The organism is Bacillus sp. NPDC094077 (assembly GCF_050279465.1).
Lineage (GTDB): Bacteria > Bacillota > Bacilli > Bacillales > Bacillaceae_G > Bacillus_A.
Window position 1 is genome coordinate 176,447 of the sequence record NZ_JBNNUF010000003.1, and the last position, 230,123, is coordinate 406,569.

Annotated in this window: 247 protein-coding genes, 1 tRNA gene, 5 pseudogenes, 5 riboswitches and 5 other annotated features (2 of these 263 running past the window's edge); of the genes and pseudogenes, 174 read left to right on the plus strand and 79 right to left on the minus strand. The window is 35.9% G+C overall.

The genetic code is table 11. The features are described 5' to 3' along the window. Positions 1–502, plus strand: partial view of a competence protein CoiA gene (locus ACQKNR_RS09560; RefSeq protein WP_427317309.1) — the final stretch only. The gene continues 743 nt to the left of window position 1, outside the view; only the last 502 of its 1,245 coding nucleotides appear in the window; its start codon lies beyond the left edge, outside the window; the stop codon is at positions 500–502. Between the two features lie 50 nt (positions 503–552). Beyond that, positions 553–2,379 (plus strand): oligoendopeptidase F, encoded by a 1,827-nt coding sequence (gene pepF, locus ACQKNR_RS09565; RefSeq protein ID WP_427317311.1) that lies wholly within the window; start codon positions 553–555, stop codon positions 2,377–2,379. Between the two features lie 133 nt (positions 2,380–2,512). On the opposite strand, the gene ACQKNR_RS09570 is transcribed toward pepF, so the two are convergent. From ACQKNR_RS09570 to ACQKNR_RS09585, 4 genes are all read right to left on the minus strand, one after another. After that, positions 2,513–2,686, minus strand: a complete 174-nt coding sequence (locus ACQKNR_RS09570) for a hypothetical protein (RefSeq protein ID WP_427317312.1) — start codon at positions 2,684–2,686, stop codon at positions 2,513–2,515. Between the two features lie 230 nt (positions 2,687–2,916). Continuing rightward, positions 2,917–3,810 (minus strand): ClpXP adapter SpxH family protein, encoded by an 894-nt coding sequence (locus ACQKNR_RS09575; protein WP_427317314.1) that lies wholly within the window; start codon positions 3,808–3,810, stop codon positions 2,917–2,919. After that, a complete protein-coding gene (locus tag ACQKNR_RS09580; protein WP_000043382.1) occupies positions 3,810–4,208 on the minus strand; it encodes a hypothetical protein in 399 nt (132 codons plus the stop codon). Before ACQKNR_RS09580 ends, ACQKNR_RS09575 begins: the two co-directional genes overlap by 1 nt. 179 nt (positions 4,209–4,387) lie before the next feature. Beyond that, entirely contained in the window at positions 4,388–4,966 is a 579-nt protein-coding gene (locus ACQKNR_RS09585; protein WP_427317316.1) for a CYTH domain-containing protein, read from the minus strand. Between the two features lie 144 nt (positions 4,967–5,110). Between ACQKNR_RS09585 and ACQKNR_RS09590 the strand changes: the two genes are divergently transcribed. Genes ACQKNR_RS09590 through ACQKNR_RS09605 form a run of 4 tightly spaced genes read left to right on the plus strand, consistent with a single transcriptional unit; the run spans position 5,111 to position 7,876 of the window. Beyond that, positions 5,111–5,482, plus strand: coding sequence for a hypothetical protein (locus ACQKNR_RS09590; protein WP_427317318.1), 372 nt, complete (start codon positions 5,111–5,113; stop codon positions 5,480–5,482). 30 nt (positions 5,483–5,512) lie between these two features. Further along, the gene (locus ACQKNR_RS09595; RefSeq protein ID WP_427317320.1) at positions 5,513–6,151 is read left to right on the plus strand and encodes a GTP pyrophosphokinase; all 639 of its coding nucleotides are present in this window, start codon (positions 5,513–5,515) and stop codon (positions 6,149–6,151) included. 18 nt (positions 6,152–6,169) lie between these two features. Continuing rightward, a complete protein-coding gene (locus ACQKNR_RS09600; RefSeq protein ID WP_193411611.1) occupies positions 6,170–6,967 on the plus strand; it encodes an NAD kinase in 798 nt (265 codons plus the stop codon). A gap of 15 nt (positions 6,968–6,982) precedes the next feature. Then, a complete protein-coding gene (locus ACQKNR_RS09605) occupies positions 6,983–7,876 on the plus strand; it encodes an RluA family pseudouridine synthase (RefSeq protein WP_427317323.1) in 894 nt (297 codons plus the stop codon). Between the two features lie 48 nt (positions 7,877–7,924). Here the strand turns inward: ACQKNR_RS09605 and ACQKNR_RS09610 are convergent, their stop codons facing one another. From ACQKNR_RS09610 to ACQKNR_RS09640, 7 genes are all read right to left on the minus strand, one after another. Next, on the minus strand, positions 7,925–9,331 hold the full coding sequence (locus tag ACQKNR_RS09610; RefSeq protein WP_427317325.1) for a peptidase G2 autoproteolytic cleavage domain-containing protein: 1,407 nt from the start codon (positions 9,329–9,331) through the stop codon (positions 7,925–7,927). Positions 9,332–9,485: 154 nt separating this feature from the next. Next, positions 9,486–10,226, minus strand: a complete 741-nt coding sequence (gene prpE, locus ACQKNR_RS09615) for a bis(5'-nucleosyl)-tetraphosphatase PrpE (protein WP_427317327.1) — start codon at positions 10,224–10,226, stop codon at positions 9,486–9,488. A gap of 78 nt (positions 10,227–10,304) precedes the next feature. Next, the gene (locus ACQKNR_RS09620) at positions 10,305–11,465 is read right to left on the minus strand and encodes an FtsW/RodA/SpoVE family cell cycle protein (protein ID WP_427317329.1); all 1,161 of its coding nucleotides are present in this window, start codon (positions 11,463–11,465) and stop codon (positions 10,305–10,307) included. 255 nt (positions 11,466–11,720) lie between these two features. Next, positions 11,721–12,659: a glycosyltransferase family 2 protein gene (locus ACQKNR_RS09625; protein ID WP_427317331.1), complete on the minus strand. Its 939-nt coding sequence runs from the start codon at positions 12,657–12,659 to the stop codon at positions 11,721–11,723. Then, positions 12,656–13,438: a class I SAM-dependent methyltransferase gene (locus ACQKNR_RS09630; protein ID WP_427317333.1), complete on the minus strand. Its 783-nt coding sequence runs from the start codon at positions 13,436–13,438 to the stop codon at positions 12,656–12,658. Before ACQKNR_RS09630 ends, ACQKNR_RS09625 begins: the two co-directional genes overlap by 4 nt. A gap of 177 nt (positions 13,439–13,615) precedes the next feature. Continuing rightward, positions 13,616–14,461 (minus strand): TylF/MycF family methyltransferase, encoded by an 846-nt coding sequence (locus ACQKNR_RS09635; RefSeq protein WP_427317335.1) that lies wholly within the window; start codon positions 14,459–14,461, stop codon positions 13,616–13,618. Between the two features lie 123 nt (positions 14,462–14,584). Beyond that, complete coding sequence (locus ACQKNR_RS09640) at positions 14,585–15,277, minus strand: BclA C-terminal domain-containing protein (protein WP_427317337.1); 693 nt, start codon at positions 15,275–15,277, stop codon at positions 14,585–14,587. A 202-nt stretch (positions 15,278–15,479) separates the two neighbouring features. On the opposite strand from ACQKNR_RS09640, the gene ACQKNR_RS09645 reads away from it, so the two are divergent. From ACQKNR_RS09645 to ACQKNR_RS09690, 10 genes are all read left to right on the plus strand, one after another. Then, a complete protein-coding gene (locus ACQKNR_RS09645; RefSeq protein ID WP_427317994.1) occupies positions 15,480–16,532 on the plus strand; it encodes a glycosyltransferase in 1,053 nt (350 codons plus the stop codon). Between the two features lie 582 nt (positions 16,533–17,114). Next, positions 17,115–17,798, plus strand: a complete 684-nt coding sequence (locus ACQKNR_RS09650; RefSeq protein ID WP_427317339.1) for a class I SAM-dependent methyltransferase — start codon at positions 17,115–17,117, stop codon at positions 17,796–17,798. Between the two features lie 2 nt (positions 17,799–17,800). Next, complete coding sequence (locus tag ACQKNR_RS09655; RefSeq protein WP_427317341.1) at positions 17,801–18,481, plus strand: glycosyltransferase family protein; 681 nt, start codon at positions 17,801–17,803, stop codon at positions 18,479–18,481. A gap of 23 nt (positions 18,482–18,504) precedes the next feature. Continuing rightward, on the plus strand, positions 18,505–19,185 hold the full coding sequence (locus ACQKNR_RS09660) for a glycosyltransferase family protein (RefSeq protein ID WP_427317343.1): 681 nt from the start codon (positions 18,505–18,507) through the stop codon (positions 19,183–19,185). Between the two features lie 13 nt (positions 19,186–19,198). Then, a complete protein-coding gene (locus tag ACQKNR_RS09665) occupies positions 19,199–19,936 on the plus strand; it encodes a sugar phosphate nucleotidyltransferase (protein WP_427317345.1) in 738 nt (245 codons plus the stop codon). 8 nt (positions 19,937–19,944) lie between these two features. After that, entirely contained in the window at positions 19,945–20,490 is a 546-nt protein-coding gene (gene rfbC / locus ACQKNR_RS09670; RefSeq protein ID WP_427317347.1) for a dTDP-4-dehydrorhamnose 3,5-epimerase, read from the plus strand. An 11-nt stretch (positions 20,491–20,501) separates the two neighbouring features. Further along, complete coding sequence (gene rfbB, locus ACQKNR_RS09675) at positions 20,502–21,470, plus strand: dTDP-glucose 4,6-dehydratase (protein WP_427317349.1); 969 nt, start codon at positions 20,502–20,504, stop codon at positions 21,468–21,470. A gap of 14 nt (positions 21,471–21,484) precedes the next feature. After that, positions 21,485–22,339: a dTDP-4-dehydrorhamnose reductase gene (gene rfbD / locus ACQKNR_RS09680; RefSeq protein ID WP_427317351.1), complete on the plus strand. Its 855-nt coding sequence runs from the start codon at positions 21,485–21,487 to the stop codon at positions 22,337–22,339. A gap of 107 nt (positions 22,340–22,446) precedes the next feature. After that, on the plus strand, positions 22,447–23,217 hold the full coding sequence (fabI, locus tag ACQKNR_RS09685; RefSeq protein WP_025149155.1) for an enoyl-ACP reductase FabI: 771 nt from the start codon (positions 22,447–22,449) through the stop codon (positions 23,215–23,217). Between the two features lie 147 nt (positions 23,218–23,364). Next, positions 23,365–23,895 carry a CotO family spore coat protein gene (locus tag ACQKNR_RS09690; RefSeq protein ID WP_427317353.1) on the plus strand — a complete coding sequence of 177 codons (531 nt, stop codon included), beginning with the start codon at positions 23,365–23,367 and terminating at the stop codon, positions 23,893–23,895. 60 nt (positions 23,896–23,955) lie between these two features. Here the strand turns inward: ACQKNR_RS09690 and exsY are convergent, their stop codons facing one another. Beyond that, positions 23,956–24,414, minus strand: a complete 459-nt coding sequence (gene exsY / locus ACQKNR_RS09695; protein WP_427317355.1) for an exosporium assembly protein ExsY — start codon at positions 24,412–24,414, stop codon at positions 23,956–23,958. Positions 24,415–24,540: 126 nt separating this feature from the next. On the opposite strand from exsY, the gene ACQKNR_RS09700 reads away from it, so the two are divergent. Together ACQKNR_RS09700 and ACQKNR_RS09705 are read left to right on the plus strand one after the other, a co-directional pair. Beyond that, on the plus strand, positions 24,541–24,900 hold the full coding sequence (locus ACQKNR_RS09700) for a DUF1360 domain-containing protein (protein WP_000899662.1): 360 nt from the start codon (positions 24,541–24,543) through the stop codon (positions 24,898–24,900). 100 nt (positions 24,901–25,000) lie between these two features. Continuing rightward, positions 25,001–25,186 (plus strand): hypothetical protein, encoded by a 186-nt coding sequence (locus tag ACQKNR_RS09705; protein ID WP_033666871.1) that lies wholly within the window; start codon positions 25,001–25,003, stop codon positions 25,184–25,186. Between the two features lie 76 nt (positions 25,187–25,262). Here ACQKNR_RS09705 and exsF read toward each other — a convergent pair whose 3' ends face one another. The 6 genes from exsF to ACQKNR_RS09735 form a co-directional block, all read right to left on the minus strand. Continuing rightward, on the minus strand, positions 25,263–25,766 hold the full coding sequence (gene exsF / locus ACQKNR_RS09710; protein ID WP_427317357.1) for an exosporium protein ExsF: 504 nt from the start codon (positions 25,764–25,766) through the stop codon (positions 25,263–25,265). Positions 25,767–25,927: 161 nt separating this feature from the next. Then, a complete protein-coding gene (locus ACQKNR_RS09715; RefSeq protein ID WP_427317359.1) occupies positions 25,928–26,395 on the minus strand; it encodes a CotY/CotZ family spore coat protein in 468 nt (155 codons plus the stop codon). Between the two features lie 141 nt (positions 26,396–26,536). Beyond that, positions 26,537–28,603 (minus strand): ATP-dependent helicase, encoded by a 2,067-nt coding sequence (locus tag ACQKNR_RS09720; RefSeq protein ID WP_427317361.1) that lies wholly within the window; start codon positions 28,601–28,603, stop codon positions 26,537–26,539. 99 nt (positions 28,604–28,702) lie between these two features. Beyond that, positions 28,703–29,125 carry a GNAT family N-acetyltransferase gene (locus ACQKNR_RS09725; protein ID WP_427317363.1) on the minus strand — a complete coding sequence of 141 codons (423 nt, stop codon included), beginning with the start codon at positions 29,123–29,125 and terminating at the stop codon, positions 28,703–28,705. Between the two features lies 1 nt (position 29,126). Continuing rightward, a complete protein-coding gene (locus ACQKNR_RS09730) occupies positions 29,127–29,645 on the minus strand; it encodes a YjcG family protein (RefSeq protein ID WP_427317365.1) in 519 nt (172 codons plus the stop codon). A gap of 89 nt (positions 29,646–29,734) precedes the next feature. After that, on the minus strand, positions 29,735–30,466 hold the full coding sequence (locus tag ACQKNR_RS09735) for an alpha/beta hydrolase (protein ID WP_427317366.1): 732 nt from the start codon (positions 30,464–30,466) through the stop codon (positions 29,735–29,737). A 204-nt stretch (positions 30,467–30,670) separates the two neighbouring features. On the opposite strand from ACQKNR_RS09735, the gene ACQKNR_RS09740 reads away from it, so the two are divergent. Together ACQKNR_RS09740 and ACQKNR_RS09745 are read left to right on the plus strand one after the other, a co-directional pair. Further along, positions 30,671–31,573, plus strand: a complete 903-nt coding sequence (locus ACQKNR_RS09740; protein WP_427317368.1) for a DMT family transporter — start codon at positions 30,671–30,673, stop codon at positions 31,571–31,573. A gap of 102 nt (positions 31,574–31,675) precedes the next feature. Continuing rightward, positions 31,676–32,251, plus strand: coding sequence for a Crp/Fnr family transcriptional regulator (locus ACQKNR_RS09745; protein WP_427317370.1), 576 nt, complete (start codon positions 31,676–31,678; stop codon positions 32,249–32,251). Here ACQKNR_RS09745 and ACQKNR_RS09750 read toward each other — a convergent pair. After that, positions 32,241–32,912, minus strand: coding sequence for a DUF4386 domain-containing protein (locus ACQKNR_RS09750; protein WP_427317372.1), 672 nt, complete (start codon positions 32,910–32,912; stop codon positions 32,241–32,243). The two genes, ACQKNR_RS09745 and ACQKNR_RS09750, sit on opposite strands and share 11 nt — an antisense overlap. Before the next feature lie 87 nt (positions 32,913–32,999). On the opposite strand from ACQKNR_RS09750, the pseudogene ACQKNR_RS09755 reads away from it, so the two are divergent. Further along, positions 33,000–33,136, plus strand: a pseudogene (locus ACQKNR_RS09755) (PH domain-containing protein); the annotation flags it as partial. Between the two features lie 141 nt (positions 33,137–33,277). Next, positions 33,278–33,391, plus strand: a pseudogene (locus ACQKNR_RS09760) (PH domain-containing protein); the annotation flags it as partial. Between the two features lie 24 nt (positions 33,392–33,415). Here the strand turns inward: ACQKNR_RS09760 and ACQKNR_RS09765 are convergent. Continuing rightward, on the minus strand, positions 33,416–33,814 hold the full coding sequence (locus ACQKNR_RS09765) for an Ig-like domain-containing protein (RefSeq protein ID WP_427317373.1): 399 nt from the start codon (positions 33,812–33,814) through the stop codon (positions 33,416–33,418). A gap of 161 nt (positions 33,815–33,975) precedes the next feature. Next, positions 33,976–35,454: a sodium/proline symporter PutP gene (gene putP / locus ACQKNR_RS09770; RefSeq protein ID WP_427317375.1), complete on the minus strand. Its 1,479-nt coding sequence runs from the start codon at positions 35,452–35,454 to the stop codon at positions 33,976–33,978. A gap of 306 nt (positions 35,455–35,760) precedes the next feature. Beyond that, positions 35,761–35,998, plus strand: a binding site (T-box leader). Positions 35,999–36,040: 42 nt separating this feature from the next. Next, positions 36,041–36,285, plus strand: a binding site (T-box leader). 51 nt (positions 36,286–36,336) lie between these two features. On the opposite strand from putP, the gene trpE reads away from it, so the two are divergent. From trpE to ACQKNR_RS09820, 10 genes are all read left to right on the plus strand, one after another. After that, the gene (trpE, locus tag ACQKNR_RS09775; protein ID WP_427317377.1) at positions 36,337–37,755 is read left to right on the plus strand and encodes an anthranilate synthase component I; all 1,419 of its coding nucleotides are present in this window, start codon (positions 36,337–36,339) and stop codon (positions 37,753–37,755) included. After that, positions 37,752–38,339 (plus strand): aminodeoxychorismate/anthranilate synthase component II, encoded by a 588-nt coding sequence (locus tag ACQKNR_RS09780; protein WP_427317378.1) that lies wholly within the window; start codon positions 37,752–37,754, stop codon positions 38,337–38,339. Before trpE ends, ACQKNR_RS09780 begins: the two co-directional genes overlap by 4 nt. After that, entirely contained in the window at positions 38,336–39,361 is a 1,026-nt protein-coding gene (trpD, locus tag ACQKNR_RS09785; RefSeq protein WP_427317380.1) for an anthranilate phosphoribosyltransferase, read from the plus strand. The genes ACQKNR_RS09780 and trpD overlap by 4 nt, the downstream gene beginning before the upstream one ends. A 1-nt stretch (position 39,362) precedes the next feature. Then, complete coding sequence (gene trpC / locus ACQKNR_RS09790) at positions 39,363–40,124, plus strand: indole-3-glycerol phosphate synthase TrpC (RefSeq protein ID WP_427317382.1); 762 nt, start codon at positions 39,363–39,365, stop codon at positions 40,122–40,124. Continuing rightward, a complete protein-coding gene (locus ACQKNR_RS09795; RefSeq protein ID WP_427317384.1) occupies positions 40,121–40,735 on the plus strand; it encodes a phosphoribosylanthranilate isomerase in 615 nt (204 codons plus the stop codon). The genes trpC and ACQKNR_RS09795 overlap by 4 nt, the downstream gene beginning before the upstream one ends. Beyond that, positions 40,732–41,925: a tryptophan synthase subunit beta gene (gene trpB / locus ACQKNR_RS09800; RefSeq protein ID WP_427317386.1), complete on the plus strand. Its 1,194-nt coding sequence runs from the start codon at positions 40,732–40,734 to the stop codon at positions 41,923–41,925. Before ACQKNR_RS09795 ends, trpB begins: the two co-directional genes overlap by 4 nt. Positions 41,926–41,927: 2 nt before the next feature. Then, positions 41,928–42,704: a tryptophan synthase subunit alpha gene (gene trpA / locus ACQKNR_RS09805; RefSeq protein WP_427317388.1), complete on the plus strand. Its 777-nt coding sequence runs from the start codon at positions 41,928–41,930 to the stop codon at positions 42,702–42,704. 74 nt (positions 42,705–42,778) lie between these two features. Then, positions 42,779–43,138, plus strand: a complete 360-nt coding sequence (locus tag ACQKNR_RS09810) for a DUF4029 domain-containing protein (RefSeq protein ID WP_427317389.1) — start codon at positions 42,779–42,781, stop codon at positions 43,136–43,138. 118 nt (positions 43,139–43,256) lie between these two features. Continuing rightward, complete coding sequence (locus ACQKNR_RS09815; protein ID WP_427317391.1) at positions 43,257–44,756, plus strand: L-lactate permease; 1,500 nt, start codon at positions 43,257–43,259, stop codon at positions 44,754–44,756. 226 nt (positions 44,757–44,982) lie between these two features. Then, on the plus strand, positions 44,983–45,666 hold the full coding sequence (locus ACQKNR_RS09820; protein ID WP_427317393.1) for a DUF2278 family protein: 684 nt from the start codon (positions 44,983–44,985) through the stop codon (positions 45,664–45,666). Positions 45,667–45,680: 14 nt separating this feature from the next. On the opposite strand, the gene ACQKNR_RS09825 is transcribed toward ACQKNR_RS09820, so the two are convergent. Further along, positions 45,681–46,514, minus strand: coding sequence for a hypothetical protein (locus tag ACQKNR_RS09825; protein ID WP_427317395.1), 834 nt, complete (start codon positions 46,512–46,514; stop codon positions 45,681–45,683). 201 nt (positions 46,515–46,715) lie between these two features. On the opposite strand from ACQKNR_RS09825, the gene ACQKNR_RS09830 reads away from it, so the two are divergent. Continuing rightward, complete coding sequence (locus tag ACQKNR_RS09830) at positions 46,716–47,489, plus strand: zinc-ribbon domain-containing protein (RefSeq protein ID WP_427317397.1); 774 nt, start codon at positions 46,716–46,718, stop codon at positions 47,487–47,489. Positions 47,490–47,508: 19 nt separating this feature from the next. After that, positions 47,509–48,744 (plus strand): TcaA 3rd/4th domain-containing protein, encoded by a 1,236-nt coding sequence (locus ACQKNR_RS09835; RefSeq protein ID WP_427317399.1) that lies wholly within the window; start codon positions 47,509–47,511, stop codon positions 48,742–48,744. Between the two features lie 141 nt (positions 48,745–48,885). Here the strand turns inward: ACQKNR_RS09835 and ACQKNR_RS09840 are convergent, their stop codons facing one another. Then, on the minus strand, positions 48,886–49,362 hold the full coding sequence (locus ACQKNR_RS09840) for a hypothetical protein (RefSeq protein ID WP_427317400.1): 477 nt from the start codon (positions 49,360–49,362) through the stop codon (positions 48,886–48,888). Between the two features lie 199 nt (positions 49,363–49,561). Between ACQKNR_RS09840 and ACQKNR_RS09845 the strand changes: the two genes are divergently transcribed. The 3 genes from ACQKNR_RS09845 (at position 49,562) to ACQKNR_RS09855 (ending at position 52,121) form a co-directional block, all read left to right on the plus strand. Beyond that, the gene (locus ACQKNR_RS09845) at positions 49,562–50,896 is read left to right on the plus strand and encodes an FAD-dependent oxidoreductase (RefSeq protein WP_427317401.1); all 1,335 of its coding nucleotides are present in this window, start codon (positions 49,562–49,564) and stop codon (positions 50,894–50,896) included. 100 nt (positions 50,897–50,996) lie between these two features. After that, the gene (locus ACQKNR_RS09850) at positions 50,997–51,485 is read left to right on the plus strand and encodes a GNAT family N-acetyltransferase (RefSeq protein WP_427317402.1); all 489 of its coding nucleotides are present in this window, start codon (positions 50,997–50,999) and stop codon (positions 51,483–51,485) included. A 225-nt stretch (positions 51,486–51,710) separates the two neighbouring features. Beyond that, positions 51,711–52,121, plus strand: coding sequence for a DUF3908 family protein (locus ACQKNR_RS09855; protein WP_427317404.1), 411 nt, complete (start codon positions 51,711–51,713; stop codon positions 52,119–52,121). A 31-nt stretch (positions 52,122–52,152) separates the two neighbouring features. On the opposite strand, the gene ACQKNR_RS09860 is transcribed toward ACQKNR_RS09855, so the two are convergent. The 6 genes from ACQKNR_RS09860 to odhA form a co-directional block, all read right to left on the minus strand. Further along, complete coding sequence (locus ACQKNR_RS09860) at positions 52,153–52,743, minus strand: class I SAM-dependent methyltransferase (protein WP_427317406.1); 591 nt, start codon at positions 52,741–52,743, stop codon at positions 52,153–52,155. 92 nt (positions 52,744–52,835) lie between these two features. Continuing rightward, positions 52,836–54,377 carry a SagB family peptide dehydrogenase gene (locus ACQKNR_RS09865; protein ID WP_427317408.1) on the minus strand — a complete coding sequence of 514 codons (1,542 nt, stop codon included), beginning with the start codon at positions 54,375–54,377 and terminating at the stop codon, positions 52,836–52,838. A 15-nt stretch (positions 54,378–54,392) separates the two neighbouring features. Then, positions 54,393–56,342, minus strand: coding sequence for a TOMM precursor leader peptide-binding protein (locus ACQKNR_RS09870; protein ID WP_427317410.1), 1,950 nt, complete (start codon positions 56,340–56,342; stop codon positions 54,393–54,395). Continuing rightward, positions 56,339–58,258: a putative thiazole-containing bacteriocin maturation protein gene (locus tag ACQKNR_RS09875; RefSeq protein WP_427317411.1), complete on the minus strand. Its 1,920-nt coding sequence runs from the start codon at positions 58,256–58,258 to the stop codon at positions 56,339–56,341. The genes ACQKNR_RS09870 and ACQKNR_RS09875 overlap by 4 nt, the downstream gene beginning before the upstream one ends. Before the next feature lie 125 nt (positions 58,259–58,383). Continuing rightward, positions 58,384–59,643: a 2-oxoglutarate dehydrogenase complex dihydrolipoyllysine-residue succinyltransferase gene (gene odhB / locus ACQKNR_RS09880; RefSeq protein ID WP_427317413.1), complete on the minus strand. Its 1,260-nt coding sequence runs from the start codon at positions 59,641–59,643 to the stop codon at positions 58,384–58,386. 129 nt (positions 59,644–59,772) lie between these two features. Further along, positions 59,773–62,640 carry a 2-oxoglutarate dehydrogenase E1 component gene (gene odhA, locus ACQKNR_RS09885; RefSeq protein WP_427317415.1) on the minus strand — a complete coding sequence of 956 codons (2,868 nt, stop codon included), beginning with the start codon at positions 62,638–62,640 and terminating at the stop codon, positions 59,773–59,775. Between the two features lie 823 nt (positions 62,641–63,463). On the opposite strand from odhA, the gene ACQKNR_RS09890 reads away from it, so the two are divergent. The 5 genes and pseudogenes from ACQKNR_RS09890 to ACQKNR_RS09910 all read left to right on the plus strand — a co-directional run bounded on the left by ACQKNR_RS09890 (position 63,464) and on the right by ACQKNR_RS09910 (position 65,539). After that, positions 63,464–63,673, plus strand: a complete 210-nt coding sequence (locus tag ACQKNR_RS09890) for a helix-turn-helix transcriptional regulator (RefSeq protein WP_000428506.1) — start codon at positions 63,464–63,466, stop codon at positions 63,671–63,673. Positions 63,674–63,675: 2 nt separating this feature from the next. Continuing rightward, positions 63,676–64,053, plus strand: coding sequence for a permease (locus tag ACQKNR_RS09895; RefSeq protein ID WP_427317417.1), 378 nt, complete (start codon positions 63,676–63,678; stop codon positions 64,051–64,053). Between the two features lie 28 nt (positions 64,054–64,081). Further along, positions 64,082–64,264, plus strand: a complete 183-nt coding sequence (locus ACQKNR_RS09900) for a DUF3976 domain-containing protein (RefSeq protein ID WP_242272096.1) — start codon at positions 64,082–64,084, stop codon at positions 64,262–64,264. Positions 64,265–64,400: 136 nt separating this feature from the next. Continuing rightward, positions 64,401–64,756: pseudogene (locus ACQKNR_RS09905) on the plus strand (hypothetical protein). 186 nt (positions 64,757–64,942) lie between these two features. Then, positions 64,943–65,539 carry a hypothetical protein gene (locus tag ACQKNR_RS09910; RefSeq protein WP_427317419.1) on the plus strand — a complete coding sequence of 199 codons (597 nt, stop codon included), beginning with the start codon at positions 64,943–64,945 and terminating at the stop codon, positions 65,537–65,539. Positions 65,540–65,635: 96 nt separating this feature from the next. On the opposite strand, the gene ACQKNR_RS09915 is transcribed toward ACQKNR_RS09910, so the two are convergent. Next, positions 65,636–65,708: transfer RNA gene (locus tag ACQKNR_RS09915), tRNA-Val, on the minus strand. 188 nt (positions 65,709–65,896) lie between these two features. Then, positions 65,897–66,121, minus strand: coding sequence for a hypothetical protein (locus ACQKNR_RS09920; RefSeq protein WP_427317420.1), 225 nt, complete (start codon positions 66,119–66,121; stop codon positions 65,897–65,899). A 283-nt stretch (positions 66,122–66,404) separates the two neighbouring features. Between ACQKNR_RS09920 and ACQKNR_RS09925 the strand changes: the two genes are divergently transcribed. From ACQKNR_RS09925 to calY, 6 genes are all read left to right on the plus strand, one after another. Beyond that, positions 66,405–66,632 (plus strand): hypothetical protein, encoded by a 228-nt coding sequence (locus ACQKNR_RS09925; RefSeq protein ID WP_000251864.1) that lies wholly within the window; start codon positions 66,405–66,407, stop codon positions 66,630–66,632. A 160-nt stretch (positions 66,633–66,792) separates the two neighbouring features. Continuing rightward, the gene (locus ACQKNR_RS09930) at positions 66,793–68,079 is read left to right on the plus strand and encodes a D-alanyl-D-alanine carboxypeptidase family protein (protein WP_427317422.1); all 1,287 of its coding nucleotides are present in this window, start codon (positions 66,793–66,795) and stop codon (positions 68,077–68,079) included. A 198-nt stretch (positions 68,080–68,277) separates the two neighbouring features. Next, positions 68,278–68,847 carry a signal peptidase I SipW gene (gene sipW, locus ACQKNR_RS09935; protein WP_427317424.1) on the plus strand — a complete coding sequence of 190 codons (570 nt, stop codon included), beginning with the start codon at positions 68,278–68,280 and terminating at the stop codon, positions 68,845–68,847. 64 nt (positions 68,848–68,911) lie between these two features. Beyond that, a complete protein-coding gene (locus ACQKNR_RS09940) occupies positions 68,912–69,499 on the plus strand; it encodes a TasA family protein (RefSeq protein WP_427317426.1) in 588 nt (195 codons plus the stop codon). Between the two features lie 123 nt (positions 69,500–69,622). Then, positions 69,623–70,519 carry a DUF4047 domain-containing protein gene (locus tag ACQKNR_RS09945; protein WP_427317428.1) on the plus strand — a complete coding sequence of 299 codons (897 nt, stop codon included), beginning with the start codon at positions 69,623–69,625 and terminating at the stop codon, positions 70,517–70,519. Positions 70,520–70,823: 304 nt separating this feature from the next. After that, positions 70,824–71,417 carry a biofilm matrix protein CalY gene (gene calY / locus ACQKNR_RS09950; RefSeq protein WP_427317430.1) on the plus strand — a complete coding sequence of 198 codons (594 nt, stop codon included), beginning with the start codon at positions 70,824–70,826 and terminating at the stop codon, positions 71,415–71,417. A 74-nt stretch (positions 71,418–71,491) separates the two neighbouring features. Here the strand turns inward: calY and ACQKNR_RS09955 are convergent, their stop codons facing one another. Together ACQKNR_RS09955 and ACQKNR_RS09960 are read right to left on the minus strand one after the other, a co-directional pair. Beyond that, on the minus strand, positions 71,492–71,815 hold the full coding sequence (locus tag ACQKNR_RS09955; RefSeq protein WP_427317432.1) for a helix-turn-helix domain-containing protein: 324 nt from the start codon (positions 71,813–71,815) through the stop codon (positions 71,492–71,494). A gap of 79 nt (positions 71,816–71,894) precedes the next feature. After that, a complete protein-coding gene (locus ACQKNR_RS09960; RefSeq protein ID WP_000276222.1) occupies positions 71,895–72,029 on the minus strand; it encodes an anti-repressor SinI family protein in 135 nt (44 codons plus the stop codon). A gap of 345 nt (positions 72,030–72,374) precedes the next feature. On the opposite strand from ACQKNR_RS09960, the gene inhA1 reads away from it, so the two are divergent. From inhA1 to ACQKNR_RS10015, 11 genes are all read left to right on the plus strand, one after another. Further along, complete coding sequence (gene inhA1 / locus ACQKNR_RS09965) at positions 72,375–74,765, plus strand: M6 family metalloprotease immune inhibitor InhA1 (protein WP_427317433.1); 2,391 nt, start codon at positions 72,375–72,377, stop codon at positions 74,763–74,765. Positions 74,766–74,935: 170 nt separating this feature from the next. Then, complete coding sequence (locus ACQKNR_RS09970; RefSeq protein ID WP_427317435.1) at positions 74,936–76,303, plus strand: aldehyde dehydrogenase; 1,368 nt, start codon at positions 74,936–74,938, stop codon at positions 76,301–76,303. Between the two features lie 236 nt (positions 76,304–76,539). Further along, the gene (potA, locus tag ACQKNR_RS09975) at positions 76,540–77,523 is read left to right on the plus strand and encodes a spermidine/putrescine ABC transporter ATP-binding protein PotA (protein ID WP_427317437.1); all 984 of its coding nucleotides are present in this window, start codon (positions 76,540–76,542) and stop codon (positions 77,521–77,523) included. Next, positions 77,520–78,368 (plus strand): spermidine/putrescine ABC transporter permease PotB, encoded by an 849-nt coding sequence (potB, locus tag ACQKNR_RS09980; RefSeq protein ID WP_193411549.1) that lies wholly within the window; start codon positions 77,520–77,522, stop codon positions 78,366–78,368. Before potA ends, potB begins: the two co-directional genes overlap by 4 nt. Positions 78,369–78,374: 6 nt before the next feature. Next, on the plus strand, positions 78,375–79,175 hold the full coding sequence (gene potC / locus ACQKNR_RS09985; protein WP_427317439.1) for a spermidine/putrescine ABC transporter permease PotC: 801 nt from the start codon (positions 78,375–78,377) through the stop codon (positions 79,173–79,175). Positions 79,176–79,213: 38 nt separating this feature from the next. Beyond that, positions 79,214–80,263: a spermidine/putrescine ABC transporter substrate-binding protein PotD gene (gene potD / locus ACQKNR_RS09990; protein ID WP_427317441.1), complete on the plus strand. Its 1,050-nt coding sequence runs from the start codon at positions 79,214–79,216 to the stop codon at positions 80,261–80,263. Positions 80,264–80,322: 59 nt separating this feature from the next. Continuing rightward, positions 80,323–80,970 carry a phosphatase PAP2 family protein gene (locus tag ACQKNR_RS09995; RefSeq protein ID WP_427317443.1) on the plus strand — a complete coding sequence of 216 codons (648 nt, stop codon included), beginning with the start codon at positions 80,323–80,325 and terminating at the stop codon, positions 80,968–80,970. 110 nt (positions 80,971–81,080) lie between these two features. After that, complete coding sequence (locus ACQKNR_RS10000; RefSeq protein ID WP_427317445.1) at positions 81,081–83,273, plus strand: MMPL family transporter; 2,193 nt, start codon at positions 81,081–81,083, stop codon at positions 83,271–83,273. Positions 83,274–83,374: 101 nt separating this feature from the next. After that, the gene (locus tag ACQKNR_RS10005; RefSeq protein ID WP_193411545.1) at positions 83,375–83,791 is read left to right on the plus strand and encodes a histidinol dehydrogenase; all 417 of its coding nucleotides are present in this window, start codon (positions 83,375–83,377) and stop codon (positions 83,789–83,791) included. 99 nt (positions 83,792–83,890) lie between these two features. Then, the gene (locus tag ACQKNR_RS10010; RefSeq protein ID WP_427317447.1) at positions 83,891–84,814 is read left to right on the plus strand and encodes an RluA family pseudouridine synthase; all 924 of its coding nucleotides are present in this window, start codon (positions 83,891–83,893) and stop codon (positions 84,812–84,814) included. A gap of 91 nt (positions 84,815–84,905) precedes the next feature. Beyond that, on the plus strand, positions 84,906–85,511 hold the full coding sequence (locus ACQKNR_RS10015; protein ID WP_427317449.1) for a DUF1648 domain-containing protein: 606 nt from the start codon (positions 84,906–84,908) through the stop codon (positions 85,509–85,511). A gap of 39 nt (positions 85,512–85,550) precedes the next feature. Here ACQKNR_RS10015 and ACQKNR_RS10020 read toward each other — a convergent pair whose 3' ends face one another. The 4 genes from ACQKNR_RS10020 to ACQKNR_RS10035 all read right to left on the minus strand — a co-directional run bounded on the left by ACQKNR_RS10020 (position 85,551) and on the right by ACQKNR_RS10035 (position 90,795). Further along, positions 85,551–86,369 carry a CAP domain-containing protein gene (locus tag ACQKNR_RS10020; protein WP_427317451.1) on the minus strand — a complete coding sequence of 273 codons (819 nt, stop codon included), beginning with the start codon at positions 86,367–86,369 and terminating at the stop codon, positions 85,551–85,553. Positions 86,370–86,824: 455 nt separating this feature from the next. Continuing rightward, positions 86,825–88,153, minus strand: coding sequence for a (Fe-S)-binding protein (locus tag ACQKNR_RS10025; protein ID WP_427317453.1), 1,329 nt, complete (start codon positions 88,151–88,153; stop codon positions 86,825–86,827). Further along, positions 88,150–89,562: a glycolate oxidase subunit GlcD gene (gene glcD, locus ACQKNR_RS10030; protein ID WP_427317455.1), complete on the minus strand. Its 1,413-nt coding sequence runs from the start codon at positions 89,560–89,562 to the stop codon at positions 88,150–88,152. Before glcD ends, ACQKNR_RS10025 begins: the two co-directional genes overlap by 4 nt. A 117-nt stretch (positions 89,563–89,679) precedes the next feature. After that, positions 89,680–90,795: a CdaR family transcriptional regulator gene (locus ACQKNR_RS10035; RefSeq protein WP_427317457.1), complete on the minus strand. Its 1,116-nt coding sequence runs from the start codon at positions 90,793–90,795 to the stop codon at positions 89,680–89,682. Positions 90,796–90,931: 136 nt separating this feature from the next. Between ACQKNR_RS10035 and ACQKNR_RS10040 the strand changes: the two genes are divergently transcribed. The 9 genes from ACQKNR_RS10040 (at position 90,932) to ACQKNR_RS10080 (ending at position 99,090) form a co-directional block, all read left to right on the plus strand. Then, positions 90,932–91,906, plus strand: coding sequence for a YncE family protein (locus ACQKNR_RS10040; RefSeq protein ID WP_427317458.1), 975 nt, complete (start codon positions 90,932–90,934; stop codon positions 91,904–91,906). Beyond that, positions 91,899–92,570 (plus strand): response regulator transcription factor, encoded by a 672-nt coding sequence (locus tag ACQKNR_RS10045; protein WP_427317460.1) that lies wholly within the window; start codon positions 91,899–91,901, stop codon positions 92,568–92,570. Before ACQKNR_RS10040 ends, ACQKNR_RS10045 begins: the two co-directional genes overlap by 8 nt. Positions 92,571–92,573: 3 nt before the next feature. Beyond that, entirely contained in the window at positions 92,574–93,974 is a 1,401-nt protein-coding gene (locus ACQKNR_RS10050) for a sensor histidine kinase (RefSeq protein ID WP_427317462.1), read from the plus strand. Positions 93,975–94,203: 229 nt separating this feature from the next. Further along, positions 94,204–94,893, plus strand: coding sequence for a FadR/GntR family transcriptional regulator (locus ACQKNR_RS10055; protein ID WP_427317996.1), 690 nt, complete (start codon positions 94,204–94,206; stop codon positions 94,891–94,893). Between the two features lie 167 nt (positions 94,894–95,060). Then, positions 95,061–95,780 carry a (Fe-S)-binding protein gene (locus tag ACQKNR_RS10060; protein WP_427317463.1) on the plus strand — a complete coding sequence of 240 codons (720 nt, stop codon included), beginning with the start codon at positions 95,061–95,063 and terminating at the stop codon, positions 95,778–95,780. A 17-nt stretch (positions 95,781–95,797) separates the two neighbouring features. Next, on the plus strand, positions 95,798–97,219 hold the full coding sequence (locus ACQKNR_RS10065; RefSeq protein WP_427317464.1) for a LutB/LldF family L-lactate oxidation iron-sulfur protein: 1,422 nt from the start codon (positions 95,798–95,800) through the stop codon (positions 97,217–97,219). Next, positions 97,219–97,929 carry a LutC/YkgG family protein gene (locus tag ACQKNR_RS10070; RefSeq protein WP_427317466.1) on the plus strand — a complete coding sequence of 237 codons (711 nt, stop codon included), beginning with the start codon at positions 97,219–97,221 and terminating at the stop codon, positions 97,927–97,929. The genes ACQKNR_RS10065 and ACQKNR_RS10070 overlap by 1 nt, the downstream gene beginning before the upstream one ends. A gap of 85 nt (positions 97,930–98,014) precedes the next feature. Further along, a complete protein-coding gene (locus ACQKNR_RS10075) occupies positions 98,015–98,764 on the plus strand; it encodes a prepilin peptidase (RefSeq protein WP_427317468.1) in 750 nt (249 codons plus the stop codon). Positions 98,765–98,778: 14 nt separating this feature from the next. After that, positions 98,779–99,090 carry a cyclic-phosphate processing receiver domain-containing protein gene (locus ACQKNR_RS10080; RefSeq protein ID WP_427317470.1) on the plus strand — a complete coding sequence of 104 codons (312 nt, stop codon included), beginning with the start codon at positions 98,779–98,781 and terminating at the stop codon, positions 99,088–99,090. A gap of 168 nt (positions 99,091–99,258) precedes the next feature. Here the strand turns inward: ACQKNR_RS10080 and ACQKNR_RS10085 are convergent, their stop codons facing one another. The 8 genes from ACQKNR_RS10085 to phaQ form a co-directional block, all read right to left on the minus strand. Then, positions 99,259–99,420 (minus strand): hypothetical protein, encoded by a 162-nt coding sequence (locus ACQKNR_RS10085; RefSeq protein ID WP_427317472.1) that lies wholly within the window; start codon positions 99,418–99,420, stop codon positions 99,259–99,261. A gap of 379 nt (positions 99,421–99,799) precedes the next feature. Next, positions 99,800–100,651 (minus strand): formate/nitrite transporter family protein, encoded by an 852-nt coding sequence (locus tag ACQKNR_RS10090; RefSeq protein ID WP_427317474.1) that lies wholly within the window; start codon positions 100,649–100,651, stop codon positions 99,800–99,802. A gap of 202 nt (positions 100,652–100,853) precedes the next feature. Next, a complete protein-coding gene (locus ACQKNR_RS10095; RefSeq protein ID WP_427317475.1) occupies positions 100,854–101,648 on the minus strand; it encodes a TerC family protein in 795 nt (264 codons plus the stop codon). Positions 101,649–101,738: 90 nt separating this feature from the next. Then, positions 101,739–101,904, minus strand: a riboswitch (yybP-ykoY riboswitch). 38 nt (positions 101,905–101,942) lie between these two features. Then, on the minus strand, positions 101,943–103,262 hold the full coding sequence (locus ACQKNR_RS10100; protein ID WP_427317477.1) for a TrkH family potassium uptake protein: 1,320 nt from the start codon (positions 103,260–103,262) through the stop codon (positions 101,943–101,945). 113 nt (positions 103,263–103,375) lie between these two features. Continuing rightward, positions 103,376–103,561: an alpha/beta-type small acid-soluble spore protein gene (locus tag ACQKNR_RS10105; RefSeq protein WP_000241210.1), complete on the minus strand. Its 186-nt coding sequence runs from the start codon at positions 103,559–103,561 to the stop codon at positions 103,376–103,378. A gap of 146 nt (positions 103,562–103,707) precedes the next feature. Next, the gene (locus ACQKNR_RS10110) at positions 103,708–104,151 is read right to left on the minus strand and encodes a MaoC family dehydratase (RefSeq protein ID WP_074651549.1); all 444 of its coding nucleotides are present in this window, start codon (positions 104,149–104,151) and stop codon (positions 103,708–103,710) included. Between the two features lie 101 nt (positions 104,152–104,252). Then, positions 104,253–104,777: a polyhydroxyalkanoic acid inclusion protein PhaP gene (gene phaP, locus ACQKNR_RS10115; RefSeq protein ID WP_427317479.1), complete on the minus strand. Its 525-nt coding sequence runs from the start codon at positions 104,775–104,777 to the stop codon at positions 104,253–104,255. Positions 104,778–104,819: 42 nt separating this feature from the next. Then, a complete protein-coding gene (phaQ, locus tag ACQKNR_RS10120; protein ID WP_000903021.1) occupies positions 104,820–105,272 on the minus strand; it encodes a poly-beta-hydroxybutyrate-responsive repressor in 453 nt (150 codons plus the stop codon). A gap of 198 nt (positions 105,273–105,470) precedes the next feature. On the opposite strand from phaQ, the gene phaR reads away from it, so the two are divergent. The 5 genes from phaR (at position 105,471) to ACQKNR_RS10145 (ending at position 110,677) form a co-directional block, all read left to right on the plus strand. Next, positions 105,471–105,953, plus strand: coding sequence for a polyhydroxyalkanoic acid synthase subunit PhaR (gene phaR, locus ACQKNR_RS10125; protein WP_427317482.1), 483 nt, complete (start codon positions 105,471–105,473; stop codon positions 105,951–105,953). 150 nt (positions 105,954–106,103) lie between these two features. Next, the gene (locus tag ACQKNR_RS10130) at positions 106,104–106,847 is read left to right on the plus strand and encodes an acetoacetyl-CoA reductase (protein ID WP_193411524.1); all 744 of its coding nucleotides are present in this window, start codon (positions 106,104–106,106) and stop codon (positions 106,845–106,847) included. An 83-nt stretch (positions 106,848–106,930) separates the two neighbouring features. Next, the gene (gene phaC, locus ACQKNR_RS10135; RefSeq protein ID WP_193411523.1) at positions 106,931–108,016 is read left to right on the plus strand and encodes a class III poly(R)-hydroxyalkanoic acid synthase subunit PhaC; all 1,086 of its coding nucleotides are present in this window, start codon (positions 106,931–106,933) and stop codon (positions 108,014–108,016) included. Between the two features lie 94 nt (positions 108,017–108,110). Beyond that, positions 108,111–109,304, plus strand: a complete 1,194-nt coding sequence (locus ACQKNR_RS10140) for an NAD(P)/FAD-dependent oxidoreductase (RefSeq protein ID WP_427317484.1) — start codon at positions 108,111–108,113, stop codon at positions 109,302–109,304. 23 nt (positions 109,305–109,327) lie between these two features. After that, on the plus strand, positions 109,328–110,677 hold the full coding sequence (locus ACQKNR_RS10145; RefSeq protein ID WP_427317486.1) for a TrkH family potassium uptake protein: 1,350 nt from the start codon (positions 109,328–109,330) through the stop codon (positions 110,675–110,677). Positions 110,678–110,715: 38 nt separating this feature from the next. On the opposite strand, the gene ACQKNR_RS10150 is transcribed toward ACQKNR_RS10145, so the two are convergent. Beyond that, positions 110,716–111,051: a DUF3905 domain-containing protein gene (locus ACQKNR_RS10150; RefSeq protein WP_427317488.1), complete on the minus strand. Its 336-nt coding sequence runs from the start codon at positions 111,049–111,051 to the stop codon at positions 110,716–110,718. A 146-nt stretch (positions 111,052–111,197) separates the two neighbouring features. On the opposite strand from ACQKNR_RS10150, the gene ACQKNR_RS10155 reads away from it, so the two are divergent. The 11 genes and pseudogenes from ACQKNR_RS10155 (at position 111,198) to cbpA (ending at position 121,808) form a co-directional block, all read left to right on the plus strand. After that, a complete protein-coding gene (locus ACQKNR_RS10155; RefSeq protein ID WP_000240799.1) occupies positions 111,198–111,350 on the plus strand; it encodes a hypothetical protein in 153 nt (50 codons plus the stop codon). Positions 111,351–111,579: 229 nt separating this feature from the next. Further along, positions 111,580–112,656 carry a putative 2-aminoethylphosphonate ABC transporter substrate-binding protein gene (locus ACQKNR_RS10160; protein ID WP_427317490.1) on the plus strand — a complete coding sequence of 359 codons (1,077 nt, stop codon included), beginning with the start codon at positions 111,580–111,582 and terminating at the stop codon, positions 112,654–112,656. A gap of 19 nt (positions 112,657–112,675) precedes the next feature. Next, the gene (locus ACQKNR_RS10165) at positions 112,676–113,677 is read left to right on the plus strand and encodes a putative 2-aminoethylphosphonate ABC transporter ATP-binding protein (RefSeq protein WP_427317492.1); all 1,002 of its coding nucleotides are present in this window, start codon (positions 112,676–112,678) and stop codon (positions 113,675–113,677) included. Then, a complete protein-coding gene (locus tag ACQKNR_RS10170; RefSeq protein WP_427317494.1) occupies positions 113,678–115,435 on the plus strand; it encodes a putative 2-aminoethylphosphonate ABC transporter permease subunit in 1,758 nt (585 codons plus the stop codon). A 21-nt stretch (positions 115,436–115,456) separates the two neighbouring features. Then, on the plus strand, positions 115,457–116,251 hold the full coding sequence (gene phnX, locus ACQKNR_RS10175) for a phosphonoacetaldehyde hydrolase (protein ID WP_427317495.1): 795 nt from the start codon (positions 115,457–115,459) through the stop codon (positions 116,249–116,251). Between the two features lie 15 nt (positions 116,252–116,266). Next, the gene (phnW, locus tag ACQKNR_RS10180) at positions 116,267–117,364 is read left to right on the plus strand and encodes a 2-aminoethylphosphonate--pyruvate transaminase (RefSeq protein ID WP_427317497.1); all 1,098 of its coding nucleotides are present in this window, start codon (positions 116,267–116,269) and stop codon (positions 117,362–117,364) included. Beyond that, positions 117,361–118,545, plus strand: coding sequence for a saccharopine dehydrogenase family protein (locus tag ACQKNR_RS10185; RefSeq protein ID WP_427317499.1), 1,185 nt, complete (start codon positions 117,361–117,363; stop codon positions 118,543–118,545). The genes phnW and ACQKNR_RS10185 overlap by 4 nt, the downstream gene beginning before the upstream one ends. A 36-nt stretch (positions 118,546–118,581) precedes the next feature. Continuing rightward, complete coding sequence (locus ACQKNR_RS10190) at positions 118,582–119,364, plus strand: DeoR/GlpR family DNA-binding transcription regulator (protein WP_193411514.1); 783 nt, start codon at positions 118,582–118,584, stop codon at positions 119,362–119,364. A 426-nt stretch (positions 119,365–119,790) separates the two neighbouring features. Next, a pseudogene (locus ACQKNR_RS10195) lies at positions 119,791–120,152 on the plus strand (NEAT domain-containing protein); the annotation flags it as partial. Between the two features lie 275 nt (positions 120,153–120,427). After that, on the plus strand, positions 120,428–121,057 hold the full coding sequence (locus tag ACQKNR_RS10200) for a class II aldolase/adducin family protein (protein WP_427317501.1): 630 nt from the start codon (positions 120,428–120,430) through the stop codon (positions 121,055–121,057). Between the two features lie 127 nt (positions 121,058–121,184). Beyond that, positions 121,185–121,808 carry a cyclic di-AMP binding protein CbpA gene (gene cbpA, locus ACQKNR_RS10205; RefSeq protein WP_427317503.1) on the plus strand — a complete coding sequence of 208 codons (624 nt, stop codon included), beginning with the start codon at positions 121,185–121,187 and terminating at the stop codon, positions 121,806–121,808. Between the two features lie 67 nt (positions 121,809–121,875). Here the strand turns inward: cbpA and ACQKNR_RS10210 are convergent, their stop codons facing one another. Then, the gene (locus tag ACQKNR_RS10210; protein WP_427317504.1) at positions 121,876–122,646 is read right to left on the minus strand and encodes a divergent polysaccharide deacetylase family protein; all 771 of its coding nucleotides are present in this window, start codon (positions 122,644–122,646) and stop codon (positions 121,876–121,878) included. A 337-nt stretch (positions 122,647–122,983) separates the two neighbouring features. Between ACQKNR_RS10210 and ACQKNR_RS10215 the strand changes: the two genes are divergently transcribed. Continuing rightward, complete coding sequence (locus ACQKNR_RS10215) at positions 122,984–123,265, plus strand: Spo0E family sporulation regulatory protein-aspartic acid phosphatase (protein WP_427317506.1); 282 nt, start codon at positions 122,984–122,986, stop codon at positions 123,263–123,265. A 29-nt stretch (positions 123,266–123,294) separates the two neighbouring features. Here ACQKNR_RS10215 and ACQKNR_RS10220 read toward each other — a convergent pair whose 3' ends face one another. Next, on the minus strand, positions 123,295–124,791 hold the full coding sequence (locus tag ACQKNR_RS10220) for a DUF3149 domain-containing protein (protein WP_427317508.1): 1,497 nt from the start codon (positions 124,789–124,791) through the stop codon (positions 123,295–123,297). A gap of 193 nt (positions 124,792–124,984) precedes the next feature. Between ACQKNR_RS10220 and ACQKNR_RS10225 the strand changes: the two genes are divergently transcribed. The 4 genes from ACQKNR_RS10225 to ACQKNR_RS10240 all read left to right on the plus strand — a co-directional run bounded on the left by ACQKNR_RS10225 (position 124,985) and on the right by ACQKNR_RS10240 (position 128,174). Then, a complete protein-coding gene (locus tag ACQKNR_RS10225) occupies positions 124,985–125,431 on the plus strand; it encodes a MarR family winged helix-turn-helix transcriptional regulator (protein ID WP_427317510.1) in 447 nt (148 codons plus the stop codon). 156 nt (positions 125,432–125,587) lie between these two features. After that, positions 125,588–127,282: a M3 family oligoendopeptidase gene (locus tag ACQKNR_RS10230; protein WP_427317512.1), complete on the plus strand. Its 1,695-nt coding sequence runs from the start codon at positions 125,588–125,590 to the stop codon at positions 127,280–127,282. 139 nt (positions 127,283–127,421) lie between these two features. Next, positions 127,422–127,955 carry a DinB family protein gene (locus ACQKNR_RS10235; protein WP_427317514.1) on the plus strand — a complete coding sequence of 178 codons (534 nt, stop codon included), beginning with the start codon at positions 127,422–127,424 and terminating at the stop codon, positions 127,953–127,955. A gap of 102 nt (positions 127,956–128,057) precedes the next feature. Next, positions 128,058–128,174 carry a DUF6254 family protein gene (locus ACQKNR_RS10240; RefSeq protein ID WP_000038354.1) on the plus strand — a complete coding sequence of 39 codons (117 nt, stop codon included), beginning with the start codon at positions 128,058–128,060 and terminating at the stop codon, positions 128,172–128,174. Positions 128,175–128,185: 11 nt separating this feature from the next. Here the strand turns inward: ACQKNR_RS10240 and ACQKNR_RS10245 are convergent, their stop codons facing one another. Further along, on the minus strand, positions 128,186–129,394 hold the full coding sequence (locus ACQKNR_RS10245) for an ATP-binding protein (protein WP_427317516.1): 1,209 nt from the start codon (positions 129,392–129,394) through the stop codon (positions 128,186–128,188). A gap of 205 nt (positions 129,395–129,599) precedes the next feature. Next, positions 129,600–129,643: riboswitch (PreQ1 riboswitch) on the plus strand. A gap of 93 nt (positions 129,644–129,736) precedes the next feature. Here ACQKNR_RS10245 and queC point away from each other — a divergent pair. The 4 genes from queC to queF are packed head-to-tail and all read left to right on the plus strand — an operon-like array spanning position 129,737 to position 132,115. Next, positions 129,737–130,399: a 7-cyano-7-deazaguanine synthase QueC gene (gene queC, locus ACQKNR_RS10250; RefSeq protein ID WP_025150973.1), complete on the plus strand. Its 663-nt coding sequence runs from the start codon at positions 129,737–129,739 to the stop codon at positions 130,397–130,399. Next, entirely contained in the window at positions 130,399–130,890 is a 492-nt protein-coding gene (queD, locus tag ACQKNR_RS10255; protein WP_000368413.1) for a 6-carboxytetrahydropterin synthase QueD, read from the plus strand. Before queC ends, queD begins: the two co-directional genes overlap by 1 nt. Further along, positions 130,883–131,599 carry a 7-carboxy-7-deazaguanine synthase QueE gene (gene queE, locus ACQKNR_RS10260; RefSeq protein WP_193411504.1) on the plus strand — a complete coding sequence of 239 codons (717 nt, stop codon included), beginning with the start codon at positions 130,883–130,885 and terminating at the stop codon, positions 131,597–131,599. Before queD ends, queE begins: the two co-directional genes overlap by 8 nt. A gap of 18 nt (positions 131,600–131,617) precedes the next feature. Further along, positions 131,618–132,115 (plus strand): preQ(1) synthase, encoded by a 498-nt coding sequence (gene queF, locus ACQKNR_RS10265; protein WP_427317519.1) that lies wholly within the window; start codon positions 131,618–131,620, stop codon positions 132,113–132,115. A gap of 48 nt (positions 132,116–132,163) precedes the next feature. On the opposite strand, the gene ACQKNR_RS10270 is transcribed toward queF, so the two are convergent. Beyond that, entirely contained in the window at positions 132,164–132,349 is a 186-nt protein-coding gene (locus tag ACQKNR_RS10270; protein WP_427317520.1) for a YkvS family protein, read from the minus strand. A 249-nt stretch (positions 132,350–132,598) separates the two neighbouring features. Between ACQKNR_RS10270 and ACQKNR_RS10275 the strand changes: the two genes are divergently transcribed. Both ACQKNR_RS10275 and ACQKNR_RS10280 read left to right on the plus strand, forming a co-directional pair. Continuing rightward, positions 132,599–132,745, plus strand: coding sequence for a hypothetical protein (locus ACQKNR_RS10275; RefSeq protein WP_427317521.1), 147 nt, complete (start codon positions 132,599–132,601; stop codon positions 132,743–132,745). 91 nt (positions 132,746–132,836) lie between these two features. Further along, complete coding sequence (locus tag ACQKNR_RS10280; RefSeq protein ID WP_427317523.1) at positions 132,837–133,439, plus strand: histidine phosphatase family protein; 603 nt, start codon at positions 132,837–132,839, stop codon at positions 133,437–133,439. Between the two features lie 35 nt (positions 133,440–133,474). Here ACQKNR_RS10280 and ACQKNR_RS10285 read toward each other — a convergent pair whose 3' ends face one another. Then, complete coding sequence (locus ACQKNR_RS10285; RefSeq protein WP_427317524.1) at positions 133,475–134,053, minus strand: GNAT family N-acetyltransferase; 579 nt, start codon at positions 134,051–134,053, stop codon at positions 133,475–133,477. A 245-nt stretch (positions 134,054–134,298) separates the two neighbouring features. Here ACQKNR_RS10285 and ACQKNR_RS10290 point away from each other — a divergent pair, with 245 nt between their 5' ends. From ACQKNR_RS10290 to ACQKNR_RS10375, 18 genes are all read left to right on the plus strand, one after another. Beyond that, a complete protein-coding gene (locus tag ACQKNR_RS10290; protein WP_000344284.1) occupies positions 134,299–134,493 on the plus strand; it encodes a hypothetical protein in 195 nt (64 codons plus the stop codon). A 25-nt stretch (positions 134,494–134,518) separates the two neighbouring features. After that, positions 134,519–134,836, plus strand: coding sequence for a hypothetical protein (locus ACQKNR_RS10295; RefSeq protein WP_427317526.1), 318 nt, complete (start codon positions 134,519–134,521; stop codon positions 134,834–134,836). Between the two features lie 475 nt (positions 134,837–135,311). Further along, on the plus strand, positions 135,312–135,671 hold the full coding sequence (nrdI, locus tag ACQKNR_RS10300; protein ID WP_427317527.1) for a class Ib ribonucleoside-diphosphate reductase assembly flavoprotein NrdI: 360 nt from the start codon (positions 135,312–135,314) through the stop codon (positions 135,669–135,671). After that, positions 135,658–137,742, plus strand: coding sequence for a class 1b ribonucleoside-diphosphate reductase subunit alpha (nrdE, locus tag ACQKNR_RS10305; protein ID WP_427317529.1), 2,085 nt, complete (start codon positions 135,658–135,660; stop codon positions 137,740–137,742). Before nrdI ends, nrdE begins: the two co-directional genes overlap by 14 nt. A 97-nt stretch (positions 137,743–137,839) precedes the next feature. Beyond that, positions 137,840–138,808: a class 1b ribonucleoside-diphosphate reductase subunit beta gene (gene nrdF, locus ACQKNR_RS10310; protein ID WP_001203033.1), complete on the plus strand. Its 969-nt coding sequence runs from the start codon at positions 137,840–137,842 to the stop codon at positions 138,806–138,808. 412 nt (positions 138,809–139,220) lie between these two features. After that, the gene (locus ACQKNR_RS10315) at positions 139,221–140,570 is read left to right on the plus strand and encodes an APC family permease (protein ID WP_427317532.1); all 1,350 of its coding nucleotides are present in this window, start codon (positions 139,221–139,223) and stop codon (positions 140,568–140,570) included. Between the two features lie 184 nt (positions 140,571–140,754). Next, positions 140,755–142,035 (plus strand): Glu/Leu/Phe/Val family dehydrogenase, encoded by a 1,281-nt coding sequence (locus tag ACQKNR_RS10320; protein WP_427317534.1) that lies wholly within the window; start codon positions 140,755–140,757, stop codon positions 142,033–142,035. A gap of 17 nt (positions 142,036–142,052) precedes the next feature. Further along, positions 142,053–142,343: an SAV0927 family protein gene (locus tag ACQKNR_RS10325; protein WP_193411495.1), complete on the plus strand. Its 291-nt coding sequence runs from the start codon at positions 142,053–142,055 to the stop codon at positions 142,341–142,343. Positions 142,344–142,370: 27 nt separating this feature from the next. Further along, entirely contained in the window at positions 142,371–142,619 is a 249-nt protein-coding gene (locus ACQKNR_RS10330; RefSeq protein ID WP_427317536.1) for a hypothetical protein, read from the plus strand. Between the two features lie 144 nt (positions 142,620–142,763). After that, the gene (locus tag ACQKNR_RS10335) at positions 142,764–144,893 is read left to right on the plus strand and encodes a sigma 54-interacting transcriptional regulator (protein WP_427317538.1); all 2,130 of its coding nucleotides are present in this window, start codon (positions 142,764–142,766) and stop codon (positions 144,891–144,893) included. A 289-nt stretch (positions 144,894–145,182) separates the two neighbouring features. Further along, positions 145,183–146,676 carry an aldehyde dehydrogenase family protein gene (locus ACQKNR_RS10340; RefSeq protein WP_427317540.1) on the plus strand — a complete coding sequence of 498 codons (1,494 nt, stop codon included), beginning with the start codon at positions 145,183–145,185 and terminating at the stop codon, positions 146,674–146,676. Further along, positions 146,677–148,059: a putrescine aminotransferase gene (locus ACQKNR_RS10345; RefSeq protein ID WP_427317542.1), complete on the plus strand. Its 1,383-nt coding sequence runs from the start codon at positions 146,677–146,679 to the stop codon at positions 148,057–148,059. 201 nt (positions 148,060–148,260) lie between these two features. After that, entirely contained in the window at positions 148,261–148,641 is a 381-nt protein-coding gene (locus tag ACQKNR_RS10350; RefSeq protein ID WP_427317544.1) for a GntR family transcriptional regulator, read from the plus strand. Beyond that, entirely contained in the window at positions 148,638–149,336 is a 699-nt protein-coding gene (locus ACQKNR_RS10355) for an ABC transporter ATP-binding protein (protein WP_427317546.1), read from the plus strand. Before ACQKNR_RS10350 ends, ACQKNR_RS10355 begins: the two co-directional genes overlap by 4 nt. Then, positions 149,333–150,115 carry an ABC transporter permease gene (locus ACQKNR_RS10360; RefSeq protein WP_427317547.1) on the plus strand — a complete coding sequence of 261 codons (783 nt, stop codon included), beginning with the start codon at positions 149,333–149,335 and terminating at the stop codon, positions 150,113–150,115. The genes ACQKNR_RS10355 and ACQKNR_RS10360 overlap by 4 nt, the downstream gene beginning before the upstream one ends. A gap of 14 nt (positions 150,116–150,129) precedes the next feature. Then, complete coding sequence (locus ACQKNR_RS10365; protein WP_427317549.1) at positions 150,130–151,032, plus strand: ABC transporter ATP-binding protein; 903 nt, start codon at positions 150,130–150,132, stop codon at positions 151,030–151,032. Continuing rightward, positions 151,032–151,820: an ABC transporter permease gene (locus tag ACQKNR_RS10370; protein WP_427317551.1), complete on the plus strand. Its 789-nt coding sequence runs from the start codon at positions 151,032–151,034 to the stop codon at positions 151,818–151,820. Before ACQKNR_RS10365 ends, ACQKNR_RS10370 begins: the two co-directional genes overlap by 1 nt. A 269-nt stretch (positions 151,821–152,089) precedes the next feature. Beyond that, entirely contained in the window at positions 152,090–153,103 is a 1,014-nt protein-coding gene (locus ACQKNR_RS10375) for a CPBP family glutamic-type intramembrane protease (protein ID WP_427317553.1), read from the plus strand. A 39-nt stretch (positions 153,104–153,142) separates the two neighbouring features. Here the strand turns inward: ACQKNR_RS10375 and ACQKNR_RS10380 are convergent, their stop codons facing one another. Together ACQKNR_RS10380 and ACQKNR_RS10385 are read right to left on the minus strand one after the other, a co-directional pair. After that, entirely contained in the window at positions 153,143–153,325 is a 183-nt protein-coding gene (locus ACQKNR_RS10380) for a DUF3913 family protein (RefSeq protein ID WP_000707104.1), read from the minus strand. A gap of 100 nt (positions 153,326–153,425) precedes the next feature. Then, positions 153,426–153,878, minus strand: a complete 453-nt coding sequence (locus tag ACQKNR_RS10385) for an Lrp/AsnC family transcriptional regulator (protein ID WP_427317555.1) — start codon at positions 153,876–153,878, stop codon at positions 153,426–153,428. A 126-nt stretch (positions 153,879–154,004) separates the two neighbouring features. Here ACQKNR_RS10385 and ACQKNR_RS10390 point away from each other — a divergent pair, with 126 nt between their 5' ends. The 3 genes from ACQKNR_RS10390 (at position 154,005) to ACQKNR_RS10400 (ending at position 155,466) form a co-directional block, all read left to right on the plus strand. Continuing rightward, on the plus strand, positions 154,005–154,415 hold the full coding sequence (locus ACQKNR_RS10390) for a carboxymuconolactone decarboxylase family protein (protein WP_427317557.1): 411 nt from the start codon (positions 154,005–154,007) through the stop codon (positions 154,413–154,415). A 10-nt stretch (positions 154,416–154,425) separates the two neighbouring features. Then, positions 154,426–155,004 (plus strand): cysteine hydrolase family protein, encoded by a 579-nt coding sequence (locus ACQKNR_RS10395; protein ID WP_427317559.1) that lies wholly within the window; start codon positions 154,426–154,428, stop codon positions 155,002–155,004. 63 nt (positions 155,005–155,067) lie between these two features. Further along, entirely contained in the window at positions 155,068–155,466 is a 399-nt protein-coding gene (locus ACQKNR_RS10400; RefSeq protein ID WP_427317561.1) for an SseB family protein, read from the plus strand. Between the two features lie 27 nt (positions 155,467–155,493). On the opposite strand, the gene ACQKNR_RS10405 is transcribed toward ACQKNR_RS10400, so the two are convergent. After that, complete coding sequence (locus ACQKNR_RS10405; RefSeq protein ID WP_427317563.1) at positions 155,494–156,414, minus strand: S66 peptidase family protein; 921 nt, start codon at positions 156,412–156,414, stop codon at positions 155,494–155,496. Between the two features lie 115 nt (positions 156,415–156,529). Here ACQKNR_RS10405 and ACQKNR_RS10410 point away from each other — a divergent pair, with 115 nt between their 5' ends. Next, complete coding sequence (locus ACQKNR_RS10410; protein ID WP_427317565.1) at positions 156,530–157,624, plus strand: NAD(P)H-dependent flavin oxidoreductase; 1,095 nt, start codon at positions 156,530–156,532, stop codon at positions 157,622–157,624. Between the two features lie 17 nt (positions 157,625–157,641). On the opposite strand, the gene dltD is transcribed toward ACQKNR_RS10410, so the two are convergent. The 5 genes from dltD to ACQKNR_RS10435 all read right to left on the minus strand — a co-directional run bounded on the left by dltD (position 157,642) and on the right by ACQKNR_RS10435 (position 161,958). Continuing rightward, positions 157,642–158,817, minus strand: coding sequence for a D-alanyl-lipoteichoic acid biosynthesis protein DltD (gene dltD, locus ACQKNR_RS10415; protein WP_427317567.1), 1,176 nt, complete (start codon positions 158,815–158,817; stop codon positions 157,642–157,644). Continuing rightward, positions 158,814–159,053, minus strand: a complete 240-nt coding sequence (gene dltC / locus ACQKNR_RS10420; RefSeq protein WP_002171029.1) for a D-alanine--poly(phosphoribitol) ligase subunit DltC — start codon at positions 159,051–159,053, stop codon at positions 158,814–158,816. Before dltC ends, dltD begins: the two co-directional genes overlap by 4 nt. Before the next feature lie 68 nt (positions 159,054–159,121). Continuing rightward, the gene (dltB, locus tag ACQKNR_RS10425; RefSeq protein WP_427317569.1) at positions 159,122–160,288 is read right to left on the minus strand and encodes a D-alanyl-lipoteichoic acid biosynthesis protein DltB; all 1,167 of its coding nucleotides are present in this window, start codon (positions 160,286–160,288) and stop codon (positions 159,122–159,124) included. Beyond that, a complete protein-coding gene (dltA, locus tag ACQKNR_RS10430) occupies positions 160,285–161,799 on the minus strand; it encodes a D-alanine--poly(phosphoribitol) ligase subunit DltA (protein WP_427317571.1) in 1,515 nt (504 codons plus the stop codon). Before dltA ends, dltB begins: the two co-directional genes overlap by 4 nt. A gap of 12 nt (positions 161,800–161,811) precedes the next feature. Beyond that, on the minus strand, positions 161,812–161,958 hold the full coding sequence (locus ACQKNR_RS10435) for a teichoic acid D-Ala incorporation-associated protein DltX (protein WP_000440293.1): 147 nt from the start codon (positions 161,956–161,958) through the stop codon (positions 161,812–161,814). A 339-nt stretch (positions 161,959–162,297) separates the two neighbouring features. On the opposite strand from ACQKNR_RS10435, the gene ACQKNR_RS10440 reads away from it, so the two are divergent. From ACQKNR_RS10440 to ACQKNR_RS10455, 4 genes are all read left to right on the plus strand, one after another. After that, positions 162,298–163,467, plus strand: coding sequence for an amidohydrolase (locus ACQKNR_RS10440; RefSeq protein WP_427317573.1), 1,170 nt, complete (start codon positions 162,298–162,300; stop codon positions 163,465–163,467). 392 nt (positions 163,468–163,859) lie between these two features. After that, complete coding sequence (locus tag ACQKNR_RS10445; RefSeq protein WP_427317575.1) at positions 163,860–164,306, plus strand: flavodoxin; 447 nt, start codon at positions 163,860–163,862, stop codon at positions 164,304–164,306. A 24-nt stretch (positions 164,307–164,330) separates the two neighbouring features. After that, positions 164,331–165,104: a hypothetical protein gene (locus tag ACQKNR_RS10450; RefSeq protein WP_427317576.1), complete on the plus strand. Its 774-nt coding sequence runs from the start codon at positions 164,331–164,333 to the stop codon at positions 165,102–165,104. Positions 165,105–165,349: 245 nt separating this feature from the next. Beyond that, a complete protein-coding gene (locus tag ACQKNR_RS10455; protein WP_427317578.1) occupies positions 165,350–165,511 on the plus strand; it encodes a hypothetical protein in 162 nt (53 codons plus the stop codon). Here the strand turns inward: ACQKNR_RS10455 and ACQKNR_RS10460 are convergent. Further along, positions 165,508–166,416 (minus strand): aminoglycoside phosphotransferase family protein, encoded by a 909-nt coding sequence (locus ACQKNR_RS10460; RefSeq protein ID WP_427317580.1) that lies wholly within the window; start codon positions 166,414–166,416, stop codon positions 165,508–165,510. The two genes, ACQKNR_RS10455 and ACQKNR_RS10460, sit on opposite strands and share 4 nt — an antisense overlap. 89 nt (positions 166,417–166,505) lie before the next feature. Between ACQKNR_RS10460 and ACQKNR_RS10465 the strand changes: the two genes are divergently transcribed. Beyond that, complete coding sequence (locus ACQKNR_RS10465) at positions 166,506–167,024, plus strand: biotin transporter BioY (RefSeq protein WP_427317582.1); 519 nt, start codon at positions 166,506–166,508, stop codon at positions 167,022–167,024. Positions 167,025–167,158: 134 nt separating this feature from the next. Here the strand turns inward: ACQKNR_RS10465 and ACQKNR_RS10470 are convergent, their stop codons facing one another. The 3 genes from ACQKNR_RS10470 to ACQKNR_RS10480 all read right to left on the minus strand — a co-directional run bounded on the left by ACQKNR_RS10470 (position 167,159) and on the right by ACQKNR_RS10480 (position 168,935). Beyond that, on the minus strand, positions 167,159–167,308 hold the full coding sequence (locus ACQKNR_RS10470; protein ID WP_193411473.1) for a hypothetical protein: 150 nt from the start codon (positions 167,306–167,308) through the stop codon (positions 167,159–167,161). Between the two features lie 18 nt (positions 167,309–167,326). Next, on the minus strand, positions 167,327–167,500 hold the full coding sequence (locus ACQKNR_RS10475; RefSeq protein ID WP_427317584.1) for a 2-isopropylmalate synthase: 174 nt from the start codon (positions 167,498–167,500) through the stop codon (positions 167,327–167,329). Positions 167,501–167,570: 70 nt separating this feature from the next. Further along, complete coding sequence (locus ACQKNR_RS10480; protein ID WP_427317586.1) at positions 167,571–168,935, minus strand: MATE family efflux transporter; 1,365 nt, start codon at positions 168,933–168,935, stop codon at positions 167,571–167,573. 182 nt (positions 168,936–169,117) lie between these two features. On the opposite strand from ACQKNR_RS10480, the gene uppP reads away from it, so the two are divergent. Beyond that, positions 169,118–169,909: a bacitracin resistance undecaprenyl-diphosphatase gene (uppP, locus tag ACQKNR_RS10485; RefSeq protein WP_193411470.1), complete on the plus strand. Its 792-nt coding sequence runs from the start codon at positions 169,118–169,120 to the stop codon at positions 169,907–169,909. A gap of 31 nt (positions 169,910–169,940) precedes the next feature. Here uppP and ACQKNR_RS10490 read toward each other — a convergent pair whose 3' ends face one another. Together ACQKNR_RS10490 and ACQKNR_RS10495 are read right to left on the minus strand one after the other, a co-directional pair. Continuing rightward, positions 169,941–170,528 (minus strand): thioredoxin family protein, encoded by a 588-nt coding sequence (locus ACQKNR_RS10490; protein ID WP_427317998.1) that lies wholly within the window; start codon positions 170,526–170,528, stop codon positions 169,941–169,943. Between the two features lie 33 nt (positions 170,529–170,561). Continuing rightward, positions 170,562–170,993, minus strand: coding sequence for a regulatory YrvL family protein (locus ACQKNR_RS10495; protein WP_427317588.1), 432 nt, complete (start codon positions 170,991–170,993; stop codon positions 170,562–170,564). 162 nt (positions 170,994–171,155) lie between these two features. Here ACQKNR_RS10495 and ACQKNR_RS10500 point away from each other — a divergent pair, with 162 nt between their 5' ends. Beyond that, a complete protein-coding gene (locus ACQKNR_RS10500; RefSeq protein ID WP_427317590.1) occupies positions 171,156–171,575 on the plus strand; it encodes a MarR family winged helix-turn-helix transcriptional regulator in 420 nt (139 codons plus the stop codon). Between the two features lie 149 nt (positions 171,576–171,724). Beyond that, complete coding sequence (locus ACQKNR_RS10505; RefSeq protein ID WP_427317592.1) at positions 171,725–171,880, plus strand: imidazoleglycerol-phosphate dehydratase; 156 nt, start codon at positions 171,725–171,727, stop codon at positions 171,878–171,880. A gap of 22 nt (positions 171,881–171,902) precedes the next feature. Here ACQKNR_RS10505 and ACQKNR_RS10510 read toward each other — a convergent pair. Beyond that, a pseudogene (locus ACQKNR_RS10510) lies at positions 171,903–172,295 on the minus strand (dicarboxylate/amino acid:cation symporter); the annotation flags it as partial. A gap of 1,679 nt (positions 172,296–173,974) precedes the next feature. Between ACQKNR_RS10510 and ACQKNR_RS10515 the strand changes: the two are divergent. Then, on the plus strand, positions 173,975–175,318 hold the full coding sequence (locus ACQKNR_RS10515) for a TrkH family potassium uptake protein (RefSeq protein ID WP_427317594.1): 1,344 nt from the start codon (positions 173,975–173,977) through the stop codon (positions 175,316–175,318). Positions 175,319–175,352: 34 nt separating this feature from the next. On the opposite strand, the gene ACQKNR_RS10520 is transcribed toward ACQKNR_RS10515, so the two are convergent. Continuing rightward, positions 175,353–175,718, minus strand: a complete 366-nt coding sequence (locus tag ACQKNR_RS10520) for an imidazole glycerol phosphate synthase (protein WP_427317596.1) — start codon at positions 175,716–175,718, stop codon at positions 175,353–175,355. A gap of 130 nt (positions 175,719–175,848) precedes the next feature. On the opposite strand from ACQKNR_RS10520, the gene ytfJ reads away from it, so the two are divergent. Together ytfJ and ACQKNR_RS10530 are read left to right on the plus strand one after the other, a co-directional pair. Next, on the plus strand, positions 175,849–176,316 hold the full coding sequence (gene ytfJ / locus ACQKNR_RS10525) for a GerW family sporulation protein (protein ID WP_427317598.1): 468 nt from the start codon (positions 175,849–175,851) through the stop codon (positions 176,314–176,316). A gap of 108 nt (positions 176,317–176,424) precedes the next feature. After that, positions 176,425–176,514: a hypothetical protein gene (locus ACQKNR_RS10530; RefSeq protein WP_000608227.1), complete on the plus strand. Its 90-nt coding sequence runs from the start codon at positions 176,425–176,427 to the stop codon at positions 176,512–176,514. Positions 176,515–176,896: 382 nt separating this feature from the next. On the opposite strand, the gene ACQKNR_RS10535 is transcribed toward ACQKNR_RS10530, so the two are convergent. Beyond that, positions 176,897–177,136 (minus strand): YkuS family protein, encoded by a 240-nt coding sequence (locus ACQKNR_RS10535; protein WP_193411464.1) that lies wholly within the window; start codon positions 177,134–177,136, stop codon positions 176,897–176,899. Positions 177,137–177,219: 83 nt separating this feature from the next. Continuing rightward, on the minus strand, positions 177,220–177,459 hold the full coding sequence (locus ACQKNR_RS10540; RefSeq protein ID WP_193411463.1) for a DUF3911 family protein: 240 nt from the start codon (positions 177,457–177,459) through the stop codon (positions 177,220–177,222). Positions 177,460–177,874: 415 nt separating this feature from the next. Here ACQKNR_RS10540 and ilvE point away from each other — a divergent pair, with 415 nt between their 5' ends. The 20 genes from ilvE to ACQKNR_RS10640 all read left to right on the plus strand — a co-directional run bounded on the left by ilvE (position 177,875) and on the right by ACQKNR_RS10640 (position 196,108). Further along, positions 177,875–178,771, plus strand: a complete 897-nt coding sequence (gene ilvE, locus ACQKNR_RS10545) for a branched-chain-amino-acid transaminase (protein WP_427317601.1) — start codon at positions 177,875–177,877, stop codon at positions 178,769–178,771. Positions 178,772–178,787: 16 nt separating this feature from the next. Next, positions 178,788–179,014, plus strand: a binding site (T-box leader). Positions 179,015–179,086: 72 nt separating this feature from the next. Further along, on the plus strand, positions 179,087–180,787 hold the full coding sequence (ilvB, locus tag ACQKNR_RS10550; protein WP_427317603.1) for an acetolactate synthase large subunit: 1,701 nt from the start codon (positions 179,087–179,089) through the stop codon (positions 180,785–180,787). Beyond that, positions 180,784–181,293, plus strand: coding sequence for an acetolactate synthase small subunit (gene ilvN, locus ACQKNR_RS10555; protein WP_000822952.1), 510 nt, complete (start codon positions 180,784–180,786; stop codon positions 181,291–181,293). Before ilvB ends, ilvN begins: the two co-directional genes overlap by 4 nt. A gap of 26 nt (positions 181,294–181,319) precedes the next feature. Then, a complete protein-coding gene (ilvC, locus tag ACQKNR_RS10560) occupies positions 181,320–182,330 on the plus strand; it encodes a ketol-acid reductoisomerase (protein WP_427317605.1) in 1,011 nt (336 codons plus the stop codon). Between the two features lies 1 nt (position 182,331). Further along, positions 182,332–183,852 carry a 2-isopropylmalate synthase gene (gene leuA, locus ACQKNR_RS10565; protein WP_427317607.1) on the plus strand — a complete coding sequence of 507 codons (1,521 nt, stop codon included), beginning with the start codon at positions 182,332–182,334 and terminating at the stop codon, positions 183,850–183,852. Between the two features lie 76 nt (positions 183,853–183,928). Then, positions 183,929–184,993, plus strand: coding sequence for a 3-isopropylmalate dehydrogenase (gene leuB, locus ACQKNR_RS10570; RefSeq protein ID WP_427317608.1), 1,065 nt, complete (start codon positions 183,929–183,931; stop codon positions 184,991–184,993). After that, positions 184,993–186,387 carry a 3-isopropylmalate dehydratase large subunit gene (gene leuC / locus ACQKNR_RS10575; RefSeq protein WP_427317610.1) on the plus strand — a complete coding sequence of 465 codons (1,395 nt, stop codon included), beginning with the start codon at positions 184,993–184,995 and terminating at the stop codon, positions 186,385–186,387. Before leuB ends, leuC begins: the two co-directional genes overlap by 1 nt. Beyond that, positions 186,365–186,946 carry a 3-isopropylmalate dehydratase small subunit gene (gene leuD, locus ACQKNR_RS10580; protein WP_427317612.1) on the plus strand — a complete coding sequence of 194 codons (582 nt, stop codon included), beginning with the start codon at positions 186,365–186,367 and terminating at the stop codon, positions 186,944–186,946. Before leuC ends, leuD begins: the two co-directional genes overlap by 23 nt. Before the next feature lie 309 nt (positions 186,947–187,255). Beyond that, entirely contained in the window at positions 187,256–188,518 is a 1,263-nt protein-coding gene (locus ACQKNR_RS10585; RefSeq protein WP_427317614.1) for an ATP phosphoribosyltransferase regulatory subunit, read from the plus strand. Then, the gene (hisG, locus tag ACQKNR_RS10590) at positions 188,494–189,129 is read left to right on the plus strand and encodes an ATP phosphoribosyltransferase (RefSeq protein ID WP_427317616.1); all 636 of its coding nucleotides are present in this window, start codon (positions 188,494–188,496) and stop codon (positions 189,127–189,129) included. Before ACQKNR_RS10585 ends, hisG begins: the two co-directional genes overlap by 25 nt. Before the next feature lie 10 nt (positions 189,130–189,139). Then, positions 189,140–190,429, plus strand: coding sequence for a histidinol dehydrogenase (gene hisD, locus ACQKNR_RS10595; RefSeq protein ID WP_427317618.1), 1,290 nt, complete (start codon positions 189,140–189,142; stop codon positions 190,427–190,429). After that, positions 190,429–191,013 (plus strand): imidazoleglycerol-phosphate dehydratase HisB, encoded by a 585-nt coding sequence (gene hisB, locus ACQKNR_RS10600; protein WP_427317620.1) that lies wholly within the window; start codon positions 190,429–190,431, stop codon positions 191,011–191,013. Before hisD ends, hisB begins: the two co-directional genes overlap by 1 nt. Beyond that, the gene (hisH, locus tag ACQKNR_RS10605) at positions 191,014–191,643 is read left to right on the plus strand and encodes an imidazole glycerol phosphate synthase subunit HisH (RefSeq protein ID WP_427317622.1); all 630 of its coding nucleotides are present in this window, start codon (positions 191,014–191,016) and stop codon (positions 191,641–191,643) included. It abuts the gene before it with no gap. Next, on the plus strand, positions 191,616–192,335 hold the full coding sequence (gene hisA, locus ACQKNR_RS10610) for a 1-(5-phosphoribosyl)-5-[(5-phosphoribosylamino)methylideneamino]imidazole-4-carboxamide isomerase (protein WP_427317624.1): 720 nt from the start codon (positions 191,616–191,618) through the stop codon (positions 192,333–192,335). Before hisH ends, hisA begins: the two co-directional genes overlap by 28 nt. After that, positions 192,329–193,087 (plus strand): imidazole glycerol phosphate synthase subunit HisF, encoded by a 759-nt coding sequence (gene hisF, locus ACQKNR_RS10615; protein WP_427317626.1) that lies wholly within the window; start codon positions 192,329–192,331, stop codon positions 193,085–193,087. The genes hisA and hisF overlap by 7 nt, the downstream gene beginning before the upstream one ends. Further along, positions 193,084–193,389, plus strand: coding sequence for a phosphoribosyl-AMP cyclohydrolase (hisI, locus tag ACQKNR_RS10620; RefSeq protein WP_427317628.1), 306 nt, complete (start codon positions 193,084–193,086; stop codon positions 193,387–193,389). Before hisF ends, hisI begins: the two co-directional genes overlap by 4 nt. 10 nt (positions 193,390–193,399) lie before the next feature. Further along, on the plus strand, positions 193,400–193,723 hold the full coding sequence (gene hisE / locus ACQKNR_RS10625; protein WP_427317630.1) for a phosphoribosyl-ATP diphosphatase: 324 nt from the start codon (positions 193,400–193,402) through the stop codon (positions 193,721–193,723). 12 nt (positions 193,724–193,735) lie between these two features. Next, positions 193,736–194,755 (plus strand): histidinol phosphate phosphatase domain-containing protein, encoded by a 1,020-nt coding sequence (locus tag ACQKNR_RS10630; RefSeq protein ID WP_427317631.1) that lies wholly within the window; start codon positions 193,736–193,738, stop codon positions 194,753–194,755. Between the two features lie 68 nt (positions 194,756–194,823). Continuing rightward, on the plus strand, positions 194,824–194,988 hold the full coding sequence (locus ACQKNR_RS10635) for a YozQ family protein (protein WP_427317633.1): 165 nt from the start codon (positions 194,824–194,826) through the stop codon (positions 194,986–194,988). A gap of 148 nt (positions 194,989–195,136) precedes the next feature. Then, entirely contained in the window at positions 195,137–196,108 is a 972-nt protein-coding gene (locus ACQKNR_RS10640) for a 2-hydroxyacid dehydrogenase family protein (RefSeq protein WP_427317635.1), read from the plus strand. Positions 196,109–196,138: 30 nt separating this feature from the next. Here the strand turns inward: ACQKNR_RS10640 and pssA are convergent, their stop codons facing one another. Both pssA and ACQKNR_RS10650 read right to left on the minus strand, forming a co-directional pair. Next, positions 196,139–196,840 (minus strand): CDP-diacylglycerol--serine O-phosphatidyltransferase, encoded by a 702-nt coding sequence (gene pssA, locus ACQKNR_RS10645; RefSeq protein WP_000285422.1) that lies wholly within the window; start codon positions 196,838–196,840, stop codon positions 196,139–196,141. Between the two features lie 181 nt (positions 196,841–197,021). Then, positions 197,022–198,908: an LTA synthase family protein gene (locus tag ACQKNR_RS10650; protein ID WP_427317637.1), complete on the minus strand. Its 1,887-nt coding sequence runs from the start codon at positions 198,906–198,908 to the stop codon at positions 197,022–197,024. Positions 198,909–199,162: 254 nt separating this feature from the next. Between ACQKNR_RS10650 and ACQKNR_RS10655 the strand changes: the two genes are divergently transcribed. The 12 genes from ACQKNR_RS10655 to ACQKNR_RS10710 all read left to right on the plus strand — a co-directional run bounded on the left by ACQKNR_RS10655 (position 199,163) and on the right by ACQKNR_RS10710 (position 210,319). Next, a complete protein-coding gene (locus ACQKNR_RS10655; protein ID WP_427317639.1) occupies positions 199,163–199,558 on the plus strand; it encodes a DUF3888 domain-containing protein in 396 nt (131 codons plus the stop codon). 89 nt (positions 199,559–199,647) lie between these two features. After that, positions 199,648–199,829, plus strand: a riboswitch (Lysine riboswitch). A gap of 179 nt (positions 199,830–200,008) precedes the next feature. After that, positions 200,009–201,325 (plus strand): diaminopimelate decarboxylase, encoded by a 1,317-nt coding sequence (lysA, locus tag ACQKNR_RS10660; RefSeq protein ID WP_427317641.1) that lies wholly within the window; start codon positions 200,009–200,011, stop codon positions 201,323–201,325. A 116-nt stretch (positions 201,326–201,441) separates the two neighbouring features. Beyond that, a riboswitch (SAM riboswitch) is annotated at positions 201,442–201,550 on the plus strand. A 73-nt stretch (positions 201,551–201,623) separates the two neighbouring features. Beyond that, positions 201,624–201,767, plus strand: a complete 144-nt coding sequence (locus ACQKNR_RS10665) for a YezD family protein (RefSeq protein WP_002149491.1) — start codon at positions 201,624–201,626, stop codon at positions 201,765–201,767. An 86-nt stretch (positions 201,768–201,853) separates the two neighbouring features. Further along, positions 201,854–202,558: a phosphoadenylyl-sulfate reductase gene (locus ACQKNR_RS10670; protein WP_427317642.1), complete on the plus strand. Its 705-nt coding sequence runs from the start codon at positions 201,854–201,856 to the stop codon at positions 202,556–202,558. Positions 202,559–202,596: 38 nt separating this feature from the next. Further along, the gene (sat, locus tag ACQKNR_RS10675) at positions 202,597–203,733 is read left to right on the plus strand and encodes a sulfate adenylyltransferase (protein WP_427317644.1); all 1,137 of its coding nucleotides are present in this window, start codon (positions 202,597–202,599) and stop codon (positions 203,731–203,733) included. Positions 203,734–203,745: 12 nt separating this feature from the next. Further along, the gene (cysC, locus tag ACQKNR_RS10680) at positions 203,746–204,339 is read left to right on the plus strand and encodes an adenylyl-sulfate kinase (RefSeq protein ID WP_427317646.1); all 594 of its coding nucleotides are present in this window, start codon (positions 203,746–203,748) and stop codon (positions 204,337–204,339) included. An 11-nt stretch (positions 204,340–204,350) separates the two neighbouring features. Further along, positions 204,351–205,973: a nitrite/sulfite reductase gene (locus tag ACQKNR_RS10685; RefSeq protein WP_427317648.1), complete on the plus strand. Its 1,623-nt coding sequence runs from the start codon at positions 204,351–204,353 to the stop codon at positions 205,971–205,973. 10 nt (positions 205,974–205,983) lie between these two features. Continuing rightward, positions 205,984–206,184: a DUF3906 family protein gene (locus tag ACQKNR_RS10690; RefSeq protein WP_427317650.1), complete on the plus strand. Its 201-nt coding sequence runs from the start codon at positions 205,984–205,986 to the stop codon at positions 206,182–206,184. Positions 206,185–206,270: 86 nt separating this feature from the next. Beyond that, the gene (gene cobA / locus ACQKNR_RS10695) at positions 206,271–207,047 is read left to right on the plus strand and encodes a uroporphyrinogen-III C-methyltransferase (protein ID WP_427317652.1); all 777 of its coding nucleotides are present in this window, start codon (positions 206,271–206,273) and stop codon (positions 207,045–207,047) included. 1 nt (position 207,048) lies between these two features. After that, positions 207,049–207,804 carry a sirohydrochlorin chelatase gene (locus ACQKNR_RS10700; RefSeq protein ID WP_427317653.1) on the plus strand — a complete coding sequence of 252 codons (756 nt, stop codon included), beginning with the start codon at positions 207,049–207,051 and terminating at the stop codon, positions 207,802–207,804. Next, positions 207,779–208,393 carry an NAD(P)-binding protein gene (locus ACQKNR_RS10705; RefSeq protein ID WP_427317655.1) on the plus strand — a complete coding sequence of 205 codons (615 nt, stop codon included), beginning with the start codon at positions 207,779–207,781 and terminating at the stop codon, positions 208,391–208,393. The genes ACQKNR_RS10700 and ACQKNR_RS10705 overlap by 26 nt, the downstream gene beginning before the upstream one ends. 210 nt (positions 208,394–208,603) lie before the next feature. Further along, positions 208,604–208,852 (plus strand) — a binding site (T-box leader). Between the two features lie 111 nt (positions 208,853–208,963). Further along, positions 208,964–210,319, plus strand: a complete 1,356-nt coding sequence (locus tag ACQKNR_RS10710; RefSeq protein WP_427318000.1) for a sodium-dependent transporter — start codon at positions 208,964–208,966, stop codon at positions 210,317–210,319. Positions 210,320–210,346: 27 nt separating this feature from the next. Here the strand turns inward: ACQKNR_RS10710 and ACQKNR_RS10715 are convergent, their stop codons facing one another. Beyond that, entirely contained in the window at positions 210,347–210,511 is a 165-nt protein-coding gene (locus ACQKNR_RS10715; RefSeq protein ID WP_427317657.1) for a hypothetical protein, read from the minus strand. A 101-nt stretch (positions 210,512–210,612) separates the two neighbouring features. Continuing rightward, positions 210,613–211,884: a murein hydrolase activator EnvC family protein gene (locus tag ACQKNR_RS10720; RefSeq protein ID WP_427317659.1), complete on the minus strand. Its 1,272-nt coding sequence runs from the start codon at positions 211,882–211,884 to the stop codon at positions 210,613–210,615. Positions 211,885–212,382: 498 nt separating this feature from the next. Between ACQKNR_RS10720 and gltP the strand changes: the two genes are divergently transcribed. The 9 genes from gltP (at position 212,383) to ACQKNR_RS10765 (ending at position 220,031) form a co-directional block, all read left to right on the plus strand. Further along, positions 212,383–213,654 carry a glutamate/aspartate:proton symporter GltP gene (gene gltP, locus ACQKNR_RS10725; protein ID WP_427317661.1) on the plus strand — a complete coding sequence of 424 codons (1,272 nt, stop codon included), beginning with the start codon at positions 212,383–212,385 and terminating at the stop codon, positions 213,652–213,654. Between the two features lie 68 nt (positions 213,655–213,722). Beyond that, positions 213,723–214,241, plus strand: coding sequence for a DUF402 domain-containing protein (locus ACQKNR_RS10730; RefSeq protein WP_427317663.1), 519 nt, complete (start codon positions 213,723–213,725; stop codon positions 214,239–214,241). A 120-nt stretch (positions 214,242–214,361) separates the two neighbouring features. After that, positions 214,362–214,467, plus strand: a riboswitch (SAM riboswitch). Between the two features lie 95 nt (positions 214,468–214,562). Further along, positions 214,563–215,879, plus strand: coding sequence for a Na+/H+ antiporter NhaC family protein (locus ACQKNR_RS10735; protein WP_427317665.1), 1,317 nt, complete (start codon positions 214,563–214,565; stop codon positions 215,877–215,879). Between the two features lie 188 nt (positions 215,880–216,067). Next, the gene (locus tag ACQKNR_RS10740; RefSeq protein WP_427317667.1) at positions 216,068–216,424 is read left to right on the plus strand and encodes a flagellar basal body rod protein; all 357 of its coding nucleotides are present in this window, start codon (positions 216,068–216,070) and stop codon (positions 216,422–216,424) included. Between the two features lie 46 nt (positions 216,425–216,470). Continuing rightward, on the plus strand, positions 216,471–217,133 hold the full coding sequence (locus ACQKNR_RS10745) for a PspA/IM30 family protein (protein WP_427317669.1): 663 nt from the start codon (positions 216,471–216,473) through the stop codon (positions 217,131–217,133). Between the two features lie 106 nt (positions 217,134–217,239). Beyond that, the gene (liaF, locus tag ACQKNR_RS10750) at positions 217,240–217,980 is read left to right on the plus strand and encodes a cell wall-active antibiotics response protein LiaF (RefSeq protein ID WP_427317670.1); all 741 of its coding nucleotides are present in this window, start codon (positions 217,240–217,242) and stop codon (positions 217,978–217,980) included. Beyond that, on the plus strand, positions 217,980–219,035 hold the full coding sequence (locus ACQKNR_RS10755) for a sensor histidine kinase (RefSeq protein WP_427317671.1): 1,056 nt from the start codon (positions 217,980–217,982) through the stop codon (positions 219,033–219,035). Before liaF ends, ACQKNR_RS10755 begins: the two co-directional genes overlap by 1 nt. Then, complete coding sequence (locus ACQKNR_RS10760) at positions 219,032–219,664, plus strand: response regulator (RefSeq protein WP_427317673.1); 633 nt, start codon at positions 219,032–219,034, stop codon at positions 219,662–219,664. The genes ACQKNR_RS10755 and ACQKNR_RS10760 overlap by 4 nt, the downstream gene beginning before the upstream one ends. 97 nt (positions 219,665–219,761) lie before the next feature. Further along, positions 219,762–220,031: a DUF3992 domain-containing protein gene (locus tag ACQKNR_RS10765; protein ID WP_427317675.1), complete on the plus strand. Its 270-nt coding sequence runs from the start codon at positions 219,762–219,764 to the stop codon at positions 220,029–220,031. Between the two features lie 23 nt (positions 220,032–220,054). Here the strand turns inward: ACQKNR_RS10765 and brnQ3 are convergent, their stop codons facing one another. Further along, on the minus strand, positions 220,055–221,410 hold the full coding sequence (brnQ3, locus tag ACQKNR_RS10770; protein WP_427317677.1) for a branched-chain amino acid transport system II carrier protein BrnQ3: 1,356 nt from the start codon (positions 221,408–221,410) through the stop codon (positions 220,055–220,057). Between the two features lie 58 nt (positions 221,411–221,468). Next, positions 221,469–221,727 (minus strand) — a binding site (T-box leader). 263 nt (positions 221,728–221,990) lie between these two features. On the opposite strand from brnQ3, the gene ACQKNR_RS10775 reads away from it, so the two are divergent. Next, the gene (locus tag ACQKNR_RS10775; RefSeq protein ID WP_000880630.1) at positions 221,991–222,200 is read left to right on the plus strand and encodes a hypothetical protein; all 210 of its coding nucleotides are present in this window, start codon (positions 221,991–221,993) and stop codon (positions 222,198–222,200) included. A gap of 39 nt (positions 222,201–222,239) precedes the next feature. Here ACQKNR_RS10775 and ACQKNR_RS10780 read toward each other — a convergent pair whose 3' ends face one another. Next, entirely contained in the window at positions 222,240–223,016 is a 777-nt protein-coding gene (locus ACQKNR_RS10780) for a class I SAM-dependent methyltransferase (protein ID WP_427317679.1), read from the minus strand. A 108-nt stretch (positions 223,017–223,124) separates the two neighbouring features. Here ACQKNR_RS10780 and ACQKNR_RS10785 point away from each other — a divergent pair, with 108 nt between their 5' ends. Beyond that, complete coding sequence (locus tag ACQKNR_RS10785; protein WP_427317681.1) at positions 223,125–223,976, plus strand: hypothetical protein; 852 nt, start codon at positions 223,125–223,127, stop codon at positions 223,974–223,976. 228 nt (positions 223,977–224,204) lie between these two features. Here ACQKNR_RS10785 and ACQKNR_RS10790 read toward each other — a convergent pair whose 3' ends face one another. After that, positions 224,205–224,402: a hypothetical protein gene (locus ACQKNR_RS10790; protein WP_427317683.1), complete on the minus strand. Its 198-nt coding sequence runs from the start codon at positions 224,400–224,402 to the stop codon at positions 224,205–224,207. Positions 224,403–224,553: 151 nt separating this feature from the next. Between ACQKNR_RS10790 and ACQKNR_RS10795 the strand changes: the two genes are divergently transcribed. Then, complete coding sequence (locus ACQKNR_RS10795) at positions 224,554–225,651, plus strand: site-2 protease family protein (protein ID WP_427317684.1); 1,098 nt, start codon at positions 224,554–224,556, stop codon at positions 225,649–225,651. Positions 225,652–225,850: 199 nt separating this feature from the next. Then, positions 225,851–227,059: an NO-inducible flavohemoprotein gene (hmpA, locus tag ACQKNR_RS10800; protein WP_427317686.1), complete on the plus strand. Its 1,209-nt coding sequence runs from the start codon at positions 225,851–225,853 to the stop codon at positions 227,057–227,059. Positions 227,060–227,088: 29 nt separating this feature from the next. On the opposite strand, the gene ACQKNR_RS10805 is transcribed toward hmpA, so the two are convergent. After that, a complete protein-coding gene (locus ACQKNR_RS10805) occupies positions 227,089–227,601 on the minus strand; it encodes a Crp/Fnr family transcriptional regulator (protein WP_427317688.1) in 513 nt (170 codons plus the stop codon). 171 nt (positions 227,602–227,772) lie between these two features. Between ACQKNR_RS10805 and ACQKNR_RS10810 the strand changes: the two genes are divergently transcribed. Next, entirely contained in the window at positions 227,773–228,000 is a 228-nt protein-coding gene (locus ACQKNR_RS10810; RefSeq protein WP_427317690.1) for a hypothetical protein, read from the plus strand. A 293-nt stretch (positions 228,001–228,293) separates the two neighbouring features. Here ACQKNR_RS10810 and ACQKNR_RS10815 read toward each other — a convergent pair whose 3' ends face one another. Together ACQKNR_RS10815 and ACQKNR_RS10820 are read right to left on the minus strand one after the other, a co-directional pair. Beyond that, positions 228,294–229,094 (minus strand): sulfite exporter TauE/SafE family protein, encoded by an 801-nt coding sequence (locus ACQKNR_RS10815; protein ID WP_427317692.1) that lies wholly within the window; start codon positions 229,092–229,094, stop codon positions 228,294–228,296. A 118-nt stretch (positions 229,095–229,212) separates the two neighbouring features. Next, on the minus strand, positions 229,213–230,123 hold the 3' portion of the coding sequence (locus tag ACQKNR_RS10820; protein ID WP_427317694.1) for an inorganic phosphate transporter. Its footprint extends 88 nt past the window's final position; 911 of the gene's 999 nt are visible here — the last part of the coding sequence; its start codon lies off the right edge, out of view — the gene reads right to left on this strand; the stop codon is at positions 229,213–229,215.

A 230,123-nucleotide genomic window follows, 5' to 3' on the forward strand; every position in this document is an offset into this window, starting at 1 on the left:
ACCGATTTGGAATTATAATTATAAGTCGCTACTACGCCTCTTATACCAATTTAAACGCACTCCAGCGAGCTTTCCTTCTGAAATTGGTGTTCCGCTCCCATCTTCATTTGCTTTTCAAACAAATCCATTTATATGGCAAGCTTTTCTATATATGAAGTGTATAGGTGAGCTTGCGGTAGGAGAGTGTATTTCTCTTCAATATGTGTGTAGTTATGTAAAAAAATATACGAAAAGGCGCCTACTTCCGTACTTTTCACAACATATATGGAAAATAGCAGTTACTGAATATATGACCTTTTTATGTTATGCAGGTGTGTTGCATAAAGTAGGGACTTATAAGTACCAGAAAATAAAGGATGTAGTTATGCTACAAACGGAGGAAGAAATTATGAAACATGATGAAATTTGCTTAATGCATGCGCTATCTTTATTTGAGGCAAAGTTTAACATGAGAGAAGAAAAAGGGGATATAATAAAGAATGATCGTGAAGGAATTACATAAGAAAAACAGAATTGTACTTAAGTAAAGATATTTAAAGGAGGGCTTAAAGAATGTCTGAACAAAACAAAACAAAAACATTACCAGATCGCAACGAGATTGAAGAAACAAGTACGTGGCGATTAGAAGATATTTTCCAAACGGATGCAGAATGGGAAAAAGAATTCCAAGCTATTAAAGAGTTATTACCAAAGTTAACTGAATTTAAAGGGAAACTTGGTGACTCTGCGAACAATTTACTTGAGGCATTGCAATATGAAGATGAAATTTCAATGCGATTAGGTAAGTTATATACATATGCTCATATGCGTTACGATCAAGATACAACAAACTCTGTATATCAAGCATTGAATGATCGCGCGACAAATTTATATTCACAAGTATCTAGTAGCACAGCGTATATCGTGCCTGAAATTTTATCTATTTCAGAAGATACGTTACAAGCATTCTTAAAAGAAAATAGAGACTTAAGTGTTTATGAACATGCATTAGAAGAAATTACACGTCAACGTCCGCATGTATTATCTGAAGCGGAAGAAGCTCTATTAGCGGAAGCATCTGAAGTAATGAGTGCATCAAGTAATACATTTGGTATGTTGAATAATGCGGATTTAAAATTCCCGTCTATTAAAGGTGAGGACGGAGAAGAAATAGAAATTACACATGGCCGTTACACTCAGTTTTTAGAAAGTGATGATCGCCGTGTTCGCGAAGATGCATTCAAAGCTGTATATGAAACGTACGGGAAATTTAAGAACACATTCTCAAGTACGTTAAGCGGGGCAGTGAAACGCAATAATTTCAATGCGCGTGTTCGTAAATATGATTCTGCTCGCCAAGCAGCATTAAGCAATAATAATATTCCTGAAGCAGTATACGACCAACTTGTTGAAACGGTAAATGACAACTTACACTTATTACACCGTTACATCGATATTCGTAAGCGTGCGTTAGGACTAGATGAGCTTCATATGTACGATTTATATACACCACTTGTACAAGAAGTGAAAATGAACGTGAAATATGAAGAAGCACAAGACCTGTTATTAAAATCTTTAAACGTACTTGGTGATGAGTATGTTGATATTTTGAAAGAAGCATATGAGAATCGCTGGGTAGATGTGTATGAGAATAAAGGCAAACGAAGCGGAGCATATTCATCTGGCGCATACGGAACAAATCCGTATATTTTAATGAACTGGCATGATAATGTAAATAATTTATTTACACTTGCTCATGAGTTTGGTCATTCGGTGCATAGTTACTATACAAGAAAGACACAGCCACACGTATACGGCGATTATTCAATCTTCGTTGCAGAGGTAGCATCAACTTGTAATGAAGCGCTTCTAAATGATTATTTATTAAAAACGACAGAAGATAAGAAAGAGCGTTTATATTTATTGAATCATTATTTAGAAGGATTCCGTGGTACTGTATTCCGTCAAACGATGTTCGCAGAGTTTGAGCATATTATTCATAAGAAAGTACAAGAAGGACATGCTGTTACGCCAGACATGTTAACGGAGATCTACTACGATTTAAATAAAAAATATTTCGGTGATGCTTTAATAATCGACGAAGAAATTGGCTTAGAGTGGTCTCGTATTCCGCACTTCTATTACAACTATTACGTATATCAATACGCAACAGGATTTAGTGCAGCAACAGCTCTATCTAAACAAATTCTAGAAGAAGGACAACCAGCAGTAGAACGTTACATTAACGAATTCTTAAAAGCTGGAAGCTCAGATTACCCAATTGAAGTGCTGAAAAGAGCTGGAGTAGATATGGCATCTCCAGAACCAGTGAAAGAGGCACTACAAGTATTTGAAGAGAAATTAAATGAATTAGAAGCATTATTATTTGAAGAGAAGTAATGAGAGAAGACGAGGAATTTTATCCTCGTCTTTTTTGTTTAAAAGTGTATATTGTCGATAATTGTCGAAAATATGAGGTGAATTCCCTTACTTTTTTAAAATTAGAAGTTCGTTTTACAGCTGATTGTTGTAGTTAAAATCCTTTAAATCGTTTTCTATGGTTGAAATAAGAGAGAGCGATGACAATAACTCCGAATAAAAGAGGGAAGGCAATAATTTTAGGAAAAGCTTGTAGTAGAGAGAGGATGTACAAGAAAAAAGAAACAATGATAGCTAGAAAGATAAGGGCAATATAAGACTTTTTCATAAATAAAACCTCCTAAATGTCCTTTTTTATAGCTTATTCAAAAATGAAAACGTTTAGAATGTGACAAAAGTGTGAAATTCGACAAAAGGGGTTGTCATCTGACGTCGAATCTTGTAATATAATAAGTGTGAACGAATTCACATACAAACATATACCCCTTTGTTTGAACGTGAAAATTTCTCCCATCCCCTTTAATATTTTTATAAGCCGTAAAGAAAAAGACCTGGTGTTTACATCAGGTCTTTTTCTTTTGCTATCCATTTCCAATAACGTTCGCACTTTACTTCAATCATTTGTACTTTCCGTTTCAGTTGTAATTTTTTTAGTTCGCGCTCGATTTCTTGCTGCGGACAGTCATATATAAATGCTACTTCTTTTGAAGATATGAATTGCGTTGCTTCTAGTAACACTTCTAAAGGTGGTAACGATTCGGGCTCAATCTCACATTTTACAAGTTCTTTTAATAATTGTACGTATACGTCATAGGAATAAGTTCCAGCGATTTTAATACCTTCTTCATCTGAGTTCGCATGAAAAAAGACGAGGGAAGGTATTTCGGTAATATGCATCTCATTTGTGAATTTTAGGTCACATTGGAAAGCTTTTTTTGCGCTAGCGGAATGTAGATCTTTTTTAAATTCTTCTACATCAATGTTACTATCTTTCGCACATGCAAGTAATAATTCGCAGTCCGGGTTCGATACATTTTCAAGGAAAATGTATTCTTGGAGTTTTCGCAAAAACTTCGAACCTGCTTTTCGGCCTTGCAACTCCGCTGCCTTAATTGCCATCGAAACTAAATATGGTGTTGATGACGCCTCTTGCATATGTACCTTTCCATCACATGAAAACCCTTGTAAACTTGTTGTCTTTTCCCACACAAATCGAATATTAGCAGGTTTATTCCATTTGTGTGAGGAAGCGTTCGTTCCGTCCACTTTTCCTGTTACGATATGACGAATAGAGAAGTATTTCCCGTATTCAAGCCATAGTTTAATAATAACGGGCTCAATTTCCCAGCACTCTTTACAAAGTGGATCAATAAATAAATATGCTTCTACAGACTTATGCTCACATGCGGAAGGAGATGGCATATTTATATGCTTTGCTTCCTGCTTATCCATTACACTTCACCTGTTTCGTTTGGAGTATTAACCATATGCTGAGCAGTTAATGCTAAACGTTCAAAAACAAACTCTCTTATATGACCGTGCACTCCTGTATCATCCATTGCTTGCTCCATACATGATAGCCAAGCCTCTGCTCGTTTTGGAGTAATCTCAAACGGAAGATGGCGTGCTCTTAACATAGGATGACCATGTTCTTCAGTGTACAAATTAGGACCACCTAAATATTGTGTTAAAAATTGCTTCTGCTTCCTAGCGGTTTCTGTTAAATCATCCGGGAAGATGGGAGATAAGTCAGGGTGTTTACTGACATAGGAATAAAATGTGTCTACTAATATTGCAATGCATTGCTCACCGCCAATTGCTTCAAATGGTGTCATCGGTTGCTTGCTCATCCTTTATAAACTCCTTTTTCCATGAAATGTATATCTATTGTAGCAATGGAATGTTCGAGAGGGCAAATAAACAGCTTTCATAACATTCTTTGCTTATTCTACATGTTGCAAATGAATCTTTTCTTTTTAAAGTAAGATGTATCCACCAGTGAAACGGATTCACTAGTGGAATTTTCACTTTAGCGTGCTTTGTTTTGTTTGGCAAGGAAAAAGCGTTTTACTTTGTTATTTGTATGACGAACGGGGATGTTATGCTGCGTTAATAAATTGATAAATGCAGCTTTGCCTGTTTCTTCATCTTGCACTTCAAATTCAATTTCATAATCATCGTGATTGTAATAGAAACTATGATCAAAGACAAGCGTTCCGCCTTCAAATAATGTTTCAGCTCTTTCTGTTGTTAAACTTCCCATATAAGTTAAAGCGGAAACAGAAATTTGTAATTTGTGTAGTTGATCTACTACAGCTCCTTGAATGATTGTATTTGTTTCCATCATCATTTTTGCTTCGTCTTTTGTTACGACTTGGTGTGTTTCTAACAAGCCGACTTCCGCAGGCTGTTTCAATGTTAATGTATAAGTTTCACCTTTATGACGAATACGAAGTGCAGAACCCGCTTCTTTTAACGAAAAATCGGGCGTTTCAAAGTAGTGATTCACTTGTTTCGTAAAGGCCTCAATAGAAAATGATTTGCATAATGTTTCGAATTCTTCTTCTGTAACCATATTTTTAAATTCAATTTCAATTTCTTGTGTCATTGTATGCGCTCCTTTTGAAAAATAATTCTTTACACATTATCGCTTTTTCACAAATTTGGTTCAATGTTTTATTTGTTTGCGTCCATGTTATGATACAATAATACTGTTAAGGAAGACAGGAAGTTGAGATGGAGGAGTTAGAGCATGCAAAATAAAATCCAAGTTAAGAGCGTAGAAAAGAGAGAGAATGCTCTTATTTTTTGTGCGGAAAATACTGAAATAGAGGTAAAGGAGTTAAGTGCGCGTAATCACGTACTTGTAGACTCAGATAATTTATCATTTTTATATATCTTAGAAAACGAATCATCTTTCATTTATGTAAGTATTCCGCACACATGCTGGGAAGCAATGCATGAAGCGATGAATAAAGATATGGTAATGTTCGTTCGCGTAAATGATGTTGAAATGGAATTAGAAGGTTTAAAAGAAGAAGTAGAATATTTAGTTGAAAATATTGAAGGTAATGCAAATTACGGAGAAGAACTAGTAACTGCTGTAGAAAAAGTATTTCTATAAGCAAATGGATTGATTTTGGTGGTGGTTGAAATGAATCGAAATTGGGAAGAGTTTTTAGCACCTTACCATCAAGCGGTGGCAGAGCTAAAAGTGAAACTAAAAGGAATGCGTACGCAGTTTACAATGTTGACAGAGCATTCTCCAATTGAGTTTGTAACTGGACGAGTGAAGTCAGTTGCGAGTATTATCGATAAAGCGGAAAAGAGAAATGTGCCGTTAGATCGATTGAGAGAAGATATGCAGGATATTGCTGGTCTTAGAATGATGTGTCAATTCGTGGATGAGATTAAGCCTGTTGTAGAATATCTTCGAAAACGAAATGACTTTGAAATCGTGGAAGAGCGTGATTATGTCACGCAGAAGAAAGAAAGCGGGTATCGCTCTTATCACGTTGTTATTAGTTATCCTGTTCAAACGATACAGGGAGAACAAAAAGTATTGGTAGAAATCCAAATACGCACGCTAGCAATGAACTTTTGGGCAACAATTGAGCATTCTTTAAATTATAAATATAGTGGGCGTTTTCCAGAAGATATTAAAATACGCTTGCAACGTGCAGCAGAAGCGGCGTTTTTATTAGATGAAGAAATGTCTTCTATTCGTCTGGAAATTCAAGAAGCGCAGAAGATTTTTTCAAGAAAGCAAGAAGCAAAAGATTCCGAATCATAAACTAAAGGGTGTTGGGCGATGAAATTTACAATTATGTCAAAGGGAGATCAATCATCAGATACACTAGCAAGCACGATGAAAGAGTACTTGTTAGATTTTGGATTTATTATGGATGAAAAGGAACCCGATATTGTAATTTCTGTTGGGGGAGATGGGACGCTTTTATATGCGTTTCATCGTTATTATAATCGATTGGATGAAACAGCATTTGTTGGTGTACATACAGGGCATTTAGGTTTCTATGCAGATTGGTTACCGACGGAAGTAGAGAAATTAGTAATTGCAATTGCGAAAACACCATTCCAAGTGGTGGAATATCCGCTTTTAGAAGTGATTATTCGCTATGTGAATGGAAGTAAAGAATCACAGTATTTGGCGATGAATGAAGCGACTGTAAAAAATGCAGAAGGTACATTAGTAACAGAAGTGGAAATACGCGGGGAGTATTTTGAAACATTCCGCGGGGATGGTCTTTGTATTTCCACTCCATCAGGAAGTACTGCTTATAATAAAGCACTTGGTGGAGCAATTATTCATCCTTCTATTGAAGCGATTCAAATTGCAGAAATGGCATCCATTAATAACCGTGTGTTTCGTACTGTAGGCTCGCCACTCGTATTGCCGAAGCATCATACATGTGTGTTGAAGCCGGCTCCAGGAATGAACTTACAAATTACGGTGGACCATTTAACGATGGTTCATCAAGATGTGAAATCAATCCAGTATCGCGTTGCAAACGAGAAAGTACGATTTGTTCGTTTCCGCCCGTTCCCGTTCTGGAAACGAGTTCGTGACTCGTTTGTTGCAGATAAATAGAAGGGGTTTATATATTTGAACAGATTTACATTGAAATGGGATATAGGAGCGGCTGAGGGAGGAACTTTAGTTAGGGAATTTTTGAGAACAAAAGGGATTTCTAAAGCCGCATTAACGGATATAAAATTTCACGGCGGGGCAATTGAAGTAAATGGTCAACATGCGAGTGTTCGTCATCAGTTACAAGCTGGTGAAGAGTTACGTGTCTTTTTTCCGATGGAGGAAAGAAGCGAAGGGATGATTGCGGAAGATATCCCTTTACATATTGTATATGAAGATGATGCAGTTCTTATCATTAATAAAGAAGCGAACATGTCAACGATTCCGTCTAGAGAACACCCAGCGGGAAGTGTTGCCAATGCGCTTTTATCTCATTATGATAAGCAGCATCTTGCAAGTACAGTGCACATCGTAACAAGGTTAGACCGTGATACTTCAGGACTTATGCTTATTGCAAAAAATCGTTTTGTGCATCATCTTTTATCAAGACAACATCAACAAAAAGCTGTGAAACGAACGTATGAAGCAATCGTTCATAAAGAGATGATAGAAAGAGAAGGAACGATTGATGCTCCGATTGGTAGAAAATCTGATAGCATCATTGAACGAACAGTTTGTGAGGATGGACAGAGGGCAGTTACTCACTTTAGAGTGATTGATAGCTCATCGCATAAAACGCATGTATCGCTTGAACTTGAGACAGGAAGAACGCATCAAATCCGTGTGCATATGGCTTATATAGGACATCCGTTACTTGGTGATGACTTATATGGAGGAAAAAGGGATGAAATGAAACGGCAAGCACTTCACAGTACATCTTTGACGTTTTATCACCCTATTTTAGAGAAGGAAATGTTTTTTACTACAACAATTCCAAGCGATATGCAAGAAGTATTAGGGCGTGCTTAAAAAGGGAACAAAATTCTTACGCAATGAAGAATTTTGTTCCCTTTTTTCTTAGCGGAATAATATTAAAATTTGATTATCATTCGTACGCTTAATAACGAAAAATCCACTTTCAGCTTTTGTAGCAATGCCGTCATCATTTGGACGACAATATCCATGCGTTTCACAAGTGCCGTCATCCCGTACTAACATTTGTCCAATTAATCCGACAGGAAGCCACTCGGCGCGGTCTTTTCTTGCAATATATTTGCAAGCTGGATCCCAGTCTGTATTTAAAAGTGGCTGTATTTCTTGTGTTTCCGTACGTATATATTGACGTTTTCCGAAGTTATCTGTTTTATAGCGTTTTTGCCAGCTTAAAGCACCGCTATTTCCTATAAGAGCGGGTGTTGCACTAGATATTCCTAAAATGAATGAATCGCTTGAATTAGCTATCCGAATTTTTTCTTCGTTACTAAATGTAACGAAATAACCGACATCAATAGGCTTGTGGTCTACTGCTTCAAACATTTGCGCAAAATCCGTTCCGCTTGCATTATAAGAAGCGCCCTCAATGTACATTTCTCCATTATGAGCAAGCCATTTTGCACCGATATTATGGTCGATGTCGTTTGTGCCATTTGCAATAAACCAAGAATAAGATTCTTCTGCAGTGCCGAAGCGCCCCATAATATGGCTACCTGCAAAATGAGCTGTTGATGTATGATTACCTTCCGCATGAGAAGAGAATCCGTTAGCGATAGTTGCGGTTCCTTCTGCATGTGCTGCTTCGCCTAAAGCAATCGTATGTTTACCTTCCGCGTGAGAATAAGAGCCGCCTGCTGTCGTTTCACTTCCTTCGCTATGCGAACTATGTCCAGTTGCCTTTGTTTTTAATCCTTCTGCATGAGAAAAGGGACCCGCTGCGTGTGTAAGAAGCCCTTCTGCATGTGAAGCGATTCCGTCAGCTGTAGAGTGAAGGCCCTCCTTAGATGCATATCTCGCCACTTTTTTATTCTCTGAAGAAGTAGGTGAAGGTATGTGAGATGGAGTGATAGTGGGCTCTTCTTTTTTTGTGTCATCGGTTAAAATTAATGCTTCTTTTATTTTTTTTACTTGATTTATAATAGTAGCTGGAATTTCAGGTTGTACTTTTTCCTTTATTGCTCCAGGAATGTTTTCTTCTATATTTTCTTGTATCTTCTTCGAATTAAGTACAGGTTCATCATTATGAGAAGTAAGCTTCTTTTTTTGTTGTGTTTTTATTCTTCTGCTATCTATAATCCGCCTCATAACAGCATTTTCTAAAGAAACATATTTTTCTCGCGGTTTGCTTTTTCTTGATGACTCTTGTTCTTCTATTTCCTCTATAGCTGCAGCTCGAATACTGCACCAGTTGTTAATTCCATACATGGGATGGTATATGGGATGGTATAAAGGGGGGAATTTGCTTTTTTGTTTAGAAGATTTTTTCTTCATTCCGTCACCTCCTGCGACAGTATATGCTGCACAATTAAAAAAAGATGCACTTTATTGCATCTTTTTTTAATTGTTTTATTTAGTTTTAGTGTGGAACCCGCCTAGAAAACAACTTGATCCCCTGCAAATCGTGAAATGTATCAAATAGGGGTATTTATGAAATTGGACGAAACTTTTCAGGAGTAAAAGGTAGGGAAGAAGGAACAGAAACGTTCTCCATCTCAGGGTAACGTAGTCCAGTTAGTTTACCACCAAATACAGCACCGGTATCAATATTAACTGTATGATTTACAAAACGCGGCTCATTTACAGGCGTATGACCGTATACAATCCACGTATCACCTTTATAATCTTTTGCCCAATCACGGCGGACAGGTGAGCCGTCAGGATGCTTTTCTCCTGTAATATCACCATATAATACAAATGTCTGTACCTTTTTATCATTTTTTCCTATGTAATCCTGACGAATACCAGCGTGGCATACGATTAATTTTTTTTCATCTAGTATGTGGTACAACGGGGACTGTTCGTAAAGAGTAATGAACTTTTCTTTTATGATGTGTTGTTTATTAGAAGGTAACGCTTCATACTCAGCAACAGTCGTTTCGAGCCCATGAGCGATTGTAACATTACGTCCAAGAAAAAAACGATACAGTTTATTACAGTGATTCCCTGGAGCATAATAAGCATCTTTTCTGTTTATTACGAGCTCCCATACAATTTCAATCATACGTAATGAATGAGGACCTCGGTCTGTAATATCACCAACGAATGCAAGCTTTCGTTTTGCGTTATGAATTGGGAGACCGCTATCCCAGCTATACCCTAGTTTCGTTGTTAAATCTTGAAATTCTTGGAAGCATCCATGAATATCACCGATAATGTCGTATTGCATCTTTTTAACCTCCAGCTCAGTTTTTCATTAGTATATCTAAAATGGGTATGGAAAAAAACATACCGGGCTTGATATGGTTTATTTGAACATAAATGTTTTCGTCCGAGATTGTACGTTTAAGATAAATCCAATGGCAATCATATATGTGAGTAACGAGCTCCCCCCATAGCTCATAAGGGGTAATGTTATTCCAGTAATAGGAAGTAATCCGATTGTCATCCCTATGTTTTGGAAGACTTGGAAAGTGAACATGCCAATCGTTCCAGCGCAAAGATAACTACCAAATGGTTCGTTGCTTTCTAAAGCAATATGAATCATTCGGTAAATAAGTAGGAAAAAAAGTGAAATAATAACACTCGCTCCTAAAAATCCAAATTGCTCCGCTACATTTGTGAAAATAAAATCGGTATGGGGTTCTGGAAAGTATACTTGTCCATTCTCCCATCCTTTTCCTTGCATTTCTCCTGATCCAGTAGCTAGGAAAGCTTGTCTTAATTGGTATCCTTGTGTGTCATATTCGTAAGGCGCTAACCAACCGTAGAAGCGATTTAATTGATATTCTTTTAGAACATGCCCTTTAAAGAACGTTGTATGTGCAAAATAAATATAAGTTAGCATAGAGCCGATGACGACAACGAGAGAAGTTAGCCCGAAAATAAAGTGCCAACGTATGCCTGAAACTAAAATCATTGCTGCGAGCATCGCGGAAATAACCATTGTATTCCCTAAGTCTGGTTCTTTCGCAATAAGAAGTAATGGTGGTAAACTAGTACCAAAAATTTTCCCGAGTAAAAGCAAATCTTCACGCGGCGAGCGAAAAGGATATTTTTCATTGTGATTTGCAATAATTCGTCCAACGACAATAATTAAAAATAATTTCATAATCTCAGAAGGCTGGAAATTTCCTAGACCTGGTAGTCTGTACCAAGCGGTAGCACCTTTAATCGTGACAGCACCTGGAACTTTAAGTTCCAGTCCAATGAGAAGTAAAATTGCAAAGATGTACAAATACCAAGCTATTTGTTTATAACGATCAAAATCGATAATCATAATAGCGCCAATCGCGATAAATCCAATGATATACCATTGGATTTGTTTGAGTACAAAATTTATATTTTGTAAAAATGGTGGTAAAGAAGGTTGTGCGCTTGCAATAGCAAAACAACTAGCAGTCCCAATTGTAAGTAAAATCAGTATCAATATGTAATCTATTTGATATTGAGAATTTTTGTCTTTCACCGTACGTAGTCCTTTCTATGCTCTTCGTGTAATAAAAATAACACACTATTATCATATTAACGGATTTTAAGTTGTTTCGTTTATTATCTCGCTACTTGCGGATAGTAATACTTCCACCTCAAAATTCAGCGAAAGCAAAGAAGTTAGGTGAAGATAGACAGCCTGTAACAGCCTTTATTTTATAGGTTATGTCAGATAACAAACTGGAAAGAATTTTGCTAGGCAAAAAGCAAGGTTGACATTGATTCAACCTTGCTACTGAGGAGTATGAATCTGTAATTCATTTTGAATGGATTGAAGACAATAAAGCAGCCGAGGGTGTGCATCTTTTGCTAAGTCTGGATTAGCCTTGTAGTATTGAAGTGATCCGCTAATCCAATGCAAGGCACAACGTATTCCAGAGAGGTAATCTTCACGTTTTTGTAAAAAACCGTACTTTCGTGAAGTAAGAATGAGGTGAGTAAAATCTTCTGTTCCTTCTAACAATTTTTGATGAACTTGCTGACCGCTGTGATAACGAAAACTGCTGAGTGGTTCGGCAATATATACTGCTTTTCCTTTCGATAGTAAATGCACCCATGAAGCCATATCAATGGAACAATTATATGTTCTGTTATTTAATGTGCCAAATTTTTCAGTTAAGAATAATTTATTAAATAATACAGTTGTAGGTTCTCCGATTACATTCGAGCTTGTTTGCAACATCGTATTTCCGAGTTGTATGCCATCGATTATTGTATCTGTTTGAAAAAGTTGAACTGTAGGGGGAGCATCTGCTATGATAGTTCCTTCTTCATTGATTCGTTTCCGGTAGGAAGTAACAAGTACAATTTCATTTTCTACATTTTGCTGAAAATAGACCATCATTTTTTCTATTTTTTCATGATGGAAGAGATCATCATCCATTAAATAGTTTACGTATACACCATTTGCACGTTCTAATAACATAAGGTCATTATGAAACTGCCCTAATGTAGATGTGTTGCGAATGTAAGTGATATTATCGTAGTTTGGTAAGTATTGTGTACGTAATAATGTTTCTGTTTCATCGTTTGTACTATCATCCCCAATAATAATTTCCATGTTTGAGTATGTTTGGGCGAGAGCACTGTCTAATGCGATTTGAAAATAATGTGGACGATTGAAAGTTGGAATTAAAATGGAAACAAGTGGCGTGTGTGTTGATGCATTCATAATGATGAAAAGTCCGTTTTATTTTTTTTCTTTTGAAGTATCATTATATCTTGATAGCTTGTAACTTTTGTTCGTCCGCACCAAGAGCCGAAATGAATAGGTTTTATAATTTCTGTATTATGTTTTGTGAATAAGTTACGAAGCCACTCTTCAGGGTATGCAACTGCAAACTCAGGCATATCTTTATTTACGACGTAACAATCACCGATGTTATGTCGAAAAGGGAGCGTACTTAGTCCAGCATTGAGATAGTATATGGATTCTGGATTGACAAGGAAAAAAGTAACGAAGCATCTTCCATTATTTTTCATAACACGTAAAACTTCAGAAAAATAATGCTCCAATTCTACTGGCAGTAAATGAGTAAATACGGAAGTTAAAAAAACAAAATCGAATGTTTCGTCTTCATATGGAAAACGGAATTGAGATGCTGTAATCGTTCCTTTTGGGTTGTAAAATTGATTACGTATATTCGCATGTTGGAAATGAAAATTACTATATTTTGGAGAAATATGAGTTTGACACCAGGAAATGCCTTTCTGAAAAATATCGAACCCATGATACCCACCTTGTTTATTTAAGTATGTTGTTAGTGGAACAGCTATTCTACCAACACCGCATCCAACATCTAATACATGCTCATTGCGTTTTAAATTCCCAATTTCAATAAAATGACGAAGAAATTCTTCGCCAACTTCGCGAAAATTTCCCCCAACATAGTGAACGAGTTCAGGAGGTGGTAGCAACTCTTCATTTTGATTGTTTACATTTTGCTCCATATATGCACTCTCCTATACATATTTCGTTTGTAAGCGCGAAAATTTCCCCCTGCATTTTTCCATTTAGATGAAAAATAGTAGGGGGAGGTGAAATATCTTGAAAAGCTCGATTGGTATTTCTCACAATAATCTACCGATGAATGCGAGTTTATGCTCATATAAAGGAAAAAAGCGTGTTTATTCTTTACGCCAATAGACACCAAATTGATCAATTGTTGTAATAGGTGTTTCAATCCCTCTTTGTTTTCGAAAATCCGTTACAGCTTCTGCGCATACCGGTAAGCCGTAATCATCAATGATAATATAACCGCCTTTTGAAACTTTGTCATATAAGTTAACTAATCCATCCATTGTCGATTCGTACATATCACCATCAAGCCGAGCGATGGCTACTTTTTCAATGGGGGCTTTTGGTAATGTATCTTTAAACCATCCTTTAAGAAATTGTACTTGGTCGTCAAGTAAATCATATTTTTCAAAGTTTTGTTGAACTTGTTCTAGTGAAACACGTAAATAGTCAAATGTATGTAAATAGTCACCAAAATCTTTTGGATATGCTTCAACGTTTGGAGCAGGAAGTCCTTCGAATGAATCGGCAACCCATACAGTTCGATCTGTTATATTATGAGCTTTTAAAAATCCACGCATGAAAATACAGGAACCACCACGCCATACACCGGTCTCAATAAAGTCCCCTTCTATATTTTCGCGTACAACAGTTTCCATTGCTTGGTGAAGTTGATTCATGCGACTGCGACCAATCATACTATGGGCAGCTCGTGGCCAATCTGTACCCTCTTTTCGTTCCTCTTTTAAAATATGAGATTTAACAATTTTCAAATGATGTGCTTCCGCATATTGTTTAATAAATAGTGGAACGGGGACAGTAATGGGTTCATAATGTAAGTCGTTTGTGATATGTAATGATGCTGGTAAATATGCTTCGTACTCTAACCAAAGTTCAAATAAAATTGTTTTCTTTAACAATTCAAGATACAACTGAATAGCTGTTTTATTTTGCATAAGAGTCCCTCCTAAGAAAATCCATACAATAGTATGAGTATGTGAAAAAAGTTGAATTCATGAATGAAAAACCTATACAAAAGGCAGTAAAACTTAGAAAAGTTTTACTGCCAATACAACAGGTTAGGCTACTTTTTCAATAATGATGGATGCATTTACACCTAAAGCAAGCGATAATCCAAGTCCAGTAGAAATAACTTCAATTATAGCTGGTGTTACGATTGGTGTAATAGCTTGCACGACCATCGTTGCTCCAACTGCAACAAGACTTACGCCAGTTCCTGGAACTGGAGCTCCATTTACTGTAATTTCAAGGCCACCTAACAAATTAATTAATGAAGTGTATACAATAACTGTGATTTTATAGAATCCAGTTTCACTAATAAAGAATGTGTCAGGAGTTAGCTGTGTAATTGCTGTACCAAAACTTGCGCCAGGTGTGTTAAATCCGATTGGAGTGTTAACACCGAGAGTGACACCAAGACCAGAGTTGAAAGCATACAACCCTGCAGGAAGTCCTAATCCACTTGGTCCACTTGGTCCAGTTGGTCCAGTTGGTCCAGTTGGTCCAGTTGGTCCAGTTGGCCCAGTTGGCCCAGTTGGTCCAGTTGGCCCAGTCGGTCCAGTTGTTCCAGATGGACTAGTTGGCCCAGTCGGTCCAGTTGGCCCAGTTGGCCCAGTCGGTCCAGTCGGTCCAGATGGAAGAGTAAATGGCGGAACTGGTGGTAATGTAGGCCCTACAAAATTAGGGTCTAACGCACTAGCTGATAAAACTTCTTCTGGGTTTAAATCATTTGAAAAATTTTCGTTTGACATAAATTCACCTCCATAAAGCTTTCATTATATAGTAGATGCAAAAGCCGAAGAAAATGACACGGACATATGAATTATTTAAAAGAATTATATAAAGCCTGAACATTATCAATTTTTTTGGCAAGTTTTTGTGCTCTTCCACATATGATTGAGTTTGAAGAGGGTGATAACTGTGAGAGAAAAGGATATTACAATTAGTTTATGTATGATTGTTCGAGATGAAGAACTTACGATTGGAAGATGTTTGGAATCTGTTCAGCAACTTGTAGATGAAATCATCATTGTTGATACAGGGTCGATAGATCGAACGAAAGAAATTGTAGCAGACTACACATCCGATATATATGAATTTCAGTGGATTGATGACTTTGCGGCGGCTAGAAATTTTTCATTCTCTAAGGCTACGCAAGAATATATCTTTTGGATGGATGCTGACGATGTTTTGACGGAAGAGGCACAAGAGGAATTTAAAATATTAAAAAGAGAGCTAGAGGAAACGGTCGATGCGGTATCGATGCCTTATCATCTTGTTATGGATTCGAACGGCAAACCTTTATATGCTTCAAGACGTCACCGGCTTGTGAAACGAGAAAGACAATTTCAGTGGTTTGGCAAAGTGCATGAATATTTAGCTGTATCTGGAGAGATTTTCAAGAGTGATGTGGCAATTACGCATAGAAAAGAAAAGAAGCCGACTGATCGGAATTTTAAAATTTTTCAAAATACAATGAAGAACGGAGAAGAATTAACGCCAAGAGATATTTTTTATTATGCGAATGAATGTACAGATCACCAAAAGTATCGTGAAGCCATTCCTTTATACGAAATGTTTTTAGAAGATGGAAAGGGTTGGAAAGAAGATAACATTTATGCTTGTGGCAAGTTAGGAGATTGTTACGTCCAACTTGCAGAATGGGAAAAGGCAATTGAAGCGTGTGTAAAGTCTTTTTTATATGATATTCCAAGAGGAGAAGTTTGTACACGCTTAGGAAATATATATAGGGAGCTGCAAAGATATAATGAAGCAATCTTTTGGTATAAATTAGCAACGGAAGTTCCGGTACCAACAGATTCTCCTTTCCATAGTCCTGCAAGTTATACGTGGATTCCGTATTTACAAATGTGCATATGCTATAGCCGTATTGGAGAACATGAAAAGGCTTATTATTACAATGAGTTGGCAGCAGCATATGTGCCGAATGATGCTGCTATTGAATACAACCGTAAATATTTTAGAAATTTGTTTCAAAAAGAATGAGAGTACGTAATTGCGCAAGGGGATGGGCAGGAAAAGGTAGAATTTGAAATTTTGGTTATAGAACACGTCTTGCCAAACTATAATACTATAAGCACGCATTATAATATGCGAGAGTCAGGACCTGTGTGTTAATGATTATTATTATTTTAACTCACAATCAATTACACAAAAGAGTGTACGAATAGTGTGAGAAAATCTACAAAATAAGGGAGTTATGAATGAATGTAGGGTTTCCTCGCGGCTGTAATTAAGAAAGAAAGGCGTTGAAGAGAATCAGGAAGTAGTACGGATTGCTAAACAAGTTGTTTTGACAACGCATATGACTCTTCATGATTTACATAAAACATTTCTAGTCAATATGTTTGTTACTATTCTACTTTCAAGTCTTCCTCATTGATTGAAACAATATTGTGTTTTTACTATTAATAGGAAATATTATAATCGAGTTGAACAGCGATTTTTTCATAATAGAGAAAACAACATGGAAGACAAAGAGAGACATAGTTTAGAAGGGATGAATGTTATGCATCGTATTATAATTTGTTATATACAAAATTCATTATGGGTAAGGAGGGAAGCTCAATGAGTAAAGAAGAATCTTCTTTATATCAAGAAAAGCCTGATTTTTATTATGGTGGTGCAAATCCTAAATTATTAAAACATATAAAAGATGAGTGGAAAGAAGTGCTTGATATTGGGTGTGCTGAAGGTGGTTTAGGAGCAATAATAAAAGCAAAGGGAATACGTGTCTCAGGGATTGAAGCTTTTCCAAATGCTGCACAAAAAGCGAGTGAAAGGCTTGATCACGTCCTTCAAGGTAATATTGAAACGATGGAGTTACCATATAAGCCGGAACAATTTGATTGTATCGTTTTTGGAGATGTATTAGAGCACTTATTTGATCCATGGGCAGTTTTGGAAAAAGTAAAACCATATTTAAAGCAGGGTGGTGTCATTTTAACGAGTATACCGAATGTCGCTCACATTTCAGTATTAACATCTTTAATTGCTGGGAATTGGACGTATACAGACTATGGTTTAATGGATAAAACGCATATTCGCTTTTTTACATTTAACGAAATATTGCGTTTGTTTTTTAATTCAGGTTTTAATATTAGGAATGTTGATCGTGTATATGTTGACCATGACAGCTATCTTCCACTTATTGAAGATTTAAGTGAGATTTGTAAAAAATATAACATCGGAAGTGGGTTTATGGCTGAAACAGTTGTATTTCAATATGTCATTGAAGCGGAGAAATTGTAAGTATGAATACGGGTGAAAAAACAATTTTATTTGTTACGTGTGTAAACGATCAGAAAATGTATGCGCAATGTGTAAACCATATTTTAAATTTGGCAGTACCAGATTCGTACAAAGTAGAGTTTTTACCCATTCAAAGAGCAGAAAGCATGACAAGTGGGTATAACAAAGCAGTTCCACACCCGGCAAAATATAAAGTGTATTTACACCAAGATGTATTTATTGTAAATCATGCATTTTTATATGAAATGCTCCAATTGTTTCACTCACATGAACATTTAGGAATGATTGGTATGGTTGGAGCACAGTATGTTCCGCCAAATGGACTATGGCACGAAGGGAGAGGTGTTGTCGGTAAAGTAGTCGGGTATATGAATGATCTATTTTATATGGCGACACAAGAGAAAGCGTATCATGAAGCTAAAACATTTATTCCTGTGGAAGCAATTGATGGATTGCTAATGGCTACACAATATGATGTGCCGTGGCGCGATGATCTTTTTGACGGATTTCATTTTTATGATTTGTCGCAATCATTTGAATTTCGTAAAGCAGGGTATACAGTAGGAGTTCCTGCCCAGCGTGATGCTTGGTGTATTCATTATCATATCGGTTTGAATATGAAATATTATGAGAAATATCGTCAAATTTTTGTAGAGCATTACATGTCGGATTCAAATTTCTAAACGTGAAAGAAAGGATTACAAGGATGAAAGAAAAAACGATTTTGGTAGTCGTTTGTGTGAATAATGAAGAGCTTTTTGAACAATGTGAGCGGCAAATTAAAAATGTCATTGTCCCACCTGAATTTCAAGTTCGGATATTCCCGATATATAATGCAAAAAGCATGACAAGTGCATATAATCAAGCACTTTCATATCCAGCGAAATATAAAGTGTATTTGCATCAAGATACGTTTATTATTAATCGCAACTTATTTATAGATTTAATTTCCACTTTTGCATCTAATGAAAAACTTGGTTTGATTGGAGTGGCGGGGTGTCAGTACTTACCTCAGAATGGTATATGGTGGGAAGGGAAAAATTTAGTGGGGCAAGTGATTGAATATAGAAGAAAAAACTACCAGTTATTAAGTTTGGAAAAGGAATTTTACGAATCCAAAACCTTTACTTCAGTGCAAGCGATTGATGGATTATTAATGGCCACGCAATATGATTTACCGTGGCGTGAAGATTTATTTGATGGATTTCATTTTTACGATGTTTCTCAGTCATTAGAATTTAGAAAAGCAGGTTATTTAGTTGGTATTCCTAACCAAACGAGGGTATGGTGTATTCATTATAACGGCGATGAATTTGATTCTATTGCTTATGAGAAATATCGCCAAGTTCTCGTGAAGCATTATATGGATTCTACACCTCCAACATAAAGGAGAGAATGAGATGAAGGGAATTATTTTAGCGGGAGGAACAGGATCAAGACTATATCCAATTACGAAAGTGACAAATAAGCATCTACTTCCAGTTGGGCGTTATCCGATGATTTATCATGCAGTATACAAATTAAAACAGTGTGAAATTACTGACATTATGGTGGTTACTGGAAAAGAACATATGGGGGATGTTGTTAATTTTTTAGGGAGTGGCTATGATTTTGGAGTATCGTTTACCTATCGTGTGCAAGATTGCGCGGGAGGTATTGCAGAGGCCTTAGGGTTATGTGAACATTTCGTTGGTGATAATCGAATACTGGTTATACTTGGTGACAATATTTTTTCGGATGAGCTGGGTCCATATGTAGAAGAATATATGGAGCAAGAGCAAGGAGCAAAAGTATTGCTACAAAAGGTGGAAGATCCAGCAAGATTCGGTGTACCATCTATCGAAAATGGAAAAATTATCGAGATTGAGGAAAAGCCGAAAGAACCAAAAAGTTCATATGCAGTTACAGGGATTTATATGTATGATGCACAAGTATTTTCATATATTAAGCAGTTAAAACCATCAGCAAGGGGAGAACTTGAAATTACAGATATAAACAATTGGTATTTGAAAAAAGGCGTACTTACTTATAATGAGATGAGCGGCTGGTGGACGGATGCTGGAACTCATACTTCTCTTCAAACAGCAAATATATTTGCACGGGATATAGACTTTGGGAAACAGTTTAATGGGGAATAGGTGAGAGAATGGAAGTCATTGAAACGTATTTTACTGGTGTGAAATTGTTGGAACCGCAATTGTTTCAAGATGACCGTGGTTTTTTTACAGAAAGCTATAATAAGAAAACATTAGAACAGATTGGCGCTACACATGCATTTATTCAAGATAATATTTCCTATTCTGCTAAAGCAGGTACAATTCGAGGATTACATTTTCAAAAAAAACCCAAAGCACAAACAAAACTTGTTCAAGTCGTGCAAGGTGCAATTTATGATGTAGTTGTCGATTTGCGTACCGAATCGCCCACATATAGACAATGGCAAGGGTATATTTTAAGTGCCGATAATCACAGGCAACTGCTTGTTCCAAAAGGGTTTGCTCATGGTTTTTGCACGCTTGTTCCGGAAACAATTGTTATGTATAAAGTCGATGAGTATTATAGTCCTATGCATGATAGCGGAATCCATTGGGATGATGAACAATTAGCAATTCTTTGGCCAGTAAAGGTGCCGATTTTATCAGAAAAAGATCAATTACTCCCAAAAATTAGTGAGTGTGAAGATATTAAGTAGGAGAGTTGTACATGAATATATTAGTAACCGGTGGAGCTGGATTTATTGGTAGTAACTTTATACATTATATGTTGCGAGCATATGAAACATATCGCATTATAAATTACGATGCTTTAACTTATAGTGGGAATCTTGAAAACTTACATTCTGTTGGTCAAGATTCCCGCTATTCTTTTATAAAAGGGGACATTCAAAATCGTGAACTTGTAGAATATGTTATTCAGCGATATGAAGTGCAAGCGATTGTAAATTTCGCAGCGGAATCACATGTAGATCGCAGTATTGAAAATCCGATACCTTTCTATAATACAAACGTAATTGGTACAGTAACATTGTTAGAATTAGTAAAAAAATATCCTCATATTAAATTGGTGCAAGTATCAACAGATGAGGTATACGGTTCTTTAGGGGACGAAGGGAAATTTACAGAACAAACTCCTTTAGATCCAAGTAGTCCATACTCTTCTAGTAAGGCAAGTGCCGATATGATTGCTCTATCCTATTATAAAACGTATCAATTGCCGATTATTGTGACACGCTGTTCCAATAACTATGGACCATATCAATATCCTGAAAAGTTGATTCCGCTCATGATTACGAATGCACTCGAAGGAAAGAAGCTACCGTTATACGGAGATGGATTGAATATACGAGATTGGCTTCATGTGAATGATCATTGTAGTGCAATTGATGTTGTACTGCATAAAGGGAATTTTGGAGAAGTGTACAACATTGGTGGAAATAATGAAAAAACAAATATAGATGTAGTTGAACAGATTATGAGTTTACTGGGAAAAACAAAACAAGATCTTCGGTTTGTTGCAGATCGATTAGGGCATGATCGTCGCTATGCAATTGACGCAACAAAAATGAAAGAAGAGTTAGGATGGGAACCGCAGTATACATTTGAACAAGGCTTACAAGAAACAGTTAAGTGGTATAAAGAGAATAGGCAGTGGTGGAAACCATTAAAGGAATAATAAGGGGCTCGCAGATGAAAGAACGGATTATTGTAACAGGAGCAAATGGTCAATTGGGAAAACAAATGGTGGAAGAGTTAAGTCCAGATTTGTATGAAGTGTATCCATTTGATAAAAATGGATTAGATATTACGAATATGTCTCAAGTCATGTATATATTGAAACAAATACATCCTCACGTTATCATTCATTGCGCTGCTTATACAAAAGTAGATGCAGCAGAGGAAGAAGAAGATTTAGCTTATTTAGTAAATGCAATTGGCACGAGAAATGTAGCAGTAGTGGCGCAAAATCTGGGAGCGAAATTCGTTTATATAAGTACAGATTATGTATTTCCTGGTGATAAGGTGAATGGCTATCATGAATTTCATCAACCAGCACCCATAAATATATACGGTGCTTCAAAATATGCAGGAGAGCAGTTTGTAAAAGATTTACACAATCAATATTTTATTATTCGCACGTCATGGCTTTATGGGAAATATGGAAATAACTTTGTAAAAACTATGATGCGACTAGGAGAAGAGAAGGAAAGTTTATCTATTGTTGCTGACCAAGTGGGGTCTCCCACGTATGTACAGGATTTAATTGCTGTAATAAAAAAACTCATTGTTACATCATTATACGGTACGTACCATGTATCGAATAGTGGATCGTGTTCTTGGTATGAGCTTGCTAAGGAAATTTTTTCTCAATCCAACAAACAAGTAAAAATTTTTTCTGTATCTACAGAAGAATTCGGAGCAAAGGCGCCTAGACCCAAATGCTCAATATTTCAGCATAAAATGTTGCAATTAAATGGTTTTTCAAAGATGCCATCTTGGGAAGAAGGATTAAAGCGTTTCTTTATAGAAACAAAAAGTCACTAGTGATTTTGAGCTAGTGATTTTTTGTTTGCCTTTAGACCATTTTATGGTACTATAATTATAGTATCAGGTACTAATAACAAGTATAAGTATTTCTGGGAGGATATATCATGGAACTATTACAAGGAAAAACATTTGTTGTTATGGGCGTTGCGAACCAAAGAAGTATTGCATGGGGAATTGCTCGCTCTTTGCATAATGCAGGTGCAAAATTAATATTCACATATGCAGGAGAGCGTTTAGAAAGAAACGTTCGTGAATTAGCGGAAACATTAGAAGGACAAGAATCACTTGTATTACCTTGTGATGTAACGAATGATGAGGAACTTACAGCTTGCTTTGAAACGATTAAGCAAGAAGTTGGTACAATTCACGGTGTTGCACACTGTATTGCTTTTGCAAATCGTGATGATTTAAAGGGCGAATTTGTAGATACTTCTCGCGATGGATTTTTACTTGCACAAAATATTAGTGCATTCTCTTTAACAGCTGTAGCAAGAGAAGCGAAGAAAGTGATGACAGAAGGCGGAAATATTTTAACTTTAACATACCTTGGCGGCGAGCGCGTTGTGAAAAACTATAACGTTATGGGTGTTGCGAAAGCTTCATTAGAAGCTAGCGTGAAATATTTAGCAAACGATTTAGGACAACACGGCATTCGCGTCAACGCTATTTCTGCAGGGCCAATTCGTACGTTATCTGCGAAAGGTGTAGGCGACTTTAACTCAATCTTAAAAGAAATTGAGGAGCGCGCACCACTTCGCCGCACAACAACTCCAGAAGAAGTTGGCGATACAGCAGTATTCCTATTCAGTGATTTAGCACGCGGAGTAACTGGAGAAAACATTCACGTTGATTCAGGATATCATATTTTAGGATAAATATAATATTGAGTATAGTTTTTTTAGGACAGTCTCTAAATATTGAGGCTGTCCTTTTTAATTGTTCTGGGAAAGAACGATTTTTAATGAAAGTTCTCGCATTGTTATGAATATAACTATAATAGTACACGATTTATCCAGCTACGTATGGAAGTGGGAGGGACGAGTGTGAAGAATAAAAATAAAAGTTCAACAGTTGGAAAACCGTTGTTATATATTACGCAAGTAAATTTAGAACTTGCTGCACCGAAAATAAAAAGAATTATTTTAACGAATTTTGAAGATGAGGATCGAAAAGGGAAAAGTGATAGAAGCGAAAATATTGTAAGTAGTGCTACGGAAGAGGTGGTAGAGCAAGAGAAACAAGAACCACAAAAAGAGTATCAAGTGGAAGAAGAAAAAATAGAAGAAGAGCAAGAACAAGAAGAGCGAGTGAGAACGGTCCCGTACAATAAATCATTTAAGGATATGAATAATGAAGAAAAAATTCACTTTTTATTAAATCGCCCTCATTATATCCCAAAAGTGAGATGTAGAATAAAAACTGCGACGGTCTCATATATCGGATCGATTATATCGTACCGTAATGGTACTGTATTCATTATGCCACCAAATAGTATGAGAGATATTAGGTTATCTATAGAAGACATCGAATCGATTGATATGGCAGGCTTTTAAATATGTAAAGGTGGTAGAATTTTTCTACCACCCCAATAGTTTTTTAGTTTACTAAATTTATTAGATAGAAACGTCGCGTAAGCACTGAATAGCGCAGAAACAGCTTAAATCAACAGTAATGCAAGTAGATGTCGATATTAATCTTGCATTTGGTACGTTTAAAAACGTACAAATTGGATCGTCACCAGGTGGTACAGGGGAGCCATCACCTAATACTACAGTTAATACACGTAGTACAGCGCAGCTATCATCATCTACGCTCTCAACACGTAAAATTGGGGATCTGCAGCTCATAAGACTTCCTGATGGTGCAAATGCTTCAAAAGGTTCTCCAGCTTTTGTGTATAAAATAAAAGGGCGTGTATTTGCTACTGATGCAGTGTTGTGTGCCCCTAAGAATGGGATTTCACAACCAGATCCACACGTTGTTGTAGAACAATCTTGTAGTTCATTGATGAATTTTACAACGTCAACTACACAATGAGAAGAGCTATGGTGTTTATTTTCGTTACAACTCATTAATGTCACTCCTTATCTTCTTGTTTGTATTTACATTAATAAGATATTGGAGTCGGAGAGATTTGGTCACAATCTCAAGACCTTTTTTTTTTAAATAGGCGAAAGAAGATAAGGGAAGGTGGAATCATGCTGTTTACAAGCTGGCTTTTATTTTTTATTTTCGCACTAGCGGCTTTTAGGTTAACCCGTCTAATTGTTTATGATAAAATTACAGCCTTTTTACGAAGACCGTTTATTGATGAGTTAGAGATTACGGAGCCGGATGGAAGTGTATCAACTTTTACAAAAGTAAAAGGTAAAGGATTAAGAAAGTGGATTGGTGAATTATTAAGCTGTTATTGGTGTACAGGTGTATGGGTTAGTGCTTTTTTATTAGTTTTATATAATTGGATTCCTATCGTTGCAGAGCCGTTACTTGCATTATTAGCTATTGCAGGTGCAGCAGCAATCATTGAAACAATTACTGGATATTTTATGGGAGAATAATAAATTTTATGATATTAGAAAAAGCGGAGTTTAAAAGAATGAGGGAACGGAAATAAGAAGTTGTTCATATAGTGAATAGACAGAATTGACAGTAGAGGAGATGTTTGCTGTGAGCAATAATCCAAGGCAAAATTCATATGACCTGCAGCAATGGTATCACATACAGCAGCAACACCAAGCAAAACAACAAGCATATCAAGAACAATTGCAACAACAAGGATTTGTGAAGAAAAAGGGATGTAATTGCGGGAAAAAGAAGAACATAATAAAACAATATGAAGAATGAAACACTCATGTTACTATGAGTGTTTTTTATTATAAATATAAAAAGCGGTATTTCAATGAAGAAATACCGCTTTTTACTAGCTAATTTGTGCAACTGTTAATGCAGCCGCACGAACATCTACTGTTCCAATTACTTCAACTGGTACAATTTGAATTAAGTTGCCAGGGTTTAAATTAATAAGGATAACACCGCTGGAAACGTCTACTTCACCAGTTCCAATTGTGTCAGAACGGACTGCTGTTCCTGATCCTGGAATAATGTTAGTTGGTGTATCTAGTGATAAGAAAAAGCGACCAGCTTCTGGTGCGACAGGAGAGTTATCAAGGCTTACTGTCAATGTATAGCTAATTTGATAAATACCAGCCCGTTGAATTTTAATACCAGTTCCTGTACTTATTGTATCATTTATTACTGGAACGGGAATATTTGGATTTGGACTTGTGCTAGGTAATGCTAGTGGTACGAATACTGTTGCAAATTGCGGAAAACTAGCGTTGAAAGCAAAGCCAAAAGCAGGTAGTGTACTAACTGCTTTTGCCTCACAGTCAATTTTAATAGATTCACAATGAGAAGAGAACATGTTTTTCACTCCTTTATTTGTTCTACTTTCAGTTAATGAAAGGGACAAGCTATTTGTTCTAGACAAGTTCCCAATTTTAAAAATAAAAATTAATATTTTTAAGCACCGATTGGGCGGCAGAATGTTCTGCCACCCAATTGGTGCTTAAATGATTATTTGTTTTAAATAGAAACATCGCGTAAACATTGAATAGCGCAAAAACAACTTAAATCAACAGTAAGGCAAACGCTTGTTGCTTTTAGTGTCGCATTTGGTACATTTAAAAACGCACAAATTGGATCATCGCCAGGTGGTACAGGATCACCACCGATAGCTACAGTTAATACACGTAATACAGCGCAGTCATCATCATCTATGCTTTCAACGCGGAAAATCGGAGACGTACAGCTAGTAAGGCTTCCGGATGGTGCAAATGCTTCGAAAGGTGTTCCAGCTTTTGTGTATAAAATAAAAGGACGCGTATTTGCTACGGTTGCAGTGTTATGTGCGCCTAAAAATGGAACTTCGCAACCAGATCCACATGTTGTGGTTGCGCATTCTTGTAGTTCATGTATAAAACGAACAACATTAGATACACAGTTGAAATCAAAATCATGGTGATGATGATCTTCGTTACAATTGCAGCTCATTATGTTCACTCCTTATCGTGAGTTCTGACATACACTATTACAATATGAGTGGGATATGGTTGATATTACGTTAATTCTCATGATAAAAACAGGGAATTTATATAGTAGGGATGTACATAGCGTAATATAAAAAAGACATCCTTATTTCGTGGATGTCTTTTCAGGCAAGTCTTTTCTTGTAGTATATAAAAAACGAGATATATCTAATTTCTTTCCTCTGAAAAATTGCGGAGAGGAAATGTAAAGTTCTTCTTTTGCACGTGTAATTGCGACATAAAGTAGTCGACGTTCTTCTTCTAAAGCTTCAGAGGTGTCCGTGACACGATCATTTGCATCTTTTAAAGAAGATGTATGCGGCAAAATACCATCGCTTGCACCAAGTAAAAAGACGCATGGAAATTCCAGACCTTTCGCGTTATGAATGGACATAAGCGAAACGGCATCTTTTTGTGGCATTGTTTTTAATGCTTCCATTTCTTTTTGGCCTTGAATTGCTTCGTCAATAAATTGTAAGTAAGCTGGAATATCGGTAAAGCGCGTGGCAGATTCCATTAATTCTTCTAACATTTCTTCTTGTATGTCTTTATGCATCGTAAAGGAAGAACGATCGTTACTTTGTAAGTACTCTAAATATTTTCCTTTACCATGAATAATTTCTTTTAATGCTTTTTTCGGTTCTAGTTCTTTTATAAATTTAATAAAATCGATACGTTCATTTACTTTTTTCACTTGAAAAGGTTTCAAGCTTGGATTTAGTAATAAGAAATGAAGAAGAGAAGGGAAACGCCCCTCACCATATTTCCATTGCTCCCGTTCAATAAATGAAATACACTCATCACGGCCGATATACATCGTCGGTAATATATTTGAAAGTGATTCTAAGCGAAACGGTTCAAGCACGAGTCGTAAATGATCTAATACGGGTTTAATTAAAGAATGTTCGTAAAATGATTGGCTCGCTCCGTGTTTGATAAACGGGATCTTATGAATTGTAAGCTGATCAAGTAAAGAACGGCTTACAGAATGTGTGCGATACAGTAAACAAAAATCTTTATAGTTTCGTTCGCCACTATCTACTTTTTCTTGAATGAGCTGCAAAATTTGATTTGCTTCATCAAGAGTCGTAGCTGGTCTTGCGTAAAATGGTTGTACACCTTCTTCGCGAACAGAATATAGCTCTTTATCAAAACGTTCTTGATTTAGTTTGATAACTTCATTTCCAAGTCCGACGATAAATGGATTGGATCGATAATTCGTATTCAGTGCGATGATCGTTGTATTATCGAATTCTTTTGGAAAAGATAAAATAATTTGGTGACTTGCTCCTCGCCAGCCATATATCGCTTGATCATCATCACCTGCAATAAATAAATTATTTCTTGGTGAAGCTAACAATTTTACAATTTCATATTGTGCATACGATGTATCTTGAAACTCATCTACTTCAATATAGTGGAAACGTTGTTGTAATTGAGTGAGCAAGGGAGCGTTATTTTCTAACATATAATATGTTTCTAATAAGATATCATCGAAATCGATATAATTATATCGTTGTTTTACCTCTTCAAAACGTTCGTATACTTCTTTAAATTCTTGTTCGACTGGTGTTTTCGCTTTTACAGCTTTCGGACGATTTAATTTGTTTTTCTCAAGTGAAATCATAGCGAGCATCGTTTCCGCATCATAATCGTCTTTCAAACGTAATTCTTTTAATATTTTCTTTATCATAATTTGTTTATGTTTTTCATTTGCTAAAATTTGCTGATTATATCCTTGGCTACGAAGCAATTTTAAAAAGACAGAATGGAATGTACCAGCAACAACGTAGCTACTTGCAGCATGGTTCATACCAGGTAAGTTTGCTACACGAGTTCGAATTTCTTCAGCAGCTTTTTGTGTAAATGTAAGTAATAAAATATTTCGCGGATGAACTTGTTTTACATTCACTAAATAACCTACTCGAGTTGTTAAAACAGATGTTTTTCCACTTCCGGCACCAGCTAATGTAAGAACAGGACCTTCTGTCGTTCGCACTGCTTCTAATTGTTTTTCGTTTAAATAAACGTTTTGCTGTTCTAGAGCGCGGAAATACGCCGCATCTGCATCTTCTTCCATAATTAAATGGGTAGATGTTTTTGGAATATGATACGTCGCTTGCGGAATCCCAGCGTGTGTTAATGATTTTTGTGAAAATTTTTCTTGTGTCATATATTCACCTTCAAAACTATAGCATCAACATTTAACTTTAGCGGAAGAAAAAGAAAATAGCAATGTAAAAAACAGGAGGGGTTACCTCCTGTTTTAAAATTACAATTCTTTTATCATTACGACGTGCGGGATATTCGCTTCCAGAAATACATTGGAACTCGTCACATATCCAAGTTTTTTATAGAAATTTTCAGCATGTGTTTGAGCATGAAGTTTTACTTTTGGAAGTGACTCTTCTTTCGCATACGCTTCAAGTGCGTCCATCACAATCTTTCCAATTCCTTTTTTACGATGGGAAGCTAGTACGCAAATGCGCTCTATTTTTCCTATTCCATCAATGGTGCGAAAGCGACCAGCCCCAACTGGAATCTTATCATCATATATAACAACGTGTGTGGAAGTTTCTTCAAACTCATCATACTCTTCTTCGGCAGAAACACGTTGTTCATTTACAAATACTTGTTTACGTACAGAGAAAGCATCTCTTAGCTGTTCGTCCGTTTGTACGATTTGTGCGTGCAAATTAGTTGTTCCCCTTTCCAAGGTGGAATGTTTCGTGTACTGTCCATGTTCCGTTTTCTAATTGATATAGAAGATGGAAACGGTCGATTGGTTGTTCATAATAGAAATCTTTCATACGTAATCGACCTAATACATCAGCATGCTCTGCATCTGATAAGTTTTGTCCGATTGTTAAATGAGGTACGAAAGCATATTCGCGTTCTTGCGTGAAGAGTCCGTTATGCATTTCTTCATTTAAGAAAGTCAGTTCAGGTGTTTTTTCTACTTTAAAATAAAGAACATTATTAACAGGTGCGAATGAACCAACTTTTCCTACATGAAGGGTGAAAGGGTTCGTTTTATTTGCGATTGTATGTAATTCTTTTACAATCGATTCTAATCGTTCATCTTGCGTTTCAAAGGGTGTTTTCAATGTAATATGTGGCGGAACTAATGCGTAGTGCGGATCATAACGCTTACGCAATCCGTTCGCTTTATCTTGAATCATTTTTGATGGAAAAATTACAATGCCTAATTTCATGTTCCAATTCCTCCCTTTGTAAGTCTAGTTAGATTTTGAGATGAATCTCTTTATCTATTATATCAAATTATTCTGAACACTGCTCTCTATTATTTCATTGATAGAATATGAGAGAAAGCTTTCGGTAAATCAGCTTGCCAATACTTCCAAGTATGATTGCCTTCAAACTCCTCGTAGTGTGTGATGAAATTTCTTTCTGTCAGAAGCGTATTTAGTTCACGGTTCGGTTGTACGAAATCAGATACTTGTCCATCTGTACGCTTTACAGCGGTTTCTTCCGTCCCAATTATGTGATAAATTTCCAATACCTGTGGATCTTTGAAATCTTTTGCTAAGTTCATCACTGTGTCATCAACGAATGGTGATTGCATCACGACCTTACCGAATGTATGCGGATACATAAGTGCAGTCATAAAGGAAACTGTTCCGCCAAGAGAATCACCAATTAAAACGCGGCCTTTTCCCATTTGATACGTTGGATAATTTTCATCGATATATGGCGCAAGTTCATGAGCAAGGAAACGAATATATGCAGCATTTTTCACTTCATTTGGGAAATATTTTTCTTTGCGATCATGTACGTTTTTATATGGAATACCGACAATAATTGTACGGTCAATTTCTTCAGTTTCACGAAGACTTTCAATTACACGGTGCGCTTTACCAAGCTGAAAATAGTCTCTACCATCTTGTGCAATCACAACTGTATGTTTGTGCAGTGGCGTATAATTTACTGGTAAATAAACGAGAAGCGTAACGTCTTCTTGAAGTGATGTGCTAAAAAATGAAATTTCTTCAATTCTCCCTATTGTTTGATTCATGTAGATCCCCCTAAATAAAAATTTACTGTAACGATTGTAAGAGCGACGCTTGTAGTGAAAAAAGAAAGAAATATTCACTAATAGGTGCTTTCATTTCTATTTTACCATAATGGTACGAAGAATCTAAAAAATTAGTATTTAAGTTATGAAAGAAAACGGCTATAATGAAATGGGATTTTTGACAGGTGAGAGGGGAGACAGAATTTGAAACAAGAAAAATCAATCGCACTACCATTAGCTATTTCTATAATCGCCATTTCATTCGCAGCAGTTTTTGTAAAGATGTCCTCAGCACCATCTTCCATTTTAAGTATGTATCGTTTATGGATTATCGTACTTATTATGCTGCCTATTGTATGGAAAAAAAGAGAAGAATTTAAGAAGATTCAAATAAAAGATTGGGGCTTTTTAATTGGATCTGGATTCTTTTTAGCACTTCATTTTCTTTTATGGTTTGAATCCTTAAAGCATACAACAGTTGCTAGCTCGACCATTATTTTAGCACTTCAACCGATCGTATCTTTAGTTGGAGGTTTTTTCCTGTTTAAAGAAAAAACAACATATTCAGCCATTGCAACGATGGGGATCGCTATATTAGGGGTAATGTGCATTGGTTGGGGAGATTTAGGCTTAAGTAAGCAAGCAATTTATGGAGACATATTATCCTTTTTAAGTGTAATAGCGGTTGTCGGTTATTTATTTATCGGACAAACGACAGTAAAGAAAGTATCACACTGGATTTATAGCTTTACAGTCTTTGCATTCGCAGGTCTTTTCATGGGAATTTATAATGCCGTATTGCAAGTACCTTTTACAGGTTATACGAAGTGGGACTGGACCGTTTTTCTTTTACTTGCGGTTGTGCCGACAGTGTCACATGTAATTAATAACTGGTTATTAAACTATGTAAATGCAACAACAATTTCAATGAGTATTTTAGGAGAACCAGTTGGGGCATCTATACTAGCGTTCTTCTTACTTGGAGAAAAATTAAATGCAATGCAAATTATCGGTAGTATTCTCGTATTGTTTGGTGTATCTGTTTTCTTACTGCAGCAACAAAAACGAACAGTGGTGAATGAACCAGTATATACACAGGAATTATGACGAGTTGATAGGAAATAAAAGGATATAAGAGATGAAAAGAGAAGGAGTTAGTAACTTCTCTTTTTTGTTCTATACAAAAATAAAAGAGGAAGGAGAGGGAGTATGAAAGAAATTTTAATGAAGTATATGACAAACCTTACAACATTAACTGAAGAGCAGCAACAAATGATTCTCGGTGAACTACAAATTGAAGAATATAAAAAAGGAACAGTGCTCCTAAGGCAAGGAGATGTTCCGTCTCAATGTTATTTTGTATTAAAAGGATGCGTAAGACAATATGGTATAGATGAAACAGGGAAAGAGGTTACATCAAACTTTTATACAGAAGAACAAGCAATCGCAAATTTCAACCATCATAAACAAGATCAATCATCGTCACATACATTAATATGTTTAGAAGACTGCACGTTAGTCGTGGGTGATCTGTATAGTGAAAAAGACATGTACAATAAATATTCACAATTAAAAGAAATGACACGTAAAATGATCGAGTACAACTTTGGTGAAGTACAAGACGAGCTTGCTTTATTTATCTCATCGACACCAGAAGAACGCTACAAAGCATTATTACGAAAACGCCCGTATTTAATCGATCGCGTTCCACAATATCAACTGGCAAGCTATCTTGGCATGACACCGGAATCATTAAGTAGAATTAAGAAGCGGCTCAAACAGTAGAGGAGTTGCCACCTTTCAGCAGTAACCATATCGCAAGTCCTAATTCACCTGCAATTATAGGTAATTGGAACACGACTTGTATGATTGAGAGAATCGTATCATATTGTGAAAACATTGTATTCATGATGTGAATTACGATATAACCGATAGCAGCGATGAATAGTAATACACTAATAAATCTCGGTATTTGTTTAGATAGAAAAGTTACATATCCTAAAACGAAAAGATGTAAGCCGAAAATGATTAACCCTACAGACCAAATGTATTCGAATGCGCCAAAAAACAACATCGTATACGTTTCTGGATTAGCAATTGTACTTTTTGAAAGCAGCAATGCCAATATTAGATTGAATATGGCGACTCCAAGTATAGCTGTATACATAAAGCGAAGCCAGGCAGCTAGTAATGAGAGGCTAGCATGGATAGGTTTTAGAAAGAAATAAAGAGACCATGCGACGATAATATCAGTAATAAAAATGATAATCCATCCGAAAATTTCCGCTTTGAAAAGCGAATTTGAATTTTGGATATTATGAAGTGTCGTGCTCGCATCTCCTTGTACAACGAGATTTCCGTGAACAAAACCGTAAGAAAAAAATGCAATGAATGCCATAACAAGTATAGAAGTACCAGCAAATAAGGCATACTCTCGTTCAGTCATAATACGTCCCCCTATTCTAATGTTGTTTTTATTGTAATAGGAAAGAGAAGGGGGTTCATTGACTTAAATCAAGAGAGGAGAAGTTTAGTGGAATTGCCATCAAAAAAAGACGTATGGTTATATTCAATCTTTTTCATTGTTTTAGGCGCATGTTTTGCTCCAATATTTGCAGGGAGAGAATATTTTTTTTGTTTTTTACAATTCCATTAGCCATACTATTTATCCCGCTATTTGTGGGCAGTAAAACTCCCAACTCAAAATTCGGCTGGAGCAAAGAAGGTAGGTGGGAGATCAACTGCCCGTAAACGCCCGATTGGTTCAACTAATAATCAGTGGGGGATGAACCCCCCACTGATTAAAGTTTCACTTTATCATTTGATCGACTTGAAGTTGTTTATGGCGTACATAAAACAGAAATTATTTCTCCTAGAAATAAAGAACAATTTATTAATCTTGTGAAAAGCAAAAATCCAAAGTAAAAGAGTGGCTTCATAGCCACTCTTTTACTTTGGATTTGTCATATAAGGTTGTACATGAATGACGCATAGATCACGGAATTTTCCTTCAGCAGTTGTAACAATTACGACTGCTCTTCCTGCACTTTTTCCAGTAATCGTTACGGTTTCACCTTTTGGATATATGGTGATGATGTCAGAATTCATATTTGACCAAATAAGTTCATTATTCGTCGCTTGCATTGGCAAAACGGAAGCTGATAACTCAGCACTTTGTCCAGTTTTTATTTTTAACTTATTTTTTTCCATATGAACACCGATGACTGAAATAACAGAAGGAGCGATTGAAATTTTAGGTGGATTAGGTTGTATGTTTAAACAAGACGCAGAAGTATTTGTGATAGGTGAAAATTTTCGTATTTGTTGTTGCTGGAAAGCTGCTAACATGTTGGAGTCCCCTTTCTGTATAAGTGCTGATAGTAATACTATAAAGGAGTAGTGTTATATTTAATTTAACGAAACATAAAGAATTTGTTAAATTCGAATGGGAAATTGTCGAACTTTGATAAAAAGAAAGCTCTGCTGTTACGATAACAGCAGAGCTTTTTTTATAGACTATGACTATGTTGTTTTTCAAAATCCTCAAATTGCTCTTCAACTTCTTTTGAAGGTTGTGTTAGTAAACTAACAATTACGATTACTAGTAAACTAATAGTGAAACCAGGAATCATTTCATATAAGAAGTCCTTTAAGAATTTAAACTGTGTCCATATAATAACAGTCGCGGCACCAGAAATCATACCAGCAAGCGCGCCCCATTTTGTCATGCGTTTCCAATATAAGCTTAATAAAATAGCAGGTCCGAATGAAGAACCAAATCCAGCCCAAGCATATCCAACAAGAGCTAAAATCGTATCATTTTGTTTAAACGCTAATGCGCACCCAACTAATGCAATAACAAGTACAGCCATACGACCGACAAATACAAGCTCTTTATCAGAAGCGGAACGTTTAAAGAATGTACGATATAAATCTTCTGTTATAGCACTAGAAGTAACGAGCAACTGAGATGAGATTGTACTCATAATCGCTGCTAAAATAGCTGCTAATAAAAATCCAGTAATAAGTGGGTGGAATAAAATTTTTCCTAGTTCAAGGAAAATTGTTTCTGGGTTAGATAATGTCAACTCTTGTTGTGAGTAGTAAGCAATACCGATAAGACCAGTAAACATAGCTCCGACAACGGAGAAAATCATCCAGCTCATACCAATTCTTCGTGCGCTTTTAATTTCTTTTACAGACGAAATGGCCATAAAGCGTACGATAATATGAGGTTGTCCAACATAACCAAGGCCCCATGCGAATAAAGATATAATTCCTAAAGTAGAGGCACCTTTAAAAATATCTAAACGTGTTGGATCTACAGATCGAATTGTATCAAATGCAGGTCCAAGTCCGTTCGAATTCATAATTGTTACAATTGGAACAAGAATAAGAGCAATTACCATAATGATTCCTTGCACGAAGTCTGTCCAACTTACCGCTAAGAAACCACCAAATAATGTGTAAGCTACAACAACGCCGGCAACAATGAATAATCCGACATGATAGTTTATACCAAATGAATTTTCAAATAATACAGCGCCTGAAACTAATCCTGAAGCTACATAAAAAGTAAAGAAAATCATAATAACAAGTCCGGATACTAAGCGTAGCATATGAGATTTGTCGTGGAAACGGTGTTCCAAAAATTCTGGGATAGTAATAGAGTTGTTTGCAATTTCAGAGTAGGTACGTAAGCGAGGAGCGACATATAGCCAGTTTGCGTATGCGCCTAGTGTTAGGCCAATCGCAATCCAACTACTACTTAATCCAACGCTAAACATTGCACCGGGTAATCCCATTAAAAGCCAACCACTCATATCAGATGCTCCAGCACTTAATGCTGTTACTGCGGGGCCTAGTGTACGCCCGCCAAGCATATAATCTGTTAAGTTGGACGTTCGTTTGTAGGCGAAATAGCCGATTACTAACATCCCGAGCATGTAAATAGAGATAGAAGTTAAAGTTAACATCTGCGTACTCATGTAGTTCCCCTTCCTTTTGTCATGTCTTTTGATGCGTTATGCATATTTATAATCTATCATGATTATTCTGAAAAATCCATATACAAATATGAATTTTCAGAAATGTAAGCGTTTTTTGACATCGTTTTACTTTTTAAATATATAATTTTTAGACAAAAAACCTTAATTTTAATAGAGTATTTATTATATTTACATAAAAACATGTTGTTTTGTCAATATAATATTGAAAGGAAGGAAAAATAAAATTTTTTAAAAAGTATTGACTTGTGAAAAAAGTTAGGTCTATAATGAGTGCAACTTAAAAAAATGCAGGCGTTGATGAAGAAGAGTACACATGATGAACATGTCAGAGAGCTGATGGTTGGTGCGAATCAGTATGGAATTGATGTGGAATGGGCTTCGGAGCTTCCAAACCGAAACGAAAGAAGTAGGCTTTGGCGACATGATCTCATCGATACAAGAGACACGTATTGTTTTTGATACGGTAAAGTGCGTTACGTTCGTAACGAATTAAGGTGGCACCACGGGAGTACCCGTCCTTTCTATAGGATGAGTACTCCCTTTTTGTGTATAAAAAATTAAATAAATTAAATCGTTTAAGTAAGAAGAGTACGTATGTTGGAGACGTTACAGAGAGCCGGGGATAGGTGGAAGCCTGGTGCGGTGCCATATACGGAATGGGCTTACGAGAGGTATGCTGAACAATTATTTTCAGTAGGCAACCCGGGTTCCGCCGTTACAAGGATAAGGTATATATTTTGTACCTGAATAAAGCGGGATGCTTTTGCGTCCAACATGAGGTGGTACCACGGTAAATTTATCGTCCTCTACATATTTCGATATGTAGGGGACTTTTTTATTTTTCAGAGTGAGGTGAAAGGCATGATGACGAAAGAAGAATTTATGAAGCAAAAAGAACAAGGAAAAACATTTTTAGTAATCGCTGAAGAAGAAGGAGATAGCATTACGCCAATTTCTTTATATAGACGTATGAAGGGAAAGAAAAAGTTTTTATTAGAAAGCTCGCAGCTTCATCAAGATAAAGGGCGCTATTCATACCTAGGTTATAATCCGTATGGTGAAGTGAAAAGCGTTGGTACGGAAGTGGAACGAACGACATATGGGCAAACCGAAAAGTTGCAAGGTAACGTACTGCAAGTGTTAGAAGAGGTAATTGCACCATCGCAAGTAGACAGTCCATTCCCATTTTGCGGAGGAGCAGTTGGATATATTGGCTATGATGTCATTCGGCAATATGAAAATGTAGGAGTAGATTTACATGATCCATTAAATATTCCAGAAGTACACCTTTTACTGTACCATGAGTTTATCGTTTATGACCACTTACGACAAAAATTATCGTTTGTATATGTATGCAGAGAAGACGATTCAGCTTCTTATGAAGAAGTATACGAAAGATTGCAAGTATACAAAGAGGAAGTGCTAAAGGGAGAAGAAGCGGAAGTAATTGAAATACAATCAACATTATCATTCACCTCTTCCGTAACGGAAAAAGAGTTTTGTGAGATGGTAGAAACGGCGAAAGAATACATTCGAGCTGGGGACATATTCCAAGTCGTACTATCGCAGCGTTTGCATAGTGAATGTAAAGGCGACCCATTTGCATTATACCGAAAACTTCGCATTGCAAATCCGTCACCATATATGTTTTATATCGATTTTCAAGATTATGTTGTACTCGGTTCTTCGCCAGAAAGTTTGCTATCAGTAAGAGACGATAAAGTGATGACGAATCCAATCGCTGGTACGAGACCGAGAGGGAAAACGAAGCAGGAAGATGAAGAAATCGAAAAAGAACTGTTAGGAAATGAGAAAGAACGAGCAGAGCACATGATGCTTGTGGATCTTGGGCGAAACGATATTGGCAGAGTAAGTGAAATTGGATCTGTGACGATAGATAAATATATGAAAGTAGAAAAATACTCTCACGTTATGCACATTGTATCTGAAGTTTACGGAATGTTGCAAAAACAAATGAGTGGTTTTGATGCATTAGCGTATTGTTTACCAGCAGGGACAGTTTCAGGAGCTCCGAAAATTAGAGCGATGGAAATTATAAATGAGCTAGAGAATGAAAAAAGAAATGTATACGCCGGTGCAGTTGGATATGTTAGTTTTTCAGGAAATCTTGATATGGCGCTCGCAATTCGAACGATGGTGGTAAAAGATGAAAAGGCATACGTTCAGGCAGGAGCGGGTATCGTCTACGATTCAGATTCGGTAGCTGAATATGAAGAAACATTAAATAAAGCAAGAGCGCTTTTGGAGGTAATGAAATGATTGTACTCATCGATAATTACGATTCATTCACATATAACTTGTATCAACTATTAGGCGAGTATGAGGAAGACATTGTCGTCGTAAGAAATGATCAAATAACAATGGAACAAATAGAAGCGATGAATCCAAAAGGAATTGTGCTTTCACCAGGACCAGGGAAACCAGAAGATGCTGGCATTTGTATTGAAGTCGTTCGTCATTTTTATAAGAACGTTCCCATATTAGGTATTTGCCTCGGGCATCAGGCAATCATATCTGCATTTGGAGGAGAAATTGTGAGGGCAGAACGCATTAAACATGGAAAAACATCACGTGTGAAACATAACGGGACATCGGTTTTTTCATACGTGACGCAGCCGTTAACAGCAATGCGCTACCATTCCCTTGTTGCAGAACAAACGAGTCTACCGCAATGTTTTGACGTACTAGCAACCGCGATGGACGACGGAGAAATTATGGCTGTTCGTCACAATTATTATCCGCTCTTCGGATTACAATTTCATCCGGAATCAATTGCAACAGAAGGAGGCGGAAAGTTAATACGTGCCTTTTTAGCAGAAGTGAAAGAGGAGGAAAGAGTATGAATAACTATCTTCGTAAATTAGTGGAGGGACAACATTTAACAGAAGAGGAAATGTATGAAGCGGGACTTCTTTTATTAAGTGACAGCATATTGGAAAGTGAAGTTGCGGCTTTCTTAGTATTACTGAAAGCGAAAGGTGAATCAGCAGAAGAAATATATGGTCTTGTTCGAGCTCTTCGTGAAAAAGCATTGCCGTTTTCAAACCATATAGAAGGTGTGATGGACAATTGCGGAACAGGTGGTGACGGTGCGCAAACGTTTAATATTAGCACAACATCGGCATTTGTACTGGCGGGAGCTGGCGTAAAGGTTGCAAAACATGGTAACCGTGCTGTTTCTAGTAAAACAGGAAGTGCAGACTTATTAGAAGAACTCGGTGTAAATATTAGCAGTACGCCAGGTGAAATTGATTATTTACTAGAGCATGTCGGGATCGCATTTTTATTCGCACCAGCCATGCATCCAGCGCTGCGACGCATTATGAAAATAAGAAAAGAATTAAACGTTCCAACAATCTTTAATTTAATTGGTCCTTTAACGAATCCTGTTCATTTAGAAACACAATTTGTTGGTATTTATAAGCGAGATATGTTATTACCAGTTGCGCAAGTATTACAGAAGCTAGGGCGGAAACAGGCGCTTGTTGTAAATGGAAGTGGCTTTTTAGATGAAGCGTCATTACAGGGAGAAAATCATGTCGTCGTTTTAAAAGATAATGAAATAGTAGAAATGAGTATTGATCCGGAAAGGTATGGTTTTTCAAAAGTGAAAAATGAAGAAATTAGAGGCGGAAATTCGAAAGAAAATGCAAAAATTACAATGGAAGTATTGAGCGGAGAAAAAAGTGTATACCGCGATACTGTTTTATTAAATGCAGGGCTTGCTCTTTTCGCAAACGGAAAAGCGGAAACGATTGAAGAAGGAATTCAATTAGCGGCACATAGCATTGACTCTGGAAAAGCATTAGCCAAACTAAACGTATTAATTGCAACCAGCAATGAAAAATTAGAAAGGGTGAATTAAAGTGGGGACGATTTTAGACAAAATTGTAGAGCAGAAGGAAAAAGAAGTTGCGGCATTATATGAAACGTATATACCATTAAAAGAAAGTAGAAAGACACATTCACTCGTCGACGCATTACAGCAGTTTACTGTTATTGCAGAGGTGAAACGTGCATCTCCGTCAAAAGGGGATATCAATTTATATGTTGATGTAAGAAAACAAGTAAAAACATATGAAGAATGCGGCGCGGGTGCAGTTTCTGTTTTAACAGACGGCCAATTTTTTAAAGGATCGTTTCACGACTTACAAAAGGCAAGAGCAGAAAGTAATATCCCGCTTTTATGTAAAGATTTTATAATCGATAAGATTCAAATTGATAGAGCATATGAAGCTGGTGCAGATATTATTTTACTCATTGTAGCGGCGTTAACGAAAGAGAAATTAAATGAGCTTTATAACTACGTACTAGAAATGGGATTAGAAGCGATCGTTGAAGTTCATGATGAACAGGAATTAGAAATTGCGATCGAATTAAATCCGCACGTTATCGGTATTAACAACCGTAATTTAAAAACGTTCGAAGTTGATTTAAGCCAAACGGAAAAGCTCGGAAAACGATTGAATGAGAGGGAATTGCTTTGGATTAGTGAGAGTGGGATTCATTCAAAAGAAGATATCATCCGAGTCAAACGAGCTGGAGCAAAAGGCGTGTTAGTCGGAGAAGCGCTTATGACATCGTCTTCTATTAGTAACTTTTTCGAAGACTGTAAGGTGAACATATGAAAGTGAAAATTTGTGGTATTACTGATGTTGAAACAGCGAAAAGTGCGTGCGAATATGGAGCAGACGCAATCGGATTTGTTTTTGCAGAAAGTAAACGGAAAATTACTCCAGAGCGCGCGAAAGAAATTATTGGGGAGCTTCCAGCCAACGTTTTAAAGGTTGGTGTTTTCGTAAATGAATCAGTAGAAGTAATCCAGAAAATTGCAGATGAGTGCGGGTTAACACATGTACAACTACATGGGGATGAAGACAATCATCAAATTAGAAGATTGAATATTCCGTCTATAAAAGCGCTAGGAGTGACTTCAGAGAGTGATATGCAAAACGCTCAAACATATGAAGCGAATTATGTATTGTTTGATAGCCCGAAAGAGAAGTTTCATGGAGGAAATGGAAAGACGTTCTCATGGGAGTCACTTGCTTATATGCCAAAAGAGTTGCGAAAGAAAACGATATTAGCTGGTGGATTAAACGTCCTTAATATAGAAAAAGCAATTCGAAATGTTCAGCCATATATGGTCGATGTGAGCAGCGGAGTAGAGACAGAAGGAAAGAAAGATATAGAGAAAATAAAACAATTTATACAAAAAGCGAAGGAGTGTTCCAAATGAACTACGCATATCCAGATGAAAAAGGACATTACGGTATATACGGAGGACGATACGTTCCAGAAACGTTAATGCAATCTGTATTAGAACTAGAAGAAGCATATAAAGAAGCGATGCAAGATGAAGCGTTTCAAAAGGAATTAAATCATTATTTACAAACGTATGTTGGAAGAGAAACACCGCTTTATTTTGCAGAAAATATGACGAAGTATTGCGGCGGTGCAAAGATTTATTTAAAACGTGAAGATTTGAACCATACAGGAGCTCATAAAATTAACAATACGATTGGTCAGGCGCTTCTCGCGGTGCGAATGGGTAAGAAAAAAGTTGTTGCTGAAACAGGAGCAGGGCAACATGGAGTTGCAACAGCTACTGTATGTGCACTTCTCGGATTAGAATGTGTGATCTTTATGGGAGAAGAAGATGTGAGACGACAAAAATTAAATGTGTTCCGAATGGAACTGCTCGGAGCGAAAGTAGAAAGTGTAGCGGCAGGTAGTGGCACGTTAAAAGATGCGGTGAACGAGGCTCTCCGTTACTGGGTTTCACATGTGCATGATACGCACTACATTATGGGATCCGTTCTTGGACCGCATCCATTCCCGCAAATTGTCCGTGATTTCCAAAGTGTAATTGGGAAAGAAACGAAAAAACAATATGAAGCGTTAGAAGGAAAATTACCAGAAGCAGTCGTTGCCTGTATTGGTGGTGGTAGTAACGCGATGGGAATGTTTTATCCGTTTGTACATGATAAAGAAGTTGCTCTTTACGGCGTAGAAGCAGCTGGAAAAGGTGTTCATACAGAAAAGCACGCAGCAACTTTAACGAAAGGAAGCGTCGGTGTTTTACACGGATCAATGATGTACTTACTGCAAAATGAAGAGGGACAAATTCAAGAAGCGCACTCTATTTCGGCGGGACTGGATTATCCAGGTGTGGGGCCAGAACATAGCTTGTTAAAAGATATTGGCCGCGTTTCTTATCATTCGATTACAGATGATGAAGCGTTAGAAGCATTTCAATTATTAACGAAAAAAGAAGGGATTATCCCGGCATTAGAAAGTTCACATGCTGTCGCGTATGCTTTAAAACTAGCGCCGCAAATGAAGCAAGACGAAGGGCTTGTCATTTGTTTATCAGGCCGCGGCGATAAAGATGTAGAGAGTATAAAACGTTATATGGAAGAGGTGTAAAAATGGGAGTAGAAAAAATTAAAGCAGCGTTTGCAAATGGTAAAAAAACATTTATTCCGTACGTAATGGGCGGAGATGGTGGACTTGAAAAGTTGAAAGAAAGAATCCTTTTTCTAGATGAAGCAGGAGCAAGCATCGTTGAAATCGGTATTCCGTTTTCGGACCCAGTCGCAGACGGTCCAACGATTCAAAGAGCAGGGAAACGAGCGTTAGATAGTGGTGTAACATTAAAAGGCATTTTTCAGGCGTTAGCAGAAGTAAGGCAAGAAGTACAAATTCCATTTGTACTCATGACATATTTAAATCCAGTACTCGCATTCGGAAAAGAACAATTCATCGAGAGGTGTCTTGAAGCGGGGGTGGATGGTATTATCGTTCCAGACTTACCGTATGAAGAACAAGACATTATTGCACCGCTCCTTCGAGAGGTGAATATTGCTTTAATTCCACTCGTAACCGTAACGAGCCCAATTGAGCGAATCGAAAAAATTACGAGTGAATCAGAAGGGTTCGTCTACGCCGTTACAGTAGCAGGCGTAACGGGAGTACGTCAAAACTTTAAAGACGAGATTCATAGTTACTTAGAAAAAGTAAAATCACACGTTCACTTACCGGTAGTTGCAGGGTTCGGTATTTCAACGAAGGAACATATAGAAGAAATGATTACAATATGCGACGGTGTTGTTGTGGGGAGTAAAGTTATTGAGCTTTTAGAAAATGAAAAACAAGAGGAAATATGTGAGTTAATACATGCAGTAAAAGAAACGGAAGAGGCATAAGTCTCTTCTGTTTCTTTTGTGTAATAAATGTTAAAATATACAGAAAATACTCATGATTCGGAAGGTGAGAAGGCATGCTAAGACGTAAACTATTCTATCTTCTTTTAACTGTACCATTATACGCTTGGCTCATTAGCATGACGAGAATAGAGTTGATGGCTTTGTTTGTAGGATATGTATTCATCTTTTCCAATTTAAATCGAATTCAAGAGCAATCTATTTTAGAAGTATGTATATTTTCCATTAGTATAGAACTATTTAGTATCGTTTCGATTGTATTATTAAACGAATTATTTCGATGGGTCCATTCGTTTTCATTAATGAAATTTGGGCATGTTGTACTGCAAGTAATATGTGCTTATATTGTGTTTGTTGTGTTAGAAAAAATGATTGGACAGCAGACGGTTTTTCAGGATAAAAGAAAATGGGAGTGATTCAAAAGAAGGAGCCGTTTGGCTTCTTCTTTTGAATCTGTTGTAAAAACAATTGAAAATTTCTCCATCTGTTATATAATAGTTAAAAATTGTATTTTTTACGAAATGAGATGATAACATGGCCATATTGTTGGCACTTATCCCAATTATGATGATTTTCATTTGTTTATTTTTATTTAAACAAACGTCATTAAGGTCCTCATTAATTTCTTATGCTATTTCTGTTGGAATCGTTTTACTCACGCCAACATTTCGGTTAGGGATAAGTGAAACTGTGCACGCAACGATTAAAGGTTGGTTAATTTGTTTTATTGTCGGGTACGTTTTATTTTTCGGTATTTTTTTATTTCACCTCATGAACAAAATGGGGTACATCGATCAAGTAGCTCTTTTTTTAGAAGAAGTCACTCACGATCGTTTATTACAAATGCTTCTTATGTGTTTTGGTATTTGTCCACTCATTGAATCAGTAAGTGGATTCGGTATCGGATTTATGGTCGCAGCGCCTATTTTTCTTTCATTAGGCTATAAACCGTTTCAAGCTGTACTGCTTTCGTTTATCGGTTTACTCGCAAGTTCATGGGGCGCAATGGCAACAGGTACGATTATCGGTTCGCAGCTTATAAATATGCCGCTCACAACACTTGGCACAAATACGTCACTATTAAGCATCCCGATGTTTGCTTACTTCGTCATTCTTTCTTTGTACGTTGTTGGCGGCAGGCAGGCCGTTATTGAAAAATGGAAGGAAGGAGTAGGATTCTTTCTATTATTTTCTTTCGGAATCTATCTTTCTAACGCATACGTAAGTGTTGAACTAGCAGGGATATTAAGTTCTATCGTTACGATTACATTTGGCTTTCTTATCATTACATTAAAAGGGAAAAATGAGCAAAACCTTATAACAGAACATGCTGCGGCAACGGAGAGAGAAGTATCTATTATAAAAATTATTAGCCCTTATATCTTCTTAACAGTTAGTATTTTACTTTCTCGCCTCGTTCCAGCATTACATGATTTGCTCAGGTCATATGCGGTTCTAGACTTAAAATCATATTCTTACAAATTAGAAATGCTATATTCACCAGGATTTTGGCTCGGTATGACTTGTTTATTTACCATCATTTTTTTCCGCATTCCATCAAATATTATTAAACAATCACTCTCACAAACGATAAAACAATGGATTCCATTCGCAATTACGACGACAATGTTTATCGCAATTTCAGAGTTAATGGGGGCATCTGGCATGCATTCATTACTTGCAAAAACAGCTGGTGAAACATTTGGTACGTTTTTCGTTTTCGTTGCTCCGTTCATCGGTGGTATTGGTGGTTTTTTAACAGGTAGTAACGCAGGATCAAATGCGATGTTTATAAAACTGCAAATGCAAACCGCGCAAAATGTAGCACTCCCTTGGCAATACGTCACAACACTTCAAAACACCGCATCATCAGTAGCAACAATTGCTTGCCCGTCACGAATTACACTGGGGGCTTATTTATGTAATATTCCGTATCGTGAAAATGAGTTATTAAAGAAGGCGACATTAATGATTTCTGGTGCCGTATTACTTGTAGTGGTGGAAGTTGTTTTCTGGTATTTATGGATAAAGTGAGACTTTGATTAGTGGGGAGTGTTTTTCATCCCCACTAATCATCAGCCCTCACCAATCGGGCTTTTACGGGCAGTCAGGCTCCCACTGGATTTTTTTGTGGGGGTCTTACTGCCCGTTAATGCGGGATAAAGTGAAAATCCTTCTATGTTTAGGAGGATTTTTCTTTATGATTGGATAATGTTTTAAATATGAATAGCTTCTACTACATGAATAGGAGATGAAAGAGATGCCCTTAAAAAACTACGGTGTATTAAAAGGTACAGTTATACAATCAAAGATTGGAAAAGGGAAAACACCTCATTATCAAGTTCATTTACAAGGCGAAGTAGGAGTAGATTATCGTATTGCAATTAACGTAAAGTCGCAAAGTTATCCGTCGGAAGTTTTATATTTTGCGAGCAACAATATTCAATCAGAAGCGATTCATATTTTACCGACATTACCGCTCGGTTTTACAGAAGTGAAAAACAATGAGCCGAAAGTTGCCCTTGATTATGTAAGAGGGAATTTATTCGATTCGAAGCAAATGATTCCTTTACCTGCTGAAAAAGCAGGAGTTGATAATGACTTAAATGAAAAAATAGAGCGGTATATAAAGCGAGCGATAGAGGAAAAAGCAATTATTTACGCGTTTGGTGAAAGGTGGGGACCGGAAGAAAATATACCTGATTCCTATTTTCATTTTAAACCAGGAAACGGCATACACGATATTCACATGAACCAAGGAAATGTAGAGAAATGGCAAGGTGATGATGGTATATGGCAAGACGGGGGAATACTTATTCATTTTGAGAAGAAAGAAGAGTGGGTTGGTATTTTTCTTGCCTTTCAGTCACAGTCATGGTGTACCGATGAAGAAGGGCATGCCCGTGTTCCAGTTGAGAATTGTAATAATAAGAGAGGGAAATGATAAGAAGAGGTAGTTCAAAATGAACTACCTCTTCTTATTTTATAAAACCCAAAACTCACAAGTGTAGAAATACAAGAGAAAAGTAAAGCTACGCTCGAAAATGCAATAATGTACATATTGTATTTCATAATTGTACCGACTAGTTGATTGCTATCGTACTGGAATAAGCTTGCTATTATATTGAATAAAAACAACACGATGAACATTACGATGACGCCATCAATTGATCCTTTAATGTCTGGTTTACTTAAAGCAATATGTGCGGAAATACAAATAGCGATAAATAAAAATAACCAAAAGGAAGGATTCAATAAATTGCTTATTGTGAATAAGCTTTTCAATAATACAAATGTCGAAAGTAGCATGTTTTGAACCATTTCTAAATTAATAGAAGTAGATGCAATCGTTTTTTCGAGAGTCGTATTAAATAAAGTATATGACTCTGGTACGAAATAGCGCATTAAAAGGATTAATGCAGTAATACCAGAAATAATAGGGCCGATTCCAATGAAGAAATTCCCGATTCGTTGATATACACTCTTTTGATTGTATTGATGTTGTACGTAACCTAACGCACCTTGACTCGTATCTGTTGGAAAGAACTGCGTTGCTACAATTTTATGACGGAATAGTACGCACATAAGCGCATGTCCAAGTTCATGAATCGGAACACCAATCCACGCAGTCAATAGGAATCCTTTTCTTCCAAAAGCCCTCGACCAATACATTCGTGTGAGAGATTCTAAATAACCTAATAGAAATCCAATTACAATGACGACGCCAATTAAAGAAAATAATTGGATCACGCTTGTAAGGAGTATTTGAAAAATTAAATTTACAAATTCCATTACCTTTCATCCAATCTGTTTAAAGTTTCACTTTATTTGCTCTGTTTCATAATAGCATTATTTTTCTAGATTGCTAGTCTATATATTTTCTTTGAAAAGGAGGATTTCATAATCTTTTTCTTGTAGTCATGTTTTATGTCCAAAGTCATATATTGAATTTGTAACACCCTATAAGGTATATGCTTAAGGAGGGATGAGAGCATGAAATGTCCGGCGTGTCATACGGAGAATGCAGCAGAGGCAAAGTTTTGCGGGAATTGTGGACATTCGTTAACAGCAAATGGTGTCCAAGAAGAAGGGCAGCAAGCATCGCGTGTAGCACAAGTGAAGGAAACTCAACCAAATGAAACAGTAGAGCAAGCGAAGCGGTTTGCAAGTGGCTATTTTCAGTTTTTTAAACATGCTTTAAAAGCACCGACAGCGATTATGAAAAGTGGCAATATTGAAGTGCGAAATGGAATTGTAAGTCTTGTTCTTATTTGTTTTTTAGGAGCATGTATTTTTTATAGAATGATGAGCGCAGCAACAGCTGTTACGAGAACATTTGCACCAGATATAGCTACCCCTACTTTCTTTGGAGAATCTGTAACGGTCTTTTTATTTTTATTAATTTTAACTTTATTTGTCGGATTTATTATTTTTGTAAGTGGTAAGATGATGAAATCATCTATTTCTTTTCTTGAAGTATTCGGCGTATGGGGAACGATAGTGACTCCGGCTATTGCTATATTAGTCCTGTCTTTTCTTTTTAGTTTCTTATTAATCTTTTTTTTACCAATATTACTATGGGTAGCTACAACGTATATAGGAATTAGTATCATGGTAGCTATATTAAAACTAGACAAAGGCGGACTAGATCCTGTTTACACACTTATTATTGCAAATGTTTTAATCGGAATTGCAACATGGATTGTACTTTGGTCTTACATTAGAACGATAATTCAAGCCTTTACACAGGGTTTAACAGGCTTCTAATGAAAAGGTGGTTGAACGGATGCATGTATGTACAAAGTGTGGAACTCAGATTGAAGACGGTGTGCAATTTTGTCAAAACTGCGGTAAGAAGAGGGAAAGTCCTGTAGTAAAGAAGAAAATGAGCAGTGGTACAAAAATTGGCATAACATTTTTAGCGATACTTGCTATAGCGATCGTTGGATTGTATTTGTATGGATCATCGTATTATACGCAGGTCGCACAAATAGACCGGATGATCGCTATTTTAAAAGAGAAGAACGGGGAGAAATTAGCTGAGGTCGTCACAACAGATGACACATCGGTTATTGTAACGAAAGAGAGTTTAACGCCTCTATTTTCATATATAAAAGAAAATCCATCTTACGTGAATGAATTGAAAGAATATTTGAGGCAGGGTGAAAAACAAGTGGATGGAATAGAAAGAGCAGATTTTTCTTTAACGAAAGACGGGAAGTATTTCTTTTTATTTGATCGGTATAAATTGAAAGCAAAGACGTACTATACGACTTTGCTTTCAAATGAAAAAGGTACACTTTTAAAAATGAACGGAAAAGAAATTGATAAGACGGATGACAAAAAATTTGAGAAGCAATATGGACCGTTTCTTCCAGGAAATCAAGTGTTTCAATCAGAATATAAAAATGATTATGTAAAACTATCACGCGAGGAAAAGGTTGTACTTATGAAACAAAGTCAAAATAATGTAACGATAGATTTAACGTTGCAAGGGCAATATATTACAGTTCAAACGAATGCGCCTGGTGCGACATTATACGTGAATCAAAAGCCAGTTACAGCATTGACCGGAGAAGAAATTACGTGGGGACCGGTAGCGACTGATGGAAGTGCAACGATTTATTTAGAACGAAATGGAGAAAGCGGAAGGGAAACGACGAAGGTAGAAACGGTGACAGCACTTTCAACTTATAATCTTCCATTTCAAAAGAAAAGTGCAGAAAAAACAGTTGTGTACAATGTTACCCCGCCATCTACGAATCAATATGTATATAATGGTTTTATCTTTCCTGATAGTGACATTCGAAAATTAACGAGTTCAGATTTAAGATATTTATCGAAAGAACAGTTAAAAATTGCCAGAAATGAAATATACGCAAGACATGGACATATTTTTCAAACGAAAGATATGCAGGTGTATTTTTCAAAACAGTCTTGGTACAGAGAAAATCCGTATTTTACAGGAACGTTAACGGATATTGAATCTTATAATGTTGAATTTATCAAATCAAGAGAATAGAGTGCGTGAAAAAGGTACAGTGCATATTACTGTATCTTTTTTATCTTGCATTAACGGGCAGTAGACTTTTACCTCAAAGTACGGCTGAAACAAAGGAGTTGGGTGGGAGATAACGGCCCGTAAATGCCTGATTGGTGTGGGCTAATAATCAGTGGGGGATGGACAACCCCCACTGATGAAAGTTTCACTTTTTATTTTTTTAACTGGACCAGGATCCCTAGAGAAAAAGATATGAAAGAGGAATGTGACTTTACTTGCTCCTCCTGATGTACTAGCTTGCACATCAGATAAAGAACTGGACGTTAAAGCAGCTTCAGAACGAGGGGGAACGACTATTTGGAGAGCGTCATCTGATTCAGATGATACAGTAACTGTTATCGTATCAACTGAAAAGTTTATAATTTTAACAGTACCGACTGGGAAAATCGATTTGCAAGGGTGTGATGCAGAAGCGAAGCGATTGGCTTTCCAAATAGTTTGCGCAAAAGTATCATTATCAGATAACCAAGCACGAGCGCTATAAAGTGTCGCATTAATGGAAAATTCTTGTTCAAGCGGGAGGGCGGGTCTCGGTTCTATCGGTTCCTCTGGAAGCTGGACGAGAATACCGGCGCACATGTATATTTCACCTGCTTTCAATAGTTACTGTTATAGCATATTAAACATGTTGTTTATAAGACACGACGGTTACCTATTAACACATAGTCTTGTGCATAAAATTTGTAGATGAAATTATCTTTCTTTACAATAAAGATAGGTGTTATTTCTATAAAATATGGAAATCGTAAAGAGTATGTAAAAAAGAAGGGGTGGTAAAGTGAACTATGTCATTATTGGTGGAGATGCAGCTGGTATGAGTGCAGCAATGCAAATTGTTAGAAACGATGAAACTGCAAATGTTGTGACGTTAGAAAAAGGTGAAATCTATTCATACGCTCAGTGCGGACTACCTTATGTAATTAGCGGTGCTATTGCTTCAACTGAAAAATTAATCGCACGCAACGTGAAGACGTTTCGTGATAAATACGGAATTGATGCGAAAGTACGTCATGAAGTAACGAAAATAGATACGGAAAAGAAAATTGTGTACGCAGAGCATACGAAGACGAAAGATGTTTTTGAATTTTCATATGATCGTTTATTGATTGCAACTGGAGTGCGCCCTGTTATGCCAGAATGGGAGGGACGAGAGTTACAAGGTGTTCATCTTTTAAAAACAATTCCGGATGCTGAGCGCATATTAAAAACGCTAGAAACGAATAAAATTGAGGACGTAACCATTATTGGCGGCGGTGCGATTGGGCTTGAGATGGCAGAAACATTCGTTGAACTTGGTAAGAAAGTAAGAATGATTGAGCGAAATGATCATATCGGTACAATTTATGATGCAGATATGGCGGAGTATATACATAAAGAAGCGGATAAACATCATATTGAAATTTTAACTAATGAAAATGTAAAAGAGTTTAAAGGAAATGAAAGGGTAGAACAAGTTGAAACGGATAAAGGTACGTATAAAGCGGATCTTGTTTTAGTATCTGTCGGAGTAAAGCCAAATACTGATTTTCTTGAAGGAACAAATATACGTACAAATCATAAAGGAGCAATCGAAGTAAATGCATATATGCAAACGAATGTGCAAGATGTATATGCAGCTGGTGATTGTGCAACACATTATCACGTTATAAAAGAAATTCATGATCATATTCCAATTGGAACGACTGCTAATAAACAAGGTCGACTTGCCGGACTCAATATGGTTGATAAACGAAGAGCATTTAAAGGTACGCTAGGTACAGGCATTATTAAATTTATGAATCTTACGTTAGCGAGAACAGGCTTAAATGAAAAAGAAGTGAAAGGGTTACACATCCCGTATAAAACGGTCAAAGTAGACTCAACAAATATGGCTGGCTATTATCCAAGTGCAAAACCACTTCACTTGAAATTACTATATCGCTCTGATACGAAGCAATTATTGGGCGGGCAAGTAATTGGAGAAGAAGGCGTAGATAAACGTATTGATGTGATCGCAATGGCACTTTTCAATAAAATGAGCATTCATGATTTAGAAGATGTCGACTTAAGTTACGCACCACCATACAACAGCGTTTGGGATCCAATTCAGCAAGCGGCAAGGAGAGCAGAATAGCACTTTGTAAGTGCTATTTTTTTTGCAAAGGTAAGTAATCTTTTTTATCGAATAATAAAGATGGGGAAATAGTTACATATAGGGAAGGGGATCTTCAAAAATGGTTATAGCACTTCAAAGAGTTCAAGAATCAGAAAAAGAAATATTACGTAATTTTTACGCATTATATCTTCATGACCTTTCTAAATTTACTACTAATATAACAATTGGAGCAAATGGTTTTTTTGAATATGAAGATTTGCACTTGTTTTGGAAAAGTGATGGAATCACTCCGTATTTTATAAGAGTTGATCATAGTATTGTAGGATTTTTATTACTATTGGAACGTCCATTTTTGAAGAAGGAAAACGACTTTGGTATCAATGACATTTTCATATTGAATCAATACAAAGGAAAAGGCATCGGTAAAAAGGTTATTGAAAGTTTATTAGAAGAGAGAAGGGGAAAATATTTTGTTATTGAACTTATAAAAAACGTACCAGCTGTTATGTTTTGGAAGAAAGTATATAGAGAGTTAAACATTGAATTTGATGAACGAAAACAAATAATTGATGATGAAGCATGCCTCGTTCAAACGTTTAAAATATAATGAAATAGGTGCTCCTCGTATATTGCTTTGAAATTTAACTTTATCCCGCAAACGCCCGATTGGTGTGGGCTAATAATCAGTGGGGAATGAGCAAAGCCCCACTGATTAAAGTTTCACTTTATTTTGAATATACCGTTCACCCTTGAAAAGCATAGTACTTATCGCTTATATTGTCATATAGTATTTATTTTTTAACAAAGCAATGAACGAACCAGGGGGCACAGTATGGCAATTAACATGAAAACAATCGAAGAATGGATTGCGGAATCAAACGCAAGACATGAAGAAGACTTTGGACACGTTGTTGAAGAGATGAAAGAAGTATGTGTCGGACTTGATAATGCGACATTAATTTATACGAAAAATGTATTTTGTTTCGGCAAAAAAGTAGAAGTATTGTTCTTCTTCCAAGACCATGTCGTTATCGGACAAGAAAAAGACGAATATATTGAAATTGAAAAATTAAAGTATGACGCCATTACAAATAGCAACTTAAAAACAAATGACAAAAATACAACGTTAGAACTAAAGTTTGCTAACGGACAATCTATCAATTTAGATAGTTTAAATGATAACTATGGTACGAAAAATTGGTTGTTTGCAAGACAAATTAAGAGTATCTTTAAATTAATCTAGTAAAAAAAGCAGACCCCAAAGGGTCTGCTTTTTATTTATTTCCTATTACACAAAGGCACCCTCTTTCTTCGTAACATTTCACACTTATAAATCCGGTCTGATAAAAGAGGCTTACTAATTCTTCGGTCGTTTTAAATTTCTCCATATGATATTGAATTTTGAAGGTTTCAGCTACTAATAAAAAGGATCCATTCGGTTTTAGGACGCGAAATACTTCTTTTATATCGTGTTCAACATCAGGCCAAAAGTAGTGTGTTTGAAAGGCAGTAATGAGATCGAAGAAGTTCGTATTGTAAGGAATAGAGGAGACGCTAGTTTGATGAATGATTACTTTTTCTGTTTTTACACCTTTCATATTGGCCTTCTTTGAGTTTTCAACAGCTTGTTCTGAATAGTCAATTCCATAAATTTTCCCAAGCGGAATTCGCTTTGAAAGAGTGTGTATTGTTTTGCCGCCGCCACAACCAATATCTAAGGTAATCGCATCTTCACGTATATGTATTTTTTGTAATCCCCAATTTGTTAATCTCGTATGTGCAGCGTTCATAATACAAAGCATGGAAGAACCAATTGTCCCGCGAGGATTTTTTGCTTGCTGAATCAATCGTTGTAAAATGCTCAAATCAAACTCTCCTTTTTATGTAAGAATATATACTCATTTCGCTTTTTATAAATTAAGTCCTTTAAAAAAGCACGCCGTCCACCGGCGTGCTTCTAATTATGCAAATCCCCTTTTAGCCAATTCCGCGCCCGATACGCCCCAACAGGAACTTGAATGAGTGACGTTTTATTTCCATTTTCAATTCCATATAATTGATCACATGAATTTGTATCAAAACTTAGTAACGGATGCCCGCCCATCCCCAAAGCGGTCGCAGCAAAAACGAGTTTATGAACGAGTATACCAGCTTCCATTTGGTGAATGCGATATCCTCTATAGCCTAATGTATTTGTATAGTAATCTTTCTTTCCAACTACATGTAGGCAAAGCGGTACTTGAAAAAGATTTACGTTATCCATCGTCATACTGGATTGAAGGGGATAACGAAGATCTCCGTACCGAATAGGTTGTATGGAATGTGTCCTACTGTTATAAGCGTAAGCGCCGTTTTCTATGTCTTTTACGTTATAAAAACATCCATATAGTGAGACTCTTGCGTTTTCGTTTATATGATTTCCATCAAGGTCGTTGTAATAAGGGAAAGAGAGGCTCGCTTCTTGTAGTAAAGTAGCGAGCTCGGCTACATCCCATTTCGTTAAAATAAAGTCAGCATCAGGTGAATATCGTTTTTTACAAAGTTGTAAAAAATCATACGATAAACGTTCTACTTTCGGTAGCTGTATAGCGTGAGTGGTATGTGGATAGTATTCTTCATGAGCGAATGTTTGAAAGTGTTCTGTCGATTCGATCATAGAAGCCTCGTTCATTTTTGCTATCATCGGATATTCATCTACACGTTTTGAGCGAACGAAATGTTCATGTGCTAACGGCGGAATTTGCTGCAATAAGTCATGAGAAGTAACAGTTTTATTTTCACGATAATCATCATGAAACCAATCTGTATCCGGTTCTACACTTAAAGGAATCACTGCATACACACTTTCTTCGCCTTCTGACAGTCCAAGCAAATGATTCATTGCCCGGTCTAGAAACTGAAAATATACTCCATGCGTGTAACCGAACTGTTTTGCACATTCTAGTAATTGCCCAATGAGAACACCGCTATCTAATCCTTGAAGACGATACGAAAAATTATTGTATTTAAAGAAATTTTTCCAAAACATAGTAGATATAAATGCAGCACCAAAACAAGAATGTATGTTACAGCGATTGCCGAGTGCTTCTGTAAGGTAAGCATCGAAATTTCCTTCGCGAAGTAAGATAAGTCGGTGGTGCGCGACATCGTAATGGTAAATACCGTCTGGATATTGATCAATCTTTAAATACATATACAATTCATTCGGATATAAAGCGCCACCGGAAGGGATAGATCTCCGGAATACATTTCTCTCGCTATTTAGCTGACATAATTGGGTTAAACCAAATGAGTACCAAAGGTAATGACCAATCTCATCCAAAGCAGGTGTAGTAGAAGAGTTCGGCAAAGATAATGGGATTTCTAAAGAGAGAGGAATGACAGGTAAATTTCGATATAATTTATAAGGGAGCGGCGCGTCTTCCCAGTTCACCTCATGATTCGGCATAATTTCATCAATAGAGAAATGGAGATGATGTAAAAAAGTATCCAGCTGCATGAAATTCCTCCTTTACTATGGAAACGGATGCGGATGTGGATTTAAGCTTTCATTCGTTAAAGGTTCGTTTGTATATCCAAGTGTCATTGGTACGGTACACACCCTATCCAGTCCTGTAACCCGAGTGAGATGGTGACCGAATGTCATCGGTAGCATGCCTGGAATAATGACTTTTACACAATGTAATCCGTTCTTTTCTATAAGGGGTACGGTTTGGTCTACAACGATTACTTCGAGTCCAGATTGATGTAATCTGTTTAAAAGTTGATGAAGATCTGATGTCAAATCCATATCAAATGATTGCAATGGATTCATTTCTTGGAACGTTTGCATCTGAGCATCGTCACGTAAAAGGAAGTGCAGACGTTCTTCAGCTTCTTTCAATCCGTACAACATACTATGGTCTCCCATTTGCCTAACGAGATAAGGATCTTGTAAGCAGTTTTCATAGTGCTCTCTTTTTTGTTCAAGCTCATCGTCTGTTATAAGTAACATGCCGGCTATTTCGTGAATTGCACTTTTTAGAGCGCGGATCGGATCTAAATGAGCGCCTCCTGCACAAACAACGTTCATTCCGTTTTCACGCGTATTTTTTGCAATTACCCATAAGCTCGGGATACCGTGTTCCATCGTCGCATTAAAAGCGTGTAATTCATACCCGGTAATCGTGTGTAACCGCTGAATCATTAATTGTAATTCCGTATCATTTGCTGAACTAAGATCAAGACGTGGAAGAGGTAATTCTGTATACCAAGTGAGCAAAAAGGCGTCACGCTCTACAATTTCTAAAATGCCGTGAAAAATTGCTTCTTCTAAACTACCACCAATCGCACAACCATTTGATGTTTCATACACGAAAGCATCTCGATGACCGAGGCTATAATAAGCGATTGATTCCGGAACTAAAAGTGGCCGGTTTTGTGATAAAGAATAGCCCCATACCCAGTTTTGCTCATAATCAGGATTAAACGGCTTAAAGGGAAAACTATCACGATTGTAATGTTCATTTGTATGGACACCGAGTGTGAGAGGATTCAGTGCATGATCTTCTAAATCATGAAAACTGCCATGCACATTCGTTTTTTTTCCGCGAGGTGACATGCCGCAATATCGCTCTAAACCTTCTAAAATAGCAGTTGCTTCACTTATTGCAAATGAATGAGTTCGACCTGCAACACCTTCATTTCCAAACATTAAAGGCATGTTTATAATAACGTCAGCAAATGGTAATAAAGAATGCTGCATTTTTCCGTTCAAAATACCAGCTCGATAATCTAAATAGTCTCTCGTTAAAAATGTGTTTAGCTCATGAATGGAGCGGCAGCGATACGTTTCAGTACTTGTTTTTAAGCTCGGTTGTAAAGAAAGCTCTGCCGCATCCGCCGTATCATCAGGTAAATTACTACATACAGGACAGAGAGGATCTGGAAGAAAAGAGTGCCGAGTACATTGTAACGTTTGTAAGTTTAGTAAAATAAGTTCATTCTCTAAAGAAGAATGGTTATGGGTTAATATCTTCTCTGTTTCTGCACAAATCAGATGACACATTTGTAACATGCCATTTTGGGTGGCGCGTACATCACGCCTCGTCACGTTATCTGCTTTTAACGTATATTTTCGCTGTAGTTCCCACATTTCTTGTTGATCAAAACCAGCTATAAAACGGCGTCCATCAGAGCAGTGGGAACAGCCAGTTGCAAGTGAATGAATGTAAGGGCCGATAATACCTTCACCAAATGAAGTAAACCCGCGAAACCACGGAATATGATTGGAACGAAAGATAAGCTCAGCATCATGATGAATAGTAGAAGGAGAGCCGTCATGTAATACGAGAGCGAGGTCAATATTTTCAGGGAGTTCTTCTGAAATAGTATGTTGGCGAATGATGGAATATTGTTTGCATAATTGATCATGTACATACTCTGCAAGTAGGCCGTCTCCTATAAGCAGTATATTTTGAGTCATAGACTGTCCTCCTTTGCAATTATTACCCCATACACACCATCTAAGTTTTCTTTCAAAAATGATTCAATAGCTAAATCAAAAACGAATGGGTAAAAATTATGTTCTCCTAAATGTTGCAAGGCAAGCTGTAAAGATTGCACACCTGGACTTTCTTCTTCCGCTTGTATTTCTATTCTAAAAGAATCCGTGTCATACAAAATAATAGATGACTCATTCAAAATATTAGCTCTGTAGGGAGTCTCTTCATTTTGAATGTGGAGAAGTGATAGTTGTAGTGCGTTTCGTAACGCTAACGTCATATTGATATTAGATGCGCCATACCATCTATCATTTACACCGACCCAAACGACAGGGAAACTGAGAATCTCTTCACTCATTGCTATTTTAGGTGTTTCATGGATTGTAGAGAGGGCATCGTAATAAAACCTACAATGTTTGTCATGAATGTCAGTTAAGTCAATCGTTGTAAGTTCTTCTAGCGCATGTGACTGCCGCTCATACAGTTTATTGTTTAAATGTTGTTGTAGCGCCCGGTATACCCCTTCCGTCATCGTCTCCCCAGCGCCGATACCGATATCGTTATGTTCAGGAATAAGGCGGTGAATGATTTCTGATACATATGTTTCAATTCCTGCTAAACCAGCTTCGCGGCGCGCTTCATTATGTGTCAATCCGCCGCAAGTCATAAGAGGTAGGAGGGAAGCAGGGCCATCTGATAGTGGAGTAGCTACTTGAATATTGCATTGTGATAAAGGTAATTGATATAAATCTTGTTCATCCCATACATGGAATATACCAGATTCTTTAGAAGTTAATGAGTCGAAAAAACGGAATAATTCAGTTGAAGTATGTTGGCTGGACCGATGCTCAAGTTTTTCGGAAAGATTTTCTACTGTATCGATTGTAAAACTTTCATCAGTTGCAAGAGGATGTTTTATAAAAGGGTGCCATGTCCCTTCGAGTGTTTCACAGTTTAATAAAAAAAATTGTGGTTCCTTTTCTCGATAGGAATCATCAGCAACATGTTTAAATAATTCAAAAACGATTATATTCGCTAACATTGCAGATGTAATTGGTGAAAACGGCGCTTGTGGATTTTTATTTTGTAAAGCAGTTTCATGTAGCCGGTGCCAAGCGGATTCCCAGCATTCTTCACGATCGATTGTTACGACAGGGCCAGCCAAACCGAAATTTGATAAACAAATAGCTGGTATGAAGTTCTTCCCAACTTCTCTACAAATAGTGTGAACTGCTCGTAAACTTTCAATATCTCCATTTTGAGAAACGTACAAAATCCAGTCGAAAGGTTCGAATACATCATGTAAAGACCGATCAATTGTAGTATCTATTTCTTGAATAAGTACATTGTCATCAACTTCATATGCACGTTCTATTAGCTCATGAATTCGGTCGTAATTTGTTTCCGCATAATCTGTGACAAGGTAATGAAATGTAGGTAATCCGGATTCTAATAAAGAAGAAACTAAGGAAGTGAGCATATCCCCAGAACCAATTATAAGTACATTTGTCGCACGGTACGTTTCAAATTTTAAAGCACCTGAATGAGAATCAGCTTCTAAAAACTCAATTTGTGAAGCGTATCTGTCGAGTAAGGCACCGTTTAATTCATGAGGAGCATCTTGACTTATATCGCGAACAAAACCATTTTCATATAAAAGCCCTCCAAGTTCAAATACACGATTTTGATAGGGGAGAGGGAGACCATCTGTTATTTCTGCTAAAGAATAAGTACCGTTAAACATAGGCATTAATTTTTCAATCCAGTCATAAATTCCATCACCGTCCATACGAAATGAACTGGCGTTATTGCGAAAATAGACACCCCCGTTTGAATCGGGGAGGAAGAAAGTATCCTTATTTGTTTTCAGTTTTGCATGAGCTGGAAGGTTACTCATTATAATCCTCCTTACTTTTTGGGCATACATTATTAGCTTATGTCATGCGATTTGTCCCGTATGAGCGCAATAGAAAAAGGCTGTAGAATAATTTATTCTACAGCCTTTAATAGACTAGTAGTCTATCAACCTTCTAATAATAATGATTTTGGATCTTCAAGCATATCTTTAACAGCAACAAGGAAGCTAACTGCTTCTTTACCATCAACAATACGGTGATCGTAAGATAGTGCAAGGTACATCATTGGACGGTTTTCCATACGCTCGTTATCGATTGCAACTGGGCGTACTTGGATTTTATGCATTCCTAGAATACCTACTTGTGGGCTGTTTAGGATTGGTGTCGACATTAGAGAACCGAACACACCACCGTTTGTAATTGTAAATGTACCACCTTGTAATTCTTTTAATGAAAGTTTGTTATCGCGTGCTTTTTTACCTAATTCACGAATTTCGCTTTCGATTTCAGCGAAGTTTAATTGGTTCGCATCGCGTACAACTGGAACAACTAATCCATCTGGAGCTGCTACTGCAATACCGATATCATAGAATTTTTTAATGATAAGCTCGTCGCCTTGAATTTCAGCATTTAATAATGGGAATTGTTTTAATGCTGCAACAACTGCTTTTGTGAAGAATGACATAAAGCCAAGACGTACATCATGTTTTTTCTCGAAAGCATCTTTGCGTTCCTTACGTAATTCCATGATTGCACTCATATCAACTTCGTTAAATGTTGTTAACATTGCAGATGTTTGTTGAACTTCTACAAGACGTTTTGCAATTGTTTGACGGCGGCGGGACATTTTCACGCGCTCAACTGGTTTTTCGAATTCAGTTTTTACAGCTGGAGCAGGAGCTGGACTTTTTGGAGCAGCTGGTGCTTCTTTTGGTGCTGCAGCATGAGCTTGTACATCATGCGGTCTCACACGTCCAAGTGGATCTGTGCTACGTACGTCGTTTAAGTCGATTCCTAATTCGCGAGCCATTTTTCTAGCAGCTGGTGATGCGATAGGACGGTTTGTATTTGGTAAACCTTGTAGAGCCGTAGCTTGTTCAGCATTTGGAGCAGCAGCTTTCGGTGCTTCAGCTGTTTCTTGTTTTGGTTGCTCAGCAGCTGGAGCAGGTGTACTTACTGCAACTGGTGCGCCATTTGCATCTAAAATTGCGATAGTTGCGCCAACTTCAACTGTATCCCCAGGTTCGCCTAGTAGCTTCGATACAATACCTGAATCTTCTGCAATGATTTCTACATTGACTTTATCAGTTTCAAGCTCAACAACGCTGCCACCTTTCTCAACTTTGTCACCTACGTTGATAAGCCATTGTGAAATAGTTCCTTCAGTAATAGATTCTGCAAGCTCAGGTACTTTAATTTCGATCATTTTAAATGTCCTCCCCTTATTTGCCTAACGGTGTGTTTTGTCTTCTTTAATCTTCGGTAATCTCCATTTGTTAGCTCGACTTGGGCAGAATATCTGCCCAAATTGAGCCGGAAAAATTCATTGTTACTTTCAGTTGCTGTAAACTTCAATTTCTTGTTTATCTTGACGGAAGTTATACTTCACATCTAAAGCGTGTGCCACAATTAGTTCTTGCTCAGCTTTGTGAGCGAACGGATCGCCACCAGATGGGCTAGAACGATCTGGGCGTCCAATGTAACCTGTTTTCACTTTATCTCCAGCTAGTTCGAACAGAATTGGAGCCATGTAATGCCATGCGCCCATATTACGAGGTTCTTCTTGAACCCAAATAATTTCTTCTAAGTTTTTAAAGCGTTTAATAATAGATTGAACTTTCTCAGCAGGGAATGGGTACAATTGTTCAATACGAATGACATGAACTTCATCTAAGTTGTACTCATGTTTACCAGATTCTATTTCTGCTGCTAAGTCAATCGCCATTTTACCTGTACTTAAAACAAGACGTTTTACTTTATTTGGTTTTGTACCAAGGTTTTCTTGTTCTAAAGCAGGTTGGAAACGTCCTTCGCTTAACTGACTAGCAGTTGAAAGCGTAAGTGGGTGACGTAATAAACTTTTCGGCGTCATAAGTACTAATGGTCGAACAGCTTCTGTTCCTAAGATAGATGCTTGACGACGCAAGATATGGAAGTATTGTGCCGCGCTTGTTAAGTTTGCAACTGTCCAGTTATTCTCAGCAGCTAACTGTAAGAAGCGTTCAGGACGTGCACTAGAATGTTCTGGTCCTTGGCCTTCATAACCGTGTGGTAATAGAAGAACTAAACCAGATTTTTGACCCCATTTTGCTCTTCCTGCTGAAACATATTGATCAAATAATGCTTGCGCAGTATTTGAGAAGTCACCATATTGCGCTTCCCACATAACAAGAGTTTCTGGAGCGAATACGTTATAACCATATTCATAACCAACAACTGCAGCTTCTGACAACGGACTGTTATGAACAGAGAATGAAGCGTTTATGTTTGGTAAGCGGTGTAATGGTGAATATGTTTCGTTTGTATCCGTATCGTGTAATACGATATGGCGGTGTGCGAATGTACCACGCTGTGAATCTTGACCAGTTAAACGAATTGGCGTACCTTCTTGTAAAATAGAAGCGAATGCTAACGACTCAGCAAGTGCCCATTCAATTTTACCGTTCTCTTCAAGAGCATCTTTACGGCGTTCAAGAATTTTCTTCACTTTTGGATATACGTTAAAGCCTTCTGGCCAAGATAGTAGACCTTCATTGATTACACGAAGTGAGTCAATCTCAACACCAGTATCGATTGACTGAATTCCTTTTGCAACAACATCTGGCACTTTAACGTGAATTGTTGCATCGCTTGTATCAGCTGGTGGTACTTGTGCATAGTCAGATTTTAATTGCTCTTGTATAAACTGTGTAATTGTTTCAACCTCATCTGCATTTAGAACACCAGCAGCTTGTAATTGATCTGCATAAATCGCTCTTACAGTTGGGTGGTTTTTAATTTTTTTGTACACTTGTGGTTGCGTAACTGCTGGGTCATCCATTTCGTTATGACCATAGCGGCGGTAACCGATTAAATCAATTAAGAAGTCTTTTTTGAACAACGTACGATATTGAATCGCAAGGTTAGCAGCAGCAAGACAAGCTTCCGGATCATCAGCGTTCACGTGAACAATCGGAATATCAAATCCTTTTGCAAGGTCACTTGAATATTTCGTAGAACGAGAGTCATAGCTATCAGTCGTAAAACCAACTGCATTGTTTGCGATAACGTGAATTGTTCCGCCGGTTTGATATGCATTCAATCTGCTTAAGTTCAATGTTTCAGATACAATACCTTGACCAGGGAATGCAGCATCACCATGAACTAAAATTACGAATGATTTTGAAGTATCTTGTTCTGGAAGACCAGATTTTTTACGGTTCTCTTGAGCTGCACGTGCGAAACCTTCCACAACAGGATTAACGAACTCAAGATGACTCGGGTTATTTGCTAATGTAACACGAGTGCTAACTTCTTCATTACCAACGACTTGTTCTCTACCTAAATGGTATTTCACGTCGCCAGTCCAGCCAGCATTTGTCTTTACGCCTTCTATTTTTGCATGTTTGAACTCAGCAAACATGTGAGTATATGGTTTTTCTAATACGTGAGCAAGTACGCTTAGACGACCGCGGTGAGCCATACCAATCATGACATCTTCAACGCCGCCCTTGGCACCTTCTAGAACAATTTCATCTAGAACAGGTACAAGCATATCAACGCCCTCGATAGAGAAACGCTTTTGCCCAACGAATGTTTTATGCAAGAATTGCTCGAAACATTCAACAGCTGTTAAACGTTTTAAAAGAGCAGTTCGTTTTTTATTTGATAATGGTTGACGTAATGAATTTGATTCCACCATTTGATGCAACCACGTGCGTTCTTCACTATCTTGTATATGTGAGAATTCATAAGCTAAAGATTTTGTATAAACGTCTTTTAATCTATGAATTACATCAAGTGCAGTGTGAATACCCTCTGGTGCATCTTGCCATACTGTTTTAGCTGGAATCGCTTTCAAATCAGCATCGCTCAGTTCGTTCATTGCTTTCTCAAGAAGAGATTGCCCATTTGCAGCATCTTCCATCGGATTGATGTGAGCCAACGTATGCCCAAAAGAACGAATCTGTTCAACAAGTTGAACGACTTTAAGAATTTTTTCAATGTTACCTGTGTTTTGAGGAGAAAAATGTGCTGCTGTGTTGTCCCCTGTTACGACATCATCTTGAAACGAAGGAGCTCCAAAAATTTCAAAAAGCTCTTGTAATTCCGGATCAACAGAACCTGCTCCAGTTACGTAAAGATCATACTGTTCAATAACATAACCAAGGTTCGGACCGTGGAACTTGGCCCAAGGGTTTGTCGTTGTATTCTTCCTCGTCATTTGTTTAAACCTCCCAATGCATATAATCCTTTTTCTATACAAAAGGTGCATTTTGCTCTTTTTCAATAATTGATGAACCAATAATCAATGTAAATGTTTTCTTTACTCTTATGTTATTACAATAATTTACATAATACCAAACACTATTACTTATCTGTTTTGTAAAAAAACATTCACAATAACTTATCACCCAAGTTAATCTTTCATGTTATAAAGTAATTTTACAGAAAAATGGGGTGGATATATTTGGTATACCTATACTAACAACTATAATTGTTGCATTTAAATATAAGTATAATAGTTAGAATGTTTCGATAAAAATGAGTTCGAATTATGTATATTGAAATAATAAGCGCTTTCATTGATATTATACAACAATATAACGGAATATAGTATAAAAAATAAAAAATTATGAATTTAGAGTAAACTTTATTTCGATAGTGTTAAATATTGAAAGGAAAACGAAGGATTTCTACAAAAAAAGTGGCTAAACACAAAAAATGCTTCATAAACCGTTAGTTTCTATAAATATACCGAAAAATACCGTAAAACCAATAACGCATTTCATACAATAAAGAGGAGAATGAAATATTTTAAAAGGATAAAACAAATATGGAGATATTAAATTTTTATAAAAGTGGGGAAGGGATATAGTAACGGATATATATATTGTTTCATGTATCATTACAAAATAGACGTACTGAAACTGAAAAAGTTTCTTCTATATAAATAGCGTGAAAAAACTGAAATACATGTAAAGGAAACTTGACGTAAAGTTTCCTTTACATGTATACTCGGTATAAGGGAGGAGGGAGAAATTTCCTTGGAAAATAAAATGGTCGAATACCGAAAAAAATTTGGACTATCTCAAGAAAAATTGGCTGAGAAACTTGGAGTTTCCAGGCAAACCATCATTTCAATTGAAAAAGGGAAATACGATCCGTCACTTCCGTTAGCATTTGAAATAGCGAAAACGTTTCAAACAACGATAGAACATGTATTTATTTATGAAGGAAAAGAAGAGGGGGAATAGGGATGAATTATTCACAGAAGTACTTTTTAATCATGGGAATTATTTTTTTAATTATGAGCGGAACTATGGTATTAGCAGGTATAATGACGCATTCCGCACCACCAACTCCAACTTATACAGTTCTTGCGATGATGATTATGTGTTTCTGCTTAAGTTACTTACACCCGCAATTTAAAGAAAAAGATGAGCGAATGAAACTCATTCGTTATAAAGGGATGTTCTTCAGTTTTTTTGCGTTAACAGCATATTATCTTCTTTTCTCTATTGGCTTAAATTTAAAAATAATTACACTATCTGCTACTGAACTATTGAACATACTAATGGCACTTACGATGAGTACCGTCTTTATCTCATTTGTTGTTTTATCGAAAAGATATTAAGATGGAAGAGAGAAAGGAAGATTAACATATGCAAATGATATATGCTTTTGGCATTGGACTTGTATTATTTTTAGCAGTATTCTTATTCATTCGTAAAGACGTTCAAGGCGGAACGTTAACGAAAAGAGGATTTTATAAACTAATTGGATGTTTAGTCGTTATGTTTATAGCGATTATCGTATTGATCGTTTTAATAAATCAATCACTGTAGAATTGAAAAATGAAACCTTACTTCGGTAGGGTTTTTCTTTTTTGGGGTTAATTCCAAAAAATTACCACGTAACCCATTTGCTATCTATATCTTATATTATATAGTCCAATGAAATGATAGATAAGGAGACTAGTGTATGAATAAAAACACTATCTTCTTTTTATTCACATGTCTATTACTTATAGCTAGTATTACTTATATAATATGTAACAAACGAGAACAAGTACCACCTATATTAGTATGGGAGGGCCAGGAATACTACGTTACGAATGAATCTGCAAAAGCAGAAGACATCGGGCAAAGACTTGGCGAAGGAATAAAAAAAATTGAAGCAAGTAAAAGACCTACTAAAAATAGTGAATCCAACACATTACAAGAAAAAACAGAAGTATTCACAATGATTGAAAAAGAAAAGATGATCACTCGCCCTTAATCATAAAGGAACCTTATAGTGAAGAATATAGAATAGTAAGGAGCATAAAATGTGGTTAATTTGTGCTACGGATACGGATTGATAGACAAAGATCCTTGTAGAAATGCTACAAGGATCTTTGTCTTTTGGAAAAGAATAGAAAATAAATCGTAAAAATGTTATACTAAAAAACGTTTGTAATGTAAGTTTTATACTATTATATAGTGATGACTTACTAGAAAAGAAAAGGTAAGAGGAGAATGAACGTGAAAAAGGTGAAGAAATTATTGCTGCTAATAATGGTAGTAGGATTAACAGTCGGTGTTTTAGCAGGATGCGCAAATCCGAAAGATACTGTTGAAGAATTTTTAACAGCAGTACAAAAAGGTGATGTAGAAAAGGCTCGTACATTTGTTGAAAGTGACAAAGAGTTTAGTAAACTAAATGAAAAAACAGATGATGCTGAAGCAAAAGCAATGCTAAGCGCAATTACTAAGAACTTTAAATTTGAAAAGCTAGAAGAAGTATCAAAAAACGATGATAAAGCAGAAGTGAAAGTGAAAATTACATCTGTCGATCTATCCGTTGCTGTAACAAAAGCAATGGGGGAAGTTATGCCAATGGCCTTCGCTAGTGCCTTTAGCGAAGATAAAGAACAATCTGAAAAAGCAATAGAAAAAACAATGACATCAGCTGTCATCAAACACTTATCAGATAAAGAGGCAACAATGGCAACTCGCGAAGTTACACTAAACTTAAAGAAAGACAAGGATGGCGATTACAAAATCGTGGCTGACGATAACTTGAAAGAAGTATTGTTTGCGAATGTGAAATCTTTGGAGAAGATGTTTGGTGGGAAGTAATTAACTGGGAAAATTTTTTAATTTTTATAAGAAGTGACTTAGATAAAAAAGAAACACCATATCACCTAGTAGGTTGATATGGTGTCTCTTTTTTTATGACCCCGGAGAGGCTCGAACTCACGACCTCCACCCTGTCAAGGTGGCGCTCTCCCTGCTGAGCTACGGGATCTTCAAAAATGCTTATGTGATAGCATCTTTAATCATTATGTTAAAGCAATTATATATAATTAACTGAAAATTTACAATGTTTTTATGTAGTAATTTTTTAAAGAGAAAGTGTAATAGAAAGAGGTTTTATTTCAGAAGTTATATTATGATGTATGTTTTTATATTTAATAAGTAGAAGATGCTGAAGTGTTACGATTTCCGATACCAATCCAAAGGACTTTCATTACTCAAATCAACAAGAAAAGGGAATAAGAAGTGTAAAGGTAAGCTTATAAGTTCTGGCATAGCGTTCAATGTTTTCTTTGCTAGATATTGTCTTCCGAAACAATAGGGACAATCTTTTTCAAACGTCATGAGTATCGACCATACATCTTTTACTTTCCACTTCGTTTTACAATATGTACAACGTGCCATGGAGTTCCTCCTCATTCTTGTTATTTTCTAATATATTCCATTTGATTTTACTAAAGTCAAGTGTACTTGGTGTGATAAAATGTAAGTTAGTTTGTTTCTTGTGAGGATGTATGCGGTAGTTTATGACCAAATGTATGTTGTGTGGCGTTTATATAATAAGAGGTTTTTATTTTCAATATGCAAATTGGCCAATATATCCTTTTTACAATCTACTAAAAATCATGTATAACAGAAGTACAAGACTATTTTATAAATATGCAGGAGTAGAGGGAGAATAATTGTAATGGTGAGAAAAACGTTCAAGATGCGTGTGTCTAGAAATAGAACGATTTCGATTAATGGTTCGATCCTTGATGTGGATGTTACACATGATGAGTTTTTGCAAGAGTTCGTTGAGTGGGTCGATTCTAAAGGTTGGTCGTTTATGGGGATGACGGATGAGATTACGCCCGAGGAAGCTAGTCAAAAGTTAATAGATTCGTTGATTGATGAGAAGGATAAGAAAGAGTAATTCCTTCTTATTTGTATTGTATATTTATGTTATTCATCGTAAAAGTATGATATAGTAAAAAATAGTGATTATTCTTCCAATTTAATACAAATTACATATAGAATTGGTAGAGTCATTTTTTTATGCTGGGAAAGTATAGTTTCTGAAAAGGGAGAGTCATATGGTAAATTTCAAGAAGATTTTTGCTTTTATTACAGTTATTAGTTTGTTTTTTTTGACACCTATGACGTTACGTGCTGAGACGAATATTGGAGTGAATCCGGAGCAAGTGGCACCACCACCTAAGGAAGGGCCAAATGTTTTTAGTCAGTTTGCAGCTACGATTGATGCGAAAACAGGTGATGTGTTGTATGACAAAAATGCACATCATCGTGCGTTTCCGGCTAGTATGACGAAAGTGTTAACGGCAATTTTACTTATGGAGCATACGAAGCCAGAGGAGCAGTTTACATTTTCGCAATTAGCATTAGATCAAGAGAAGAGTAATTATCAAATTGAGTTTCAACCTGGTGAGACGGTGAATAGAAATACTGCGCTTATGATTTTAATGGTGTTAAGTGCGAATGATGTGTCGTATGCGATTGCGGAGCATATTGGCGGAAGTGTTGAGAATTTCGCTAATATGATGAATGAAAAGGCGAAGCAATTAGGCGCTACAGATAGTCACTTTGTAACACCAAATGGATTGCATGATCCGAATCATTATACGACGCCGTATGATATGGCTATGATTACGAGAGGCGTGCAAAAGTATCCTGAAATTTTACAAGCGATGAATACGAAAAGAACGACAGTTACGACATCTAGGCAGACGGTGTCTATTTTTAATAAATCTACTTATTTTGAAAATCCATATAGTATTGGCGGTAAGACGGGGTTTACGAATGAAGCGCGTAATACGCTCGTTTTATTAAATGAGAAAGATGGAAATCGCATTATAAATGTAGTAATGGCTTCTCAAAGGCCTGAAATTTATGAAGATTTAAAGCAGATGGCTGAATATTCTTTTGGGCAATTTACGAAGCAAACTGTACTTGATAAACACAGTTGGCATCAAAAGACGACGTATTTAAATAAAGATGTTGATTCTGAGCTTGAAAAAAGTGCAGAGCTTATGCTTAAGAAAGATGAAGGGAAAAATGTAAAAACGGCTTTTCGGGTGAATCCAGTGAATACAGAATCTTTGTACCAAAAAGGAATTCATCGAGGTGAAGTAGTTGGTTCGGTAGATATCATAAAAAATAATCAAACAATTGCGACAGTAAATGTTCTTTCAAAAGAAGATGTTACTTTTGCGATGCCTAAAAAAGATACAGTTGCGCCTGAAGTAAAGGACTCCAATGTGAAAGTGATAAGTGTTGCGATAGGTGCCATTGTATTATTTGGAGCAGTTTTATATGTAGTGCTGCGCCGAAATAGACAAGGAATGAAATCAGAAGAAAAGTAAATTGCTAGTAGGAAGACTGTGAATAAGTTTTGTCACAGTCTTTTTTATATGCCTAAAAAACGATTTAACTAATAATTGTAAATTTTCTTATTGCAATTATTTGAAGTTCGTTATATCATTTACTTGTGTTCTTGTTAAAGAACAAGTTTAACATTGCATACTTCAAATAATATAAAACAACGGAGAGGGAGAGAGACGATGAAATTAATTTGGAAGGTAATTAGCAACGTTATCTCATTTGTTTTATTTGCATTGATGGTTTGCTTAGCTTTTGTAGTTATTTCTTCAAAAGCGAGCGGTGGTGACCCGACGGTGATGGGATATCAATTTAAGAGCGTTCTTTCAGGATCGATGGAACCAACGTTTTTAACAGGATCAATCATTGCGGTAGAGCCAACGAAAGATGGTTCTAAATATAAAAAGGGTGATGTTATTACCTTTAAAGAGAAAGATCAAAAAATTATCACTCACCGTATTATTGGTGTGAAAGATACAAATGGAAAAGTAATGTATGAAACAAAAGGGGATAACAATAACGGACCAGATTTAGAACCAGTACTTGCGGAGAATGTAATTGGAAAGTATGCAGATATTACAGTTCCGTATGTAGGTTATTTACTGAATTATGCGAATTCAAAAGCAGGAGCAGCATTATTACTTATTATTCCAGGGGTCTTTTTACTTGGTTATTCCGCGATTTCTATTTTTGGCGCTATTCGTAGCATCGACGGAGAAAAGAAAGAGAAAAAAGTAGAACAATCCGTCTAGTTCGTTTGGTTATACTTTCCTTTTAGGAAGTTAACAAATATAGATATATTAAGGGGATATGGACATGACTTTAAAGAAAAAATTAGGAATGGGTATCACATCAGCAGTACTAGGAGCAGCATTAGTTGGTGGAGGAACATTTGCATTTTTCAGCGACAAAGAAGTGTCAAACAATACATTTGCGGCTGGTACACTTGATTTAGCGGCAAACCCAACAACAGTAGTTGATGTATCAAATTTAAAACCTGGGGATACAATTAAAAGAGATTTTAAACTAGAGAATAAAGGCTCTTTAGACATTAAAAAAGTTTTACTGAAAACGGATTACAGTGTAGAGGATGCGAAGAAAGACAATAAAGATGATTTTGGTAAACATATTAAAGTAACATTCTTAAAAAATGTAGATAAGCATGAAACAATTATAAAAGAAACAACGCTAGATAAATTGAAGGGTGACACACTTACGGCAGTAGATAATGATTTATCTGCTTGGTTCTGGGATGAAAAAGGTATTTCAGCAGGTAAGTCTGATAAATTCACAGTAAAATTCGAGTTTGTTGATAATAAAAAAGATCAAAATGAATTCCAAGGCGATAAACTAAAATTAACGTGGACGTTTGATGCACAACAAACAGCGGGTGAAGAAAGATAATAATAGTAAAAAAGGGCTATCACATGGATAGCCCTTTTTCTATTTTTCTAGTATATGGCTATCAATTTTAATAGTTCTTTATTATAATATAGGTAACGTTCTGTATAAAGAACATAATGTTCGATGGGAGAGATTAAGATGCTGAAAAGACCACGTAATTTTAAAAAAATGCTTATATTGCCGTGTATGTGCTCTATTACGTTTTATTTAGGATCTCAAATCATGACGCATACAGAAGCGGCTTTCATTCATGAAACGAAAGTGGAAGCGACCATTTCTGCAGCAATTATATTTCCAAAAACAGTTAATACGTTAAAAGAGCAAGCTGAGCAACACAAACAGATTATTGAGCATGAGTATGGAACAATGAAGGGAAAGTTGGCAGCAACTTCTATCGAAGAAATTGAACAAGTAATTTCTATATGGCAACAAGGACGTGAGAAAATTGCTTCTGAGAAGGAAGCTTTACAAAGTGTATATACTACAATAGAAGCTCCTTACAATCAAATACAGGAAGAATTAAAAGTGAATAAAAGTGAGTCGATTCAGAAAGTAGCCGTATATGTGAATGAAGGCTTTCAGATTATAAAAGAGAAGCGCGATTATATTGAGAAAGAAGTTAGTTTGAAAGCTATTGATGAACAGATTCAGGCTCTTCAGCAACGATTAAACGTTGTAATTGAAGCGGAAGGACAAAAGAAAGCAGAAGAGCAAAAGAAAGTAGAAGAGCAAAAGAAAGTAGAAGAGCAAAAGAAAGTAGAAGAACAAAAGAAAGCTGAAGAACAAAAGAAAGCAGAAGAGCAAAAGAAAGTAGAAGAACAGAAAAAAGCAGAAGAACAGAAAAAAGTAGAAGAACAGAAAAAAGTAGAAGAACAGAAACAGGCGGAAACAGCGAAAAAGCTAGAACAAGTGGAGCATGAGAAGGCTGCTTCAACTAATCAAGAGAAACAATTGAAGAATAATAGTGTAGAGTCAGAGAAAGGGCCTGCACAAGTTGGCGATAGCCATGAAAAAGAATAATGCATATGAGTGTGAGGGAATAGTTTCCTTCGCACTTATTGTCTTGCTTTTGTGTTCTTCTAATATGAAATGTGTTGTAATGAGTGTTTAAGTTTCTGAAAAATCAAAACAATGTTGAGAAATTAAAATAATTGAAAATACTAAAAAATATTGTTGTATTTATATAGGTCTGTTCGTTATAATGAACTTAAGGTTTTTAAAAAAGAACAAGTATTAGCTTAGCTAATATAGTTTTAGTTATATCTCTTATTTATATAAGAGATAGCAATGTAAAAATACAAAAAACAGCTAGGGGGAATTGATTGTGAGTCTGAAAAAGAAATTAGGTATGGGAGTTGCATCAGCAGCATTGGGGTTATCTTTAATTGGTGGAGGAACGTTTGCATTCTTTAGCGATAAAGAAGTATCAAATAATACATTTGCAGCTGGGACATTAGATCTTACATTAAACCCTAAAACGCTTGTGGATATTAAAGATTTAAAACCAGGGGATTCTGTTAAGAAAGAGTTCTTATTAAAGAACGATGGTTCGTTAACAATTAAAGACGTTAAATTAGCAACAAAGTATACTGTGAAAGATGCAAAAGGTGATAATGCTGGTGAAGACTTTGGTAAGCACATTAAAGTCAAATTCATTTGGAATTGGGATAAACAAAGTGAGCCTGTATATGAAACAACTTTAGCAGACTTACAAAAAGCGGATCCAGATCTTTTAGCTAAAGACATCTTTGCTCCTGAGTGGGGAGAAAAGGGTGGATTAGAAGCTGGCACAGAGGATTATCTATGGGTACAATTTGTATTCGAAGATAATGGTCAAGACCAAAATAAATTCCAAGGTGATACATTGAATTTAGAATGGACATTCAATGCTAACCAAGAAGCTGGGGAAGAGAAATAATAAAAAAGCGGGTATCCCCCGCTTTTTTTTATAAAGAAAAAGAAGTGCCTGTTTTAAGCACTTCTTTCTATATATTATTTTTGATTTTTCTTCCATTGTGTAAATTCAAGAAATTCACGAAACTGTTCTTTAGAGACACCAGAGTTCATTGCGTCTTTAACGAGCTGCGTCCATTCGGAGTCTAGGTGAGCTTCCTTTGCTGTTTCGTCATGAAGTAAAGTATCAACTGGAATTTGTAGAACTGCGGCGATTTTTTCAAGAAACTGAATGGAAGGGTTTTTTTGTAAATTTCGTTCTATAGAACTAATGTAAGATTTAGCAACACCAGCTTTTTCGGCAAGTTCAGTTAATGAAATACCTTTTTGTAAACGAAGGCGTTTTATACGTTCTCCAATCATATTTGCGCACCTTTCTATCAATATGTCGTCGTCTTATGATGTCATTATTATAACATAAACTTCGTTAAAAAGAACAAGACTATTGAGCCTGACTTGATGGCTTCATACGTTGGAAAAAGTGTTCGATATCTTGCAGGGCGATACCAGCATCTAGAGCTTCAAGTATTAAATCAATCCATTCTTGATCCAGTGTGTCCGTCTTATCTTTGTACAATTGTAATTCCTCCCTAATTATCGGTCATAACTGCTGCTACAGAATAAATGATAATAAAACCGAATTTTTTATTTTATGTATCGAATTATCAAATATTGTGTAGGTAAAACAAAGATAAAATCCCCATTAAACTCCCTCAATGGAAATAATTATAAATTGTTCGCTAAAAACTTTCAATATTTTCAGAAAACATTGTTGAATTGTGATATATCCGTATACTAACTATGAAATTTTTACAAATATATTAAAAAAATTACATAATATAACTAAATATTGAAAAAATATTGAATTTTTAATAAAATTCAAATTGTAATACATATTATTTATTAGGGGAGGAAATAAGGGATGAAAAAGAAACCATTCAAAGTATTATCATCAATTGCCTTGACAGCTGCATTAGGTCTTTCATTCAGCGCTGGCACTCAGTCTGCATACGCTGAAACGCCTGGGAATAAGACAGCTACGAGCCCAGTTGATGACCATTTAATTCCAGAAGAGCGTTTAGCAGATGCGCTGAAAAAACGTGGGGTAATTGATTCGTCAGCTTCGGAGACAGAAACAAAGAAAGCTGTCGAAAAGTATGTAGAGAACAAAAAGGGTGAAAATCCTGGGAAAGAAGCAGCAAATGGGGACCAACTTACGAAAGAAGCGTCTGACTTTTTAAAGAAAGTGAAAGATGCAAAAGCAGACACGAAAGAAAAACTAGACCAACCAGCAACAGGGACACCTGCAGCGACAGGTCCAGCTAAAGGTGGTCTAAATGGTAAAGTACCAACTTCTCCAGCAAAGCAAAAAGGATATAACGGTGAAGTTCGTAAAGACAAGGTACTCGTTTTACTTGTAGAGTACGCTGACTTTAAACATAACAATATCGATAAAGAGCCTGGATACATGTATTCTAACGATTTTAACAAAGAACACTATGAAAAAATGTTATTCGGTAACGAGCCATTCACGTTAGATGATGGAAGCAAAATTGAAACGTTTAAACAATATTACGAAGAGCAATCTGGCGGTAGTTACACAGTGGACGGAACAGTAACAAAATGGTTAACGGTTCCTGGTAAAGCTGCTGATTACGGTGCAGATGCTCCGAGCGGCGGTCATGATAATAAAGGACCAAAAGGACCGCGTGATCTTGTAAAAGATGCGTTAAAAGCAGCTGTAGATAGCGGTATTGATTTATCAGAGTTTGACCAATTTGATCAATACGATGTAAACGGTGATGGAAATCAAAATCAACCGGACGGTTTAATTGACCACTTAATGATCATTCATGCGGGTGTTGGACAAGAAGCTGGCGGCGGTAAATTAGGTGATGATGCAATTTGGTCACATCGCTGGACAGTTGGACCAAAGCCATTCCCAATTGAAGGAACAAAATCGAAAGTTCCATATTGGGGCGGCAAAATGGCCGCATTTGACTACACAATTGAACCGGAAGATGGAGCGGTTGGTGTATTTGCACATGAATATGGTCATGATTTAGGTCTTCCAGATGAGTATGATACACAATATAGCGGTCAGGGTGAGCCGATTGAAGCTTGGTCTATTATGAGTGGCGGAAGCTGGGCTGGTAAAATCGCTGGAACGACGCCAACGAGTTTCTCACCACAAAATAAAGAGTTTTTCCAAAAAACAATTGGTGGTAACTGGGCAAATATCGTAGAAGTAGATTACGAGAAATTAAATAAAGGTATCGGTCTAGCAACATATTTAGACCAAAGTGTTACGAAATCAGATCGACCAGGTATGATTCGTGTTAACTTACCAGATAAAGATGTGAAAACAATTGAACCAGCATTTGGTAAGAAATATTATTACAGCACAAAAGGTGACGATCTTCACACAAAAATGGAAACACCGCTGTTCGATTTAACGAATGCAACGACTGCGAAATTTGATTTCAAGTCATTGTATGAGATTGAAGCAGAGTATGACTTCCTTGAAGTACACGCTGTAACAGAAGATGGACAACAAACGTTAATTGAAAGACTTGGTGAGAAAGCAAATAGTGGAAATGCAGATTCGACAAATGGAAAATGGATTGATAAATCATATGATTTAAGTCAATTCAAAGGCAAGAAAGTAAAATTAACATTTGATTACATTACTGATGGTGGTTTAGCATTAAATGGTTTCGCGCTAGATAATGCTTCATTAACAGTAGATGGTAAAGTGGTATTCTCTGATGATGCAGAAGGTACACCACAATTCAAATTAAATGGTTTTGTTGTTTCTAACGGAACAGAGAAGAAAAAACATAACTACTATGTAGAGTGGAGAAACTATGCTGGGGCAGATAACGCATTGAAATTTGCACGTGGCCCAGTATTTAACACTGGTATGGTTGTATGGTATGCGGATTCAGCTTACACAGATAACTGGGTTGGCATACATCCAGGACACGGTTTCCTTGGTGTAGTTGATTCTCATCCTGAAGCAATTGTGGGAACTTTAAATGGCAAACCAACAGTGAAAAGTAGTACACGATTCCAAATCGCTGATGCGGCGTTCTCATTCGACAAAACGCCAGCTTGGAAAGTTGTATCTCCAACGCGTGGAACGTTTACGTATGACGGCTTAGCAGGTGTACCGAAGTTTGATGATTCTAAAACGTATATTAATCAGCAGATTCCAGATGCAGGACGTATTTTACCGAATCTTGGTCTGAAGTTTGAAGTAGTAGGACAAGCTGATGATAATTCTGCAGGTGCTGTTCGTTTATATCGTTAATACAGTAAAACTACCGAGGGATGTTCTTTCGGTAGTTTTTTTTGAGCAATGAATTTTATATAAAAGAAAAAATTATATATAATGTAATTTTACGAATAGAAATTTGTTTCATATGAAGTCTATATAAATAATGAAAGAATTGGATAAAAATAGTGGGAGAAGGTGAGTGGATGAGTGTTTCTTCTATTGTAAGTAAGCAAAAGGAATATTTTTTTAAAGGTCATACGAGAAGCGTAGAAACAAGAAAAAAGAATTTGAAGAAGCTGTATGCTGGAATCCAGCATTTTGAAGAAGAGATATTTCAAGCATTGAAATTAGATTTAAATAAGTCAGTTCACGAATCGTTTACAACAGAAATTGGATATGTATTAAAAGAAATTTCTTTTCAATTGAAACATATTTCATCGTGGAGTAAACCGAAGCGTGTTCAAACAGCGCTTACTCATTTTGGGTCGAAGGGGAAAGTGGTACCAGAACCGTATGGTGTGACGCTTATTATGGCGCCATGGAACTATCCGTTTCAATTAGCAATTGCACCACTTGTTGGAGCGTTGGCAGCTGGCAATACAGTTGTTTTAAAGCCGTCAGAGTTAACGCCAAACGTTTCAAAAGTGCTTACGAGAATGTTAGAGGAATTATTCCAAGAAGAGCTTGTAGCGGTAGTAGAAGGTGGCGTTGAAGAGAGTACAGCTTTGTTAAAGGAACCATTTGATTATATTTTCTTTACTGGTAGTGTTGGCGTTGGGAAGGTTGTAATGGAAGCAGCTGCGAAAAGGTTAACGCCGCTTACGTTAGAACTTGGTGGTAAAAGCCCCTGTATTGTACATAAAGATGCAAAGATAGATGTAACAGCAAGACGGATTGTTTGGGGCAAGTTTTTAAATGCAGGGCAGACGTGTGTTGCACCGGATTATATGTATGTTCATTCTTCCGTGAAAGAACAGTTAATCGAGGCGTTACGACATGAAATTACAACGCAGTATGGAAAAGATCCACTGAACAATGACAATTACGTACGAATTGTGAGTGAGCGTCATTTTGAACGATTATGTACATTTTTGAAAGAGGGAAAAAACGCAATCGGCGGGAATTATAAAAAAGAAACGTTACATATTGAACCAACAGTGTTAACAAATGTTACATGGCAAAGTGCTGTTATGGAAGATGAAATTTTCGGACCGATTTTACCAATTATAGAGTATGACAACATAGAAGACGTAGTTGAAACGATTCAGCAACATCCGAAGCCGTTAGCTTTATATATTTTTTCTGAAGATAAAGAAGTGCAAAAGAAAGTGACGAGCAATATTTCATATGGCGGAGGTTGTATTAATGATGTTGTCTATCATCTTGCAACACCATATTTACCTTTTGGAGGCGTTGGAAGCAGTGGATTAGGGAGTTATCATGGGGAAGAAAGTTTTCGGACTTTTTCACATTATAAAAGCATTTTAGCCCAATCTACAGCATTCGACATGAAAATTCGTTACTCTTCTACAAAAAGTGCTTTAAAATTTATACGAAAGTTGTTAAAATGATGATGGTGTTTATCAGTAGGCGTAGCCGTATGATAATAGCCCCTTCGCAATGGAAGGGGTTTTTCTGTTCGACATTATGTATCGTGCGAAAATGAATCAAACATACTACATAGAGAATAGAAGTGAACGCTACTAATAACCATTTTTGTTTGGATCGAAACAAAAAATAGTCTATAGAACATAAATATTTATTCATGAATATAAAAATTAAAATTTGAGGTAGATAGGACGGGAAAATGAAAAAGATTATTAAAGTTGAAGCAGTAGAAAAACATTTTGGAAATCAAGTGATTATCCCACCTCTTTCTTTAGATATTAAAGAAGGAGAGTTTTTAACAATTTTAGGACCGAGTGGTTGCGGGAAAACGACTTTACTTCGTATGATCGCAGGATTTGAAACTCCGACTAAAGGGAATCTTTTATTGGATGATGAAAAGATTAACGATTTGCCGCCATATAAGCGTCATATGAACTTAGTGTTCCAACATTATGCACTATTCCCACATATGACAGTGGAGAAAAACATTTGTTTCGGTATGAAAATGCAAAAAATACCAGCAGCAGAACAGAAAGAACGTGCTGAAGAGGCAATGCGTTTAACGCAGTTACTTGAGTTCCGTAATCGTAAACCTGCGAAGCTTTCTGGTGGACAGCAGCAGCGTGTAGCAATTGCAAGAGCGATTGTAAATAACCCACGCGTATTACTCTTAGATGAGCCACTTGGAGCGCTTGACTTTAAGTTGCGAAAAGACTTGCAACGTGAATTGAAAAACTTACAACGTAATTTAGGAATTACGTTCATATACGTAACACACGATCAAGAAGAAGCGATGAGCATGAGTGATCGGATCGTTGTTATGAACAAAGGACATATTGAACAAATCGGAACGCCGAAAGAAATTTATAATCAGCCGAAAACGTTGTTCGTTGCGACATTTATCGGTGAAAATAATATTGTGAAAAACGGGGAAAGCTATGTAGCAATTCGCCCTGAAAATGTAAAGGTGCGTTCAGTTGAAGAACCAATTTTAAAAGAATACCATCTTGGACATATTGAAGATATTGAGTTTGTTGGAAATATGGAAAAGCTTTATGTACGTGATGAGAAAACATCAGAATTACTAATGGCATATCAAACTGCTGAAGAAGTAGCACAGTGGGGCATTGGAGATAATGTATACGTAGGCTGGGAGCAAGAGGACGAGGTGACCTTAAATTGAAAAAAGGGAAATTACTCGCACTACCTACAGTGGCGTGGCTGTTAATCTTCTTCCTTATTCCGCTTGTGTTCGTATTAGGATTCGCCTTCATGCAGCGCGGAGCATACGGGACAGTGGAAATGCAGTTTACGCTAGATAATATAGCGCGCGTGTTTGATCCACTGTATATGGGTACGTTATGGGAAACAGTAAAGATAGCTGTTATTACAACAGTATTATGTTTATTAATTGGCTATCCATTTGCATATACGATTACAATTGTTGATCGTAAATACCGTTCTATTCTTTTATTATTAGCAACGATTCCGTTTTGGATTAACTTCCTTGTTCGTTCATACGCATGGATTGTTATTTTACGTTCACAAGGTCTTGTAAATACGTTGCTATTGAAACTAGGTATTATTAGTGAGCCGTTAAATTTACTATATAATACACCTTCTGTAGTATTAGGGATGGTATATTCTTTATTACCATTTATGATTTTACCAGTGTATGCGGCTATTGAGCAGCTTGATAAGCGCAAACTAGAAGCAGCTTACGATTTAGGGGCAACACCATTAAAAGCATTTTGGAATGTAACATTACCGATGACAATGTCAGGAGTTGCTACAGGTTCTATTTTAGTATTCGTTTCTTCTATCGGAATGTTTGTTGTATCAGACGTGATGGGTGGATCGAAAGTAGCATTAATCGGAAACGTAATTCAAAACCAATTCTTAGGTGCGCGTGACTGGCCGTTTGGTTCTGCGTTATCAATTATCGTAGTTCTATTCTCTGTTCTGTTAATTTACTTATATTATCGTGCAACGAAAGTATATAAATATGATGGAAACGGAGGGGAATAGGCAAAGATGAAGAAGTTTTTAGTTTCTTATTCTTGGTTAATTTTATTATTTTTGTATTTTCCAATGATGGTTTTAATGGTATATTCCTTCAACGATTCTCGTATTAATGCGGAGTGGGAAGGATTTACATTCCATTGGTATACAGATTTATTTCAAAAACAAGATGTTATTGATGCGTTTATAAATAGTATGACGATTGCGATTATAACGACTGTCGTAACAACGGTGCTTGGTGTATTTTTTGCTATCGCATTACATCGTTATAAATATCGTTTTGAAGGGGCTATTAACGGCCTTGTATACTTACCAATTTTAATTCCTGATATTTTAATGGGTTTATCTTTACTTATCTTATTTAGTCAATTAGGTATGGAACTTGGACAAGTAACGATTATTATCGCACATATTACATTTAGTATTTCATTTGTTGTTGTTATTTTAGCGGCCCGCCTTTCTAGTATGGGACGTGATTTAGAAGAGGCTGCAAATGATTTAGGAGCAACGCCTTGGCAAACGTTTCGCTATGTAACGTTTCCAGCAATCGCACCGGGAGTTATTTCAGCAGCATTATTAACATTCACATTATCAATTGATGATTTTGTAATTAGTTTCTTCGTATCAGGACCAGGATCAACAACATTGCCATTATACATTTACAGTATGGTTAAGCGCGGAGTATCACCTGAAATTAATGCACTGTCTACAATTTTAATTGTTGTTATCGTAGGATTAATGGTTCTATCAGAAATCTTCCGTAACAAAGGTGCAGATGGTGAAGAAAACTCTGGAGGACACCTTCCTTTATAATACGAACGATATAGAAAGTACGAGGGGGTAATAAACCGATGAAATTAGTGAAGAGATTAGCTGGCGCAGCAATTAGCTTTAGCCTTGTTGCTGGTGTACTTGCTGGTTGTGGTGAAAAGAAAGAAGAATTAAATATTTATAGCTGGGCTGACAATTTTGATGAGCAAGTTCTAAAGGATTTTGAAAAGAAATATAACGTGAAAATTAACTATGATAAGTACGCGAGTAACGAAGAAATGCTTGCGAAATTACAAGCTGGTGGCGCGAAGTATGACTTAATTCAGCCGTCTGATTACATGGTTAAAACAATGGCAAAAATGGACTTATTAGAGCCATTAGATAAGAAGAACATCCCAAATATCGAAAATATGGTTTCTAATTTCAAAACACCTGCGTTTGATCCAGAGAATAAGTATTCTTTAGTATACACTTGGGGTGTAACGGGAATTGCATACAATAAAAAGTTTGTGAAAGAAGCACCTACAAGTTGGGCTGATTTATGGAATGAGAAATATAAAGGACATGTAACGTTACTAAACGATTCTCGTGAAGTATTAGGAATGGGTCTTAAGAAGCATGGATTCTCAAACAGCACGAAAGACGATGCACAATTAAAGACAGCAGCTACTGATTTACAGAAGTTACTTCCAAACTTATTAGCATTTGATACAGATAACATTAAACAAAAGTTCATTACAGAAGATGCTTGGATCGGTACTGTTTGGTCTGGTGACGCTGCATTTATCGCGAAAGATAATAAAGATGTAGAATACGTTGTACCAAAAGAAGGCGGCACAATTTGGGCTGATACGTTAGCAATTCCAAAAGGTGCAAAACATAAAGAGCTTGCAGAGAAATTTATGAACTACTTATTAGATGAAAAAGTAAGTGTGAAAAACTACGAGTCAATTGGTTACAGTAATCCAAATGAAAAAGCTTATCCTCTTCATAGTAAAGAATATCGTGATAACCACATGATCTTCTTAACGAAAGAAGAATTAGATCGCACAGAATGGCTTGTTGATGTAGACGATAAGTTAAAAGACTATGATCGTTACTGGACAGAGTTAAAAACAAAAGGTAAATAAGTAAGGAAATGCGGTTTCTAAAATAGAAATCGCATTTTTTCATAGTAGGAGGAAATCGTTTGAAGAAGAAGTTACATAAGTATGAGGTAATGTGTATCGTTTTATTACTTGCTGTATTTGGCATTATTGCATGGCGAGTACATGTAGGTGGCGTTACAATGATGGATATATACGTACGAGGGTTGGTAAACGGATTACAAACAGAAAACTCACTTACATTTTTCTCATATTTTACAAAGATGGGATCTGCGATTGGGGTAGTAACCACGCTCGTAATAAGTTTGCTTGTTTTTTGGAAGAAGCGTTATTATGCTGCGATGATTGTGTACCCAATGGGTATTTTAATCACACATCTTGTTAATAAAGGAATAAAAGAAATTGTAAAAAGAGACCGTCCGTCATTAAATGAGGCACTTGACGCACTTGGATATAGCTTCCCAAGTGGACATGCAATGCTATCTATTATGACATTTGGTTTTCTTGCCTATATCATTGCTGCCAATTTGAAGAGTGTAGCTGGGAAATGTGGTATTACAATGTTGCTGGGAATATTAATTATATGGATTGGATTAAGTAGAGTTATTTTAAATGTTCATTATCCGACTGATATTTTAGCAGGTTACTGCGTAGGTGGGATTTTGTTAATTATAGCAATTTATTGTCATCGTTTACTTACCGAGAGGCTTCAGCTTAATAAAGAGAGATAGAAAAATGTCTGGAGAAACTATCATTATAGTGTTTCCAGACATTTTTTGTTTATATAAAGATATGATACAGTATAAGTGATAATGGAATTATATAAAGTAGGTGAAAATGTGTGAAGACCAATGTACACAAAATTGATAAGTGGGGGAAGTTAGGGGCTTTTTTGTATAAATTTCGTTATACAGTAATCGTAGCATTAATAGTATTAGCGATAGCGCTCGGTATTTTTGCTCCGAAGCTTCCAGGAGTATTAGGTGGAGATGGTTTCCAAACAGAAGGAGATTATCAAAAGACGAAAGAAATTTTAGATAAAGATTTTAAGCAGTCCCAGGATACACTTTTACTCGTTTTTGAGAAGAACAAGGATGCTTCACATAAGGAGTTTCAAAAAGGTATAGAGGGAATTATAAAACATATTCAAGAGAAAGAAACATATGAGTCTTTCCGTCATCCAATAGAAAATAAAGAGATGCTACAAGATGATATTGGTTATGCGACGATTTTATTTTCCGGGAAAACAAATAAAGATCGAATGGAAAAGACATTGCAATTCGCTGATGAAATCAAGAAAGAAAGTAGTGCGGTATTAAAAGTAACACCGACAGGGTATCCGAAAATTAATCAAGAGATTAATGAAAGAACACAAAATGATTTGAAAGTAGCAGAGATGATCGGTTTACCGATTGCTTTTCTCGTACTATTATTCTCATTTGGTAGTCTAATCGCTTCCATTTTACCGATTGTAAATGGTGCACTAAGTGTAATTAGCACGATGGGCATATTATATTTCATCGGTGTTGATAAAGAACTATCTATTTTCGTGTTAAATGTTGCACCGATGATTGGACTTGCATTATCCATTGATTTTGCACTATTATTTGTGAACCGTTTTCGAGAGGAAGTTGCAAAGCGACCGGTAAAAGAAGCGATAGCAATTACATATCAGACAGCCGGACGTGCTATCGTATTTTCGGGATTGTGTGTATTTGTCGGATTATCCGGTTTGTTTTTCTTCCAGATAGATTATATTCAGTCTGTTGCTATTAGTGGAATGATTGTTGTCATTATGAGTATTTTATTTTCACTCACACTCCTTCCTGCGCTGTTATCTTTAATCGGAAAAAGAATATTAAAAAAGAATCAGGTAGCACCTACTCCATCAAATGTATGGCGTAAATTTGCGCAGTTTGTAATGAAACATCCAATCGTAATGATTGTTGCTGTTACAACATTTATTGTTATTTGCTTATTACCACTACGTACAGCTAATTTGCAGTTTCCTGGTGTCGAAGCATTACCAGAAAAGAGTGATACGAGAGTTGCATTTGAGAAGTATGAAGAAGCCTTTAATAAGACTGTCAAAACACACGCCGATGTTACTTTAGTAGTAGAGACGAAGAATGATATAGCGGAAAAAGCAAGCTTACAAAAGGTAGAAAATGTCGTTCAAAAGTTAAAAGATGACAAGCAAGTATATAAGGTGAAAAGTGTATATAACGAGCTAAATGGGATGAAAGCAGATCAAGTTGCAGGAATGTTACAATCACCAGAAGCGGCGAAAATAGCTCCTGTATTTGAAGCGTATACAAAAGGGAATAAGACGACAATTCAAGTTTTCCTAGATGCAAAACCACGTACGGAAACGGCTAAACAATGGGTTCGTGATTTCAAAAAGAATTATAAAGAAAGCGATGTTACTTATTATTTAGGCGGGATGACAACGTTCCAACAAGAGTTAGAGGATGAAATTACAGATAAAGTTGCAATTGGTATGTCTGTTATATTTGGATCAACCTTTGTTATTTTATTATTCGCATTCCGCTCTATTCTCATTCCAATAAAGGCGATTATTATGAATGTACTTAGTTTAAGTGCAACAATTGGAATTGTTATTTGGTTATTTGAAGGCGGTCATTTCGGATTAGATGAGAGTTCAGTTCTATTTGTTTTACCAATCTTCATTTTCGGTCTCGTATTTGGATTAAGCATGGATTATGAAGTATTTCTTATTTCACGAATTCATGAGCTATATGAGGAAACTGGAGATAACGATCAAGCAACGCTAGAGGGGCTTGTCTCGACAAGCCGCATCATTACATCCGCTGCTTTAATTATGATTGTTGTTACCGGTGCGTTCGCATTTACTGACATTTTACCAGTAAAGCAGATGGGTATTGGAGTCGCGTTAGCGATATTTCTTGATGCAACAATTATTCGCCTTATGCTTGTACCAAGTTTAATGAAGCTGTTTGGAGACTGGAACTGGTGGCTGCCATTTCGAAAAAAACGAGAAAAATCATCGTGAAAAATACTCATCTTATAGATGAGTATTTTTTTATGAATAGCAAAGCCTACCTTTTGCAAATAGTATGTGATAAGAACATTACATACAAGTAGGTGAAGGCAATGTTTCGTTATTTTAAGTTTAAACTAAATGATACAGTACAGTTTGCTGAAAACGATGGGCATATGTATCGCATTGTCGGTTATCGATTAGAAAAGGGATTTTATCCAAAAGATGAATGGACTCATATCATTTATGAACTGCTTAGAGAATTTGATGGGTATACGATGGATGCGGAAGAGGAGGAACTTGTAAAGGTCATTCAAGTAGAGGATGAGTATTACAAAATACAAGAAGTATCGGGCTATCGTTATCCAGTAAAAATGAAACAAAAACAACAAGTGATGAAAATAGAAAAGATGGACGATTTATTAGATGCTTACAACGACTATAAACGATTGGCGGATTTCTTTAAAGATTTATCGTATGAACAAAAAGCTGAAGAAGTATTGCAGGAAATGAAAAGGCTTAGAGCGTGAGGGGCAGTCTATTATAAGACTGTCCTCTATTTTTGACGGTGCATCAAAGTGTGTTTTCCGTTACAATGAGAGAATCAATAGAAATAAGGTGATAACAGTATGGAAACAAAGAAAAAGGGTGAATGGTGTGAAATTACCGTTCCGGCTAAATGGAATGATATAAGTATTGAATCGTTATTAAAAGTAGAATGGGAACTACCAAAAAAGTTATTACATCAGCTTCGCATGGATAAAGGTGTAACTGTTAACGGTGAACAGAGAAGATGGCATGAACTTTTAAAAGAGGGCGATAAGTTACAAGTTCATATGTTTATAGAAGAAGAGTACGGTATAGATCCAGAATATGGTGATTTACAGGTAGTGTTTGAAGATGATCACGTACTCATCGTAAATAAACCAGAGCAAATGGACACGCACCCTGCTGAAAAAGGTGGAACGGGAACACTTGCAAATCTCGTTGCGTTTCACTTTCAAATGCAAGGACTAGGGACGAAAGTACGTCATATACATCGTTTAGATAAAGATACGACAGGTGGTGTCGTGTTTGCTAAGCATAGAATTGCTGGTGCGATTATGGATCGTTTATTAATGGAACGAAAAATAAAAAGAACGTATGCGGCGCTTGTTGAAGGAAAAGTAAAAAAGAAGCAGGGCACAATTGACGCGGCTATCGGAAGAGATCGTCATCATGCTACGAGACGTCGTGTTTCCCCAAAGGGTGATGAAGCTATCACATACTATAAAGTAGAAAAGTATTTTAAGAAGCAAAACACAACCTTCGTAACGTTACAATTAGAAACGGGTAGAACGCATCAAATTCGTGTTCATATGAGCTATAATGGTAATCCGTTAGTTGGGGATGTATTATATGGTGGGCAAACAAAATATATGTCTCACCAAGCACTACATGCGATGAAGATTAATTTCTTGCATCCAATTACGAAAGAAGAAATCGAAGTCGATGTACCGTTTCCTACAAAATTAAATAATACAATGAAAGAATTTCAAAGGGTGAATGCGTAAAGTGTAAATTTAAATTTGAGAAAAGTAGATTTTTGCAGGGATTTCTCTAAAAGAAGCGAAGCCGTTAAGAGAAAAGAGAGGTGAGAATCACTTGGTCAAATATAAATATATACTAGGAATATTTTTCGCTTGTCTTTTATTTACTCTATGCCTCTATCCATATTTACCAGGACGTTTGGCAGTACATTGGAACGTAAGTGGTGGGCCGAACGAATTTATGAGTAAACAAGTTGTTGTAGCATTTATTCCTTGTCTTATTATTTTTTCACATGGATTCGTGTATATTATTTCACATAATATATATAAGTTTAATGAAGGAGAGCATTTCATTATAAACGGATTTATAAAGACGATTACTTTATTTATGTTGTTTATTCATATGCTTATTCTCTTTATTAATTTTGGAAGTTTTATATCCTTTCAGACAGGATTAACGATCGGGATTAGTATGTTTCTTTTTATGCTTAGCAAAGAGTTTAAAAAGATAAAGGGTAAAGAAAAAGATCCAATTAAATTACAAAAAATTCGTTTAGTGAGTAGACGGATTTTTCAAGTGATGGCATGTGGTATACTGTTTTCATTGTTTTTGAACTTGAAGTGGGGATTTTATGTATTACTTAGTGTAATAAGCTGTGGATCTATTTTGTTTATGTTCTACATTTTATATTCATACATAATAGAAAGCTACGAAACTTAAAAAGAGTCTTCTCATCATGAGAAGACTCTTTTATTCTATTTATTTCGTAATAAATTGTTGTGTCCAGTAGTTACCGCTTTCTACATAGCCAACACCGATGTGAGTGAAGCTGTTATTTAAGATGTTTGCACGGTGTCCAGCACTGTTCATCCAAGCTTGTACTACTTCTTCAGGTGTACGTTGACCTTGAGCGATGTTTTCACCTGCAGATGTATAAGAAATACCAAATTTCTTCATCATGTCAAACGGAGATCCGTATGTAGGGCTGTTATGATCAAAGTAGTTATTTTTTTGCATATCTTCAGATTTAATGCGTGCTACTTTGCTTAATTCAGTATCGATTTTTAGTGCTGGTAAGCCTTGTTTTGCACGCTCAGCGTTTGTTAATTCAACAACACGTTGTTCGAACTCGCTTAAAGATTTTGCTTCTTGAGCAGGCTTTTGCTCAGCTGGTTTTTGTTCTGTAGGTTTTTGAGTATTGTTGTTTTCAGCAGGCTTTTGAGCTTCTGGTTTTTGAACTTCTTCAGCAGGCTTTTGCTCAGCTGGTTTTTGAGTTTCTGGCTTAGCTGTTGGTTGCTCAGTTACAACATTTTCAGTAGGCTGTTGACCAGGAATGAAGCAGTTTGAGTTTGGTTGGAAGTTTCCTTGTTGCCATTGTGCTAATGACTCAACACCCATAGATTGTAAGAATGCTTGTAATTCTTGTTGGCTCATTTGCTTCATCATCACTTTTGAATGCTGAATATTTTGAACCTTTATGTTAGATGGTTGTACTGTTGCAGCTTGTGCATCTAAAGTAGATACTCCTAAAGTAAGAGCTGTTGCAGCAGCTACAGATAATAAAACACGCTTTTTCATGATGTGTGTCCCCCTATATAAAGTTTTAATTTGTTTTCACACGATTTGTTTTTGACAGCCTGTCTGACTGACAAATTCATCGTAGCATACAATTTGCTAGAAAAAAGATGGAAAAAAATTCATAGACTTAAAATTTACCTAATTTATCCTAAGAGGAGAAAAGGGGAGAAATAAGAGAAACGTAGAGTATAAAAGGAATTTTTAGCATTTTTATACTTGGTTTTAATAGGCGCTTTTTGGATAAATGTACCTATAGTGAAAATGAAGAATCCTATTGTATCAATGATTTGAACGTTTTTTTGAGGAATATACTGGATTGTTTTTTACAAAACTGTAATGTTTTTGTTGTTCTTTTTTATAATAAAGTAACATATTTTTAATGTTGTAGCGGACAAAAAAGCGGCTATCTCTTTACATAGACGAAGGAGATAGCCGTTTTCCTATTATTACATATGTTACGAGTTAGTTTCAATTGCTTCTAATAATAAATCTACAATATGAACTCCTCTCATTTTATGAGAAAGACCTTCCCGTTCAATACCTAATTTCATTTGTAATAGACAACCTGGATTTGCAGTAACAATGGTTGTTGCGTCTGTTTCATTCACACGATCCATCTTATAATCTAGAAATTCCATAGATAACTCTGAATGAACAAAATTGTAAATACCAGCAGAACCACAGCAACGATCCGCATCTTTCATTTCACGGTATGTTGCGCCTTGAATGGCTTCTAGTAACATACGAGGTTCAGAAGATGTTCGCATAACGTTGCGTAAATGACAAGAATCTTGATACGTAATGATTTGTGGTGGAAGTCGTAAGTCATTATGTTTATGGAAATCTAGTTCTACTAGTATAGCAGTAATATCTTTAATTTTAGAAACAAATTGCTTTGCGCGTTCAGCCCATTCTGGATCATCCTTTAAAAGGTAATCATAGTCTACGAGGTAAGCCCCGCAACCACCTGCATTCGTAATAATATAGTCGATGTTTAAATCTTCGAATGCTTTTATATTTCGTTTCGCTAATTCTTTTGCTCCACTCTTTTCACCAGCATGCCCATGTAATGCACCGCAGCAATTTTGCGTTTTCGGAATAATGATATCACAACCAGCTACCTGGAGGAGTTTCATCGTTGCATTATTTGTTTCTAAAAACATCGTATCCATTAAGCAGCCTGTGAAGAATGCAACTTGTTTCTTCTTTGTACTTTCAGCAGGTAAAAATTTAGGACGATCTTTCATTGCTTTCATTTTAGGGACTTTTGGTAAAATGAGATCCATCGTTGCAAGTGTTTCAGGGAATAACCTCATAATACCTGTTTTATGTGTTAGCGTTTGTAAACCGGAACGCTGGTAAAGTCCGATTAGTCCTGTTAATGTTCGCATTCGATTTTGATGTGGGAAGAGTCCTTCAAAAACGACTTTACGAACGGCTCTCACTGGCATTGAGAATTTTTTATTTTGATTAATAATATCACGAGCTTCTTCTAATAAATGTCCATAATTCACACCAGATGGACAAACAGGTTCGCAAGCACGGCAGCCGAGACAGACGTTTAATGTATTTTCAACATCTTCATCTGGCTCAATTAAACCATCAACGACTGCTTTCATTAATGCGATACGTCCGCGTGGTGAATGTGATTCTTTATATCCAGATTGAATGTAAGTAGGGCAAGTTGGTAAACAGAAACCGCATCGCATACAATTTAGTAGTTCATCTTCACTTAATCGTTCTTTAAATTCCCTTTGAATGTTTTCTTTATTTAATGTGGTCATCGCTCAACCACCACTCTTTTACGAGAGTCATTCGCAAACATTTTTCCTGGGTTCATAATGTTGTTTGGATCGAAAGCTTGCTTTATACCTTGCATAGCTGCAATACCTTCTTTTCCTAACTTCAATTCTAAATAAGGGGCTTTCATTGCACCAACACCATGTTCACCAGTAATCGTGCCACCAAGTTCAATTGCTTTCGCAAATATTTCAGCAAAAGCTTGTTCAGCTCGGTGCATTTCTTCTTCATTGCGAGCATCTGTCATACAAGTTGGATGCAAGTTACCATCACCAGCGTGTCCAAACGTACAAATAGAAATATTATATTTTTTTGCAATGGCATTAATAGCTTCAACCATCGGAGCGATTTGTGAGCGTGGTACAGTTGCGTCTTCTAAAATTGTAGTAGGTTTTAATCTTGCAAGTGCTGATAATGCACTACGGCGAGCTGTACGAAGCGCATCTGCTTCCGATTCATCTTTTGCAACGCGAACATCAACTGCATTCATAGAGCGGCAAACGTTAGCCATGTTTTCAATATCTCGATTGACTACTTCGGGCGGACCATCTTGTTCAATTAATAAAATTGCTTTTACGTCAGTTGGTAAACCGATTTGCGCAAACTCTTCAACAACTTCAATTGTCGGTTGATCTAAAAACTCAAGTGTCGCTGGAATAATTTTATTTGCAATAATAGAAGAAACAGCACGGGCAGCTTCATTAATATCTTCATAGAGCGCAAGCATCGTTTTCTTCGTTTCAGGCATAGGAACAAGTTTTAATATGGCTTCTGTTACCACACCAAGTGTTCCTTCAGAACCGATAAATAGACGAGTTAAATCATAACCAGCTACATCCTTTGCCAATTTACCGCCAGTACGAATGATATCGCCATTTGGTAGGATAAGTTCAAGGCCCATTACATAATCCCGTGTTACACCATATTTTAACCCGCGCAATCCGCCTGAGTTTTCATTAATATTACCGCCGATTGTAGAAATTTTCATCGAACTTGGATCTGGCGGATAAAATAATCCTTTTTCTTCTACTGCTTTAATAATATCAAGTGTAATTACACCAGCTTGTACAGTAATTGTTAAATTCTCTTCATCAATTTCTAAAATGTTGTTCATATGGCGGAAAATAAGGACGATACCGCCCTCTAGTGGACAAGTTCCTGCGCAAAGGTTTGTTCCAGACCCACGAACATACACAGGGATTTTGTAAGTGTTACATACTTTTAACACTTCAGCTACTTCATTTGTATTACGAGGAGCAATAACCGCATCGGGCATTGCTTGGAAGTTTGGAGTGGCATCATAACTATAAGTTAAACGCCCCATATTGGATGTATCTACACTATTTTCGCCAACAATGGATACGAATGAATCAATAATTTGCTTTTCTAACATTATAAATCCCCCTCGAACTGTTAACGTATTTAGTTATAATAAAAAACGTAGTAACAGTGCTTTCATTATAATGATAAAAAAGTCGGGGGATTCTTTCTATATATAATCATCTAAAGATTAATCAGTTTTATCGTTCTTTTTTGTATGATTATCTAATAAAAGGAGTGCGAAATATAAAACATTTAAATCTTTGAATTGTTTCGGATTAAGTCCGGTATATTCCTCAATCTTTTTTAACCTGTAATGCAATGTATTAATGTGTATATGTAATTGTTCGGCTGTCTGTTTATAAGATTGATTGTAATCAATAAATAAGCGCAAAGTGTGCATGAGCTCAGCAGAAGATGATAAGTTTTCAATAGTACGCTGAAGAAACTCTTCCCGCGTTTCAGTAGAAATATCTTGTAAGCACATTTCTAGACGTAAATCTTCATTAAATACAATTTCTTTCGTTTCAAGTGACACAGAAAGTGCTCGTAACGCTTGTTCATATGATACGTGCATCTTGCTTGGAGTAATGGTTTGCCCAATCCCGATATATAAAGGAATAGAAAATAAAGTTTCACAGTCTTGTTTTAACCGTTTTAAAAATTGGTAAGTTTGCTCTTTAGAGCTCATCGCTGAAAATAAAATAAATCGGTCATTTCCCCAGCGAACAAATAGATTTTCTTTTGTTAACAGATTGCGAATATGTTGCCAAATTTTACGCTGGAGCATCGTATCATTTTGATCGATAGAGAACAAAATAAGTTGTTTCTTCTTATATAAATCAACGCCAAGCGTTTTTGCACGATCGAGAAAACTTGGAGACCAGTCTGTATTTTGAAGCCAATCAAAGACAAATGCTTCATAAGACCGATGCTCAAGTTCTAGTTGTTCTAAAAAGTAGTTTTCATGAATTAATAGTTCGGTCATCTTACGTAATATTTCTCCGTATTGTGAAATGTTTTCAGGTTCTCCTGTGATTCCGATGACACCAATTACTTCGTCATGGAATAGTAACGGAAGATTCATCCCAGCTTTTACACCTTGCAGTCGTCGTTCATCTTCTTTTGTAATAATGACAGTTTTCTTTTGTTTTGCACAGCGAAGTGCACCTTCATGAAATTGACCGATTCTTTCCGCATCTGTACTTGCAATAATAAAGCCTTGTATATTAATGATAATAATATTTTCTGTAATTAGTCTGCGTACTTCTCGTACAATTTTATTCGCTAAATCAGGAAAAAGCATAATTTGCACACCTCAAATTCTATTTGTTGTACATTATATATGTAAATTGAGCAAGAAAGGAAAATTTCACACTTTCCACACATTTATTTGTTATTTTACAAGTATAACGAAATCATCCGAAGATGGAGGGAATCTTTTGAGAAAGTATGTTTTTCTTCTCTGTTTTTTATTTCTATTAGTAGGGTGTCAAGGAAGTACATATACACCGATTGCTAAAGAGAAAAGTGTTATTATAACAACGAATATAAAAGAAGGTAGTATTAGTTTTATTGATAAAAAGGCTAAAAAGTTAATCACGACATGGGAACTAAATGAGCCGATGGCAGGAATTACACTACTTCCAAACGATGAGGAAATACTTGTATATGGAAAGCAGTTAGAATATATATATGTATATTCACTAGCAGAAGGAAGACAAGTGGAAAAATATAAGACTGGAAAAGGAATTGTAAATGTAATTGTATCAGAAGATAAAAAGCAATTATTTGCTGCCGATCAAAATGCTCAAAAGGTAAGGTTCTTTACGATAGAAGGAAAAGAGACAGGGAGTGTTTCAACAGGAAAAGGGCCGATAACGATGGTAGAGCAACATAACCAGTTATCTGTACTAAACTTTTATGATACGAAACTAACGACAATTGATACACAGAAAAAAGAGGTTATACAATCCTTTATGATTCCACCAGCATCAACAGGAGCAACGATTAGTCCGGATGGGAAAGAAATATGGATTGGCGGGCATGGTGATGGAAATCAAGTGAATGAGAAAGTTTTAGTGTATTCTTTACAGAGCGGCGAAATGGTACGATCTTTACACGCTCCGTTTATGCCTGTAAACATAACGAAGGATAATAAGTACGTATATGCATTAAGTCACGGTTCTAATACACTTAGAAAGTTTGATATTAGCACATATAAAGAAGTGGCTTCTGTAGAAGTAGGATCAAACCCATTTGCATTTTTGAAAAGCGGAGCAGAAGGATACGTAGCAAGTTATGATAGTGATGAAGTGTGCGTCATGGATATGAAGAATATGAAAATAAAACAAACAATTAAAGTCGGAAAAGGACCGTTTCAACTCATAGAGAGGGCAGGGAAGGGCAATGAGTAAATATAGAGTACTAGTTGTAGATGACGAAAGTGATATGAGGCAACTTGTCGGAATGTACTTAGATAACTTCGGGTACGAATGGGGAGAAGCTGAAAATGGAAAAGAGGCTCTTAAAAAATTAGAAACAGATCATTATGATTTCGTTGTATTAGATATTATGATGCCCGAAATGGATGGACTTTCAGTATGTAAGGAGATTCGAAAAACATCAGATGTGCCGATTATATTTTTAACTGCAAAAGGTGAAGAGTGGAATAGGGTGAACGGTTTACGGATGGGAGCAGATGATTATATTGTAAAGCCGTTTAGTCCTGGTGAATTAATTGCTCGTATGGAAGCTGTGTTAAGAAGGTATACAAAGCAAGAGCAGCAAGAGGAGATTCAATTTGGACCAATTCTTATTAATGAAAAAAGTAGGCGAATTGAGGCAAATGGCGAGCCGATTTCTCTTACTGTAAAAGAGTTTGATTTACTCTATTTTCTTTGTCAACATAACGGACAAGTATTTAGCCGGGAACAATTACTTGAAAAGGTATGGGGATATGATTATGCCGGAAGTACAAGAACAGTAGATACGCACGTGAAAACGATGCGTTTGAAGCTTGGAGAAAGTGGCAACTACATCCAAACTGTTTGGGGTGTAGGTTATAAATTTGAGGTGTAACGTATGTTTACGATGGTACAAAAACTTTGGCTTACAGTAGTATGTGCAGTATGTGTAACAGTTTCCTTTCTTTATTTTGTATCTTTATACTCGTATGAAAAGTTATACGTTGATAATTTAAAAGACTCATTAGTAATGGAAGGAAAGCGCCTTGCAGCGCAATATGATAAGCGGGAAGGAATATCAACTTTTGAAGAGAAAGTAAGAGCATTTGATCAAATATCTAGTTCAGACGTTCTTTTCGTTTCCAATCCACGTGATTTAAGTGCATGTTTGCCTTTTGATGTGCATCATCATTCTCTTATAAGTGAAGGAGATCGGCAAGCGTTGTTAGATGGAAAAACCGTCACAAAGATAGGGTATGAAGAACATTTTGATCGTAATATTATGGGTGTTGTCATTCCTGTTTTAGAAAATAAAAAATTAGTTGGAATTGTATATTCTTATATTCCTTTAAAAAGTATAAAAGACTTGATATATGATATGGGTCTTATTTTAGCTCCGCTAGCAATTGCAATGATTTTAATTACGATATGGATTGGTAGAAAAATTATTATTGCAATTACGAAGCCGCTTTCGCAAATGGAACGGGTTGCGAATCATCTAGCTACGGGGGATTTTTCGGAGCGGATTACCATTTCTTCCGAAGATGAAATTGGCAGATTAGGAAAAGCGTTTAATAAAATGGCGAATTCATTAGAAACAGAAGACGTAAAGCGTAAGGAGTTTTTGGCTAACGTTTCGCATGAACTTAGAACGCCACTTAGTTATATAAAAGGGTATAGCGAGGCTATTTTAGATGGTGTAGCAAAGGGACCGCAGCAGGAAAAAGTGACGCAGCTCATTCATAAGGAAGCGGATCGTATGCAGCGTCTTGTTCATGATTTATTAGATTTAGCACAACTAGAGGGTGAACATTTTCCTCTAAAGAAGCAACCAATTGTGTTTTCGCAGCTTATTGAAGATGTGCTAGATACGTATGAGTTAAAGTTTATAGAAAAAAAGCTTCGAATTTCAACGAATTTAAATCCTGAAATTATCGTAATGATTGATGAAGATCGTATGCAACAAGTACTTCACAACGTGTTAGATAATGCGATACGGTATACAAATGAACACGGGGATATCATAATAACGTTAGAGCAGAACGATGATTATTGTGAATTGAAAATAAAAGACACGGGAATCGGTATTGATATAGAGCATTTAGAAAACCTTGGTGAGCGTTTTTACCGAGTTGATAAAGCGAGAAGTCGTCAACATGGTGGAACAGGTTTAGGACTTGCTATTGTGAGACAGATTGTTCATATACATGATGGTGAGTGGAGAATAGAAAGTGAAAAAGGTAAGGGAACAACGGTTATTATTAAATTGAAAGTACAAGATGAGGAGAGCATGTTCTAATTTTGAGGATATGCTCTTTATATGGAAGATAAAGAGTTATACGTAAAGATATGAATTAATATGTAACAAATATCGAAAATTTGACTATTTTATGAACAAAACATTTGTACTTCTTACCAATTCGTTCTAAAATAGTTATGGATGCTAAATTCTTATAAATCGTTTCAATTGTTGTTTGGAAGATACTGAGGTGATTTAACTGGAGTACAAATCTATTAAACCGAAAAAAATTTACGAAGAAGTATCTGAAGCTATTTTAACAATGATTAAAAATGGTACGTTAAAACCTGGTGACAAACTACTTCCTGTGCATCAATTAGCTGAGCAGTTTCAAGTTGGCAGATCTGCTGTTCGTGAAGCGTTAAGTGCGCTTAGAGCAATGGGCTTAATTGAGATGAAACAAGGAGAAGGTACATATGTGAAGAATTTCGATTCTTCTTCATTAACGAAATCATTAAACAATAAATTATTAATGAAGAAAGAAGATATTTTGAATTTATTAGAAGTACGGAAGGTGCTTGAATTGGGGGCAGTTCGAGCAGCGGCGGCAAAACGTACGGAAGATAATTTACAAAATATGAAACATTGGTTAGATGAAATGGCAAAGAGCATTGGAGATGAAAAAGCTGGTGAAAAAGCAGACTTTCAGTTCCACATGGGAATTGCACAATCTTCGCATAATAACATTTTGCTTGAACTCATGAATCATGTTTCAGAGATGATTGCTGAAACGATTGGTGAATCAAGACGCATTATTTTATATGGTGAACAAACAACAGCAGAACGACTATTAGAAGAGCATCAATCTATATATAATGCAGTGTTAAAGCAAGATGTAGAATTAGCGCAGCAAGCAATGCTAGATCATTTAACAAATGTAGAGCATATTGTCACAGGTAAAAGCGATAGTAATTCGTAATTTAATCTTTTAAAATTCGATTTTTCTGATAAAATAGAGGAAGATTAAGTAAGCGTTTTCTTTAGAAGAGGGAGAGGATAGGCCATGGTTGAGCCTACTTTTCTTTTCTAAGTCATCTGATGACCATATGATTGTTGGCGAAGTTGTAATGAGGGGGAATAATAATTATGAAAGTTACTTTATTTGTTACTTGTTTAGTCGATATGTTTGAAACAAATGTCGGTAAAGCAACAGTTGAAGTGTTGGAGCGTTTAGGTTGTGAGATTGAATTTCCAGAAGCACAAGTTTGTTGTGGTCAGCCTGCTTATAATAGCGGCCATGTAGAAGCAGCAAAAGAAGCGATGAAACATATGATTGAAACTTTCGAAGATGCAGAATATATCGTTACGCCATCGGGTTCTTGTGCGACAATGTTTCATGAGTATCCGCATGTTTTTAAAGATGATCCAAAGTGGGCTAAGCGTGCACAAAAGGTTGCTGATAAAACATACGAATTTACACAATTTATTGTAGATGTTTTAAAAGTGACAGATGTTGGCGCAAGTTTATCAGGAGTAGCTACTATTCATAAATCTTGTCATATGACACGTATGCTTGGAGTAAAAGAGGCACCAGGAATTTTACTATCAAATGTAAAAGGATTAACTGTAAGAGAATTACCAAACGTACAAAATTGTTGTGGGTTTGGGGGAACGTTTTCAGTTAAGATGACTCCAATTTCCGAGCAAATGGTAGATGAAAAAGTAGATAGTGTAATGGAAACAGGTGCTGATTATTTAATCGGTGCAGATTGTGGGTGTTTGTTAAACATTGGCGGACGAATTGAGCGTTTAGGAAAAGAAGTAAAAGTAATGCATATTGCTGAGGTACTGAATAGTCGCTCATGAAGGGGGGAACATAAGCTATGTCTATGAAAATCAGTGGAAAAAAATTTAATGATCGCGTTGGCGATGGAATTCAAGATTCGTTTATGCGCGGAGCAGTATCTTCTGCACAAACTCGTTTATATACGAATCGATTAAAAGCAGCGGACGAATTGGGAAACTGGGAAGAGTGGCGTGAACTAGGTGAGCAAATTCGTCAACATACGTTAGAAAATCTGGATTATTACTTAATGCAGTTAAGTGAAAATGTATCCAAAAGAGGCGGACACGTTTACTTTGCGAAAACGAAAGAGGAAGCAGCAAAGTACATTCAAGACGTTGCGAAAAAGAAGCAAGCGAAAAAAGTAGTGAAATCAAAATCGATGGTGACAGAAGAAATTAGTATGAACCACGCGCTTGAAGAGATTGGCTGTGAAGTGTTAGAGAGTGACTTAGGAGAGTATATCTTGCAAGTAGATAACGATCCACCTTCACATATTATTGCGCCTGCACTTCATAAAAATAGAACGCAAATTCGCGATGTATTTAAAGAAAAACTTGGGTATGAAAACTCTGATGATCCGTACGAAATGACAAAGTTTGTTCGTAAACAACTTCGTGAGAAATTTATGGATGCAGAAATTGGTGTAACAGGTTGTAACTTCGCTGTTGCAAATACTGGTTCTCTTTGCTTAGTAACGAATGAAGGTAATGCGGATCTTGTCATGTCGATCCCGAAAACGCAAATTGCAGTTATGGGTATGGAACGTATGGTTCCGACAATGGAAGAATTAGATGTTTTAGTTGGTTTACTATGCCGTAGTGCGGTAGGTCAAAAGTTAACAAGTTATGTAACAGTAGCAGGTCCAATTCAACAAGAGGAAGTTGATGGCCCAGAAGAGTTCCACTTAGTAGTTGTTGATAATGGCCGTTCTCAAATTCTTGGATCTGAATTCCGTCAAGTGTTGCAATGTATTCGTTGCGCAGCTTGTGTTAACGTATGTCCTGTATATCGTCACGTTGGTGGACATTCGTATGGATCGATCTACTCAGGACCAATTGGTGCGGTGTTAACACCACTTCTAGGTGGATATGATGATTACAAAGAACTTCCTTATGCATCTAGTTTATGTGGAGCGTGTACGGAAGCTTGTCCAGTAAAGATTCCGTTACATGATTTATTATTAAAACATCGTCAAGTCATTGTTGAGCAAGAAGGGCGTGCACCATTAGCAGAGAAATTAGCGATGAAAATGTTTAGTATGGGTGCTTCTTCAGCTGCTTTATATAAAATGGGGTCAAAAATGGCACCGGCAGCTATGAGTCCATTTACATCTGGTAATCGTGTATCAAAAGGCGTTGGACCACTTAAAAACTGGACGGATATTCGTGAATTCCCAGCGCCAAGCAAAGAACGATTCCGTGATTGGTATAAAGATCATAAGAAAGGCGGCGATAAATAATGACAGGATTAATTCAAAACCGTGACTCCTTTCTAGATAACATTGCAAAAGAACTTGGACGCGCGCGTAAAACAGAAGGTGTTGAGCGTCCGGTGTGGAAAAATAACGTAAATGTAGAAACGTTAAAAGATTATTCACAAGAAGAATTATTAGAAGTGTTTAAAAAGCAATGTACAAACATTCATACAACTGTAGTGGAAACGACAAATGACCGTTTACGTGAAGATATTCAAAAAGTAATTATGGAGAACGGCGGGGGACCAATTATACTATCAGCAGATGAACGTTTTGATGCATATGGTTTAACGTCTTTATTTAAAGAAGAACTTCCAAAGCAAGATATCGAAGTAAACGTATGGGATCCAGAGAGAAAAGAAAAAAATATGCGTTTAGCTGAAAAAGCGAATATCGGTATTGCATTTAGTGACTATACATTAGCTGAATCCGGTACAATTGTTGTACAAAGTCATAAAGGACAAGGACGTTCTTTACACTTTTTACCGACTGTATATTTCGCTATTATTCCACGTGAAACGCTTGTGCCTCGTATTACACAAGCGGTTCAGGATATGAACTCCCGTGTAGAAAAGGGAGAGGATGTAGCATCTTGTATTAACTTTATTACAGGACCAAGTAACTCGGCTGATATTGAAATGAACCTTGTTGTCGGAGTACACGGACCATTAAAAGCAGTATATTTCATTGTATAAAAAGGGGAAAGCAGGCCAGAAAACGGCCTGCTTTTTTAGTAGAATAAAGGATAATATGAAGTAGAAGTTCTCTCCTTTTTTTGCTATGTTCTTTTGGAAAGGAGAGGAAGAGATGTTCACTTATGTATATGCACTGTTAGCAGGTATGGTGTTTGGTTCTTTCTTTATGTTAATTGCGATGAGAGTGCCACTAGGCGAGTCTATCATTACCCCGCGTTCGCATTGTCATTATTGTAAGCATGCGCTAAAACCAAAAGAACTGATCCCAATCATTTCATTTTGTATACAAAATGGGCGTTGTACGAATTGTAAGAGAAAAATTCCGATTATGTACGTAGTATTTGAATTGATAACAGGAATTATATTTCTTCTTACCATATATATGATTGGAATGGAACGAGAGCTTATCATCATTTTATCGCTTTTTTCGTTACTTCTTATTATTTCAGTTACAGATTATATATATATGTTAATTCCAAATCGCATTTTAATTTCGTTTGCTTTGTTGCTTATTATAGAATGTATTTTTGTACCGTTAGTAACTTGGATAGACAGTATAATTGGTAGTGGAATTATATTCATTTTGTTATATTGTATGCAAAAGGTATATCCAGAAGGGCTTGGCGGTGGGGATATAAAATTACTTTCGTTACTTGGATATATAATAGGGATGAAAGGGATTTTTATGATTTTATTTTTAGCATCTTGCTTTAGTCTTTGTTTTTTCGGAATGGGCATCGTATTAAAGCGTATAGAGGCAAGAAAGCCCATCCCGTTTGGACCTTTTATTAGTCTTGGAGCAATCTGTTATGTATTAGTTGTGTATTCAAAATAAAGGGAGAATAGAAAATGAATGTGTATATGGATGATCAAAGAACTTGTCCGTTCGGATACGTGTTGGCAACGACAGTAGAATCTGCGCTACAAATTGTGCGGGAGCAAGATGTGAACATTCTCTCTCTCGATTTTAATATGGGATGGCGACAAAAAAATGGATTAGATTTGGTAGAAGCTTTCTGTAAAGAGGGTCTATACGTAAATGAAATTCATCTTCATACAAATGATGTCATCAGTATGCATAAGATGCAACAGAGAATTGAAAAGGGGAAAGAACAAGGGGAAATTGAAGCTTATATTATCGTGAAATATGCGGGGAGCTAAAAACTCCAAAGTAAAACTTAAACAGACTATAATAAGAAGAGGATAATATGTTAAGTATGAGTGCATATATCCTCTTTTTTCATACATATCGGAATGTATAACCATAAGTTGAAGATATAATTCAATATGTATATCTTCTTATTTACTGGAAGAAGAACCCACGTTATATTACTTTCTAATCAGTCTCGTCAAAGCCATCCCAAGAAATCCAACACCCATTCCTATCAGCCATCCAGTTTGAGAACTTCCTAACATAGATCCCACTCCTCCACCAAGAAACATGCAGCCAACGAATACTAATCCTCCAATGCCCCAGTTTGGCCGATCCATAATTCAATCACACCCTTTCAATAAAATATATGTTATTAGTTAACTAAACTTTCTTGAATAAGATATGTTAATTATTTCGCTAGAGATGTTATAGTTGTTTGGCTTAGGTTTAGTAATTGTCAGGGAATTCAAAAGACGGAGATTGCCGGACTTGAAGGGATTATAGGAGGAAAAATTAATTTTTTATGTATCATAACTTAAGGGTTGTGGAACAAGTTCTTCTTCAACTAACCAGCTAATAAAGGTCTGGTGATTTTCAACAATCGGGTGCTTTAATGGAATAAAAGGAGAGTATATATTAGTCATGTATAATATGTGCTCTCCTTTATTTTTAGGGATTTTTATAATTTAAGTCTTGATAAGTAAAACTTTGGAGTTTTTAATGTTTCATATGTGCTTGTAAAGGAATGATTTCTTCTTGTTGAGCTACTGCGATTTCAGTTTCTTCTTGTTTAACATCAGGTGCTTTCTTTGTTAAGTAGTGGTATACCATACCGACAAATACGGAACCGCCAATAATGTTACCAATTGTAACAGGAATTAAGTTATGAATAGCGCCTGCAAAAGAAATTGTCTCAGGATGTGGTGATACTAAAGATAAGGCAAACAGTGATAGGTTTGCAATGCTATGCTCGTAACCAGATAAGAAGAAAGTGAAAACAAGTAGCATCATGACCATTATTTTTGCTGTATCACCTTTGACTTGGGAAGGTAAGAAGCAGGCAAGACATACAAGCCAGTTACATAAAATTGCTTTAAAGAATAATTGCGTTGTAGGTGTGTTCATCTTTCCTTCAACAACTGTATTCATTAAATGACCGTGATCAATTGCTTTGAAAATGCCAGTTGCATAAAATAGTAAGGCAAAGAATAAAGCGCCAGCTAAGTTACCTGCATAACAAGCACCCCAGTTACGAAGTGTATCAGAAATTGTTGTTTCTTTTCTTAAAGTTGCCACTGTGAAATACATTGTATTTCCAGTAAACAGTTCAGCGCCGCCATATATAATGAGTACGAGAGCAATTCCGAAAAACATAGAAGCGGTTAAATAAGTTGCTGGTGAATCTGCCATGTGAAAAAAGTTACCTAATTTAAAACATAGTACAATAATAAAACCGATATAAATACCCGCAAGTGCCGCACGTATGAAATATTGCATTGGGTTTGTATCTAGCATTTGCTTTTTGCTCTTAGCCAGTTTGACAACATAATCTAATCCTTGTTCTAGCATGAGTAATACGCTCCTTTAGTACATCTTCTATAAATACTCTTTATATGAATAAAGTACATGGAATTGTTCACAGTTTCAATAAGTTTGTGCAATGTTTCACAAAAAGGACATACATAAATGAGGAAAGCGGTTACAAAAGTAGTATAATGGAATTTTTTCTAAAAATAGAGAGGGGATTGAAAGGAGAAAAAAAGCGCTGTGATTACAGCGCTTTTTCGTCTAAATTCTTTTCTACTTTTACTTCTACTTCTTTCGAGAAGAACCAACCGCCAACTGCGATTCCGACTAATACACCCCAGAATGTAAGTTTCCATGGAGTAGATTCTGGGAATGAATGAGGCAGGACACCTAAAGCAGGGTGTGCTAGCGTATAAACTGCTAATTTCACACCAACCCAACCTACAATTAAGAATGCTGCAGTTTCAAGCCCTGGTTTACGTTTTAATATTTGTACGAAAGCAGATGCTGCAAATCGCATAATGATTAATCCGATAAGTCCACCTGCAAAAATAATAATAAATTGACCTGTATCAAGACTACCAATTGTACCTAATCCTGTTTTCGGTAAAGTCATTGCTAATGCAACAGCAGCTAAAATTGAATCAACTGCGAAGGCGATATCCGCAACTTCGACTTTAAATACAGTCCACCAGAAGTTCTCTTGTTTTTTCTCAGTTTCTTTTTCTTCTGTTTCTTCAGGCGCATTCTTTTTAACATACGTTTTAAATAAATGATTACCAGCGATAAACATAAGATAAATGGCACCAATTGCTTGGACTTGCCATACATCGACTAAGAACGAAATCATGAATAGTGATCCGAAGCGGAAAACAAACGCTCCTGCTAATCCGTAAAATAGTGCTTTTTTTCTTTTTTCTTCTGGTAAATGTTTTACCATAATTGCAAGAACGAGAGCGTTATCAGCCGCTAAAATCCCCTCTAGTGCAATTAGGATGAGTAATACCCAACCATACTCCAATAATAATGATACATCCATGTACATTCTCCTCTCATTTATATAAGTACTAAATAAGTGAAGAATTTCCCCACTATTTAGTTTCCCCATACTCCTGCCTATTAACTTTGGAAGAATTTGGAAATGGATGCAAAAAAGACCTCTGCCGTTAATAGGCAAAGGTCTTGCTAGACATATGTAATAAAAATGCCAACAAAGCCGGAAGAACTAAGTTCTACGTAATGACGACTTTGTTTCCAAGAAATATTCTTGGACGCTACTCCCCTTTGGAGATATGCTATTGTATTTTCATTATATGGATAATTTATACGGTTGTCAACCTGTTAAAATATCTTCATTTGGATATTTTATTTTCCGTTTCTTTTTACGTGCAAATGAAAAAGCCAATGTTAAAGGTCCCATTTTTCCAAAAAACATCATAAAGATAATGATGGCTTTACCGATAATAGTTAAGTGGGGCGTTAAATTCATGCTGAGGCCGACTGTTCCAAATGCTGAAAATACTTCGAAAGTACTCATCAATAGAGGAACTCGCTCAGTAATACTCAAAATTAAAATAGAAAAAAAGATAAATGAAATTGAAATAATGGTAATGGTCAATGATTTAACAATGAGAGTATCTTTAATGGATTTTTTAAACACGACAATATCATCTTGTTCTTGTAAAAATTTAAACACGCCAAAAAACATGATTAAAAATGTTGTTAACTTAATTCCACCACCAGTTGAAGCGCTGCCAGCACCAATAAACATAAGAAGCATCATTAATAGTAGGGAAGGTTTTGATAATGCAGAAATATCCACGGTATTAAATCCGGCAGTTCGCGTTGAAATCGCTTGGAAATAAGCGGCCATTCCTTCTTCAAAGGGGGTAAAACCCCTCATAGAATGAGAGTTATGGAACTCGAATATAAAAATAAAAGCTGTAGCAATAATATTGACGACTAGAGTAGAAGAGAGCATAAGTTTTGAGTGTAAAGTAAGGTTTTTAAAGTTTTTCTTTTTTTTTATATCCACGATTACTGTAAAACCAATCCCACCTAAAATAATGAGAGAGGAAATAACAAGATTGACAAGAATGCTATGGGAATGGGATATTAAATTATCACTCCACACAGAAAAACCAGCGTTGTTAAAGGCAGAGATCGAATGAAAAAAACTATAATATATCCCTTTAGCAACACCATATTTTGGTACCCATTCGAAAGAGAGAAGCAAAGTTGCGATACATTCGACTGTAAAAGAAAATAAGAATAGCGCTTTGGCAAGACGAATGACACCACCGATATTCGTTTGATTTAACGCTTGCTGTAACAAAATTCGGTTTTGAAGACCGATTTTTCTGCCAAGCATAATTGCAATTAGAACAGCAAAGCTCATAATGCCAAGTCCGCCCACTTGTATAAGGGTTAAAATGACACACTGTCCAAACAAAGTAAATACTTTTCCAGTGTCTACAACACCAAGCCCAGTAACAGTACAAGCAGAAACTGTTGTAAATAAAGCATCGAGCCATGAAATAGACGTTGTTGTAGCAATTGGTAGTTTTAATAAGCATGTACCGATAATTGATAATGAAATAAAAGATAAAGTGAGAACACGAGGAGGGCTCATGCTAATGTTAATCCGTTTCATGTTACATATCGTTCCTTTCAGTTTATTCTTACTAGTATGTGAAGAAGCGCTAGTATGTATGTTAAAAAAGAAAGAGGCAGAGAATATCTGCCTCTAAGCCATATGTTATATAATTATCCGCGTAATTGTTGTTGAGCTAAAGCAACAAGGCGTTTTGTTACTTCCCCGCCAACTGATCCGTTAGAACGAGATGCTGTATTAGATCCTAAGTTTACACCAAATTCTTGTGCAATTTCATATTTAAATTGTTCAAGCGCTTGTTCTGCACCTGGGACTAGTAATTTGTTTGTTTTTACCATGTTGATACACATCCTTATGAGTAGTCCAGTTTAGCTAAGTACTATATAAACTGGTAACGTTATTTTATGTGGAAACGGCGTGCTCATACACGGAAGTAATCGGTGTGATTAGAAGTTCTTGGATAGAAAAAAGAGTAGCAAATTTGCTACTCTTTTTTTAGTATTGTCGCTGTACCTTCCACGACGATATCACCCGATTGATTATATATGTTTGTTTGCAACGTAATGATTTTTTTATCGTCACGCTTCTTAATAACTTCTGCCACTACACGAAGTGTATCACCGATTTTGACAGGAGCACGGAATGAAACGTTTTGAGATAAATAAATCGTATTTTTGCCCGGGAGTTTCGTTCCAAGGATGGTAGAAATAAAACTCGAAACGAGCATGCCATGAGCAATACGTTCTTTAAACATTGTTGTTTTTGCAAAAGAGTCTAAAATATGAATAGGATTTACATCTCCAGTCAATTTTGCAAAATTGATAATATCTTCATCCGTAATTGTTTTTGTTAGGGATGCTTGATCACCGACTTGAATCTCATCATAACGAAGCTCCGGAACAGTTTGTGCTTCTTGAAATGGATTCATTTTGGCCTCCTTCTTTTCCATATCGAAAAATGCCAGCCATCTTGATGTAGTAGGAGGAAGAAAGAGTTTTGTTTGTGCTGCAGTTAGCTCCCACATTTTTCTTACTTGATGGAAGTAAATAGATTTTTTGAGTTTTCCTCGAACTTTTTTGCGAGTTCCAACTGTTTTGACTTGAACTCTTCCAAAAAACCTTCTAACTGTTTTTGAGCCTCTTCACGTTGTAATCGTTGTTGTTCAATAAATTGTTTTGTTGTTTCTTCAAATTGCCCGCTTGTTTGTGTGAGAATTGACAAAGATGTTTTTGTAGGAGAAACAGTAAGTTGATGCATATGAGCAGAAAGTTCCTTCCACTTGTCTTGCCACTCATTAATTTGATCGTTTAAGGAGTTTCCAGTTAATTGCTTCACGTAATCTGTATATTGGTTATTGAACTGAGCAGTGAATTGTTGTAGTTCTTTTTCTAGTTCATCTACTCCTGATGTTAATTTATGCAAAGCGTCTTGTTGTTGTTTTAATGTTTCTAAAGTAAGTTGCTCTAATTGTTTCCCAGCTGAAGAGAAAAGGGAAAGTGATTGAGACCAGTTTTTCCAAAATGCATCGACCAATTCGTATGGTTTAGTTTCCATTGTTTGACCCCCAAATGTTTTTTTGCATATTGTGAACGCAGATTACTCTGCTGTACCACCAGGTGAAGATGAAGAATCCTTTTCATCCTTTTCTGGAGAAGTGGCAAATGGAAAGAATGCGTTCGTATATAACGTGAAAAACGTTCGCAGCATATTTTGGTAATGCTCAAAAGAAGTTGCACATGTTGCTAAATATTTCTCTCCATATTCAGTTAAAGAATAAATTCTTTTTGCTGGCCCTCCTTCGCTTGTATCCCAAGTAGAAGAAATGAGGTTTTCTTTTTCTAATTTACGTAGTGTCCTATATACATTACCTTGGTCAACAGAAGAAAAGCCGATATCCATTAGCATTTGAATAAGTTTGTAACCATGAAGACTCCAGTCTTTTAGACAGAGAAGCAAGAAGGGAACTAAGAAGTTTTTTGGCATGGAGTTTGGTTGTTTCGCTTGGTTGTTCTCCAAACTTTCGCGTTGTTCTGGTTCATTATGTAGCATGATTGTGCATCACCTCATGAATCAGTTAGATGGAATTTTTTGCTTATAAGTGCAATTTACACCTATCTGTTTTTAAAGTCAACACATTTGTTAGAAAATAGAAAAAAATAAAATATAGACTTGAAGTTTTATTCAGAATATTAGAAAATAATGAATAGGTTGAATTGTTTCAAAAACAAAAAAGGGAGTGTAGGTAAAGTGATTGATCAAAAATTCGATCCACTACAAGCATGGAAAAATGCTTATGAACAAACCGAAACGTTTTGGGGAAAAGCGCTCAATGAAACAATTAAAACAGAGGAATATTCTGCTTGGATGGGCAGCGTTCTAGATTTGAATTTGTTTTATCAAAAAGCATTAAATGATACGACAAAAAGCTATTTAGAACAAGTAAATGTGCCGACGAAAGAGGATATCGCAAGAGTGGCTACGCTTGTTATTAACTTAGAAAATAAAGTAGATAACATCGAGGAGTTTCTAGAAGAGAAGGTAGAGTCTTTAGGACAAGCTCCTACATTAAAGCGTGATGTTACGAAAGTAAAACAAGATATTCGCACGTTAGAAACGAAAGTTGATCAAATTTTAGAATTGCTAGAAAAGCAAAATGCAGTACTAGCGAAATTACAAGAACCTGTAAAAGAAGAAGCGAAACCTACGAATAAGCCAGAAAATAAAAAATGATAATAGCGCTTGTTTATAACATGTAAAAGAGAGAGGGAGAATCTCTTTTCGTGTATAAACAGCGAAACATAATTATATAGGGACTCCATAGTATGAGTACCAAAATGATTCATAATAATCGTTCACAAATTCATTTAAGGGGGAAAAGAAATGGTTCAATTAAATGGAAAAGTAGCAATCGTAACAGGTGGGGCAAAAGGAATTGGAAAAGCGATTACAGTAGCGTTAGCACAAGAGGGAGCAAAAGTTGTTATTAACTATAACAGCAGTAAAGAAGCAGCTGAAAACTTAGTAAATGAACTAGGAAAAGAAGGGCATGACGTTTATGCAGTTCAAGCGGATGTTTCTAAAGTAGAAGACGCAAACCGACTTGTAGAAGAAGCAGTGAATCATTTTGGTAAAGTTGATATTCTTGTTAATAATGCTGGTATTACAAGAGATCGTACATTCAAAAAGTTAAATCGTGAAGATTGGGAGCGCGTAATTGACGTGAATTTAAGTAGCGTATTTAATACGACAAGCGCGGTACTTCCATACATAACGGAAGCGGAAGAAGGTAGAATTATTAGCATTTCTTCTATCATTGGCCAAGCGGGTGGATTTGGACAAACAAACTACTCAGCAGCAAAAGCAGGTATGCTAGGATTTACAAAATCATTAGCATTAGAGCTTGCAAAAACAAATGTAACTGTAAACGCTATTTGCCCAGGGTTTATTGATACAGAAATGGTAGCAGAAGTACCAGAAGATGTTCGTCAAAAAATCGTTTCTAAAATCCCGAAAAAACGTTTTGGTCAAGCTGAAGAAATTGCAAAAGGTGTAGTATACCTATGCCGTGACGGTGCATATATCACAGGTCAGCAATTAAATATTAACGGCGGATTATATATGTAATGAACTAAGAAAAAAGTGCATATCCATAGCAGGAATGCACTTCTTTCTTTAAGAAGGAAATCGACCAAAAAGGAGATAGAAAAATGACTACATTCGTAACAGAATGGGAAAAGCAATTAGAGTTATACCCAGAAGAGTACCGAAAAGCATACCGCCGAGTGAAAAGGGCGAGTGAAATTTTATTACGCGAACCAGAGCCACAAGTAGGGTTAACGCCGAAAGAGGTTATTTGGACGAAGAATAAGACAAAGCTTTATCGCTACATTCCAAAACAAGAAAAAACACAAAGAGTTCCAATTCTATTAATATATGCTCTTATTAATAAGCCATATATTATGGACTTAACTCCTGGAAATAGTTTAGTGGAATATCTAGTGGATCGTGGTTTTGATGTGTATATGCTTGATTGGGGCACATTTGGTTTAGAAGATAGTCATTTGAAATTTGATGATTTTGTGTTTGATTATATCGCAAAAGCTGTGAAAAAAGTAATGCGAACTGCAAAATCGGACGAGATTTCTTTACTTGGTTATTGCATGGGTGGAACGCTAACGTCTATTTATGCGGCACTTCATCCGCACATGCCAATTCGCAACTTAATCTTTATGACCAGTCCTTTTGATTTCTCTGAAACAGGATTATATGGTCCTTTATTAGATGAGAAGTATTTCAATTTAGATAAAGCGGTTGATACATTCGGAAATATTCCACCGGAAATGATTGATTTCGGAAACAAGATGCTAAAACCAATTACAAACTTTGTCGGTCCATATGTTGCTTTAGTGGATCGTTCAGAGAATGAGCGCTTCGTCGAAAGCTGGAGATTAGTTCAAAAGTGGGTTGGCGATGGTATTCCTTTCCCTGGTGAATCATACAGACAGTGGATCCGTGATTTTTATCAAAATAATAAATTAGTGAAGGGTGAACTCGTTATTCGCGGACAAAAGGTAGACCTTGCAAATATTAAGGCGAATGTCTTAAATATTTCCGCGAAACGTGATCATATTGCTCTGCCATGTCAAGTAGAAGCTTTGCTAGATCATATTTCTAGCACAGATAAACAATATGTATGTTTACCGACAGGGCATATGTCTATTGTGTATGGTGGAACGGCTGTAAAGCAAACATATCCGACAGTTGGAAATTGGCTTGAAGAGCGTTCTAATTAAAAATAAAAAATCCAACTAACACGTGTTAGTTGGATTTTTTTATGGGAAATAACAAAACATAGAAAGGAGAAATTTGCATTGTAGGAGTATAATTATGAAGCTTATGACTGGTAAGGTGTTTTGGAGTGATGGAGTTTCTGTACCTTGTTATCCAACGTTAGAAAATGATATGATATGTGATGTGCTCGTAGTTGGAAGTGGAGAAGCAGGTGCTCATATAGCGTATTCGTTAGCGAAAATTGGCATGCGTGTTATGCTTATTGAAAAAAATGTAATCTCACGTGGTAGCACAGCTGCCAATACAGGATTATTACAATTTCTTCATGATAAATCGTTAACCTCTCTTATTCATACATTTGGTAAAGAAAAAGGGGTGCGAGCATATAGCCTTTGTTATGAAGCGCTCAGAACAATGGAGAAAGTTGTACCAACTCTCGATATAAATCCCCATTTTATTCCGCGAAATAGTTTATATTATGCAAGTAATAGTGAGGATATCTCATTTTTACAAGAGGAATATAATACGTTACAAAATTATGGATTTCCAGTTGAATATTTTACAGAATCTGACATTAATAAGCGTTATTCTTTTACAAAACATGCCGCGTTATATACGCACGGTGATGCCGAGGTGAATCCGTATTTATTAGCGCATAGTCTCTTGCATAAAGCAAATCAAATAGGAGCCACTATATATGAACATACAGAGGCAATACATATAAAAAAGCTCCAAGACGATTTAATTTGTTACACGAAAACAGGAAATAAAATCGTAGCAAAGAATATTATTATGGCAACAGGTTATGAACCGCTTTTTGGCAAGAAAGAAAAAAACACAACAGTAGAAACATCTTATGCAGTTGTGACAAATAAGATAGATCAATTTGAAGGTTGGCATGAGCAATCATTAATTTGGGAAACTGCACGTCCATACTTGTATTTTCGAACGTATCAAAATCGCATTATTGTAGGCGGATTAGATGAGGCGCTGAAAATTCAGAATATCGGCGATACGAAATTATTGCATAAGCGTGATATCCTTATTAATATTGTAAAAGAAATGTTCCCACAGTTTAATAATATACAGGCAGAATACTATTGGGCAGCGGCATTTGGTGGTAGTCATGACGGTCTTCCTATTTTAAAAGAAGATAAAAAGATACATAATTTATATTACGCACTGCCGTATGGGGGAAATGGAACTGTATACGGAATGGTATTTGCGAAACTATTTCAGCAGTTATTTACAAATAAAGAAAGTGATGATTTTTCTTTATTTAATCGATAGAAAAAAGGTAGCGAAGTGATGGAATGAGAAAGATAAAAAAACTTTTACAAAAATTACGTCCCGTGCAGCTTATCGTTTTATTTTATTTACTAGCGGTAGTTGTATCGGTAATTTTGCTTAGTTTACCATTTGTTACGAAGCCTGGTGTGAAATGGACATTTATAGATGCGCTGTTTACATCTGTTAGTGCTGTAAGTGTTACAGGGCTTTCTGTTGTTACGATTCCAGATACGTTTACAACGGCAGGAATTATTGTTTTAGCCCTTATTTTACAATTAGGTGGATTAGGAATTATGGCACTTGGTACATTCGTTTGGATTATAACGGGTAAAAAGATTGGTTTGCAAAGAAGAAGATTAATTATGGCAGACCATAACCAAGGAAATTTGGCAGGTCTTGTGGAATTAATGCGTTCTATTTTAATTGTAATTATTTCAATAGAACTCATTGGAGCGATACTGTTAGGTACTAGATTTCTAATGTATTTTCCGACTTGGCAAGAAGCGTATTTTCACGGTTTTTTTGCCGCTGTTAGTGCAACAACGAACGGAGGATTTGATTTAACTGGACAATCACTGATTCCGTACAAAAAAGATTATATTGTTCAGATGATTCATATGTTACTTATTATTTTAGGCGCTATTGGTTTCCCAGTGTTAATGGAAGTAAAGCAATTCTTGAGTAAGAGGAGACAACAACTATTCCGCTTTTCGTTATTTACAAAATTGACGACAACAACATTTTTTGCACTTGTTATTGTTGGAACAATTATGATTTTTCTATTAGAACGAAATCATTTCTTAGTAGGAAAGTCATGGCATGAAACTGTATTTTATACATTATTCCAATCTGTGACGACGCGAAGTGGTGGGCTTGCTACAATGGACATACGTGAATTGTCACAACCAACGCTTTTATTTATGAGTATATTAATGTTTATAGGAGCATCTCCTAGTTCGGTTGGGGGCGGGATACGTACAACAACGTTTGCGGTTAGTATATTATCGTTATATACATTTGCAAAGGGCGGAAGAACAGTCCGAGTTTTCAAACGTCAGCTTCATGAAGAGGATGTGCTGAAAGCATCTGTCGTTATGACGATGGGGATTTTATTATGTGCCACAGCGCTATTTGTTTTATCCATTACGGAAAATGTGCCGCTTATGAGCTTAATTGTTGAGGTTTGTTCTGCTTTCGGAACGACTGGACTATCGACAGGGATTACTTCAGATTTAACAACTGTGGGGAAACTTGTACTCATTGTACTTATGTTTATCGGACGTGTTGGTATTTTAACATTTATATTAGCTAGCGGTGGAAGAGAACAACCACCTCGCTATAAGTATCCGAAAGAACGAATTATTATTGGATAGTATGAAACCATCCTACCTATGTTAGGTAGAATGGTTTTTTAGTCGTTAATGCCAAATTGAGGATGCATAAAAGTTTCATTTTTGTTATCAGCTTCGTTTTTGAGCAATTCTTGATTTTCTTCTGCAATCCATCCGATATCATTTGTAGGATGAATCCATTCTTCTCCTGCCATAATGGCAGGATCTACCTCATCACTCCAGTTGTGAAGCGGACTGTTCTCAGAATCATATTTACTGTCTCCAATTACAATTTCATATTGATTCATAAAAGGTTGTTGCATCTTTTTTCCTGTTCCCTTAAAAGAGGGAAAGTTCATTTGATGCGGGAGCGTTTCGTCTAAAATTGGCGACTGGATTTTTTCTTTCTTCTGCAAAATAATCGCTCCTTTTTAATGATTTGTTCATATGTAGTATTTCCATCTAGAGTCTCTTATGTACTTGTTAACACTTGCCAGTAATAATTATTTCAGATTGCTTCAAACTAGAGTAGAAAGTGAATCCTTGAGAGCAGGTGAATGTATTGGTAAAAAGAAAAGTGAAACAAAACGCGGCAATCAACAATAATAAAACTCCGAAAGAAAGCTTACCAGATGCAGAATTTGCATTAGAGTATGAAGGAGAAAATAGCGCAAAGTATGCAAATCGTAATTCAAAAAAAGGTAAACAAAAATGAGGCGTTTTTTACAAACGCCTCATTTTTTTTGTGGGATTATAAAGGTTTTTTTAATTATTTGTAAATTCATTGTTTTCTATTGGCAGAAAAATGCGAAAAAACATAGAAGTAGCAACGTATTACACAAAAACAAACAACAAACAAAAGATTAATGTTGGTTTAATACTGCTTTTACACTAGTTGTTTATATTTGAATTGTACATAAGATTTGTAAAAGGAGAGAGAAACAGTGAAAAAAACAATCTTTAAAGCTGTAGCAACTGGAATGGTATTTTCGTTATTAATGGGGTGTGGTGCAAAGAAGGAAGAAAGCGCCGGGGCAAAAGTAAAAGATGATAAATTATCTGGATCATTAACTGTTTACACGGCCATTGAAGAAGAACTTGTACCAATTTATCTTGAGTCCTTTAAAAAGAAATACCCAGATGTGAAGTTGAACATTGTTCGTGATTCAACAGGAGTTATTACAGCGAAATTGCTAGCTGAAGGGAAAAATACACAAGCAGATGTTGTATGGGGAACTGCGGCGTCTAGTCTATTAGCTTTAGAGAAAAAAGATATGTTAAAAGAATACTCTCCACAAGGAGCGGATCGCGTCCTTCCGCAATTTAAAGATGATAAGAAACCAGAAAAATGGGTAGGTAATACTGCATTTATGACGGGGATTGCTGTAAATAAAGAAGAATTAAAGAAGAAAAATTTACCGATGCCAGAATCATATGAAGATTTAACGAAACCTGAATATAAAGGAACGCTTGTAATGCCACATCCAGCTTCTTCTGGGACAGGATTTTTAACAGTTTCTGCATGGCTACAAATTATGGGAGAAGATAAGGGCTGGGATTACATGAAGAAACTTCATGATAATATGGCAACTTATACACATTCCGGTTCAAAACCAGCGAAATTAGCAGGTGCAGGTGAATATCCAGTTGGCGTATCAATGGTTTATAGTGCTTTGAAAGAGAAACAAAAAGGTGCACCAGTTGAAGTTGTACTACCGAAAGAAGGGTTAGGCTGGGAAGTAGAAGCGAATGCACTTATTAAGAAAGATAATGCAAAAAATGATAAATTAGCGCAAGCATTTTTAGACTGGGCAATTACAGATGATGTAATGAAGTTATACTTCGAGAAAAATGGATTTGCGACAATTAAAAATGATTATAAACTTCCAGATGGATTCCCTAAAGATGTAACAGAAAAGTTATACAAAAAGAATGACTTCAAATGGGCAGCAGAGAATCGTGACAAAATTTTAGAGCGTTGGGAAAAAGAGTTTGGCCAAAAAGCAGAACCTAAAAAGTAAGTAAGTGGGAGAGAGAAAAATGAGCGAATATTTATCAATTCAACACATTCAAAAACAGTTTGATGCATTTACAGCGTTAAAAGATATTTCTTTTACAGTGAAAAAAAATGAGTTTGTTTGTTTATTAGGCCCAAGTGGTTGTGGAAAAACGACGTTGCTTCGCATTTTAGCCGGGTTAGAAGAACCAACGACAGGTAGTATAGCTGTGAATGGAAAAGATATGACAGCATTGCCGCCTGGAAAAAGGAACTTTGGAATGGTCTTTCAATCGTATGCACTATTTCCAAATTTAACAGCACTTGAAAACATTGAATATGGCTTAAAGACAAAAAAATATGGGAAAGCAGAAGTAAAAGAGAAAGCGCTAGCTGCGTTAGAACTTGTTGATTTGCTGAATGTAAAAGATAAATACCCTGCTCAAATGTCTGGTGGACAACAGCAGCGAGTAGCACTTGCACGTGCGCTCGCTCTGTCTCCAGATATTTTGTTACTTGATGAGCCGTTATCTGCTTTAGATGCAAAAGTGCGTGAAAAGTTGCGTAGAGAAATGCGTGATTTGCAAGAAAAAATAGGAGTAACTACGATTATGGTAACGCATGATCAAGAAGAGGCATTAACGATGGCTGATAAAATTGTTGTAATGAATCATGCGGAAATTATGCAGATTGGAACACCAGAGGAAATTTATCAAAGACCAGCCAATCCGTTTGTGGCAGATTTTATTGGTTCTATTAATTTCTTTTCGAAAAATAACGAAGAACATGCAATTCGTCCTGAACATGTAACAGTTGTACAAAAGGATGGAATTAGGACAGTTGTGGAAAGTATGGAGTTTCGTGGATCTGTATACCGGACAGAAGTGCGGGTTATAGAAGAGAAAACACATCTTTATAATGAGAAAATTGTAGTGGATATATTGGCATCGGAAGTAGAGGCAACGGCTATTAGAAAAGGAAAGCCCATTCAAATCTCTTTCTCAGAAAATCATATGTTGTCATATGGAAAGAAGGTCATTGTATAGATGGAGATGTTAGAAAACTATAAGGTAGAAAGTACGAAAAAAAAGATTAAGAGAAGTATAGGAAAAGAGGAATGGATCCAAAGGCTCGTAATTATTGGTATGATGCTTTCCTTTCTTATCATACTTGTATTACCGCTATTACAACTATTTACACAAGCTTTTTATGATAAAGATGGAGCTTTCGTTGGTGTAGCGAATTTCAGTAAATATTTTACAACACCAACTTTAGTTCAGTCATTACAAAATACGGTATGGATTTCGGGAGTTACAACAATTATTTCAGTTGCATTCGCATTCGTTTACGCATATGCAATTGCCCGTACGAATGTTTTTGGAAAGCGTGTATTTCAATATGTAGCGTTATTACCGTTATTCGCTCCAACGATGATGCATGGTATAGCACTTACATATTTATTTGGTAATCAAGGGTTAATAACAAAAGGGATGTTTGGTTTATTTGAAGGTATACAAATCCCTTTATACGGACCAGTAGGAATTGTAATGGCTGAAGTTATGTATACATTTCCACAAGCATTCCTTATTTTATTAATTGCTTTCCAAGGTTCTGATTACCGTTTATATGAAGCTTCTAATATGTTAGGAGCGAGTAAAACAAAGCAATTTTTCACTGTTACTTTACCTAGTGTAAAGTACGGATTAATTAGTGCAATGTTCGTTGTGTTTACACTTAGTTTCACTGATTTTGGGGCACCAAAAATTGTTGGTGGGCAATATAATGTACTTGCTACTGACGTATACAAGCAAGTAATTGGACAGCAAAATATGCCGATGGGTGCAACTGTCGGAATGATTTTATTAATCCCAGCTATTTTTGCTTTTGCAGTTGATCGTATTACGCAAAGAAAGCAGGCGAATTTCTTATCTTCAAAAGCAGTACCATACAGAATAACAGCTAATAAGAAAAGGGATGTAATCTCATTTATATATTGTAGTGTAATTACTCTTATGATTATTCTTTTGTTTGTTGCAGTCGGTATTGCTGCAAGTGTGAAAGTATGGCCATATAATATGAGCTTTACATTTGAGCATTTTAATTTTTCAAGTTTAACAGGGGATGGACTTGAAGCGTTTAAAAATAGCGTAATCGTTTCAGCAATTACAGCTGTTATTGGGGCGATTTTAACATTTGTATTCGCATATGCAATTGAGAAAATAGATCAGCTACAATTTTTCCGGAAAACAGGTTACTTTTTCTCTATCGTACCTTTGGCGATACCAGGTTTAGTGCTTGGGTTAGGATACGTCTTTTTCTTTAGTCAACCAACGATTCAAATCCTTGGATTTTCAGTAACGAATCCGTTTCACTCCTTATATGGCACAATTGCCGTTTTAGTATTAGTAAATATCATTCATTTTTACTCTGTAACATTCGTTACGGCAACGACCGCTTTAAAGAAACTAGATCGAGAGTTTGAACTTGTTTCACAGTCGATGGGCATTCCGTTTTATAAAACATTCTTTCGAGTAACAGTCCCGATGTGTTTACCAGCAATTTTAGAAATGGTTATGTATTACTTCGTAAACGCAATGGTAACTGTATCGGCGGTTGTTTTCTTGTACGCAGCTGATTTTAAACTAGCTGCCGTATCGATTGTAAATATGGATGATGCAGGAAATGTGGCACCAGCAGCTGCGATGAGTGTACTTATTGTTGTTACAAATATTGTAGTGAGAGTTGTATATGAATGGGGAACGAAAGCTCTTCGTAACCGAACTTCGCAATGGCAAAAAAGATAAGTAAGAAAGGTGATGGATAAAATGAAAATAGAAGCAGTTATTTTTGATTGGGCAGGTACGACAGTTGATTACGGATGTTTTGCACCACTGGAAGTATTTATGGAGATTTTCCATAAACGTGGAGTTGAAATTACAGCTGAAGAAGCACGTAAGCCAATGGGATTATTAAAAATAGATCATGTAAGGGCACTAACAGAGATGCCTCGTATTGTGAATGAGTGGAATCGTGTCTTCGGACAATTACCAACAGAAGCAGACATTCATGAAATGTATGAAGAATTTGAAGAAATTCTCTTCGCTATTTTACCGCGCTATGCGTCGCCGATTAATGGAGTAAAAGAAGTGATTGCTTCTTTACGTGAAAGAGGCATTAAAATTGGTTCAACAACTGGTTATACGAGAGAAATGATGAACATTGTAGCAAAGGAAGCAGCACTACAAGGGTATAAACCTGATTTTCTTGTGACACCAAATGATGTTCCAGCAGGTCGTCCATATCCGTGGATGTGCTATAAAAATGCGATGGAACTTGGTGTATATCCAATGAATCATATGATAAAAGTTGGAGACACGGTATCAGATATGAAAGAGGGAAGAAATGCTGGAATGTGGACAGTTGGTGTAATTCTTGGCAGTAGTGAGCTCGGTTTAACGGAAGAGGAAGTTGAAAATATGAATCCGGTAGCGCTTCGCGAAAAAATGGAAGTAGTTCGTAATCGTTTCATTGAAAACGGGGCACACTTTACGATCGAAACGATGCAGGAACTCGAAAGCGTAATTGAACATATCGAGAAACAAGAACTTATTATTTCATAAAAGGGGCACGGGATCATGAATGAAAATCACTATTTATTATTAACGCCAGGACCATTAACGACAACAAAAACAGTAAAAGAAGTTATGCTATACGATTGGTGTACGTGGGATGTTGAATATAACACAATGGTGCAAGATGTAAGAAATAGACTTGTATCGTTAGCAACAGAGGAAGAAGAGAAATATACAACAGTCTTAATGCAAGGAAGCGGTACGTTTTCAGTTGAAGCAGTAATTGGTTCTGTCGTTCCTACAAACGGAAAGCTTCTCGTTTGTACAAATGGTGCGTACGGTAAGCGCATTGTGCAAATGGCAGAGATGTTACATATCGATGTGGTGGTCAGTCAAACAGAAGAGTGGGAGCCTACTAATATTATAGAAGTAGAAAAGTTATTGCAACAAGATAAAGAGATTACTCATATTGCAGTTGTTCATTGTGAAACAACAACAGGTATTATTAATCCAATTGTAGATGTATGTAAATTAGGGAAGCAATACGGAAAAGTTACACTGGTTGACGCAATGAGTAGTTTCGGTGGTATTGAAATAGATATTGCTGATTTGCAAATTGATTTTTTAATTAGTAGTGCGAATAAATGTATTCAAGGTGTTCCTGGATTCGGCTTTGTCATCGCAAAACGTGATGAACTATTGAAATGTAAAGGACAAGCCCGTTCTTTATCATTGGATTTATATGATCAGTGGGAAACGATGGAAGAACAAAATGGGAAATGGCGTTTTACTTCACCAACTCACATTGTACGCGCCTTTTATCAAGCATTACTTGAATTAGAAGAAGAGGGTGGAGTAGAAGCGCGTTACAATCGATATTACAACAATCAAAAACTATTAGTGAACAGAATGAAAGAAATCGGCTTTAAGCCATTAGTAGATGAAAAATATCAATCTCCTATTATTACATCTTTCATTTATCCAGAAGAAGGATTTGAATTTCAGCAGTTATATAACGAATTAAAGAGATACGGATTTGTTATTTACCCAGGGAAAATTTCGAAAGTAGATACGTTCCGCATTGGAAATATCGGTGATGTACATGAAGAAGATATTAACCGTTTAGTTGATAGTATTGCTAAAGGAGCTGTTATAGGTTGAAAGTATTTTGCTTAGGTGGAGCAGGTAAAATTTGTCGTGAAGCAATTTTAGATTTAGTTCAATTTTCATCATTTGAGACAATTACAGTAGCCGATTTTAATGAAGAAGAGGGTCATAAAGTAGTAGAGTGGTTAAATGATCCTCGTGTTGATTTTGTGAAAGTTGATGTGACAAATCATGAGGATACTGTCGCAAAAATGAAAGGCTATGACATTGTAATGGATGGCACGACGATAAAGTTAAATAGACTGTCTACTCGCTGTATTGCGGAAGCTGGGTGTCACGGTGTGAACTTGAATGGATTTGGTGAAGAAAATGAATCCCATTCTATATTTGTTCAAAATGAAAAAACATGTTTACCTGGTTTTGGTATGACGCCAGGTGTAACGCAAATGATGGCAATGCATGCAGCAAACCAGCTAGATCATGTAGACTCTGTTCGGGTCAGTCACGGTTCGTATCGTCCAATTGCTTTTTCAGCATCAATTACAGAGACAACGACATATGAATATGATCCACATTTACCATCGCGTACAGTGTATGAAGACTGTGAGTTTAAGCAAGTACCTCCGTTTGCGCGCCCAAGAGAAATTGAATTGCCAGCGCCTTACGGTAAAACAACGCAGTATATCATTCCCCATTCTGAAACAATTACGTTAGCAAAAGCACTAGAAGATAAAGGTGTCAAACTGATAGAGACGAGAGGAACTTGGCCACAGCAAAATATGCAGCTCGTACGTGCTTTATATAATTACGGTATATTGCGTAATGATCAGATTGAAATAAACGGGAAAGAAATCGGCATTATGGATTGTATTTCGAAGTATTTATTGCAATCGAAAGAAGGGCAAGAAACAGAGGTTTATGGTTATGCACTTCATGTAGAAGTAATAGGCATGAAAAATAATGAGAAGCAAAGACATGTATTATATCATACGCACCCGTTATCTGATGGATCTATTGAAGGGTGGGGAAAATTAAGAGCTTATACGAGAAACGTCGGTATTCCATTTGGAATTGCGACAGAGCTAATTGCAAATGGGAATGTAAATAAAATGGGTGTTGTTACACCTGAGGAAGCTTTCGAAAATCCACAAATTATTTTTGATGAACTAGAAAAGCGCGGTATTCATATTCATGAAGAGGTTTTCACTGACAAAGAAAATTATAATTTTGTATAAGCAAGGAACTTTATGAGATATAAATGGGGTGAAGCTATGTCTGTAGTAGGAGAAGAAAGAAAGCGAACCATTCTTGAAAAGGTAGAGTTTAAAGGGAAAGTAAAAGTTTCAGAATTAGCGAGAGAATTCGCTGTATCAACAGAAACAATTCGTCGATATTTAGAAGAATTAGATCGTGAAAAAAAGCTGAAGAAAGTGTATGGTGGAGCTGTTCAACTTCCAGGCGCTGGGATTGAGGCACCGATGTTAGAAAGAGAGATGCTACATATAGAAGAGAAGAAAAGAATTGGTTATAAAGCAGCGACATTTGTAGAAGATGGTGATGTCATTGCAATCGATGATGGAAGCACACCACTTCAAATGGTTCCATATCTTGTCCATCGTAAAAATTTAACGATTGTTACGAGTTCTTTTCCAGTCGCGACACAATTAATCTCTTCTATTAATAAAAAGATGTTTCATGGTGAAGTTTTATTTATTGGTGGGAAAGTATCCCCAAAGCATTCGCGTGTATCAGGATCTATTTCGCAGCAAGTGATTCATCAATTTCATTTTCATAAAGCGTTTGTTTCGATTGATGGGTTATTACCTAGTTTTGGAGTTTCCAGTTTTGAATTAGAAAAAGCGAAACTGTCAGAAGCGATGATGAAACTAGCGGAAAAAACATATATTCTATGTGATCATACAAAGGTAGGTGTAAAAGGGAATTATCGAATAGCAGCATTTTCTCGCATTCAACATGTTATTTGTGATAAAAAAATGCCATATAGTTTTGAAGAAGAAGCTAAAAAGCATAATATTCAATGGACAGTTTGTTAAATAAAGTGAAAGCATCTAAACTCCCACAAATTTTTTTGGCTTTGCTGGCAAAAAAATTTGTGGGAGTTTTACTGTCTGCAAGTAACGAAATAAAAGTTTTGCATTTATGCAAAAAATGGACACATTTTCTCATTTCCTTCATATAATTTACCAATATCAAAAAAGTTGGTTAGAGGAAAGAAGGAGAACTATGTCAGAACGGATATATAATAAACTTGTATTGTATGCAAATATTTTGCAGAAAATTGGTGTCATTAATGAGGAAGAAAAGAGTGAAATTCTGCATACTATAGGTAAAAAAGCCCGTTGAATAAAGAGTTTTTATTTTTTTATCGTTGGAAATATAAAATTAATGTAATATACTCATTTATTCGTTATCAATTAAATGAGTATATATGATAGGAGATATTATTTTGAAAAAATTATATTAAGGCTATAGTAGTAGCCACGACATTAGCTATTCCTTTTGCTGCGTATTCTACTCCAGCGTTAGCAGCAGAAAGTGATCGCACGTATGATACTGAGATTAAAATATATAAGAATCAAAAAGATGAGCCATCTATGGTTGCTCAATACATAAAAAATCCTAAAGTAGCGATTGAAGAAGGGAAAAAATAGTTATTGTAACCGTACAAGATAGCGGTTATTTTCAATATCTTAGAATAGAAGATAGAAACCAACCTGGTGTATTTCATGATGTGAAAGTTTTGTCAGAGGATAAGAGAAAAAATGGGACGAAAGTAGTTCAATTTGAAATTGATGAGTTTGAGAAGAAGCACAATATGCGCAGTTTTTGCATAATGCAATAATTAAATAATAAATGAGTAAAATGCGTTATTCTTTCATTAGGAGAATAACGTATTTTCTATTGTAAAATTAAGTAGAAAATAGACAATAGGATTGGCATATGGGTAGCCTATTTTTAAAAGGAGCGGTGAAACCATATTGACAAAAAAGCATTCTCATGTGATAATTCAATTAAATTTTTAGAATAATCAAAAAATACTCCTTTTACATAGAAAGGGTTCGAACATTATATGAATATTACGGCGGGGGTGACGAAATGTTATTTTTTCTGAAGAAATGGAATGAATTAAAAGATGTGAAATCTGAATTGGCACTTCGTGATTGGTTTTATGGTACAAAAATTAGTTTATCGTTATGTACATCAAAAGAGCCATTAACATTTTTAGTGAATGTTGAGGGAAGAGATAAAGGGTTGTTTTCAGAAGAAGATTTTATTGTCGTAAATTGCATGTGTGAGCCAGTATTTGAAAACGAAGAAAAACCAGCTGCAGAGTCATTTATGCATGCGGATATTTATAAAAAAAGCAGTGCAGAATGTATTTTACAAGTGCAGACTGTAGATAGTCATTTAATATCAGAGCTATATGGAGAAGAAGGCGAAGTAACATTTGATAAACGCAGCGTGGAACGTGTTTTTGGAAAAGAAGGTATAACAGAAATGACAATTCCAATTGTAGAAGATGAAAAAAAATTCGCTGATTTGTTAGAAAGCAATATGCCAAATTTTATTGAAGGCGGAGGAGTAGTACTTGTTCATAATTACGGCATGATCGTGTGGGGGAAAACTCCAGAAGAAGCGAAAAAATGGTTGGAAGGTATAGAGTATTTAATGAACTATCACGTAAAGCTTTTAATGATAAAAGGGGCGAAAAGTTCGGTTATATAAAATATAGCCACAATGATTACTGTTCCACGAAAAAAAATGAAAGCGTTTTAAAAATAATTTCACTCATAAAATATAGGTCTCCTTATTATATATAGATTACATGATGACATGTAAGGAGGAACATATTTTGCGAGTTAAATATCATTTTCTGCCAAAGCAGCAGGTGACTTATTGTAAGACGAATGATACTGGTGAAAAGGCATTGCAAATTATGAATGAAACGGGATTTCGAGCAATCCCTGTATTAGCAGAAGATGAGAAGACATTCACGGGGATTATTTATAAAGTGGATTTATTAGAAAAGAAGTGTATTAGCGGATTAGAGCATGTAAATGCGGGAGATATGCAGGAAAATTCCTCTGCATTTATTTTTGAAAAGGATTCTTTTTTCAGAGCTTTTTATGTTATCCGTCGTCTTCCGTTTTTAGCTGTGGTAAATGATTATAATGAATTTGTCGGCATTTTAACACATTCTAATATATTTGATGTTATTGAAGATTCATTCGGTATGCGAACAGGAGGGTATATATTAACAATTGCAACACAAGATTGTAAGGGGACGATTAAAGAAATTGGGACATTGCTAAAGGCATATAATATAGGTGGACTATTTACGTTAGATAACGGTGATCAATATATTCGCCGTGTTATCGTAAATATATCTGATACGTTAAATGAAAAAAAATTAAAGCAATTAATTGAAAAAATAGAGAAAAAGGGATTCCGGGTCAGTCATGTAGATTATATTTAAAGTGAAAAGGAAAGGTACCTATCTGTTATACGTAGATAGGTACCTTTTTTAGTGTGAGAAATGAATCTTATTTGGAAACAGGCGGTGGAGATAATGCTAAATCAGATAAATAAATAAAGTCTGCATGCTCGCGAATTTTCGGAATGGAAGTTTCAATCACACGTGATGTAATTTCGCCTGGTGGCCCAACATGCCCGATAGCTACCATAATAGGGGTTTCTTGAATTTTTTTGATGAGTAATTGTGCTTGTTTTGAAATATGTCCTGCTGTATAAACATCATCAAAAAATAGTTGGTTTTCAATAATAGGTACCTCTAATTCTTTCCCTATTTTTGGAACGACACTATTAGGATTTGTTTTGCTATCTAAATAAAATAGACCGTGTTTTTTACAAGCTGCAAGTATAAGACGGACAATTCTTTCGTCAGCTGTTACCTTTGAACCCATATGATTGTTCATTCCAATTGCATGCGGTACCTCTTGGATCGCTTGTTCGAGTCGATTGTTTATTTCTTCATCGCTTAAATCAGTTGTAATCGCTTTTGGCCCAAGCCATTCTTTTTTACCTTTAATGGGTTCCATAGGCATATGTATAATAACTTCATGTCCTTTTTTATGGGCTGCTATTGCATCCTCTTTTGTGGAAGGAAGAAAAGGCATGACTGCGACAGTTAGTGGGATGGGAAGCGATAACATTTTATCTGTCCCTTTCATATTATTGCCGAAATCATCAATGACAATAGCTACTTTATTCGTATGGGCATTCGCTTGAATGGGAAATAAGAAGAAGGGTACGAACATAGTAAAGATGAGTAATACAATCGTATATTTACGCATATAAATATTTCCTTTCTATATTTATCAATTATCATTATGTTTTGCGTTTTTATATAAATTAAACAAAAAATGTCGAAGAAAAGTATGTGAAAAATAGAGAGTCCGCATTTTACTTGGTATTTACAAAAAAAGAAGATGAAAAAAATGTCTATTATTGCGAATGTATTTACAAAGATAGAATAATTTGTAATAATTCTCAAAGTGAGGGTAAAGATTTGTAAATTACAGGGAGAAAATGTTAAATTTTCTGATTCTTAAAAATGTATATGACTAAGTAGTTAAAAAATCAATGGAGAAGTGAAGTTGAGAGCATGGAAGTATAATAAGGGGGATATGGATGTTTACTGTAAAAAGGAAGTACACATTAGAAAAGCTTTCACGTGATATTCATATGAAGCGTGAAGAAATGATTCAATTAGGATTAACAAGTGGGTTAAATAGTAGGGAGACAATTCAAGTTAGTCAAGAATTGGACAAGCTTATTTTACAGTACCAGCGTTATAAAGAAAAACAAACACCGAAATGGTTTTCAATTATAAAAGTACCTATTTTCCAAATCGGGTATGAAGGAAAATCGAATAATTTTTGGCGAATGCTTGTAGCTGGTTTTATGAAATAAGTATAATTACCCTTATAGAATAAGGATAATTATACTATGTGTAACGGAATTTCGATATGAACTGTCGTTCCTTCGTTTTCTTTACTGTCAATAAAAATATGCCCATTGTACATCTCTACAATTCGTTTACATATGACAAGTCCAAGACCTGTTCCAGTATCTTTATTAGTAAAGAACGGATGAAAGAGGTGTTTTTGAATATGTTTTGGAATCCCTTTTCCAGTATCTATAATTTGCAATTGTGCGTGTGTTTCATTGTTTGTTACGACAATAGTGAGTGTATCACTAGAAGTCATGGCTTCAATTGCATTTTTGGTAATGTTTAAAACCACTTGTTTCATATGGTCTTTTGAGCAACGGATATGAACAGGATGGTCTGGCAAATGTAAATGGAATACAATGTTATGTAAATTCGCCTCAGATTGAATAATTAATGCGACCTCATTAAGAATTGTTCTTACATCATATGTTTGTTCAATGATGGCAGTTGGCTTTCCTAGAATAAGAAATTCGCTTACAATTTCATTAATCCGTTCTATTTCTTGTTCGATTATGGAAAAGTAGAACTGATCCTGTTCATCTTTATATTTCTCTTTTAATAGTGCAATGAGTCCTTTAATTCCAGTAAGAGGATTACGGATTTCGTGTGCTGTACTAGCTGCAAAAGTTCCAACCAATTCAATTTTTTGTAGTTCGTTTTGTTGTCTTTCCAGTTTTGTTTGACGTTTTAATAACATATATTGAGTAAGTAAAAATAAAATAGACATTAAAAATAAAGTAGCTATACACTCTATTGAAACTAACTGATATAAAGTTTGTTGTTGAATCGGCAATGGAGAAACAGAGACCTTCCAATTTAATCTTTGGAGTGGGGTAGTGAGTATATTAGAATGCTCATCACTTGTTTCATTATTATCATCGGTTAGAAAAACTACATCATGTTTATCAGTTACTTCGAAATGGTATTGTGGTTTGATAGCATTTAAAGAAGATGAAATGTAGTCAAAGCGTAAACTTGCTAACAATAAGCCTGAGAGCTCCTTCTGTTTGTTAAATATTGGGGAAGCAATCATAATAGCTTGATGTCCAAGGACGCGATCTGTAATGACGGATGATACAGTTGTTTTCTTAGTTTGTAATGCGTCTTGAATATACTTGCGGTCTGAGACATCTATAGGCGGTGATTCGCCTTCTGATGCAATTGTAATGATTCCTTCTGGTGTAGCGTAATATAGGCCAGAAAAGCGTGCATCGTTTCCATCTGTATCATGTACAATTTGTTTAATTCCATTTATGTTACCAGTCTCGGTACCTACGACTTTTGCGAGCATTTCTAAGGCAGAAATCGCTTCACCAAGGTGATGATCTAAATAGTCTCGATATAAAAAGAGAACCGTATGAGCGGATAGTGTGTTTTCCTGTTTCATTTTATACGTATGATACGAATAAAATGTAGCACCAATCCCTATCGTTGGTAGGATAACAAGCAATATATATAAAACAATGCTTTGGAATTTGACTTTCAAATGTGGTACTCCTTCTTTTTTATTATCATTATATATAAACTATGTTAAAATTGTCATGTTTTTATTCAAGAATCATTCATAATATATTAAGGGAGAGGAAATGGGTGAGTGAATGCTCATTCGGAAATTATATGAAGTAATAAGCCGTTTTTCTTTTTATTGCTAAGAATTTAAGTGAAGGGTTGAAAGTTGTATGACATCAAATAATGAACGAGAAGATATTTCTCAATCTTTAAAAGTGTTTATTGCATTATCTCGTGTACATCGCTCTATTATGGATACTACAAATAAATCCATACAAAGTAACGGGCTAAATCCAACTGAATTTGCTGTGTTAGAACTACTATATCATAAAGGCGGTCAACCACTTCAGCAAATTGGTGAGCGTATTTTAATAGCTAGTGGCAGCATTACATATGTTGTAGATAAGCTGGAAAAAAAGGGGCTAGTAAAGAGGATCCCGTGCCCAAATGATAGACGTGTTATTTATGCGCAATTAACTGAGTCTGGAGAGAACTTTATTGCTTCTATTTTTCCAGGGCATGAGCAAGTTATACATCAGTCTTTTGAAATGTTAACGAGGGATGAAAAGGATGAATTGCTTGATCTGCTGAAAAAAATTGGAAAGTATGAAAAATGATAATACGTTCCAAAGGAGCTTTGGATAAAGAAATCCAAAGCTTTTTTGCATGTAAACAAGGCACCATGTGCCGAATTTTGTTGAAGGATAAGAGGAGATTTGAAAGGAAACATGGAATTATAGTAGAGATACGTATAATGGAGAGGAGGCTCGTTCATGTCATTTAAAGACTATGAATATAAACGGCCAAATATTGAAGAATTAAAAGAGAAATTTACTGTTGCTTTAGAGAAGTTTGATAACGCAAAAACTGTGGAAGAACAAAAACAAATCATCAATTCAGTTAACGAAATTCGCAATGATTTTGGTACAATGGGGAACCTTTGTTACATTCGTCATTCTGTTGATACGACAGATGCTTTTTATAAGGAAGAGCAGGATTTCTTTGATGAGTTCTCTCCAGTTGTACAAGGGTATGGCACAAAATATTATAAAGCGTTAATTCATTCTCCATTCCGTGAAGAGTTAGAGGCGTATTATGGAAAGCAATTATTCGCTCTAGCGGAATGTGATTTGAAAACATATTCAGATGACGTCGTGAAAGATTTACAATTAGAAAATAAATTGTCTTCACAATATACACAGTTATTAGCATCTGCAAAAATTGACTTTGCAGGGGAAGAACGAACATTATCACAACTGATTCCATTTATGCAAGGAAAAGAAAGAAGCGAACGTAAAGCAGCAAGTGAAGCATACTACGGATTTTTAGCTGAGAATGAGGAAGAACTAGATCGTATTTATGATGAGCTTGTTAAAGTGAGAACGAAAATTGCAAAATCTTTAGGTTTCAAAAACTTTGTTGAACTCGGATATGCAAGAATGTATCGTACAGATTATAATGCGGAGATGGTGGCGAATTATCGTCAGCAAGTACTTGATTATATCGTTCCAGTTACAACGGAATTAAGAAAGAGACAACAAGCGCGTATCGGTGTAGAGAAGTTAGCATATTACGACGAAAACTTTGAGTTTGCTACAGGTAATCCAACTCCAAAAGGAGATGCGGATTGGATTGTTAATCATGGGAAAACGATGTATAAAGAGTTATCGGCTGAAACAGATGAATTTTTCAATTTCATGTTAGATAATGACTTATTAGATTTAGTTGCAAAAAAAGGAAAAGCTGGTGGCGGATATTGTACATATATTGAGAATTATAAAGCGCCATTTATTTTCTCAAACTTCAACGGAACATCTGGTGACATTGACGTATTAACACATGAAGCGGGTCATGCTTTCCAAGTATATGAAAGTCGTAAATTTGAAATTCCAGAATATAATTGGCCAACATATGAAGCGTGTGAAATCCACTCTATGAGTATGGAATTCTTTACATGGCCATGGATGAAGCTATTCTTTGAAGAAGATGCAGATAAATATTACTTCTCTCACTTAAGTTCAGCACTTCTGTTTTTACCATATGGTGTATCTGTTGATGAATATCAACATTATGTATATGAAAATCCTGAGGCATCACCCGAAGAGCGTAAGACAGCATGGCGTAACATAGAGAAGAAGTATTTACCGCATCGTGATTATGAGGATAATGATTATTTAGAGCGCGGTGGTTTCTGGCAACGTCAAGGTCATATTTATAGCTCACCTTTCTATTATATTGATTACACACTTGCTCAAATTTGTGCACTGCAATTTTGGAAACGTGCAAGAGATAATAGACAAGAGGCGTGGGAAGATTATGTGAACCTTTGTCAACAAGGGGGAAGTAAATCATTCTTGGAATTAGTAGAAGTTGCAAACTTAACATCGCCATTTGCTGAGGGTTGTGTGAAAAGTGTCATTACAGAAATTGAAGCATGGCTACATGCGATTGACGACACAAAATTGTAAAAAACATGCGTTTTTTTTCACATGTTTAACATCGACATAATGGGAAAATGATGAGATAATAAAAGAAAATTCAGAATTATTAAGAGGTGTTTCGAATAAGGAGCACCTCTTTTCACCAACAAAAAGGGGGGAAAGAAGTATGCTTCAATCTAATATGGATGTGAGTTTAGAAAGTTTGTTGAACTCATTACAGTCTACCCGAAGCACGCTATTATCAGAAATTGAAATGTTAAATGATACAGAAGTAAATCTAAAGCCACGTCGTGATAAATGGAGTATTATTCAAATTTTGCATCATTTGCATTTAGTTGAACAATCTGTCACATCTGCCCTTGTATATGCTTTACAAAAAAAAGAAAGAAATGCAACTCCATTTAAAGACCTTCAACTTACGCTTGATCGCACACATAAACGAGAAGCTCCTCAGCAAATGCAACCAACAGAAACTTTAATGAAAAAACAACAAGGAATTCAATTACTAGAACATTCACGACAAGAACTGTTACATGCGCTTCATAGTGTCATAGATGAAAAAGAATTATTTGAAAATGGATTAAAGCATCCGGTTTTTCATGATTTAAATTTGTATCAGTGGGTTCAATTTCTTGATTTGCATGAACAAAGACATCTTACGCAGTTAAAAGAGGCAAAACACGCAATTTTACAGCGATAAAGTGGAAGAAGTGGGAAACCGCTTCTTTTTTTTGACGCATGCATAGTTTTCTTTCTTACTTTGGAATACTACATGGAGAAAGAAAAGAAGGAGTTGAAAAGTATGTCCAAGAAAAAGAGAGAAGAAGAGCGCGCTTGGAAAGCTCGTAAAGAGAATCAAAAACCACATGGAAAAGTGAAAGCTTTTGCTGAATTGGTTGAAGGGACAGAAAAAACGTGATGATTATTTCATCACGTTTTTTGTATGAGTGGAAAGGTTAATAAGAAGGTTGTACCGATTCCTTTTTCACTTATAATATCAATTCTTCCATTCATAGCTTGAACAACACTGAATACGACCATCATTCCAAGCCCAGTGCCTTTTTCTTTCGTTGAATAGAACGGAGAACCGAGACGTTTCACTTGTTCTTGATTCATACCGACTCCTGTATCTTTTATATATAGCTGTATATGCTTATGATCAGGAATTAATGTGAAATAAAGATCACCGCCTTTTGGCATAGCTTCAATACAATTTTTTAAAATATTTAATAAGCATTGATTTAGTTTTTGCTTCTCTCCAGCGATAAAGAAAGAAGTGCTTTGCTTTATGTAATGGGTACGAACATTTGTCAAATTGGCAAGAGGTGTAATTAAAGATAATGCATGCAGTAATTCTTCCTCTAGCTGTAATGTTTGTTCTTTTTCAATACTCGGTTTTGCAAAGGTTAGGTAGTCGGTAAGGACATGATTTGCTTGTTCGATACCATTGATGGCTATGTCGATATACAATTTTCGCTCTTCTTCAGAACATGTATCCGACTGTAAAAGTTGCAAAAATCCTTTCGTTGAAGTTAAAGGATTGCGAATTTCATGAGAGATGGAAGCAGCCATTTCGCCTATTAAATGAAATTTTTCAGCATTCATAAGTTCATTTTGGAGACGAACCTGCGTTTGTAATATGTGTAGTAAATATAAAATAAGGATCGTACCTATTATTGTGCATAGTTCATACACGATAATATGTGGGATATAATCTGCATCATTAGTAACCCTTGCAAGGAAAAATGGTATCCAACCAAACCCATAAGTAAGACTGTAAAAAATAGCAAGTACTATTTTTATGTGATTGGAGCTTCGATTAAAAACTTTGCATGTAAATAGTAGAACAATGAATAGGAGAATAGAAGCGATAAAGGATGGAAAAACCCCTACTCCTCCTAATAAGAAGCGATATATGTTTAATACAGCTAAAATAGAAACGCCGGCAATAGGTCCTCCTGTTAATGTGCCGACAATTAATACGATATGTCGCATATCGAATTGAAAACCGTTAGTTGTTTTTGCAGCAAAAGTGATACATAGCATAGTAGCGAGACAACATAATGCAATAAATATAGCTGAATTTAATTTAGGAGATCGCTTTCCTTTTTGATTCCAAAATAAGTGATATGCAAGCATTGTAACGAGAATGGATAGTATATTTAAAAAGAGGTAAATAATAAAGAGTTTCAGTATGATGCCCCCTCCCCTAATATTAAATCAATCATACTATAAAACGAACGAAATGAAATGTGAAATAGCGGAAAAATCAGAAATTTTTTCTGGTAGTATACAATATGTTACAATGAGTTTTGTCAATGAAAGAAGGAATTCCGTGCTATGCATGGGAGAGGTTCGCGAACTCCCTCTATAAAAAACTATGGAAACAACAATATCCTTAGGTATTGTTTTGTTTTTTTATTGTGACAGTTCAAGAACGTTCTTTCTTCTTATTCGTAGTAGAGAAGGAGAATGAGTGAAATGAAAAAAGAAAAAGCGGTTGTTGTTTTTAGTGGTGGACAAGATAGTACAACATGTTTATTTTGGGCAATGCAACAGTTTGCAGAAGTAGAAGCTGTAACGTTTAATTACAATCAACGTCATAAGTTAGAAATTGATTGTGCAGCGGAAATTGCGAAAGAGCTAGGAATTAAACATACGGTACTAGATATGAGTCTATTAAATCAACTTGCTCCAAATGCGTTAACGAGAACGGATATGGAGATTACACATGAAGAAGGTGAATTACCATCAACATTTGTGGATGGACGAAATTTACTATTCTTATCATTTGCTGCTGTATTAGCAAAACAAGTTGGAGCACGTCATATTGTAACGGGTGTATGTGAAACTGATTTTAGTGGTTATCCAGATTGCCGTGACGTGTTTGTGAAATCGTTAAACGTTACATTAAATTTATCTATGGATTATCCGTTTGTCATTCACACACCACTTATGTGGATTGATAAAGCAGAGACGTGGAAATTATCTGATGAACTTGGAGCATTCGAGTTTGTTAGAGAAAAAACATTAACATGTTATAACGGAATCATTGGTGATGGTTGCGGTGAATGTCCGGCATGTCAACTTCGTAAAGCGGGATTAGATACGTACTTACAAGAACGCGAAGGAGCGAACAACTAATGGATAATTTCTTTGGATTTCGCATCGTAGAAAATTTGCAAAAAATGGACAAGGATATTCAACGTAAACAACTCAAATATCATAATAAAAGAGTAATGGTCAGCAAGGAATTTACATTTGATGCAGCACACCATTTACATTGTTATGAAGGGAAATGTAAAAACTTACATGGTCACACATATAAAGTTGTATTTGGAATTAGTGGGTATGTAAATGAAATAGGCCTTGCAATTGACTTTGGAGATATAAAAGAAATTTGGAAAAATGAAATCGAAATATATTTAGATCATCGCTATTTAAACGAAACATTACCAGCGATGAATACGACTGCTGAAAATATGGTTGTTTGGATTTATGAAAAGATGGCAGAAGCATTAACGAAAGATAATCGTGTAAACGAATATAAAGGAGCTCGTGTTGAATTTGTTCGTCTTTTTGAGACACCAACTAGTTATGCGGAAGTAAGACGGGAGTGGATGCTCGATGAGTAAAATCCCTGTCTTAGAAATATTTGGTCCGACTATTCAAGGTGAAGGGATGGTTGTAGGGCAAAAGACAATGTTTATCCGTACAGCTGGTTGTGATTATAGCTGTGCTTGGTGTGATTCAGCATTTACGTGGGATGGATCAGCTAAAGATCAAATTAGACAGATGACACCAGAAGACGTTTGGAATGAACTTGTAGAAATTGGTGGCGAAAATTTTTCTCATGTTACGATTTCAGGCGGGAATCCGGTATTGCTGAAAAATATTGAGTTTCTTCTTTCTATATTAAAAGAGAATGGAATGCGAACGGCAATCGAAACGCAAGGGAGTAAATGGCAAGATTGGTTACTTCAAATTGATGAGATAACGATTTCTCCAAAACCACCAAGTTCGGCGATGCATACAGATTTTCAGAAGTTAGATGCTGTTGTTCAGAAACTAGCGGGAAAAGATATTAGTTTAAAAGTAGTAGTATTCGATGATCATGATTTTGAATATGCAGTTAAGATGCACGAACGATATCCAGATGTACCATTTTTCTTACAAGTAGGGAATGATGATACAAAAACAGTGGATGATGCGATGCTAATAAATAAACTATTAGAAAAATATGAGTGGCTGATTGATAAAGCTGTAAATTGTAAAGCAATGAATGATGCGAAAGTATTGCCGCAGCTTCATGCGTTAGTATGGGGAAATAAACGCGGTGTATAACGAGAAGGGATGTTTAAAATGGCAGGAAGATTAGATGAAGATTTAAAAGAGGTAACATTATTAGGAAATCAAAATACAAAATATTTATTTGAATATAGCCCGGAAATTTTAGAAGTATTTGATAATAATCATCCAAACCGTGATTATTTTGTAAAATTCAATTGTCCTGAATTTACAAGTTTATGCCCGAAAACAGGACAACCAGACTTTGCAACGATTTATATTAGCTACATTCCAGAGCAAAAAATGGTAGAGAGTAAATCTTTAAAGTTATATTTATTTAGCTTCCGCAATCACGGTGATTTCCACGAGGATTGCATGAACGTTATTATGAATGATTTAATTAAATTAATGGATCCGCGTTACATTGAAGTATGGGGGAAATTTACACCGCGTGGTGGTATTTCAATTGATCCATACTGCAACTACGGTCGACCAGGAACGAAGTATGAACAAATGGCAGACTACCGTATGATGAACCACGATTTATATCCGGAAACAATTGATAATCGTTAATAGAAAGAAAGGGCCTGTATACTATACAGGCCCTTTCTTTCTATTATATTATGCATTTTGATTAATGACAGTATAGTTTTTATGACTTACAACTGTAAGAGGTTCCATATCTAGTTCTCTAAAATTATCCATAATTGTTATATCAACAATAACAGAGTTTTGATTTACTTTTTGAACACGGCCTTGCATGCCACCTTTAAATTCGATGATATCTCCAGTTTCTGCGATCTGCATAAGCAACTCTCCTTGTTACAGTTTTTCCAAAAAAGAATAATTTGGGATTTTTTATTTTCCTTTATTTTGAACTATGTTTCCTGTTTTGTAAATGTTTTCAAAGTAAATAGTCGAAAAAAATTCATATTTTGTAAGATAATATCCAGATTTAATATGACGGTGGAGAAAAAGTGTTTATATCTTTATATTGGAGTATAATGGAAATGGATGTTGGTCTGTTAATATGGGGGAAATAGGAGCGGTAAAATAATGTTTGAAATTATGGGGAGTTTTATAGCTTTGTTCTTATTTTTATTTTCTTATATACAGTTGAAGAAAATTCGTCAATATGAAACGAATACATACTTTGATGGAATAGATGCTTCTATTACTCATGATAGTGGCGGAGATATGTAACAATATGTAACTTTTATTTTCAGCATGTTATGATGAATGTAAGAAATAGTACATAATATAGTTCGTAAGTGATGAATGGAGAGTGGAAAGAATGTGGATATCTTTTATTCGTCATGGTCGCTTGAATAGTGCTATAGAACCGATGACAATTACTTCATTTCATGAATGGCTGAAGAGATATGATGTAGATAGTGTGGGTAGGGAGTGTAACATACCGATTGAAACAATCGAGGCAGTAGAATCGGCAAATTTAATTGTATCGAGTGATCAAAGACGTGCTGTACAGTCAGCAGCGGAATTAATGAATTCTTTGTCCTTTGTGCAAAATTCTCTTTTTAGGGAAGTAGAAGTACCGTCGAGTTTTTTTGCACCGGAATGGTTTAAATGTAAACCAGGAACGTGGTTTTTTATTGGACGTGCTTTATGGATGGTTGGGTATCATAAAGGTGTTGAGTCGTATAAAGAAGCAAGAGAAAGGGCGAAAGAAGCTGCTAATATGTTACATCGCTACGCGCTGGTGCACGGGAAAATCGCGATAGTAGGACATAGTTATTTTAATACGATGATTGGTGCGGAACTGAGGGCGATGGGATGGTCTGGACCTCCTATTTTTCACCGGAAGCCGTGGGGATATACAAAGTATACGTTCCATGAGGCGATGAATGGAAGGGTATTAAATACAAAATTAACTTAAAAGCACACGATTTTATATAAAATCGTGTGCTTTTTTTAAGATATAGAAACCAATGTACGTAATGGTTTTATTAGATGGGCATAAGGTTCGCCAACGAGCATCACAGTTTTATCTTTTTTGTAACCTAGTTTTTCATACAGTGAAAAAGCACGTTTGTTTTCTAAGTTAACAAGTAAGGCGATTTTTTCATGACCTTTTTCAGCAGCATGAAGTTCAGCTGCATCGATTAATTTAGAGCCAATGCCACGTCCACTGTACATATTTGAAACTGACAACGTGTCAATATAATACTCATCAAGTTCAGCTTCTTTTTCTAACGTAATGGATTCGTCTTCATGTAGTTCTCTTAAGTAGTGTACGATTGGTGCATCAAGTTGTTCAGCGTCACTACCGTGATAAACGACAATAACCCCAACTGCTTTTCCATCTTGTTCAGCTACTAAACAGTTTTCATAGCTCAATCGATTATTTTCTTTTGTGAACCATGTTTCAAGTCCAAGTAATACTTTTGCTTCAACTGTGCTACCAGTGATTTTTTCAGCAATTTCGTGCAGAGCGTTATACAATAAAGGGGCTATTGCCTTTGCATCTGTCTTTGTTGCTTTCCGAATCATAGTATCCCTCCTAGTTCTATTCGTATATTGTAACATAGTGGTATGGAACTTTGTATGATTGAATGTCGAAATGTTTGATATAGAGAAGTAGCTATGTTAGTATATGATATTTAGTGGACATATAGTAAAATAAAATTGTTTTACAAATAATGAATATGAAATTGGAGAATAGCAGCTGGATAATTTTACAGTTGTTGACCTATAGAATATACGATAAAATAAAATATTGCATAGAGGTGAAATACATGGATGAACAATTAGCAAATACAATTTTGGATCAGCTGAAAAATGGCGAGATAAAGGAGTATGTTGCAACGAAAGATGTATTTTATACGTTTAGGAAAGTTGTAGTAAGTCGAGAAGATTTTAAACATATTATTGGGAACGCACAGCGCGGCGGGCAAGTAATTTATACATATTCAGAAACGCCACGTTCATAAATAGAAGATAAAGGAGAGGAGAATTATGGGCGATTTTAAACAAGGCATTTTACCGCATTGGGATTATATGTGGAAAGATAGAGCTGGCAATAGATTTATGGGAATGGTTATGTATCCAGAGAAACGAAAATGTTCAACAAAAATGCTTCAGAAAATAAAAAGGGCGTATGAGCAAGCAGCAGAAATTAAAGTAACTGTACAAGTTCAAAATACATATCAGTACATAGAAGGAATGATCGTATACTTTGATGAAGAAGCTCCTGTATGTACAATGCTTGATAAAGATGAGAATCCACATCACATATTTGTAAAAGATATTTTGCGTATTGAGCACTCTGAATAAACTTTTCATAAATAAATTGAAATTCCATAATAATAATCTTTTTCTATAATAGTTATCTTTTAGTATGTAACGAGCAACGAAAGTATATGTATAATATTTAATAAAGTAAAATTGATAAATGTAATCGTTTGTTAGAACAGATTATCGTTTCATGTCTGTTCTTTTTTGCGTGATGCTGGAGAAATATATTCCTCCAGCATTTACCGTTTTATGACAAAAAATATTGTTAACTTTTTTTAAAATAAGGTTAAATTCGTTGACAACTTTTTTGAAAAGCACTTTATTGACATGAGTTTTAGAATGTTGTTTCATAGTCATTGTATTGAAAAAAAATGGCTATCATGTCGAAAAGTAAAAGTTAAAAAAAGAAAGAATTTATACATATATCTTGTGTCTTATTTTGAAACGTAATACAATATATAGAGAAATCGAGAGCGACATACAGAGAGTATAGATTGGAGAGGGAGGGTCGGAAATGTTAGTTGCATATGATTCTATGACAGGAAACGTGAAGCGTTTCATCCACAAATTAAATATGCCGGCCGTTCAAATTGATGAAGATCTAGTAATAGATGAAGATTTTATTCTTATTACGTATACAACAGGTTTTGGCAATGTACCAGAACGTGTTTTAGACTTTTTAGAGCGCAATAATGAAAAATTAAAAGGCGTATCTGCAAGCGGCAATCGTAACTGGGGAGACATGTTCGGTGCAAGTGCTGACAAAATTTCTGCTAAATATGAAGTGCCTATTGTATCAAAATTTGAGTTATCTGGAACAAATAACGATGTAGAATATTTTAAGGAAAGGGTGCGGGAGATTGCGACACATTGAACTGAATAATGAAATCACGCAAATGCAGGACGGTTTCTATCAGCTACATAAAGATAAAGAAGCATTAGAAGTCTTTATGGAAGAAGCTAGAGCGAATACCGTTCATTTTAATAGCGTGGCAGAGCGAATGGAGTATATGAAAGAACATGATTACTATTACAACGTTCTGGACGAGTATAGCTTGGAGGAAGTAGAAGGAGTATATAACATCGCTTATGGTGAAAACTTCGAGTTCCAATCTTATATGGCAGCATCTAAGTTCTACAAAGATTACGCGTTAAAAACAAATGATCAAAAACAATACTTAGAAAGCTATGAAGATCGTGTAGCAATTGTGTCATTATACTTAGGACGCGGTGATGTTGCGAAAGCAAAACAATTTGCAAGCATGATTGTCAAACAAAACTACCAACCAGCGACACCAACCTTTTTAAATGCGGGAAGAAGCAGAAGAGGAGAAATGGTGTCTTGTTTCTTGTTAGAGATGGATGATAGCTTAAATTCAATCGGCTTTAACATTAATACTGCAATGCAATTATCGAAAATTGGCGGGGGAGTAGCTTTAAACTTATCTAAGCTACGCGCACGCGGTGAGCAAATTAAAGGTATCGAAAATGCTGCAAGTGGAGTAGTACCTGTTATGAAATTGCTTGAAGATTCGTTTTCATATGCGAATCAACTTGGCCAACGAAAAGGTGCCGGCGCAGTATACTTAAACATTTTCCATTGGGATATTATTGAATTCCTTGATACAAAAAAAATAAATGCCGATGAAAAGAGCCGTATTCAGTCTCTATCAATCGGAATTATCGTCCCAAGTAAGTTCTTTGAGCTTGCTGAGAAAAACGAACCGTTCCATGTTTTTGCGCCTTATACAGTGTATAAGGAATACGGAAAGCATTTAGATGATATTGACATTGATGAAATGTACGATGAATTAATGAGCAATCCGAAAGTGAAGAAGAAGCCACTAGATATTAGTGCACGTGATATGCTTATTAAAATTGCTATGATCCAACTTGAGTCTGGCTACCCATACTTAATGTTTAAATCAAATGCAAATAATCAACATCCACTGAAGGATATTGGAACTGTGAAGATGTCGAACTTGTGTACAGAAATTTTCCAGCTTCAAGAAACTTCTGAAATAAACGATTACGGTACAGATGATATTATCCGCCGTGATATTAACTGTAACTTAGGATCGTTAAATATCGTAAATGTAATGGAAAATAAAGAAATTCGTGAAGCAGTTCATGCGGGAATGGAAGCTTTAACAGCTGTTTCTGATATGACGATTATTCCGAATGCACCAACTGTGAAAAAAGCAAATGACGAGCTTCATTCAGTTGGACTTGGTGCAATGAACTTACATGGATATTTAGCAAAAAATAAAATCGCTTATGAAAGTGCAGAAGCGAAAGAGTTCGCTCGTACATTCTTTATGATGTTAAATTACTACTCTATTGAGAAAAGTATGGAAATCGCTAAAGAAAAAGGCGAAACATTTAAAGACTTCGATAAGTCTGATTATGCAAACGGCACATACTTTGAAAAGTATGAAGCGACAGATTACAGTCCAGTAACTGAAAAAGTTCAGCAATTATTTGAAGGAATTCATATTCCAACAAAAGAAGATTGGACAAGTTTAAAAGAGCAAGTGCAGAAGAATGGATTATATAACTCATATCGTCTTGCTATCGCTCCAACACAGTCTATCAGTTACGTTCAAAATGCAACTTCAAGCGTAATGCCGATCGTAAGTCAAATCGAATCAAGAACATATGCGAATGCGACAACATATTATCCAATGCCATATTTATCAAAAGATACGTTCTGGTACTATAAATCTTCTTACGACATGAATCAATTTAAACTAATTGATTTAATCGCAGAAATTCAAGAGCATATTGACCAAGGAATTAGTACGATTCTTTATGTTAATAGTGATATCTCAACACGTGAGTTAGCACGTTACTACATCTATGCACATAAAAAAGGCTTGAAGAGTCTGTATTATACGAGAACACGTAAATTAAGCGTGGAAGAGTGCGTAGCTTGTACTGTTTAATAAGAAAAAGTGAGACATTGTGAGCAGGGTTTTTCTGAACCCTGCTCATGCTTAGTTATCAATTTTTCATGTTTATTTAGAGAGAAGGGGCGATTTAATGCGTGCGGTAAACTGGAACAAAAAAGAAGATGATTTTAGTTTAATGTTTTGGAAGCAAAACATCGCTCAGTTTTGGACAGAAGAAGAAATCGCAGTGTCTTCTGACAAAAATACTTGGGTGCAATTATCAAAAGAAGAGCAAATTGCTTATAAGCGTGTATTAGGTGGTTTAACACTTTTAGATACGAAACAAGGCGGCGAAGGGATGCCTCTTGTACTTGTTCATCTGGAAAATTTACAAGCGAAAAGTGTATTAGCTTTCATGGGAGCTATGGAAGAAGTACATGCGAAGAGTTACAGTCATATTTTTACAACGTTAGCTACGGAAGAAGAAATTGATGATATTTTTGAATGGGTAGATAATCATCCATTACTTGAGAAAAAGGCTGGTATTATTACGAGTTACTATCGTCGTTTATTAAAGCCTGAAGTAACGAAAAAAGAGTTATACATGGCAATGGTAGCAAGTGTGTTCTTAGAAAGTTACCTATTCTATAGTGGATTCTTCTATCCACTTTACTTAGCAGGACAAGGAAAATTGACTGCAAGTGGTGAGATTATTAACTTAATAATTCGTGACGAGTCTATTCACGGCGTATTCGTCGGTATTTTAGCACAACAAATCTTCGCGGAACTTTCTGCAGAAGATCAACAAGAAGTGCAAAAAGAAACGCAAGAGTTATTAATGGAACTATATGAAATTGAAATGGCATACACAGAAGAAATTTACACTTCTATCGGTCTTGTAGAGGATGTAAATCGTTTCGTTCGTTACAATGCGAATAAAGGACTTATGAACTTAGGACTTGAACCGAAGTTTGAAGAAGAAGAAATTAACCCAATCGTTTTAAATGGTTTACGTACAGATACGAAAAACCATGATTTCTTCTCTGTAAAAGGAAATGGTTACGTAAAAGCAACAAATGTTGAAAAGTTATCAGATGATGACTTTGTATTCAATTTTTAATATGGTGTCATAGAAAAAGCTGTCTTTATAGAAAAGACAGCTTTTTTTCTATGAATAGTTTACATAATGTTATTATTTCGTGGAAATATTTCTATCTCGTAAAAGCCCAATTTGTGAGGAAGTGAAAATAAAAAATACGGATTAAAGTTATATTTAGTGTTATGAAGGATTGAATAACTTATGTCAAAATGAATAAAAAATAAGAAGAAATGAGGCCCAATTCTACCTATACGTTCTTTTTCGTATTGAATTTTTAAATGCTAGAAATTTTGGCTCGAAAATTGCATGAATATTTAGAAAACGTAAAAAGGAGGTAATACTTAGTTTGATATATATGGTGATTTGAAAGCGTTTCCTTTTGGCTGTCAATCTTTAAATGGAAAGTAGATAGAGAAAGTAGGAGGAATGATAGGTGGGAAAAGTGGTTGGTTTAAAACGTTCATTAGGGCTTTGGTCAATTGTTATGCTAGGGGTCGGGTATATGACACCGATGGTTGGGTTTGATACATTTGGGATCGTTTCTGAAAAAACGGGCGGGCATGTTCCAGGAGCTTATCTGATTGCATTAGCAGGAATGTTGTTTACCGCTGCAAGCTACGGCAAAATGGTAAAGGTTTTTCCTACCGCAGGATCTGCTTATACGTATACACAGAAGACAATTAGTGCAAGGCTTGGATTTCTTGTTGGATGGTCAGCATTATTAGATTATTTATTTCTACCGATGGTGAACGCACTATTAACGAGAATTTATATGTCAGCATTTTTCCCGAGTGTTCCTAATTGGATATGGGTCATTGGATTTGTTCTACTGATTACATTAATAAATATGATTAGCGTAAATGTTACTGCTAACTTCAATACGTTCTTAGTAATATTTCAAGTGCTAGTAATGGCCGTGTTTGTTTTTCTAGTTATAAAAGGTTTACTAGCGGGAGAGGGAACAGGAGAAGTTTTTTCCATTCAGCCGTTTTTTCAATCAGATATACAAATATCACCGTTAGTTGCAGGTGCGACAATTCTTTGTTTTTCATTTTTAGGTTTTGATGCAGTAACTACATTTGCAGAAGAGACACCAAATGCGAAGAAGACAATTCCTCGAGCTATTTTTCTTACTGCTTTAATCGGTGGGATTTTATTTATTACTACTACGTATTTTACACAATCTTTTTTTCCAGATACATCTGTATTTAAAGATCAAGAATCAGCATCTCCAGAAATTGCGTTATATGTTGGTGGAAAACTATTTCAAGCTTTCTTTTTAGTAGGAACGCTTATGGGGACACTGGCGTCCGGTCTAGCTTCTCATACAAGTGTGTCCAGATTATTGTACGTAATGGGGCGAGATAATGTAATTCCGAAGAAAATATTCGGATACATTCATCCTCGCTGGCGAACTCCAGTATATAACATTATTCTTGTAGGGATTATTTCGCTCTCCGCTATATTCATTGATTTAGAAACGGCAGCATCTCTTATTAACTTTGGGGCGCTTATTGCATTTACATTTGTTAATTTATCTGTAATTTCCTACTATATCATTAAGCAAAAAAGGTATAAGACGATAAAAGACTGTTTAAATTTCTTAGTTATGCCTATTTTAGGTGCTGGTACTGTAGCAGTATTATGGTTTAACCTCAATATTCATTCACTTATTCTGGGACTTTGCTGGGCTGTTATTGGAATTGGGTACCTTCTATATATTACAAATATGTTCCGCTCAGCTCCTCCGCAAATGCATTTTGAAGAAGTACAGGAAATATAAAAGCAAAAGACATCGGATAGATTCCGGTGTCTTTTGCTTTTATATTTGATAATCATGCAGTATTGCATAAGTCATTCAAAGATTCATAAGTGAGGGGATGACACGATATGATTAACCTAGTATTTTCACTTGGCACGATTATTGCTTTGTACAATTAGTAATAAATATAAAGCGGGGTGTTATCATGCCAATTCAATCAGAAAAACAAACAAATACAGTTGAACTTGAAAATCCTTTAGAGGAATTTCAATCTATATTAAAAGAGGCGCTTCATTTTTTACGTTATCCAGACGAAGTATTCGAGTTTTTGAAAAAACCGATGCGCTTTTTAGAAGTAAGCATTCCTGTTCGAATGGATGATGGAACAACAAAGGTGTTTCAAGGGTATCGCGCTCAGCATAACGACGCAGCAGGGCCAACAAAAGGCGGTATTAGATTCCATCCAGATGTTACGGCAGAAGAAGTAAAAGCACTTGCTGGTTGGATGAGCTTGAAATGTGGAGTGACAGGGCTGCCATATGGAGGCGCAAAGGGCGGGATTATTTGTAATCCGCAGGAGATGAGTTTTAGAGAACTAGAGTTACTAAGTCGTGGGTATGTAAGAGCAGTAAGTCAAATTGTAGGACCGACGAAAGATATTCCAGCCCCTGATATGTATACAAATGCGCAAATTATGGCTTGGATGCTAGATGAATATGATCATATCAGGGAGTTTGACTCTCCAGGCTTTATTACCGGGAAACCGTTAATGCTAGGAGGATCACAGGGCCGAGAAACAGCAACTTCAAAAGGTGTATTGTATACACTTCAGTTAGTAAGTGAGTTAAAACAAATTCCGCTACAAAATATGCGAGTTATTATTCAAGGATTTGGGAATGTTGGAGGGTATTTGGCGAAATATTTATATGATATTGATGTGAAAGTAGTTGGGGTATCAGATGCTATAGGAGGGATTTATAATCCAGACGGTCTCGATGTTCCTTATTTACTAGAAAACAGAGATTCTTTTGGTGTAGTATCGAATCTCTTTAGTAAAACAATTTCTAATCAGGAGTTGTTAGAAAAAGAATGTGATGTACTCATTCCAGCGGCAATTGGGGGAGTGATTACGAAACATAATGCAGGAAATCTTGGATGTAAGATTATCATTGAGGCTGCAAATGGTCCAACAACAAAAGAGGCGATAACCATGTTAGAAGAAAAGGGGATTTTGGTTGTTCCAGATATTTTAGCAAACTCTGGTGGCGTGATTGTTTCTTATTTTGAATGGTGTCAAAATAACCAAGGGTATTACTGGACAGAGCAATATGTTGATCAATGTCTAAAGGAGAAAATTACCTCTAGTTTTTCTAACGTACTTGACACTTCTAAACGCTATGGAGTAAATATGAAAATTGCTGCGTATATTGAAGGGGTTCACAAGATTGTAGAAGCATCGCGCCTAAGAGGTTGGTTGCATTTTTAACCTAAAGGAGGGCCAAAATGAAACTGGATATTTTATTAGAAGAAGTAGAGAGACAACAGATCGGTTATTATTGTATTTTGTCGCATAGTCATCGTTATGATATAGCTGTTACGTATTCACAACAGTTTCTTGGAAAAGCAATGGTTACCTCTATTCAAAATGGGAGAATGATTTTATTAAGTCAAGAAGATATTGGGGAGGAACAATATTGGGCACCAAGGCTAGGAATTGAGGTAGAAGATATAGAAGAGTTTCAAAGCTTTTTCCATATGATTCTTCAGTCACAAAGGTTAGAAGAACAATATTAATAGAATAAAAGAAAGGAATGATTGATTATGTACTATGATATTATTACGAGTCCATGCTATGGAACAATTGAAAAAGTGTCTATCGATAAGGATTCTCGAGTTTATGAATGGGAGCCATTATTTTCTATTAAAGATATGAGTGGTAAACTGGAAGTAATTAAAATGGGATGTAGTGGAGAAGTTCATTCCTTAGAAGTAGAGGCAGGAGATAAAGTAATTCCAGGTATGGTATTAGCTTATATTCAAGAAGACCTTTTCGTTAGTGGTAGTGATTAATGATAGAACAATGAGGAAGATGGAGGCGTTCATCTTCCTTTTTTTATTAAACAAAAGAAGGAATGTTTTATTTTCAGATTAATTAAAAAAATCTGCATTTAATGATACAATACAAGTTAAGTAGTTCAAAGGAGGAATAGCAGAATGTTTTCCATTGCTCATAAAAAAATTAGACCTATTGTTTCTCTGCCTATCGATCAATCTGAAAAGGAATGGAATATAGAGATTGAAAATATAAAAGAGTCTTTTTTATTTTTAAAAAGAGGAGAGAAATTATTTGCATACGTTCATGTTAAGGATCTGCTATCAAACAGTAAGGGATTAACTTCCAAGGCACTGCTTGCAAATGCTGTTTCGCTAGATACAATATGTCATCTTAGTAAAGATATTTCTTTAACAGCTCTTTTTCAAATTATTGGAGCGCCGATTGCCATAGTAAAAAATGAAATGGATGAGCCAACAGGGTATATAAGAAGAGAAGATGTTTTTGCAGAACTATTTAAACAAGAAAATCAGAGTGTTGATATACTGAAAATTATTTTAACGTCTATTCCAATGGGGATTTTTGTAGTAAATCGTGAAAAAAAAATTGTAAATTGTAATGAATCTGGTTTGAAGATGATTAAATCGACTCCTGAAAAAGTTATGAATGTACCAGCAGAACAGATTTTTAATGAAGAACATATTAATAACGTATTTGCAACGGGAAAAACGATTTTGAATCAATTACAAATCACAAATGAGATGGGTGTATTAGTTGACTATAGTCCTATTCCAAACTTTGATCAAAGTATTGAAGGAATGGTTATTATTGTACAAGATTTGCCGATGGTTGAGGACATGGCGATGGAAATTGAGTATATCAAGGATTTAAATAAAGATTTACATGCAATCTTGTCTAGTATTTATGATGAAATATTAGTTGTTAATCATAAAGGGGAATTAATTCGTTATAGTGAAACCGTTATCAATGATTTTTGGGGAAGTAATTTGAAAGATCTTTTAGGAAAAAATCTTTTAGACTTAGAAAAGAAAGGATTATTTAGTCCATCTGTTACGCGATTAGTGCTGGAACAGCAAAAAAAGGTATCCGTTGTACAAGAAACAAAAAACGGAAGGAAAATATTAGCGGTTGGAAATCCTGTATTTAGTGAAAGTGGAGAGCTTCATCGTATTATTATTGCCTCAAGAGATATTACAGAAGCAACGAGATTGAAGACGGAATTACATGAAATAAAGAAGATATCAGAGCAATATAAGAAGGAATTAGATGACTTTAAAAATAAAGATCGCTTTCTTAAGAAGCTTATTTACTGTAGTCCAAAAATGGAACAAATTATTAACCAAGCTAAAAAAATAGCAGATTTTTCTTCCAATGTTCTTATTTCTGGAGAATCGGGCGTCGGGAAGGAAGTAATTGCCCAAGCAATTCATCAACTTGGAAAGCGATCTGCAAAGCCATTTTTAAAATTAAATTGTGGAGCAATTCCAGAAACTTTGTTAGAAAGTGAACTATTTGGTTATACGAAAGGTGCTTTTACGGGAGCAGATAAAAATGGAAAAGAAGGATATTTTAAGCGAGCTGATCAAGGTATTTTATTTTTAGATGAAATTGGAGAAATGCCCTTACATTTGCAAGTGAAATTACTTAGAGTCCTACAGGAACAAGAGGTAATTCCTATCGGAAGTACAATACCTACGAAAATAAATGTGCAAATCATTGCCGCTACAAATAAGAGTCTTGAAAAGATGGTAGAGGCAGGAACGTTCCGTGAAGATTTATTTTATCGCTTAAATGTAATTCCATTGCAAGTTCCTCCTCTACGAGAGCGAATGGAAGATGTTCCAGTACTTGCCTTTCACTTTTTACAACAGTTAAATGAAAAATATAATAAAAATTATCATTTAACTCCGGATGCACTTAACCTACTAGAGTTTTATTCATGGCCAGGAAATGTACGTGAATTACAAAATATGATTGAACGTTTAGTAGTATCAGCAGACGATCCAGTAATTGAAGCAGAGTTTGTTAGCAAGTTTTTAACACCCGGTTATGACTTTAAAAAATCAAAACCAGTTATTACAAGAGTATTACCGTTGCAAGAAGCACTACATTCTGTAGAAGAACAATTGATTTTACTTGCAATGAAGCAGTATAAAACAACGACTAAGGCTGCAAAAGCTCTTGGCATCAGCCAATCTTCAGTGAGTCGAAAATATCAAAAAATTATTAGCGAAAAAGGGATAGCGGCTGATATAATCTCTTATTCCTAAAAAGGAGAAGGTCACATGGACTTCTCCTTTTTTGCTAGTTTATTAAGTTTTCCGCTATTTGTGGGCAGTAAGTACTATCATCTTAAATTTTAGCAAAATGAAAGATGATAATGGCACTGATTGATGTTCTGTCTTATGCAAAATGGAATAGTGCATGCAAAAATGCATAACTCTTTTTTGTTACATGTAAGAATATAGTTAGTTTTTATAGGATTCCTTTGTATTTTAAATATTGGCATGAAAATTGCTTATAAATATATAAACGATCGATAAAGGGGGATTCAATATAGTGCTAGATTTAAAAATGTATGTAAACGGTGAATGGAGAGAGTCTAGTAATCAAGAGAAAAGAACGATTATTAACCCTGCGAATGGCAAGGGTATAGCATATGCACCTGAGGGAACAATCGAGGATGCAAAATACGCGATAGAAGTGGCAAGAGAGACTTTTGATAGCGGAATTTGGTCAGAAACATCCACTGCTGAAAGGGCATCATATTTATTTAAAATAGCAGATGAAATTGATAAAAATATGGAAGAATTAGTGTACCTTGAAGTAATGGATAATGGAAAAACGTACCGTGAGGCCGAAGGAGATATTGGAGATGCAGCGGCTTGTTTTCGCTATTATGCTGGATTGATTACAAAGCCAGATGGTCAAACATATCACGTAGCCGATCCGATGCAAGCGATGGTTGTAAGAGAGCCAATTGGTGTTTGTGGATTAATTGTTCCATGGAATTATCCGCTATTGATGAGTGTATGGAAAATTGCACCTGCTTTAGCAGCTGGAAATACAATTGTGTTTAAACCTTCTGAAGTGACACCAATCACTGCGACAAAGCTATTCGAAATCCTTGAAAAAGTAGGGCTACCTAAAGGTGTTGCCAATATGGTAATGGGGGCCGGTCCAATAGTAGGAAATGAAATTGCAGCGAGTAATAAAGTGGATATGATTTCCTTTACAGGTGGAACAAAAACAGGTAAGCACATTATGAGAACAGCAGCAGATAATATGAAAAAGATTTCGCTAGAACTTGGAGGGAAATCTCCAAATATTATTTTTGCAGATGCAGATTTTGAAACGGCTATTGATTATGCTCTATTTGGTATTTATGCAGGTAGTGGACAAGTATGCTCAGCAGGATCGAGAATTCTAGTAGAAGAAAGCGTTTACGATAGATTTGTTAATAGTTTTGTGGAGCGAGCACAGCAAATTAACGTTGGGCCTGGTGATAATCCTGAATCAGAAATGGGACCACTTGTAAGTCAAGAACATATGGAAAAAGTATTACGCTACATTGAAATTGGGAAAGACGAAGGCGCAGACATTGCTTGTGGAGGTAAGCGGATACTGACGGATGGAAAAGGCGAGGGTTTCTTTATTGAACCAACGGTCTTTGTCAATGTAAAACCCGATATGCGCATTGTACAGGAAGAAATTTTCGGTCCTGTTGTAGTAATTCAAAAGTTTAAAAATGAACAGGAAGCAATTAAGTTAGCAAACGGTACAGATTATGGCTTAGCTGGAGGTGTATTTACGGTTGATGGTGCAAAAGCAATGCGCGTGATTCGCAAGCTTCGCGCAGGAATTACGTGGATTAATAGCTATCATCCAACATACAATGAGGCACCTTGGGGTGGATATAAGCAAAGTGGTATAGGCCGTAGTCTAGGAACGTTTGGTTTAGAGGAATTTCAAGAAATTAAGCAGATTAATATAAATCTAGAAGTAGAACCTATTGGTTGGTTTGCAAATAAAAAAAATGTAGGAGTGAAATAGATGGGAACGAACGTAGAAAATAAATTGAATGAGCAAGATGTAAAAGGTTCAAATGTAAATGAGTATATTACGAAAGTACTACAGTTAATTGAAAAAGAAAAGGTTTCTGAAGAAGAGGCAAACTGGATTCAAAAAGAAACAGTAGATGGATTTAGAGAGCATGTGAATCCTGGTTTTCTAGCCTATAGAAAAACGGTAACAAAGGATGGACAATTTGCAGCAGTAGAATGGTCTGATGAAGGATCCTGTTTCATGGATATTAATGGTAAAAAATATATTGACTGTTTAGGTGGATTCGGAATTTACAATGTTGGTCACCGTAATCCGAAAGTAGTAAAAGCTGTGACAGATCAATTAAAGCGTCAAGCATTGCACAGTCAGGATTTACTAGATCCACTTCGAGCAATTCTTGCAAAGATTTTAGCAGACATTACACCTGGTGATTTGAAATACGCCTTCTTTACAAATAGTGGAACAGAAAGCGTAGAGGCAGCATTAAAACTAGCAAAAATGTATAGTGAACGAACAACTTTCATTTCTACAACTCGTGCTTTCCATGGTAAGAGTCTTGGTTCTTTATCCGGAACGGCAAAAGGAATGTTCCGTAAGCCATTTTTACCATTAATTCCGGGTTTCCGCCACGTTCCATTTGGCGATATTGAGATGATGAGAAAAACGTTTGAGACATGTGCATTAGTGGGAGAAGATGTTGCAGCAGTTATTTTAGAACCAATTCAAGGAGAGGGCGGTATTATTTTACCTCCAGAAAATTATTTGAAACAAGTACGAGAGCTTTGTGATGAGTTTGGATCACTTCTTATTTTTGATGAAGTACAAACTGGAATGGGACGTACAGGAAAAATGTTTGCTGCAGAATTATATGATGTTGTACCGGATATTATTTGTCTTGCGAAGGCTTTTGGTGGAGGTGTAATGCCAGCGGGAGCTATTGTTGCGAAAGAAAAAGTATTCAAAAGTTGGTTTGAAAATCCATTTATGCATACAACAACATTTGGAGGAAATCCTCTTGCATGTGCTGCTGCAATTGCAACAATCCATGTATTATTGGAAGAGAAATTACCGGAACGAGCTGCGGAAGTTGGGGAGTATTTCTTAAAAGGATTGAAACAAGCAGCAGAAGGACACGAAGATAAAATCTTTGAAATTCGTGGTCAAGGTTTAATGATTGGTATTGAATTCCATAGAGACGAGATTGGTTATGAAGTTTCAAAAGCAATGTTTGATCAAGGTATTCTGGTTGCGGGAACATTGATTAACTCAAAAACAATTCGTATTGAACCATCTCTAACAATTAGTTATGAAGAAGTAGATACAGTCATTAATACGTTTAAATCTGTACTAGCGCAAGTAAAGGTGAAATAATTTTCGTATAAGATTATATATAAATTCAAACTAGTAAAACCATTATGGGTTTCGTTTAATGGGTTTACTGGTTTTGATTCCAAGAAGGCAGTGTAACGAGAGTTACACTGCCTTTTTATTACATTTTATTTGTAAGTATTTACATATACTTTGTCTTAGTGTACTATTTAACTAGTACACTAAGACAGAAGGAGGGAAGAAATGAAAATCGAATTTTCTCCAAATACACCAATTTATATTCAGGTAATGGAATACATAAAGAAAGAAATTGTAACAGGTCATTTATTGCCTGGCGATAAAATTCCATCTGTACGTGAATTAGCGAGTGAATTACAAGTAAATCCAAATACGATTCAACGTACATTTCAAGAGTTAGAACGGGATGGAGTTGTTGTAACACGTAGAGGAATGGGACGATATGTAACGAATGAAGGGGAGAAAATTATGGAGCTGCGCAAAGAGATGGCGAAAGAATTACTTCATTCTTTTATAGATGGAATGGACAATTTAGGTTTTTCAGAAGAAGAAATTTTTTCAATTCTTCGTTCTTCATTAAATGAGAAAAAGGAGGAGAGTGAATGACGAAGCTGCTAAAAATAGAAAATTTATGGAAGAGATACGGGTTAAAAGCAGTGGTCCGTGAATTAAACATAGAGATTACTGAAGGGAAAATTATAGGGCTTGTTGGAGATAATGGGAGCGGGAAAACGACGTTATTGAAAATGATTGCAGGCTTGCAGCACCCTTCTGAAGGTAGTATTACAATAGATGGTAAAAAGGTAGGATTAGAGACGAAAGAAATCGTTTCATTTATGTCCGATAAGCCTGTCTTTGATGATTGGATGACTGTAAAAGACGCTTTATTTTTCTATCGAGATTTTTATAAAGACTTCGATATTCAAAAAGCTGTAGATACGATCGCCGAATTTAAAATACCGTTAGAAGAAAGAATTGCAGCATTATCAAAAGGTATGGTTGAAAAACTTCAAATTATTTTAACGTTTTCTCGAAAAGCGAAGTTATACGTGCTAGATGAACCGCTGGGCGGGATTGATCTCGTTTCTAGAGAACACGTATTGGAACTTATTTTACAGTTTTATCGCGAAGATTGTACCATTTTAATTGCAACACATTTAATCGGAGAAGTTGAAAATATTTTTGATGAAGTAATCTTTTTAAAAGATGGTGAGAGTATACTTCACGAAAATGTAGAGGAGTTACGTTTCCAGCGAGGAAAAGCCGTTACGGATGTGTTTAAGGAGGTGTTTAGTAGATGAAGTCGAGCTTAATATATATGTACAATATGAATAAAAAGCAGATTGTTATTTTGTTGTTGTCATTTATATTTGTTGTGGCTGTTGCCTTTGTATGTATGGGCAATTATATTAAGAAGGAATCGGGAGAAATAAGCCAAACAATCATAATTATGTTAGTTATATTTATATATATAATTTTTGTAGTAATGATATTCATTCAAGCGATGTCTGCTTTCGGAAAAATGATTGAGAGCACATTATTTCGATTAACACCGACATCAGGTAGAAAAATTGTTTTAGCGATATTGTTATTTGCTTTTATCTATTTAGCTATTTTTGAACTTTTAGGTACAATATTCTTATATAGTATCTCTATTAAATTAATAAAAGGTACTGAAATGTATGAAGCGTTTATTGGTTTAACTCAAAAACCGTTGCAACAAATAGTATCTTCAGTTTTGTTTGTATTTAATTTGGTTAGTGAGTTACTTATTTTACTTTTTGTAACAGCGAGTGTGAAGGTATTTTCTCTTAAGAAGAAAAGTGAATACGGTGTTATCTTTGCTTTGTTTTTTACATTAAGTAAAGCAATGAGCATGATATACGCAACATTAGGTAAGCTCGTACCTAGAGGTTATTTTATGGATAAATTATTATATATAGATGAATCGTTTTATGGCGGGGTTTATTTATATCCCGAAAAATTTATGAATTTATATAGTTTTAGTTTTTCTATAGGAATATTTATTCTACTTGTTTATATAACAGGTCGCATAATCGATAAAAGACTAGAAGTCTAAAGGAGGAATCGGCATTGGGAAATGTAGTAGTAAAATTAGAAAATGTCCGAAAAAGGATAGGTAGAACAGAAATTATTCGTGGATTATCATTTGAGGTTCGCGAAGGAGAAGTATACGGATTCCTTGGACCGAACGGTAGTGGTAAGACGACGACAATTCGTATGATGACAGGTCTTATTTCTATGACAGAAGGCGATATTACAATTTGTGGTCATAGTATTCGCACGGAGCGTGAAAAGGCGTTAGAGCAAATTGGAGCGATTGTAGAAAATCCAGAATTATATGATTACATGACTGGTATGCAAAACTTAAAGCATTTTGCGAACATGGCAATTACACCTATTAGTAAAGAGCGTATCAATGAAATTGTAAAACTTGTTGAATTAGAGCATGCAATTCATAAAAAGGTGAAAACATATTCACTTGGTATGAAACAACGTTTAGGAATTGCACAGGCATTACTTCATCAACCGAAAATTTTAATTTTAGATGAGCCGACAAATGGATTAGATCCAGCTGGTATTCGCCAAATTCGTGATTATTTACAGCGTTTAGCGAAAGAAGAAAATATTGCAGTAATCGTATCAAGCCACTTATTAAGTGAAATTGAATTAATGTGTGACCGCGTCGTTATTATTAAACAAGGTGAGTTTGTACAAGAGTACAACTTACATGAACAAGCGAAACATGACGAGACAGTAGTTGTAGCGTTTGAAGTAGATGAAGTTCAGAAAGCGAATGAAATCATTAAAGGTAAGGCACAAGGAAATGTAATCGTGGCATCTGTAACAAAAGAGAGCATTCCACAACTTGTAAAAAAACTTGTGAATGACGATGTGCTTGTTTATGGCGTTACTGTTCAAAATAAAACGTTAGAGGATGAGTTCTTAGCGATTACTGGGGGAGTGAAAGCGTAATGTTTAAATTAGTTCAAAATGAATTTTTGAAGTTACATGCGAAAAAAGGGATGTATATTTTAATCGGTGTGATTGCCTTATTGGAGATTTTAGGAGCTGTAGTAATGGTAAAATGGGGTGAAGCCGGTAGTTTGAGTGGATCTTACTTAGATTTTGTAATAGATTTTGTAAGTTCAGGTGTCGGCCTAATTATATTATTTGCCACGATTTTTGGAATTACAACAGCTTCTCGTACAATTACGGATGAATTTCAAAAAGGAACAATTAAACAATTACTAATTCGTCCAAGAAAACGAATTACAGTTTTATTTTCTAAATATATTACGGTGTTATTAACGATGTTATTTATTGTACTTGCTAGTACGTTAATTGCCATGATTATTGGTGGGATTGTAATGGACAATAGTAAAACAGAGTTAACGTTAGCGATTCTATTAAAAACAATTGTATATCAACTTGTATCACCATTTTTCTTTGCAACACTTGCCTTTTTCTTAGCAAATGTATTTAGAAAATCCGTATTGCCATTAATTATTACGTTGTTCTTATATTTCTTGCAAGGAGCAATTAAGATGATGCTTATGATGCTTGCAAAGGGCACCGCAAAATTTGTTGTGTTGTTCCACTTAAATTTAAATGCTTATGACGGCAATAAATTAATTAATCGTGGTTCAGAACCACCATTTACAGAATTTACGTTTACAACCTCATTATTACTTGTAGTTGCATATTTTGCTGTATTACTTGTAGCATCAAGTGTATTATTCCAAAAACGTGACGTATTATAATAAAAGTAATCCCCGCTTGTAAAAACGGGGATTTTTATTACATAACTTTCTCCTAGTTTTCAATTTGAAGAACAGCGATCTGGTATATTAAATAAATTGATTACTATATATTTTTAAGAGATATGTTATTCGAAAGTTTTTGAGAAAAATAGGAAGAATTTCAACTATATTCATATTATAATTTAGTTATCCTGCCATTTGTAGGAGAGGGGTTTTCTATAAAACATTAATTAAAGTTTTATTTTAACTATCTTTGGAGGTGTTCAATATTGCAATATGCATTTTCACGCATAAGGTTACGTAGCTTTTTTGGATGGATGATTATAGGGTTGTTCCTTACGATGATCCCGTTAGGTCTATCAAATGTTTCTGATAATACGGTAGAGGTTATTTCACAAATAACTGTATTTTTTGTATTTCCGTTATTTTGGTTATACGTAAAAACAAATAAAAATAATGTTATGTTTCAAAGTTTTTTTGATAAGCCAGGACGTTTACCGTGGGGATTAATTTTATTAGCGACGATAATGGGAATGATTTTTTCAGTTGGTATATCCCATATTCAATTTTACATATTAGCACATACGTTACCTAATTTCTTAGTGAGTGTGTTAGAAGACGGAAATGTTATTAATACGAGTAACATATATATGACAATATTTACTTTCATTTCAGCATGTGTATTAGCGCCTATTATGGAAGAAGTTATTTTTAGAGGCTTCTTTTTACAGAGAATGGCTTATAAATGGGGGATTAAACGAGCTGTAATTATATCTTCACTTATTTTTGGTTTAGGACATTTTGATGTCATCGGTGCTTTCATGTTTGGTGTTATTATGTGCCTTTTATACATAAAGACGAAAAATATATGGACGAATATCGCTGTGCATGCATTAAATAATTTGATTGCAACAAGTATGCAATTTGTAGGGGGAGAGGGAAGTGATGCAATCTCGATTACGGAATTGCAGGCACAAAGTAATTTATGGATCGGCATTGGCCTTGCGATTGTCGGGTTACTTTGGCTAATCCCTTACATTTGGAAACAATGGCGTATAGTAAAAGAAGTTGGTGTGCCACCGATTCGCTTCATAAATGAAGAAAAAGTAGTGAACGCATCAGAAGAAAATGAAATATATAGCCAAGTGATTGTAACGGATAGATTGATGGCTGTAGAATTACCAGATGAAGTAGTAAATAAGCTCCGGTTAGAGGAAAATGACTATGTAACAGTATCTGTAGAAGAAGATAAAATTGTTATAAAAAAGGCGCATGATAGGTAATTAAAAAACATCTCTCCTGTATAAAAGGAGAGATGTTTTTTAATTCGTAATAATCTCTACACGAAAATTATTACCGTTCTTTACATATTTAATATCTGTAACGATACGGACTGTTTTTAAAATCTCCACTTTTTCACCAATTCGAGGGATGGTCGGAACATTGTCCCAAATACCAAGCAAGTCATCTAATTGTGCCGTTTTTTCATAAAACCAGATTTTCAATGTAAAGCCCCTTTCTCGAACTTTATGTATTTTAATACATAATATATCATTTTTATTCTTTTTGTAAGGGGTTTTTCATCTTTTTATGAATAAAGATCAATTAACTTTCTGGGAAGATATGTTCAATGTCCGGAGTAAGAGATACTTCTGATAATACGATATGAGAAACTGTCGTTGCGTATGAAGAAACATCATTGATAAATTCTTCAAGTTCAACGAGTGAAGGAACAGAAATTTTTACGATGTAGCATAAGCTTCCTGTTACTCGATAACAAAAACTTGCAGATGGATAAGACTGGATAAATTGTTGCATACGTGTTGTATCACCATTTTTTAAAGTGATTTCTAAAATACAATCTAAAACAAGTCCTGCTTTTTTATAATCAATATCGATTGTGTATTTTTGAATAATGCCTTCACTTTCAAGTTTACGAACACGTTCTGTAGTAGACGGAGCAGATAAGTTTACTCGTTTTGCTAATTCGCGCATGGAAAGGCGACTATCATTATATAATTCATTTAAAATTTTTCGATCAACACGGTCTAGTTGCATTTGTAAATATACCTCCAGTAAAATGATAATTTTTGTAAAGAAAAAATATGAATTAAGATTCATATGAAATGTAAAGTGAACTTCGTTTATTTTACAATAAAATAGAAGGAAATAGGAGGGGAAATGATGGAGAGAATTTCATTATCAAATGTAGGAGATACAAAGTTTCAAAAGTTATTAGGTCATAATCCAGATATATTAAATTCATGGAGCACGTTAGAGGATACGCTGTATCATAAAGGGACTCTTTCGGCAGAGCTGAAGGAGCAAGTGAGAAGAACATTAGCTTATGGGAATGAATGTCCGTACTGCATGGCAAAGGGAAGACCTGATGAGATGCAAAAGGTAGAAGAAATTAGTGTAGCAGTTACTTTTGCGCATACATTTGTTCACGATAAAAAGGCGATAGATGATACTATGTTTCGTGTATTAAAACAATATTGGACGGAAAAAGAAATTGTAGAGCTGTGCGCTTATATTTGTTTTATTACTGCATCACAACAACTTGGTTTTCTGTTTCAATTACAACCAAATTAAGGAGAAAATGATGACGAATCGAATAGCACTTATCATAATTGATGTACAAAAGGCGTTTCAATTACCATACTGGGGCGAGAGAAATAACCTTTTGGCTGAAGAAAATATGAGAAGTTTGTTAGAAGAATGGAGAAAAAGGAAACTACCAGTTTTTCATATTCAACATGTAAATAAAGAAAATGTTCAGTCGATGTTTTATCAACAAGCAGAAACAGTAAACTTTAAAGAAGAAGTGAAACCACTGTCAGGTGAAGTAGTTATTCAAAAATCTGTTAATAGCGCGTTCATTGGAACAAATTTAGAAGAACAATTAAGAGAGCGAAAATGTAATACGGTAGTGATTGTAGGATTAACAACAAATCATTGTGTAGAGACTACAACAAGGATGGCAAGTAATTTAGGGTTTACAACGTATTTAGTGAGCGATGCGACGGCTACTTTTAATCGTACAGGTCCAGACGGGACAGAGTATAGTGCAGAGGCTATTCATAATATGACACTTGTAAATTTACATGAAGAATTTGCTACGATTGTGACGACAAAAGAAGTATTAAAATTATTTCGAGAAAATAATTGCGGAATTATGTAGAAAAAAATAAGAATATTTCGTATAATCTAAGTATAATCATTTTGAAAATAGGGGTGGCATCATATGGAGCAAATTCCAGTAAAGAAAATAGAAAAAGTACTCGTTTTAGCAGGGGATGATAAACAAAAGCAAAAGGAATTTTATGAATTGCTTTTAACAACGGAGTTTTATGTTGCTGGCTCGGTAGAAGCAGAAGACGGGGCAACGGAAGGAACACTTCGTTTGCGTCATTTCCAAGGAGAAGGAAGATGGATTGTTCCGTTCTTTACACAATTGGAATTTGTAAAAGATGTGTTACCAGAAGGTACACCCCTTGTTACGATACGTGGAAAAGAATTATTTGGTAGCATCGAGAAAGATGCAACAGCTGTATTAAACGTTGGTACTGATATAAGTAAAACATTTATTCCAGAAGAAATTGCCGATATCGCATCTGGACGAATTTTTAATTATTATAAGTAAAAGGAAAAGCTTAATTGCTCTTCCTTTTTAATTTGAACATGGAGTGGCTACGCCGGGAGAAATAGAGAGTGTTTTATTATTTGTATTTATTGTCGCTGTAGCTCCAAGTGGAATACCGATATTTGGACTTATATGTCCAATCGGTAAACCGAATAGTACAGGTATATTATATGGCGTGAAATATTCATATAATATTGCTTGCAACGATTGGGATGGTTTGGAAGGAGTACAGTCGTGGCAACTTGAAAAAATAACACCGCTGCATTCATTAAACTGTCCAGATAAAAGTAGTTGATTTAACATACGATCAATGCGATACGGTTCTTCCCCGATATCTTCAAGCAATAAAAGTTTATTGGTTGTATTTACTTCATAAGGTGAGCCGATTATACTCGTTAACACAGCTAAATTCCCTCCAATTAATGTGCCTGTAACTGTACATGGTGAGCTAGGTACGATACATTCTGATGCAGATAAGATAGATGAATACGGGTGGAAGAGCTGATTGAAAGAAGATAAAGAGAGAGAATCTATACCTTTTCCTATTTCTTCAATCATTGGACCATGAAACGTAACAAGCTTTGCATAACGTGAAAAAGCAGTATGTAAAGCTGTAATATCGCTATATCCCCAAAAGATTTTAGGATTTTGTTGAATAATTTCATATTGAATGTGGGGGAGGAGACGAGCACTTCCGTAACCACCTCGTGCACAGAAAATTGCCTTTACTTCATTGTTTGTAAAGGCTTCATGTATATCATCAAGACGAATTTGGTCACTTCCAGCTAAATATCCATACTTCTCATAAACGCTCTTCCCAATTATTACGGATAACCCCATCTCTTGTAATACGTTCACACCTTTTAATACATTCTCAAGTGTTGGCGGGCCAGATGGTGCAATAATCATTACTGTATCACCTTTTTTTAACGCATTTGGATAAATCATTGTTCTCAGCCTCCTTCTCTTTCAATATATTCGCTTCATATGAAGTTCAAACCTTGTAAAAGAAGGGGAAAGCTTGTCAAATAAAGAAGATATAAGGGGGATAGGAGGGAAAATGATGTTTACAAGTCGAGTAATAGACATATTGCAAATTAAGTATCCCATCATTCAAGCAGGTATGGCAGGTGCGATTACAACGCCAGAACTTGTTGCAGCTGTAAGTAATAGCGGAGGACTAGGGACGCTTGGAGCAGGCTATATGAGCCCAGAACAAATTCGTGAAGCGATTTATAAAATAAGGCAGTTAACGAATCAGCCTTTCGGTGTTAATTTACTTTTAACGAAAGAGATACAAATAGAAGAAGAGAAGGTAAACGAGGCGAAAGTCTTACTTAGTGGAGTGAATAGAGAGTTAGGTATAGAGGAGGAAAAGACTTTAAAGCTTCCCAAAAGCTATAAAGAACAATTACAAGTGCTATTAGAAGAAAAGGTACCGGTCGTTAGCTTTGCATTTCAAACGTTAGAAAAAGAAGAAATAAATGATTTAAAAAGAAGCGGAATAAAAGTTATTGGAACAGCTACTCATGTAGCAGAAGCGAAAGAACTGGCCGAGTTAGGGGTAGATATTATCGCCGGACAAGGTAGCGAGGCAGGAGGGCATAGAGGAACGTTTATCGGTAAAGAACAAGATGCTATGATTGGTACGTTTGCATTAATACCGCAGTTAGTCGCAGCAGTTCCGCACATCCCGATTGTCGCAGCAGGTGGTGTAATGAACGGACAAGGGCTTGTTGCGGCATTTGTGTTAGGGGCAGAAGCTGTTCAAATGGGATCAGCCTTTTTAACGAGTAAAGAAAGTATTACACATAATGCATATAAAGAGGCCGTATTACAAAGTACAGATACGAGTACAACTGTAACCCGTGCGTTTTCCGGGAAATATGCACGGGGTATTCGTAATGAATTTATAGAGAAACATGAAGGAAAAGAAGAAGGGCTTCCGATGTATCCAGTGCAAAACGTATTAACTTCTAAAATACGTCAAGAAGCAGCGAAGCAAAATAAAGGCGAATACATGTCGCTTTGGGCGGGACAAGCATCGTCATTAGCACGAATAGAATCAGCTCAGCACGTAGTGGAGCGGGTCATGAAAGAAGCGGAGAATGTAATCGAACAATTACAAAATGTATATAGAAAAAGACCACTTGAGTAATTCAAGCGGTCTTTTTATTAGTTTGCTTTATAAAATTGCTGGATCGCTTCGTCGATGTAAACCCAGCCTTTCCAACCTAAGTGCATATGATCTTTTAAGAAGTATTTATCATACTCATGATTTGAGAAGTCGGCAATTGGATAACCAGCTTTCTCGATTTGCTCATGAACTTTCTTATAGTACGCTTCGCGTCGCTCTTTCGGGAATCCAGCATAATCGTACCAAGGACCTTTTACAGGAACAGAAATGAAGAGTGGTTTTGCACCAGATTGTTTTAATAAATCAAGTACAAGTTGTAAGTCTTCATATTCTGGTGATTGGTCATAAGCCTCATTTTTTAAGTAGCCTTCACGCTGCTTTAATTTTTTCTTAATTTTGTTATTGAAGTAACCATCTTCAATACCGTATTCGTTAGACACTGATTCTGCTGCACCTGTTTGATCCGCATGTTTACGAGCTTCTTCCCAGTTCATTTGTTTTAATGAAGGGTCAAGTTTTTCTTTATACGGTTTAATATCAAACATTGCTGTAAATAAATCTTTACGATCTAAAATGTTACGATAAATATAAGCAAAAGGTTTAGCAGCAAGTGCTTTTACTTTATGTTTCGTATCATTATAAGCGATACCTTCAAGCGAAGTTTTTAATAAAGTTTCTTTCTTAACAATCTCAAAGTTTAATAAACGCTGTGCAATTTGTTTTTTCATTTCAGGTTTTAAATCATTGTTGAAAATGAAGTGGTAACCTTGTTGTTTTGAAAAGTTAGGTGCAAAGTGTGTTTCATCAATACCTTGTGGTACAAACCATTGCGGTGAAAGAACGAATACCATTTTCTTATCTTTCAATTGATCCATTGTAGATGCGAAGTTTAATACATGTACAAAGTCTTGTGTTCCGCCGCGTCCAAGAAGGAATGGTGTGAACCCTTCAGGTTTTACTTTGAAATAATTCGATGGATGAAAAGCATCCATACGTGCGAATTCCGACGAACCGTACATCGGAAGATATTTTGGATCTGCTAACATCTTTTGCTGTAAAATCATACTTTGAATTTTTTCTTCTTTTAAAGAAGTTGCAGCTTGTTCTACCTTCTCATCACTTACAAGTGGAAGTAGGAAGCGCGTTGGAATAAGTAAGAATACAGCAAAAAGGGCCAATGCTAAAAGCATCGGACCAAATTTTGCTTTTTTCATCGGATTTCTTCCAACTTCTTAATGATCATGTTTGGTGTAGCCCACTCGTCACGGTCAAAATCAGAAATAGAAACTTCGATATCTAAACGCTCTTGGAATTCTACTAATAAAGATACTGTAGCGAAAGAATCAAGAATACCTTCTTCAAATAATTGAACATCTAAATTTTCTTTCACAATATCGTTTTCACATACTTCTTCTAAAATATCTAATACTTGTTCTTTAAATTCTGCCATTTTTAAAATCTCCTTTATATCCGAAATATATTATATGTGCAACTTCTTAATGGTATAAGAAGGGTGCATTAAAAGTATCTGTTAAGGTGCCCAGAGAAGATTAGGAAACCGAAACATACAAAGTGGAACGTAATTACAATCGCAAGGACATGCATAAATTTATTGTTTGGCCAAAACTTATGCTTTTTGTTTTTTCGTTCGAAAATATCAAACAAAATAAACAAGGCAGTGTGATAAAGACCGTAAATAATGTATTGGAAAATATGTTCACCTAATATATGCCAAATCCCCATGATGAAAAAGTTTAAAAATGCACCGATATAAGAAATCGTATATCGGTTTTTCAGTAATTTTTTCTTCGTTGCGAAAAAGACGAAGCGCATGTAAATAAAGTCACGGAACCAGAATGATAAGCTCATGTGCCAGCGATTCCAGAAGTCTTTAATGTTACGGCTAATAAACGGTTTATTAAAGTTTTCAGGTGTTTTAATCCCCATCATATAACTTACACCGATTACGAACGCGCTATAGCCAGCGAAGTCAAAGAATAAGTATAAACTATAACTATACATATAAATCATATTAGATACGATTGTATCCTTATTAGCGATTACTGCATCTACAAGATGTTTTTGCAGTAAGTAGGCAATGATGAATTTGTAAAGGAAACCTTGGAAAATACGGTTAAGCCCTGTATATAGTAAATTTTGATATTCTTCTGCACTAGGTGGCTTTTGAATATCTTTTTGGAATCGTCGATAACGATCGATAGGTCCAGTTGAGATAGCAGGGAAGAATAAAACAAACTCCCAGAAATTAAAGAATGAAAGTTCTTTAATTAAACCATCACGTATTTCAAATACCATTTGTACTGCCCTAAATGTTACGTAAGACATACCTGCGAAAACAATGAATTTTAAATCATGTACAAACGGTGCGATTTTTGCCAAAATAAGCGGCAAAATTGATAGAATAACGGCCATGCAAAACATGAACGTATTATTATTTTGTTTTCTTAAAGTTAAATAGCCTTTAATAAGGACATATTGCCAAATAATAAATACAGCTAACATTATTGCTTGCTTCGGTTTATCAGAGAAGATAATTGCAAGCATGACTAATGTTAAAACGGCATTATATTTACGCAACATTTTACCTTTTAATCCAGCTATGATAGTAGGTATTAATAAAATGCCCACTATAGCGAAAAAATAAAATGATCCATATGCGGTCATGCTGTAACCTCACTCAATAATTTTTTGCGATCTACCTTTCCATTTGGTGTCATTGGAATAGAAGATTGATACATGAATTTACGTGGAATCATGTAGTTTGGTAATCGCTCATTGAGTTCTTTTTTGATTGCAGATGTTAATTTGAATTCTTTTTCAAACGAATGCTCTCCAGGAACAACAACCGCTAATAAATAATCGTATTTTTCACCTTTTTTAATTGGAACAATAACTGCTCCTTCTACGTAAGAACACGCACGAAGATGATGTTCGATTTCTTCTAATTCCATTCGATAACCATGAAGCTTAATTTGGAAATCAAGACGACCATTATAGAATAGAAGACCATTTTCTACATAGCCAGCATCGCCTGTTTTATAGGCACGCTCACCGTCAATCATAGTAAATGCTTTTTCTGTTAATTCAGGGCTTCCTAAATAGCCAACGCTTACGCTTGGACCGACAATTACGATTTCACCTTTTTCACCATCAGGTGCAAGCGTGCCATCTTCTTTCGTAATAAGAAGGCGACAGTCTGATTTACAATAGCCAACTGGAAGTGATTTGTATTGATTAAGCACTTCTTCGGTAACGTGAATACCTGTCACAGCAACAGTAGCTTCTGTTGGACCGTACGTATTCATAATTGTTGCTTTCGGGAAACGCTCAATTAATTTTCTAGCCACTTCATTTGGTAACACTTCACCGCAGAATAAGAATGTTTTCATGTTTGGTAGCATACTCTCAGAGAAAGATGCTTCCATTAAACACATTTCAGCGAAAGATGGTGTTGAAGTCCATACTTGAATATCCGATTGCTCTAAAGAAGCAAACAAGTCTTTTGGACGTGCAATCATATCTTTATCGATTGCCCAAAGTGTACCACCTGTTACTAATGATGGGTAAATATCCATTACAGATAAATCGAATGAGAAAGGTGCTTGGTTTAAGAATACTTGCCCTGTTTGTAAGTTAAAATCTTCTACAGCCCATTTTGTAAAGCTAACAAGGCAGTTATAAGTAATCTGAACCCCTTTCGGATTACCTGTACTTCCTGATGTGTAAATAATATAGAAGTTCTCATCACCTTTTACCGCATGTTCAGGATTTGGAGTTTTCCCTTTATGAGTAAAGAAAATATCTTTTAAGTTGTCTTCACTTACAATGCGAACTGGTAAATCAGTTACAGATACTTCTGTTCCTGATAAAAGTAATTTCGCACCAGAATTTTCAGCGATACGTTGTACACGATCAGCTGGGATAGATAAATCTACAGGAATGTAAGCATGTCCAGCTTTTACACACCCTAAAAAGTTAATAATCATTTCAGGTTGCATATGACCATACACCATAATTGGTGAACGATCAGCTGGATACTCAGAAGAAATCCAATGTGCTAACGCATCAGAATCTTCCTTTAATTGTTTGTACGTAATTTTCGCATCTCGCCAAACAAAAGCGGTTTGATCAGGCGTTTCTGCAGCCCACTTTTCAATTTGTTCTAATAACTTCATAACGTTCCCACCCTAGAATTCATTGTAAATAAATGTACTTGTGTTTGTATCATGGAATCCATACAACCAAAGTAATGCAAATAAAATTGCAAGGTAATAAACCGTCTTTGCAACCCATTGTGTGAGTGGTCGAGACCATATCTCTTTTAATCTTTCCATGTCTTTCCCTCTCTTAATGAAATAATAACTCTTTGTAGGTATCATGTCCTACATTATTGTGAAAAAAACAAAATTCCACATTTTAGGTAAAAATAAGACAAAAGGCTCTTTTCTGATATTAGCACTAAATACTAAAAAAGAAAATCCCTAACTTAGTAATTATATTACATTCGGCATGAATTTGTAATGGGTTTGACATGTAAATAGACAGTGAATTGTATGAATACATAAAAGTGGATTGTGAGAAGACGTGAAAATATAATATTTGTTTTTTCATTCAATCAACAGAGGCTTAGTAAACTTTAAATTTCTAGCTCTTTTTAAAAGGAGGAAATTATCATGAATAGAGTGTGGAAGAGTCTTATTTCAGAAGAAAATATTATGAAATGGAGACGGCATTTCCATAAGTATCCGGAATTATCGTTTCATGAAAAAGAAACTTCGCAATTTATATATGATACATTATGTTCATTTTCTTCTTTTGAAGTGACGAGGCCAACGAAATACAGTGTATTAGCAATTAAAAGGGGCGTGGAGCGAGGTAAAGTAGTTGCGATTCGAGCGGATATAGATGCTTTACCAATTCAAGAGGAAACAAGTAAATCTTATACGTCTGTTCATAAAGGAAGGATGCATGCTTGTGGGCATGATGCACATGCAGCTATTTTATTAAGTACAGCAGAGGCGCTGTCAAATATGAAGGAAGAGTTTGTAGGAGAAATTCGTCTATTCTTTCAGCATGCAGAAGAAGTATATCCTGGTGGCGGACAAGAAATGGTTGAAGCGGGCGTTATGGACGGTGTTGATTATGTAATAGGCTTACATGTTATGTCTGGCTTGGAAAGCGGAAAGATAGGAATTGTATATGGACCGATGATGGCAGCACCAGACGTATTTACAGTTGAAATTCACGGCAAAGGAGGGCATGCAGCGCGGCCAGAAGAAACGATTGACCCTATTGCTATTGGAGCGCAGATTATTACAAATTTACAACATATCGTATCAAGAAATACAAGTGCTTTTATGCAAAGGGTCGTTTCAGTTACGCAATTTCATGGGGGAACGGCTGACAATATTATTCCAAATACCGCAACTTTAATGGGAACTGTGCGTTCTTTTAATCAAACATTAAGAGTGGAAGCGGAAGAGAAAATTGAACAAATCGTAAAAGGGATTACAAAAGCACATGGAGGGGATTATACATATACGTATCGTTACGGATATGATCCGGTTATTAATGATGAATATATTACGAAAGTAGTAGAAGAAAGCGTAATACATTTGTTCGGAAACCAGCGTGTTGTGAGCATTGTACCTTCTATGGGGGGGGAAGATTTTTCAGCATATTTAAGAAAAGCACCGGGTTGCTTCGTTAAATTGGGGACGGGGAATCAAAAGGCAGGTACTTGTTATCCGCATCATCATCCGAAATTTGATGTAGATGAATCAGCTTTAATTTATGGAGTGGAATTATTCTTAGAAGCAACGATAAGGTTACTAAAATCATAGGGGAATATAAAAAAAGGCAACTGCGCTCTATCGCAGTTGCTTTTATTTCTTTCCGTCAGAGAGGGCTGAGAAAGAACTATGCTCATTTATAGTATATGAATAGCTAACGGACAAGCTTGTACATTTTAATCATTTTTTTAAAAAAAGTTATTGACTTTGATAATCGTTTTCAATTAATCTAATGATACAGTTGATATTGATAATTATTATCAATATAATAGATACGACATGTTAATGAGAAAAAAATATCACCTTTTACGAAGGGGATTAAAAAAATAAAGATGTTGATCAGCATATTGAATGGCAGCGAAATGTAATTCGTTCTGAATATATAGATGAGAAGAATGTAATTCAAACAGAAAAAGCGATACATAGTAAAGGGAGAGATTCAGTTGAGTAAGTTAGTAATGATTTTTGCAAGTATGAGTGGAAATACAGAGGAAATGGCAGAGCATATTGCGGGCGCAATTCGCGAAACAGAAAATGAGATTGAAGTTATTGATATTATGGATTCACCAGAAGCTTCTATATTAGAACAGTATGATGGTATTATTTTAGGCGCTTATACTTGGGGAGACGGGGATCTTCCAGACGATTTCTTAGATTTTTATAACGCAATGGATTCTATTGATTTAACTGGGAAAAAAGCAGCGGTATTCGGGTCATGTGATTCGGCTTATCCGAAATACGGCGTGGCGGTTGACATTTTAATAGAAAAGCTGCAAGAGCGCGGGGCGGCAGTGGTGTTAGAAGGACTAAAAGTAGAATTAACGCCAGAAGATGAAGATGTAGAAAAATGTTTACAATTTGGAGCGGAATTTGTAAAATACCTTTCTTAATGGCAGAAGGGAGATGAAGAGCAATTGCATGAGAAAATCGCAATCAAAACGATGACAGATTACCATTTGTATGATTTTATGCGTTGTCCGCATAAATTTTATTTCCGTCATATAAAAAGAAAAGAACCTTCTTCATTTGAATGGCAACAAATAGCACAAATGATTGTGAATCAAATTATTAACGAATATTACACGCTACCTGCGGGCCAACAAACAAAGATTTTACTTTTAATACTAATAGAAAAGTACTGGAAAAAAGTAAGGATTAATATGTTTGCTTCGAAGACGGAGTACTATATTGTATTAGCAAAGCTAACTGATCACTTATTACAGTTTGTTGAAAGAGATGATAGTCAGACACCACCATTGTTTTTATATGAGAAGTTTCAAACATATATGGAAGAGTTAGGTGTTCACATGTCATTGACATTTGAAGTTGGTGAGTGGAGTACAGAGTCATTTGTAATTAAAAAGTATGTTATCGATGCGGATGAGGAAATGCTTGCTCTTTGTCAGAAGTTAATGACAGTATTCAGTTATAAAGCTTTCGGCATTCTTCCAGAGAAAATTGAAATTATTAATTTAATAGAAGGAACTAAGTATGAGCACATTCCGAAACAGGAAGATATTATAGCTGGAATGGATGATTTATTTAGAATGAAAGAAATGTTGCAACAACCTGAGCACTACACAGAGCGTCATTTTCGTTCCGAGTGTATGAGTTGTGCTTTTCGTAGTGAATGCCAAGTGGAAGAGGTAAAAGAAGAAGCGCCGCAGAAGAAAAATATCGTACATTAAAGGATGCATTTTGCATCCTTTTTATTATTGACATGAAAAGCTTTTCATCATTTACGGTATATTTGTAGCAGATTTTAATCCGCTATTTACGGGCAGTAAGACTCCCACCTCAAAATTTAGCTGGAGCAAAGAAGTTAGGTGGGAGATCAACTGTCCGTAAACGCCCGATTGGTTCAACTAATAATCAGTGGGGGATGAACTCCCCCACTGATTAAAGTTTCACTTTATAAGAGGAGGAATAATCAATGAAAGATGAAACGAAAGTATTTCAATGGTTAAAAGAACAGAATGCTCCTTTTGGAATTCAACTGCAAATTTTACAGGCGTTTCAATTGTATAAAGTTATTGTTGAAATGGATAAAAAGTTAATGATGTATGAGGAGATGGAATATAGGGAGAGAATTTAATCTCGCCCCTGTAATCTCGCTTTCAGCTGTTTTACACACTTACTTAATTCTATTTCGTTATTTGTCTCAATGTTATAAATAAGGTTATGTAGTAAAGGGCTGTATTGATAAAAGGTAGTGATGCGGTGAATGAGTAATGGATCATGATGAGAAATAAGTGTACTGTATTGTTCATATACAGATGTAGTAAATTCATGTCCGAAATCATAATATAGCCCAGCAAAATCAAAAGCGGGATCGCCAATTTGAGCATCACCAAAATCGATGACACCTGAAATGGTTTTATTCTGCTTGTGAAACAAAATGTGATGATGTGTAAAGTCAGCATGAATAATTGTATTTTGAAAAGTGGATGTAGCTATACATGCAAAGAAATTTTCGAATAAACGATTTAAGGCTGATTTCTGGAAGGAAGTAAGATTGTTAGTAAGATATTGATTTAATTTTGTTTGCAGCTCTTTCCAGTAGGTAAGTGTTTTTTCGATAGGGAATCCTAACGCTTTAACACGTTTTAAAGGAATACTGTGTAGAGCCACAAGGAAAGTAGCTAATTGTGTAATAAGTGCGTTTAGTTCTTTTTTCTCTAGCGTAGTAACTATTTCTGTTTTTAATGGTTCACCATGAATGAGAGTATAGTAACTACAAAGCGGAACAGTATCAGTATCCTTTTTATATAATAGGTGATACTTTGGAACCTCAATTTCTTGTAGCGAATGAGAGAGAAGTGTGCATAGTTCTTTTTCTAAAGGAATACGCTTTGCATATTCCTGTTTTCGCGGGAAACGAAACAGTAGCTCATTATTTATTATAACTGCTATATTATCCCAGCCTTCTTCATTTTGTTTATATGAATGTATAGAAAGATTAGGAAGAGCTTCTTTTATATATTTTTTGTAAGAGTCCATAATTGTTCCTCGTTTCTAAGTGAAAATTAGGTTATTCCACTTTATGATATCAGAATTTTCTTTCTACGTGTTAAAATGTAACTACCATTATGAAGGAGGGAGGGTGTATTACGAAGAAAAGAATAGTAATCATTTCTCTATGTATCGCTTTTAGTTTGTTTTGGTCATATAAAGAGATAGTATTTGCTACTTTTAAACCGATAAATCAGTACGAGTTAAATAAGGAATTAAAGAACAAAAGTATAGAAACTTTAACTGATAAAGAAATGAAAAAGGTAGGAGAACACTTTGTGACAGCCCAGCTATCAGTGTTTGAGTTTAATAATAAAGAAGATGTGAAACAAAAGGGTGAAGAACTATTTGTAAATAGAGGGTATGAACAATTAATGAATAATTATTATCCAAATCGTTTTCGAGATTTAGAGTATAAATTTACAAAAGAGGATATACGTGAAGTGACTGACGAGAGTTTTCGCTATCATGCTGTAGCGTACGTTGCTGGTACTGAAAACGGTAAGAGAAGTGAAATGAAATTAAATTATGACATAAAAATTGTAAAGGTTAATAACATATTTATGGTGTTAGAACAAAAGCAGTACGTACAATAAAGTGAAACTTTAATCAATCGGGCAATTAACAGGCAGCCCGGCTCCTACCGAATCTTTTTGCTTTACAGTCGAATTTTGAGATGGAGTCTCCCGTTAATCCGTAATCAAAAAATCCCTCAATTCTTTGAGGGATTTTAAAGATTTTCATTTTGTTGACCAAGTTCTTTTTGAGCAATGTATAAATTTCCTTGCTCGACTTGTTTAAGTGTATTAACAGAATCTCCTGCATATCCTTTTTGTGTTTTAACAGTCCTTTTTGAACGATTGGAATCTTGTTTCTTCATATAATATGTCACCTTTCCTTAAAAATAGACGAAAATGATGAGTACGAGTAATACAGCAGCGAAAATGGTAATGCCCATTAAAAACGAAGTGTTTTTATATTTAGGTGGCTTATGTACATCTTGCCGATATCCAGGTGAAATTTCAGGGGCGAATTCTTCATCGAATGATTGATTTTTTTCTTTTTCATCCATATGTATCCACCTTTCTTTTTCATTATGTTATACGTTACAAGAAAAAATATGCATAAAGAAAACAGCCCCTCTATCGTGAGCGGCTGTTTTGGGTTGTATATTTTCTTTGAACTTGAAAGAGACGGATAAGTAGGAAGCTAGCGCCAAATGCTAGACCGATAATAAGACCGATCCAATAGCCTTTCGCGGCCCATTCCGTATACGTTGCTAATATGTAGCCAAGAGGTAGACCTATTACCCAATAGGCAATTAACGTCATAATTAGAGCGGCATTTACATCTTTATAACCACGCAGTGCTCCTTGTACGGGAGTAGCAATTGCATCTGAAATTTGAAATAAAATCGCAAATATAAGAAATTCTTTTGCTAAATGATGAACTTTTGCATCTGTCGTATAAATTGAAGCAATTTCATCATCAAAGAAGTAGAGAAGAATTGAATACAATAGGGCGAATGCAAGTGCTAAGCCAATCCCGATAAATCCATATTGTTTTGCGTTATCGTATCGTTTTGCTCCAACTTCAAATCCAACTGCTATTGTCATCGCCATTGCTAAACTTAAAGGAGTCATATATAACAAGGAAGCGAAGTTCATAGCTGCTTGATGCGCTGCAATTGTTGTCGTACTAAAGTTACTCATCATAAGTGTTACTGCAGCGAAAATACTCGTTTCAAAAAAGATAGCAAATCCGATAGGGACACCAAGCTTTAAGAATGCTTTCCAACTGGAAAGAGAAGGGCGATATAATTGCTTGAAAATATTGAAAGAAGCAAAAGGCTCTTTCGTGCGAATAATAATGACCGTAATAATTAAAATGCACCAATATGTTGCAGTGGAAGCAATTGCCGCTCCGACACCACCGAGTTTAGGAAAACCAAAGTTACCAAAAATTAATAAGTAATTTAATATTACGTTAATTGGTAATGATAGTAACGTAATGATCATCGTTGTTCGAGTTTTTCCTAATGCATCAATAAATCCGCGTAAAACAGTGTAAGTGAATAAAGGAATAATTCCTATCGCGATAATACTTAAAAATTGTGCTGCAATACGTTCCACAGGTTCTTCTAAACGCATGCCGTTTAGAATAGGTGAAACAACGAAGAAGCCGATAAGGATGACAACGAAGCTAGCACAAACTGCTAAATAAACTGCTTGTATGACAACGTGGGGAACGTCCTCTTTTTTCTTGGATCCAACGAGCTGTGCAACAATTGGAGTAGTAGCCATTAAAATTCCTGTTAATCCCGTACTCACTGGAATCCATATACTTGTTCCGATCGCAACACCTGCTAAATCAATAGGACTTGCATGTCCTGACATTGTTGTATCGAAAAAACTCATTGCAAATAATGACATTTGCGTTACGAAAATCGGAAAAAATAGTAATACAAATTGCTTTAACTTTTGTGAGAATGAAGTAGTTTCTTTCATAAAATCCCCTTTCCGATAAAAAAACAATCCTTCCTATCATACAATTTAATCAAAAAATAGAAAAGAAATACGCGCCTGTGATATATGAAATCAATAAAAAAGGATGCACTTTGAAAAGGGATAAGGTATTATGATAAGGTGTGAAAAATTACATATTATTTGTTATTAAGGAGGCACTACTTGTGGCTGATTGGTTAATTGGTTTAATCATGGGTGCTGTTGAAGGGTTAACAGAGTTTCTACCAGTATCATCAACAGGACATATGATTTTAACAGGACACTTAATTGGATTTGAAGGTGATAGAGCGAAAGTTTTTGAAGTTGTAATCCAATTGGGATCGATTTTAGCGGTTGTAGTTGTATTTTGGAAACGCTTATGGTCGTTAGTTGGAATTGGAAAAGTAAAAGAAGGGCCATCGTTAAATTTATTACATATTATTATTGGGATGATTCCTGCCGGCGTACTTGGCGTATTATTCCATAGTGCTATTAAAGACGTTTTATTTGGAACCGGACCGGTTGTTATTAGTTTAGTTGCTGGCGGTATTTTAATGATTGTTGCTGAGAAGTTCTCAAAACCAAGTACAGCAAGAACGTTAGATGAAATCACATATAAACAGGCATTCACAATTGGTATGTTCCAATGTTTAGCACTTTGGCCAGGATTTTCTCGTTCTGGTTCTACAATAAGTGGTGGTTTATTAGCTCGCGTGTCGCATACAGCGGCAGCTGAATATACGTTCATTTTAGCAGTACCGATGATGGTAGCTGCAAGTGGATTAGATTTAATTAAAAGCTGGGATGTATTAAGCTCAGCAGATGTAACGTTATTTGTAACGGGATTTGTAACTGCATTCGTTGTTGCGATGCTTGCAATTGTTTCATTCTTAAAATTGTTAGCACGTGTAAAACTAACACCATTTGCTTACTACCGTTTCATTTTAGCTGCGGTATTCTATTTCTTCATTATGTAATAAAAAAACCTGCCGAAATCGGCAGGTTTTTTTATTTTACTACTTTTTCAATCATGCTTTCCATTACATGTTCCCAAAGAGAAGTATCATCCGCTAATGTAGCACGGAAATTCGCATACATTTCTTTTTGTTTTTCCTCAAATGTTGGATCTTCTTTTTCAGGCAATGTAGCGCGCATTGAAGTTACTAATTCTTGTACTTTTGGAGCGCGTGGTCCCCAAACAGCTTGTTCATTTCCGTCTTTATCAATGAAAATAAAGATTGGAATCGCACGTGCTGTCCCATTTGTTAAATATTGATCCATTAATTCTAAGTTTTCGTCACGAATTAATAATCTCATATCAATATTTGCAACTTCAGAAATTCGTTTCATAACAGGTACGCATAAAAGGGCGTCACCACACCAGTCAGCTGTTAATACGATAACACGCCAGCCGTCATTTTGACGTTCTTCTAAAACAGGAAGTAATTCATTTGGAATTAAAAAGTTATTGTAAATATGCAGTAGCTCGTATTGGTTTACTTTCATTTCATTCACATATGTATCAAAGGACATACCTTTATCAGCCCATTGTTGTAAGTTCATAATTAACACCCCTTTAGTATGATTTGCTTTCATTGTACCAATTTTCATATAGAAAAGCTTGTAATCTTACTCTTTCTTATCACTTAATAATTTATTTAAGATGAAAAAGAATAGTGCGGCACATAATTCAGTTATGTTAGACATTTGTACGCTCTCTATCCAATCATCGGCAGTATGAATGACGAACCAATCTAACGTAATTTCAATGATTGAGAAAAGAGCAACCGAGAGCCAATTTGGCATGTTTGTCATCATTGGATATAACAGCGCTTTAAAGAAGATTAAAATAAAGTATGTAATACCATCTAAGAAAAGGATAAATAAAAAAAAGAGTAGTAAAGCAGTTCGTGAGGAGTACTCTATACCTGTAATTTGAAAGATTCCTACATACACAAAAAATATAAATGCAAAAACTATAGTGAGAAAAAGAACAATAATACTAATGATAATTGTTTTATCTTTCAGGCTGAAATTAGAAAACTTCTCCTCCTCATTCATTAAACTCACTCCTTTTTCTGGAAAATCAACTTCATTGTATCATGAAATGTATATTAAAAAACTACGAATTATGGGAAAATAAGGTGACAAAAAGTAAGATTTCATGTAAAATTATTAATAAGGTTTTTATTTAACTAAATGAAATAAAAGGAGCTGTCAAAGTTGTCTCAAAATCGAGAGCAATTAATGGAAGAACTATCGACAAATGTGTTTGCTATGTTTCGCACGTTGCGTAATGATATTGGAAAAATATTTGGTGGTTACATACCGTGGAATGAGTTCATCGTCCTTAGAATATTGAATCGTGCAAATAAAGAAATGGTATCACGTGTAGCGAATGAGTTAAATGTGTCGAATAGTCATATTACAGCTGTTACAGAAAAATTAATCAATAAAGGTTTTGTAACTCGTTCACGCTCTACATCAGATCGCCGAGTTGTATATTTAGAGATTACAGAACAAGGGAAAGATTTAGTTGCGAAAATGGAGGATGCAAAAAAACAATATTTACAAGAAAGATTCTCTGCACTCTCAGAAGATGAAATGAATATAATGATTTCTATTTCAAAAAAACTTATTTAATTAGTTACAATCAAGAAAACGCTTACGTAATGACGAAGAAGACCTTCCTTATATGGGGAAGGTCTTTTTTCGTATGTAATAGATGATAAAAAAATGTGTATGAAAAAAGATAGAGCGCCATACTACTAATAATGGAAGGAGGGAGAAATATGACAAATCGTAATGGTAGTAAAGGGAGCGGTAATCAAGGTTCACCGAGATCAGGACAGTTTAATCAGGAATTTAGTACTGAATTTGAAACTGGTAATGATAATAAAGGGAAAGAATATCGTTCGAAAAAAGGAAGTAAATCAAAAAAGGAGTGAAATGATTCACTCCTTTTTTGATTTAAGATGCTGCAGATTGATTAGTATTATATTTTTCTTCTGATTTTGCAACAATCATTGCGCAAATTGCAGCACTGGAAATATTGACCGCAGTCCTAGACATATCTAGAATGCGGTCAATACCGATAATTAAAGCGATACCTTTTACCGGTAGATTCACTTGATTTAAAACCATCATAAGCATTACAAGTCCAACACCTGGTATACCAGCAGTACCGATACTAGCTAATACAACAGTTAATACGACCATAGCTAATTGTTCTAATGTAAGTTCAACGCTGTATACGTGTGCGATAAATACAGTTGCTACACCTTGCATCATAGTAGTACCATCCATATTAATTGTTGCACCTAGTGGTTGTACAAAAGAGCTTATCGCTTTTGGAACTCCGATTATTCTTATATAATTACTTTATAATATGATTATACTGGGAATTCTGAATAATGACAATTTCTTCTGAAAATTATTAACAGAAAAATGTTTTTCTGAAATAGAAATAAGGGTGAATAATGTTGTTTTTATAGATTTGTGAAACAGACATTTATGTTGAAAAAATAGGGATAAGAAAATAAAAAATAAGACCATCACATGATGGTCAAGGGAAGGGGACAATTTATGTCAATTTAATTAGGGATGGAAGCTATTCAAAGACACTGGGGAATGTCCTATAAATTAGGGAGGAACAGCTTCGATACGTATACTATAAAAGGTAGATGTGACTCTCATGTGAACATAGAGTGAAAGAGAGAGGGAGTTTTAAATATAAGGTAGAGTAAACAAAAAAATAAGACCATCATATAAAAGATGGTCAAAGGAAGGGGACAATTTATGTCAATTTAATTAGGGATGGAAGCTATTCAAAGACACTGGGGAATGTCTTATAAATTAGGGAGGAACAGCTTCGATACGTATACTATAAAAGGTAGATGTGACTCTCGTGTGAATATAGAGTGAAAGAGAGGGATTTTTTAGTTTTTTAATAAAAAGATAGAGTGAACAAAAAAATAAGACCATCATATAGGATGGTCAAAGGAAGGGGACAATTTATGTCAATTTAATTAGGGATGGAAGCTATTCAAAGACACTGGGGAATGTCTTATAAATTAGGGAGGAACAGCTTCGATACATATACTATAAAAGGTAGATGTGACTCTCGTGTGAATATAGAGTGAAAGAGAGAGGGATTTTTTAGTTTTTTAATAAAAAGATAGAGTGAACAAAAAAATAAGACCATCATATAGGATGGTCAAAGGAAGGGGACAATTTATGTCAATTTAATTAGGGATGGAAGCTATTCAAAGACACTGGGGAATGTCCTATAAATTAGGGAGGAACAGCTTCGATACGTATACTATAAAAGGTAGATGTGACTCTCATGTGAACATAGAGTGAAAGAGAGAGGGAGTTTTAAATATAAGGTAGAGTAAACAAAAAAATAAGACCATCATATAAAAGATGGTCAAAGGAAAGGGACAATTTATGTCAATTTAATTAGGGATGGAAAGCTGTTCAAGACACTGGGGAATGTCTTATAAATTAGGGAGGAACAGCTCCGATACGTATACTATAAAAGGTGGATGTGACTCCCGTGTGAACATAGAGTGAAAGAGAGAGGAAGTTTTAAGTAAGAAGAAAAAGAAAACAAAAAATAAGACCATCACATATGAGATGGTCAAAGGAAGGGGACAATTTATGTCAATTTAATTAGGGATGGAAGCTATTCAAAGACACTGGGGAATGTCTTATAAATTAGGGAGGAACAGCTTCGATACGTATACTATAAAAGGTGGATGTGACTCCTGTGTGAACATAGAGTGAAAGATATGGGGATTTGAAAAATAGTACATATGAAATTATTGTTGCAAGAGTTATAGAGTAAGAAGAGAAATAGAAAGTTTCCTGTTATAAAATGAAATGAAGTCCGAATATAAATAAAAGTTGAAATCTATGGAAAAAAGGATTATGCTCAACTATATTATAAGAATATAAGGTTTATCCCAACAATTTGAGGGCTCTTAAAAAGCCTTTTATTTATGAGGGGAAAGCTTCACTTTATCAAGGGAGTTAGTGATATGGAAGTAACAAAAAGACAAGGGCTTTATAATCGTTTTATACGATTAAACCCACCACAAATATTAGCGTTAGGCTTTTTTTGCTTAATTGTGGTTGGAGGTTTGTTATTAAAGCTACCATTCGCAACGAAAGTACATATTAGTTGGGTAGATGCTTTTTTTACAGCAACGTCGGCAGCGACTGTAACGGGTTTAGGAGTAGTAGATACTGCAAGTACATTTACGATGTTTGGTGAAATTGTTATTATGTTTTTAATTCAAACAGGTGGTCTAGGTCTAATGACGATTGCCATTTTAATTGTCTGGGTATTAGGTAAAAAAATTGGCTTGCGCCACCGATTACTAATTGGAGAAGCATTTAATCAAACAAATATAGGTGGTCTTGTAAAATTAGTGAAACGAGTTTTTATTTTTTCTATTTGTATTGAGCTTATTGGAGTTATTTTTTTATCAATTCGCTTTATTCCAGAGTTTGGTTTTGGAAAAGGTTTATACTATAGTATTTTCCATGTAATTGCATCCTATAATAATGCTGGCTTTGCTCTTTGGCCAGATAATTTAACAAGGTATGTAGGAGATCCTATTATTAATATTGGAATTTGCTCTTTAATTGTAATAGGAGGACTTGGTTTTACCGTATTAATTGATATATGGTATAGTCGTAGTTTTCGAAAACTATCGCTTCATTCTAAAATAATGATTGTTGGAACCGTAGCGCTGAATGTTATAGCGATGATTGTGATTTTTGTATTGGAATATAATAATGTGAAAACATTAGGGAGCTTACCTTTAAATGAAAAGTTATGGGCTTCTTTCTTCCAAGGTATTACACCCCGAACAGCTGGATTTAACACAGTTGATTATGGGGGAATGGAGGAATCATCAATACTATTTACAATGGTTTTAATGTTTATTGGTGCAGGAAGTGTATCAACGGGTGGGGGAATTAAATTAACGACCTTTGTTATTTTAATTACATCCGTAATTTCTTTCTTTAGAAAGAAAGAGGACTTTGTTTTATTTCAGCGCACTATTAAAATGTCGACAGTAACGAGAGCTCTGGCGATTGTCGTAGCTAGTCAAATCCTTATTTTTACAGCTGTATTTGTATTAATGCTTACAGAGAATTTCAGCTTCATTCAATTATTATTTGAAACGATTTCCGCGTTTGGTACAGTTGGATTAACAATGGGGATTACTGCAAAGTTATCAGCGTTTGGAAAATGTATCATCATGTTTGTTATGTTTTGTGGGTTAATTGGACCGTTAACATTTGTGTTTTCTTTGGCACGCCCAGCAAAACAAAAAATAAAATATCCATCGGAAGATGTATTTACAGGATAAGGTATCTCGCATAAAGCGAGATACCTTTTTCTTTTTAAAAAAGAGAGAACAATAAGCCAATCAGAGCTACTCGGAATAAAATCGCGATAAGTGCTGCAATTCCGCCGACAATCGCAGCGATACCACCAGTTACAGTAGCTCCGCGATTATAAGCGTAAATACCGAGTAAAACAGAAACAAGACCAAATAGTGTTGGGAAGGTGAAGAGTGATAAAATAGATAAGGCAAGAGCGATGAAACCAGCAGTTGACCCAGCGGCAGATGATTTTACGTTATCTTTGTTGTCTTTATCATCGTAATCATAATCAATACGCTGTGGTGCAACTTCAGCTGCATATTCTTCTTTATAGTCACTATCTATTCTATCTCTTCTTTTATAATCATCAAATTTCTCAGTCAAAGTCATGACTCCTTTCATAACAAGGTTCAATAGTAGTATGTATCTCTTTTTCTTTTTTATCCGAGGATGCGTAGGGAGTATTATCCATTTAAAAGATGGAAATTGTTTTTTTGAAATAGGAAAAGTTAGTATGACTTCCTCTATTTTGGAAAGTATAAAAAGGAATAATGAGGAAAGGGTGCAGTACATAATGGAACATCCAATTGAAAATTTAATGAAAACAGCAATGACAAATTTAAAAGAGATGGTAGATGTAAATACGATTGTTGGAAGTCCAGTTTCAACAGCGGACGGAAATGTAGTATTAACAGTATCTCAAGTGGCTTTTGGTTTTGGAGCTGGTGGAAGTGACTTTAAAGGGGATTTCACTACCGAAAAACATAATGGCGGACAAGGTCAGCATAAAGAGAACAAGCAAGGGCATCCATTTGGAGGCGGAAGTGGTGCTGGGGTTTCTATTAGCCCAGTTGCTTTTTTAGTAGTTGGTTCTAACGGTGTACAAGTCTTGCATCTCAATAGTAGTACACATTTAATTGAGAAAGCTTTAAATACTGTACCAAGCACTGTGGATAAATTTGTGAATGGTCGTCAAAAGTGAACTTGCATTTTTTAGGAATTGTGATATATTAGAAAAAGTGCGCTTTAAGATGATCGGAATAATTGAAATGTAAATATATATGATGTGTGAAATAAGGGAGAGGTATTTATGATTAATATCAAAAACTTAGTAGTTGGCTTATTTATGTTAGTAAGTGGCTTTGTTGTATATGTAATAAAAGAAAAAGCTCCATTCTAAAACAGACAAACCGTTATTGTCTGTTTTTAATTTGTAAAAAATGTTGACAAGTTATTGTATTGGTGTTAGAATTTTAATTCGTGTCTCGGTTACAGCTAGTGTAAAGTGAATAATTCTTATGAATATAATATGAAAAGTTTGCGAAAGATCGGGTAATCTTACTAACAACTTTTGTGAACAAACCCTATAAATTGTATTTGTAAGCTTTATATGTATACTAGTGAATCAAGGAGCGGTCAGTGGAACCGTAATGATGAGAGAGAGGTAGGGCTTTCATCCAGTATATGTTACTTTCCCGTTAGGTGAATATAAAAAAGAGGACTCCTTTTCAAAAGGGGTCCTCTTTCTTTTTGTGCGTTATACTGTAAAAAGAAAAAGCTTTTTAAACACGGTTCTCAACTTGCTGACAAATTTCATCCGTTGTTAAACCGTGTGCGTTAATTACCGATCCTTTTATTGATGTATCTGCAATACCCATCATATTAGAATCTTGCCCAGTTACAACACAACAATCGCATCCTTGTGCATCATTTTCTGAGTTAAGTGTAACGACTTCGTGCCCTTGTTGTTGAAGAGCTTGCTGAACATCTGTTAAAGAGTTCTCAACACCGATTTTAGCCATAATTCTCACCTCCTACCATCTAGTTGCTAGTATGCTCAAGTTTTTAGCATATATTATGAAAAGATGGTAGAAGAGTTTATGCATTAGTCGTTATATACACCAGTCAGCATTTGGCTAACGAATTGATCATTTAATGTATCTTGGGCTGGAGTGTTGTTAGATTGAATGTCGATGGAAGCGATAAAGTTGTTATGTTCTTTACTATTTGGTTCTACCTCTACATAATTATCGAATTTACAAAAACCTTTCGTATCCATCAGATCAAATAATTGCAGCATTTCTACTACCTCTTGTCTCGTTCCTTTAATTTGTACACACGCCATATTTATTTCCTCCTTCATTTTGACAAAATGTTTTTTAAAAATAGGATTATGATTACGAAATGAAAAATATGAATGTTATTTTTAGACAGCGTTATTTTTGTTATTTTCCCCCTTTTTCACCAAAAGTCGTTGTATATTACCGAATTTATAAAATCGGACGTCCGTTTATTGAATACAATAGATTCGTATCAATTGGCGAAAATCCTTCTTTTAAACAAATATTTTTTTAGTGGAAATTGGCGAAAAAAATTTTTTGACTTTTTGTAAACGTTAACAATGTTGTTAAATCAATATAATTAAAGATGTGCGTACGAATAAAAATTATAAATTTTCTAAAAATTCACTTGATTTATTTAGAAAGGAGAGTAAACTAGGAAACAATAAAAAATTCATAGAACATAGGAGGCGCTTTCCAGTGAACGAGCAATGGATCTTCTTAAATGGGGAATTTGTTCCAAAAGATGAAGCAAAAGTTTCAGTATATGATCATGGCTATTTATATGGCGATGGAGTATTTGAAGGAATTAGAGTTTATAGCGGTAATGTTTTCCGTTTGAGAGAGCATCTTGTCCGGTTATATGAATCAGCGAAATCCATCATGTTAGAAATTCCATATTCGTTAGATGAAGTAACGAATATTGTTGTTGAGACGATTCGACAAAATAAATTATCTAATGGATATATTCGCCTTGTTGTATCAAGGGGAGCAGGAAATCTTGGATTAGATCCGGATTCTTGTAAAAAACCGAATGTAGTAGTAATTGCAGAACAATTATCTTTATTCCCACAAGAATATTACGAAAAAGGGATTCCGGTTGTAACAGTTGCAACGCGCCGAAATCGCCCAGATGTTTTATCCCCTCAAGTAAAATCTTTAAATTACTTAAATAATATTTTAGTTCGCATTGAAGCGAAACTAGCAGGAGTACAAGAAGCACTTATGTTAAATGATCAAGGATACGTAGCTGAAGGTTCTGGCGATAATGTATTTATTGTAAAAGGAAATAAATTAATTACACCACCAAGTTCTGCTGGAGCGTTAGAAGGTATTACACGAAACGCGATTTTAGAAATTGGCGAAAAACTGGGGTATGACGTAAGAGAAGAGTTATTTACAAGACATGATGTATATGTAGCTGATGAAGTATTTTTAACAGGAACAGCTGCTGAAGTTATTGCTGTTACGACAGTAGATGGTAGGACGATTGGTTTAGGGAAAACTGGACCACATACGAATCATTTATTAGAAGAATTCCGTAAATTAGTTGTAGAAGATGGAGAGAAAATTTACGAAGAAAATAAAATTGGATAATAACTCTATATGACACGAAAAATCGTTGATAGGGAGGAGTAGTTGATTGTGAAGCCTCACAGAGAGTCGGTGGTTGCTGAAAACCGATGGTTCACGTCGACGAACATCGCCCTTGAGTGCTAAGCTGAAGCATTTGTCTAGGCTTAGACGGTAGCTCCGTTATTAGCTAGACTCATCCCGAGTCACTGAGGCAAGAGTATTCTTGCAAAGAAGGGTGGTACCGCGAAATCTTTCGTCCCTTCAGCACATAGCTGGAGTGTGGACGTAGGATTTTTTTATTGTATAAAAGTTTAAAAAAGGGGGCTTATAAGAAAAATGTCTTCAAAAACGGAAGAGAAACTGGGAACTGGTGCACAGCTATTGTTAGAAGCGCTAGAAAAGGAAGGCGTAGAAGTGATTTTCGGTTATCCGGGTGGTGCCGTTTTACCTCTATATGATGCACTCTATGACTGTGAAATTCCACATATTTTAACGAGGCACGAGCAAGGGGCCATTCACGCTGCTGAAGGATATGCAAGAATTACGGGAAATCCAGGAGTTGTCATTGCAACGAGTGGACCTGGTGCAACAAATGTTATTACCGGTCTAGCTGATGCAATGATTGATTCATTACCGCTCGTTGTATTTACAGGGCAAGTAGCAACAACGTTAATTGGGAGTGATGCTTTCCAAGAAGCGGATATTATGGGGCTTACGATGCCAGTGACAAAACATAATTACCAAGTACGAAAAGCATCCGACTTACCTCGAATTATTAAAGAAGCGTTTCATATTGCTAGAACAGGAAGACCAGGCCCAGTCGTTATTGACCTTCCGAAAGATATGGTAGTAGAGCAGGGAGAGCGTTGTAGTAATGTAGAAATGGATTTACCAGGATATAACCCTAATTATGAACCAAATCTACTCCAAATAAACAAATTATTACAGGCAATTGAAACTTCAAAAAAACCGTTAATTTTAGCTGGAGCAGGTGTATTGCATGCGAAAGCTTCGAAAGAATTAACAAGTTTTGCTCGTAAGTATGAAATTCCTGTTGTGCATACATTACTTGGTCTTGGTGGTTTTCCGCCAGATGATGAACTATTTCTTGGGATGGGAGGAATGCACGGTTCTTACACAGCCAATATGGCGTTATATGAATGTGACTTACTGATTAATATAGGTGCAAGATTTGATGATCGTCTTACTGGGAATTTAGCTTATTTTGCTAAAGAAGCAACTGTCGCACATATTGATATTGATCCAGCAGAAATCGGAAAGAATGTGCCGACTGAAATCCCAATAGTTGCGAGTGCTAAGCTAGCGTTAGAAGTATTACTTCAATCAGAAGGAAGGAAAGAAAATCATCATGAATGGCTCTCTTTATTAAAGAGTAGAAAGGAAAAGTATCCGTTCTCTTACAAACAAACTTCTGAAAGTATTAGGCCTCAATACGCGATTGATATGCTATATGAAATTACGAAAGGAGAAGCGATTGTAACAACAGATGTTGGGCAACATCAAATGTGGGCAGCACAATATTATCCGCTGAAAAATCCAGATAAATGGGTAACTTCTGGTGGATTAGGAACGATGGGATTCGGATTTCCGGCAGCAATTGGTGCACAGATTGCAAAGCCAGATGAACTAGTCATTGCAATTGTTGGCGATGCTGGATTTCAAATGACGTTACAAGAATTAGGGGTATTAAAAGAACATTCTTTACCGGTTAAAGTGTTTATTTTAAATAATGAAGCTTTAGGGATGGTAAGACAATGGCAAGACGAATTTTACAATCAAAGATATTCACATTCTTTACTGCCATGTCAACCAGATTTCGTCGCTCTTGCGAATGCGTATGGTATAAAAGGCGTCCGTATTGATGATCCACTTCTTGCAAAGAATCAATTACAACATGCGATTGAATTACAAGAGCCAGTAGTAATTGATTGCCGTGTACTTCAATCTGAGAAGGTTATGCCGATGGTTGCGCCAGGGAAAGGTGTTCACCAAATGGAAGGAGTGGAAAAAAGGTGAAGAGAATTGTTACAGCGACAGTTCGAAATCAAAGTGGTGTGTTAAACCGAATTACAGGTGTTATGACACGAAGACATTTTAATATTGAAAGTATCTCAGTGGGGCATACGGAATCATCGGATATTTCGCGGATGACGATTGTTGTACATGTTGAAAGTGAACAGCAAGTTGAGCAGCTAATTAAACAACTTCATAAACAAATTGATGTTCTGAAAGTTTCAGATATTACGGAAGAAGCAATGATTGCTAGAGAGCTTGCCCTTATTAAAGTAGCAACTTCTGTAGCAAGAGCGGAATTGTATAGTTTAATTGAACCGTTTCGAGCCGCTGTAATAGATGTTGGAAAGGATTCCATAGTCGTGCAAGTAACAGGTACGCAGGATAAAGTAGAAGCGTTAATCGAATTACTTCGTCCATATGGTTTGAAAGAAATTGCTAGAACAGGTGTTACAGCATTTACACGTAGTATGAAAAAGCAAGATAAGCAAGTTATGTTAATTCAATAATCATTTAAATATAGGGGGAAAAGAAAATGGCAAAAGTTTATTATGAAAAAGACGTAAAGGTAAATGTATTAAAGGATAAGAAAGTAGCAATCATCGGATATGGCTCGCAAGGTCATGCGCATGCACAAAACTTACGGGATAACGGATTTGATGTAGTAGTAGGGCTAAGGAAAGGGAAGTCTTGGGATAAAGCGAAAGAAGATGGGTTTTCTGTATATACAGTAGCAGAAGCGGCAAAAAAGGCAGAGGTAGTAATGATTTTACTACCTGATGAACTGCAGCCAGAAGTGTATGAAGCGGAAATTGCACCGAATTTACAGGCAGGAAATTCTCTCGTGTTCGCACATGGGTTTAATGTTCACTTTAATCAAGTAAAACCACCAGCGAATGTAGATGTATTTCTAGTAGCACCAAAGGGTCCAGGACATCTAGTGCGCCGTACGTTTGCTGAGGGCGGGGCTGTTCCTGCATTATTTGCAGTATATCAAGATGCAACTGGAGTTGCGACTGAAAAAGCACTTTCTTATGCTGATGGAATTGGAGCGACGAGAGCTGGTGTATTAGAAACGACGTTTAAAGAAGAAACAGAAACAGATTTATTTGGGGAGCAAGCTGTACTTTGCGGCGGAGTGACTGCGCTTGTTAAAGCAGGGTTTGAGACGCTAGTTGATGCGGGCTATCAACCTGAACTTGCATATTTTGAATGTTTACATGAACTGAAACTCATTGTGGATCTTATGTATGAGGGTGGACTTGAAAATATGAGATATTCAGTTTCAGATACAGCGCAGTGGGGAGATTTCGTATCAGGACCACGTGTTGTTACTGAAGATACGAAGAAAGCGATGGGTGAAGTACTAGCAGAAATTCAAGATGGTACATTTGCAAGAGGCTGGATTGCAGAGCATAAAGCGGGAAGACCAAATTTCCATGCGACAAATGAGAAAGAAAATGAACATGAAATCGAGGTAGTTGGACGTAAATTACGTGAAATGATGCCTTTCGTACAGCCGCGAGTAAAGGTAGGGGTTAAATAATATGAAGCAGATTTTGTTCATGGATACGACGCTACGTGATGGCGAACAATCACCAGGAGTTAACTTAAATGAACAAGAGAAATTACAAATTGCAAGGCAACTTGAGAGGCTTGGTATTAATGTAATGGAGGCTGGATTCGCAGCGGCTTCCGAAGGGGATTTTCAGGCAGTAAAACGTATCGCAAATACAATTCAAAATGCTACAGTTATGAGTTTAGCTAGAGCAAAAGAGAGTGATATTCGAAGAGCATATGAAGCTGTGAAAGGTGCTGTATCTCCTCGTCTACATGTATTTTTAGCTACGAGTGACATTCATATGAAATATAAACTTTGTATGTCAAAAGAAGATGTGTTAGATAGTATTCATCGCTCAGTTACGCTCGGAAAATCATTATTTCCGACAGTGCAATTTTCTGCAGAAGATGCAACAAGAACATCAAGAGCATTTTTAGCGGAAACAGTAGAAGTGGCGATTCGCGCAGGAGCGAATGTAATTAATATTCCGGATACAGTTGGATATACGAATCCGGAAGAATATTATTCTCTTTTTAAATACTTACAAGAATCCGTTCCATCGTATGAAAAAGCAATTTTCTCTTGTCATTGCCACGATGATCTTGGTATGGCAGTAGCAAATTCGTTAGCTGCAGTTGAAGGCGGAGCGTTACAAGTAGAAGGAACGATTAACGGAATTGGAGAAAGGGCAGGGAATGCGGCCTTAGAAGAAGTTGCTGTTGCGCTTCATATTAGAAAAGATTTCTATAAAGCTGCGTCTTCTATGACACTACAAGAGATTAAATCGACAAGTACTTTAGTAAGTCGTTTAACAGGTATGGTTGTACCGAAAAATAAAGCAATCGTTGGTGCAAATGCATTCGCTCACGAATCAGGTATTCATCAAGATGGTGTTTTAAAAGAAGTGACAACATATGAAATTATTGAACCAGCACTTATAGGAGAATCTCAAAACCTATTTGTACTTGGTAAACATTCTGGGCGTCACGCGTTTACCGAAAAAATGAAAGAGCTTGGTTATGAATTTACAAATGAAGAGCGCGATGCGGTATTTGAAGCGTTTAAAAAATTAGCTGATCGTAAAAAGGAAATTACGGAAGAAGATTTACGCGCGCTTATGCTTGGCGAAGCAGCTTTTGCAGCACAGCAATATAATATTACGCAATTGCAAGTACATTTCGTATCCAATAGTACACAATGCGCGACAGTTGTGCTGAAAGATGAGAAAGGAAATGTATACGAAGATGCAGCTACTGGTTCTGGTAGTATTGAAGCGATTTACAATGCAATTCAAAGAATTTTAGGATTAGAATGTGAATTGGCAGATTATCGCATACAATCCATTACGCAAGGTCAAGATGCACTTGCTCACGTTCATGTTGAATTGAAAGAAGGAACTCATCAAGTATCAGGTTTCGGAGTTGCACAAGACGTATTGGAAGCATCGGCGAGAGCTTACGTCCATGCAGCAGGGAAATTAAAATCTTTTATATCACTTGTAAAGTAAGTATTTGATAGGTGAGGGGAATTTTCCTCACCTATCAAATTAGGGTTCTGAAAATTCTGTTAAAGGGGTGCTGAAATTGGAAAAACGTATCGTTTGTTTAGCTGGTGATGGTGTTGGCCCAGAAATTATGGGAAGTGCGAAGGAAGTATTGCATATGGTAGAGAGGTTATATGGACATCGTTTTCATTTGCAAGACGAGTACTTTGGCGGAGCTGCTATTGATTTATCTGGCCAGCCGTTACCACAGAGAACACTGGCCGCTTGTTTAGCGAGTGATGCGGTTTTACTAGGAGCAGTCGGTGGACCTCGTTGGGATCGCGCGAAAGAAAGACCGGAGAAAGGATTATTAGCTTTAAGAAAAGGACTTGGTGTATTTGCAAATGTTCGCCCTGTGACGGTAGAAAGCACAACTGCACATTTATCACCATTAAAAAACGCTGATGAAATTGATTTCGTTGTCGTTCGTGAATTAACAGGAGGAATTTATTTTTCTTATCCGAAAGAACGAACGGAAGAAGTGGCAACGGATACACTTACGTACCATCGCCATGAAATTGAACGTATCGTTTCGTACGCTTTTCAATTAGCAAGTAAGCGGAAGAAAAAAGTAACATCTATTGATAAGGCGAATGTTTTAGAGTCTAGTAAACTATGGAGAACCGTGACAGAGGAAGTAGCACTTCGCTATACAGATGTTGAATTAGAACACATTTTAGTAGATGCCGCAGCTATGGAATTAATTCGGAATCCAAGACGGTTTGATGTTATCGTAACGGAAAATTTATTTGGTGATATTTTAAGTGATGAGGCTTCTGTATTAGCTGGATCATTAGGAATGCTTCCGTCAGCGAGCCATGCCGAAAATGGCCCTTCATTATATGAGCCTATTCACGGATCAGCGCCGGATATTGCGGGGAAAAATAAGGCGAATCCAATTGCGATGATGCGTTCTGTTGCAATGATGCTTGGGCAATCATTCGGATTAACGAGAGAAGGGTGTGCGATTGAAGAAGCTATTTCTGCAGTTCTTACATCAGGAAAATGTACAGCAGATATCGGAGGGAATGAGACAACAACTTCATTTACGAAGGCAGTTATTCAAGAAATGGAAGAGCAAGCGCTAGTAGGGAGAGGACGATAATGGGAAAAAGGTTACTAGATAAGCTTTGGGAAAGACACGTGGTTACGACAAACGAAAATGGATTAGATTTATTGTATATCGATCTTCATCTCGTTCATGAAGTAACGTCACCGCAAGCCTTTGAGGGTTTGCGGATGACAAATCGAACTGTCCGCAGACCAGATTTAACATTTGCAACGATGGATCATAATATTCCAACGAAAGATGTTTGGAATATTACGGATCGTATTGCGAAGCAGCAACTGGATACACTTCGGGAAAACTGTAAACAATTTCAGGTGCCATTAGCTGATATTGGAGATGAAGAGCAGGGGATTGTTCATGTTATCGGTCCAGAATTAGGACTCACGCAACCAGGAAAAACAATTGTTTGTGGTGATAGTCATACTGCTACTCATGGTGCTTTCGGCGCGCTAGCATTTGGTATTGGTACGAGTGAAGTAGAGCATGTATTAGCAACGCAAACGTTGTGGCAACGAAAACCGAAAGCGATGGGCATTGAATTAAAAGGAAAGTTACCAAAAGGTGTTTATGCAAAAGATATTATTTTGCATCTCCTTTCAAAGTACGGCGTAGCAGTTGGAACGGGATATGTAATGGAATTTTACGGAGAGACAATTCATGCTATGGATATGGAAGAGAGGATGACGCTTTGCAATATGGCAATAGAAGGGGGAGCGAAAGCTGGTATTATTGCACCAGATGAGAAAACCTTTTCTTACGTAAAAGGGCGTAAATATGCACCGAAAGACTATGAATGTTTCACGAAAAAATGGTCTGAACTTTATACAGATGCAGGTGCAATTTATGATTTACATATTTCGATAAATGTTACGGATTTAGCACCGTACGTTACTTGGGGAACAAATCCGAGTATGGGTGTTCGTATTGATGAAAAATTGCCAGAAAAGCATGATGCAAATGATGAAAGAGCATTTGCATATATGGGATTAAGACCTGGGCAAAGCACTTATGACATTCCAGTTCAGCATGTTTTCATTGGGTCTTGTACAAATTCTCGATTATCCGATTTAGAAATTGCCGCATCTGTTGTAAAAGGGAAAAAAGTAAAAGAAGGTGTGCGAGCACTTGTTGTGCCGGGGTCTAAAAGGGTAAGAGAAGCAGCGATGCAAAAAGGACTGCATCTTATTTTTGAAGAAGCTGGATTTGAATGGAGAGAGCCTGGATGCTCGATGTGTCTTGGAATGAATCCGGATCAAGTACCTGAAGGGGAACATTGTGCATCTACTTCAAATCGTAATTTTGAAGGAAGGCAAGGGAAAGGAGCGCGAACGCATTTAGTTAGTCCAGCAATGGCGGCCGCGGCCGCGTTATATGGTCATTTTGTTGATATTAGAAAGGAGAGTTATGATGGAGCCATTTCGTATTCATAAAGGTACTGCCGCAGTACTTATGAATGATAACATTGATACAGATCAAATTATTCCAAAACAATATTTAAAGAGAATTGAAAGGACAGGATTTGGAGAATATTTATTTGATGAGTGGCGATATGATAATAATCGGCATGAAAATCCTAATTTTCCGCTTAATGCACAAGAAAGAAAAGGTGCGAGTATATTAATTACTGGGGATAATTTTGGTTGTGGTTCTTCAAGAGAACACGCGCCTTGGGCACTTGCTGATTATGGTTTTCGTGTTATTATTGCCGGTGGATTTGCAGATATTTTTTATATGAATTGTATGAAGAATGGCATGTTACCGATCGTAATGGAGAAAGAGATGCGGGAACAACTTGCTAAGACGGATGCGAGAGATCAAATAGAGGTTGATTTAGAGAATGAAGTAATTACTACGAACACATACAGATTCCATTTTACAATCGAGAAAATGTGGAAAGAAAAATTAGTAAATGGCCTAGATGAAATCAGCATTACAATGCAATATGGACAAGAAATTGAAGAGTATGAAAGAAAAGTAGCTTTATATTAAGAAATAACGGAATATTAAAAATGTATTTACATTCAGAATTAACTGTTATATACTATTTTAAAAATTAGAGGAGAAAGGGAGTAAGTATTATGAATACAATACAATCTATTAAAATGCTTACACAACTACATCATCATACATGAAACCCTTGAACCTAACGTGAAAACGTGTAGGTACAAGGGGTATTCCCGTTGTACCTACACTCTACTAAAGAGCCCTGTAGGTATTTTGTCTACAAGGCTCTTTTTATTTTCGGTTTAGGTGAATGGAAGGGGCATACATTAGAGAGGAAAGGGTGTGTGAATTTAGATGACAAAGTGGAAGAGGGCAAATCCAAATGGAACGAGAGATTATTTATTCGAAGAATGTACGTTAATTGAAGAGGTGGAACAAAAATTAAGGCGTACATTTTTTGAAAGGGGTTATGAAGAAATAAGGACTCCTACGATTGAGTTTTATGATGTGTTTGCTTTTCAAAATCGGCCGATAGATGAAGAAAAGATGTATAAGTTTTTCGATGAAAAAGGACGGATTATCGTCTTACGCCCAGATATGACAATTCCTCTAGCGAGAGTGATCGGGACGCAGAGATGGGATACTCCTCTTAAAGTAACATATAGTGGAAATGTATTTCGAGCGAATGAGTCCCTTTCTGGAAAATATAATGAGATCGTGCAAAGTGGCATTGAAATTATTGGGATTGATAATGTAAGAGCTGAAATTGAATGTGTGATAAGTGTAATTCAAGCACTACAAAAGTTGAAGGTACAATCTTTTACAATCGAGATTGGGCAAGTTCAGTTATATAAATGTATTGTAAAAAAACTTTCCATTCATGATGAGGAAGAGAGAGTGCTTAGAACGTATATAGAAAGAAAAAACTATGCTGCTCTCTCAAATTTTATCGGGGAAAAGAAATTAGATCGGTGTGATGAAACAGTAAGATTACTTGAGAAGTTGCCAAGACTATTTGGGAATTTAGAAGTTATTGAAGAAGCAGAAAAACTTGCTTCAAGTAATGAAATGAAAACGGCCATTGCAAGAGTGAAAGAAATGTATGAAACAATTGAAAAGCTAGGATATGGCTCTTACATATCAATTGATTTAGGTATGATTCAACACTTAGATTACTATACGGGTGTTATTTTCAAAGGGTATATATATGAAATTGGAGAAGAAATTGTTAGTGGAGGTAGATATGATGAATTAATTAGCAATTTTGGAGAGGTGATGCCGGCAGTTGGACTCGCGGTACAAGTAAATCAAATTGTTAAGGCACTTCAAGAGCAACAAGAACCGTATAAACGAAAGCAAATAGATATTATGATTCATTATGAGTTAAATAGGTTGGCAGAAGCAGAACGATTACGAAGTTTACTGCAAAAGGATGGGAAGAAAGTAGAGCTATCTTTATTCTCTAATATAAACGATAGTTTTCACTTTGCAAAAAAGAATAAAATCATGACGGTCGTTGAGACAAAGAATGAATCATTAGTGGAATATGTATGGAGAGAGAAATGGATCATCCAGAAAGAAGGGGAGACTTCGTGCGTAACATTCAAATTGCGTTAACGAAAGGAAGACTAGAAAAGCATGTGATTCCACTGTTTGAGCAAATTGGTATCGATTGTTCAGAGCTTAAAGATAAAGGGAGAAAGCTGGTTTTTCAAAGTAAAAATACTAATATTTCATTTATTTTAGTGAAAGCGGTGGATGTCGCTACTTATGTGGAACATGGAGTAGCTGATATTGGTGTCGTTGGTAAAGATATTTTAATGGAAAACGAGAAAGATATATATGAAATGGTGGATTTAGGAGTGGGTATGTGTAAGTTTTGTATTGCTTCTGTTCCTACGTACAATCCGAAGAGTTACAGGAAGAAACGAATTGCTACGAAATATCCGCACATTACTTCTACTTATTTCCATGATAAAGGAGAAGATGTAGAAATTATTAAAATAGAAGGTTCTGTAGAAATCGCTCCGCTGCTCGGATTGGCAGATGCGATTGTTGATATTGTCGAAACAGGAAAAACGTTACAAGAGAATGGACTAATTGTATTTGAAGAAATGTGCTCTATATCAGCGAGGATGATTGTAAATAAGGCAGCTTTAAAAACCAAAAAAGACGAAATATTCAGTGTTATAAATATGATGGAGCAAAAAATTTTGTCAGGGAAATAGGGGGATTAAAATGGAGATAGTTTATGAAGATTTCAAAGAGGCATTAGCCAAAATAAAAGTGCTAAGGGAAAGCGCTAATATAATAGAAGAAACTGTTCAGAGAAATGTTAGAGAAATTGTTCAAAACGTAAGAGAGAGTAAAGATGAGGCTTTATCTTTCTATACAAAAAAGTTTGATGGTGTGGAGGTTACAAATTTTCGTGTAAGTGAGGAAGAAATAAAACAAGCAAGTATGTTAGTAGAGCACTCTTTTTTAGAAGCGTTAAAAGAAGCGAAGAGAAACATTGTCTCATATCATGAAAAGCAAAAGAGGCAATCAATGTTTGACTGCGTGAGTGAAGGCATAATTAGAGGTCAGCTCATTCGGCCGCTAGAAAAGGTAGGTGTATATGTGCCAGGCGGGACAGCTTCTTATCCTTCATCCGTATTAATGAATGTATTGCCAGCCAAAATTGCAGGTGTGAAAAAAATTATAATGGTAACACCGCCGAGAGAAGGTGGAATTGATCCACATATATTAGCTGCAGCAAACCTTGCGGGAGTAGATGAAATTTATATGGCCGGTGGTGCGCAAGCAATTGCTGCTTTAGCATATGGGACGGAATCGATTCCGAAAGTCGATAAAATAGTTGGACCAGGAAATTTGTACGTCGCTCTAGCGAAGCGAGAAGTATACGGAATAGTAAATATCGATATGATTGCTGGACCGTCAGAAATTGTAGTTATTGCTGATGAAACAGGAAATGCCAAGTATATTGCTGCTGATTTATTGTCACAGGCGGAGCATGATGAAAGAGCAACAGCAATTTGCATTACAACGAATATAGAGCTAGCAAAAGGAGTAGAAAGAGAGATTGAAAGGCAGTTAGGGACATTACCACGAGGTGAGATTGCTCGTGAAGCTATAAAAAGAAATGGAGCAATTTGTATTGTTCCTTCTTTAGAAAAGGCGTTTCAATTATCAAATGAAATCGCTCCAGAACATTTAGAGTTACATATAAAAGAGCCAATGAATGCTCTAGCTTATGTAAAGCATGCGGGATCCATTTTTCTTGGACCATATGCACCTGAGCCACTCGGGGATTATTTGGCAGGACCGAATCATGTATTACCCACAAGTGGAACGGCAAGGTTTTTCTCTCCGTTATCAGTCGATGATTTCGTGAAAAAATCAAGCTTTATTTCTTATACGGAGGAAGCGTTAAAAAATGTACAGCATCATATTGTAGAACTTGCAAATAAAGAGGGCTTACATGCACACGCGAAGGCAATTCAAATTAGATTTGAGGAGGAAGAATAATGCGTCATTCGAGTCAAGTGCGTGAGACATCAGAAACAAAAATTAAATTACGTTTACAGCTTGATGAAAGTACGAATGTTTCTATTCAAACGGGTGTTGGTTTCTTCGATCATATGCTAACTTTATTTGCGAGACATGGAAGGTTTGGATTGCAAGTTGAAGCGGAAGGTGATGTGTTTGTGGATGCTCATCACACAGTTGAAGATGTTGGAATTGTACTCGGAAATTGCTTGAAAGAAGCATTGCAAAATAAAGAGGGGATTAACAGGTATGGATCGGCATATGTACCGATGGATGAATCTTTAGGGTTTGTTGCAATTGATATAAGCGGACGCTCATATATTGTATTTCAAGGTGAATTAACAAATCCGAAGCTCGGAGATTTTGATACAGAATTAACGGAAGAATTTTTTAGAGCTGTTGCTCATGCTGCCAATATTACATTACATGCTCGCATTTTGTATGGAAGTAATACGCATCACAAAATTGAAGCTTTATTTAAAGCATTTGGCCGAGCGCTTAGAGAGGCAGTCGATAAAAATGCCAACATTACTGGTGTAAATTCAACGAAGGGGATGTTGTAATTGATTGCCATTATAGATTATGGAATGGGAAATATTCGTAGTGTAGAACAAGCATTAAAATATGTTGGAGTGGAGTATATCGTAACGGATGATAAAGAAGAAATATTAAGGAGTGATGGAGTTATTTTGCCGGGAGTAGGCGCATTTCCGAAAGCGATGGATGTTCTAGAAGAAAAAGGTTTAGTACATGTGCTAAAAGAAGTTGGGAATTCAGGGAAACCGTTCCTTGGCATATGCTTAGGCATGCAACTTTTATTTGAAAAAAGTGAGGAATTAAAAGACTGTAACGGATTAAGTTTATTGCCAGGTGTCATTCGAAAGTTAAAAGTTCCTTATAAAATTCCACATATGGGATGGAATGAATTGAAGAAAGAAGGAGAAATAACTCTTTGGAATGGAATAGAAGACGGTTCTTTCGTATATTATGTCCACTCTTATTATGCAGATTGTCCAAAAGAAATTGTGTATGGGGCAAGCGAGTACGGGGTGCAAGTACCTGGTTTTGTAGCAAAAGGAAATATATTTGGTGCTCAGTTTCATCCTGAAAAAAGTGGAGAAATTGGAATGCACATATTAAAAAATTTTAAAGGGGTGGTAGAAGCATGGAGATCTTCCCAGCTATCGATTTAAAAGAAGGACGATGTGTAAGACTTTATCAAGGAGAGTTTAGTAAAGAAACGGTAATGAATGAAGATCCAGTTGCGCAAGCGATCATATTTGAAAAGCTCGGAGCGAAAATACTACACATTGTTGATTTAGACGGTGCAATTGCCGGTGAATCGTTAAATTTGCCCATCATTGAAAGAATATGTAGAGCGGTACATATTCCGGTGCAAGTTGGAGGAGGAATTCGATCACTTGTAGCAGTGGAGAAGTTATTGTCAGTAGGTGTAGAAAAAGTGATTTTAGGAACAGCTGCTCTTTATGATAAGACATTTTTAGAAGAAGCAGTTTGTCTATATAAAGAGAAAATCATTGTTGGAATTGATGCGAAAAATGGCTTCGTAGCAACGAGAGGCTGGCTTGATGTGTCTGAAATTTCTTACATTAGTTTAGCAAAACAAATGGAAAGTTTAGGTGTTCAAACAATTGTGTTTACAGATATTTCGAAAGACGGGACGCTGACAGGACCTAATTTTGAACAATTAGAGTTACTACAAAAAAGTGTGGGCATTCGTCTCATTGCCTCTGGAGGAGTGGCATCTATTCAAGATGTGAAAAGATTACATGATATGAATATATATGGTGTCATAATTGGAAAGGCGCTTTACGAGAAAACAATTGATTTAGAAGAAGTATTACAGGTAACAAAATTATGTTAGCGAAACGAATTATTCCATGTCTAGATGTGAAAGAAGGGCGAGTCGTAAAGGGGGTAAATTTTATAGGATTACAAGACGTCGGTGATCCTGTTGAAATAGCGGCTTTATATAATGATGCGGGAGCAGATGAAATTGTATTTTTAGATATTACTGCGACACATGAAGGGCGAAAAACGATTATAGATGTTGTAGAAAAAACAGCTTCAAAAGTATTTATTCCTCTTACAGTTGGTGGAGGGATTTCAAGTGTGAGAGATATGTACAATTTACTAAGAGCTGGAGCAGATAAAGTTTCAATAAACTCAGCGGCAGTGCGAAATCCGAAGCTAATAGAAGAGGGTGCAGAACATTTTGGCTCACAATGTATGGTCACAGCAATTGATGCTAGAAAAGTAGCTGAAGATAAATGGAATGTATACGTGAACGGCGGAAGAGTCGATACGGGAATGGATGCAATCGAATGGGCGAAGCTCGTTGTTGAGCTAGGGACAGGAGAAATTTTATTGACGAGTATGGATGCAGATGGAACGAAAAACGGTTACGATCTTCATTTAACAGAAGAAATTTCAAAAAGTGTTTCCGTACCAGTAATCGCATCAGGCGGCTGTGGTCATGCGGATCATATTATAGAAGTTTTCCAAAAGACAACAGTTGATGCAGCTTTAGCAGCATCAATCTTTCATTATGGTGAAGCGACTGTACAGAATGTAAAGAAAAAATTAAGAGATGCAAACATCGAGGTGAGGTTATGAAGCCCAACTTTTCAAAAGGTTTAATACCGGCCATTGTTATTGAAGAAGATACGAAAGAAGTGTTAATGCTAGCTTATATGAATGAAGAAGCGTATGAAAAGACGGTGGAAACGAAAAAAACGTGGTTTTATTCTCGTTCGAGACAATCGTTATGGAATAAGGGAGAAACATCAGGTAATGTCCAATATGTGCAATCTCTTTATTTAGATTGTGATCAAGATTCAATTGTTGTGAACGTAAAACAAGTAGGACCTGCTTGTCACACGGGAGAGAAAACATGTTTTCACTATAAAATTATTTAGGGGGATACATATGGAAGATATTCTTAAGGTATTATTTGCAACAATTGAAGAACGAAAGAAAAGCCCACTCCCTGAATCGTATACAAATTATTTATTTTCAAAAGGAGAAGATAAAATTTTAAAGAAAATTGGGGAAGAGTGCTCTGAAGTAATCATTGCTTCTAAAAATAATGATAAAGAAGAATTAGTAAAAGAAATGGTTGATGTGTTCTATCACTGTTTTGTTCTATTGGCTGAAAAAAATATTTCACTAGAAGATGTTATGCAAGAAGTGAAAGAAAGAAATGGTAAGCTTTCGAGATTAGGGGAGCGAAAAGAAATAGATACATTATAAGGGGGAATACATATGAAAGTAGATTATCACCTTCATTTAGAAGAAGGACCTTATTCAATAGGGTGGCTTGCCAAAATAAATGAAGCACTGGAATATTATGAGCCGCTTCAAGAAGGCAGGCATTCTATCGATTGGCTTATGAAAACACAAGAACGTTTGCAAAAGCGTGTGAAGGAAGGGCCATTTACAGCGGAATGGATTGATTTCTATTTAGAAGAAGCAGTGCGAAAAGGAATAAAGGAAGTTGGAATTGTTGATCATTTATATCGTTTTCATGAGGCGAAAGAATATTATGAAAGATATGTAGATATTAGTCATTCAAAACTTGGTCGTTTACAGAAAGAGTGGCTAGACCAAGTAAGAGTAGCTTCACTACATGATTTTACAAAGGCGATCGAGGAGGCAAAAAAGAGATGGAGTAAACGAGGAGTAACGCTCAAACTTGGAATTGAGGCGGATTATTTTATCGGTGGTGAAAAAGATCTAGCAGAATTAATGGCGCTAGGAGACTTCGATTATGTAATTGGTTCTGTTCATTTTCTTGACGGATGGGGATTTGATAATCCGGATACGAAAGAGTACTTCGAGGAGCATGAATTACATGCGTTATATGATACGTTTTTCAAAACGGTTGAGCGTGCGGTTCGTTCTGAGTTGTTTGATATTATAGCTCACCTTGATAATATAAAAGTCTTTAATTATCGATTAGATGAGAATGAACAGCTTTTATACTATAAGAAAATTGGGCGTGCATTGGTAGAAACAAATACCGCAACAGAAATAAATGCGGGATTGTACTATCGCTATCCTGTACGGGAGATGTGCCCAAGTCCGCTCTATCTACAAGTATTAGCTAAATATGGTGTTCCAATTACTATTTCTTCAGATGCTCATTATCCGAATGATTTAGGGAAATACGTAAAAGAAAATGTGCAAACATTACGAACTCACGGTATTACTCATATCGCAACATTTACGAAACGAGCAAGAGTCATGAGACCGCTTGAAGAAGAAGTAACAATTTTAAAATGACCCACAATTTTTTGATGAAAACCACCCTTTTTGTTCAAAATAAGAAAGAATAAAAAGGAGGGTAAGACATGGCAAAACAACAAAAGAAACAAAATGTACAAGCGGTGGAACAAGCCTATACTTCTGAAACAAATGAAACAGCTAATTCAGTTATTGAGGAACAAATTAGCGACACAGTTGCAGAAGGAACAATCGATGCAAAGCTTGGGCAAGAATCGCAAGAGAAAGCGTAAGAAGAGGGGAGAGATGAATCTCCTCTTTTCTTATGGAGAAAAAAGTGTCGATTTTCAAAACTATAATCAAATTCCTTGGTTTTTATATGTGGATTTCTTACAATGAAATATAAGAGATATCTTATTTTCTATAGAAGAGGTGTTAGTAGTGTCGAAAATATTAGTAGCAGGAAAAATTCCAGAAATCGGATTAGAACTATTAAAGGATCATGATGTAGAAATGTACGATAAAGAGGAATTAATTTCTGTAGATGAATTAACAGAGCGTGTAAAAGATAAAGATGCATTGTTAAGCTTACTTTCTACAAAGGTGACGAAAGAAGTTATGGATGCGGCACCTAATTTAAAGATTGTTGCAAACTATGGTGCTGGTTACGATAATATTGATTACAAGTATGCAGGAAAAAAAGGAATTGTAGTATCGAATACACCAAAAGTATCAACTGAAGCGACAGCAGAATTAACATTTGCACTTCTTTTAGCAACGGCACGCAGAATTCCTGAAGGGGATACGTTATGTCGTACAACTGGATTTAACGGATGGGCACCGTTATTTTTCTTAGGACGAGAAGTACATGGTAAGACAATTGGAATTATTGGCCTTGGAGAAATCGGTAAGGCAGTTGCAAAGCGTGCGAAAGCATTTGGAATGGATGTTTTATATACAGGGCCAAATCGTAAGCCTGAAGCTGAAAGTGAACTAGGAGCAACATATGTAACGTTGGAAGAATTATTACAAACAGCAGACTTTATTACAATTAACTGTGCTTATAATCCGAAACTACATCATATGATTGATGAAGAACAGTTTAAAATGATGAAAAAAACAGCATATATTGTAAATGCTTCACGTGGACCAATTATGAATGAAGCGGCACTTGCCCATGCATTAAAAACGAATGAAATTGAAGGGGCAGCTCTTGATGTATTTGAGTTTGAACCGAAAATTACTGAAGAGTTAAAAGGATTAAAGAATGTTGTGCTTGCTCCTCATGTAGGAAATGCAACATTTGAAACGCGTGATGCGATGGCTGAAATGGCTGTAAGAAATATTTTAGCTGTATTGAATGGTGAAGAACCAGTAACACCTGTAAATCAAAAAGTATTAGTGACAAAATAAAAGAAACCTTCCGATTTGGGAAGGTTTCTTTTATTTCTCTTTATTCGCTCTTTTAGAGGGTCTTTGTCTAAGAAATTGAGATAACATGTACAAAATGTATAGTGGGATGGCAATGAATAAGAAAACAGAAAAATTACCAAACCCTGTTTGATACATTGTGATAATGATTCCAACTAAAAATAGTGTAATAATGATGCTATATCGTGGAATTGGTACATCTTTTAAACTTGGAATACGAATGCGGCTCACCATTAAAAATGCGAACGTTACAAATACTGTAATAAGAACGATTTTTGGAATGGTATGTGAAAATAATGTTAAGAAAGCGACAAGCCCTCCCGCTGCTGTGATCGGAACTCCAGTGAAATATTTCATTGAAGTAGAAGATGGTGTTACATTAAATCGTGCTAAACGATATGCTCCGAAAAGAGGGAATAATCCCGCTATGTATAGTCCGATGATTCCGTAGTTTGAGAAAGATGTGTAATACATCAAAACAGCAGGTGCTGCACCAAATGTTACGACATCCGCAAGCGAGTCCAGCTCTTTTCCCATTTGTGAATCAACACGTAATAAACGAGCAACACGACCATCAAGACTGTCTAACATCATCCCGATAAGTACTAAAATAGCAGCTGATTTATAATATCCTAAAGATGCATAGCCGATTGATAAAAATCCGCTATATAAATTTCCGAGCGTAAATAAATTTGGAATAGCTGCTCTATACAAAATCTGATCCCTTGCTTTCTGTTATAAATTATTAATTAGTGTATGAAAGTTTACTTATTTTATCATACCATAAATTTCTTCCTCATACGAAAGAAATTCCCAATTTGTGAAAGATTTCATAGAAGAATAATGGGGGGAAATAAGTAAAAAAGAAGCAACTTATATAAAGTTGCTTCTTACACTATTCAAATTTTGTTGTCATCGTTCCAGTTTTATATCGATTGTTAGGATCGAATCGTAATAAATCTCCATAAATTAGTTTGTCAGAGAATTTTAATTCTGTTTTTGCTTTTTCAATATAAGGTTGACATAGTGTTATATCAGTTGCTTCACCCGTACTTCTTTTATAGCACATATTTTTTGTATAAACATAATCTTCCGAAACAAAGCTACCATCTCGCATTACCATTAGTGGATTTTTTTCTTTAATAAATAAGTCAGTTCCAAATTCAACTGATTGATTTGTTTTAATACCAAGTAAATGAAGTAGAGTTGGTTTGATATCAATTTGACCGGATACTTTAGAAATAACTTTTCCTTCTTGACCAGGCACATGAATAATAAGAGGGACACGTTGTAATTGCATCGAATCAAACGGTGTAATAGTGTCTTTCCCAAGGAACTGAGCCATAGCCGCGTTATGGTTTTCGGAAATGCCATAATGATCTCCATAAATGACAATAACAGAATTGTCATATAGTCCTTCTGCTTTTAATTGATTAATAAATAATTTAAGAGCTTCATCCGTGTAACGAACTGTAGGGAAGTAGCGATTTAAAACGCCACTTTCCGAATTAAACTCATCCACATATTGATCTTCTGGATTTAGAAGAAACGGAAAATGGTTTGTTAAAGTGATAAATTTTGTATAGAACGGTTGCGGTAAAGATTTTAACTTTGGAATAGATTGTTCAAAGAACTCTTTATCTTTTAATCCCCAACCGACAGACATTTGTTCCGTGCCTACGTAATCATTTAAGTTAAAGTAACGATCATATCCAAGCGCAGGATACATTACATCACGATTCCAAAACGCTTTATCGTTTGAATGGAATACAGCGGAAGAATAGCCATATTTTTTTAATTGTTCTGGTGTGGCGGTATATTCATTTGTTGCATGAGTAAAGAATACAGAACCACGATCTAGCGGATAAAGTGAGTTTTCAACAATAAATTCAGCATCAGAAGTTTTACCTTGTCCCGTTTGATGATAGAAGTTATCGAAATAAAAACTATCTTTAATAAATTCATTTAAAAATGGAGTAATCTCTTTTCCATTTATTTTTTTATTAATAACAAAACTTTGTGTAGATTCCATTGAAATTAAAATTACATTTTTACCTTTTGCAGCTCCAAATAAGTTTTTATCAACCTGCTTATCTTTTGCGTCTGTATAGTTTTTAATTTCAGAGAATCCGTCGCCACTTGCAAATACACGCTCAGCCGAAGACTTAGATTGAAGTGTAATATCAAAGAGATGATATGTGTATAAACCTAAATTTTTCACGACAGTTTGACGGTCAAATGAACGTGAGAACATTTGTGGTTTATAAATAACTGACACAACAATTTGTAGTGCTAATAACGCTGTTACACCACTAAAGAAAGTTCGTTTTTCTGAGCGGGAAAGTGGTGTTTTATCCCCAAATGATGGGAACTTACGCGAAATAAACATTAAAATAATTGCGTCTGCAAATAAAAGTAATGTTTTATACGTAAAGAGTTCTTTTATGCTCGTCCCTAAGTCAGCCATATTATTTGTTTGGAATAAAACCGGGAAGGTAACGAAATCGTTATAAAACCCATAAAACATTGCATTTCCAAATAAAATAAATGACAGTATAAAACTGATTCCAATTATAATTCGGTTTCTGTGCTTAGATGCAAATAAAGCTAAGCCGAAAAATAAAAGTAATGAAGCTAGCGGGTTAATAAAAAGCATAAATTCTTCAAAGAAGTTATCAATTTTAATATCAAACGCTAGCTTGTACACGATATATGTTTTAATCCATAATAAAACGACTGCAACGAGTGCAAATCGTAATTTTGGAAACAGATTTTGTAGCATAATATACTCCTCTCCTAAAAAGCATGACGGTTCTTGTGAGCTCGTCTGAATAGTGCCTCACTTTATATATACGAACAGTCCTTTATTATTATGATTATTATACTATGAGTATCATTATACGAAAATAAAAGAGAGTTGTGGACTTTTTTATAATAATTGAGTAGAAAAAGAGCAGTAGGAGAAAATAAAATGGAATTTCTATGTATGATAATTATCGTGCGTAGAAGGAATCGCGTAATAATACGGAGGTTATAATGCGAAAATTATTCTATTTTATAGTGTGCAGTAGTGTTATACTTTTTGCTTCACCGGGTGTGTCAATAGCTCAATATGATACACCTCTTATGGAAGACGCACTTTATTCTGTTTTATTTCCGAAAATAAATAAAGCAATTGAAAAACAATATGGGAGCCTGAAACCTTATCAATGTCCTAAAATCATTAGTTTAAAAAAAGTGTATAGTGGTACATATTTATTCCGAGCGGTTATTGAAGTGACAAAGTATGAACAGGTCGGTGGAAAAATTGTTCCGCCATTTGAAAAAGTAACAATTACGTTTAATAACGAAGAAGGCGAATGGGAAGTTGTAAAGTTTTCAGTAAAGCGCTTACCAGATGATACGAAACTAAACTGTAAAAAAACAATATAAAAAATTGTTTGACAAATAAAATGGTCCTTTGGTATTGTTAATAGCAACAATTAGATGTTTGAAAATTAAATAGACTTACCTCATCTACTCTCAAAGGTAGAGGCCGCGATAGGAAAGAGTAAGCTATGGGAGATTTAGTGGAATCTGTGATCATAGGTTGAAAGGGACTATTGCCGAAATATAAGAATGACCACCTTATTCATATATTGGGACTGCATTGAATAAATGTAGTACTGTCATAAGATTTATTTTATGGAGAGCTATTTGGAGATGTTGATGCGGTTTCTTATTTGAGAAGATAACAACTCGTTTATTTTTTCAATATATATTTTTCCTAATAAGAAACGCGTGTGAACATTGTTCCGCGCGTTTTTTGTCTATCTAAAAGCGTGCTGCAATGAATAGAAGATTGGGGTTATGAGTTTTAGAGGAAATAAGGGAGGAATTCAAATGTATTTACACGGCACAAGCCGAATCAATGGGCAAGGACACTTAGAAATTGGAGGGTGCGATACGACGCAGCTCGCAAAACAATACGGAACACCACTTTATGTATACGATGAAGAGTCTATTCGAGGGAAATGTCGTGCGTTTCATCGTGCTTTTAAAGAAAGTGGTTTCTCTTATCAAGTAGCATATGCAAGCAAGGCGTTCTTGTGCATGGAGATGTGCCGAGTAGCTTGTGAAGAGAATATGTCATTAGATGTCGTTTCTGGAGGAGAGTTATATACAGCACTCCAAGCAGGATTTCCAGCATCGCGTATTCATTTTCATGGAAATAATAAAACAGAAGAAGAGATAGTGATGGCTCTTCAGGCAAATATCGGTTGTTTTGTAGTAGATAATTTCTTTGAACTAGAAGTTTTACATGATTTAGCAGTAGAACATGGGAAATTTGTGAACATATTAATCCGTGTTACGCCTGGAGTAGAGGCACACACACACGAATATATAACAACAGGCCAAGAGGATTCGAAATTTGGATTTGGTGTTTCAAATGGTCAAGCAATGCAAGCGATTGAGCTAGCATTACAAAAGTCAAATTATAATGTGTTAGGAATTCATTCACATATCGGATCACAAATATTTGAAACAGCTGGTTTTGTTCGAGCAATTGAAGTTCTTCGCCAATTTTTAGAAGAGGTGAGAGAACAAACAAACTATGTAGTAAAAGTGTTGAATGTGGGCGGCGGATTTGGTATACGTTATACGGAGTCGGATACACCATTAACACTTGAAACGTATGTTCATGCCGTAACAAGTACGATAAGAGAACAGTTTACACAATGCGAATATCCGCTTCCAGAAATATGGATTGAACCAGGTCGTAGTATTGTAGGTGATGCCGGAACAACACTTTATACAGTCGGATCGGTGAAAGATATTCCTGGCATTCGGAAATATGTTTCAGTGGATGGTGGAATGACAGATAATTTAAGGCCGGCTCTATACGGAGCTCGTTATGAGGCAATGTTGGCGAATCGAGGAAATGATGGAAATGAGGAGCTCGTTTCAATTGCAGGAAAATGTTGTGAGAGTGGAGATATGTTGATTTGGGATATTCATCTACCGAAAGTTGCTTCTTCTGATTTACTAGCAATTTCTTGCACTGGGGCATATGGGTACTCGATGGCGAATAATTATAATCGTATTTGTAGACCAGCCGTCGTCTTTGCAAAAGGCGGAGCATCACAAATTGTTGTAGAACGCGAAACGTATGAAAATATTATTGGAAACGATCGCATACGTATTAAAGAGCTTGCTTAAATGTGAAAAAGGAGTTGTTCGGATGGGCAATTCCTTTTTTATAAAATAAAATAATTAAAATATATCGGAAAACTAGGATTGAAAAAAATCAGAATTGTGATAAAATACAAATACAAAGCTTATCAAGAGAAGCGGAGGGAACTGGCCCTACGAAGCTCGGCAACCTGCTTATAAAAAGCAAGGTGCTAAATCCAGCAAAATGGAATCCATTTTGAAAGATAAGGTAAAATATATTACCGAACAGTCTTTTCGAAATGGGAAAGATTTTTTTTATGAATAAAAAAGGGGGGCTGTTCGCGTGAGCGTACGGGAACATTTTGATGAAGTATCTGAAAAAATTCAAACGATGCTTGCTGATATGAAATATGGTTCAATTACAATTGTTGTGCAAGATGGAAAAGTCATTCAGTTAGAGAAAAGTGAAAAGGTCCGTTTAAAGTAAAAAGCGCTGACTAGAAAAACTAGAGGCGGTTTTAATCTATTTTAATAGGTTAAAGCCGTCTTTTTGCTTTTACAGGGGGAAAAGACATGTTGACTTATGAGACGTGGAAAGAAAATAGTGTTCCGTTTTCGGAAAAAGATGAAACGAAGGGCGCGCTATCAGTATTAAGTTGGGCTTACAAAGAATATAAAGATGAAATTGTGTATGCGTGTAGCTTTGGAGTGGAGGGTATGGTATTACTCCATCTTATAAACCAAGTAAATCCATCTGCTAAAGTTGTATTTTTAGATACAAATGTTCATTTTCAAGAAACGTACGAATTGATTAAAAAAGTACGTGAGCGATTTCCTTCATTAAATATTATAGAAAAACAACCAGAACTTACACTTGATGAACAAGCGAAGTTGCATGGTGAGAAACTATGGGAAAGCAATCCAAATCTCTGCTGTAAGATTAGGAAAATTTTGCCTTTGGAAAAATCACTTGCAGCAGAAAAAGCGTGGATATCGGGATTAAGAAGGGAACAATCAGAAACGCGTAAGCATACAAAGTTTATAAATCAAGATCATCGTTTTCAATCTATTAAAGTTTGTCCGCTTATCCATTGGACGTGGAAAGAAGTGTGGCGATATGTATACAAACATAACTTGCCGTATAACCCACTTCATGATATTGGATATCCAAGTATTGGGTGTGAGAAATGTACGTTACCTGTAGGAGCAGGTGGTGATTCAAGAGAAGGTAGATGGGCTGGGAAAGTGAAAACCGAGTGCGGTCTTCATTACCAATAAGATGAATCTTGAAATAAAGCTAAGAGGGGATATAGAAAATGACTATAATAAACGAATTAATAAACCGTGTAGATGAGACATACGACGTATCACAAATTGAAAAAGAAATTAAACTAGACAACATTGCGTTAAGCGATTTAGAACTGCTAGCGACAGGGGGATATAGTCCGCTTACTGGTTTTTTAGGAAAAAAAGATTATGATTCGGTTGTAGAAACGCTTCGTTTAGCAAATGGTAGCGTATGGAGTATACCGATTACATTGCCAGTAACAGAAGAAGTAGCAGAGAGACTGAAGGCTGGGGAGAAAGTAAAACTTGTCAACGACGGAAATATATATGGTGTCATTCAAATAGAAGATATTTTTGCACCTGATAAAGAAAAAGAAGCGTTACTTGTATATAAAACGACGGATGAGGCTCATCCAGGAGTGAAAAAATTATATGAACGACCAAATGTTTACGTTGGAGGGGCTATTACTCTTATAAAACGCTTTGAAAATAAGCAATTTCCTTCTTATCATTTAGACCCAATTGAAACGAGAGAAGAATTTAAAAAACGTGGTTGGAAAACAGTAGTCGGATTTCAAACGAGAAACCCGGTACATCGTGCTCATGAGTATATTCAAAAATCTGCTCTTGAAATTGTAGATGGTCTCTTTTTAAATCCGCTCGTTGGGGAAACAAAGTCAGATGATATTCCTGCTGATGTAAGGATGGAAAGCTACGAAGTGTTACTTCAAAACTATTATCCAAAAAAGCGCGTCTTTTTAGGGGTGTTTCCTGCAGCAATGCGTTACGCAGGACCAAGGGAAGCGATATTTCATGCATTAGTAAGAAAGAATTTTGGGTGTACCCACTTTATTGTAGGGCGTGATCATGCCGGGGTAGGAGACTATTACGGAACATACGAAGCGCAGGACATATTTACGAATTTTACAGTAGAAGAGTTAGGGATTACGCCGTTATTTTTTGAACATAGTTTTTACTGCATTAAATGCGAATCGATGGCTTCGACGAAAACATGTCCGCATGGGAAAGAGGATCATGTCATTTTATCGGGTACGAAAGTAAGAGAAATGTTAAGAAATGGTGAGATTCCGCCAAGTGCATTTAGTCGTAAAGAGGTAGTGGAAGTGTTAATTAAAGGTTTGAAAAAAGAAGTAGTAACAGAATAGGGAGAGAACGAGATGGATACGAACATTACTTGGCATACAGCGTCTGTTTCAAAAGATGAGAGAAGAGTAAAGAATGGGCATCATAGTTTTGTAGTTTGGTTTACTGGTTTATCAGCTTCAGGTAAATCTACAGTAGCGAATGCAGTTGCCCGTAAACTATTTGACAAGAATATAGGAAACTATGTGCTAGATGGGGATAATATTCGCCACGGATTAAATAAAGATTTAGGTTTTTCTGAAAGTGATCGCATGGAAAATATAAGACGTATTGGCGAAGTGGCGAAGCTATTTGTAGATCAAGGGACGGTTGTCCTTACAGCATTTATTTCACCGTTTCGAATAGATCGTAAACAAGTAAGGGATTTGTTAATGGCGGATGAATTTATTGAGGTGTTTGTAAAATGTCCGATTGAAGAGTGCGAGAAACGTGATCCGAAAGGACTTTATAAAAAGGCGAGAAAAGGTGATATTAAAGAGTTTACGGGAATTGATTCACCGTATGAGGAACCGGAACAAGCAGAATTAATTGTAGAAACGCACAAGTATTCTATTGAAGAATGTGCAGAACAAATTGTGAAGTACTTACAAGGGCGTAGTTTTATATAGGGGGATTAAAAATGAGTTATGAAAAAGTATGGGCTAACAATGAAAAATTAAATCAAAGCGAGAAAAAGAAATTAGAAAAAGATGGATTGGAAATCTTTAATGATATTCCTTACTATGCAGAAAACGGATTCGAATCTATTCCGAAAGAAGAGTGGGACGCATTTAAATGGGCAGGATTGTATTTGCAGCGTCCAAAAGAAGCGGGTTATTTCATGATGCGTGTGAATATTCCTTCAGGGATTATTACAAATGCGCAGGCAGAAGCACTTGCTTCTATTGCTGAAGACTATGGGCGTGACGTGTTAGATATTACGACAAGACAGGCGATACAGTTTCACTGGTTAGAAATTGAGCAAATTCCTGATATTTTTAAAAGGTTAGCGAGAGTTGGATTATCTTCAGCAGGAGCATGCGGTGATATAACGCGGAATATTACAGGGAATCCACTTGCTGGGATTGATGCGAACGAACTATTTGATACAACTTCAATTGTTAAAGAAATATACGAATACTTCCAACATAATGAAGAATTTTCTAATCTACCACGTAAATTTAAAATGTCTATTAGTTCTAATGTTTATAACTCTGCAAACGCAGAGATTAATTGTGTTGCATTTACACCTGCTACGAAAGAAATAGATGGTGAGAAAAAAGTTGGTTTTCATATAAAAGTAGGCGGAGGATTATCAGCTCGTCCATATTTAGCGGAAGAATTAGATGTGTTCGTTTTACCAGAAGAAGTGAAGGCGGTAGCGATAGCGATTGCTATTATATTCCGTGATTTTGGATATCGGGAAAAACGTCATTTAGCACGTTTGAAATTTCTTGTTGCAGACTGGGGAGCAGAGAAATTTAAAGAGAAACTACTAGAGTATACAGGACCTCTGCAAAGTAAAGGGGAAAGTGCACTCAAAGGATGGAATGCAGGCTATTTTTATGGTGTTCAAAATCAAAAGCAAGAGGGATTAAAATATGTAGGTTTTAATGTACCAGTAGGACGCTTGCATGCAGAAGAAATGTTTGAGATTGCAAGAATTGCAAAGCAGTATGGAAATGGACAAATTCGTACATGTAACTCACAAAACTTCATCATTCCGAATGTTCCACCAGAAAATGTAACAGGGTTATTAAGTGAACCGTTGTTTGAAGCAATCTCTGCAAGTCCGAAATCATTTATCGGTCATGCGGTTTCATGTACTGGTATTGAATATTGCAATCTCGCTCTTGTAGAAACGAAAGAGAGATTACGAAAAATTGCAGAATACTTAGATACACAAATTGCGCTTGATGTTCCGGTTCGAATTCATATGGTAGGATGCCCGAACTCATGTGGTCAACGCCAAATTGCTGATATTGGATTACAAGGGGTGAAAATGAAAACGAAGGAAAAAGGAATTGTTGAGGCGTTTGAAATTTATGTAGGTGGAACGCTATTAGATGGCGGCGCTTATAATCAAAAGCTAAAAGGGAAAATAGATGGTGAAGATCTACCGGAGGTGCTTGCATCATTTATAAGTTATTTCAAAGAGAATAAGTTACCAGCTGAAACGTTTTATGATTTTGTTGGCCGCGTTGGTGTAGAGACATTACAAATAGCGTTAAATAATGTGTTAGAAGAAGTAATAGCGTCTTAGGAGGGGCAATATGGACTTATATCGATTTGAAGCTGTATTAGCGAATAATATCGTTCCGATTGTTGTTGTTGCTCAGAGTGAAGAACAGGCATTTAAGCTTGCAGAGATTGAGCTTGAGAAACATTTTTTACCGTTACCAGAAGTAAAGGAGATTTCCTTGTTTGAAAAAAAGAAGGTTCGAAAAAGCGCGGCCTTTGTTATTCATGAGTAGGTAACAGTGTAATAAGAAATATTGAAAACTTCCATTCGTATATAAGGATGGAAGTTTCACTTTAATGGTAGAAATGAGGAGAGATGATGGGGAAGGTTTATATCGTTGGAGCGGGTCCTGGGGATCCAGATTTAATCACTGTTAAAGGATTGAAATGCATTGAGAAGGCAGATGTTATTTTATATGACCGTCTAGTAAATAAAGAATTGCTTTCTTATGCAAAGCCGGAAGCAGATTTAATTTATTGCGGGAAACTCCCGAATTATCACACGATGAAGCAAGAGACTATTAACACATTTCTTATTAAATACGCAAAAAAAGGAAAAGTTGTAACGCGGTTAAAGGGTGGAGATCCATTTGTATTTGGTAGAGGTGGAGAAGAAGCTGAAGCGTTAGCGAAACAAGGTGTGCCATTTGAAATTGTCCCAGGTATTTCAGCTGGAATAGCCGCACCTGCTTATGCTGGCATTCCTGTAACGCATCGTGATGCAAGTGCGAGTTTTGCTGTTGTGACAGGACATAGGAAAGAAGATGCTGAAGAGGAAGTGAAGTGGGAAAATCTAGCGAAAGGTGTAGAGACATTAGCTGTCTATATGGGGGTTAGTAATTTGTCCTACATATGTGAACAACTTATCAAGCATGGAAAGGATAAAAGTACCCCTGCTGCTATTATTGAGCGGGGAACGACGTCTATGCAGCGCACAGTTGTTGGGGCGTTAGGGACAATTGTAGATATTGCGAAAAAAGAACAAATTCAAAATCCGAGCATGATTGTAATTGGAGAAGTTGTCCGTTTTAGAGAAAAGATCCATTGGTTTGAGAAACAAACGGAACAGACTTATCAAGTAAGCGGAGTGTTATAAAATGAAAGCCATCTTATATATATGTCATGGAAGTCGTTTGAGGGCAGCGAAAGAAGAAGCAATTCAATTTATTACATCATGTATGAGCCGTATAGAAGCGACGATTCAAGAGGTTTGTTTCTTAGAATTAGCGAATCCTTCTATTGAAGAAGGATTTCGTACATGTGTGAAGCAGGGGGCGACAGAAATTATCGCTATTCCTGTTTTTTTATTAGCGGCAGGTCATGTGAAGAAAGATATACCATTTGAATTGAAAAAGTTAAATAAGCAATATCCAAATATTAAAGTTACTTATGGTAATCCGTTTGGTGTATCAGAAACACTTATAAAATCGGTATATAACGGAAGTGGCATTGAACAGGAAGAAAAGGACGATGTGATACTGTTGCTCGTTGCAAGGGGCAGTAGTGATCCTGAAGTTTTACGAGATATAAATTGGATCGCTTCTTTATTTCAAACTGAAGAGAAAATTAAAAAAGTAGAGGTTTGTTATTTAGCAGCTGCGGAGCCGAAATTTGAGGAGAAGTTGAAGGAAGTTGTAGAACGAAAAGAAGAGCGTATCATTGTGCTACCGTATTTGTTATTTACAGGATTACTTATGAAACATATTGAGAAAGAAGTGCGTCAATATGAGTTGGAAGGGATAAAAATAAGCCCATATTTAGGAAAGAATGAAGCGTTTCAAGAGATGTTAATTCAGAAAACGAAGGAGTTATTGAAGGGAGATCAATATGTATCCACTTACAGTGCGAGTTGATAAGAAACGTGTTGTTGTCATTGGTGGAGGAACAGTTGCGGGATTTAAAATTATTCCTTTACTAAAACAAGGTGCTGATATAGTAGTAGTAAGTCCAGAATTGGATACAAAATTAGTGAAACTTGTTGAAGAGAAGAAAATTCGTTGGTATCAAAGAGAGTATGAAAAAAGTGATATTAAAGGTGCTTTTTTAGTTGTTGCAGCGAGTAGTGATGCCGTATTAAATGAACAAGTTGCTGAAGATGCCGCAGAGAATCAGTTGGTAAATGTTATTACGAACCCAGAAAGTGGTAATGTTCATTTTCCGGCGGCGATTCATCGTGGGTTGCTTAATATAGCGGTTTCCACCGGGGGAGCAAGTCCAAAGCTCGCGAAAAAAATTCGAGACGATATCGCGAATAAATACGATGAAACATACGAAATATATTTAGATTTTCTATATGAAGTAAGAATCAAGTTAAAAGAGTTAAAGTTAGAAAAGAGGGAGCGAAATATATTGCTACAAGAAGTATTGAAATCAGTATATGTGCAAAATGAGGAAAAGAGAGAACAGTTTTTACAAAAATTAGAGGAGAAAGTTCTAAAATAATAAAGTGAAACTTTAATCAGTGGGGGCATTCCCCGCTGATTATTAGCCCACACCAATCGGGCTTTTACGGACAGTTAGTCTCCCGCCTAACTTCTTCGCCTGCGCCAAATTTTGAGGTGGGAGTCTTACTGAACGTTAATGCGGGATAAAACGTAAATTGCACTTTACAACTATAAAAATATAATTTATAATCACAAGTAACTTCAATAGATGAAATCGATGAGCAAGAAGAGTACGTATATTTGATGCGTTCAGAGAGCTGGGGTAAGGTGTGAGCCCGGTACGATAAAATATACAGAATGGGCTTGCGAGAGGTATGTTGAACATTGTAGTAGGCAACCCGGGTTCCGCCGTTAAAAGGATAGAGTATCGGAATTATTCCTGTACTTGAACAAGTGGGATTTATCAATCCAATTGAGGTGGTACCACGGTATTTACATTACATATATCGTCCTCTACATGCATATTTGCGTGTAGGGGACTTTTTTATTTTCTAAAGGAGGTGTGCGAGTATGAAATGAAAGTGTATAATTAATAAAAGTTTAAATATTCAGAAAAGGAGAAATTATGATGAAAGAAACACAGCAATGGACGTCGAAAATAGGCTTTGTACTCGCAGCAGCCGGAGCCGCAGTAGGTCTTGGTGCGATATGGAAATTTCCATATGTTGCCGGTAATGGCGGGGGAGGCGCATTCTTCCTTGTATTTTTACTATTAACTTTATTTATAGGTATGCCTCTTCTATTGGCGGAGTTTGTTATTGGACGTAGCACGCAAAAAGAGGCGGTTACCGCTTATAAAGTACTAGTACCAAATAGTAAAGTATATCCTTGGATTGGTCGTATGGGAGTTGTTACTTGTTTTAGTGTACTCTCTTTCTATAGTGTTGTAGGTGGATGGATTTTACTTTATTTGTACTATAGTGTCACAGGTAGCTTCTGGAACGGAGTAGTTGATTATGGGAAATTGTTTGGTGAAACAATTTCAAATCCAGCAAGTGCGATTGGAGCACAATTTCTTTTTATGCTTTGTACTATTTTTGTTGTAAGTAAAGGTGTAGAGAAAGGTATAGAAAAGGCAAGTAAGTACATGATGCCGCTATTATTTATTTTGTTTATTGCTATCATTATTCGTGCTTTAACACTTGATGGAGCTTTTGCTGGAGTAGAGTTCTTCTTAAAACCTGATTTTTCAAAGCTTACAGCAGATACGATTTTATATGCGATGGGACAATCTTTCTTCTCATTAACAGTAGGTGCCTCCGTAATGGTAACGTATAGCTCGTACTTAAAGAAAGAAGAGCACTTAGCTAAGTCAGCAACGTCTATTGTAAGCTTAACGATCTTTATTACAGTACTTGCAGGATTAGCAATTTTCCCAGCGATCTTCGCATTAGGAGTTAAGCCGACTGAAGGACCAGGACTACTATTTATCGTCCTTCCAGCAGTATTTGCGAAAATACCATTTGGACAATTCTTCTTTATTATGTTTTTAATTTTATTCTTCTTTGCGACTTTAACATCTGCGATTTCAATGCTTGAAATTGTAGTAGCATCTGTTGCGAAAGATAATGAGAAGAAGCGTCCATCAGCATCGTTATTAATTGGTATTCTTATTTTTGCAGTTGGAATTCCATCAGCGTTATCGTTTGGAATTATGAGTGATGTGAAAATATTTGGGAAGACATTCTTTGATTTCGTTGATTTTTCGGTAAGTAATGTGTTGCTGCCGTTAGGGGTACTAGCCATTTCGCTATTCGTACCAAATAAAATGAGTAAAGAGTTATTAATGAAAGAATTAGAAGTTACGGAAACGAAAGGGAAAACATTGTTTAATATTTGGTTTTTCTTATTACGTTATATAATTCCAGTAACTGTAATTATCGTATTTTTAAATGCGATCGGTGTATTTAAAATGTTTGCATAAAAAAAGATGGGGATCTCCCGTCTTTTTTTATGCTGACGTTGATGAATGTAATAGACGATTATATGCTTTATAGGCTGTAACGACTGCGAGGAATGAACCGATTAAAAATAACACTGAGCCGCCAAATGTAAATAGTCGACCAATATATGTTTCTCTAGCTTCTTCTATTTCTTCTTGTAATTGTGTATTCATATTTATCCCCCCACAAAATATAGGCATTTAGTTGTAGTTTATGTGAAATGCCTATAAAGTGTGAAGTGGTAGTAAAAAAACTCGGTATGCACCGAGTTTTTTTATAATCCGATATAAGGAGATGGATCAACTGCATTTGTCTTACCGACATTCCATTCTCCAAGGTGAAGTTCAAAGTGTAAATGTTGACCGTATGATTGACCCGTATTTCCCATGAACCCGAGTTGATCGCCTTGTTTTACAGTTTGTCCATTCGATACAGAACGGCTACTCATATGAGCGTATACTGTTGTATATGTTTTTCCGTTTATACGGTGTGATAAATATACAACGTTTCCGTAACTTGATGATAATTCCGAACGAATAACAACGCCATCTGCAGCAGCAATAATTGGAACTGTTCCTGAAGCAGCAATATCGATCCCTTTATGGTTATCTAAAGAACGCGCGCCAAATCCAGAAGTTTTCGATCCGGCAGCTGGTTTAATAAATCCGCCGGTATTTGTATCGTGTGGTGTTGGGGCTGATTGAGCTGATTGAGCAGATGTAGTAGCTTGTTTTTGCGCTTCTTCTGCCTTACGGGCTTCTTCCGCTTTTCGTGCCTCTTCTGCACGTTTTTCTTCTTCGATTGCTTTTTGAACAGCTTGACGCTGGTTTTCTAAGATGCCTTTGGATTCTTCTAATCCTTCAATCTCTGAATCTACTTTTGCTACTTTTGTATGTAGATCGTTAATAAGTGTTTGTTGCTGTTGCTGATTTGTTTGTAACTCTTGTTGTTTTTGTACTAATTTTTGTTCAGCTTCTTTTAGTTGTTGCTCTTTTTTCTCAACAGCCTCTTTTTCTTTCGCCACAGCATTTTGATCTGTTGTTTGTTTTTTCACAATATCTGTATCGTTGTTTAATATTAAACTTACGGAGTACATATTATCAACAAGATCAGCAATGTTTGCAGAGTTTGTTAATACCTCTGTAATGATATTTGTACGTGGTTTTTCTTGCATGGATTGTAATCGTTGTTTAATAACTTCCTGACGTGTATCTATGTTTGTTTGTAATTGTTCTATATGTTTCTTTTTTTCAGCGATTACTTGCTGGGTTTTACTAATGTCTTTTTTTGTATCGTTTAATTCAGCCTCGTTTTTATTAATAGAAGTAGTTAATTCGTCGATTTTCTTCTGTAATTCTTGAATTTCTTTTTCTATTTGTTCTTTCTCAGCTGATTTATTTTGTAAGTCATTTTGTTTACCTTCTAATTCAGATTGAATATTAGATAATTTATCTTGATTCGTTTCAGCGTATACGGGTGAAAGTAATGGGGAAGCAAATATCGTTCCTGCTGCTAAAACACTAAATGCTGCAAATTTCTTTTTCATTGTTGTCTGGCTCCTTTCCCTATGAATGTATATATCATAAGAAGAAGAATGGTGTCTATCGTTGTAATCATAATGTAAAGAAAATTTTATAAAATTGCTAAGTTTTGTCGGAATTTATCATTTTTTAACCTTAATTGTCATGGTAGTTACATTTTTTTATGCGTGCAACAAGGGTGTATTTTTTGGTTTTTATTGTAAGATAAAGGGAAAAATGGAGACTGTTTTATGTAGTGAAATACTATTTGGGAGCGCAATAAAACACTGGTAAGGAATCGTTCTCATGTGAGGTTTTCTGACATGAGGTTTGTTTTTGTCAAGAAAATTATTTGTGTTCGGGCAAACTTATTTTGTTGTCAGATTTAAATTTTTGATTTATGATTTTTAACAGGGACAAAATGTAGTGAATTGTCGAATAATATGTAATACTCTTAATTTCTTAGTTTCATAGAACGAGAGAAGGGTAGAGTGAATGCATCTAAGAAGGGGGTTGCAGCAAGTATGAAAAGGATAGGACTTGCATGGCAAATTTTAATAGGACTTGCGCTTGGTATTGCAGTTGGGGCGATTTTCTTTGGCAATCCGGCAGTAGTGAGCTATTTACAACCAATTGGTGATATTTTTATCCGATTAATTAAAATGATCGTTGTACCGATTGTTGTAGCAAGTATTGTTGTTGGGGTTGCTGGTGTTGGCGATGTTAAAAAACTAGGTCGACTAGGCGGAAAGACAATTATTTACTTTGAAATTATTACAACGATTGCGATTGCTGTTGGCCTACTGGTAGCGAATATTTTCCAACCAGGAAAAGGCGTAAATATGGACCAGTTAACAAAGACAGATATTTCGAAATATACAGCTACAACAGAGCAAGTACAAAGTCATTCGTTTGCGGATACATTTGTAAACATTGTGCCGACGAACATTATGAAATCATTAGCTGAAGGAGATATGCTTGCTATTATTTTCTTCTCTGTATTATTTGGTTTAGGTGTAGCGGCAATTGGTGAAAGAGGAAAGCCAGTTATGCAATTTTTCCAAGGTGTAGCCGACGCGATGTTTTACGTAACAAACCAAGTTATGAAATTTGCGCCATTTGGTGTATTTGCATTAATTGGTGTTACAGTTTCTACATTTGGACTAGCTTCATTAATTCCGTTAGGAAAATTACTAATTGTCGTGTATGGGGCAATGATCTTCTTCGTTGTAGTTGTATTGGGACTTACAGCGAAAATATTTGGGATTAACATTTTCCAATTCTTTAAGATTTTAAAAGACGAACTGATCTTAGCATACTCTACAGCAAGTTCAGAAACAGTTTTACCGAAAATCATGGAGAAAATGGAGAAATTCGGTTGTCCGAAAGCAATTACATCTTTCGTTATTCCGACAGGTTATTCATTTAACTTAGATGGATCGACTTTATATCAAGCGATTGCGGCTATTTTCTTAGCGCAAATGTACGGCATTGATTTATCCCTTACACAACAAATTACATTATTACTTGTGTTAATGGTTACATCAAAAGGTATTGCGGGTGTGCCTGGCGTATCATTCGTAGTATTATTGGCGACACTTGGTACTGTAGGGATTCCAGCTGAAGGTTTAGCATTTATTGCAGGTATTGACCGTATTTTAGATATGGCTCGTACAGCAGTTAACGTTGTAGGTAACTCTTTAGCAGCTGTAGTTATGTCTAAGTGGGAAGGTCAATATGACGCTGAAAAAGGACAAGCTTATTTGAAAGAAATTTCTAATAAACAAGCAGCTTAATTATAATTTGAACAAGCTCTCACATAATATGTGGGGGCTTTTCTCTATATAGAAAAGGAGCAGGCGTAATGAAACGTAAATATGGTGACGGTTCTTCGTGGAAGCGATTAATAGAAAAAGATTATATAGTCAAGCAGGTAGAAGATGGGATGCTTGGAATATTAGATATAAAAAAAGTGAGAGAACCTAGTTATAAAAAATATGATGGTGAAGAAGTTTGTATTGCAGACGATCAGTATACATGGGTGCAATATTTTATAGATGGGAAAAACTTTGCGATTACGGCTATGCTAGACGACCGGAAAAATTTAGTGCAATATTATATTGACGTGACGAAAGAATATAATATAGACGAGCGTGGTTTACCTTATTTTGATGATTTATATTTAGATGTAGTATTGTTACCGAACGGTGAGATTTATGTATTGGATGAAGACGAGTTAGAGGATGCCTATAGTATGGGAGATGTTACAAAGGAAGAATATGAACTAGCTTGGCATAGAACAAAATGGATTGTAGCGACGATAAAAAACGGAGAATTTTATTGGATTTCAATATTAGATAAAGAAATTGAAAAATTAAAATGATTGGTGTATTCGCGTTTTTGTATAATTACCAAAAAAATCTATACAAAAAATAATTGACTTTTGTTTTGTAAGCGAGTAAAGTTAGGAAAGAAATTATTATTAAAAAATAAATATGAAACCTTCTTATAAAGAGAGGCGGAGGGACTGGCCCTACGATGCCTCGGCAGCGGACTCGATTTTAGAGTGCTGTGCCAAATCCAGCAAGCATGTGCTTGAAAGATGAGAAGAGTGTTTCTTATAGATGTATAAGACCTCTTCTCGTTGGAAGAGGTCTTTTGTTATTCATTAGAAAAAAGGTTGAAACTAGGGAGAGATGGTACTTTGAAAGAAACGAGAGGAAATGGTTTAGCTTTATTACCACTTGGGATATTTTTGGCGCTATTTATTGGTTCTGGAATTATTACAGGTGATTTCTATAAATTGCCGATACTTGTAGCGATTTCAATTGCTGTAGGAATCGCTTTAGCGATGAATCGTAAAGAAAGTTTTAATGTGAAAGTAGAACGATTCGCTAAAGGAGCAGGAAATCCAGATATCATGATTATGGTATTAATATTTGTACTTGCAGGTGCATTTTCTGAAACAGCAAAAGGAATGGGTGGAGTAGACGCAACTGTTAATCTGGCGTTATCTATTTTGCCACCAGGATTTATCGTAGCTGGAATTTTTGTTATAGGTGCATTTATCTCATTAGCGATGGGAACTTCAATGGGAACAATTGCAGCGTTAGCCCCGATTGCTGTAGGTATTAGTGGACAAACGGATATCTCAATTGCACTTACGATGGCAACTGTTGTTGGTGGGGCAATGTTTGGTGATAATTTATCATTTATTTCAGATACAACAATCGCAGCTGTACGTTCACAAGGAACAGAAATGAAAGATAAGTTTAAAACAAACTTTTTAATTGTATTGCCAGCAGCTATTATTACAATTGTATTATTAGTAATTATTACTTTAGGAAGTGATACACAAATTAAAGCTCATACTTTTGATTGGGTGAAGATTTTGCCATATGCAGGTGTACTTGTTACAGCGCTGCTTGGTTGGAATGTACTCATTGTATTAACTGGTGGTACAGTACTATCTGGTGTTATCGGATTTATAGATGGAAGTTACACGCTAGAGAGCTTCTTTAAAAGTGTAACGACTGGAATGGGCGGTATGATGGAGTTAGTATTACTTGCTATTTTAATTGGTGGTATGGTTGAATTGATCCAATATAATGGCGGTATTCAATATTTAATGAATCTTTTAACTCGCAATATTCGCTCGAAAAAAGGAGCGGAGTTTGGGATTGCTGGATTAGTGAGCATGACGAATATGTGTACAGCAAATAATACAATTTCAATTATTTTTACAGGTCCGCTTGCGAAAAACATTGCAAATCAATATGAAATTGATCCTCGTAAATCAGCGAGTGTATTAGATTTATTCTCATGTTGTGTACAAGGGTTAATTCCGTATGGGGCTCAAATGTTAACCGCGGCAGGATTTGCAGCTTTATCTCCGGTTGAATTGTTACCATATGCCTTTTATCCCATTTTAGTTGGGGTATGTGGAGTAGTTTCGATTCTGATTGGGTTTCCGAAGTTTTCGAAAGTAACTGAGAAAAAAGAGTGCCATAAAACAGCTTAATTTAATATGAAGCATTAAGATTGGAAACGGAAAACGTGCAGAGAATATCTCTGCACGTTTTTTGTATTATGAAGGACTGAATACGTCTCGGTCTTAAGTCTGAGTTGAAAACGGTTCTTAAGCTCGTTATGGAAAAATGAAAAAATAGTTAAGATAAGAGTATCAAATCGAAGGGAGGCAAGCACAAGATGAAACAATTTCTAGCGTTTATCGCGGCCGGTATTTTGGCTTTAATTGCTCTTGGTAGTCTTGCTGGTATTATAGGATTCGCAATCGGAGCAGGAGTTGTGTACTGGAGCTATAAATCATTTGTGCGAGCACAATCATTTTTTGGAAAGTTAGCTTGGGGTATTGTTGGTTTGATCGGCTTGTCCATCGCCCTTTCTCATTCCCCAGCATTAATCGGTATCGCAGCATTAGTAGTTTTATACTACGGATACCGTGAGTGGAAAAAAGAAAAACCTGTAGTTGTTGATTCTGCTCCAGAAAGTTCTAAATCATATAGCAACTTTGAAGATGAGTGGAACAAATTAATGAAAAACTAATAAAAAATAAATCAAATTTATAAAGTAGAAGAGAGGAAGATTTATAATGAAACAATCTTTATTCGGACGTGTACGCGATGCAATTTTAGCTGATTTTCATAATGTGTTAGATGAGAAAGAAAGAAAAAATCCAATTGCTATGTTAAACCAGTATTTACGCGATAGTGAGCGTGAAATAACAAAAATTGAGAAGTTAATTCAGCGTCATAAAACATTAAAATCTAACTTCGCTCGTGAGCTTGAGCAAGCACGCTATTTCGTTAACAAAAGATCAAAGCAAGCTATCATTGCTCAAGAAGCAGGCGAATTACAACTGCATGAGCGTGCATTAGAAGAGGTAGCTTATTATGAAGGGCAAGTAACTCGATTAGAAGAAATGTATGCAGGTGTTGTAGAGCAAATTGATGAATTAGAGCGTCGTCTTTCTGAAATGAAAAATAAGTTGAAAGAAATGCACGCAAAACGTATGGAATTAATGGCACGTGAAAATATGGCGCATGCAAATCGTCGTATGAATACTGCGATGCATAAAATGGATGAAAATAATCCGTTCTTACGATTCGAAGAAATTGAAGATCACATTCGTGACTTAGAAACTCGTATGAATGAAGAGCATGAGCGCGATACATTTGATATGAAAATTGCAAAACTTGAGCGTGAAATGAAAGAAAAAAGTGAAGTATCGTTAACGAAGGAAATAACAAAATAATTGTAGTATATTATAAAACAGGCTTATGATATAGTGATAGGAGAAAAGGTGTTGGAAAGCAATGCCTTTTCTTCTATGTATATGTGATTTGAAGGGGGGAGCTGAAATGAAAAAGCAATTTTCAAAAACACAATTAATGGGGATGCTCCTCATCGTATTTGGATTCGGTCTTTTTCTTGATATGATACTTGGTCATTTTGAGCCTGGTGCACTTATTTTTGCATTTATTATGATTATGTTTGGAAGGTATTATCGAAAAAAGAATCGTTATGTAAGGGGAAATGTATTTTTATTTGTTGGTGGTATTGTATTCTTATTTTTCTTATTCTCATCAGCAGCCTTTGTACTCGTAGTATTTGGTTGTTTAGCTTTAATTGGTTATCAACTTATTCAGCAAGGACATCAGCAAAAAGCAATGAAGGTTGAAATTAAAGAAAAAGGATATATAGATGAAGAAAAACAAATATATCGTACAGAACCGTACTTGAAAAATATGTTCGTAGGAAATGTACGAGTGATGGATCATATTTATGAGCTTGAGGATATTAATGTTCAATATGGTGCTTGTGATGTTGAAATTGATTTAACGACCGCGATGATTCCAGAGGGAGAAACGGTAATCGTTATTAGGGGTGTAGTTGGTAATATCCGTTTATATGTTCCATATGATATTGAACTGTCTTTAAATCACTCTGTTATTGTTGGGCGAGTACTTCTGCCAGGACACGAAGAAACAGGGTTTAACCGTAATGTTACGTTTAGAACAGAGCAGTATATAGAAGCTCCCCGCCGTATAAAAATTATTTCTTCGCTTGTCGTAGGCGATACGGAAGTGAGGAAAGTATAATGAAAAAACAAAAGAATATTTCGTGGATGTATATTCGATATTCTATGTTGTCCTCTGTGAGTATCGCACTTATTTGTACAATTGTATATGTATGGAAAAGCGAACAACAAGTTTATGATTTACTCTGGAAAGAATCCATCGCTTCTGTTCCAATTGGCTTGTTTATTATGAGTACTAGTCTTCTTATTGGAGGAATTATAGGCTATGCTATCGGTTATTATATTGAGCAGCGTATACAAGGATTAAATACTTTTCTATTTGAAGTAGAGCGAGGGAATTTTCCAAATGATGTTTCGTTTACTGCGGATGATGAGTTTCATGAAGTGGAACGAAAAGTAATCGGTCTTGCTCGTCGATTAGAGGAGCAAGCGGGACTATTTCAAAAAGTAACGAATGAACGAGCTCATTGGAATGAAGAGATGAGGCAAGAAGCGATTTCTCAAGAAAGGCATCGATTAGCAAGGGAACTGCATGATTCAGTAAGTCAGCAGCTTTTTGCAATGTCGATGATGATGTCAGCGATTAATGAACAAGTAGCTGAATTTCCAGATACGACAAAAAAACAATTGCAGCTTGTTGAAAATATGGTTGTAAATGCGCAATCAGAAATGAGAGCGTTATTGCTGCATTTACGCCCAGTACAATTGGAAGGTAAAAAACTGACTGAGGGCATAGAAGAATTGTTAACGGAATTATCTCGAAAACAACATATGAAAATTGAATGGCTTATTGAGCCTATTGAATTAAAAAAAGGTGTAGAAGATCACTTATTCCGTATTGTGCAAGAAGCACTATCAAATACTTTACGGCATGCGAAGGCGAAGAAAACGGAAGTACGTCTTCGTAAAATTGATCAATATGCGATTTTAAAAATTATAGATGATGGCGTTGGATTTGAAGTAGGAGTTAATAAGGCGGGTTCATATGGCTTAAGATCCATGCAAGAGCGTGTTCATGAGATTGGCGGGACACTAAAAGTGCTTAGTTTTCCAAATAAAGGAACGCAAATTGAAGTGAAAGTACCGACTATGATTGAGAGAGGGGGAGAAGTATGATAAAAGTATTACTTGTTGATGATCATGAAATGGTTCGCATGGGTGTATCAGCGTATTTATCGACACAGCCAGATATTGAAGTAGTTGGAGAAGCTGAAAATGGAAGAAAAGGTTCAGAATTAGCACTTCAATTAAGACCGGATATTATTTTAATGGACCTTGTTATGGATGAGATGGATGGGGTTGAAGCAACGAGGGCTATTATTCAAGAATGGCCAGAAGCAAAGGTTGTAGTTGTAACGAGTTTTTTAGATGATGAAAAATTGTATCCTGTGATTGAGGCTGGAGCAACAAGTTATTTATTGAAAACATCAAGAGCAAGTGATATTGCGGATGCTGTGCGAGCTACTTATGACGGGGAAACCGTATTAGAGCCGAAAGTTACTGGTAAAATGATGTCTCGTATGCGTCAAAAGAAGGAACAACCTTTACATGAAGAGTTAACGGAAAGAGAGTATGAAATTTTGCTATTAATTGCAGAGGGAAAAAGTAATCAGGAAGTTGCAGATGAACTATTTATCGCCCTTAAAACAGTGAAAACACATGTAAGTAATATATTAAATAAATTACATGTAAGTGACCGAACACAGGCAGTTATTTATGCGTTCAGGCATCAATTAACAAAATGATAAAAGGCTTTGGCTATTTATATGCCAAAGCTTTTTATTGACGATATAAAATGTAAGCGTTATCATAAAGGTGTTAACAGGACATATAAAGGGGAGAATGTATATGTTAGTTCAAACTATATTTGGAATGGATAAATCTAAAAAATTAGGGGATTATGTGAACGCATTACAAGCACTTTGTGAACAATATAATGTTGAAACAGATCGAATTGCTATTATCGAAGCGACAGAGGAATACTATTTATTTTTAGTAAAGCAAGAAGAGCAATATGACGTTGTTAAGGTAGAAACAGTAGATACAAATATTGATTATTATACGAAAGCGTATAAAATAAGTAGTTTTAATCATACTGCTTATCAAATATAAAAAACTCCCGTTTGGGAGTTTTTTTATGAGGCTTTTATGTTTTGAGATTCATTTATTAATGGAACTTTTTTTGCTCTGCTTAGTTTAGCGATCGTAAAACCGATAGTTGCACCTAATAGTGCTGGAATAAGCCATCCGATACCTTGATTATAAAGTGGAATAAATTCAAAATGAGATGTGATAAACGCAACAGAAATATTGCCTTGTTTGAGCCCGTCAAATACGCTTACAACTGCCGCTCCAATTAAAGCACCTACATAAACAGATCGATACCCGCCGAAATACTTATGAAGTAGTGATAGTAGAACGAGTACAATCGCTATTGGATATACAACAAGTAAAATAGGAACAGAGATTGCAATAATTTTTGTTAAACCTAAGTTGGCAACTAGTAGTCCTAAAAAGCAAATAATACTTGCGAATATTTTGTATGAAAATTTCGTCAATAATGTTGAGAAATATTGACTGCATGCAGATACAAGTCCAACGCATGTCGTTAAGCAAGCGAGTGTAACGATAAGAGATAGTAGAAGCAGACCGTATGGACCGAATAATTGTTGTACGATAACAGTAAGTAGCTGTCCACCGTTTTTTGCGTATCCGAGAGAGATGCTAGTTGCACCAAGCCAGCCAAGTGCACCATATACAAGTACGAGCCCAGTAGCGGCAATAAGTCCTGCTTTTGCTGTTGCAATGGCAATGGATTTACGATCATTCACACCTTTAGAGCGAATGGCATTTACAACAATAATCCCAAATGCAAGTGCTGAGATAGTATCCATCGTTAAATATCCTTCCATAAAACCTTTGAAAATTGGGGAAGTTCGATATTCTTGCATTGCTGGTCCTGATTGCCCGAGTGGTGTAAATACACTTTTAACAAACAATAAGAAAATAGAAAGTAATAAAATAGGTGTTAATATATTTCCGATACGGTCAACAAGTTTAGATGGATTTAAACTAAGCCAAAATACGATAGAAAAGAAGATGACTGTGTATAAAAATAGCGCTAGGTTACTAGATCGAATTGTTTCTGGCAAGAAAGAACTAACACCCATTTCATAAGCGACGTTAGCGACACGTGGAATCCCCATAGATGGACCGATTGCAATATATACAACTACAGTAAAGAAAATTCCGAATAATGGGTGAACATGACTTGCAAGTTGTTGCATACCGTTCCCAGATAAAGAAATTGCAATAACAGTTAATAACGGTAAGCCGACTCCTGTTAGTAAAAATCCAATCATTGCAGGCCAAAAGTTTTCACCTGCATTTTGTCCAAGCATGGGAGGGAAAATTAAATTACCTGCCCCAAAAAATAAAGAAAATAGCATAAGACCCGTGAAAAAAATATGTTTTTTTGATACAGTGTTCATTGTGTTTTTCCTCCTTTTTAAAATTCATTTGTAAGAACACAAAAAACTCGCCCCTAAAGAAAGGGACGAGTTATATTTACCCGCGATACCACCCTAATTTATACATGTAGAAATAAATCTATATGTATACGGCTTTGCAACGTACAACATGATACGTGTTCCTTGTAACGGGGGACAGCCGGTAAGAACTTACTGTAACATTCAGTTCTACTTCTCGGAGATGATTTTCGGTTACGCACTGAACGTTGGCTTTCAGCAAATCGCCAACTCTCTGGGGAACAGTTCTATAACGTACTCGTTCTCGTCAATGAATTTTAGTTCAAGTATTCTGACAGTATTGTTGCATGATTTTTTTAGAAAGTCAATATATTTTTTGTAGATACGTTTGAATATTGAAATATAGTCGGGAATATAAACGTCTCGAAGGGATTTGTAAAAACAAAATAAAACTTTGTAGAGAATTGTAAAAAATGTGGAGAAAATTGATATTTACAGGAGTGAAGCAGGGATTAGTTGAATTTATAGAGAATAATACAACAATCCACTTGCTGGAAAGAACAAACCAAAAGAGGTGACTGAAATGCTTGCGATGGGAGTGTTATTTGGTATTATTGCTATAATTGGTTTTATGTGGTTGTATTATTCGCGTTCGTTTAAACAAGCAGAAGTTTTACTCTTTCAAAAAGGTAGTTTGTTGACAAATCAGTCTAGATATTTAGTATGTCCGAAGTGTGGAAGTGCACAGGCCAGAAGTGGGGGATATCAAGAGTGTTGTAAAATTAGATTATGAAAGAAGGAAGCCTCACATTATTTTGTGAGGCTTCCTTCCTTACAATTTCATGGCACTCCAAATGGTCCACCGATCTCTTTCGATAATAGGAGAGACGTTTTTTAATGCTGTTTGGATATGCTGGAGAAGTTGAGAAAGTTCATGATCTGTTAATTCGTATAGAATGGATCGTCCGGTTCGAGGAGATAGGTCTTGCAGTAACGCTTCTACAGAATCATGTATTTTCCGTACTTCCCATTGTGTTTGAGTGGGGAACACGTGAAGAGAATGTTTTTGTAATTCTTGCTGTATAATAGCAGTTTTTGGTCTTCTTTTTGCTTCGGTTTCAATGAGTTTTGGAAATACTGAGAAAAAATATCCACGAATGTGTTCTGGACTTCCTGGAATTGTACAATCTTCAATGGTTCGATCTTGTAAAATAAGTACACCGTTTTTCTTTAGTATGCGAGAAGCTTCAAGTAGAAATGTAGGAATGTCTTGTAAATGATGAATAACTGCGCGCGAAATGACAAGGTCGAATGTTTCGTTGGGGTATGGGATATTATGTGCATCACCGTGAATGAATGAAATGTTTGGAAAGCCGCTACAATTTTCTTTTGCAGCTTGTAATATTTCTTTTGAAAAATCAAGGCCAACAACACTTTCAGCGCCCATAAGAGCAAGTTCTTTCGTATAAATTCCCCCACCACAGCCTATATCAATTACTTGTTTGTTTTGTATATTTACAATGTTGTTTATCATTTTGTTCCATGAAATATGTGCATTACGAGTTGCATACGTATACTTATTATTTGCATCATGAAAATTGATGGACATTGTAAAATCCTCCCTTCAGTGTATAGTATAGCGTATTATTTATCATGCAACGTTTTTGTTTTATATATGACTATTATAAGAATTTCTTATTGGAAAAGGAGAATTGATTTGAAAGGAAAATACGTCATGTTTTTATTGGTGGTTTTACTTGCGGCGTGTGGACAAGCTGAGCAGAAGAAAGAAACAAAACAAGTAGAAGAGACGGTGAATGAAGTGAAAGAAACAGTAGGAGTAACTGTTATACAAAAAAAACATAAAGAGAAAAAGTTACAGGAATCAGAAGCTAAGTTAGTAATAGACATAATAAATAAAGCGGCAAAACAAGAAGTAACAGGTAGCTTTGGTGAACCGGAATACGAAATACAAATTAGTAGAGATGGGGAAAAGGAAACATATTATGCATGGTTAAGAGGAGAAGACCGAAGAGGGTGGGTGCAATATAAGGACGACATGTATATGCTGAACGAAAAAGATACGGAACAACTTTTGGCTATATTTCCGAAGATTTCAGAACAAAAGGAAGGTGAGATGCAGGTAGGACCTTTAACGGAAGTAACAAAAAAAGATTTGCAGATTACTGCATTTCATATTAAATCAGGTGATCAAAAAATGAATTATACGGTACGTTATACGATTTCACAATCACTATACAATAAGTTAGTAAAGGAACAAGAATATTATTTGCAATTGATTTTCCCGGAAAAAATTCAAAAATTAATTGGAGCAAAAGAGAGTGAAATCATTTCAGCTGAAAAAGTAAAAGAAGGATATAAGCAGTATGAATTGAATGTTACTGTTCCGATAAAAGATGCGTCATTATCACAATTAAAATCATTAGAAACATATTATGAAAATTACGATTTGAAAATATTAAATAGTAAAAAAGAAAAAATAGGTGTTTTTCAAAATATAATTCAAATTGTTAAAGAGTATGGTGAAAAAATGAATTTACAAAGATAAAGTGAAACTTTAATCAGTGGGGATTTTGTTCATCCCCCACTGATTATTGGTTGAAGCAATCGGGCGTTTACGGGCAGCTGGGCTCCCACCTAACCTAACTTCTTTGTTTTAGCCGAATTTTGAGGTGGGAGTCTTACTACCCGCAAATAGCGGGATAAATGTGAATCGTAAAATCTATATGGCCTTTCCTAGGAAATGATAATAGAGAGGGAAAAGGAACCCTCTCTATTATTTTGCTTTAGCTGATGGCTTATTCATTGATTTTCGTGTAATAAGAAAAGAAATCATAAGAGCGGAAAGAATGATAAGAGCGATAAATAAGTGATTTGGCAACCAATCTAATAATAATATATAGCTAACTGTATAAAAAATAAGAGTTGAAGCTAAAAAAGATAGGGCGCCTATTATGATAGATTGTAATTTCATGTGTATATACCTCCTTTCATTTATATTTTTGGCTAAAAATGGATTAAATAAACATTTTTTCTAAGAATAGAAAGAAATATGTCATAATAGAGAAAAGAATAAGTTGTGATGGGTGTTTATTGCTCATTAAAGAGAGATAAAGGAGAGGAATATGAAAGATAATAAAAAAGGATTATGGGGAATTATCGTTGCAATAGGGTTATTTTTACTGTCTAAGTTAAAGTGGGTATTTGCAATTTTTAAATTAGCTAAGTTTTCAACTGTATTTAGTATGTTTCTATCGCTTGGTGCATACGCAGTTATATATGGTTGGAAATTTGGGGTAGCGCTCGTTTATTTGTTGTTTATTCATGAAATGGGTCATTTATGGGCTGCGAAAAGAAAAGGGATACCAACATCACCCGCGATCTTTATTCCATTTATGGGAGCTCTTATTGGGATGAAAGAGATGCCGAAAAATGCAAAAGATGAAGCTTATATCGCCTATATGGGACCTCTTTTTGGATTGCTTTCATTTTTACCAGCTATTCCACTGTATGTAATAACGAAAGAGCCATTTTGGGCGCTTGTTATTTTGCTTGGAAGTATGATTAATTTCTTTAATTTAATTCCAGTTTCACCGCTAGATGGTGGCCGAATTATTTCAGTTGTAAGTACTAAAATTTGGGGAGCAGGACTTGTTTTACTGCTAGGCTATTCAATTTACTTTAAAAGTATTTTTGGAGGATTTATTTTTATTATTGGCTGTATGGAATTATATAGGGTAATAAAGAGAGATGAGCCAATTAAGGAATTAGGATATAGAATTGATGGAATGAAAGAATATGTTTCTAGGTTTGAAGAGGAATTAAAAGAAACTGGTGCGGTGCATCGAACTATATATATGATGCACCATGAAATGAATGTATTGAGACAAAGAGAGCGGGAGAAAGAATTAAAAACAGGAGAACTTCAAAAGATTGAAGTGTTAGAGTACCTTTTACCAAAGTTTGAGCCACTTGATTACGTTCCATATGAAGATGAAAAAGAAACGCATACAATTCATATGAGAGAAGCGTTTGAAATGTCAGAAAGAAAATTACATGAATGGGATACAGAAAAGAGACAACAAGAAAACTATTATAAAGTTGATGCGAAAACGAAATGGGCAGTATTTGCTTGTTATATCGGATTAATAGCTATCCTTGGTTATACAGCTTATGAAGGGTATATTGTTTTACAAGAACATTTGCCAAGGAGAAGCATGTAGAAAAATAGTGTCGAAATGATAGGGAGAAGTTAAACAGGGAATAATAAGCTAACTAGAATGTTAGCTTATTTTCTTTTGTAAGTACAATGTTCATATATTTTTCACAAAAACACCGTGTTAATAGTGATTAAAATCACAATATGTATTATACAATTCAGTTAAACTAAAAACAGTTAAGGAAATAGAGGAGTTGGATAAAATGTTAAGTGCAAAAACAATTGAAATCGTAAAGTCAACAGTACCATTATTACAAGAAAAAGGTGTTGAAATTACAACGAGATTTTATCAAATTTTATTTTCGGAACATCCGGAGTTATTGAATATTTTCAACCATACGAATCAGAAAAAGGGAAGACAACAACAAGCGTTAGCAAATGCTGTTTATGCAGCTGCAATGTACATTGATAATTTAGAAGCTATTATTCCAGTTGTAAAACAAATCGGTCATAAGCATAGAAGTTTAGGGATTAAAGCGGAACATTATCCGATTGTAGGTACATGTTTACTACGCGCAATTAAAGAGGTCGCAGGTGCACCTGATGAAGTTTTAAATGCATGGGGAGAAGCGTATGGTGTTATTGCTGATGCATTCATTAGTATTGAAGCAGAGATGTATGAAGAGGCTGCATATAAAGAAGGTGGATGGAAAGATTTCCGCAACTTTGTGGTTGATAAAAAAGTGAAGGAAAGCGACGTTATTACATCATTTTATTTAAAACCTGAAGATGGCGGGAAAGTTTCTTCATTCATCCCAGGACAATATGTAACGATTCAAATAAATATTAAAGGTGAAACATATACACATAATCGTCAATATAGTTTATCTGATGCTTCTGGAAAAGAATATTATCGCATTAGTGTAAAGAAGGAAAAAGGTGTAGATACACCAGACGGAAAAGTATCTAATTACTTACATGACCATGTAGAGGAAGGAGATATCTTACCAGTAAGTGCACCAGCGGGAGATTTTGTATTAAATATGGAATCAACATTACCTGTTGTACTAATTAGTGGTGGAGTGGGGATTACACCGATGATGAGTATGCTAAATACGTTAATTGATCAGGACTCAAAACGTAATGTATGTTTTGTTCATGCGGCGATAAATAGTAATACACATGCGATGAAAGAACACGTTAAGGCAGTAGATAATGAATACGAACAAGTTAAAGCATACACTTGCTATTCTGCACCGACCGAAAAAGATTTAGAAATGAAGAATTTTGATAAAGAAGGTTTCGTTGAAAGTGAATGGCTGCACACTATTATTCCAACAACTGAAGCAGAATTTTATTTCTGTGGTCCAGTGCCATTTATGAAGCATATAAATGCTGTACTAACCGATTTAGGTGTGAAACAAGAACATATTCATTATGAATTTTTCGGTCCAGCAGCAAGCCTACAATAGGCCGAATTTGAATGATAAAAAACGAGGTATTATTTTACCTCGTTTTTTATTTGTTCTCTTAATAGCCGATTTACTGTTTCACGGCGTATACCTATTAGTTGACCAATTTCACTTTGCGTTAATATTTCATATATAGGAATGTCACCTAAATAGAGTGTGAACCACTCTTGTAAACGATGAAGACGTTCTTTTGGAGAGACGGTTGTCAATTGATCAATTCGTTGTTGCATCATTCTTAATTTTGATTGCAATTGCATAGCGATGTTGGCATATGATTCAGGATTTGCCTGAAGTTTATCGTACCATTCACTACTCATAATAGGTTCAACTTCTGTTTTTATTAAAGCGATAGCTGTACCGTGATATTCCTTTGGTGAAATTAAAGAATGGTGAGGTATCGTTTCACCTGGAACGATAATGTTGAATAAAAAGGGTGTTCCGTCTTCTTGTAGCCGTACCACTTTTAATAAACCTGTTTTTATAAAATATAAAGGACCGTTCTCGCCTTGACGGAATAGTACATCTCCCTTGTGTAAAATCAATGTTAGCCCCCCATTTAAGCAATTTCTATTTCTTCTATTTTAGCGTATATGTATAAAGACAATATGCTATTTAAACAGCAATTTCATTGACGAAATGTATGCTATTACAGTAGTATACTATTTAGTGTGTAATAGTACTAGCAATGAATACGCTGTAGGGGGTTTAGTATATTGTTAGAGGCGATGAAGATGACGGATATGAGAATTCCAGCGAATGCTATCATTCATGTAGAAGAGATGAAAGGTGGAGTCGTTTTATCCGTTGAAGTAGATGGCCAAATTATTTATACGATGGCTTATGATGAAGAAACAGATAGTTATGCTGAATTATATGATCGAAATGATAAGAGGGCGTGCCAAGTACATGAAGACTTTATGGGATGGTCACTTCTTCACTAAAAAGATGTCAATATGACATCTTTTTTTATTGAATCGATAGATTATACGAAGAAATGAAATAAAAGGATAAAATTTGTAATAAATGATTTTGCATTGTTAGCACTTTGTAACCGCATGCGAACTGTTTTTTCGCTATCATAAAGATAACAGTCGCAGCTATAGGAGTGATCAACTTGAAGAAAGTACATATTTCAAATTTTATGCTATTAAGTGTTTGTGTAGTTTTATTTGTTCTCCTAGGAGCCTTTTTATATTCATGTGTATAAGAAAAAACGCATTCTAGAAAGAACGCGTTATAAAAGTGAAGTAATGATTAATCTAGTTCCAAGAATTATTAATGTGATACGTAATAAATTAATTACGGCATTACCGCTTAATTTTGTATTAATATAAGCCCCGATTTTTCCGCCAATCCATGCGCCAGGAATAAGAATTAATGCATACATCCAGCTGACATTTCCAAGAGAAATATGAGTTAAAGAACTTACAATTGCTGATAGAAATACGATAAACATTGAAGTGGCTACAGCAATGTGTGCTGGGAATGCAAAAAGGAGCATCATTGCTGGAACAAGCAAGGCGCCACCACCAATTCCGAATAAACCAGATATAAATCCAACTATAAAGGCAATAAAGATAGCGAGAAACGGTGGGAATTGATAGTGTACAGTATTTCCTTCGTTATCTGTAAAAGAACGCTTAATTACAGTCATATTTGATAAGGAAAGAGGTTTTAATTTGTCTCGTAGCATAAGAAGAATGGAGACGAATATAAGGAAAATCCCAAAGTATAAAGAAAATGTATCTTGGTTTAAAAATTTGTTTGCCCATGATCCGATAATACCACCAGGTCCGCTTCCGATAAATAAAATAAGTCCACTTTTATAATCTACTCGTTTATGCTTCATGTAAGTAAGGGTGGAAGATAGTCCTGTAAAAACGACTGTTACCATAGAAGTCCCTACTGCAAGTTGTGGTGATAAACTGTGTAATCCAATTAATAACGGAACAATAATAATTCCGCCTCCAAGCCCAACTAGGCTTCCGACTGTCCCGGCGACTAGTCCGATGAAAAGTAACATGATGTATTCCAAAATTGCCAACTCCTCTAAATAACTTATCCACCAATTATTATACACGCTTTTTAATAAGAAATAGGCTTGTTCACAAAAAAAGTCGTCTTCCTAGAAAAATAAGGAAGACGACTTTTGATTAGAAAACAAATTGTAATAGGTAGTAGAATAGAGCAGCTAAAGAAGCTGAAATAGGAAGTGTAATTACCCATGTGATTAACATGCGTTTTGCAGTTCCCCATTTTACACCTTTCACACGGTGAGAAGCACCAACTCCTAAAATAGAAGAAGAGATAACGTGCGTCGTACTAACCGGTAAGTGAATGAATGTTGCACCGAAAATAACAAGTGATGATGATAAATCGGCAGCTACACCATTTACAGGACGAATTTTCATAATTTGTCCACCGACAGTTTTAATAATTTTCCATCCACCGACAGAAGTACCAAGCCCCATTGCGATCGCACAACATAATTGTACCCAGAACGGGATATCGCTAGAAGTATGATAATTATTTGCCATAAGAGCCATTGTAATGATTCCCATTGCTTTTTGTGCATCATTTGTACCATGTGTATAAGCTTGTAATGCTGCAGTGAAAATCTGGAATATACGGAAGTTCTTATTCGTTTTCGTTAAGTTAAAGTTTTTAAAGACTACTTTAAAAATACTGTATACGATATAACCAATAACGAAAGCGATAATTGGTGAAAAGATTAAAGCTTCAATAATTTTTATGAACCCTTTGAAATTTAAAGCGGTAAACCCAGCAGCAGCAATTGCTGCACCTGCGATTGCTCCAATGATTGCATGCGAAGAACTACTTGGAATACCGTAGTACCAAGTAATTAAGTTCCAAGCTATTGCCGCAAGCAAAGCAGCTAAAATTACAAGAGAACCATTTTGTAAGGCGAATGGATCAACGATATCTTTTGTAATCGTTTTTGCTACACCTGTAAATGTCATTGCACCTAAAAAGTTCATAATAGCTGCCATAATAATTGCATGTCTAGGCTTTAGAGCTTTCGTTGAAACAGCCGTTGCAATAG

What these genes read in the sequence shown, in the direction of transcription:
- pepF (WP_427317311.1), top strand. Translation starts at nt 553, where the DNA reads ATGTCTGAACAAAACAAAACAAAAACATTACCAGATCGCAACGAGATT.
- ACQKNR_RS09570 (WP_427317312.1), bottom strand. Translation starts at nt 2,686, where the DNA reads ATGAAAAAGTCTTATATTGCCCTTATCTTTCTAGCTATCATTGTTTCT.
- ACQKNR_RS09575 (WP_427317314.1), bottom strand. Translation starts at nt 3,810, where the DNA reads ATGGATAAGCAGGAAGCAAAGCATATAAATATGCCATCTCCTTCCGCA.
- ACQKNR_RS09580 (WP_000043382.1), bottom strand. Translation starts at nt 4,208, where the DNA reads ATGAGCAAGCAACCGATGACACCATTTGAAGCAATTGGCGGTGAGCAA.
- ACQKNR_RS09585 (WP_427317316.1), bottom strand. Translation starts at nt 4,966, where the DNA reads ATGACACAAGAAATTGAAATTGAATTTAAAAATATGGTTACAGAAGAA.
- ACQKNR_RS09590 (WP_427317318.1), top strand. Translation starts at nt 5,111, where the DNA reads ATGCAAAATAAAATCCAAGTTAAGAGCGTAGAAAAGAGAGAGAATGCT.
- ACQKNR_RS09595 (WP_427317320.1), top strand. Translation starts at nt 5,513, where the DNA reads ATGAATCGAAATTGGGAAGAGTTTTTAGCACCTTACCATCAAGCGGTG.
- ACQKNR_RS09600 (WP_193411611.1), top strand. Translation starts at nt 6,170, where the DNA reads ATGAAATTTACAATTATGTCAAAGGGAGATCAATCATCAGATACACTA.
- ACQKNR_RS09610 (WP_427317325.1), bottom strand. Translation starts at nt 9,331, where the DNA reads ATGAAGAAAAAATCTTCTAAACAAAAAAGCAAATTCCCCCCTTTATAC.
- prpE (WP_427317327.1), bottom strand. Translation starts at nt 10,226, where the DNA reads ATGCAATACGACATTATCGGTGATATTCATGGATGCTTCCAAGAATTT.
- ACQKNR_RS09625 (WP_427317331.1), bottom strand. Translation starts at nt 12,659, where the DNA reads ATGAATGCATCAACACACACGCCACTTGTTTCCATTTTAATTCCAACT.
- ACQKNR_RS09630 (WP_427317333.1), bottom strand. Translation starts at nt 13,438, where the DNA reads ATGGAGCAAAATGTAAACAATCAAAATGAAGAGTTGCTACCACCTCCT.
- ACQKNR_RS09635 (WP_427317335.1), bottom strand. Translation starts at nt 14,461, where the DNA reads ATGCAAAATAAAACAGCTATTCAGTTGTATCTTGAATTGTTAAAGAAA.
- ACQKNR_RS09640 (WP_427317337.1), bottom strand. Translation starts at nt 15,277, where the DNA reads ATGTCAAACGAAAATTTTTCAAATGATTTAAACCCAGAAGAAGTTTTA.
- ACQKNR_RS09645 (WP_427317994.1), top strand. Translation starts at nt 15,480, where the DNA reads ATGATTGTTCGAGATGAAGAACTTACGATTGGAAGATGTTTGGAATCT.
- ACQKNR_RS09650 (WP_427317339.1), top strand. Translation starts at nt 17,115, where the DNA reads ATGAGTAAAGAAGAATCTTCTTTATATCAAGAAAAGCCTGATTTTTAT.
- ACQKNR_RS09655 (WP_427317341.1), top strand. Translation starts at nt 17,801, where the DNA reads ATGAATACGGGTGAAAAAACAATTTTATTTGTTACGTGTGTAAACGAT.
- ACQKNR_RS09660 (WP_427317343.1), top strand. Translation starts at nt 18,505, where the DNA reads ATGAAAGAAAAAACGATTTTGGTAGTCGTTTGTGTGAATAATGAAGAG.
- ACQKNR_RS09665 (WP_427317345.1), top strand. Translation starts at nt 19,199, where the DNA reads ATGAAGGGAATTATTTTAGCGGGAGGAACAGGATCAAGACTATATCCA.
- rfbC (WP_427317347.1), top strand. Translation starts at nt 19,945, where the DNA reads ATGGAAGTCATTGAAACGTATTTTACTGGTGTGAAATTGTTGGAACCG.
- rfbB (WP_427317349.1), top strand. Translation starts at nt 20,502, where the DNA reads ATGAATATATTAGTAACCGGTGGAGCTGGATTTATTGGTAGTAACTTT.
- rfbD (WP_427317351.1), top strand. Translation starts at nt 21,485, where the DNA reads ATGAAAGAACGGATTATTGTAACAGGAGCAAATGGTCAATTGGGAAAA.
- fabI (WP_025149155.1), top strand. Translation starts at nt 22,447, where the DNA reads ATGGAACTATTACAAGGAAAAACATTTGTTGTTATGGGCGTTGCGAAC.
- ACQKNR_RS09690 (WP_427317353.1), top strand. Translation starts at nt 23,365, where the DNA reads ATGGAAGTGGGAGGGACGAGTGTGAAGAATAAAAATAAAAGTTCAACA.
- exsY (WP_427317355.1), bottom strand. Translation starts at nt 24,414, where the DNA reads ATGAGTTGTAACGAAAATAAACACCATAGCTCTTCTCATTGTGTAGTT.
- ACQKNR_RS09700 (WP_000899662.1), top strand. Translation starts at nt 24,541, where the DNA reads ATGCTGTTTACAAGCTGGCTTTTATTTTTTATTTTCGCACTAGCGGCT.
- ACQKNR_RS09705 (WP_033666871.1), top strand. Translation starts at nt 25,001, where the DNA reads ATGTTTGCTGTGAGCAATAATCCAAGGCAAAATTCATATGACCTGCAG.
- exsF (WP_427317357.1), bottom strand. Translation starts at nt 25,766, where the DNA reads ATGTTCTCTTCTCATTGTGAATCTATTAAAATTGACTGTGAGGCAAAA.
- ACQKNR_RS09715 (WP_427317359.1), bottom strand. Translation starts at nt 26,395, where the DNA reads ATGAGCTGCAATTGTAACGAAGATCATCATCACCATGATTTTGATTTC.
- ACQKNR_RS09720 (WP_427317361.1), bottom strand. Translation starts at nt 28,603, where the DNA reads ATGACACAAGAAAAATTTTCACAAAAATCATTAACACACGCTGGGATT.
- ACQKNR_RS09730 (WP_427317365.1), bottom strand. Translation starts at nt 29,645, where the DNA reads ATGAAATTAGGCATTGTAATTTTTCCATCAAAAATGATTCAAGATAAA.
- ACQKNR_RS09735 (WP_427317366.1), bottom strand. Translation starts at nt 30,466, where the DNA reads ATGAATCAAACAATAGGGAGAATTGAAGAAATTTCATTTTTTAGCACA.
- ACQKNR_RS09745 (WP_427317370.1), top strand. Translation starts at nt 31,676, where the DNA reads ATGAAAGAAATTTTAATGAAGTATATGACAAACCTTACAACATTAACT.
- ACQKNR_RS09750 (WP_427317372.1), bottom strand. Translation starts at nt 32,912, where the DNA reads ATGACTGAACGAGAGTATGCCTTATTTGCTGGTACTTCTATACTTGTT.
- ACQKNR_RS09765 (WP_427317373.1), bottom strand. Translation starts at nt 33,814, where the DNA reads ATGTTAGCAGCTTTCCAGCAACAACAAATACGAAAATTTTCACCTATC.
- putP (WP_427317375.1), bottom strand. Translation starts at nt 35,454, where the DNA reads ATGAGTACGCAGATGTTAACTTTAACTTCTATCTCTATTTACATGCTC.
- trpE (WP_427317377.1), top strand. Translation starts at nt 36,337, where the DNA reads ATGATGACGAAAGAAGAATTTATGAAGCAAAAAGAACAAGGAAAAACA.
- ACQKNR_RS09780 (WP_427317378.1), top strand. Translation starts at nt 37,752, where the DNA reads ATGATTGTACTCATCGATAATTACGATTCATTCACATATAACTTGTAT.
- trpD (WP_427317380.1), top strand. Translation starts at nt 38,336, where the DNA reads ATGAATAACTATCTTCGTAAATTAGTGGAGGGACAACATTTAACAGAA.
- ACQKNR_RS09795 (WP_427317384.1), top strand. Translation starts at nt 40,121, where the DNA reads ATGAAAGTGAAAATTTGTGGTATTACTGATGTTGAAACAGCGAAAAGT.
- trpB (WP_427317386.1), top strand. Translation starts at nt 40,732, where the DNA reads ATGAACTACGCATATCCAGATGAAAAAGGACATTACGGTATATACGGA.
- trpA (WP_427317388.1), top strand. Translation starts at nt 41,928, where the DNA reads ATGGGAGTAGAAAAAATTAAAGCAGCGTTTGCAAATGGTAAAAAAACA.
- ACQKNR_RS09810 (WP_427317389.1), top strand. Translation starts at nt 42,779, where the DNA reads ATGCTAAGACGTAAACTATTCTATCTTCTTTTAACTGTACCATTATAC.
- ACQKNR_RS09815 (WP_427317391.1), top strand. Translation starts at nt 43,257, where the DNA reads ATGGCCATATTGTTGGCACTTATCCCAATTATGATGATTTTCATTTGT.
- ACQKNR_RS09820 (WP_427317393.1), top strand. Translation starts at nt 44,983, where the DNA reads ATGCCCTTAAAAAACTACGGTGTATTAAAAGGTACAGTTATACAATCA.
- ACQKNR_RS09825 (WP_427317395.1), bottom strand. Translation starts at nt 46,514, where the DNA reads ATGGAATTTGTAAATTTAATTTTTCAAATACTCCTTACAAGCGTGATC.
- ACQKNR_RS09830 (WP_427317397.1), top strand. Translation starts at nt 46,716, where the DNA reads ATGAAATGTCCGGCGTGTCATACGGAGAATGCAGCAGAGGCAAAGTTT.
- ACQKNR_RS09835 (WP_427317399.1), top strand. Translation starts at nt 47,509, where the DNA reads ATGCATGTATGTACAAAGTGTGGAACTCAGATTGAAGACGGTGTGCAA.
- ACQKNR_RS09840 (WP_427317400.1), bottom strand. Translation starts at nt 49,362, where the DNA reads ATGTGCGCCGGTATTCTCGTCCAGCTTCCAGAGGAACCGATAGAACCG.
- ACQKNR_RS09850 (WP_427317402.1), top strand. Translation starts at nt 50,997, where the DNA reads ATGGTTATAGCACTTCAAAGAGTTCAAGAATCAGAAAAAGAAATATTA.
- ACQKNR_RS09855 (WP_427317404.1), top strand. Translation starts at nt 51,711, where the DNA reads ATGGCAATTAACATGAAAACAATCGAAGAATGGATTGCGGAATCAAAC.
- ACQKNR_RS09865 (WP_427317408.1), bottom strand. Translation starts at nt 54,377, where the DNA reads ATGCAGCTGGATACTTTTTTACATCATCTCCATTTCTCTATTGATGAA.
- ACQKNR_RS09870 (WP_427317410.1), bottom strand. Translation starts at nt 56,342, where the DNA reads ATGACTCAAAATATACTGCTTATAGGAGACGGCCTACTTGCAGAGTAT.
- ACQKNR_RS09875 (WP_427317411.1), bottom strand. Translation starts at nt 58,258, where the DNA reads ATGAGTAACCTTCCAGCTCATGCAAAACTGAAAACAAATAAGGATACT.
- odhB (WP_427317413.1), bottom strand. Translation starts at nt 59,643, where the DNA reads ATGATCGAAATTAAAGTACCTGAGCTTGCAGAATCTATTACTGAAGGA.
- odhA (WP_427317415.1), bottom strand. Translation starts at nt 62,640, where the DNA reads ATGACGAGGAAGAATACAACGACAAACCCTTGGGCCAAGTTCCACGGT.
- ACQKNR_RS09895 (WP_427317417.1), top strand. Translation starts at nt 63,676, where the DNA reads ATGAATTATTCACAGAAGTACTTTTTAATCATGGGAATTATTTTTTTA.
- ACQKNR_RS09900 (WP_242272096.1), top strand. Translation starts at nt 64,082, where the DNA reads ATGCAAATGATATATGCTTTTGGCATTGGACTTGTATTATTTTTAGCA.
- ACQKNR_RS09920 (WP_427317420.1), bottom strand. Translation starts at nt 66,121, where the DNA reads ATGGCACGTTGTACATATTGTAAAACGAAGTGGAAAGTAAAAGATGTA.
- ACQKNR_RS09925 (WP_000251864.1), top strand. Translation starts at nt 66,405, where the DNA reads ATGGTGAGAAAAACGTTCAAGATGCGTGTGTCTAGAAATAGAACGATT.
- ACQKNR_RS09930 (WP_427317422.1), top strand. Translation starts at nt 66,793, where the DNA reads ATGGTAAATTTCAAGAAGATTTTTGCTTTTATTACAGTTATTAGTTTG.
- sipW (WP_427317424.1), top strand. Translation starts at nt 68,278, where the DNA reads ATGAAATTAATTTGGAAGGTAATTAGCAACGTTATCTCATTTGTTTTA.
- ACQKNR_RS09940 (WP_427317426.1), top strand. Translation starts at nt 68,912, where the DNA reads ATGACTTTAAAGAAAAAATTAGGAATGGGTATCACATCAGCAGTACTA.
- ACQKNR_RS09945 (WP_427317428.1), top strand. Translation starts at nt 69,623, where the DNA reads ATGGGAGAGATTAAGATGCTGAAAAGACCACGTAATTTTAAAAAAATG.
- ACQKNR_RS09955 (WP_427317432.1), bottom strand. Translation starts at nt 71,815, where the DNA reads ATGATTGGAGAACGTATAAAACGCCTTCGTTTACAAAAAGGTATTTCA.
- inhA1 (WP_427317433.1), top strand. Translation starts at nt 72,375, where the DNA reads ATGAAAAAGAAACCATTCAAAGTATTATCATCAATTGCCTTGACAGCT.
- ACQKNR_RS09970 (WP_427317435.1), top strand. Translation starts at nt 74,936, where the DNA reads ATGAGTGTTTCTTCTATTGTAAGTAAGCAAAAGGAATATTTTTTTAAA.
- potA (WP_427317437.1), top strand. Translation starts at nt 76,540, where the DNA reads ATGAAAAAGATTATTAAAGTTGAAGCAGTAGAAAAACATTTTGGAAAT.
- potC (WP_427317439.1), top strand. Translation starts at nt 78,375, where the DNA reads ATGAAGAAGTTTTTAGTTTCTTATTCTTGGTTAATTTTATTATTTTTG.
- potD (WP_427317441.1), top strand. Translation starts at nt 79,214, where the DNA reads ATGAAATTAGTGAAGAGATTAGCTGGCGCAGCAATTAGCTTTAGCCTT.
- ACQKNR_RS10005 (WP_193411545.1), top strand. Translation starts at nt 83,375, where the DNA reads ATGTTTCGTTATTTTAAGTTTAAACTAAATGATACAGTACAGTTTGCT.
- ACQKNR_RS10010 (WP_427317447.1), top strand. Translation starts at nt 83,891, where the DNA reads ATGGAAACAAAGAAAAAGGGTGAATGGTGTGAAATTACCGTTCCGGCT.
- ACQKNR_RS10020 (WP_427317451.1), bottom strand. Translation starts at nt 86,369, where the DNA reads ATGAAAAAGCGTGTTTTATTATCTGTAGCTGCTGCAACAGCTCTTACT.
- ACQKNR_RS10025 (WP_427317453.1), bottom strand. Translation starts at nt 88,153, where the DNA reads ATGACCACATTAAATAAAGAAAACATTCAAAGGGAATTTAAAGAACGA.
- glcD (WP_427317455.1), bottom strand. Translation starts at nt 89,562, where the DNA reads ATGTTAGAAAAGCAAATTATTGATTCATTCGTATCCATTGTTGGCGAA.
- ACQKNR_RS10035 (WP_427317457.1), bottom strand. Translation starts at nt 90,795, where the DNA reads ATGCTTTTTCCTGATTTAGCGAATAAAATTGTACGAGAAGTACGCAGA.
- ACQKNR_RS10045 (WP_427317460.1), top strand. Translation starts at nt 91,899, where the DNA reads ATGAGTAAATATAGAGTACTAGTTGTAGATGACGAAAGTGATATGAGG.
- ACQKNR_RS10050 (WP_427317462.1), top strand. Translation starts at nt 92,574, where the DNA reads ATGTTTACGATGGTACAAAAACTTTGGCTTACAGTAGTATGTGCAGTA.
- ACQKNR_RS10060 (WP_427317463.1), top strand. Translation starts at nt 95,061, where the DNA reads ATGAAAGTTACTTTATTTGTTACTTGTTTAGTCGATATGTTTGAAACA.
- ACQKNR_RS10065 (WP_427317464.1), top strand. Translation starts at nt 95,798, where the DNA reads ATGTCTATGAAAATCAGTGGAAAAAAATTTAATGATCGCGTTGGCGAT.
- ACQKNR_RS10070 (WP_427317466.1), top strand. Translation starts at nt 97,219, where the DNA reads ATGACAGGATTAATTCAAAACCGTGACTCCTTTCTAGATAACATTGCA.
- ACQKNR_RS10075 (WP_427317468.1), top strand. Translation starts at nt 98,015, where the DNA reads ATGTTCTTTTGGAAAGGAGAGGAAGAGATGTTCACTTATGTATATGCA.
- ACQKNR_RS10080 (WP_427317470.1), top strand. Translation starts at nt 98,779, where the DNA reads ATGAATGTGTATATGGATGATCAAAGAACTTGTCCGTTCGGATACGTG.
- ACQKNR_RS10085 (WP_427317472.1), bottom strand. Translation starts at nt 99,420, where the DNA reads ATGGATCGGCCAAACTGGGGCATTGGAGGATTAGTATTCGTTGGCTGC.
- ACQKNR_RS10090 (WP_427317474.1), bottom strand. Translation starts at nt 100,651, where the DNA reads ATGCTAGAACAAGGATTAGATTATGTTGTCAAACTGGCTAAGAGCAAA.
- ACQKNR_RS10095 (WP_427317475.1), bottom strand. Translation starts at nt 101,648, where the DNA reads ATGGATGTATCATTATTATTGGAGTATGGTTGGGTATTACTCATCCTA.
- ACQKNR_RS10100 (WP_427317477.1), bottom strand. Translation starts at nt 103,262, where the DNA reads ATGAAACGGATTAACATTAGCATGAGCCCTCCTCGTGTTCTCACTTTA.
- ACQKNR_RS10105 (WP_000241210.1), bottom strand. Translation starts at nt 103,561, where the DNA reads ATGGTAAAAACAAACAAATTACTAGTCCCAGGTGCAGAACAAGCGCTT.
- ACQKNR_RS10110 (WP_074651549.1), bottom strand. Translation starts at nt 104,151, where the DNA reads ATGAATCCATTTCAAGAAGCACAAACTGTTCCGGAGCTTCGTTATGAT.
- phaP (WP_427317479.1), bottom strand. Translation starts at nt 104,777, where the DNA reads ATGGAAACTAAACCATACGAATTGGTCGATGCATTTTGGAAAAACTGG.
- phaQ (WP_000903021.1), bottom strand. Translation starts at nt 105,272, where the DNA reads ATGCTACATAATGAACCAGAACAACGCGAAAGTTTGGAGAACAACCAA.
- ACQKNR_RS10130 (WP_193411524.1), top strand. Translation starts at nt 106,104, where the DNA reads ATGGTTCAATTAAATGGAAAAGTAGCAATCGTAACAGGTGGGGCAAAA.
- phaC (WP_193411523.1), top strand. Translation starts at nt 106,931, where the DNA reads ATGACTACATTCGTAACAGAATGGGAAAAGCAATTAGAGTTATACCCA.
- ACQKNR_RS10140 (WP_427317484.1), top strand. Translation starts at nt 108,111, where the DNA reads ATGAAGCTTATGACTGGTAAGGTGTTTTGGAGTGATGGAGTTTCTGTA.
- ACQKNR_RS10145 (WP_427317486.1), top strand. Translation starts at nt 109,328, where the DNA reads ATGAGAAAGATAAAAAAACTTTTACAAAAATTACGTCCCGTGCAGCTT.
- ACQKNR_RS10165 (WP_427317492.1), top strand. Translation starts at nt 112,676, where the DNA reads ATGAGCGAATATTTATCAATTCAACACATTCAAAAACAGTTTGATGCA.
- ACQKNR_RS10170 (WP_427317494.1), top strand. Translation starts at nt 113,678, where the DNA reads ATGGAGATGTTAGAAAACTATAAGGTAGAAAGTACGAAAAAAAAGATT.
- phnX (WP_427317495.1), top strand. Translation starts at nt 115,457, where the DNA reads ATGAAAATAGAAGCAGTTATTTTTGATTGGGCAGGTACGACAGTTGAT.
- phnW (WP_427317497.1), top strand. Translation starts at nt 116,267, where the DNA reads ATGAATGAAAATCACTATTTATTATTAACGCCAGGACCATTAACGACA.
- ACQKNR_RS10190 (WP_193411514.1), top strand. Translation starts at nt 118,582, where the DNA reads ATGTCTGTAGTAGGAGAAGAAAGAAAGCGAACCATTCTTGAAAAGGTA.
- ACQKNR_RS10200 (WP_427317501.1), top strand. Translation starts at nt 120,428, where the DNA reads ATGTTATTTTTTCTGAAGAAATGGAATGAATTAAAAGATGTGAAATCT.
- ACQKNR_RS10210 (WP_427317504.1), bottom strand. Translation starts at nt 122,646, where the DNA reads ATGCGTAAATATACGATTGTATTACTCATCTTTACTATGTTCGTACCC.
- ACQKNR_RS10215 (WP_427317506.1), top strand. Translation starts at nt 122,984, where the DNA reads ATGTTTACTGTAAAAAGGAAGTACACATTAGAAAAGCTTTCACGTGAT.
- ACQKNR_RS10225 (WP_427317510.1), top strand. Translation starts at nt 124,985, where the DNA reads ATGACATCAAATAATGAACGAGAAGATATTTCTCAATCTTTAAAAGTG.
- ACQKNR_RS10230 (WP_427317512.1), top strand. Translation starts at nt 125,588, where the DNA reads ATGTCATTTAAAGACTATGAATATAAACGGCCAAATATTGAAGAATTA.
- ACQKNR_RS10235 (WP_427317514.1), top strand. Translation starts at nt 127,422, where the DNA reads ATGCTTCAATCTAATATGGATGTGAGTTTAGAAAGTTTGTTGAACTCA.
- ACQKNR_RS10240 (WP_000038354.1), top strand. Translation starts at nt 128,058, where the DNA reads ATGTCCAAGAAAAAGAGAGAAGAAGAGCGCGCTTGGAAAGCTCGTAAA.
- ACQKNR_RS10245 (WP_427317516.1), bottom strand. Translation starts at nt 129,394, where the DNA reads ATGCTTGCATATCACTTATTTTGGAATCAAAAAGGAAAGCGATCTCCT.
- queC (WP_025150973.1), top strand. Translation starts at nt 129,737, where the DNA reads ATGAAAAAAGAAAAAGCGGTTGTTGTTTTTAGTGGTGGACAAGATAGT.
- queD (WP_000368413.1), top strand. Translation starts at nt 130,399, where the DNA reads ATGGATAATTTCTTTGGATTTCGCATCGTAGAAAATTTGCAAAAAATG.
- queE (WP_193411504.1), top strand. Translation starts at nt 130,883, where the DNA reads ATGAGTAAAATCCCTGTCTTAGAAATATTTGGTCCGACTATTCAAGGT.
- queF (WP_427317519.1), top strand. Translation starts at nt 131,618, where the DNA reads ATGGCAGGAAGATTAGATGAAGATTTAAAAGAGGTAACATTATTAGGA.
- ACQKNR_RS10270 (WP_427317520.1), bottom strand. Translation starts at nt 132,349, where the DNA reads ATGCAGATCGCAGAAACTGGAGATATCATCGAATTTAAAGGTGGCATG.
- ACQKNR_RS10275 (WP_427317521.1), top strand. Translation starts at nt 132,599, where the DNA reads ATGTTTGAAATTATGGGGAGTTTTATAGCTTTGTTCTTATTTTTATTT.
- ACQKNR_RS10280 (WP_427317523.1), top strand. Translation starts at nt 132,837, where the DNA reads ATGTGGATATCTTTTATTCGTCATGGTCGCTTGAATAGTGCTATAGAA.
- ACQKNR_RS10285 (WP_427317524.1), bottom strand. Translation starts at nt 134,053, where the DNA reads ATGATTCGGAAAGCAACAAAGACAGATGCAAAGGCAATAGCCCCTTTA.
- ACQKNR_RS10290 (WP_000344284.1), top strand. Translation starts at nt 134,299, where the DNA reads ATGGATGAACAATTAGCAAATACAATTTTGGATCAGCTGAAAAATGGC.
- ACQKNR_RS10295 (WP_427317526.1), top strand. Translation starts at nt 134,519, where the DNA reads ATGGGCGATTTTAAACAAGGCATTTTACCGCATTGGGATTATATGTGG.
- nrdI (WP_427317527.1), top strand. Translation starts at nt 135,312, where the DNA reads ATGTTAGTTGCATATGATTCTATGACAGGAAACGTGAAGCGTTTCATC.
- nrdF (WP_001203033.1), top strand. Translation starts at nt 137,840, where the DNA reads ATGCGTGCGGTAAACTGGAACAAAAAAGAAGATGATTTTAGTTTAATG.
- ACQKNR_RS10320 (WP_427317534.1), top strand. Translation starts at nt 140,755, where the DNA reads ATGCCAATTCAATCAGAAAAACAAACAAATACAGTTGAACTTGAAAAT.
- ACQKNR_RS10325 (WP_193411495.1), top strand. Translation starts at nt 142,053, where the DNA reads ATGAAACTGGATATTTTATTAGAAGAAGTAGAGAGACAACAGATCGGT.
- ACQKNR_RS10330 (WP_427317536.1), top strand. Translation starts at nt 142,371, where the DNA reads ATGTACTATGATATTATTACGAGTCCATGCTATGGAACAATTGAAAAA.
- ACQKNR_RS10335 (WP_427317538.1), top strand. Translation starts at nt 142,764, where the DNA reads ATGTTTTCCATTGCTCATAAAAAAATTAGACCTATTGTTTCTCTGCCT.
- ACQKNR_RS10345 (WP_427317542.1), top strand. Translation starts at nt 146,677, where the DNA reads ATGGGAACGAACGTAGAAAATAAATTGAATGAGCAAGATGTAAAAGGT.
- ACQKNR_RS10350 (WP_427317544.1), top strand. Translation starts at nt 148,261, where the DNA reads ATGAAAATCGAATTTTCTCCAAATACACCAATTTATATTCAGGTAATG.
- ACQKNR_RS10355 (WP_427317546.1), top strand. Translation starts at nt 148,638, where the DNA reads ATGACGAAGCTGCTAAAAATAGAAAATTTATGGAAGAGATACGGGTTA.
- ACQKNR_RS10360 (WP_427317547.1), top strand. Translation starts at nt 149,333, where the DNA reads ATGAAGTCGAGCTTAATATATATGTACAATATGAATAAAAAGCAGATT.
- ACQKNR_RS10370 (WP_427317551.1), top strand. Translation starts at nt 151,032, where the DNA reads ATGTTTAAATTAGTTCAAAATGAATTTTTGAAGTTACATGCGAAAAAA.
- ACQKNR_RS10385 (WP_427317555.1), bottom strand. Translation starts at nt 153,878, where the DNA reads ATGCAACTAGACCGTGTTGATCGAAAAATTTTAAATGAATTATATAAT.
- ACQKNR_RS10390 (WP_427317557.1), top strand. Translation starts at nt 154,005, where the DNA reads ATGGAGAGAATTTCATTATCAAATGTAGGAGATACAAAGTTTCAAAAG.
- ACQKNR_RS10395 (WP_427317559.1), top strand. Translation starts at nt 154,426, where the DNA reads ATGACGAATCGAATAGCACTTATCATAATTGATGTACAAAAGGCGTTT.
- ACQKNR_RS10400 (WP_427317561.1), top strand. Translation starts at nt 155,068, where the DNA reads ATGGAGCAAATTCCAGTAAAGAAAATAGAAAAAGTACTCGTTTTAGCA.
- ACQKNR_RS10405 (WP_427317563.1), bottom strand. Translation starts at nt 156,414, where the DNA reads ATGATTTATCCAAATGCGTTAAAAAAAGGTGATACAGTAATGATTATT.
- ACQKNR_RS10410 (WP_427317565.1), top strand. Translation starts at nt 156,530, where the DNA reads ATGTTTACAAGTCGAGTAATAGACATATTGCAAATTAAGTATCCCATC.
- dltD (WP_427317567.1), bottom strand. Translation starts at nt 158,817, where the DNA reads ATGAAAAAAGCAAAATTTGGTCCGATGCTTTTAGCATTGGCCCTTTTT.
- dltC (WP_002171029.1), bottom strand. Translation starts at nt 159,053, where the DNA reads ATGGCAGAATTTAAAGAACAAGTATTAGATATTTTAGAAGAAGTATGT.
- dltB (WP_427317569.1), bottom strand. Translation starts at nt 160,288, where the DNA reads ATGACCGCATATGGATCATTTTATTTTTTCGCTATAGTGGGCATTTTA.
- dltA (WP_427317571.1), bottom strand. Translation starts at nt 161,799, where the DNA reads ATGAAGTTATTAGAACAAATTGAAAAGTGGGCTGCAGAAACGCCTGAT.
- ACQKNR_RS10435 (WP_000440293.1), bottom strand. Translation starts at nt 161,958, where the DNA reads ATGGAAAGATTAAAAGAGATATGGTCTCGACCACTCACACAATGGGTT.
- ACQKNR_RS10440 (WP_427317573.1), top strand. Translation starts at nt 162,298, where the DNA reads ATGAATAGAGTGTGGAAGAGTCTTATTTCAGAAGAAAATATTATGAAA.
- ACQKNR_RS10455 (WP_427317578.1), top strand. Translation starts at nt 165,350, where the DNA reads ATGAAAGATGAAACGAAAGTATTTCAATGGTTAAAAGAACAGAATGCT.
- ACQKNR_RS10460 (WP_427317580.1), bottom strand. Translation starts at nt 166,416, where the DNA reads ATGGACTCTTACAAAAAATATATAAAAGAAGCTCTTCCTAATCTTTCT.
- ACQKNR_RS10465 (WP_427317582.1), top strand. Translation starts at nt 166,506, where the DNA reads ATGAAGGAGGGAGGGTGTATTACGAAGAAAAGAATAGTAATCATTTCT.
- ACQKNR_RS10470 (WP_193411473.1), bottom strand. Translation starts at nt 167,308, where the DNA reads ATGAAGAAACAAGATTCCAATCGTTCAAAAAGGACTGTTAAAACACAA.
- ACQKNR_RS10475 (WP_427317584.1), bottom strand. Translation starts at nt 167,500, where the DNA reads ATGGATGAAAAAGAAAAAAATCAATCATTCGATGAAGAATTCGCCCCT.
- ACQKNR_RS10480 (WP_427317586.1), bottom strand. Translation starts at nt 168,935, where the DNA reads ATGAAAGAAACTACTTCATTCTCACAAAAGTTAAAGCAATTTGTATTA.
- ACQKNR_RS10490 (WP_427317998.1), bottom strand. Translation starts at nt 170,528, where the DNA reads ATGAAAGCAAATCATACTAAAGGGGTGTTAATTATGAACTTACAACAA.
- ACQKNR_RS10495 (WP_427317588.1), bottom strand. Translation starts at nt 170,993, where the DNA reads ATGAATGAGGAGGAGAAGTTTTCTAATTTCAGCCTGAAAGATAAAACA.
- ACQKNR_RS10505 (WP_427317592.1), top strand. Translation starts at nt 171,725, where the DNA reads ATGACAAATCGTAATGGTAGTAAAGGGAGCGGTAATCAAGGTTCACCG.
- ACQKNR_RS10515 (WP_427317594.1), top strand. Translation starts at nt 173,975, where the DNA reads ATGGAAGTAACAAAAAGACAAGGGCTTTATAATCGTTTTATACGATTA.
- ytfJ (WP_427317598.1), top strand. Translation starts at nt 175,849, where the DNA reads ATGACTTCCTCTATTTTGGAAAGTATAAAAAGGAATAATGAGGAAAGG.
- ACQKNR_RS10530 (WP_000608227.1), top strand. Translation starts at nt 176,425, where the DNA reads ATGATTAATATCAAAAACTTAGTAGTTGGCTTATTTATGTTAGTAAGT.
- ACQKNR_RS10535 (WP_193411464.1), bottom strand. Translation starts at nt 177,136, where the DNA reads ATGGCTAAAATCGGTGTTGAGAACTCTTTAACAGATGTTCAGCAAGCT.
- ACQKNR_RS10540 (WP_193411463.1), bottom strand. Translation starts at nt 177,459, where the DNA reads ATGGCGTGTGTACAAATTAAAGGAACGAGACAAGAGGTAGTAGAAATG.
- ilvB (WP_427317603.1), top strand. Translation starts at nt 179,087, where the DNA reads ATGTCTTCAAAAACGGAAGAGAAACTGGGAACTGGTGCACAGCTATTG.
- ilvC (WP_427317605.1), top strand. Translation starts at nt 181,320, where the DNA reads ATGGCAAAAGTTTATTATGAAAAAGACGTAAAGGTAAATGTATTAAAG.
- leuA (WP_427317607.1), top strand. Translation starts at nt 182,332, where the DNA reads ATGAAGCAGATTTTGTTCATGGATACGACGCTACGTGATGGCGAACAA.
- leuC (WP_427317610.1), top strand. Translation starts at nt 184,993, where the DNA reads ATGGGAAAAAGGTTACTAGATAAGCTTTGGGAAAGACACGTGGTTACG.
- leuD (WP_427317612.1), top strand. Translation starts at nt 186,365, where the DNA reads ATGGAGCCATTTCGTATTCATAAAGGTACTGCCGCAGTACTTATGAAT.
- ACQKNR_RS10585 (WP_427317614.1), top strand. Translation starts at nt 187,256, where the DNA reads ATGACAAAGTGGAAGAGGGCAAATCCAAATGGAACGAGAGATTATTTA.
- hisD (WP_427317618.1), top strand. Translation starts at nt 189,140, where the DNA reads ATGGAGATAGTTTATGAAGATTTCAAAGAGGCATTAGCCAAAATAAAA.
- hisB (WP_427317620.1), top strand. Translation starts at nt 190,429, where the DNA reads ATGCGTCATTCGAGTCAAGTGCGTGAGACATCAGAAACAAAAATTAAA.
- hisA (WP_427317624.1), top strand. Translation starts at nt 191,616, where the DNA reads ATGGAGATCTTCCCAGCTATCGATTTAAAAGAAGGACGATGTGTAAGA.
- hisF (WP_427317626.1), top strand. Translation starts at nt 192,329, where the DNA reads ATGTTAGCGAAACGAATTATTCCATGTCTAGATGTGAAAGAAGGGCGA.
- hisI (WP_427317628.1), top strand. Translation starts at nt 193,084, where the DNA reads ATGAAGCCCAACTTTTCAAAAGGTTTAATACCGGCCATTGTTATTGAA.
- hisE (WP_427317630.1), top strand. Translation starts at nt 193,400, where the DNA reads ATGGAAGATATTCTTAAGGTATTATTTGCAACAATTGAAGAACGAAAG.
- ACQKNR_RS10630 (WP_427317631.1), top strand. Translation starts at nt 193,736, where the DNA reads ATGAAAGTAGATTATCACCTTCATTTAGAAGAAGGACCTTATTCAATA.
- ACQKNR_RS10635 (WP_427317633.1), top strand. Translation starts at nt 194,824, where the DNA reads ATGGCAAAACAACAAAAGAAACAAAATGTACAAGCGGTGGAACAAGCC.
- ACQKNR_RS10650 (WP_427317637.1), bottom strand. Translation starts at nt 198,908, where the DNA reads ATGCTACAAAATCTGTTTCCAAAATTACGATTTGCACTCGTTGCAGTC.
- ACQKNR_RS10655 (WP_427317639.1), top strand. Translation starts at nt 199,163, where the DNA reads ATGCGAAAATTATTCTATTTTATAGTGTGCAGTAGTGTTATACTTTTT.
- lysA (WP_427317641.1), top strand. Translation starts at nt 200,009, where the DNA reads ATGTATTTACACGGCACAAGCCGAATCAATGGGCAAGGACACTTAGAA.
- ACQKNR_RS10670 (WP_427317642.1), top strand. Translation starts at nt 201,854, where the DNA reads ATGTTGACTTATGAGACGTGGAAAGAAAATAGTGTTCCGTTTTCGGAA.
- sat (WP_427317644.1), top strand. Translation starts at nt 202,597, where the DNA reads ATGACTATAATAAACGAATTAATAAACCGTGTAGATGAGACATACGAC.
- cysC (WP_427317646.1), top strand. Translation starts at nt 203,746, where the DNA reads ATGGATACGAACATTACTTGGCATACAGCGTCTGTTTCAAAAGATGAG.
- ACQKNR_RS10685 (WP_427317648.1), top strand. Translation starts at nt 204,351, where the DNA reads ATGAGTTATGAAAAAGTATGGGCTAACAATGAAAAATTAAATCAAAGC.
- ACQKNR_RS10690 (WP_427317650.1), top strand. Translation starts at nt 205,984, where the DNA reads ATGGACTTATATCGATTTGAAGCTGTATTAGCGAATAATATCGTTCCG.
- cobA (WP_427317652.1), top strand. Translation starts at nt 206,271, where the DNA reads ATGGGGAAGGTTTATATCGTTGGAGCGGGTCCTGGGGATCCAGATTTA.
- ACQKNR_RS10700 (WP_427317653.1), top strand. Translation starts at nt 207,049, where the DNA reads ATGAAAGCCATCTTATATATATGTCATGGAAGTCGTTTGAGGGCAGCG.
- ACQKNR_RS10705 (WP_427317655.1), top strand. Translation starts at nt 207,779, where the DNA reads ATGTATCCACTTACAGTGCGAGTTGATAAGAAACGTGTTGTTGTCATT.
- ACQKNR_RS10710 (WP_427318000.1), top strand. Translation starts at nt 208,964, where the DNA reads ATGAAAGAAACACAGCAATGGACGTCGAAAATAGGCTTTGTACTCGCA.
- ACQKNR_RS10715 (WP_427317657.1), bottom strand. Translation starts at nt 210,511, where the DNA reads ATGAATACACAATTACAAGAAGAAATAGAAGAAGCTAGAGAAACATAT.
- ACQKNR_RS10720 (WP_427317659.1), bottom strand. Translation starts at nt 211,884, where the DNA reads ATGAAAAAGAAATTTGCAGCATTTAGTGTTTTAGCAGCAGGAACGATA.
- gltP (WP_427317661.1), top strand. Translation starts at nt 212,383, where the DNA reads ATGAAAAGGATAGGACTTGCATGGCAAATTTTAATAGGACTTGCGCTT.
- ACQKNR_RS10730 (WP_427317663.1), top strand. Translation starts at nt 213,723, where the DNA reads ATGAAACGTAAATATGGTGACGGTTCTTCGTGGAAGCGATTAATAGAA.
- ACQKNR_RS10740 (WP_427317667.1), top strand. Translation starts at nt 216,068, where the DNA reads ATGAAACAATTTCTAGCGTTTATCGCGGCCGGTATTTTGGCTTTAATT.
- ACQKNR_RS10745 (WP_427317669.1), top strand. Translation starts at nt 216,471, where the DNA reads ATGAAACAATCTTTATTCGGACGTGTACGCGATGCAATTTTAGCTGAT.
- liaF (WP_427317670.1), top strand. Translation starts at nt 217,240, where the DNA reads ATGAAAAAGCAATTTTCAAAAACACAATTAATGGGGATGCTCCTCATC.
- ACQKNR_RS10755 (WP_427317671.1), top strand. Translation starts at nt 217,980, where the DNA reads ATGAAAAAACAAAAGAATATTTCGTGGATGTATATTCGATATTCTATG.
- ACQKNR_RS10760 (WP_427317673.1), top strand. Translation starts at nt 219,032, where the DNA reads ATGATAAAAGTATTACTTGTTGATGATCATGAAATGGTTCGCATGGGT.
- ACQKNR_RS10765 (WP_427317675.1), top strand. Translation starts at nt 219,762, where the DNA reads ATGTATATGTTAGTTCAAACTATATTTGGAATGGATAAATCTAAAAAA.
- brnQ3 (WP_427317677.1), bottom strand. Translation starts at nt 221,410, where the DNA reads ATGAACACTGTATCAAAAAAACATATTTTTTTCACGGGTCTTATGCTA.
- ACQKNR_RS10775 (WP_000880630.1), top strand. Translation starts at nt 221,991, where the DNA reads ATGCTTGCGATGGGAGTGTTATTTGGTATTATTGCTATAATTGGTTTT.
- ACQKNR_RS10780 (WP_427317679.1), bottom strand. Translation starts at nt 223,016, where the DNA reads ATGTCCATCAATTTTCATGATGCAAATAATAAGTATACGTATGCAACT.
- ACQKNR_RS10790 (WP_427317683.1), bottom strand. Translation starts at nt 224,402, where the DNA reads ATGAAATTACAATCTATCATAATAGGCGCCCTATCTTTTTTAGCTTCA.
- ACQKNR_RS10795 (WP_427317684.1), top strand. Translation starts at nt 224,554, where the DNA reads ATGAAAGATAATAAAAAAGGATTATGGGGAATTATCGTTGCAATAGGG.
- hmpA (WP_427317686.1), top strand. Translation starts at nt 225,851, where the DNA reads ATGTTAAGTGCAAAAACAATTGAAATCGTAAAGTCAACAGTACCATTA.